General features: G+C 67.0%; 219 protein-coding genes, 7 tRNA genes, 1 pseudogene and 2 riboswitches (1 of these 229 running past the window's edge). Of the genes and pseudogenes, 119 read left to right on the top strand and 108 right to left on the bottom strand.

Annotated features, from left to right (window positions below):
• Nucleotides 1–91: 91 nt before the first annotated feature.
• Entirely contained in the window at nucleotides 92–1,072 is a 981-nt protein-coding gene (locus VAR608DRAFT_RS32475; protein ID WP_088957810.1) for an ABC transporter substrate-binding protein, read from the top strand.
• A 252-nt stretch (nucleotides 1,073–1,324) separates the two neighbouring features.
• Here the strand turns inward: VAR608DRAFT_RS32475 and VAR608DRAFT_RS32470 are convergent.
• From VAR608DRAFT_RS32470 to VAR608DRAFT_RS32445, 6 genes are all read right to left on the bottom strand, one after another.
• Nucleotides 1,325–1,400 (bottom strand) — tRNA-Thr (locus VAR608DRAFT_RS32470).
• An 11-nt stretch (nucleotides 1,401–1,411) separates the two neighbouring features.
• Nucleotides 1,412–2,428, bottom strand: a complete 1,017-nt coding sequence (locus VAR608DRAFT_RS32465) for a class 1 fructose-bisphosphatase (protein ID WP_088957809.1) — start codon at nucleotides 2,426–2,428, stop codon at nucleotides 1,412–1,414.
• A gap of 17 nt (nucleotides 2,429–2,445) precedes the next feature.
• Entirely contained in the window at nucleotides 2,446–5,136 is a 2,691-nt protein-coding gene (gene pepN, locus VAR608DRAFT_RS32460) for an aminopeptidase N (RefSeq protein ID WP_088957808.1), read from the bottom strand.
• Nucleotides 5,123–5,809 carry an HAD family hydrolase gene (locus VAR608DRAFT_RS32455; protein WP_231973040.1) on the bottom strand — a complete coding sequence of 229 codons (687 nt, stop codon included), beginning with the start codon at nucleotides 5,807–5,809 and terminating at the stop codon, nucleotides 5,123–5,125. The genes pepN and VAR608DRAFT_RS32455 overlap by 14 nt, the downstream gene beginning before the upstream one ends.
• Nucleotides 5,809–6,913 (bottom strand): peptide chain release factor 2 gene (gene prfB, locus VAR608DRAFT_RS32450; protein WP_157731175.1). Its coding sequence is split into 2 segments (ribosomal slippage): nucleotides 5,809–6,831 and nucleotides 6,833–6,913, totalling 1,104 coding nucleotides; the frame shifts between segments, so codons are not numbered across the junction. Before prfB ends, VAR608DRAFT_RS32455 begins: the two co-directional genes overlap by 1 nt.
• Before the next feature lie 91 nt (nucleotides 6,914–7,004).
• The gene (locus VAR608DRAFT_RS32445) at nucleotides 7,005–7,922 is read right to left on the bottom strand and encodes an alpha/beta fold hydrolase (protein WP_088957807.1); all 918 of its coding nucleotides are present in this window, start codon (nucleotides 7,920–7,922) and stop codon (nucleotides 7,005–7,007) included.
• An 83-nt stretch (nucleotides 7,923–8,005) separates the two neighbouring features.
• On the opposite strand from VAR608DRAFT_RS32445, the gene VAR608DRAFT_RS32440 reads away from it, so the two are divergent.
• From VAR608DRAFT_RS32440 to VAR608DRAFT_RS32425, 4 genes are all read left to right on the top strand, one after another.
• Nucleotides 8,006–9,067: an aldo/keto reductase gene (locus VAR608DRAFT_RS32440; protein WP_088957806.1), complete on the top strand. Its 1,062-nt coding sequence runs from the start codon at nucleotides 8,006–8,008 to the stop codon at nucleotides 9,065–9,067.
• Nucleotides 9,068–9,161: 94 nt separating this feature from the next.
• A complete protein-coding gene (locus VAR608DRAFT_RS32435; protein WP_088957805.1) occupies nucleotides 9,162–9,653 on the top strand; it encodes an aminoacyl-tRNA deacylase in 492 nt (163 codons plus the stop codon).
• 52 nt (nucleotides 9,654–9,705) lie between these two features.
• Nucleotides 9,706–10,338, top strand: coding sequence for a glycerol-3-phosphate 1-O-acyltransferase PlsY (plsY, locus tag VAR608DRAFT_RS32430; protein ID WP_088957804.1), 633 nt, complete (start codon nucleotides 9,706–9,708; stop codon nucleotides 10,336–10,338).
• 9 nt (nucleotides 10,339–10,347) lie between these two features.
• Complete coding sequence (locus tag VAR608DRAFT_RS32425; protein WP_088957803.1) at nucleotides 10,348–10,701, top strand: RidA family protein; 354 nt, start codon at nucleotides 10,348–10,350, stop codon at nucleotides 10,699–10,701.
• On the opposite strand, the gene VAR608DRAFT_RS32420 is transcribed toward VAR608DRAFT_RS32425, so the two are convergent.
• A complete protein-coding gene (locus VAR608DRAFT_RS32420; protein ID WP_172844008.1) occupies nucleotides 10,702–11,274 on the bottom strand; it encodes a TIGR02281 family clan AA aspartic protease in 573 nt (190 codons plus the stop codon).
• A gap of 73 nt (nucleotides 11,275–11,347) precedes the next feature.
• Entirely contained in the window at nucleotides 11,348–11,833 is a 486-nt protein-coding gene (locus tag VAR608DRAFT_RS32415) for a YajQ family cyclic di-GMP-binding protein (protein WP_088957801.1), read from the bottom strand.
• Nucleotides 11,834–11,909: 76 nt separating this feature from the next.
• Here VAR608DRAFT_RS32415 and murB point away from each other — a divergent pair, with 76 nt between their 5' ends.
• Nucleotides 11,910–12,962: a UDP-N-acetylmuramate dehydrogenase gene (gene murB, locus VAR608DRAFT_RS32410; protein ID WP_088957800.1), complete on the top strand. Its 1,053-nt coding sequence runs from the start codon at nucleotides 11,910–11,912 to the stop codon at nucleotides 12,960–12,962.
• Nucleotides 12,963–12,983: 21 nt separating this feature from the next.
• Here murB and argG read toward each other — a convergent pair whose 3' ends face one another.
• The 4 genes from argG to VAR608DRAFT_RS32390 form a co-directional block, all read right to left on the bottom strand.
• A complete protein-coding gene (gene argG / locus VAR608DRAFT_RS32405; protein ID WP_088957799.1) occupies nucleotides 12,984–14,318 on the bottom strand; it encodes an argininosuccinate synthase in 1,335 nt (444 codons plus the stop codon).
• Between the two features lie 14 nt (nucleotides 14,319–14,332).
• Nucleotides 14,333–14,656 carry a pyrimidine/purine nucleoside phosphorylase gene (ppnP, locus tag VAR608DRAFT_RS32400; RefSeq protein ID WP_088959097.1) on the bottom strand — a complete coding sequence of 108 codons (324 nt, stop codon included), beginning with the start codon at nucleotides 14,654–14,656 and terminating at the stop codon, nucleotides 14,333–14,335.
• A gap of 126 nt (nucleotides 14,657–14,782) precedes the next feature.
• Complete coding sequence (locus tag VAR608DRAFT_RS32395; protein ID WP_088957798.1) at nucleotides 14,783–15,355, bottom strand: hypothetical protein; 573 nt, start codon at nucleotides 15,353–15,355, stop codon at nucleotides 14,783–14,785.
• 78 nt (nucleotides 15,356–15,433) lie between these two features.
• Nucleotides 15,434–15,787, bottom strand: a complete 354-nt coding sequence (locus VAR608DRAFT_RS32390) for an ArsC family reductase (protein ID WP_088957797.1) — start codon at nucleotides 15,785–15,787, stop codon at nucleotides 15,434–15,436.
• 46 nt (nucleotides 15,788–15,833) lie between these two features.
• Here VAR608DRAFT_RS32390 and folC point away from each other — a divergent pair, with 46 nt between their 5' ends.
• From folC to VAR608DRAFT_RS32345, 9 genes are all read left to right on the top strand, one after another.
• Nucleotides 15,834–17,129 carry a bifunctional tetrahydrofolate synthase/dihydrofolate synthase gene (gene folC, locus VAR608DRAFT_RS32385; protein WP_172843930.1) on the top strand — a complete coding sequence of 432 codons (1,296 nt, stop codon included), beginning with the start codon at nucleotides 15,834–15,836 and terminating at the stop codon, nucleotides 17,127–17,129.
• Nucleotides 17,130–17,191: 62 nt separating this feature from the next.
• Nucleotides 17,192–18,046, top strand: coding sequence for an SPOR domain-containing protein (locus tag VAR608DRAFT_RS32380; RefSeq protein WP_088957795.1), 855 nt, complete (start codon nucleotides 17,192–17,194; stop codon nucleotides 18,044–18,046).
• Nucleotides 18,047–18,063: 17 nt separating this feature from the next.
• A complete protein-coding gene (locus VAR608DRAFT_RS32375) occupies nucleotides 18,064–18,549 on the top strand; it encodes a CvpA family protein (protein ID WP_088957794.1) in 486 nt (161 codons plus the stop codon).
• Between the two features lie 12 nt (nucleotides 18,550–18,561).
• Nucleotides 18,562–20,061 carry an amidophosphoribosyltransferase gene (purF, locus tag VAR608DRAFT_RS32370; RefSeq protein WP_088957793.1) on the top strand — a complete coding sequence of 500 codons (1,500 nt, stop codon included), beginning with the start codon at nucleotides 18,562–18,564 and terminating at the stop codon, nucleotides 20,059–20,061.
• Between the two features lie 8 nt (nucleotides 20,062–20,069).
• Nucleotides 20,070–21,293 (top strand): O-succinylhomoserine sulfhydrylase, encoded by a 1,224-nt coding sequence (locus VAR608DRAFT_RS32365; protein ID WP_088957792.1) that lies wholly within the window; start codon nucleotides 20,070–20,072, stop codon nucleotides 21,291–21,293.
• Nucleotides 21,290–22,678 carry a glutamate--tRNA ligase gene (gltX, locus tag VAR608DRAFT_RS32360; RefSeq protein WP_088957791.1) on the top strand — a complete coding sequence of 463 codons (1,389 nt, stop codon included), beginning with the start codon at nucleotides 21,290–21,292 and terminating at the stop codon, nucleotides 22,676–22,678. Before VAR608DRAFT_RS32365 ends, gltX begins: the two co-directional genes overlap by 4 nt.
• A 67-nt stretch (nucleotides 22,679–22,745) precedes the next feature.
• A tRNA-Ala gene (locus tag VAR608DRAFT_RS32355) sits at nucleotides 22,746–22,821 on the top strand.
• Between the two features lie 30 nt (nucleotides 22,822–22,851).
• A tRNA-Glu gene (locus VAR608DRAFT_RS32350) sits at nucleotides 22,852–22,927 on the top strand.
• Between the two features lie 59 nt (nucleotides 22,928–22,986).
• Nucleotides 22,987–23,063 (top strand) — tRNA-Asp (locus VAR608DRAFT_RS32345).
• A 109-nt stretch (nucleotides 23,064–23,172) separates the two neighbouring features.
• Here the strand turns inward: VAR608DRAFT_RS32345 and VAR608DRAFT_RS32340 are convergent.
• The gene (locus VAR608DRAFT_RS32340) at nucleotides 23,173–23,424 is read right to left on the bottom strand and encodes a hypothetical protein (protein ID WP_088957790.1); all 252 of its coding nucleotides are present in this window, start codon (nucleotides 23,422–23,424) and stop codon (nucleotides 23,173–23,175) included.
• A gap of 183 nt (nucleotides 23,425–23,607) precedes the next feature.
• Between VAR608DRAFT_RS32340 and VAR608DRAFT_RS32335 the strand changes: the two genes are divergently transcribed.
• Nucleotides 23,608–24,801 (top strand): hypothetical protein, encoded by a 1,194-nt coding sequence (locus VAR608DRAFT_RS32335; RefSeq protein WP_088957789.1) that lies wholly within the window; start codon nucleotides 23,608–23,610, stop codon nucleotides 24,799–24,801.
• Nucleotides 24,802–24,811: 10 nt separating this feature from the next.
• On the opposite strand, the gene pstS is transcribed toward VAR608DRAFT_RS32335, so the two are convergent.
• The gene (gene pstS, locus VAR608DRAFT_RS32330; RefSeq protein ID WP_088957788.1) at nucleotides 24,812–25,921 is read right to left on the bottom strand and encodes a phosphate ABC transporter substrate-binding protein PstS; all 1,110 of its coding nucleotides are present in this window, start codon (nucleotides 25,919–25,921) and stop codon (nucleotides 24,812–24,814) included.
• 141 nt (nucleotides 25,922–26,062) lie between these two features.
• Between pstS and VAR608DRAFT_RS37330 the strand changes: the two genes are divergently transcribed.
• Together VAR608DRAFT_RS37330 and VAR608DRAFT_RS32325 are read left to right on the top strand one after the other, a co-directional pair.
• The gene (locus VAR608DRAFT_RS37330) at nucleotides 26,063–26,224 is read left to right on the top strand and encodes a hypothetical protein (RefSeq protein WP_157731174.1); all 162 of its coding nucleotides are present in this window, start codon (nucleotides 26,063–26,065) and stop codon (nucleotides 26,222–26,224) included.
• 176 nt (nucleotides 26,225–26,400) lie between these two features.
• Nucleotides 26,401–28,053, top strand: coding sequence for a M30 family zinc metallopeptidase (locus tag VAR608DRAFT_RS32325; protein WP_231973039.1), 1,653 nt, complete (start codon nucleotides 26,401–26,403; stop codon nucleotides 28,051–28,053).
• Between the two features lie 17 nt (nucleotides 28,054–28,070).
• Here the strand turns inward: VAR608DRAFT_RS32325 and VAR608DRAFT_RS32320 are convergent, their stop codons facing one another.
• Together VAR608DRAFT_RS32320 and VAR608DRAFT_RS32315 are read right to left on the bottom strand one after the other, a co-directional pair.
• Nucleotides 28,071–29,684 carry a GMC family oxidoreductase gene (locus VAR608DRAFT_RS32320; protein WP_088957786.1) on the bottom strand — a complete coding sequence of 538 codons (1,614 nt, stop codon included), beginning with the start codon at nucleotides 29,682–29,684 and terminating at the stop codon, nucleotides 28,071–28,073.
• Entirely contained in the window at nucleotides 29,681–31,177 is a 1,497-nt protein-coding gene (locus VAR608DRAFT_RS32315) for a coniferyl aldehyde dehydrogenase (RefSeq protein WP_088957785.1), read from the bottom strand. Before VAR608DRAFT_RS32315 ends, VAR608DRAFT_RS32320 begins: the two co-directional genes overlap by 4 nt.
• 139 nt (nucleotides 31,178–31,316) lie before the next feature.
• On the opposite strand from VAR608DRAFT_RS32315, the gene VAR608DRAFT_RS32310 reads away from it, so the two are divergent.
• Complete coding sequence (locus tag VAR608DRAFT_RS32310; protein WP_157731173.1) at nucleotides 31,317–32,387, top strand: AraC family transcriptional regulator; 1,071 nt, start codon at nucleotides 31,317–31,319, stop codon at nucleotides 32,385–32,387.
• 4 nt (nucleotides 32,388–32,391) lie between these two features.
• Here the strand turns inward: VAR608DRAFT_RS32310 and VAR608DRAFT_RS32305 are convergent, their stop codons facing one another.
• The 3 genes from VAR608DRAFT_RS32305 to tnpA form a co-directional block, all read right to left on the bottom strand.
• A complete protein-coding gene (locus tag VAR608DRAFT_RS32305) occupies nucleotides 32,392–33,204 on the bottom strand; it encodes a class I SAM-dependent methyltransferase (RefSeq protein WP_088957783.1) in 813 nt (270 codons plus the stop codon).
• A gap of 143 nt (nucleotides 33,205–33,347) precedes the next feature.
• The gene (locus VAR608DRAFT_RS32300; RefSeq protein WP_088957782.1) at nucleotides 33,348–33,746 is read right to left on the bottom strand and encodes a hypothetical protein; all 399 of its coding nucleotides are present in this window, start codon (nucleotides 33,744–33,746) and stop codon (nucleotides 33,348–33,350) included.
• Between the two features lie 64 nt (nucleotides 33,747–33,810).
• The gene (gene tnpA, locus VAR608DRAFT_RS32295) at nucleotides 33,811–34,260 is read right to left on the bottom strand and encodes an IS200/IS605 family transposase (protein ID WP_088957781.1); all 450 of its coding nucleotides are present in this window, start codon (nucleotides 34,258–34,260) and stop codon (nucleotides 33,811–33,813) included.
• Between tnpA and VAR608DRAFT_RS32290 the strand changes: the two genes are divergently transcribed.
• From VAR608DRAFT_RS32290 to VAR608DRAFT_RS32280, 3 genes are all read left to right on the top strand, one after another.
• A complete protein-coding gene (locus VAR608DRAFT_RS32290) occupies nucleotides 34,259–35,308 on the top strand; it encodes an RNA-guided endonuclease InsQ/TnpB family protein (protein WP_088957780.1) in 1,050 nt (349 codons plus the stop codon). The genes tnpA and VAR608DRAFT_RS32290 overlap by 2 nt on opposite strands.
• A 124-nt stretch (nucleotides 35,309–35,432) precedes the next feature.
• Nucleotides 35,433–37,172 (top strand): IlvD/Edd family dehydratase, encoded by a 1,740-nt coding sequence (locus VAR608DRAFT_RS32285; protein WP_088957779.1) that lies wholly within the window; start codon nucleotides 35,433–35,435, stop codon nucleotides 37,170–37,172.
• Nucleotides 37,169–37,633 (top strand): EVE domain-containing protein, encoded by a 465-nt coding sequence (locus tag VAR608DRAFT_RS32280; protein ID WP_088957778.1) that lies wholly within the window; start codon nucleotides 37,169–37,171, stop codon nucleotides 37,631–37,633. The genes VAR608DRAFT_RS32285 and VAR608DRAFT_RS32280 overlap by 4 nt, the downstream gene beginning before the upstream one ends.
• 78 nt (nucleotides 37,634–37,711) lie before the next feature.
• Here the strand turns inward: VAR608DRAFT_RS32280 and VAR608DRAFT_RS32275 are convergent, their stop codons facing one another.
• On the bottom strand, nucleotides 37,712–38,086 hold the full coding sequence (locus VAR608DRAFT_RS32275) for a VOC family protein (RefSeq protein ID WP_088957777.1): 375 nt from the start codon (nucleotides 38,084–38,086) through the stop codon (nucleotides 37,712–37,714).
• Nucleotides 38,087–38,248: 162 nt separating this feature from the next.
• Between VAR608DRAFT_RS32275 and VAR608DRAFT_RS32270 the strand changes: the two genes are divergently transcribed.
• Both VAR608DRAFT_RS32270 and VAR608DRAFT_RS32265 read left to right on the top strand, forming a co-directional pair.
• Entirely contained in the window at nucleotides 38,249–38,818 is a 570-nt protein-coding gene (locus tag VAR608DRAFT_RS32270) for a DedA family protein (protein WP_088957776.1), read from the top strand.
• Between the two features lie 24 nt (nucleotides 38,819–38,842).
• Nucleotides 38,843–39,445, top strand: coding sequence for a HEAT repeat domain-containing protein (locus VAR608DRAFT_RS32265; protein ID WP_088957775.1), 603 nt, complete (start codon nucleotides 38,843–38,845; stop codon nucleotides 39,443–39,445).
• 181 nt (nucleotides 39,446–39,626) lie between these two features.
• On the opposite strand, the gene cueR is transcribed toward VAR608DRAFT_RS32265, so the two are convergent.
• Complete coding sequence (gene cueR / locus VAR608DRAFT_RS32260) at nucleotides 39,627–40,028, bottom strand: Cu(I)-responsive transcriptional regulator (RefSeq protein ID WP_088957774.1); 402 nt, start codon at nucleotides 40,026–40,028, stop codon at nucleotides 39,627–39,629.
• On the bottom strand, nucleotides 40,025–42,265 hold the full coding sequence (locus VAR608DRAFT_RS32255) for a heavy metal translocating P-type ATPase (protein ID WP_088957773.1): 2,241 nt from the start codon (nucleotides 42,263–42,265) through the stop codon (nucleotides 40,025–40,027). The genes cueR and VAR608DRAFT_RS32255 overlap by 4 nt, the downstream gene beginning before the upstream one ends.
• Nucleotides 42,266–42,412: 147 nt before the next feature.
• Here VAR608DRAFT_RS32255 and VAR608DRAFT_RS32250 point away from each other — a divergent pair, with 147 nt between their 5' ends.
• Nucleotides 42,413–43,387, top strand: coding sequence for a cupin (locus VAR608DRAFT_RS32250; RefSeq protein ID WP_088957772.1), 975 nt, complete (start codon nucleotides 42,413–42,415; stop codon nucleotides 43,385–43,387).
• Between the two features lie 31 nt (nucleotides 43,388–43,418).
• Here the strand turns inward: VAR608DRAFT_RS32250 and VAR608DRAFT_RS32245 are convergent, their stop codons facing one another.
• Both VAR608DRAFT_RS32245 and VAR608DRAFT_RS32240 read right to left on the bottom strand, forming a co-directional pair.
• The gene (locus tag VAR608DRAFT_RS32245; RefSeq protein WP_088957771.1) at nucleotides 43,419–44,687 is read right to left on the bottom strand and encodes a cytochrome c; all 1,269 of its coding nucleotides are present in this window, start codon (nucleotides 44,685–44,687) and stop codon (nucleotides 43,419–43,421) included.
• A gap of 15 nt (nucleotides 44,688–44,702) precedes the next feature.
• Nucleotides 44,703–45,434, bottom strand: a complete 732-nt coding sequence (locus VAR608DRAFT_RS32240) for a c-type cytochrome (protein ID WP_231973038.1) — start codon at nucleotides 45,432–45,434, stop codon at nucleotides 44,703–44,705.
• Nucleotides 45,435–45,516: 82 nt separating this feature from the next.
• Here VAR608DRAFT_RS32240 and VAR608DRAFT_RS32235 point away from each other — a divergent pair, with 82 nt between their 5' ends.
• The gene (locus tag VAR608DRAFT_RS32235) at nucleotides 45,517–46,275 is read left to right on the top strand and encodes a DUF1345 domain-containing protein (protein ID WP_088957769.1); all 759 of its coding nucleotides are present in this window, start codon (nucleotides 45,517–45,519) and stop codon (nucleotides 46,273–46,275) included.
• Here the strand turns inward: VAR608DRAFT_RS32235 and VAR608DRAFT_RS32230 are convergent.
• The 3 genes from VAR608DRAFT_RS32230 to VAR608DRAFT_RS32220 are packed head-to-tail and all read right to left on the bottom strand — an operon-like array spanning nucleotide 46,225 to nucleotide 49,258.
• Nucleotides 46,225–47,193: a DMT family transporter gene (locus tag VAR608DRAFT_RS32230; protein ID WP_088957768.1), complete on the bottom strand. Its 969-nt coding sequence runs from the start codon at nucleotides 47,191–47,193 to the stop codon at nucleotides 46,225–46,227. The two genes, VAR608DRAFT_RS32235 and VAR608DRAFT_RS32230, sit on opposite strands and share 51 nt — an antisense overlap.
• On the bottom strand, nucleotides 47,190–47,690 hold the full coding sequence (locus tag VAR608DRAFT_RS32225) for a methylated-DNA--[protein]-cysteine S-methyltransferase (protein WP_088959096.1): 501 nt from the start codon (nucleotides 47,688–47,690) through the stop codon (nucleotides 47,190–47,192). The genes VAR608DRAFT_RS32230 and VAR608DRAFT_RS32225 overlap by 4 nt, the downstream gene beginning before the upstream one ends.
• Before the next feature lie 14 nt (nucleotides 47,691–47,704).
• Complete coding sequence (locus VAR608DRAFT_RS32220; RefSeq protein ID WP_088957767.1) at nucleotides 47,705–49,258, bottom strand: DNA-3-methyladenine glycosylase 2 family protein; 1,554 nt, start codon at nucleotides 49,256–49,258, stop codon at nucleotides 47,705–47,707.
• 112 nt (nucleotides 49,259–49,370) lie between these two features.
• On the opposite strand from VAR608DRAFT_RS32220, the gene VAR608DRAFT_RS32215 reads away from it, so the two are divergent.
• The gene (locus tag VAR608DRAFT_RS32215; RefSeq protein WP_088957766.1) at nucleotides 49,371–50,753 is read left to right on the top strand and encodes a phosphomannomutase/phosphoglucomutase; all 1,383 of its coding nucleotides are present in this window, start codon (nucleotides 49,371–49,373) and stop codon (nucleotides 50,751–50,753) included.
• 11 nt (nucleotides 50,754–50,764) lie between these two features.
• Nucleotides 50,765–52,138 carry a 3-deoxy-D-manno-octulosonic acid transferase gene (locus VAR608DRAFT_RS32210; RefSeq protein WP_088957765.1) on the top strand — a complete coding sequence of 458 codons (1,374 nt, stop codon included), beginning with the start codon at nucleotides 50,765–50,767 and terminating at the stop codon, nucleotides 52,136–52,138.
• Nucleotides 52,139–52,164: 26 nt separating this feature from the next.
• On the opposite strand, the gene VAR608DRAFT_RS32205 is transcribed toward VAR608DRAFT_RS32210, so the two are convergent.
• Nucleotides 52,165–53,235, bottom strand: a complete 1,071-nt coding sequence (locus VAR608DRAFT_RS32205) for an autotransporter outer membrane beta-barrel domain-containing protein (RefSeq protein ID WP_157731172.1) — start codon at nucleotides 53,233–53,235, stop codon at nucleotides 52,165–52,167.
• Between the two features lie 305 nt (nucleotides 53,236–53,540).
• Between VAR608DRAFT_RS32205 and VAR608DRAFT_RS32200 the strand changes: the two genes are divergently transcribed.
• Nucleotides 53,541–54,785 (top strand): integrase catalytic domain-containing protein, encoded by a 1,245-nt coding sequence (locus VAR608DRAFT_RS32200; RefSeq protein ID WP_088958926.1) that lies wholly within the window; start codon nucleotides 53,541–53,543, stop codon nucleotides 54,783–54,785.
• A gap of 325 nt (nucleotides 54,786–55,110) precedes the next feature.
• Here VAR608DRAFT_RS32200 and VAR608DRAFT_RS32195 read toward each other — a convergent pair whose 3' ends face one another.
• From VAR608DRAFT_RS32195 to VAR608DRAFT_RS32170, 6 genes are all read right to left on the bottom strand, one after another.
• On the bottom strand, nucleotides 55,111–56,649 hold the full coding sequence (locus VAR608DRAFT_RS32195) for a TolC family outer membrane protein (RefSeq protein WP_088957763.1): 1,539 nt from the start codon (nucleotides 56,647–56,649) through the stop codon (nucleotides 55,111–55,113).
• A 150-nt stretch (nucleotides 56,650–56,799) separates the two neighbouring features.
• Nucleotides 56,800–57,135, bottom strand: a complete 336-nt coding sequence (locus VAR608DRAFT_RS32190; RefSeq protein WP_088957762.1) for a rhodanese-like domain-containing protein — start codon at nucleotides 57,133–57,135, stop codon at nucleotides 56,800–56,802.
• Nucleotides 57,136–57,151: 16 nt separating this feature from the next.
• The gene (locus tag VAR608DRAFT_RS32185) at nucleotides 57,152–57,841 is read right to left on the bottom strand and encodes a protein-L-isoaspartate O-methyltransferase family protein (protein ID WP_088957761.1); all 690 of its coding nucleotides are present in this window, start codon (nucleotides 57,839–57,841) and stop codon (nucleotides 57,152–57,154) included.
• A gap of 20 nt (nucleotides 57,842–57,861) precedes the next feature.
• The gene (locus tag VAR608DRAFT_RS32180) at nucleotides 57,862–61,101 is read right to left on the bottom strand and encodes an efflux RND transporter permease subunit (protein ID WP_088957760.1); all 3,240 of its coding nucleotides are present in this window, start codon (nucleotides 61,099–61,101) and stop codon (nucleotides 57,862–57,864) included.
• A 13-nt stretch (nucleotides 61,102–61,114) separates the two neighbouring features.
• Entirely contained in the window at nucleotides 61,115–62,302 is a 1,188-nt protein-coding gene (locus tag VAR608DRAFT_RS32175; RefSeq protein ID WP_088957759.1) for an efflux RND transporter periplasmic adaptor subunit, read from the bottom strand.
• Entirely contained in the window at nucleotides 62,299–62,973 is a 675-nt protein-coding gene (locus tag VAR608DRAFT_RS32170; protein WP_088957758.1) for a TetR/AcrR family transcriptional regulator, read from the bottom strand. The genes VAR608DRAFT_RS32175 and VAR608DRAFT_RS32170 overlap by 4 nt, the downstream gene beginning before the upstream one ends.
• Before the next feature lie 87 nt (nucleotides 62,974–63,060).
• Between VAR608DRAFT_RS32170 and msrA the strand changes: the two genes are divergently transcribed.
• From msrA to VAR608DRAFT_RS32155, 3 genes are all read left to right on the top strand, one after another.
• A complete protein-coding gene (gene msrA, locus VAR608DRAFT_RS32165; protein WP_088957757.1) occupies nucleotides 63,061–63,609 on the top strand; it encodes a peptide-methionine (S)-S-oxide reductase MsrA in 549 nt (182 codons plus the stop codon).
• A gap of 89 nt (nucleotides 63,610–63,698) precedes the next feature.
• Nucleotides 63,699–64,007, top strand: coding sequence for an acylphosphatase (locus tag VAR608DRAFT_RS32160; protein WP_088957756.1), 309 nt, complete (start codon nucleotides 63,699–63,701; stop codon nucleotides 64,005–64,007).
• A 31-nt stretch (nucleotides 64,008–64,038) separates the two neighbouring features.
• On the top strand, nucleotides 64,039–64,998 hold the full coding sequence (locus tag VAR608DRAFT_RS32155; protein ID WP_443082903.1) for an AEC family transporter: 960 nt from the start codon (nucleotides 64,039–64,041) through the stop codon (nucleotides 64,996–64,998).
• A gap of 6 nt (nucleotides 64,999–65,004) precedes the next feature.
• Here VAR608DRAFT_RS32155 and pdxH read toward each other — a convergent pair whose 3' ends face one another.
• Nucleotides 65,005–65,655 carry a pyridoxamine 5'-phosphate oxidase gene (pdxH, locus tag VAR608DRAFT_RS32150; protein WP_172843929.1) on the bottom strand — a complete coding sequence of 217 codons (651 nt, stop codon included), beginning with the start codon at nucleotides 65,653–65,655 and terminating at the stop codon, nucleotides 65,005–65,007.
• Between the two features lie 42 nt (nucleotides 65,656–65,697).
• Between pdxH and VAR608DRAFT_RS32145 the strand changes: the two genes are divergently transcribed.
• Nucleotides 65,698–66,276: a nucleotidyltransferase family protein gene (locus VAR608DRAFT_RS32145; RefSeq protein WP_088957755.1), complete on the top strand. Its 579-nt coding sequence runs from the start codon at nucleotides 65,698–65,700 to the stop codon at nucleotides 66,274–66,276.
• On the opposite strand, the gene VAR608DRAFT_RS32140 is transcribed toward VAR608DRAFT_RS32145, so the two are convergent.
• The gene (locus VAR608DRAFT_RS32140) at nucleotides 66,263–66,799 is read right to left on the bottom strand and encodes a superoxide dismutase family protein (RefSeq protein ID WP_088957754.1); all 537 of its coding nucleotides are present in this window, start codon (nucleotides 66,797–66,799) and stop codon (nucleotides 66,263–66,265) included. The two genes, VAR608DRAFT_RS32145 and VAR608DRAFT_RS32140, sit on opposite strands and share 14 nt — an antisense overlap.
• A gap of 20 nt (nucleotides 66,800–66,819) precedes the next feature.
• Entirely contained in the window at nucleotides 66,820–67,542 is a 723-nt protein-coding gene (locus VAR608DRAFT_RS32135) for a gamma-glutamylcyclotransferase (RefSeq protein ID WP_443082902.1), read from the bottom strand.
• Between the two features lie 42 nt (nucleotides 67,543–67,584).
• On the opposite strand from VAR608DRAFT_RS32135, the gene VAR608DRAFT_RS32130 reads away from it, so the two are divergent.
• The 4 genes from VAR608DRAFT_RS32130 to VAR608DRAFT_RS32115 all read left to right on the top strand — a co-directional run bounded on the left by VAR608DRAFT_RS32130 (nucleotide 67,585) and on the right by VAR608DRAFT_RS32115 (nucleotide 71,471).
• The gene (locus VAR608DRAFT_RS32130; RefSeq protein WP_088957753.1) at nucleotides 67,585–68,124 is read left to right on the top strand and encodes an OmpA family protein; all 540 of its coding nucleotides are present in this window, start codon (nucleotides 67,585–67,587) and stop codon (nucleotides 68,122–68,124) included.
• A gap of 98 nt (nucleotides 68,125–68,222) precedes the next feature.
• Nucleotides 68,223–70,061, top strand: a complete 1,839-nt coding sequence (gene edd, locus VAR608DRAFT_RS32125) for a phosphogluconate dehydratase (RefSeq protein ID WP_088957752.1) — start codon at nucleotides 68,223–68,225, stop codon at nucleotides 70,059–70,061.
• Nucleotides 70,052–70,687 (top strand): bifunctional 4-hydroxy-2-oxoglutarate aldolase/2-dehydro-3-deoxy-phosphogluconate aldolase, encoded by a 636-nt coding sequence (eda, locus tag VAR608DRAFT_RS32120; protein ID WP_088957751.1) that lies wholly within the window; start codon nucleotides 70,052–70,054, stop codon nucleotides 70,685–70,687. Before edd ends, eda begins: the two co-directional genes overlap by 10 nt.
• A 58-nt stretch (nucleotides 70,688–70,745) precedes the next feature.
• Nucleotides 70,746–71,471 (top strand): haloacid dehalogenase type II, encoded by a 726-nt coding sequence (locus tag VAR608DRAFT_RS32115; protein WP_231973037.1) that lies wholly within the window; start codon nucleotides 70,746–70,748, stop codon nucleotides 71,469–71,471.
• A gap of 8 nt (nucleotides 71,472–71,479) precedes the next feature.
• Here VAR608DRAFT_RS32115 and gloA read toward each other — a convergent pair whose 3' ends face one another.
• Nucleotides 71,480–71,890, bottom strand: a complete 411-nt coding sequence (gloA, locus tag VAR608DRAFT_RS32110; RefSeq protein WP_088959092.1) for a lactoylglutathione lyase — start codon at nucleotides 71,888–71,890, stop codon at nucleotides 71,480–71,482.
• A 54-nt stretch (nucleotides 71,891–71,944) separates the two neighbouring features.
• A complete protein-coding gene (locus VAR608DRAFT_RS32105) occupies nucleotides 71,945–72,481 on the bottom strand; it encodes a PaaI family thioesterase (protein WP_088957749.1) in 537 nt (178 codons plus the stop codon).
• 52 nt (nucleotides 72,482–72,533) lie between these two features.
• Here VAR608DRAFT_RS32105 and VAR608DRAFT_RS32100 point away from each other — a divergent pair, with 52 nt between their 5' ends.
• The 4 genes from VAR608DRAFT_RS32100 (at nucleotide 72,534) to VAR608DRAFT_RS32085 (ending at nucleotide 77,862) form a co-directional block, all read left to right on the top strand.
• Nucleotides 72,534–72,998, top strand: a complete 465-nt coding sequence (locus tag VAR608DRAFT_RS32100) for a MarR family winged helix-turn-helix transcriptional regulator (RefSeq protein WP_088957748.1) — start codon at nucleotides 72,534–72,536, stop codon at nucleotides 72,996–72,998.
• Nucleotides 72,991–74,241 (top strand): MFS transporter, encoded by a 1,251-nt coding sequence (locus tag VAR608DRAFT_RS32095; protein ID WP_088957747.1) that lies wholly within the window; start codon nucleotides 72,991–72,993, stop codon nucleotides 74,239–74,241. The genes VAR608DRAFT_RS32100 and VAR608DRAFT_RS32095 overlap by 8 nt, the downstream gene beginning before the upstream one ends.
• A gap of 58 nt (nucleotides 74,242–74,299) precedes the next feature.
• On the top strand, nucleotides 74,300–75,703 hold the full coding sequence (locus VAR608DRAFT_RS32090; protein WP_088957746.1) for an MATE family efflux transporter: 1,404 nt from the start codon (nucleotides 74,300–74,302) through the stop codon (nucleotides 75,701–75,703).
• 68 nt (nucleotides 75,704–75,771) lie between these two features.
• Nucleotides 75,772–77,862 carry a site-specific recombinase gene (locus tag VAR608DRAFT_RS32085; RefSeq protein WP_088957745.1) on the top strand — a complete coding sequence of 697 codons (2,091 nt, stop codon included), beginning with the start codon at nucleotides 75,772–75,774 and terminating at the stop codon, nucleotides 77,860–77,862.
• A 12-nt stretch (nucleotides 77,863–77,874) separates the two neighbouring features.
• Here the strand turns inward: VAR608DRAFT_RS32085 and VAR608DRAFT_RS32080 are convergent, their stop codons facing one another.
• From VAR608DRAFT_RS32080 to VAR608DRAFT_RS32070, 3 genes are all read right to left on the bottom strand, one after another.
• Nucleotides 77,875–78,516: a 2-dehydro-3-deoxy-6-phosphogalactonate aldolase gene (locus VAR608DRAFT_RS32080; protein WP_088957744.1), complete on the bottom strand. Its 642-nt coding sequence runs from the start codon at nucleotides 78,514–78,516 to the stop codon at nucleotides 77,875–77,877.
• Nucleotides 78,513–79,415, bottom strand: a complete 903-nt coding sequence (locus VAR608DRAFT_RS32075) for a 2-dehydro-3-deoxygalactonokinase (RefSeq protein WP_088957743.1) — start codon at nucleotides 79,413–79,415, stop codon at nucleotides 78,513–78,515. The genes VAR608DRAFT_RS32080 and VAR608DRAFT_RS32075 overlap by 4 nt, the downstream gene beginning before the upstream one ends.
• 138 nt (nucleotides 79,416–79,553) lie before the next feature.
• Complete coding sequence (locus tag VAR608DRAFT_RS32070) at nucleotides 79,554–79,946, bottom strand: RidA family protein (RefSeq protein ID WP_088957742.1); 393 nt, start codon at nucleotides 79,944–79,946, stop codon at nucleotides 79,554–79,556.
• Nucleotides 79,947–80,068: 122 nt separating this feature from the next.
• Between VAR608DRAFT_RS32070 and VAR608DRAFT_RS32065 the strand changes: the two genes are divergently transcribed.
• From VAR608DRAFT_RS32065 to VAR608DRAFT_RS32000, 14 genes are all read left to right on the top strand, one after another.
• The gene (locus tag VAR608DRAFT_RS32065; protein WP_231973036.1) at nucleotides 80,069–81,667 is read left to right on the top strand and encodes an ABC transporter substrate-binding protein; all 1,599 of its coding nucleotides are present in this window, start codon (nucleotides 80,069–80,071) and stop codon (nucleotides 81,665–81,667) included.
• 17 nt (nucleotides 81,668–81,684) lie between these two features.
• Nucleotides 81,685–82,635 (top strand): ABC transporter permease, encoded by a 951-nt coding sequence (locus VAR608DRAFT_RS32060; RefSeq protein WP_088957740.1) that lies wholly within the window; start codon nucleotides 81,685–81,687, stop codon nucleotides 82,633–82,635.
• A complete protein-coding gene (locus tag VAR608DRAFT_RS32055) occupies nucleotides 82,632–83,498 on the top strand; it encodes an ABC transporter permease (protein ID WP_088957739.1) in 867 nt (288 codons plus the stop codon). The genes VAR608DRAFT_RS32060 and VAR608DRAFT_RS32055 overlap by 4 nt, the downstream gene beginning before the upstream one ends.
• Before the next feature lie 58 nt (nucleotides 83,499–83,556).
• A complete protein-coding gene (locus VAR608DRAFT_RS32050) occupies nucleotides 83,557–84,618 on the top strand; it encodes an ABC transporter ATP-binding protein (protein WP_088957738.1) in 1,062 nt (353 codons plus the stop codon).
• The gene (locus VAR608DRAFT_RS32045) at nucleotides 84,615–85,604 is read left to right on the top strand and encodes an ABC transporter ATP-binding protein (RefSeq protein WP_088957737.1); all 990 of its coding nucleotides are present in this window, start codon (nucleotides 84,615–84,617) and stop codon (nucleotides 85,602–85,604) included. Before VAR608DRAFT_RS32050 ends, VAR608DRAFT_RS32045 begins: the two co-directional genes overlap by 4 nt.
• A gap of 13 nt (nucleotides 85,605–85,617) precedes the next feature.
• Entirely contained in the window at nucleotides 85,618–86,889 is a 1,272-nt protein-coding gene (locus tag VAR608DRAFT_RS32040; protein WP_088957736.1) for an amino acid deaminase, read from the top strand.
• Nucleotides 86,890–86,897: 8 nt separating this feature from the next.
• The gene (locus tag VAR608DRAFT_RS32035; RefSeq protein WP_231973035.1) at nucleotides 86,898–87,791 is read left to right on the top strand and encodes a MurR/RpiR family transcriptional regulator; all 894 of its coding nucleotides are present in this window, start codon (nucleotides 86,898–86,900) and stop codon (nucleotides 87,789–87,791) included.
• Between the two features lie 2 nt (nucleotides 87,792–87,793).
• Complete coding sequence (locus tag VAR608DRAFT_RS32030; RefSeq protein WP_088959091.1) at nucleotides 87,794–89,284, top strand: N-acyl-D-amino-acid deacylase family protein; 1,491 nt, start codon at nucleotides 87,794–87,796, stop codon at nucleotides 89,282–89,284.
• 110 nt (nucleotides 89,285–89,394) lie between these two features.
• Nucleotides 89,395–90,363, top strand: coding sequence for a 2-hydroxyacid dehydrogenase (locus tag VAR608DRAFT_RS32025; RefSeq protein ID WP_088957734.1), 969 nt, complete (start codon nucleotides 89,395–89,397; stop codon nucleotides 90,361–90,363).
• Nucleotides 90,364–90,373: 10 nt separating this feature from the next.
• Nucleotides 90,374–91,120, top strand: a complete 747-nt coding sequence (locus VAR608DRAFT_RS32020) for a FadR/GntR family transcriptional regulator (protein WP_088957733.1) — start codon at nucleotides 90,374–90,376, stop codon at nucleotides 91,118–91,120.
• Between the two features lie 75 nt (nucleotides 91,121–91,195).
• On the top strand, nucleotides 91,196–92,575 hold the full coding sequence (locus VAR608DRAFT_RS32015; protein ID WP_088957732.1) for an ABC transporter substrate-binding protein: 1,380 nt from the start codon (nucleotides 91,196–91,198) through the stop codon (nucleotides 92,573–92,575).
• A 26-nt stretch (nucleotides 92,576–92,601) separates the two neighbouring features.
• Nucleotides 92,602–93,477, top strand: coding sequence for a carbohydrate ABC transporter permease (locus VAR608DRAFT_RS32010; protein WP_088957731.1), 876 nt, complete (start codon nucleotides 92,602–92,604; stop codon nucleotides 93,475–93,477).
• Nucleotides 93,474–94,325, top strand: coding sequence for a carbohydrate ABC transporter permease (locus tag VAR608DRAFT_RS32005; RefSeq protein WP_088957730.1), 852 nt, complete (start codon nucleotides 93,474–93,476; stop codon nucleotides 94,323–94,325). Before VAR608DRAFT_RS32010 ends, VAR608DRAFT_RS32005 begins: the two co-directional genes overlap by 4 nt.
• A 22-nt stretch (nucleotides 94,326–94,347) precedes the next feature.
• Nucleotides 94,348–95,418: an ABC transporter ATP-binding protein gene (locus VAR608DRAFT_RS32000; protein ID WP_088957729.1), complete on the top strand. Its 1,071-nt coding sequence runs from the start codon at nucleotides 94,348–94,350 to the stop codon at nucleotides 95,416–95,418.
• 18 nt (nucleotides 95,419–95,436) lie between these two features.
• Here the strand turns inward: VAR608DRAFT_RS32000 and VAR608DRAFT_RS38170 are convergent, their stop codons facing one another.
• The 4 genes from VAR608DRAFT_RS38170 to VAR608DRAFT_RS31980 all read right to left on the bottom strand — a co-directional run bounded on the left by VAR608DRAFT_RS38170 (nucleotide 95,437) and on the right by VAR608DRAFT_RS31980 (nucleotide 99,043).
• Entirely contained in the window at nucleotides 95,437–95,706 is a 270-nt protein-coding gene (locus tag VAR608DRAFT_RS38170) for a DMT family transporter (protein WP_269458508.1), read from the bottom strand.
• Between the two features lie 124 nt (nucleotides 95,707–95,830).
• Complete coding sequence (locus VAR608DRAFT_RS31990) at nucleotides 95,831–97,588, bottom strand: DEAD/DEAH box helicase (protein WP_088957727.1); 1,758 nt, start codon at nucleotides 97,586–97,588, stop codon at nucleotides 95,831–95,833.
• A gap of 190 nt (nucleotides 97,589–97,778) precedes the next feature.
• Entirely contained in the window at nucleotides 97,779–98,558 is a 780-nt protein-coding gene (locus tag VAR608DRAFT_RS31985) for a class I SAM-dependent DNA methyltransferase (RefSeq protein ID WP_088957726.1), read from the bottom strand.
• Nucleotides 98,555–99,043, bottom strand: coding sequence for a tetratricopeptide repeat protein (locus VAR608DRAFT_RS31980; RefSeq protein WP_088957725.1), 489 nt, complete (start codon nucleotides 99,041–99,043; stop codon nucleotides 98,555–98,557). The genes VAR608DRAFT_RS31985 and VAR608DRAFT_RS31980 overlap by 4 nt, the downstream gene beginning before the upstream one ends.
• A gap of 227 nt (nucleotides 99,044–99,270) precedes the next feature.
• Between VAR608DRAFT_RS31980 and ettA the strand changes: the two genes are divergently transcribed.
• Nucleotides 99,271–100,932 (top strand): energy-dependent translational throttle protein EttA, encoded by a 1,662-nt coding sequence (ettA, locus tag VAR608DRAFT_RS31975; protein ID WP_088957724.1) that lies wholly within the window; start codon nucleotides 99,271–99,273, stop codon nucleotides 100,930–100,932.
• 196 nt (nucleotides 100,933–101,128) lie between these two features.
• Nucleotides 101,129–102,244: a PQQ-dependent sugar dehydrogenase gene (locus VAR608DRAFT_RS31970; RefSeq protein WP_231973033.1), complete on the top strand. Its 1,116-nt coding sequence runs from the start codon at nucleotides 101,129–101,131 to the stop codon at nucleotides 102,242–102,244.
• Nucleotides 102,245–102,315: 71 nt separating this feature from the next.
• Here the strand turns inward: VAR608DRAFT_RS31970 and VAR608DRAFT_RS31965 are convergent, their stop codons facing one another.
• The gene (locus tag VAR608DRAFT_RS31965) at nucleotides 102,316–104,055 is read right to left on the bottom strand and encodes an IS1634 family transposase (RefSeq protein ID WP_088957722.1); all 1,740 of its coding nucleotides are present in this window, start codon (nucleotides 104,053–104,055) and stop codon (nucleotides 102,316–102,318) included.
• 309 nt (nucleotides 104,056–104,364) lie between these two features.
• On the opposite strand from VAR608DRAFT_RS31965, the gene VAR608DRAFT_RS31960 reads away from it, so the two are divergent.
• Nucleotides 104,365–105,294, top strand: coding sequence for a response regulator (locus VAR608DRAFT_RS31960; protein ID WP_088957721.1), 930 nt, complete (start codon nucleotides 104,365–104,367; stop codon nucleotides 105,292–105,294).
• On the opposite strand, the gene VAR608DRAFT_RS31955 is transcribed toward VAR608DRAFT_RS31960, so the two are convergent.
• Entirely contained in the window at nucleotides 105,195–106,565 is a 1,371-nt protein-coding gene (locus VAR608DRAFT_RS31955) for a TAXI family TRAP transporter solute-binding subunit (RefSeq protein WP_088957720.1), read from the bottom strand. The genes VAR608DRAFT_RS31960 and VAR608DRAFT_RS31955 overlap by 100 nt on opposite strands.
• A gap of 157 nt (nucleotides 106,566–106,722) precedes the next feature.
• Here VAR608DRAFT_RS31955 and VAR608DRAFT_RS31950 point away from each other — a divergent pair, with 157 nt between their 5' ends.
• Nucleotides 106,723–106,950 carry a hypothetical protein gene (locus VAR608DRAFT_RS31950; protein WP_088957719.1) on the top strand — a complete coding sequence of 76 codons (228 nt, stop codon included), beginning with the start codon at nucleotides 106,723–106,725 and terminating at the stop codon, nucleotides 106,948–106,950.
• Here the strand turns inward: VAR608DRAFT_RS31950 and VAR608DRAFT_RS31945 are convergent.
• Complete coding sequence (locus tag VAR608DRAFT_RS31945) at nucleotides 106,920–107,936, bottom strand: P1 family peptidase (RefSeq protein WP_088957718.1); 1,017 nt, start codon at nucleotides 107,934–107,936, stop codon at nucleotides 106,920–106,922. The genes VAR608DRAFT_RS31950 and VAR608DRAFT_RS31945 overlap by 31 nt on opposite strands.
• Before the next feature lie 210 nt (nucleotides 107,937–108,146).
• Here VAR608DRAFT_RS31945 and VAR608DRAFT_RS31940 point away from each other — a divergent pair, with 210 nt between their 5' ends.
• Entirely contained in the window at nucleotides 108,147–108,620 is a 474-nt protein-coding gene (locus VAR608DRAFT_RS31940) for a Cd(II)/Pb(II)-responsive transcriptional regulator (RefSeq protein WP_088959090.1), read from the top strand.
• 4 nt (nucleotides 108,621–108,624) lie between these two features.
• On the opposite strand, the gene VAR608DRAFT_RS31935 is transcribed toward VAR608DRAFT_RS31940, so the two are convergent.
• From VAR608DRAFT_RS31935 to VAR608DRAFT_RS31905, 7 genes are all read right to left on the bottom strand, one after another.
• On the bottom strand, nucleotides 108,625–109,602 hold the full coding sequence (locus tag VAR608DRAFT_RS31935; RefSeq protein ID WP_088957717.1) for a glycerophosphodiester phosphodiesterase: 978 nt from the start codon (nucleotides 109,600–109,602) through the stop codon (nucleotides 108,625–108,627).
• The gene (locus VAR608DRAFT_RS31930; RefSeq protein WP_088957716.1) at nucleotides 109,599–110,177 is read right to left on the bottom strand and encodes a DUF1439 domain-containing protein; all 579 of its coding nucleotides are present in this window, start codon (nucleotides 110,175–110,177) and stop codon (nucleotides 109,599–109,601) included. Before VAR608DRAFT_RS31930 ends, VAR608DRAFT_RS31935 begins: the two co-directional genes overlap by 4 nt.
• Before the next feature lie 55 nt (nucleotides 110,178–110,232).
• The gene (locus VAR608DRAFT_RS31925; protein WP_088957715.1) at nucleotides 110,233–111,015 is read right to left on the bottom strand and encodes an amino acid ABC transporter ATP-binding protein; all 783 of its coding nucleotides are present in this window, start codon (nucleotides 111,013–111,015) and stop codon (nucleotides 110,233–110,235) included.
• Complete coding sequence (locus VAR608DRAFT_RS31920) at nucleotides 110,999–111,652, bottom strand: amino acid ABC transporter permease (RefSeq protein ID WP_088957714.1); 654 nt, start codon at nucleotides 111,650–111,652, stop codon at nucleotides 110,999–111,001. The genes VAR608DRAFT_RS31925 and VAR608DRAFT_RS31920 overlap by 17 nt, the downstream gene beginning before the upstream one ends.
• A 7-nt stretch (nucleotides 111,653–111,659) precedes the next feature.
• Entirely contained in the window at nucleotides 111,660–112,322 is a 663-nt protein-coding gene (locus VAR608DRAFT_RS31915; RefSeq protein ID WP_088957713.1) for an amino acid ABC transporter permease, read from the bottom strand.
• Between the two features lie 12 nt (nucleotides 112,323–112,334).
• Nucleotides 112,335–113,126, bottom strand: a complete 792-nt coding sequence (locus VAR608DRAFT_RS31910) for a transporter substrate-binding domain-containing protein (RefSeq protein WP_088957712.1) — start codon at nucleotides 113,124–113,126, stop codon at nucleotides 112,335–112,337.
• Between the two features lie 63 nt (nucleotides 113,127–113,189).
• Entirely contained in the window at nucleotides 113,190–114,155 is a 966-nt protein-coding gene (locus VAR608DRAFT_RS31905; RefSeq protein WP_088957711.1) for a Bug family tripartite tricarboxylate transporter substrate binding protein, read from the bottom strand.
• Between the two features lie 120 nt (nucleotides 114,156–114,275).
• On the opposite strand from VAR608DRAFT_RS31905, the gene VAR608DRAFT_RS31900 reads away from it, so the two are divergent.
• Together VAR608DRAFT_RS31900 and VAR608DRAFT_RS31895 are read left to right on the top strand one after the other, a co-directional pair.
• Nucleotides 114,276–114,755, top strand: coding sequence for an aminoacyl-tRNA deacylase (locus VAR608DRAFT_RS31900; RefSeq protein WP_088957710.1), 480 nt, complete (start codon nucleotides 114,276–114,278; stop codon nucleotides 114,753–114,755).
• A 34-nt stretch (nucleotides 114,756–114,789) separates the two neighbouring features.
• Complete coding sequence (locus VAR608DRAFT_RS31895; protein WP_088957709.1) at nucleotides 114,790–115,548, top strand: Mut7-C RNAse domain-containing protein; 759 nt, start codon at nucleotides 114,790–114,792, stop codon at nucleotides 115,546–115,548.
• Here VAR608DRAFT_RS31895 and VAR608DRAFT_RS31890 read toward each other — a convergent pair.
• Entirely contained in the window at nucleotides 115,538–115,978 is a 441-nt protein-coding gene (locus tag VAR608DRAFT_RS31890) for an OsmC family protein (RefSeq protein ID WP_088957708.1), read from the bottom strand. The genes VAR608DRAFT_RS31895 and VAR608DRAFT_RS31890 overlap by 11 nt on opposite strands.
• Nucleotides 115,979–116,170: 192 nt before the next feature.
• Here VAR608DRAFT_RS31890 and VAR608DRAFT_RS31885 point away from each other — a divergent pair, with 192 nt between their 5' ends.
• Both VAR608DRAFT_RS31885 and VAR608DRAFT_RS31880 read left to right on the top strand, forming a co-directional pair.
• A complete protein-coding gene (locus tag VAR608DRAFT_RS31885; RefSeq protein WP_088957707.1) occupies nucleotides 116,171–117,865 on the top strand; it encodes a long-chain fatty acid--CoA ligase in 1,695 nt (564 codons plus the stop codon).
• A gap of 83 nt (nucleotides 117,866–117,948) precedes the next feature.
• Nucleotides 117,949–119,631: a purple acid phosphatase family protein gene (locus VAR608DRAFT_RS31880; protein ID WP_088957706.1), complete on the top strand. Its 1,683-nt coding sequence runs from the start codon at nucleotides 117,949–117,951 to the stop codon at nucleotides 119,629–119,631.
• Between the two features lie 33 nt (nucleotides 119,632–119,664).
• Here the strand turns inward: VAR608DRAFT_RS31880 and VAR608DRAFT_RS31875 are convergent, their stop codons facing one another.
• The 4 genes from VAR608DRAFT_RS31875 to VAR608DRAFT_RS31860 form a co-directional block, all read right to left on the bottom strand.
• The gene (locus tag VAR608DRAFT_RS31875) at nucleotides 119,665–120,180 is read right to left on the bottom strand and encodes a hypothetical protein (RefSeq protein WP_088957705.1); all 516 of its coding nucleotides are present in this window, start codon (nucleotides 120,178–120,180) and stop codon (nucleotides 119,665–119,667) included.
• Complete coding sequence (locus tag VAR608DRAFT_RS31870; protein ID WP_197700437.1) at nucleotides 120,177–120,788, bottom strand: hypothetical protein; 612 nt, start codon at nucleotides 120,786–120,788, stop codon at nucleotides 120,177–120,179. Before VAR608DRAFT_RS31870 ends, VAR608DRAFT_RS31875 begins: the two co-directional genes overlap by 4 nt.
• 117 nt (nucleotides 120,789–120,905) lie before the next feature.
• On the bottom strand, nucleotides 120,906–121,286 hold the full coding sequence (locus VAR608DRAFT_RS31865; RefSeq protein WP_157731171.1) for a hypothetical protein: 381 nt from the start codon (nucleotides 121,284–121,286) through the stop codon (nucleotides 120,906–120,908).
• A 28-nt stretch (nucleotides 121,287–121,314) separates the two neighbouring features.
• Nucleotides 121,315–122,109, bottom strand: a complete 795-nt coding sequence (locus tag VAR608DRAFT_RS31860; protein ID WP_231973032.1) for a nucleotidyltransferase — start codon at nucleotides 122,107–122,109, stop codon at nucleotides 121,315–121,317.
• Between the two features lie 209 nt (nucleotides 122,110–122,318).
• Between VAR608DRAFT_RS31860 and VAR608DRAFT_RS31855 the strand changes: the two genes are divergently transcribed.
• Complete coding sequence (locus VAR608DRAFT_RS31855; protein ID WP_088957702.1) at nucleotides 122,319–123,092, top strand: metallophosphoesterase family protein; 774 nt, start codon at nucleotides 122,319–122,321, stop codon at nucleotides 123,090–123,092.
• A 28-nt stretch (nucleotides 123,093–123,120) separates the two neighbouring features.
• Here the strand turns inward: VAR608DRAFT_RS31855 and VAR608DRAFT_RS31850 are convergent, their stop codons facing one another.
• Entirely contained in the window at nucleotides 123,121–123,984 is an 864-nt protein-coding gene (locus VAR608DRAFT_RS31850) for a LysR family transcriptional regulator (RefSeq protein WP_088957701.1), read from the bottom strand.
• Nucleotides 123,985–124,050: 66 nt separating this feature from the next.
• On the opposite strand from VAR608DRAFT_RS31850, the gene VAR608DRAFT_RS31845 reads away from it, so the two are divergent.
• From VAR608DRAFT_RS31845 to VAR608DRAFT_RS31830, 4 genes are all read left to right on the top strand, one after another.
• On the top strand, nucleotides 124,051–125,235 hold the full coding sequence (locus tag VAR608DRAFT_RS31845) for a YbfB/YjiJ family MFS transporter (RefSeq protein ID WP_088957700.1): 1,185 nt from the start codon (nucleotides 124,051–124,053) through the stop codon (nucleotides 125,233–125,235).
• Entirely contained in the window at nucleotides 125,232–125,846 is a 615-nt protein-coding gene (locus VAR608DRAFT_RS31840; protein ID WP_088957699.1) for a carboxymuconolactone decarboxylase family protein, read from the top strand. The genes VAR608DRAFT_RS31845 and VAR608DRAFT_RS31840 overlap by 4 nt, the downstream gene beginning before the upstream one ends.
• 93 nt (nucleotides 125,847–125,939) lie before the next feature.
• On the top strand, nucleotides 125,940–127,661 hold the full coding sequence (locus VAR608DRAFT_RS31835) for an ABC transporter permease (RefSeq protein ID WP_088959089.1): 1,722 nt from the start codon (nucleotides 125,940–125,942) through the stop codon (nucleotides 127,659–127,661).
• A 16-nt stretch (nucleotides 127,662–127,677) separates the two neighbouring features.
• A complete protein-coding gene (locus VAR608DRAFT_RS31830) occupies nucleotides 127,678–129,003 on the top strand; it encodes an ABC transporter ATP-binding protein (protein ID WP_088957698.1) in 1,326 nt (441 codons plus the stop codon).
• Nucleotides 129,004–129,006: 3 nt separating this feature from the next.
• On the opposite strand, the gene mnmH is transcribed toward VAR608DRAFT_RS31830, so the two are convergent.
• Nucleotides 129,007–130,074 (bottom strand): tRNA 2-selenouridine(34) synthase MnmH, encoded by a 1,068-nt coding sequence (mnmH, locus tag VAR608DRAFT_RS31825; RefSeq protein WP_088957697.1) that lies wholly within the window; start codon nucleotides 130,072–130,074, stop codon nucleotides 129,007–129,009.
• Between the two features lie 244 nt (nucleotides 130,075–130,318).
• Between mnmH and VAR608DRAFT_RS31820 the strand changes: the two genes are divergently transcribed.
• Both VAR608DRAFT_RS31820 and VAR608DRAFT_RS31815 read left to right on the top strand, forming a co-directional pair.
• Entirely contained in the window at nucleotides 130,319–130,897 is a 579-nt protein-coding gene (locus VAR608DRAFT_RS31820) for an ABC transporter ATP-binding protein (RefSeq protein ID WP_088957696.1), read from the top strand.
• 93 nt (nucleotides 130,898–130,990) lie between these two features.
• Nucleotides 130,991–131,066: transfer RNA gene (locus tag VAR608DRAFT_RS31815), tRNA-Gly, on the top strand.
• Between the two features lie 47 nt (nucleotides 131,067–131,113).
• Here VAR608DRAFT_RS31815 and VAR608DRAFT_RS31810 read toward each other — a convergent pair.
• From VAR608DRAFT_RS31810 to VAR608DRAFT_RS31800, 3 genes are all read right to left on the bottom strand, one after another.
• Nucleotides 131,114–132,562, bottom strand: a complete 1,449-nt coding sequence (locus VAR608DRAFT_RS31810) for a flavin-containing monooxygenase (protein ID WP_088957695.1) — start codon at nucleotides 132,560–132,562, stop codon at nucleotides 131,114–131,116.
• Nucleotides 132,563–132,570: 8 nt separating this feature from the next.
• Nucleotides 132,571–132,852, bottom strand: coding sequence for a hypothetical protein (locus tag VAR608DRAFT_RS31805; protein ID WP_088957694.1), 282 nt, complete (start codon nucleotides 132,850–132,852; stop codon nucleotides 132,571–132,573).
• A gap of 145 nt (nucleotides 132,853–132,997) precedes the next feature.
• Nucleotides 132,998–133,627: a flavin reductase family protein gene (locus tag VAR608DRAFT_RS31800; RefSeq protein ID WP_088957693.1), complete on the bottom strand. Its 630-nt coding sequence runs from the start codon at nucleotides 133,625–133,627 to the stop codon at nucleotides 132,998–133,000.
• Between the two features lie 36 nt (nucleotides 133,628–133,663).
• Between VAR608DRAFT_RS31800 and VAR608DRAFT_RS31795 the strand changes: the two genes are divergently transcribed.
• A complete protein-coding gene (locus VAR608DRAFT_RS31795) occupies nucleotides 133,664–134,554 on the top strand; it encodes a DUF3014 domain-containing protein (RefSeq protein ID WP_088957692.1) in 891 nt (296 codons plus the stop codon).
• Nucleotides 134,555–134,681: 127 nt separating this feature from the next.
• On the opposite strand, the gene VAR608DRAFT_RS31790 is transcribed toward VAR608DRAFT_RS31795, so the two are convergent.
• The 3 genes from VAR608DRAFT_RS31790 to VAR608DRAFT_RS31780 all read right to left on the bottom strand — a co-directional run bounded on the left by VAR608DRAFT_RS31790 (nucleotide 134,682) and on the right by VAR608DRAFT_RS31780 (nucleotide 137,159).
• A complete protein-coding gene (locus VAR608DRAFT_RS31790; RefSeq protein WP_088957691.1) occupies nucleotides 134,682–135,971 on the bottom strand; it encodes an RNA polymerase sigma factor in 1,290 nt (429 codons plus the stop codon).
• A gap of 33 nt (nucleotides 135,972–136,004) precedes the next feature.
• Nucleotides 136,005–136,430 carry a YciI family protein gene (locus VAR608DRAFT_RS31785; RefSeq protein ID WP_088957690.1) on the bottom strand — a complete coding sequence of 142 codons (426 nt, stop codon included), beginning with the start codon at nucleotides 136,428–136,430 and terminating at the stop codon, nucleotides 136,005–136,007.
• Nucleotides 136,431–136,589: 159 nt separating this feature from the next.
• Nucleotides 136,590–137,159, bottom strand: a complete 570-nt coding sequence (locus VAR608DRAFT_RS31780) for a DUF4124 domain-containing protein (RefSeq protein ID WP_231973031.1) — start codon at nucleotides 137,157–137,159, stop codon at nucleotides 136,590–136,592.
• A gap of 143 nt (nucleotides 137,160–137,302) precedes the next feature.
• Between VAR608DRAFT_RS31780 and VAR608DRAFT_RS31775 the strand changes: the two genes are divergently transcribed.
• Together VAR608DRAFT_RS31775 and VAR608DRAFT_RS31770 are read left to right on the top strand one after the other, a co-directional pair.
• Complete coding sequence (locus VAR608DRAFT_RS31775) at nucleotides 137,303–137,665, top strand: hypothetical protein (protein ID WP_088959088.1); 363 nt, start codon at nucleotides 137,303–137,305, stop codon at nucleotides 137,663–137,665.
• Nucleotides 137,666–137,678: 13 nt separating this feature from the next.
• On the top strand, nucleotides 137,679–137,915 hold the full coding sequence (locus VAR608DRAFT_RS31770) for a glycine zipper domain-containing protein (protein ID WP_088957688.1): 237 nt from the start codon (nucleotides 137,679–137,681) through the stop codon (nucleotides 137,913–137,915).
• A gap of 15 nt (nucleotides 137,916–137,930) precedes the next feature.
• Here the strand turns inward: VAR608DRAFT_RS31770 and gcvP are convergent, their stop codons facing one another.
• The 5 genes from gcvP to VAR608DRAFT_RS31745 form a co-directional block, all read right to left on the bottom strand.
• Nucleotides 137,931–140,852, bottom strand: coding sequence for an aminomethyl-transferring glycine dehydrogenase (gene gcvP / locus VAR608DRAFT_RS31765; protein WP_088957687.1), 2,922 nt, complete (start codon nucleotides 140,850–140,852; stop codon nucleotides 137,931–137,933).
• 30 nt (nucleotides 140,853–140,882) lie between these two features.
• Nucleotides 140,883–141,260 carry a glycine cleavage system protein GcvH gene (gene gcvH / locus VAR608DRAFT_RS31760; protein ID WP_088957686.1) on the bottom strand — a complete coding sequence of 126 codons (378 nt, stop codon included), beginning with the start codon at nucleotides 141,258–141,260 and terminating at the stop codon, nucleotides 140,883–140,885.
• A 43-nt stretch (nucleotides 141,261–141,303) separates the two neighbouring features.
• The gene (gcvT, locus tag VAR608DRAFT_RS31755; RefSeq protein ID WP_088959087.1) at nucleotides 141,304–142,467 is read right to left on the bottom strand and encodes a glycine cleavage system aminomethyltransferase GcvT; all 1,164 of its coding nucleotides are present in this window, start codon (nucleotides 142,465–142,467) and stop codon (nucleotides 141,304–141,306) included.
• 51 nt (nucleotides 142,468–142,518) lie between these two features.
• Nucleotides 142,519–142,639: riboswitch (glycine riboswitch) on the bottom strand.
• Nucleotides 142,640–142,657: 18 nt separating this feature from the next.
• Nucleotides 142,658–142,745: riboswitch (glycine riboswitch) on the bottom strand.
• 41 nt (nucleotides 142,746–142,786) lie between these two features.
• A complete protein-coding gene (locus tag VAR608DRAFT_RS31750; protein ID WP_088957685.1) occupies nucleotides 142,787–143,338 on the bottom strand; it encodes a hypothetical protein in 552 nt (183 codons plus the stop codon).
• A 73-nt stretch (nucleotides 143,339–143,411) separates the two neighbouring features.
• A complete protein-coding gene (locus VAR608DRAFT_RS31745) occupies nucleotides 143,412–144,944 on the bottom strand; it encodes an ABC transporter permease/substrate-binding protein (RefSeq protein ID WP_088957684.1) in 1,533 nt (510 codons plus the stop codon).
• 129 nt (nucleotides 144,945–145,073) lie between these two features.
• On the opposite strand from VAR608DRAFT_RS31745, the gene VAR608DRAFT_RS31740 reads away from it, so the two are divergent.
• Both VAR608DRAFT_RS31740 and VAR608DRAFT_RS31735 read left to right on the top strand, forming a co-directional pair.
• Nucleotides 145,074–145,862 carry an alpha/beta fold hydrolase gene (locus VAR608DRAFT_RS31740; protein WP_088957683.1) on the top strand — a complete coding sequence of 263 codons (789 nt, stop codon included), beginning with the start codon at nucleotides 145,074–145,076 and terminating at the stop codon, nucleotides 145,860–145,862.
• Nucleotides 145,863–145,889: 27 nt separating this feature from the next.
• The gene (locus tag VAR608DRAFT_RS31735) at nucleotides 145,890–146,993 is read left to right on the top strand and encodes an ROK family protein (protein ID WP_088957682.1); all 1,104 of its coding nucleotides are present in this window, start codon (nucleotides 145,890–145,892) and stop codon (nucleotides 146,991–146,993) included.
• A gap of 1 nt (nucleotide 146,994) precedes the next feature.
• On the opposite strand, the gene VAR608DRAFT_RS31730 is transcribed toward VAR608DRAFT_RS31735, so the two are convergent.
• The 3 genes from VAR608DRAFT_RS31730 to VAR608DRAFT_RS31720 all read right to left on the bottom strand — a co-directional run bounded on the left by VAR608DRAFT_RS31730 (nucleotide 146,995) and on the right by VAR608DRAFT_RS31720 (nucleotide 150,460).
• Nucleotides 146,995–147,684 carry a dienelactone hydrolase family protein gene (locus VAR608DRAFT_RS31730; protein WP_088957681.1) on the bottom strand — a complete coding sequence of 230 codons (690 nt, stop codon included), beginning with the start codon at nucleotides 147,682–147,684 and terminating at the stop codon, nucleotides 146,995–146,997.
• A gap of 82 nt (nucleotides 147,685–147,766) precedes the next feature.
• Nucleotides 147,767–149,146, bottom strand: a complete 1,380-nt coding sequence (locus VAR608DRAFT_RS31725; RefSeq protein ID WP_231973030.1) for a phospholipase D-like domain-containing protein — start codon at nucleotides 149,144–149,146, stop codon at nucleotides 147,767–147,769.
• Nucleotides 149,147–149,341: 195 nt separating this feature from the next.
• Nucleotides 149,342–150,460, bottom strand: a complete 1,119-nt coding sequence (locus VAR608DRAFT_RS31720) for a 5-methyltetrahydropteroyltriglutamate--homocysteine S-methyltransferase (protein ID WP_088957680.1) — start codon at nucleotides 150,458–150,460, stop codon at nucleotides 149,342–149,344.
• A 147-nt stretch (nucleotides 150,461–150,607) separates the two neighbouring features.
• Between VAR608DRAFT_RS31720 and VAR608DRAFT_RS31715 the strand changes: the two genes are divergently transcribed.
• On the top strand, nucleotides 150,608–151,372 hold the full coding sequence (locus tag VAR608DRAFT_RS31715) for a GntR family transcriptional regulator (RefSeq protein ID WP_088957679.1): 765 nt from the start codon (nucleotides 150,608–150,610) through the stop codon (nucleotides 151,370–151,372).
• Here the strand turns inward: VAR608DRAFT_RS31715 and VAR608DRAFT_RS38165 are convergent.
• On the bottom strand, nucleotides 151,353–151,559 hold the full coding sequence (locus tag VAR608DRAFT_RS38165) for a hypothetical protein (RefSeq protein ID WP_157731170.1): 207 nt from the start codon (nucleotides 151,557–151,559) through the stop codon (nucleotides 151,353–151,355). The genes VAR608DRAFT_RS31715 and VAR608DRAFT_RS38165 overlap by 20 nt on opposite strands.
• Before the next feature lie 18 nt (nucleotides 151,560–151,577).
• Between VAR608DRAFT_RS38165 and VAR608DRAFT_RS31705 the strand changes: the two genes are divergently transcribed.
• From VAR608DRAFT_RS31705 to VAR608DRAFT_RS31680, 6 genes are all read left to right on the top strand, one after another.
• Complete coding sequence (locus VAR608DRAFT_RS31705; RefSeq protein WP_088957677.1) at nucleotides 151,578–152,747, top strand: ABC transporter substrate-binding protein; 1,170 nt, start codon at nucleotides 151,578–151,580, stop codon at nucleotides 152,745–152,747.
• 25 nt (nucleotides 152,748–152,772) lie between these two features.
• A complete protein-coding gene (locus VAR608DRAFT_RS31700; RefSeq protein WP_088957676.1) occupies nucleotides 152,773–153,645 on the top strand; it encodes a branched-chain amino acid ABC transporter permease in 873 nt (290 codons plus the stop codon).
• Nucleotides 153,645–154,625, top strand: a complete 981-nt coding sequence (locus tag VAR608DRAFT_RS31695; RefSeq protein WP_088957675.1) for a branched-chain amino acid ABC transporter permease — start codon at nucleotides 153,645–153,647, stop codon at nucleotides 154,623–154,625. Before VAR608DRAFT_RS31700 ends, VAR608DRAFT_RS31695 begins: the two co-directional genes overlap by 1 nt.
• Before the next feature lie 20 nt (nucleotides 154,626–154,645).
• Entirely contained in the window at nucleotides 154,646–155,404 is a 759-nt protein-coding gene (locus VAR608DRAFT_RS31690; RefSeq protein ID WP_088959085.1) for an ABC transporter ATP-binding protein, read from the top strand.
• Nucleotides 155,397–156,101, top strand: a complete 705-nt coding sequence (locus VAR608DRAFT_RS31685) for an ABC transporter ATP-binding protein (protein WP_088957674.1) — start codon at nucleotides 155,397–155,399, stop codon at nucleotides 156,099–156,101. Before VAR608DRAFT_RS31690 ends, VAR608DRAFT_RS31685 begins: the two co-directional genes overlap by 8 nt.
• A gap of 66 nt (nucleotides 156,102–156,167) precedes the next feature.
• Entirely contained in the window at nucleotides 156,168–156,566 is a 399-nt protein-coding gene (locus VAR608DRAFT_RS31680) for an SRPBCC family protein (protein ID WP_088957673.1), read from the top strand.
• 6 nt (nucleotides 156,567–156,572) lie between these two features.
• Here the strand turns inward: VAR608DRAFT_RS31680 and VAR608DRAFT_RS31675 are convergent, their stop codons facing one another.
• Nucleotides 156,573–157,187: an NAD(P)-dependent oxidoreductase gene (locus VAR608DRAFT_RS31675; protein ID WP_088957672.1), complete on the bottom strand. Its 615-nt coding sequence runs from the start codon at nucleotides 157,185–157,187 to the stop codon at nucleotides 156,573–156,575.
• A 52-nt stretch (nucleotides 157,188–157,239) separates the two neighbouring features.
• On the bottom strand, nucleotides 157,240–157,911 hold the full coding sequence (locus tag VAR608DRAFT_RS31670; RefSeq protein ID WP_088957671.1) for a DsbA family protein: 672 nt from the start codon (nucleotides 157,909–157,911) through the stop codon (nucleotides 157,240–157,242).
• A gap of 77 nt (nucleotides 157,912–157,988) precedes the next feature.
• On the opposite strand from VAR608DRAFT_RS31670, the gene VAR608DRAFT_RS31665 reads away from it, so the two are divergent.
• Complete coding sequence (locus tag VAR608DRAFT_RS31665; protein ID WP_088957670.1) at nucleotides 157,989–158,939, top strand: LysR family transcriptional regulator; 951 nt, start codon at nucleotides 157,989–157,991, stop codon at nucleotides 158,937–158,939.
• Here VAR608DRAFT_RS31665 and VAR608DRAFT_RS31660 read toward each other — a convergent pair.
• The 4 genes from VAR608DRAFT_RS31660 to dnaG all read right to left on the bottom strand — a co-directional run bounded on the left by VAR608DRAFT_RS31660 (nucleotide 158,884) and on the right by dnaG (nucleotide 165,895).
• Complete coding sequence (locus tag VAR608DRAFT_RS31660; RefSeq protein WP_088957669.1) at nucleotides 158,884–160,017, bottom strand: HPP family protein; 1,134 nt, start codon at nucleotides 160,015–160,017, stop codon at nucleotides 158,884–158,886. The two genes, VAR608DRAFT_RS31665 and VAR608DRAFT_RS31660, sit on opposite strands and share 56 nt — an antisense overlap.
• A gap of 9 nt (nucleotides 160,018–160,026) precedes the next feature.
• A complete protein-coding gene (locus VAR608DRAFT_RS31655; RefSeq protein WP_088957668.1) occupies nucleotides 160,027–161,265 on the bottom strand; it encodes a multidrug effflux MFS transporter in 1,239 nt (412 codons plus the stop codon).
• Between the two features lie 76 nt (nucleotides 161,266–161,341).
• Nucleotides 161,342–163,654 (bottom strand): RNA polymerase sigma factor RpoD, encoded by a 2,313-nt coding sequence (gene rpoD / locus VAR608DRAFT_RS31650; RefSeq protein WP_088957667.1) that lies wholly within the window; start codon nucleotides 163,652–163,654, stop codon nucleotides 161,342–161,344.
• A 288-nt stretch (nucleotides 163,655–163,942) separates the two neighbouring features.
• Nucleotides 163,943–165,895, bottom strand: a complete 1,953-nt coding sequence (dnaG, locus tag VAR608DRAFT_RS31645; protein ID WP_088959084.1) for a DNA primase — start codon at nucleotides 165,893–165,895, stop codon at nucleotides 163,943–163,945.
• A 129-nt stretch (nucleotides 165,896–166,024) separates the two neighbouring features.
• On the opposite strand from dnaG, the gene VAR608DRAFT_RS31640 reads away from it, so the two are divergent.
• Nucleotides 166,025–166,963: a YihY/virulence factor BrkB family protein gene (locus VAR608DRAFT_RS31640; protein ID WP_231973029.1), complete on the top strand. Its 939-nt coding sequence runs from the start codon at nucleotides 166,025–166,027 to the stop codon at nucleotides 166,961–166,963.
• Between the two features lie 23 nt (nucleotides 166,964–166,986).
• Here VAR608DRAFT_RS31640 and VAR608DRAFT_RS31635 read toward each other — a convergent pair whose 3' ends face one another.
• Both VAR608DRAFT_RS31635 and VAR608DRAFT_RS31630 read right to left on the bottom strand, forming a co-directional pair.
• Entirely contained in the window at nucleotides 166,987–167,745 is a 759-nt protein-coding gene (locus tag VAR608DRAFT_RS31635) for a 3-hydroxyacyl-CoA dehydrogenase (protein WP_088957665.1), read from the bottom strand.
• A gap of 162 nt (nucleotides 167,746–167,907) precedes the next feature.
• Nucleotides 167,908–168,465: a phasin family protein gene (locus VAR608DRAFT_RS31630; RefSeq protein ID WP_088957664.1), complete on the bottom strand. Its 558-nt coding sequence runs from the start codon at nucleotides 168,463–168,465 to the stop codon at nucleotides 167,908–167,910.
• A 169-nt stretch (nucleotides 168,466–168,634) separates the two neighbouring features.
• Between VAR608DRAFT_RS31630 and VAR608DRAFT_RS31625 the strand changes: the two genes are divergently transcribed.
• Together VAR608DRAFT_RS31625 and VAR608DRAFT_RS31620 are read left to right on the top strand one after the other, a co-directional pair.
• The gene (locus VAR608DRAFT_RS31625) at nucleotides 168,635–169,564 is read left to right on the top strand and encodes a histone deacetylase family protein (protein WP_088957663.1); all 930 of its coding nucleotides are present in this window, start codon (nucleotides 168,635–168,637) and stop codon (nucleotides 169,562–169,564) included.
• Nucleotides 169,561–169,998 carry an acyl-CoA thioesterase gene (locus tag VAR608DRAFT_RS31620; protein ID WP_088957662.1) on the top strand — a complete coding sequence of 146 codons (438 nt, stop codon included), beginning with the start codon at nucleotides 169,561–169,563 and terminating at the stop codon, nucleotides 169,996–169,998. The genes VAR608DRAFT_RS31625 and VAR608DRAFT_RS31620 overlap by 4 nt, the downstream gene beginning before the upstream one ends.
• A gap of 116 nt (nucleotides 169,999–170,114) precedes the next feature.
• On the opposite strand, the gene VAR608DRAFT_RS31615 is transcribed toward VAR608DRAFT_RS31620, so the two are convergent.
• Nucleotides 170,115–170,513: a hypothetical protein gene (locus tag VAR608DRAFT_RS31615; protein WP_088957661.1), complete on the bottom strand. Its 399-nt coding sequence runs from the start codon at nucleotides 170,511–170,513 to the stop codon at nucleotides 170,115–170,117.
• Between the two features lie 63 nt (nucleotides 170,514–170,576).
• On the bottom strand, nucleotides 170,577–170,810 hold the full coding sequence (locus VAR608DRAFT_RS31610) for a CsbD family protein (protein WP_088957660.1): 234 nt from the start codon (nucleotides 170,808–170,810) through the stop codon (nucleotides 170,577–170,579).
• Between the two features lie 182 nt (nucleotides 170,811–170,992).
• On the opposite strand from VAR608DRAFT_RS31610, the gene pncB reads away from it, so the two are divergent.
• From pncB to VAR608DRAFT_RS31585, 5 genes and pseudogenes are all read left to right on the top strand, one after another.
• Nucleotides 170,993–172,207, top strand: a complete 1,215-nt coding sequence (gene pncB / locus VAR608DRAFT_RS31605) for a nicotinate phosphoribosyltransferase (RefSeq protein ID WP_088957659.1) — start codon at nucleotides 170,993–170,995, stop codon at nucleotides 172,205–172,207.
• Nucleotides 172,204–173,628 (top strand): sodium:proton antiporter, encoded by a 1,425-nt coding sequence (locus VAR608DRAFT_RS31600; protein WP_088957658.1) that lies wholly within the window; start codon nucleotides 172,204–172,206, stop codon nucleotides 173,626–173,628. Before pncB ends, VAR608DRAFT_RS31600 begins: the two co-directional genes overlap by 4 nt.
• Before the next feature lie 2 nt (nucleotides 173,629–173,630).
• Nucleotides 173,631–174,617 carry a 2-hydroxyacid dehydrogenase gene (locus VAR608DRAFT_RS31595; protein WP_088957657.1) on the top strand — a complete coding sequence of 329 codons (987 nt, stop codon included), beginning with the start codon at nucleotides 173,631–173,633 and terminating at the stop codon, nucleotides 174,615–174,617.
• Between the two features lie 19 nt (nucleotides 174,618–174,636).
• On the top strand, nucleotides 174,637–175,980 hold the full coding sequence (locus VAR608DRAFT_RS31590; RefSeq protein WP_088959083.1) for a DNA recombination protein RmuC: 1,344 nt from the start codon (nucleotides 174,637–174,639) through the stop codon (nucleotides 175,978–175,980).
• Nucleotides 175,977–177,171, top strand: a pseudogene (locus VAR608DRAFT_RS31585) (MFS transporter). The gene VAR608DRAFT_RS31590 and the pseudogene VAR608DRAFT_RS31585 overlap by 4 nt, the downstream one beginning before the upstream one ends.
• Nucleotides 177,172–177,183: 12 nt before the next feature.
• Here the strand turns inward: VAR608DRAFT_RS31585 and VAR608DRAFT_RS31580 are convergent.
• The 3 genes from VAR608DRAFT_RS31580 to earP all read right to left on the bottom strand — a co-directional run bounded on the left by VAR608DRAFT_RS31580 (nucleotide 177,184) and on the right by earP (nucleotide 179,936).
• On the bottom strand, nucleotides 177,184–178,050 hold the full coding sequence (locus VAR608DRAFT_RS31580; protein WP_088959082.1) for a TIGR00730 family Rossman fold protein: 867 nt from the start codon (nucleotides 178,048–178,050) through the stop codon (nucleotides 177,184–177,186).
• A 124-nt stretch (nucleotides 178,051–178,174) separates the two neighbouring features.
• Nucleotides 178,175–178,729, bottom strand: a complete 555-nt coding sequence (gene efp / locus VAR608DRAFT_RS31575) for an elongation factor P (protein ID WP_088957656.1) — start codon at nucleotides 178,727–178,729, stop codon at nucleotides 178,175–178,177.
• A gap of 136 nt (nucleotides 178,730–178,865) precedes the next feature.
• On the bottom strand, nucleotides 178,866–179,936 hold the full coding sequence (earP, locus tag VAR608DRAFT_RS31570; protein WP_088957655.1) for an elongation factor P maturation arginine rhamnosyltransferase EarP: 1,071 nt from the start codon (nucleotides 179,934–179,936) through the stop codon (nucleotides 178,866–178,868).
• Between the two features lie 47 nt (nucleotides 179,937–179,983).
• Between earP and VAR608DRAFT_RS31565 the strand changes: the two genes are divergently transcribed.
• The 4 genes from VAR608DRAFT_RS31565 to VAR608DRAFT_RS31550 are packed head-to-tail and all read left to right on the top strand — an operon-like array spanning nucleotide 179,984 to nucleotide 183,945.
• Nucleotides 179,984–180,466, top strand: a complete 483-nt coding sequence (locus tag VAR608DRAFT_RS31565) for an OsmC family protein (protein WP_088957654.1) — start codon at nucleotides 179,984–179,986, stop codon at nucleotides 180,464–180,466.
• A 4-nt stretch (nucleotides 180,467–180,470) separates the two neighbouring features.
• Nucleotides 180,471–182,432, top strand: coding sequence for an excinuclease ABC subunit UvrC (gene uvrC, locus VAR608DRAFT_RS31560; RefSeq protein WP_088957653.1), 1,962 nt, complete (start codon nucleotides 180,471–180,473; stop codon nucleotides 182,430–182,432).
• A gap of 59 nt (nucleotides 182,433–182,491) precedes the next feature.
• The gene (pgsA, locus tag VAR608DRAFT_RS31555; RefSeq protein WP_088957652.1) at nucleotides 182,492–183,058 is read left to right on the top strand and encodes a CDP-diacylglycerol--glycerol-3-phosphate 3-phosphatidyltransferase; all 567 of its coding nucleotides are present in this window, start codon (nucleotides 182,492–182,494) and stop codon (nucleotides 183,056–183,058) included.
• Complete coding sequence (locus tag VAR608DRAFT_RS31550; protein WP_088957651.1) at nucleotides 183,055–183,945, top strand: DMT family transporter; 891 nt, start codon at nucleotides 183,055–183,057, stop codon at nucleotides 183,943–183,945. Before pgsA ends, VAR608DRAFT_RS31550 begins: the two co-directional genes overlap by 4 nt.
• 6 nt (nucleotides 183,946–183,951) lie before the next feature.
• Here VAR608DRAFT_RS31550 and VAR608DRAFT_RS31545 read toward each other — a convergent pair whose 3' ends face one another.
• Nucleotides 183,952–184,896: a LysR substrate-binding domain-containing protein gene (locus tag VAR608DRAFT_RS31545; RefSeq protein WP_088957650.1), complete on the bottom strand. Its 945-nt coding sequence runs from the start codon at nucleotides 184,894–184,896 to the stop codon at nucleotides 183,952–183,954.
• 75 nt (nucleotides 184,897–184,971) lie between these two features.
• On the opposite strand from VAR608DRAFT_RS31545, the gene VAR608DRAFT_RS31540 reads away from it, so the two are divergent.
• From VAR608DRAFT_RS31540 to VAR608DRAFT_RS31510, 7 genes are all read left to right on the top strand, one after another.
• Nucleotides 184,972–185,862, top strand: a complete 891-nt coding sequence (locus VAR608DRAFT_RS31540) for an alpha/beta fold hydrolase (protein ID WP_088957649.1) — start codon at nucleotides 184,972–184,974, stop codon at nucleotides 185,860–185,862.
• 3 nt (nucleotides 185,863–185,865) lie between these two features.
• A complete protein-coding gene (locus VAR608DRAFT_RS31535) occupies nucleotides 185,866–186,951 on the top strand; it encodes a tartrate dehydrogenase (protein ID WP_088957648.1) in 1,086 nt (361 codons plus the stop codon).
• A 220-nt stretch (nucleotides 186,952–187,171) separates the two neighbouring features.
• Complete coding sequence (locus VAR608DRAFT_RS31530; protein WP_007830705.1) at nucleotides 187,172–187,444, top strand: HU family DNA-binding protein; 273 nt, start codon at nucleotides 187,172–187,174, stop codon at nucleotides 187,442–187,444.
• Nucleotides 187,445–187,461: 17 nt separating this feature from the next.
• A tRNA-Val gene (locus VAR608DRAFT_RS31525) sits at nucleotides 187,462–187,537 on the top strand.
• A 74-nt stretch (nucleotides 187,538–187,611) separates the two neighbouring features.
• Nucleotides 187,612–189,525, top strand: a complete 1,914-nt coding sequence (locus tag VAR608DRAFT_RS31520; RefSeq protein WP_088957647.1) for a SurA N-terminal domain-containing protein — start codon at nucleotides 187,612–187,614, stop codon at nucleotides 189,523–189,525.
• A gap of 29 nt (nucleotides 189,526–189,554) precedes the next feature.
• A tRNA-His gene (locus tag VAR608DRAFT_RS31515) sits at nucleotides 189,555–189,630 on the top strand.
• A 117-nt stretch (nucleotides 189,631–189,747) separates the two neighbouring features.
• On the top strand, nucleotides 189,748–190,086 hold the full coding sequence (locus VAR608DRAFT_RS31510; RefSeq protein WP_088957646.1) for an H-NS histone family protein: 339 nt from the start codon (nucleotides 189,748–189,750) through the stop codon (nucleotides 190,084–190,086).
• A gap of 67 nt (nucleotides 190,087–190,153) precedes the next feature.
• Here the strand turns inward: VAR608DRAFT_RS31510 and VAR608DRAFT_RS31505 are convergent, their stop codons facing one another.
• A complete protein-coding gene (locus VAR608DRAFT_RS31505) occupies nucleotides 190,154–191,140 on the bottom strand; it encodes an NADPH:quinone oxidoreductase family protein (RefSeq protein WP_088957645.1) in 987 nt (328 codons plus the stop codon).
• 128 nt (nucleotides 191,141–191,268) lie between these two features.
• Between VAR608DRAFT_RS31505 and surE the strand changes: the two genes are divergently transcribed.
• Genes surE through rlmD form a run of 5 tightly spaced genes read left to right on the top strand, consistent with a single transcriptional unit; the run spans nucleotide 191,269 to nucleotide 196,300 of the window.
• Nucleotides 191,269–192,033 (top strand): 5'/3'-nucleotidase SurE, encoded by a 765-nt coding sequence (gene surE, locus VAR608DRAFT_RS31500; protein ID WP_088957644.1) that lies wholly within the window; start codon nucleotides 191,269–191,271, stop codon nucleotides 192,031–192,033.
• On the top strand, nucleotides 192,033–192,806 hold the full coding sequence (locus VAR608DRAFT_RS31495; RefSeq protein ID WP_088957643.1) for a protein-L-isoaspartate(D-aspartate) O-methyltransferase: 774 nt from the start codon (nucleotides 192,033–192,035) through the stop codon (nucleotides 192,804–192,806). Before surE ends, VAR608DRAFT_RS31495 begins: the two co-directional genes overlap by 1 nt.
• Before the next feature lie 11 nt (nucleotides 192,807–192,817).
• Nucleotides 192,818–193,768 (top strand): peptidoglycan DD-metalloendopeptidase family protein, encoded by a 951-nt coding sequence (locus VAR608DRAFT_RS31490; RefSeq protein ID WP_088957642.1) that lies wholly within the window; start codon nucleotides 192,818–192,820, stop codon nucleotides 193,766–193,768.
• Nucleotides 193,769–193,774: 6 nt separating this feature from the next.
• Nucleotides 193,775–194,821 (top strand): sigma-70 family RNA polymerase sigma factor, encoded by a 1,047-nt coding sequence (locus tag VAR608DRAFT_RS31485; RefSeq protein WP_231973028.1) that lies wholly within the window; start codon nucleotides 193,775–193,777, stop codon nucleotides 194,819–194,821.
• A 42-nt stretch (nucleotides 194,822–194,863) separates the two neighbouring features.
• The gene (rlmD, locus tag VAR608DRAFT_RS31480) at nucleotides 194,864–196,300 is read left to right on the top strand and encodes a 23S rRNA (uracil(1939)-C(5))-methyltransferase RlmD (protein WP_088957641.1); all 1,437 of its coding nucleotides are present in this window, start codon (nucleotides 194,864–194,866) and stop codon (nucleotides 196,298–196,300) included.
• Between the two features lie 47 nt (nucleotides 196,301–196,347).
• Here the strand turns inward: rlmD and VAR608DRAFT_RS31475 are convergent, their stop codons facing one another.
• The gene (locus tag VAR608DRAFT_RS31475) at nucleotides 196,348–197,049 is read right to left on the bottom strand and encodes a Bax inhibitor-1/YccA family protein (RefSeq protein ID WP_088957640.1); all 702 of its coding nucleotides are present in this window, start codon (nucleotides 197,047–197,049) and stop codon (nucleotides 196,348–196,350) included.
• A gap of 168 nt (nucleotides 197,050–197,217) precedes the next feature.
• On the opposite strand from VAR608DRAFT_RS31475, the gene VAR608DRAFT_RS31470 reads away from it, so the two are divergent.
• Nucleotides 197,218–197,625 (top strand): GlcG/HbpS family heme-binding protein, encoded by a 408-nt coding sequence (locus VAR608DRAFT_RS31470; protein WP_088957639.1) that lies wholly within the window; start codon nucleotides 197,218–197,220, stop codon nucleotides 197,623–197,625.
• A gap of 172 nt (nucleotides 197,626–197,797) precedes the next feature.
• Here VAR608DRAFT_RS31470 and hemP read toward each other — a convergent pair whose 3' ends face one another.
• From hemP to bfr, 6 genes are all read right to left on the bottom strand, one after another.
• Nucleotides 197,798–198,013, bottom strand: coding sequence for a hemin uptake protein HemP (gene hemP, locus VAR608DRAFT_RS31465; RefSeq protein WP_088959080.1), 216 nt, complete (start codon nucleotides 198,011–198,013; stop codon nucleotides 197,798–197,800).
• A 103-nt stretch (nucleotides 198,014–198,116) separates the two neighbouring features.
• Nucleotides 198,117–198,530 (bottom strand): ExbD/TolR family protein, encoded by a 414-nt coding sequence (locus VAR608DRAFT_RS31460; protein WP_088957638.1) that lies wholly within the window; start codon nucleotides 198,528–198,530, stop codon nucleotides 198,117–198,119.
• A gap of 5 nt (nucleotides 198,531–198,535) precedes the next feature.
• Entirely contained in the window at nucleotides 198,536–199,249 is a 714-nt protein-coding gene (locus VAR608DRAFT_RS31455; RefSeq protein ID WP_088957637.1) for a MotA/TolQ/ExbB proton channel family protein, read from the bottom strand.
• A 19-nt stretch (nucleotides 199,250–199,268) separates the two neighbouring features.
• Nucleotides 199,269–199,955 (bottom strand): energy transducer TonB, encoded by a 687-nt coding sequence (locus VAR608DRAFT_RS31450; protein ID WP_088959079.1) that lies wholly within the window; start codon nucleotides 199,953–199,955, stop codon nucleotides 199,269–199,271.
• A gap of 98 nt (nucleotides 199,956–200,053) precedes the next feature.
• Complete coding sequence (locus VAR608DRAFT_RS31445; RefSeq protein ID WP_088957636.1) at nucleotides 200,054–200,326, bottom strand: (2Fe-2S)-binding protein; 273 nt, start codon at nucleotides 200,324–200,326, stop codon at nucleotides 200,054–200,056.
• A 183-nt stretch (nucleotides 200,327–200,509) separates the two neighbouring features.
• On the bottom strand, nucleotides 200,510–200,986 hold the full coding sequence (bfr, locus tag VAR608DRAFT_RS31440; protein ID WP_088959078.1) for a bacterioferritin: 477 nt from the start codon (nucleotides 200,984–200,986) through the stop codon (nucleotides 200,510–200,512).
• A gap of 241 nt (nucleotides 200,987–201,227) precedes the next feature.
• Here bfr and ahpC point away from each other — a divergent pair, with 241 nt between their 5' ends.
• Both ahpC and ahpF read left to right on the top strand, forming a co-directional pair.
• Nucleotides 201,228–201,800, top strand: a complete 573-nt coding sequence (gene ahpC / locus VAR608DRAFT_RS31435) for an alkyl hydroperoxide reductase subunit C (protein ID WP_088957635.1) — start codon at nucleotides 201,228–201,230, stop codon at nucleotides 201,798–201,800.
• An 80-nt stretch (nucleotides 201,801–201,880) separates the two neighbouring features.
• Nucleotides 201,881–203,428, top strand: coding sequence for an alkyl hydroperoxide reductase subunit F (gene ahpF, locus VAR608DRAFT_RS31430; RefSeq protein WP_088957634.1), 1,548 nt, complete (start codon nucleotides 201,881–201,883; stop codon nucleotides 203,426–203,428).
• Nucleotides 203,429–203,551: 123 nt separating this feature from the next.
• Here the strand turns inward: ahpF and ppsR are convergent, their stop codons facing one another.
• A complete protein-coding gene (ppsR, locus tag VAR608DRAFT_RS31425) occupies nucleotides 203,552–204,373 on the bottom strand; it encodes a posphoenolpyruvate synthetase regulatory kinase/phosphorylase PpsR (protein WP_088957633.1) in 822 nt (273 codons plus the stop codon).
• 190 nt (nucleotides 204,374–204,563) lie between these two features.
• Between ppsR and ppsA the strand changes: the two genes are divergently transcribed.
• From ppsA to dnaB, 7 genes are all read left to right on the top strand, one after another.
• Entirely contained in the window at nucleotides 204,564–206,957 is a 2,394-nt protein-coding gene (ppsA, locus tag VAR608DRAFT_RS31420) for a phosphoenolpyruvate synthase (RefSeq protein WP_088959077.1), read from the top strand.
• 170 nt (nucleotides 206,958–207,127) lie between these two features.
• Nucleotides 207,128–207,613, top strand: coding sequence for a hypothetical protein (locus tag VAR608DRAFT_RS31415; protein ID WP_088957632.1), 486 nt, complete (start codon nucleotides 207,128–207,130; stop codon nucleotides 207,611–207,613).
• A gap of 105 nt (nucleotides 207,614–207,718) precedes the next feature.
• Nucleotides 207,719–208,093 carry a 30S ribosomal protein S6 gene (gene rpsF, locus VAR608DRAFT_RS31410; RefSeq protein ID WP_088957631.1) on the top strand — a complete coding sequence of 125 codons (375 nt, stop codon included), beginning with the start codon at nucleotides 207,719–207,721 and terminating at the stop codon, nucleotides 208,091–208,093.
• 4 nt (nucleotides 208,094–208,097) lie between these two features.
• Nucleotides 208,098–208,400, top strand: a complete 303-nt coding sequence (priB, locus tag VAR608DRAFT_RS31405; protein ID WP_231973027.1) for a primosomal replication protein N — start codon at nucleotides 208,098–208,100, stop codon at nucleotides 208,398–208,400.
• A gap of 21 nt (nucleotides 208,401–208,421) precedes the next feature.
• The gene (rpsR, locus tag VAR608DRAFT_RS31400; RefSeq protein WP_019655919.1) at nucleotides 208,422–208,703 is read left to right on the top strand and encodes a 30S ribosomal protein S18; all 282 of its coding nucleotides are present in this window, start codon (nucleotides 208,422–208,424) and stop codon (nucleotides 208,701–208,703) included.
• Between the two features lie 13 nt (nucleotides 208,704–208,716).
• Entirely contained in the window at nucleotides 208,717–209,169 is a 453-nt protein-coding gene (gene rplI, locus VAR608DRAFT_RS31395) for a 50S ribosomal protein L9 (protein ID WP_088957630.1), read from the top strand.
• 190 nt (nucleotides 209,170–209,359) lie between these two features.
• A complete protein-coding gene (gene dnaB / locus VAR608DRAFT_RS31390) occupies nucleotides 209,360–210,763 on the top strand; it encodes a replicative DNA helicase (RefSeq protein ID WP_088957629.1) in 1,404 nt (467 codons plus the stop codon).
• Here dnaB and VAR608DRAFT_RS31385 read toward each other — a convergent pair.
• From VAR608DRAFT_RS31385 to VAR608DRAFT_RS31355, 7 genes are all read right to left on the bottom strand, one after another.
• Entirely contained in the window at nucleotides 210,760–211,470 is a 711-nt protein-coding gene (locus VAR608DRAFT_RS31385; protein WP_088957628.1) for a helix-turn-helix transcriptional regulator, read from the bottom strand. The two genes, dnaB and VAR608DRAFT_RS31385, sit on opposite strands and share 4 nt — an antisense overlap.
• A 28-nt stretch (nucleotides 211,471–211,498) precedes the next feature.
• Nucleotides 211,499–211,948 (bottom strand): GyrI-like domain-containing protein, encoded by a 450-nt coding sequence (locus VAR608DRAFT_RS31380; protein ID WP_172843927.1) that lies wholly within the window; start codon nucleotides 211,946–211,948, stop codon nucleotides 211,499–211,501.
• Nucleotides 211,949–211,968: 20 nt separating this feature from the next.
• Nucleotides 211,969–212,430: an EVE domain-containing protein gene (locus VAR608DRAFT_RS31375; RefSeq protein WP_088957626.1), complete on the bottom strand. Its 462-nt coding sequence runs from the start codon at nucleotides 212,428–212,430 to the stop codon at nucleotides 211,969–211,971.
• Between the two features lie 4 nt (nucleotides 212,431–212,434).
• Entirely contained in the window at nucleotides 212,435–212,806 is a 372-nt protein-coding gene (locus VAR608DRAFT_RS31370; RefSeq protein ID WP_088957625.1) for a VOC family protein, read from the bottom strand.
• Between the two features lie 213 nt (nucleotides 212,807–213,019).
• Nucleotides 213,020–214,762, bottom strand: a complete 1,743-nt coding sequence (locus VAR608DRAFT_RS31365; protein WP_088957624.1) for a PhoH family protein — start codon at nucleotides 214,760–214,762, stop codon at nucleotides 213,020–213,022.
• Nucleotides 214,763–214,951: 189 nt separating this feature from the next.
• Nucleotides 214,952–215,428, bottom strand: a complete 477-nt coding sequence (locus VAR608DRAFT_RS31360; protein WP_088957623.1) for a peroxiredoxin — start codon at nucleotides 215,426–215,428, stop codon at nucleotides 214,952–214,954.
• A 120-nt stretch (nucleotides 215,429–215,548) separates the two neighbouring features.
• A complete protein-coding gene (locus VAR608DRAFT_RS31355) occupies nucleotides 215,549–215,935 on the bottom strand; it encodes an Mth938-like domain-containing protein (protein ID WP_088957622.1) in 387 nt (128 codons plus the stop codon).
• Between the two features lie 66 nt (nucleotides 215,936–216,001).
• Here VAR608DRAFT_RS31355 and VAR608DRAFT_RS31350 point away from each other — a divergent pair, with 66 nt between their 5' ends.
• Nucleotides 216,002–216,320, top strand: partial view of a pyridoxal phosphate-dependent aminotransferase gene (locus tag VAR608DRAFT_RS31350; protein WP_088957621.1) — the 5' end (the start) only. 905 nt of this gene lie beyond the right edge of the window; 319 of the gene's 1,224 nt are visible here — the first part of the coding sequence; the start codon lies at nucleotides 216,002–216,004; the stop codon falls past the right edge of the window.

Below are 216,320 nucleotides of genomic sequence, written 5' to 3'. Positions count from 1 at the left end.
GGCCGGCAGCCCGTGCAGCGTGTTGTGGTCGCCGGGGCAAGAGACCGCTGGCAGTCTTGCGCAGCCACCGCCAAAGGTGCACGCTCCCGCCATGAAACGACGCGCGGTTCTGGGCACCGCGTTCGCCCTTGCGTTGATGCAGAACAGTTCGCGGATACGCGCAGCCGACAAGGTACTGCGCCTCGGGTGGGTGACCGCGCAGGAGGCCGCCAGCCTCACGCCGATGGTCGCGGCGTTGCGCGCCTCGCTTGCCCGGCTGGGTTACGTCGAGGGCCGCAACCTCGCCATCGAGTTCAGGTATGGCGACGGTGCAGTCGAACGCGTCCCTGAACAGGTTGCGGAACTCCAGCGCCTGGCCGTCGACATCCTGCTTGCGCAGGGAGGGCCGGCGGTCAACGTCGTGAGCGGCCTTCCGGTGGCCGTTCCGGTGGCTTACGTCTTCAGCGGCGATCCTGTCTCGGCCGGCTTCGCGAAGAGCCTCGCACACCCCGAATCGAACATGACAGGCCTGACGCTGATGGCCGCCGAAATGAACGGCAAGCTGTTGGAGATCCTGCGCGAGATGGTTCCGTCCCTGCGCGACGTGGCCATCGTGGTCAACCCCGAACATCCCGGCTCGCACATCGAGCGCGACTACACCGACGGTGCGGCAAGGCAACTCGGCCTGCGTACGGAATACTTTCCCGCGCGAACGCGCGACGAGTTGGCGTCCTCGCTGGATGCCATGGCCGCTTCGCCTGCACGTGCGCTGTCGATCTTCAGCGACAGCTTCGCGGTGGCAAACCGGCGGCAGATCCTCGATTTCGCAATCGCGCGCAAGATGCCCGTCATGTCGGGCTGGCCGGTCTTCGCGGACAGTGGCGCGCTCTGCACCTACGGGCCGCGCCTCGTGGACTCCTATGCACGGCTCGCTTCGTATGTCGATCGCATCGCCAAAGGAGCCAAACCCGCAGACCTACCCATCGAGCGGCCCACAACCTTCGAGCTGGTGCTGAACCTGAAGACCGCCAACGCGATCGGGCTCAAGCTGCCGCAGTCGCTGCTGGTGCGCGCCGACCGGCTCATCAGCTAGTTTGCCCGAATCTTGCCGATCGTGGCCGGGAATTCCCGGCCGGCGTCCGGACGCGAGCACCGGCGCTATAGGGCGCTCGAGTCGCCCTTTGATGAGCTTGTACTTTTCGGCGGATGTCTCTGCAAGTGCCGCCTCGCGAGAGAGGCTGCGAATCGGATGCCGATCTTCCGACGTTGCCTACAGAGTGCCTACAAATGCGCAAAAGCAAAAAACCCTGCTACCGAATCGATAGCAGGGTTTCCTTGCTGTACTTGGTGCCGGAGAGATGATTCGAACACCCGACCTTCTCATTACGAATGAGCTGCTCTACCGACTGAGCTACACCGGCTAAGCCCTCGATTATAGCGGGTCGTGATAGCCAGTTACGCGCTCGACCTCATTTTTTGACCCCAAAACCACAGCCACCCGCTCGTGCAGCTTGGTCGGCGCGATGTCGAGGATGCGCTGGCGGCCGTTGGTGGCGCCGCCGCCGGCCTGTTCCACGAGCCAGCTCATGGGGTTGGCTTCGTACATCAGGCGCAGCTTGCCGGCCTTTTCGGGCTCGCGCTTGTCCCACGGGTACATGAAGACGCCGCCGCGCATCAGGATGCGGTGCACGTCGGCCACCATGCTGGCGATCCAGCGCATGTTGAAGTCCTTGCCGCGCGGGCCTTCCTTGCCGGCCAGGCACTCGTCGATGTAGCGCTTCACCGGGGCGTCCCAGTGGCGCATGTTGCTCATGTTGATCGCGAATTCCTTGGTGTCGGGCGGGATCTGGATGTCTTCCTGCGTCAGCATGAAGGAACCCTGCTCACGGTCGAGCGTGAACATCGCGACGCCGTTGCCGACGGTGAGCACCAGCGTGGTCTGCGGGCCGTAGATGCAATAGCCTGCGGCGACCTGCTTGCTGCCGGCCTGCAGGAAGTCGGATTCCTGCACGCTCTGGCCGTGGCCGTTCTCGGGTTTGCGCAGTACGCTGAAAATGGTGCCGATGCTGACGTTGACGTCGATGTTCGACGAGCCATCGAGCGGATCGAACAGCAGCAGGTATTCGCCCTGCGGGTAGCGGTTGGGCACCAGGTGGATGCTGTCCATTTCCTCGCTGGCCATTGCGGCGAGATGGCCGCCCCATTCGTTGGCCTCGATCAGCACCTCGTTGGCGATGATGTCGAGCTTCTTCTGGACTTCGCCCTGCACGTTCTCGCTCTCGGCGCTGCCGAGCACGCCGCCGAGCGCTCCCTTGTTGACCGCCTGGCTGATGCTCTTGCAGGCGCGCGCCACCACTTCGAGGAGCAGACGGAGCTGGCCGGGGATGAGTCCGTCGGCGCGTTGCTGCTCGACGAGGTAGCGGGTCAGTGAAATCTTTTGTTGAGCCATGAATTTCCTTGGGGAGGTCAGATCGCGAGGGCGCGGGTGACGACTTCGAGGGTGTCCTTGCTGAGGTCCGGCCGCGCCGCGACACGCGCGATTGCCTCGCGGGCGGCGCTGCGGTACGGCTCGGCGAGCTTGCTCCAGCGGTCGAGCGCGCGCGCGAGGCGGGCGGCGACCTGCGGGTTGATCGCGTCGAGCTCGATCACGCGGTCGCTCCAGAACACGTAGCCGGCGGCGTCCGTGCGGTGCAGGGCTCCCGGGTTGGCGTTGCAGTAGCTGAAGATCACGCTGCGCGCCCGGTTCGGGTTCTTGATCGAGAAATCCGGGTGCTTCATGAGCTGCTTGACCAGCGGCAGGATGTCGCCGCCGCGGTCGGGCGCGCCGGCCTGCAGCGAGAACCACTTGTCGATCACCAGCGCCTCGTGCTTGAAGATCTCGTGGAAACGCGCGAGCGCCTGCGCCGCCAGCGCATGGCCCGAGGAGACCAGCGCGCTGAGCGCATTGAAGCGGTCGGTCATGTTGCCCGCGTCCTTGAAGCGCTGCAGCGTCTTGCCGGGCCAGATCGCGTCGCCGGAGCTGCGCGCGGCCAGGCAAAGATTCGCGAGGGCCATGCCCGCGAGTGCGCGGCGGCCCGAGGAGACCGGATCGGGCGTGTAGGCGCCGGTGTCGCGGTTCTGCTCGTAGGCCTGCTCCCAGTCGGCGAAGAGGGCGGTCGCGAGCTGGGCGCGCATGGCTTCGCGCACCGCATGCACGCGCTGCGGATCGACCACGTCGAGCTGCTCGGCGATGTAGGTTTCCGACGGCAGCGTCAGCACCAGTTCCTTGAACGCGGCATCGAGCTGCCGATGGCGCAGCACGCTGCGCATCGCCTCGATGAAGGCATGGTTCAGCGGCGGCTCGTGTGTGTCGCCGGGCGTCGCGATGGCATGCAGCGCGGCACGCAGGGCCAGGCGCTGGCCGGCTTCCCAGCGGTTGAAGGGATCGGTGTCGTTGGCGAGCAGCGTGAGCAGCTGCGCGTCGCTGTACTCGTAGTCGAGGATCACCGGCGCGCTGAAGCCGCGCAGGATCGACGGCACCGGTTCGGCGTCGACGTTGACGAAGCACAGCTGTTCGCCGGCGCGCGTGAGCACCAGCGTGCGCGTGCCGTGGGTGGCCTCGGCGTCGCCCTCGAGCTGCACCGGCAATTCGCGGCCGTCCGTGCCGAGCAGGCCGATGTTGACCGGGATGACGAAGGGCTCCTTGACCGGCTGGCCCGGGGTGGGCGGGCAGTTCTGCACGAAGCTCAGCGTGTAGGTGCGGGCGACCGGGTCGTAGACGCCATGCGCGGTGAGGCGCGGCGTGCCGGCCTGGCTGTACCAGCGCTTGAATTGCGGCAGCAGGCGCGCGAGGTCGGAGTCGGGATTCGCATCGGCGATCGCCTGCGCAAAGTCGTCGCAGGTCACGGCCTGACCGTCGTGGCGCTCGAAGTACAGCGTGATGCCGCGCTCGAAGCCCTTGCGGCCGACCAGCGTCTGCATCATGCGCACCACTTCCGCACCCTTCTCGTAGATGGTGACGGTGTAGAAGTTGCTGATCTCGATGTAGCTGTCGGGCCGCACCGGATGCGCCATCGGGCCGGCGTCTTCGGGGAACTGCGCGGTGCGCAGCACGCGCACGTCCTCGATGCGCTTGACCGCGCGCGCGGAGGCTTCGGCGCACAGGTCCTGGCTGAACTCCTGGTCGCGGAAGACCGTGAGGCCTTCCTTCAGCGAGAGCTGGAACCAGTCGCGGCAGGTCACGCGATCGCCGCTCCAGTTGTGGAAGTACTCGTGGCCGACCACGCTTTCGATGTTGCTGTAGTCGGCGTCGGTCGCGGTGGCCTGGTTGGCGAGAACGTACTTCGTGTTGAAGATGTTCAGGCCCTTGTTCTCCATCGCGCCCATGTTGAAGTCGCTGGTCGCGACGATCATGAAGCGGTCGAGGTCGAGCGACAGGCCGAAGCGCGCCTCGTCCCACATCACCGAGTTGATGAGCGAATTCATCGCGTGCTCGGTCTTGTCGAGGTCGCCGGCGCGCACGTAGACCTGCAGCAGGTGCTCCTTGCCGCTGCGCGCCCTGATGCGCTGCTCGCGCGCCACCAGCTTGCCCGCGACCAGTGCGAACAGGTAGCTCGGCTTGCGGAAGGGGTCGACCCACTTCGCGAAGTGGCGGCCTTCGGGCAGCTCGCCCTGCTCGACGAGGTTGCCGTTGGACAGCAGCACCGGGTAGGCGGCCTTCAACGCACGGATCGTGACGGTGTAGCTCGCCATCACGTCCGGCCGGTCGAGGAAGTAGGTGATGCGGCGGAAGCCTTCGGCCTCGCACTGCGTGAAGAAGGTGTCCTCGCTCACGAACAGGCCCATGAGCTTGGTGTTCTTGTTCGGGCAGCAGGTGGTGAAGATCTCCAGCTCGAAGGCGTCGGGCAGGTTGTCGATCAGGAGCTGGTCGGCTTCCATGCGGAAGGACGCGCCCTGGCCGTCGACCAGCACGCGCGCGAGGTTCAGCTCGTCGCCGTCCAGGCGCAGCGGCTCGGGCGCCACGGCGGGATTGCGGCGCAGGCGCATGCGGTTGAGCACGCGCGTCTTGGCCGGGTCCAGGTCGAAGGTGAGGTCGACAGTGTCGATCCAGTAGGCAGGCGCGCTGTAGTCCTCGCGGCGGATCGCGACGGGCTGGTCTTGGGCATCACGCAACAGCATCGAATGTCTCCAGGAAGTTTGAGTTGGCGAGTTCGTCGTAGTCGCGCACGGCCGCGATGACATGCGGCCCTGCGAGTTCTGCGGCACTGTGGGTGGTGCAGACGGCGACGGCCATCATGCCGCCGCGGCGGGCGGCCTCGATGCCGAAGGGGGCGTCTTCGAAGACCACGCAACGCGAGGGCGCGACGCCGATGCGCTTCGCGGCTTCGAGGAAGATCGCCGGCTCGGGCTTGCCGGGCAAGCCCTCGTCGCCGCCGACGATCGCGTTCGGGTGGGGATCGAGGCGCAGGTTCGACAGCGTGAACGCGATGTTGTGCTTGTCGCCTGCGGTGCCGACGGCGATCTTCAGGCCGCGCGCCGCCGCCGACTTCGCGAAGGCGCTGAAGCCGGCCACCTCGCGGAACTGCGCGCCGAAGAGCTCGCGGTAGATCGATTCCTTCTCGTGCGTGATCGCGGCGCTTTCGGCCTCGGTCACTTCGCGGCCCATCAGCTCGCACGCGCATTCGAACGCGGTGCGGCCGGTGGTGCGGCGCATGAAGTCCGGCACGTCGAGCGCGAGACCGTTGCGCACGCCGTATTCGACCCAGGCCTTGGCATGCCATGGCATGGAGTCGACCATGGTGCCGTCCATGTCGAAGATCAGGGCTTCCGCCTTGTGCATCGCGCCTTTCATCAGACGCCCTGCTTCAGCGAGGCTTCGATGAACGGGTCGAGGTCGCCGTCGAGCACCTTCTGGGTCGCCGAGATTTCGACGTTGGTGCGCAAGTCCTTGATGCGGCTGTTGTCCAGCACGTAGCTGCGGATCTGGTGGCCCCAGCCGACGTCGGTCTTGCTGTCTTCGAGCTTCTGCTGCTCTTCCATGCGCTTGCGCATCTCGTGGTCGTACAGGCGCGAGCGCAGGCGCTTCCAGGCGACGTCGCGATTGCTGTGCTGGCTGCGGCCGTCCTGGCACTGCACCACGATGCCGGTCGGGATGTGCGTGAGCCGCACGGCCGAGTCGGTCTTGTTGATGTGCTGCCCGCCGGCGCCGCTGGCGCGGAAGGTGTCGGTGCGCACATCGGCCGGGTTGATCTCGATCTCGATCGTGTCGTCGATCTCAGGGTAGACGAAGATGCTCGCGAAGCTGGTGTGGCGGCCGCCCGAGGAATCGAAGGGCGACTTGCGGACCAGCCGGTGCACGCCGGTTTCGGTGCGCAAGAGGCCGAAGGCGTAGTCGCCTTCCACCTTGATCGTGGCGCTCTTGATGCCCGCGGTGTCGCCGGGGGTTTCGTCCTCGATCTGCGTCTTGAAGCCCTTGCGCTCGGCGTACTTGAGGTACTGGCGCAGCAGCATGCTGGCCCAGTCGCAGGCTTCGGTGCCGCCGGCGCCGGCCTGGATGTCGACGAAGGCGTTGAGCGGATCGGCCGGGTTGTTGAACATCCGGCGGAACTCGAGCTGCTTGATGTCGGCTTCGAGCTTGGAAGCGTCGTCGGCGATGGCCTGCAGGCCGTCGATGTCGCCTTCTTCCTTGGACATCTCGTAGAGCTCGGTGTTGTCCGAGAGCCCGCTGGTCAGCCGGTCGATGCTGACGACCACGTCATCCAGCGACTTCTTTTCGCGGCCCAGTTCCTGGGCCTTCTTGGGGTCATTCCAGACGTTCGGATCTTCGAGCGATGCGTTGACCGTCCTCAGACGTTCGGCCTTGGCATCGTAGTCAAAGATACCTCCGAAGATCGACGGTCCGGGCGCTCAGGTCCGCAAGGGTTGCGCCGATTTGGTTGATTTGCTCTGCATCCATGGGGTGTCCTGACGGTGTTCGGGGAAAACCGGGCATTTTCTCATGTCGTGCAAGGCCGGGTCCCCAGCATGGCGGCACCCGGGCAGGGGCATCAGCGGGCGAAGAAATCCTCGATCAGCGAGGCCACGCGGGCGGGCTGGTCGTGATGCAGCATGTGGCCGGCGTCGTCGACGCGGGCGATGCGCGCGTCGGCCACCTTTTTCAGGCGCTCGTGGTACTCGTCCAGCGAATAACGGCCCTTCCACCACTGGGAGAGGCTGTCGTCGGAGGCCTCCACGGCCAGCACCGGCGCCGTGATGCAGGCATAGAGCGCCAGCATCTCGTCGACCCGGAAGATGTGGGCGTTGATGATCTTGTGCGCCGGATCGCCGAGGATTTCCCAGCGGTTATCACCGTCGGCGTGCGGCCTGGCGACCGACCAGTGCGCTGCGAGCCAGTCGGCCTTGTCCTGCGACAGCCGGGGATTGGTCTTGATGAGCCGGCGCGCGACGCCGTCGACCGCTGAATAGCTCGCGAGCTTCATCTCGCCGCGATGCAGGCGCTTGATCTCGTCGATCCACTTGCCGTAGCGTTCGGGCGCCTGCTCGGGCTTGAGTGCCGGCATGCCGAAGCCTTCCAGGTTGACCAGCCGCCGGATGCGCTGCGGCCGCACGCCCGAATACTGCATCGCCACATTGCCGCCCATGCTGTGGCCGACCAGGTCGATGGGGCGGTCGCCCGCGTAGTGGTCGAGCAGCCAGTCGAGATCGGCGAGGTAGTCGGGCAACCAGTAGTTGTCGACCTTGCCGCCGTCGGTGAGTCCGAAGCCGCGGAAGTCGGGCGCGATGACCCAGCGCTCATCCTTCATGGCGTCGACCACGAATTGCCACGACGCGGCGACATCCATCCAGCCGTGCAGCAGCACCAATGGCGGCCGTTCGGTGGACGGCTCGCCCCACTGGCGCACGTGATAGCGGAGGTTGCGGACCGGGACGAATTCGCTGCGGGAGACGCGGAGGGCTTGGTACATCGGGCTCGAATGATACGGACGACCCGGCCGCGGTGCGGTCCGGTGGACGACACGGCGATTGGCCAACGGGTAGCATTTCGGCCATGAAGAAAATCCAACTCGGTCAGAGCGACCTCCATGTCACGCCGGTCTGCCTCGGCACCATGACCTTCGGTGAGCAGGTCAACGAACCCACCGCCCATGCGATCCTCGATCGCGCCCTCGAACGCGGCATCGATTTCATCGACACGGCCGAGATGTATGCCGTGCCGGCCCGCAAGGAAACCTTCGGCGCGACCGAGACCATCATCGGCAACTGGTTCGCCAGGAACCCGGGCCTGCGCCAGAAGATCGTGCTCGCGACCAAGGTGGCCGGCCCCTCGCGCGGCATGCCCTGGGTGCGCGAAGGCAGCGGCATGACGGCGGTCGACATCGCGGCGTCGTGCGAGGCCAGCCTCAAGAGGCTCAAGACCGATGTGATCGACCTCTACCAGATCCACTGGCCCGAGCGCCATGTGCCGGCCTTCGGCTCGATCTACTACGACCCGAGCAAGGAAAAGTCCGCCACCTCGATCCACGAGCAGCTCGAGGCGCTCGGCAGGCTGGTCAAGGCCGGCAAGGTGCGGGCGATCGGCCTGTCGAACGAAACGCCTTATGGCGTGCACGAGTTCGTTCGTCTCGCGGAACAGCATGGGCTGCCGCGCATCGCGACGGTGCAGAACGTCTATTGCCTGATCAGCCGCGCGCTCGAAAACGGTCTCGACGAGACCATGCACCGCCTTGGCGTGTCGCTCCTGGCCTACTCGCCGCTGGCCTTCGGCCTCTTGACCGGCAAGTACGACCAGAGCGGCACCGAAGGGCCGGATGCGCCAAAGGGTGCGCGCATCTCCAGCTACGAGTCGGTGCGCAAGCAGCGCTGGGGCCGCGCCGACGCGCTGGTGGCCGCGCGCCGCTACAACGCGCTCGCCCGCGAGCATGACATGACGCCCGCGAAGTTGGCGTTGGCCTTCTGCTACACCAAGTGGCAGGTGGCGAGCACGATCATCGGCGTGACTTCGGTGGCCCAGCTCGACGAAGACCTCGATGCCTGGGGTACCACGCTGTCGCCCGAACTCCTCGCGGAAATTGACAAGATCCGGTGGGAATTGCGCGACCCGGCGGCATGAAAAGAGCCCCCCGGCTTTTCACGCGCGTTGCGCGTGTAACTCCACCCCCCGAGGGGGAGGCGCAGCCGCCTCGGGGCGGCCCGGCGGCGGCCGCATGAGTAAGAAGACGCACGTCTCCGAAACGCCCGCGACGCAGTTGTTGCGGGCGAACGGCATCGTGTTCACCGAGCATCCCTACGAATACGTCGAGCATGGCGGCGCGCAGCACAGCGCCGAAGTGCTGGGATTCGACCCGTTCACCGTGGTCAAGACGCTCGTGATGCAGGACCAGGACGCCAAGCCGCTCATCGTGCTGATGCACGGCAACCGCACTGTGTCGACCAAGAACCTCGCGCGGCAGATCGGCGCCAAGTCGGTCGAGCCGTGCAAGCCGGAGGTCGCGAACCGCCACAGCGGCTATCTGGTCGGCGGCACCTCGCCGTTCGGCACGCGCCGTGCGATGCCGGTCTACATCGAGTCGACCATCCTCGATCTGCCGCGCATCGCCATCAATGGCGGCAGGCGCGGCTATCTGGTTGGCATCGACCCGCAGGTGTGCGTGAAGCTGCTGGACGCGAAATCGGTGCAGTGCGCGCTGGCAGAATAGCCGGCTGCCTCGATGGGAGGCGAGCCGCCGGGTTTGCCGGCCCGGAGACACTGTGAGTTCCTACTTTCCCACGATCGTCGCGATCGTTCTTTCGTACCTGTTGGGTTCGCTGTCCTTTGCGGTCATCGTCAGCAAGGCGCTCGGCATGGCCGACCCGCGAAGCTACGGCAGCAAGAACCCCGGCGCCACGAACGTGCTGCGCTCGGGCAACAAGGGCGCCGCATTGGCGACCTTGCTGCTCGATGCGCTCAAGGGATGGATTCCTGTCTTCCTGATCCATCACTACGGCGCGAGCTGGGGCATGGGGCAGGGCACCGCTGCGGTAGCCGGTCTTGCCGCCTTTCTCGGGCATCTGTATCCGGTGTTCTTCGGCTTCCAGGGCGGCAAGGGCGTCGCCACCGCGGCTGGTGCGCTGCTCGGCATCGACTGGCTGCTCGGGTTGGCAACCGGCTGCACCTGGCTGATCATCGCCATCTTCTTCCGCTATTCGTCGCTGGCGTCGATCGTCGCGGCCTTCTTCGCGCCGGCCTACTACCTGATCGGCGGCCGGATCGCCTGGCCGCTGGACCTCACGGTGCTGCTGTCGCTGGTTTCGATCAGCCTGCTGCTGATCTGGCGGCATCGCGAAAACATCCGCCGGCTCGCAGCCGGCACCGAGTCGAAGCTCGGATCCAAGAAGAAATAGGAGCAGCTTATGGGAACCATCCAGCGCTTTCACGTCGGCCCGCGCCTGAGCGAAACCGCCGTGCACAACGGAACCATCTACCTTGCCGGACAGGTGCCCGACGACACCACAGAGGACATCCGCGGCCAGACCGCACAGGTGCTCGCGATGGTCGACCGCCTGCTGGCCGAGGCCGGCAGCGACAAGTCGCGCATCCTGATGACGCAGATCTTCCTGGCCGACATCAGCGAGATCGGCGCGATGAACGAGGTCTGGGACGCGTGGATCCCCGCCGGCAACACGCCGCCGCGCGCGACGGTGCAGGCCGCGATGGCCAACCCGGGCTACAGGATCGAGATCGTGGTGACCGCCGCTGCGATCTGATCAATAGCGTTTTTCCAGCACCATCTGGTCCGCATCACGCCGCATCGAAAAGCGGCTGATGAAGCTGTTGCCCAGCAGGATGTACGGCATCGGCTGCTGCGAGACGACCGCATCGACGTCGTACACCTCGACGTCGCCGACCCGCACTGAGTTGAGGCGCACCCGATAGGCCCGCGCCATGCCGTTTGCCGTGTTCATCTGCACCGGCTGGCCCTTGATGTAGTCGAGGCCGATGCGCTGCGCGTCGGCCTCGGACATCGCAACCGCGGTGGCGCCGGTGTCGACCATGAAGCTCACGGCACGGCCGTTGATCGCGCCCTGCGTCATGAAGTGGCCGCCGCTCGATACCGGCAGCACGATGCGCGTGCCGCCGGCGCCGCCGCCTCCGCCGCCGATGCTGACCGGCGTATCCATGCGGATCGAAGCCCGCTTGCCGCCGGACTCGACGGTCGCCTGGTCGCCCTGCAGGGCAACGAGCTTGACGCCCTGGAAGGTCTCGCCGACGGCCACGGTCTTCGGCGCGCTGCCGTCCACAATCAGGATCGCGCGGCTGCCGATGGTGCCGGTTAGCATGACCGATTGGGCCTGCGCGAAGCCGCAGGCCGCGACGAGCAGCACAGGAATGAGCGACTTCACGGCGCGGCGCTCAATCTCGGAAGTTGTTGAAGGTCAATGGCAGGTCGGCCACGTCCTTCTTGATCAGCGCCATCGCCGCCTGAAGGTCGTCGCGCTTGGCGCCGGTCACGCGCACCGCGTCGCCCTGGATCGCGGCCTGCACCTTGAGCTTGCTGTCCTTGATGAGCCGCTGAATCTTCTTGGCGGTTTCGGATTCGATGCCGCTCTTGACCTTGATGACCTGCTTGACCTTGTCGCCGCCGATCTTCTGGACGTCGCCCTTGTCGAGAAAGCGCACGTCGACGCTGCGCTTGGTGAGCTTGTTGCGCAGGATGTCCTCGACCTGCACGAGTTGGAACTCGGCGTCGCCGATCAGGGTGATCTCCTTGTCCTTGAGCTCGACGGCGGCGGCGGTGCCCTTGAAGTCGAAGCGGGTGGCGATTTCCTTGGCGGTGTTCTCCACTGCGTTCTTGACCTCGGGCAGGTTGGGTTCACAAACAGTGTCGAAAGACGGCATGAAGGCTCCGGCAGCAACAGAATGAAAAGAGGGCCGCACGCAGTGCCGCGCGGCGCACGAATGCGACAATTCTCCCATGATCGTGGAGCACAACGTACCGCTGCAGCAGCACAACAGCTTCGGCATCGTCGCGCGCGCACGGCATCTGGCGCGCATCGGCGAAGAAGCCGACGTGGCGGCGCTGCTGGCGGACGAGAAATGGCGCAGGGCGCCCAAGTTCGTGCTCGGCGGCGGCAGCAACATCGTGCTGACCGGCGACGTCAAGCCGCTGGTGCTCAAGGTCGAGATCAAGGGCCGGCGGCTGGTGGAAGAAAGCTCGCGCGCCTGGATCGTCGAGGCCGGGGCCGGCGAGGTCTGGCACGACACGGTGAACTGGACCCTGGACCAGGGCTTGCCCGGGCTCGAGAACCTCGCGCTCATTCCAGGCACCGTGGGCGGCTCGCCCGTGCAGAACATCGGCGCCTACGGCGTCGAACTGCAGGACCGCTTCGATTCGCTCGACGCGATCGATCTCGAAACCGGCCGGCCGTTCACGCTCGATGCGGCGCAGTGCGCCTTCGGTTATCGCGACTCGGTGTTCAAGCACGTCGGTGCCGGCGAGAACGATTTCGGTCTTGCCGGACGGGCGCTGATCACGCGCGTGCGTTTCCGGCTGCCCAAGCCGTGGAAGCCCGAGCTCGGCTACCTCGACCTCGAACGCAAGATGGCGGAGACGGGCAACTTCACGCCGAGCGCCATGGATATCTTCGATTGGATCTGCGCCATACGCCGCGCGAAGCTGCCAGACTGGCGGGTGCTCGGCAACGCCGGCAGCTTCTTCAAGAACCCGACCGTGACGCCCGAGCAGTGCGCTGACATCATCGCGCGCGACCCCAAGATCGTTCACTACCCGATGGCGGACGGCAGCATCAAGCTGGCGGCCGGCTGGCTGATCGACGCCTGCGGCTGGAAGGGGAAGTCGGTAGGCAACGCCGGCGTCTACGAACGCCAGGCGCTGGTGCTGGTCAACCGCGGCGGCAAGGAGAACCCGGTGACCGGCGGCGAGGTGATGACGCTGGCCAAGGCGATCCAGACCAGCGTCTACGAGCGCTTCGGCATCCGCCTGGAGCCCGAGCCAGTGGTGGTCTAGCTCGACCCAGGCTTCGCGCGTTTACTTGTCGTCGTTCTTCAGTTGAGGCAGGGATGCGCCCTGCTTCGAAGACAACAGCCCCGTCTGCGTATAGATCTTGAGCTTGTCGCGCGTGTCGGTGATGTCGAGGTTGCGCATCGTCAACTGGCCGATCCGGTCTGCCGGCGAGAACGTCGATTCGCCCTTTTCCATCGTCAGCCGCTCGGGCTGGTAGGTCAGGTTGGGGGACTCGGTATTCAGGATCGAATAGTCGTTGCCGCGGCGCAGTTCGATGGTCACTTCGCCGGTGATGGCGCGCGCCACCCAGCGCTGGGCGGTTTCGCGCAGCATGATCGCCTGCGGGTCGAACCAGCGGCCCTGGTACAGCAGGCGGCCGAGGCGGCGGCCGCTGTCGCGGTACTGCTCGATCGTGTCTTCGTTGTGGATGCCGGTGACCAGGCGCTCGTAGGCGATGAACAGCAGCGCCAGCCCCGGGGCTTCGTAGATGCCGCGGCTCTTCGCTTCGATGATGCGGTTCTCGATCTGGTCGCTCATGCCCAGGCCGTGGCGGCCGCCGACGCGGTTGGCTTCGAGGATCAGGTCGACGAGGCTCGTGTACTCGACGCCATTGATCGCGACCGGACGGCCTTCGACGAAGCGCACGGTGACTTCTTCGCGCTTGACCTCGACCTCGTCCTTCCAGAAGGCGACGCCCATGATCGGCTGGACGATTTTCATGCCGCTGTTCAGGTGCTCGAGGTCCTTCGCCTCGTGCGTCGCGCCGAGCATGTTCGAGTCGGTGGAGTAGGCCTTCTCGGCCGACATCTTGTAGGCGAAGCCGGCCTTCTGCATGAACGCCGACATCTCGGCGCGGCCGCCGAGTTCGTCGATGAAGGTCTGGTCGAGCCAGGGCTTGTAGATCTTCAGCGCCGGATTGGTGAGCAGGCCGTAGCGGTAGAAGCGCTCGATGTCGTTGCCCTTGTAGGTACTGCCGTCACCCCAGATGTTGACGTCGTCTTCCTTCATGGCCGACACCAGCATCGTGCCGGTGACCGCGCGGCCGAGCGGCGTGGTGTTGAAGTAGGTCAGGCCGGCGGTCGTGACATGGAAAGCGCCGGCCTGCAGCGCGGCAATGCCTTCGGCCGCGAGCTGCGCGCGGCAGTCGATCAGGCGCGCCTTCTCGGCCCCGTAGAGCATCGCCTTGCGCGGGATCTCGTCGTAGTCCGGCTCGTCGGGCTGGCCGAGGTTGGCGGTGTAGGCGTAGGGAATGGCGCCCTTGTTGCGCATCCAGTGCAGCGCGGCGCTGGTGTCGAGCCCGCCGGAGAAAGCGATGCCGACCTTCTGGCCGGCGGGTACGTTCTGAAGAATGGTGGACATGCTCGAATCCCGTTTCAACCGAAGTGGCAGATGTAGCTGTAGGGCTCGCCGCTCACGCGGATCTCGAAGGAAGAGTTGCCCGGTATGCTGAACTTCTCGCCCACGCCCGAGGCCACCCAGCTATCGGTGCCGGCGAGCTTGTATTCGCAGCGGCCGCTCGTGCCTTCCATGATTTCCGGCGCGCCGGTGTTGAAAGTGAGCGTGGACGGCAGGATCACGCCGACCGATTTCTTGGTGCCGTCGGCGAGCGTGAGGCTGTGGCTCACGCACTTGCCGTCGAAATACACATTCGCCTTGGTCGTGACCGAGACGTTCGGGAGGGAGTCGGTAGTGCTCATGAGGTAGGAGGGCGTGGCGCCGGCTGCGCGGGGCATCCGGCGGCGCGCCCCTTGCAGGACGCGCCCGTGCGTTGATTGGAAAGCCCGTGATTTTAGGCTTCCGACCGGCCCCCTGGCCGGCGGGGATCAATGCCAGCCGCGCGAGTAGCCGAAGCCGAGCGAAATGCCGATCGGCGGCCAGGCGTAGGCAGGCGGCGGGTAGTAGGCCGGGGCGGGGTAGTAGACCGGCGCCGCCGGCTGCACGTAGACGGGGGCGGGACCATAGACCGGTGCCGGCGCGACAGCGCCGCCGCCCGATACCACCACGCCCTGTTCGGGAACCACATGGTCCCAGCTTTGGGGAGCGGGTGCCTGCGGTTGCGCGTACTGCGGTTGCCCGTACGCTGCCTGTCCGTACTGCTGCTGTTCGTACTGCTGCTGTTCGTACTGCTGCTGCGGAGGAACGGGCGACGTGATGCCGTAGCTGTTGGCATCGACCCAGATGCTCGCGCCCGGCGGGGTGCTGGTTTGCGTCGTGTACTGGCGGCCGGCGTATTCGTAGGTGACGTGATAGCTGACGCTGCCGTTGGGTTCGGTGATCGGCGACGACGCGATCACGCGGGCCTGCACCTGTTCCGCGTGGGCCATCGTGGCACCGGCGCCGAGCACGGCAGCGAGCACCGAGACGGCGGAAATCCTGCGAAGGGTGTTCGTATTCATTTAAAAGAAACTCCAGAAAAGGGCGCCGGGGCCCTCGTAACGGGATTTGACGCGCTTCGGTGGTCCGGGTTCAACCGTTTACACAACGTGGCTTTTCCACTGGGCCGCATCGAAGCCTGTGGTCACAACGGCGCCGGCGTCCCATTGGACGACCGGCCGCTTGATGAGACTCGGATTCGCCAGCAGCACCGCGCGCGCGGAAGGCGCATCGACCACCGCTTCGCGCGTGGCGTCGTCGAGGCGGCGCCATGTGGTCCCGCGGCGGTTGACCAGGGCTTCCCAGCCGGGCGATTTCAGCCACCGGTCGAGCTCGGACTCCGGTACGCCGTCCTTCTTGAAATCGTGAAAACGGTAGGCGACGCCGTGCTCGTCGAGCCAGGCTCGGGCGCGTTTCACGGTGTCGCAGTTCGGGATGCCATAGAGAGTCGTCATCCCCCGATGATGCCCGCGGGGCTCCTCGGCGACAATTGAAGGCTCCATGAAAACCCTGGCCGACTGGCTCGCGCACGCCGAGCACCTGCATCCCAAGAACATCGAACTCGGGCTCGACCGGGTCCGCGCCGTGGCCCAAAAGCTCGGCCTTTCCTTCGATTGCCCCGTGATCACGGTGGCCGGCACGAACGGCAAGGGCTCCACCTGCGCGATGCTGGAATCGATCCTCACGCATGCGGGTTACCGCACCGCCGTGTTCACCTCGCCGCACCTGGTGCGCTTCGAGGAGCGCCTGCGCCTGCGCGGAGAGGCTGTCGACGGCGATGAGCTCTCGAAGCATTTCGAAGCCGTCGAGCGCCTGCGCGGCGAGGTCGCGCTGACCTATTTCGAGTTCACGACACTGGCCATCCTGCTGTGCATCGGGGCGAACAAGCCGGACGTCGCGATCCTGGAAGTCGGCCTTGGCGGGCGGCTCGATGCGGTCAACATCGTCGACGCCGACTGCGCGGTGATCACCAGCATCGACCTCGACCACATGGAATTCCTCGGCCTCGACCGCGAGAGCATCGGGCGCGAAAAGGCCGGCATCCTGCGCACGGGCCGTCCCGCCATCGTGAGTGATCCGGTGCCGCCGCAGAGCGTGATCGACCATGCCAAGGCGATCGGCGCGGACCTCTGGCTCGTCGGGCGCGATTTCAACGTCGCGGGGGACAAGCAGCAGTGGGGCTGGAGCGGCCGGGGCCGGCGCTACAGCGGGCTCGCGTATCCGGCGCTGCGGGGCGCCAACCAGTTGATCAATGCCGCAGGCGTGCTGGCCGCGCTCGAGTCGCTGCGGCCGCGTCTTCCGATCACCGCGCAGGCCGTGCGCAACGGCCTCGCGATGGTCGAACTGCCCGGGCGCTTCCAGATCGTGCCGGGTGAGCCGGCCCTCGTGCTCGATGTCGCGCACAACGCGCACGCGGTGGCGGCGCTCGCCGAAAACCTCGACGCGATGGGCTTCTATCCGACCACGCACGGCGTGTTCGGCGTGATGGCCGACAAGGACCTGGACCCGATCCTCGCGCGCATCGGGCCGTTGATCGACCGCTGGTATTTCACCGATCTGCCGACGCCGCGCGCCGCCAAGGCGGACGACCTGCTCGCCAGGTGGCAGGCGCAGAACAAGCGCAGCGACGTCGCGGGCAGCGTGCACCGCTCCCCCATGGAGGCGCTGCAGGCGGCCATCGATCGGGCCGACCCCACTGATAGAATCGTGGTCTTTGGATCGTTCTTCACCGTGGGTGGTGTGCTCGAGCACGGAACCCCCCGTCTGCGGGCCAGGCACCTGTCGTCCGGTTCCTGAGTCAGCCTGATTTTCGGCGCTCTTTCCACTTCACGCTGCACTCCATCAGGAAAACGAATTTCATGGCGTTCTTCAAGTTCCGCGAACGCGGTCCTCAGGGCAACGAAGGGCGAAACTCCGCCGTCGCCGCACCGCCGGCGGAAAGCATCGAAGCCATGCGCCGGCGGGCGAGGCACCGGCTTCTCGGCGCCGCAGTGCTGGTGCTGCTCGGGGTGATCGGTTTTCCCCTCTTGTTCGACACGCAGCCGCGGCCGGTCGCGGTCGACATCCCGATCGAGATCCCGGACCGGAACAAGGCCAAGCCCCTGGTGGTCCCGTCCACCCCCGCGCCTGCCACCTCCACGAGCGGCAAGCCGAGCGCAGCGGCCGCACCGGCCGTTGATGACGGCATGATCACCGAGGCCGCGGATGGGACCGAGATTCCCTCGTCGAAGCTGGCGGCCGTGACGCCGCCCCGCGAGGTCAAGTCGGAGCCCGCGCCGAAGCCCGAGGCCAGGCCGGAGCCCAAGCCCGAACTCAAGGCGAGACCGGAGCCGAAGGCCGAGGCCAAATCGGAGCCGAAGCCCGAGCCCAAGCCCGCAACCCCCAAGCCCGCGACTTCCGATGACGGCAACCGCGCGCGCGCCTTGCTGGAAGGCAAGACCGCCAGCGCCACGGCGGCAAAGCCTGCGGCAGCCGCCGAAGACAACGGCCGCTTCGTGGTCCAGGTCGGCGCTTTTGCCGACGCGGACAAGGCCAAGGAGGTGCGTCAGAAGCTTGAAAAGGCCGGCCTCAAGACCTATACAAATGTCGCGAAGACGTCCGACGGCGAGCGCACGCGTGTGCGTGTCGGGCCCTTCGCCTCGCGTGCCGAGGCGGACAAGGCGGCGGGCAAGGTCAAGGGCTTGTCTTTGCCGGCGGCCGTCCTCAGCTTGTAAGCCTGCGGCGAAGCGACGTGTTTCTCCTCGACTGGATCGCGGTCGTGCTGGTCGTGGTATCGATGTTGCTCGGGCTGCTGCGCGGACTGGTGTTCGAAGTCGTGCTGCTGGCGGGATGGGTTGCCGCGTTCTTGTGCGCCCAATGGCTGGCGGACGACGTGGGACGCTGGCTGCCGTTCGGCGAGCCGGCGGCAACGTGGCGCTACGCAGCAGGATTCGTCCTGGTGTTCGTGGCCGTCGCCTTCAGCGTGGGGCTGGTGGCGGCGCTCACGCGCAAGCTGGTGACGGCGATCGGATTGCGGCCGGTGGACCGCGTCCTGGGCGGCGTCTTCGGCGTCGCGCGCGGCGCGCTGGCGCTGCTCGCCGTGGCGGTTGTTGTTCATTTGCTGGCGTTGAGCGACAGTGCCTGGTGGCACGGATCGCGCAGCGCCATTGTTCTCGACGCGGCATTGCAGGGCCTGAAGCCTGCCCTGCCTGGAAAGTTGGCAAGCTACTTGCCCTGAGAGGATCGCTTCATGTGTGGAATCGTCGGCGTTGTCAGCAACGCTCCCGTCAATCAACTGCTCTATGACGCGCTGCTGCTGCTGCAGCATCGCGGCCAGGATGCCGCCGGCATCGTCACCTTGCAGCAGCGCAAGTTCTTCATGCACAAGGCCAAGGGCATGGTCCGCGACGTGTTCCGCACGCGCAACATGCGGGGCCTGCCGGGTGACGTCGGGCTGGGGCAGGTGCGCTATCCCACCGCCGGCAACGCCTACAGCGAAGAAGAGGCGCAGCCCTTCTATGTGAACGCGCCCTTCGGCATCGTGCTCGTGCACAACGGCAACCTCACGAACGCCCACGCGCTGCGTGCCGAACTGTTCTCCGCCGATCACCGGCACACCAACACCGAGAGCGATTCCGAAGTGCTGCTCAACGTGCTGGCGCACGAGATCGATCGCGCCACGCGCGGCGGATCGCTCACCTCGGCTGCGCTGTTCGAATCCGTGCGCAATGTGCATCGGCGGCTGCGTGGCTCGTATGCCGTCGTCGCGTTGATCGCCGGGCATGGCCTGCTGGCGTTCCGCGATCCCTACGGCATCCGGCCGCTGGCTATTGGCCGCGGCCCCGACGGGACGGTGATCGTTGCCAGCGAATCGGTCGCGCTCGAAGGCACGGGCCACACGTTCGAGCGCAACATCGCGCCGGGCGAGGCGGTCTTCGTCGATCTGCAAGGTCAGGTTCATTCCGAACAGTGCGCCGACTCGCCGACGCTCAATCCGTGCATCTTCGAGTTCGTCTACCTGGCGCGGCCCGATTCGGTGCTCGACGGCATCTCGGTCTATCAGGCGCGTTTGAATCTCGGCGAAACGTTGGCCAAGCGCGTGGTCTCGACGGTGCCGCCGAACGAGATCGACGTGATCATCCCGATCCCCGAATCGAGCCGGCCGAGCGCGACGCAACTGGCGCATCTGCTGGGCATTCCGTACCGCGAGGGCTTCGTCAAGAACCGCTACGTGGGCCGCACCTTCATCATGCCGGGGCAGGGCGTGCGCAAGAAGTCCGTGCGCCAGAAGCTCAACGTGATCGGCAGCGAGTTCAAGGGCCGCAACGTGCTGCTGGTCGACGACTCGATCGTGCGCGGCACCACCAGCCGCGAGATCGTGCAGATGGCGCGCGACGCCGGTGCCCGCAAGGTCTATCTCGCCAGCGCTGCGCCGCCGGTGCGCTTCCCCAACGTCTATGGCATCGACATGCCGACCAAGGACGAGCTGGTGGCGCATGACCGCACCGTCGAGCAAATCCGGGAACTCATCGGCTGCGATGCATTGATCTATCAGGATGTCGACGCGATGAAGCGTGCGATCGGCTCGCTCAACCCCAAGCTCGACGGCTTCGACGCCTCGTGCTTCGACGGCGTCTACGTGACCGGCGACATCGACACCGAGGCGATCACGCGCATGAATGGCAACCGCCCGCGCATCGAAGAGACCGAGGAAGACTCGTCGCGCCTCGTGCTGCCCAATCTGAGCTGAGCGCCGACGTGACGGACCATTCCCTTCCGCCCGGGCTGCATCGCGACACGCTCGCGGTGCGCACCGCGCTCGAGCGCAGCCAGTACGGCGAGAACTCCGAGGCCTTGTTCCTCACCAGCAGCTTCGTCCAGCCGGATGCCGAGACTTCGGCCCGACGCTTCGCCGGCACCGAAGAAGGCTTCACCTACACCCGCACCTCGAACCCCACGGTCGCCAGCTTCGAGCGGCGGCTCGCGGCGCTCGAAGGCACCGAGGCGGCCATCGGCGCATCGAGCGGCATGGGCGCGATCCTCATGATGTGCATGGGGCTGCTCAAGGCGGGCGACCACGTGGTGTGCTCGCGCTCGGTGTTCGGTTCGACGCTCAACCTGATCGGGCGTGAGTTCGGCAAGTTCGGTGTCGAGACCACCTTCGTGTCGCAGACCGACGTGGCCGAATGGAAGGCCGCGATCCGGCCGGCCACCAGGCTGCTGTTCGCCGAAACGCCGACCAATCCGCTGACCGACGTGTGCGACATCCGCGCGCTCGCCGATCTTGCGCATGACGCGGGCGCGCTGCTCGCGGTCGACAACTGCTTCTGCTCGCCGGCGCTGCAGCGCCCCAGCGAGCTCGGCGCGGACCTCGTCATCCATTCGGGCACCAAGTACCTCGAAGGGCAGGGCCGTGTGCTGGCCGGCGCGATCTGCGGATCGGCCAAGCTGATCAACGAAGTGTTCGGCCCGGTGGTTCGCACCGCGGGCATGGCGCTTTCGCCGTTCAACGCCTGGATCGTGCTCAAGGGGCTCGAAACGCTCGGCATCCGCATGCAGGCCCATTGCGCCGGCGCGCTGGCGCTTGCGCAATGGCTGGAAACGCAGCCGGGTGTCTCGCGCGTCTACTACCCCGGGTTGAAATCGCATCCGCAGCACGAGCTCGCGATGCGCCAGCAGTCCGGCATGGGCGGCGCGGTCGTGTCCTTCGACGTGCTGGGCGACAGCCCCGAAGTGGCGCGCGCCAACGCCTTCCAGGTCATTGACAGCACGCGCGTGCTGAGCATCACCGCCAACCTCGGCGACACCAAGACCACCATCACGCATCCGGCCACGACCTCGCACGGCCGCCTCTCCGAGGCGCAGCGGCAGGCGGCCGGCATCGGCCAGGGTCTGATCCGCGTCGCGGTCGGCCTGGACCACATCGACGACATCAAGGCCGACCTCCTCCGAGGTCTCGGCGGCCTCAGTACCCTCGCATGACGCAAAAGACCCGCACCCGTTTCGCCCCTTCGCCGACCGGCTTCATCCACCTCGGCAACATCCGCTCGGCGCTCTATCCGTGGGCCTTCGCGCGCTCGACCGGCGGCGACTTCATCCTGCGCATCGAGGACACCGACCTCGAGCGTTCGACGCAGGCGGCGGTCGATGTCATTCTCGAAGGCATGCAATGGCTCGGCCTCGACCATGACGAGGGGCCTTACTACCAGATGCAGCGCATGGACCGCTACAAGGCGGTGCTTGCCGAGATGCAGACGGCGGGGCTCGTGTACCCCTGCTACATGAGCGTCGCGGAACTCGACGCGCTGCGCGAGAAGCAGATGGCCGCCAAGGAAAAGCCGCGCTACGACGGGACGTGGCGTCCCGAGCCGGGCAAGGTCCTGCCGCCCATTCCCGAAGGCGTGCAGCCCGTGCTGCGCTTTCGCAATCCGCAGGGCGGGGTGGTCGCGTGGGACGACAAGGTCAAGGGTCGCATCGAGATCAGCAACGACGAACTCGACGATCTCGTCATTGCGCGCCCGGACGGAACGCCGACCTACAACTTCTGCGTCGTGGTCGACGACATCGACATGGCGATCACGCACGTCATCCGTGGCGACGACCACGTGAACAACACGCCGCGCCAGATCAACATCTTCCGCGCGCTCGGCAAGGAGCCGCCTGTGTACGCGCACCTGCCGACCGTGCTCAACGAGCAGGGCGAGAAGATGAGCAAGCGCAACGGCGCCAAGCCCGTCACGCAGTTCCGCGACGAGGGCTTCCTGCCCGATGCGATGGTGAACTATCTCGCGCGTCTCGGCTGGAGCCACGGTGACGACGAGATCTTCTCGCGCGCGCAGTTCATCGAGTGGTTCGATCTCGACCACCTCGGCCGCAGCGCCGCGCAGTTCGACGAGGCCAAGCTGCGCTGGGTCAATGCGCAGCACCTGAAGGCCATGGCCGACGACGCGTTGGCACCGCTCGTGGCGGACCAGTTGAACAAGCGCGGCATCACGGCCGATGAACGCCTGCCGGCGATCTGCGGCCTGTTCAAGGACCGCTGCGAAACAACGGTCGCGCTGGCCGGCTGGGCCGCTGCCTTCTATTCGGATGTAATTGCGAGCGAAGCCGATCGCGCGCAGCACATCACCGATGCGGTGCGTCCTGCCATCGCCACGCTCGCGGATAAACTCGCCGATGTCGCGTGGGACAAGGTCTCGATTGCTGCCGCAATCAAGGAAGTGCTCGGCGCGCATGGCCTGAAGATGCCTGCTCTGGCGATGCCGGTGCGGGTCCTCGTGATGGGCACGCCGCAGACGCCGTCGCTCGATGCAGTGCTCGCACTCTTTTCTCGCGAAAAAATTTTGGAGCGTTTGAAGAAAGCCTAAAAACCTGTATATAATTCGAGGCTCGACACCCACAAGGGAATCCTTCAAAAGAGGAGCCCTTCAAAAAGGGGGTATAGCTCAGCTGGGAGAGCGCTTGCATGGCATGCAAGAGGTCAGCGGTTCGATCCCGCTTACCTCCACCAATAGGGCGTCGAGAAGTTAGTCCAGGTTTTGACCCTATCGTCTAGAGGCCTAGGACATCACCCTTTCACGGTGAGTACCGGGGTTCGAATCCCCGTAGGGTCGCCAAGTTTTGTGGCACTTGGCTCGAGCATCGCAAGATGCGAGGGCGAAAGTCACACCGACGCGGAGTGGTAGTTCAGTCGGTTAGAATACCGGCCTGTCACGCCGGGGGTCGCGGGTTCGAGTCCCGTCCACTCCGCCAAGTTTGAAACCCTTGCAGCTCAACGAGTTGCAAGGGTTTTTGCTTTTGGGGGTTGCCTGGACTGGGCGATCGCCTTGGCGCCTACGGCGGTCCGTTGCCCGCTCTCGCTCTAAGTCGTCTTTCGCCAACTGCGCCCGATCACCACCTGGTTGTTGAGGGCGAAGCTGTTGTACGCGTCCAGTTCCTCTTCTGGGCAATTCGCCTGTCGCAGCGCGTCCGTTGTCTCCTGCGAATTCGCCGCGTGCCGTTCGTACAGCGCGCGCAGCGTTTCTGCTGGCAGCGCTTGCAGCAGGCTTTCCAGCAGGACGCTGCTGGCGATGAACTGTCCCCGCAGCTGCGAAAGCGAAAGCTCGTTCTTCATGGTCGACCCCCTTCGGAAGTGAGCGCCTTTGGGTGCTCACATTTTGCTTCGGAGGTTCCACTTCGGATCTGCCGCGTCGACTCGGCTTGAGCCCCAAGCGCACCCAATTGATCCAGCGCAACCCGCGCCGGAATCCCCTGCCTAAAGTGGCGCAAGCAGTGTTCCACTCGCTTCGGAGCATCCGTGATCAGCACCCCCGCAGCTCAAGAGTCGCCGGATTTCTCGCTGGTGCTTGGCGGACCGCTCTACCAGCTGTTTCGACGCGCACATCTGGCTGGCGAGGCGCTCGAACTCGCCCGGCGACGCATAGTCACCATTTCGCTCGTCGCCTGGTTGCCGCTTCTGGTGCTCTCGGCACTCCATGGACAGGTGCTGGGCGGCAGCTCTGCAATGCCGTTTCTGCTGGACATCGAAGTCCATGTGCGCTTCCTGGTCGCGCTGCCGTTGCTGATCGCCGCGGAGCTGATCGTTCACCAGCGCATGCGTTTCGTGCTGAAGCACTTCGAGGGACGGGCAATCGTCCCGGAACGCGCCAGAGCTCGGTTCGATGCCGCCATCGCTTCGCTTTTCCGGCTGCGCAACTCCGTGCTCGCCGAAGTCCTGCTCGTCGTGGCCGTCTACGGCGTGGGCATTCTTCTCATCTGGCGCTTCTACACGGTGCTCGACACGAGCTCGTGGTACACGGAGCCGGCCGTTGCCGGTTCGAAGCTTTCGCTCGCCGGGCTCTGGTACGAGTACGTGAGCATGCCCCTGTTCCAGTTCCTCCTGTTGCGCTGGTATTTCCGGATCGTGCTCTGGACGCGCTTCCTCTGGCAGGTGTCGCGCATCGAGTTGAGCCTGATACCCACGCACCCGGATCGTGTCGGCGGTCTTGGCTTTCTTGCCAATACGGCCTATGCATTCATGCCGCTGGCGCTGGCGCACGGCGCCGTGCTGTCAGGGATGATCGCCAACCGCATTTTCCACTTCGCGGCGTCGCTGCCGGAATTCAAGGTCGAGATCCTGATCATTGTCGTTCTCGTGCAGCTCCTGGTTTTTGCCCCGCTCTTCGTGTTCGCGGGTCGGCTTGCACAGGCCAAGCGGGCGGGTCTCTCCGAATACGGTGCGCTGGCCGAGCGCTACGTGCGCGAGTTCGATGGCAAGTGGCTGCGCGGCGGCGCCTCGCGCGATGAGCCGTTGGTGGGCAGCGCGGACATCCAGTCCCTTGCTGACCTTGGCAACAGCTTTGAAATCGTTCAGGGCATGCGCCTGGCGCCAGTGACGCGCGATGCCATCGTGCGGTTGGGGGCGGTGACGCTGATACCCATCGCACCGTTGCTGCTCACCATCATGCCGCTGGAGGAGTTGTTGAAGAGGCTGTTTGGAATGTTGTTCTAGGGCGCTGGCGCTAGCTGCGCCCAATGTCACGAACAGCCGTTGCCGCCGCCTGCGGCGTTTCGTGCAGGATTCCGCCCAGCACCGGCACGGGCCGCCCGTCCTGGGCGCGGAAGTTGGTAAGCAGGCCGACGATCCGCGCCTGCGTGAGAAGCGGCAGGGGTGCGAAGCCGGTGCCGGCCACTGCCTTGTCGCCGAGCAGGAAGGATCGATAGAAGAAGTTCAGCGTGCGGCCCGCACGTTCCACCGAAGCGGGCGAGCGGGGGACCAGAATGTAGGTCGCCGTGACGATAGGCCAGACGCCAGGGCCGTCCAGGTCCAGGAGCGGCGCGGCCTCGAGGCTGTTCTTGAACAGGCCGCCGGCGCGGCTGGCGGCAGCGAAGGCGTCGATGCTGGGTTGCATCCATTCGCCGCGTTTGTTGCGCAGGCTGACGGCCGTGAGATGTTCTCGCAGCACGTAGTCGGAAGAGACGTAGCCCACCGCACCGGGAGTCGCCTTGACCGTCTGGGCGAGCTTGCCGGAGCCTTCGACGGCAGTGACGCTGCCGGGCCATTTGGCGCGGCTGCCCTGCGCCTCGATGGCCGTGGCGGCCGTCGCCGCAGTCTGCTTCAGGTAGCGCACGAAGATCTCGGTCGTGCCCGAGCCATCGGAGCGGACCACGCGCGTCACCCGGGTGTCGGGCAACTGCAGCGAAGGGTTCAGCGCCGCAATGGCCTTGTCATTCCAGCGCTGGATTTCGCCGCTGAAGATGCCAGCCAGCAACTCGGGAGTGAGCCGCAGCGCGCCAGTGGCGAGACCGGGCAGATTCACGACCGGTACCACGCCGCCCACCAGCGTCGGAAACTGGAAAAGCTGGTGCTTGTCGAGTTCGGCGGCACTGAGCGGCACGTCCGTGGCGCCGAAATCCACCGCACGATCCACGATCTGCTTGACGCCCACCGACGAGCCGGTGGGCTGATAGGCGAGGGTGACGCCGGTGTCGGCGCTGTACTGCTTGGCCCATTGGGCATAGACCTCGGCAGGAAAGGTCGCCCCGGTGCCGGTCACGGAGACCGCCTGGGCCCATGTCGCCAAGGGCAGGCAAGCGAGTAGAAGGATCGACAAGAGGGGGCGGCGCTTCATGGATCGGCTCAAACGGTGACTGAATGTTACCGAATTATTACAAATCGCGCCGCGGCGTGCCAGTCCGCCTCCTCAATTTGAGGGATGCGCAATGCTGAATGTCACCGGCAGACTCGCTCCCTCATAACGAGGAGGTTGCCGATGGGTTTGGTTCACGTCGTCTGGGGAGGCGCAAGCGTTGTCGCGATCACGGTGGGTTGGCTCGTGATCGCCTGGCGTGGCGGCACGCACCTGAACGAACGCCTCACCGAGCAGCTCTCGCGCTCTGCGGCCCTCGAAAGGGAATGCACCACCCTTCGCTGACCGGGCACCCGCGACCCGCGGTCCCTCAACTTTCTTCTTTCCCTGTCGATAAGCGGTAGCGGCGCGCGAACGCTTTCGGTTTCACGTGCCGTGCATCGTGGAGCCAGGAATAAGTGATACGCAGCAAATCGCGAACTGAATCGGTCCTTGGAGCAGCCGCCGCATGGATGCTTGCCATGTCGCTGTCCGCCTGTGGTGGCGGCGGCGGAGGTGGCGGAGGTGGCGCAGGCGCTTACATCCCCGCGCAGACGACGGCGGCCGCATCGACCCCCGGCGTGAAGACGGAGGGCAGCAACGCCGTCAAGGCCTCCTGCGTCGGTTGCGCGGCGGTCAACGACAGCACCTACGCGGGGTCCGGCACCGGCGTCTGGCAGGCGGCGAACGGTTCGTCCGTTCCGGTGGATATGCCGCTTTCCATCTCGGGCCTGAACGGCCAGACCGTGACGCTGGTCTTCACCAACGAAAGCACCGCGGCCGAAGCGCTTCCGGGACTGGTGGTGCGATCGAGTTCCGAGATCGCCGCGACCGCCAACAAGGCGGTGGTAGAACAGCCCATCGACGAAGACGACGCGGCCAAGGACGCGATCCGCGAATTCAACCGTTCCGGCTTCGCCAAGCTGCTCGATCCGCTCTCGAAGGCGTCGCCCAGCCTCTTGAAGTCGATGGCGCCGTCAGCGGCCTACGCGGTCGCCGACCAGCGCAACATCTTCCTCTACGACCGCACGCAGCGCACGGTGCAACTCGCAGCGCAGCGCGCGACCGCCGACGGCACCACCGTGAACCTGTGGGTCGAAACCGGCGAGCTCGACCCGACTCGCGTCTCGAGCGCACTCGCCGCGCGGATGCTCGACAAGTTCGCCGCGCCGGGCGGCATCTACGACATGCTGGTGCGTGTCGGCGGCCCGCTGTGGGGCGAGCACGGCATGAGCCAGTTGATCGCCGGCAGCGGCCAGCCGCTGGACATCTTCATCGTGAACTTCAAGCCCGACCACCAGCCCTATGGCCTCGTGGGCTACTTCTGGGGGCTGAACAACTTCAAGGCGGGCAGCGGCGATCTGGCCTTGAGCAATGAATCGCTGAGCCTGTACCTCGATTCCGAATCGCTCTACCTCGACGGCGAAAACGGCATCAAGCAGATCGCCACCGTCATGGCGCACGAAGGCATGCACATGCAGAACTTCTATCGCCGCGGCGTGAAGATGGGACCGGACTACAGCTTCGACACCTGGCTTGAGGAGATGTCCGCGCTGATGATGGAGGACTGGGCCAGCTTCAACATCGACCCGAGCCACAACGCGATCCGCGATTCGCGCTATCCGTACTACCTGAGCTACAACGGCGCCGGCAGCTACAACTGCGGCCTTACGGAATGGACGCCGATGGGCGCCAGCTGCGAGAGCTACGCCGTGACCGGCTCGTTCGGCGGCTTCCTCAACCGCCAGCTCGGCCTCGATTTCTACAAGGCGCTGCTCGCGAGCGCCGGCGTGAAGGACTCGACCGCGATCCTCGACCAGGCGATCAAGTCGCGGCGACCCGATTCGGGAATCGGCCAGGAACTGCGTCGCTTCGCTGCCGCATCCGCCGGGTTGATTCCGCTCGGGGCCGGCATCGCCGACTACAGCATGCCGGCCCGCAGCGAGGACGTGTTCAGCCTGCCGGCCATCGACCCCGCGAGCTTCGGCGCCGGCAAGCGCAAGCTGCCACAGTCCGCGCCGTCGCTGCTGGAGGCGCTCGCGAGCTTCCCGGTGATCCGGCCGAACGTCGCGGGCACCTACAACGAGACGGTGCGCGTTCCGCCGGGCAGCACGCTGTCGGTGATCATCAACTGATTGGTCTTTGCGTCGTCTCAGGCCCGAGCATCGGCGCGGATCATCTCCGCTGCCTTCTCGCCGATCATGATCGTGGGCGCGTTGGTGTTGCCGCCGCACAGCGTCGGCATGATCGAGGCATCGACCACGCGCAGCGCATCGAGGCCGTGCACGCGAAGCCGTTCGTCCACCACGGCCATGCCGTCGGCCTGCGGACCCATCTTGCAGGTGCCCACCGGGTGGTACTGCGTATCGGCGCGGTTGCGGATGTCCTGCGCGATCGCCGCCTTGTCGTTGCGGTCCACGGGGTACAGCATCGTTCCGCGCCAGGGGTCGAAGGGGCTCGACTGCAGGATGTCCATCTGCAGTTCTACGCCCTTCACCGGCAGTTCGAGGTCGCGCTCGTCGCCCAGGAACTTCGGGTCGATGAAAGGCGCGGCGCGCGGGTCGGGGCTTGCGAGGCGCACATGGCCGCGGCTCTTCGGGCGCAGCACCTCGATGTGGCACGAATAGCCATGGCCCAGATGCAGCTTGCGGTTGTGGTCGTCCACCATCGCGACGACGAAGACCATCTGCAGGTCCGGCACCGCGACATCGGGCGACGAGCGCACGAAGGCGCCGGACTCCGCGAAGTTGGAGGTGACGAGACCCGTGCGCTGCTTCTTCCACTCGAGCATCGCGCCGGCCATCTTCACGCCGCCGCGCATCGAGACGCCGAAGGTCGGCGAGCTGCTGGCGGCGTGCCAGGCCTGCACGTGGTCGATGTGGTCCTGCAGGTTTTCGCCCACGCCGGGCAGATCGTGCAGCACCTCGATGCCGAGCTCGTGCAAGTGCGCGCCGGGCCCGATGCCCGACAGCATCAGCAGTTGCGGCGAACCGAAGGCGCCCGAGCTCACGACGACCTCGCGCCGTGCGCGCACGGTCGCCTCCCGCCCGTCCACGCTGCAGACCACACCGATCGCGCGCCGGCGGTCGAACACGATGCGCGAGGACAGCGCACCAGTCTTCACCCGGAGGTTCGGCCGCGCGAGGTTCGGCGTGATGTAGCCCTTGGCCGCGTTGAAGCGCTCGCCGTTCTTCTGCGTGACCTGGTACATGAAGGCACCGAACTGCTCGGCGCCGTTGTAGTCCTTCACCGTCGGGATGCCGTTCATCGCGGCAGCGGCGAGGAAGGCCTGGTTCAGCGCGCTCGGGCTGCGCAGCTCCGCCACGTTGAGCGGCCCGCCGGTGCCGTGGAAGGGGCAGTCGCGGTGCGTCTCGTTGTTCTCCGCGCGCTTGAAATAGGGCAGCACCTCGTCGTAGGACCAGCCCGCGTTGCCGAGCGAGGCCCAGTGGTCGTAGTCCCAGCGGTGGCCGCGCACGTAGAGCATCGCGTTGGTCGAGCTCGATCCGCCGAGCACCTTGCCGCGCGGCTGGTAGCCCTGCCGGCCATTGAGGCCCTTCTGCGGCACCGTCTTGAAGGCCCAGTTCTTGAACGGCACCGGCAGCGTGGCCGCGACGCCCGCGGGCGCGTGGATGAAGACGCTGTTGTCCGGGCCCCCCGCTTCCAACAGGCAGACCGAGACGCCCGGGTCTTCGCTGAGCCGCGATGCGACGACGCAGCCCGCCGAGCCGCCACCGACGACGACATAGTCGAATTCTTCGATGCTCATGAGCTCTCTTTGTTGCCTTGTTCGGAATGGGTGAACGCCGGGTCGGCGCTGCGCAGGTAGAACTTCAGCACCAGCCGCTGCACGAAGCGGCCGTACGGCGGATAGAACAGGTCGATCGGGAAGAAGCGCTGGCGCTGGAACACCGTCCGCGCATGCGACAGCTCGCGAAAGCCCTCGACGCCGTGGTAGGTGCCCATGCCCGAATTGCCGATGCCGCCGAAGGGGGCGTCGTGGTTCACCACCTGCCAGCCCCAGTCGTTGACCGCGACGCCGCCCGAATGGGTGCGCCGCAGCAGTTCGTCGCACTCGGCATCGTCGTGGCTGAAGCAGTAGAGCGCGAGCGGCCGGGGCTTCGCGTTGATGAAGGCGACGGCGTCGTCGCTCGTGTCGTAGGGGACCACCGGGAGGATGGGGCCGAACAGCTCCTCGTTCATCACCCGCATGTCCGGCGTGAGCTGCGTCACGATGTGCAGCGGCATCTGGCGGCCTGCGCCGGCCGGTGCGGGCGCGCAAGGCTCGATGCGGGCGCCCTTGGCGCGCGCGTCGTCGAGCAGGGCCTGCATGCGTTGCCATTGCCGCTCGTTCACTACGCCGGTGTAGTCCGCATTGCCGTCCGTGCGGCCATCGTAGAAGCGCTGGAAGGTGTGGCGCACGCCCGCGATGAAATCCTCCACGCGCTCGCGCGGCACCAGCGCGTAGTCGGGCGACACGCAGATCTGCCCGCAGTTGGTCGACTTGCCGTGCGTGATGCGCGTGGCCGCATCGGCGACGGGATAGTTGCGCGTGACCAGCGCGGGCGATTTGCCGCCGAGTTCCAGCGTGACCGGCGTCAGGTTCTTCGCTGCGGTGCGCATGACGATGCGGCCCACCGCCGGCGAGCCGGTGAACACGATGTGGTTAAAGGGCTGGGAGGTGAAGACGTCCGGGTCGGCCAGCTCCTCGCCCACGACCGCGACGAGGTTCTCGTCGAAGACCTCGCCGAGCAGCCGTTTGAACACCGCGTTGGTTGCGGGCGTCGCTTCCGGCATCTTGATCATCACGCGGTTGCCCGCGGCCAGCGCCGCGGTTAGCGGCCCGCCAGCGAGGTAGATCGGGAAGTTCCAAGGCACGATCACGCCCACCACGCCCTTGGGCTGGTAGCGCACCTCGACCCGGTTGCCGAGGAAGAGGAGTTCGGTGGAGCGCCGGCTCGGCCTCATCCAGCGCCTCAGGTGCGAGACCGCGTGGTCGATGTCGAGCACCGAGCCCAGCAGGTCGAGCATCTTCGATTCGGCTTCGGCGCGGTAGCCGAAGTCCCGGCTCATCGCCTCGGCAAGCAGGTCCTGGTAGCGCTGGATCTGTCGCTTTAGCGCCTTGAGCCAGGTGAGCCGCTCGTCGGCGGCGGGGCAAGGCTGCTGCGCGAAGGCCGCTTGCTGCGCCGCAAAAATTCGCTGCACGCGCTCGTGCGCGGCCAGCTCGGCCGCGGCGTGCCGCGGGTCCGTGGTGTCGTTCAAGTCATGTCTCCTTCGCTCGCGGCACGATGGGCGTTGTCGTGCGCCGCCTGCGAATGTAGGCCGAGGCAGGGTCTGCGCCTAGGTTCAAGTTCGACACATTCGGGTGAAAATCTGCCAAACCTTCCGCCCCCCGAGCACCGTGTCCAGAACAGCCACCGACGCAAGGCCCCGTGCGACGCGTGTCGTCGGCCACTACGTCCACGACATGGACGCGCCGGCGCACAGCATGCTGGGGCTCACGGCCCTTGTCGAAGCACTGGCGGAACGCGGCGTCGACGTCGCCGAGCTGTTCGCGGGCACCGGCATCTCGCCGCAGGCGATATCCGATCCGCAGGCGCGGATCTCGCACCGGCAGAAGATCGCGCTCTTCGGCAATGTGCTGCGGCTCACGCCGGAGCCGGCCATCGGGCTGATCGCCGGGCACAGGCAGCGCCTGTCCGACTTCGGCGTGTTTGGCTACGCGGTGATAAGCAGCGCCACGCTGGTCGACGCGATCGCCTTCGGCATCCGTCATGTGCGGCTGGCCGGGCCGGTGCTCGAGAAGAGCTTCCGCGTCGAAGGCGACACCGCGATCTTCGAGGCCCGCGACGTCATGGCGCTCGGCGCGCTGCTGCCGCTCGCGACCGAGTTCTGGTTCAGCTCGATCCAGGTGCTGACCGAGCGCGTGCTCGAGGGCGAATTCCGGGGCCAGCGGCTGCTGCTTCCGTATCCGGCGCCTTCGTACGCCGAGCGTTACGAGGAATTCCTGCGCTGCCCCGTGGCGTTCGATGCCGATGTGATGCAGTGGCAGTTCGATGCGTCTATCCTGGGCATGCCGCTCCCCAATGCCAATCCGATCACCGCGGATGCGTGTGCAAGCTTTTGCAACCGCATGCTGGAAGATCTCGCGGACGAGCCCGCCCTGGTCAAGACGATCAAGGAGGCCTGCCTGAACAGCATGAGCGACCTGCCGCGCGCCGAGCAGATGGCCAAGCAGCTGCACCTCTCGCCGCGCACGCTGCACCGCCGGCTGGTCGAGGCCGGCACCAGCTACCAGGCCATCATCGACGGCCTGCGCGAGCGGCTCGCGATTGAGTTCCTCGAACGCACGGACCTGTCGGTCGGCGAGATCGCCGAGCGCAGCGGCTTCTCGGACGTCTCCAACTTCCGCAAGGCGTTCAAGAAGTGGACCGGCCAGACGCCGGCCTATTACCGCGAACGCGCGCGCTGAGTCCTCAGCGTTTCGTCACGACGATCTCGAGGTACTCGCTCGGCACCAGCAGCGAGCCAGGCCTGGCGCGGTTCATGTCCTCCAGCAGCGTCATCAGGTCGCTCTCGAGCGCCTGTGCGCCGTCGGCCGGCAGCGCGGCGAAAGCCTTGTGGACCGGGCCGTACCAGGTGCGGAACACCTCGATGAAGTGCGCCGCCGAGCGGTACCTGAAGTTGAAGATGCGCCGTGTCACCGAAATCGATTCGGCCTGATCGCCGAAGAGCGATTGCAGGTGCGATTCCATGCCCCATTTCGACGGCGGCTGCACGCCCGCCGGCGGCGGCACGTGGCGGCCCAAGGTCTTGAACATCTGGCCGATGAAGCCCTCGGGCGTCCAGTTGGCCATGCCGATGCGGCCGCCGGGCTTGCACACGCGCGCCATCTCGGCGGCGGACCTGGCGTGGTCGGGCGCGAACATCACGCCGAAGGTCGAGATCACCGCGTCGAAGCTTGCATCGTCGAAGGGCAGGGCTTCGACGTCGGCGGTCTTGAATTCCACCTTCAGCCGCTCGGCGCGGGCACGCTCGGCGCCACGGTCGAGCAGCGCCGCAACGTAGTCGGTCGAAGTCACGCTGCAGCCCCGCCGCGCGGCGGCCAGCGTCGCATTGCCGTTGCCGGCCGCGACGTCGAGCACGCGCTCGTCCCAGTCCAGGTCGCAGGCCTCGGCCAGCATCTCGCCGACGATCTGCAGCGTGGTGCCGATCACGGCGTAGTCACCGCTGGCCCAGGCGGCCTGCTGGCGTGTTTTCAAGGCATTGAAGTCGATCGGTGCATTCATGGCAAAGGCTCCTTGTGGACTGCGAATGGGGATGTGCGGGAACGGCCACGCCGTATACGCACTGTGGGGCTTCGCCCCCGTTTGCGTCCTACCTGCGCGTCGCCCGTGTCTGCCCGATCGTCCGGCTTTGATCGCGCCGCCGGTCAGCGTGCGGCGGACTTGTTCCTCGGAACCCTCAGCGACTCGCAGGTGCTGCCCGGCTGCACCGAGACGAAGCGCTCGACCGCCATGTGCTCGCGCGCCGGACCTTCCATTGGCTCGCGGATCTCGATGCGGCCGTCGAAGTTCGCGAGCAGCGGCGCCTTCGGCGCGCCCTGCCAGTGCAGGTAGGCCTTCTCCAGCGCGAGATAGTCGCCGGCCATCGCCACGGGCCACTGCTGGCCGGTCGCGCAATCGGTGAAGATCGCGGAGTCGGCGAAGTAGACGAAGTCGCCGCGCCAGCGGACAGGCTGTTGCTGCTGCAGCAGTTGCGGCTGCGCATGCAGGCCGGTCGCGAGCACGGCGAGAAGGAGGCTGGCGGCGCGCATCGGCTGTCGATTCATCAAAAACTCCGAGAAACCCCGGTCTTCAGGCCGGGGAGGTAGAGGACGGCGCCAAGGGCGCCGCTTAGGGAGTTGAACTGGCGCGCTGGCTGTCGACGTATTGCTTGAGGGTCTCCAGCGGCGCACCGCCGGCGCTGACCACAAGGTAGGACGGCGACCAGAGCACGCCCTTGCAGTAGCGCTTGCCCATGTCGGGGCGTTCCGTACGCAGCAAACGGCTGGAGGTGCCCTTGAGCGCATTGACCAGCACCGAGACGGAATGCTTGGGCGGGTACTCGATCAGAAGGTGGACATGGTCCGCTTCCCCGTCGCATGCGATGAGTTGCGCGCCCATCATCGCGCAAACCTTCGCGAAGTGCACTTGCAGCCAGGCAAGTGCCTTGTCGTCGAAGACCTCGCGGCGATACTTCGTCACGCAGACCAAATGAATGACGAGCCGCGAAACGGAGTGTCTTTCCCTGCGCAAATCCTGAGTTGACACCTGAGTAGACCAACCTCTTAAAATTGGCCGCATGTTGATCGTTTACCGCTATCGGGTCAAGTCGTTGACAGGCCTGCTTTCCAAGCAGGCCCGGGCGGTCAACTTCGTCTTCAACTACTGCAACGACCGGCAAAAAGATGCCCTGCGCTTTGGCCGGCGCTGGCTCACCGGGTTCGATCTGAACAAGCTCACCACCGGCAGCAGCAAGGAGCTCGGTGTGCACTGCGGCACGGTCAACGCGGTGTGCGAGCAGTACGCCAAGTCGCGCAGCCAGAAGAAGCGTGCGTTCCTGCGCTACCGCAGCCACAAGAAATCGCTGGGCTGGGTGCCCATGAAGGGTCGCGACGTCAAGGAAACGCCCTGTGGCTTGCACTTCCACGGCCGCGAGTTCAAGGTCTTCAAGAGCCGGCCGCTGCCTGCTGGCGCGAAGATCAAGGACGGCACGAATTTCGCGCAAGATGCCCGCGGCAACTGGTTCCTGAACGTGTGCATCGAGGTGCCCGAGGGGCAGGTGCGAGCGATCCGCAACGGTGTTGGCATCGACTTGGGCCTGAAGGACTTCGCCACCCTGTCCAACGGCGAGAAGATCGGCAACCCGAGGCACTTGCGCCGGCTCGAGGAGACGCTGGCTAGCGCCCAGCGCGCGGGTAAAAAGCGTCTGGCTACCAATGTGCACGCGAAGATCGTCAATAGCCGACGCGACTTCTTGCACAAGCTCTCGACGCGCATGGTGCGGGAGTTCGACTACATCGCGGTCGGCGACGTATCGTCCGCAAGACTTGCCAGGACCACGATGGCAAAGAGCGTCCTGGACGCATCGTGGTCGTCCTTGCGGCAGATGCTCGCGTACAAGGCGATTGCGCACGGCGCGAGCTACGAAGAAGTGAACGAGGCGTGGAGTACCCAGACCTGCAACGCATGCGGCGTGGTCGCCGGCCCGAAAGGGCGTGCGGGACTGAATGAGCGCAACTGGACTTGTGGCTGCGGCGCGGAGCAAGATCGCGACGTGAACGCCGCCAGGAATATCCTGTTGCGCGGTTCCGGACATGGAACCCCTGCAGAGGGAATCCCCATCCTTTAGGGCGGTGGAGTATGTCAATTCCGGCTTCCCCGTGTGATGCACATGGGCCGACAGCTTAAAGCGTGTGCAGGGCGGCGCAGATCGCGTACAAACCTTGTTTCACTCGATTCGCGAAGGCATTTCCATGTCCAGCTCCCCCTTCGATCCCGACGACGCAGCCGATACCGGCGGCATGCGCAAGGGATTGACCAGCTACGGCGATCAGGGCTTCTCGCTCTTCCTGCGCAAGGCGTTCATCAAGGGCGCGGGCTTCACCGATGCCGCGCTCGACCGCCCGGTCATCGGCATCGCCAACACCGGCAGCGCCTACAACCCGTGTCATGGCAACGCGCCGCAGCTCATCGATGCGGCCCGGCGCGGCGTGATGCTCGCGGGCGGGCTGCCGATGGAGTTCCCGACTATCTCGATCCATGAGAGCTTCGCGGCGCCGACCAGCATGTACCTGCGCAACCTGATGTCGATGGACACCGAGGAGATGATCCGCGCCCAGCCCATGGATGCGGTGGTGCTGATCGGCGGGTGCGACAAGACGGTGCCCGCGCAACTCATGGGCGCGGCATCGGCGGGCTTGCCGGCGATCCAGCTCATCACCGGCTCGATGCTCACCGGCAGCCATCGCGGCGAGCGTGTCGGCGCCTGCACCGATTGCCGCCGCTACTGGGCGCGCTTCCGCGCCGAGGAGATCGACGCCGCCGAGACCGCCGAAGTCAACAACGAACTGGTGGCAAGCGTCGGCACCTGCTCGGTCATGGGCACTGCGAGCACCATGGCCTGCCTCGTCGAGGCGATGGGCATGACGGTGCCGGGCGGGGCATCGCCGCCGGCGGTCACGGCCGACCGCATCCGCATCGCCGAAGAGACCGGCGCGCAGGCGGTGCAGATCGCTCGCGACCGGCTCACCATCGACAAAGTGCTCACGCAAGCCGCCTTCGAGAACGCGATGCGCGTGCTGCTGGCGATCGGCGGTTCGACCAATGGCATCGTGCACCTGGCGGCGATCGCGGGCCGCATGGGGCTCGACATCGACCTCGCCACGCTCGACCGCATGGGCCGCGAGACACCGGTGCTGCTGGACCTCAAGCCCTCGGGCCAGCACTACATGGAAGACTTCCACGCGGCGGGCGGCATGGCGACGCTGCTGCGCGAACTCAAGCCGCTGCTGCGGCTCGATGCGCTCACGGTCACCGGTCGCACATTGGGCGAGGAGATCGAGCGCGCCGGCCCGGGCTTTGCGCAGGACGTGGTGCGCAGCATCGCGAAGCCGATCTATCCGCAGGGCGGCATCGCGGTGCTGCGCGGCAATCTCGCGCCGGGCGGCGCCATCATCAAGCAGTCGGCCGCGGATGCGGCACTCATGGAGCACGAGGGCCGTGCGGTGGTGTTCGAGAACCTCGAAGACCTCGCGCGCCGCATCGATCGCGACGATCTCGATGTGACGGCGGACGACATCCTGGTGCTCAAGAACATCGGGCCCAAAGGCGCTCCGGGCATGCCCGAGGCGGGCTACATGCCGATCCCGCGCAAGCTCGCGCGCGCGGGCGTGAAGGACATCGTGCGCATTTCCGACGGCCGCATGAGCGGCACCGCCTTCGGCACCATCGTGCTGCACGTCACGCCCGAATCGGCGGTCGGCGGCCCGCTGGCCCATGTGCGCAGCGGCGACCGCATCCGCCTCAGCGTTGCGAACCGCGAGCTCTCGCTGCTCGTGACCGACGAAGAATTGGCACGCCGCGCGCGCGAATCGCCGATCACTCCGCCCACTGCCGAACGCGGCTACCACAAGCTCTTCCTCCAGTCGGTCACGCAGGCCGACCAGGGAGCCGATTTCGACTTCCTTCGTGCACCCAAAAAGGCAGGACCATGACCCAGTACTGGCTGATGAAATCCGAACCCGACGACGTCTCCATCGACGACGCGATCGCCGCGCCCGACTCCACGGTGGGGTGGACCGGCGTGCGCGGCTTCCAGGCGCGCAAGTACATGAAGGAGCTCATGAAGGTCGGCGACGGCGTGCTGTTCTATCACTCGAGCTGCCCGCAGCCGGGCATCGTCGGCATCGCGCGCGTGGCCTCGGAGTCGAAGCCCGATCCGACGCAGTTCGATCCGAAGTCGCCGTACTACGACCCGGACTCCAAGCCCGACAAGCCCCGCTGGGTGCTGGTCGACGTGCAGGCGCTGCGCAAGACGCGCCTGCTGCCCTTGCCCGAGATGCGCGCCAATCCGGCGCTGGCCGACATGATTGTGCTGCGCAAGGGCAACCGGCTGTCGATCACGCCGGTCGACGAGAAGCACTGGCGCTTGATCACCGAGGAACTGCTGGCCTGATCCGGCTGCACAGGGGGGTCATTGGGTAACCTCCGCGCAGCAGCGCTTCGGTATTCGCCTTCGGAGCGGCCGGGCGGCTCATGCGCTCTGGATCACCGCCATGATGTTGCCCTCGCTGTCCTTGAACCACGCGGCCATCGCGCCGCCGCCGGTCACGATGCCGTCGGCATCCTTGCCGGGGACGTCGTAGTCCTCGAACACCACGCCTCGGCCCTTCAGTTCGGCCACTTCCTTGCGGATGTCGGCCACCTGCCAGAAGGCCTGGCTGGCCTGGGAGGTGCCCGCGTTCGGCGTCGGATAGAGAAAGGCGCCGGTGCCGCCGCCGAAGTCGTAGTGCACGCCGCCCGCGATCTCGGCCCTCGGCTTGAAGCCGAGCTTGCCTTCGTAGAACTGCCGGGCCCGTGCAAGATCCTTGGCCGGGATGTAGGCGTAGAGCGGGGATTGCTGCAGCATGGCGGGTCCTTCGGAATGTTGGAACGAAGGCCATTCTTGCGCCGCGCGGCGGCTCGCGCGCGCACCTTTCCCGATGCACGCGACGTCAGTGGGGCGCTTGCCGAATCCGGCCTGTCGGCGGCGCCGGGCGCACAATGAGCGCATACGGAGGAGTGGGATCGCATGCCGTTCATTCTTCATCTGCTCATCAGTTACGGCTATCTGGCCGTCTTCATCGGCTGCCTGCTGGAGGGCGAGACCATCCTCATCCTCGCGGGATTCGCCGCCCACCACGGCCACCTCTCGGTGCCGCTGACCCTCCTGGTCGCCGTGACCGGCGCGACGCTGGGCGACCAGCTTTTCTACTGGCTCGGCCGCTACAAGGGGCCGGCACTGCTCGCGCGCCTGCCCGTGCTGGCGCGGCGCGCGGAGCGCGTCGCCGCCTCGCTGAAGCGCTATGACGGCCTGGTGGTCATGGGAGTGCGCTTCGTCTACGGGCTGCGCATCGCGGGCCCGATCGCCATCGGCGCCATGCACATGCCGCCGCGCCGCTTCGCCTTCTTCAACCTGCTCGGCGCGATGCTCTGGGCGCCGCTGGTGGGCGCCGTCGGCTACCTGTTCGGTTCGGCGCTCGATGCGCTGATCGGCGACGTGGAGCGGATCGAACTGATCGGCACCGTGCTGATCATCGGGATCGCCGTCCTGATTGCCCTGGTCCGCCGCTGGAAGCGGTGGCGGGCGGCAGTGCACTAGCACCTGGCCGGCGCCAAGAGGACCATGAACACCCCGGCGGATCTCGGTGGCCTCGACGCGGCGGACCCGGCCGACCGCACGAGCGCCTACACCACGCTGGTGGTCGCAGGGCGCGCGTCGACGCCGGTCTTCCTGCGCGGCCTCGCGAGCGCCGATGCCGACGTGCGCGAGAAATCCGCGCAGGGGCTCGCCGAGACCGGCGATCCCGCCGCGGCCGATGCGTTGGCCGATGCGCTCTCGGACCCCGAGCCGCTGGTGCGCGGCCGCGCCGCGCAGGCGCTGGCGGCGATCGGCGACTGGCGTTCGCTCGACGCGCTGGTGCGCACCATCGACGACTACCCCGACGTGCTGCACGCGCCGCACACCATCGCGACCTATGTGCTGATCGCGCGTGGCCGCGACGTACTGCCTTCGGTGGCGCCGCTGCTCGACGCGCCGCAACCGATCACCCGGCAGCGCGCGTACTTGGTGCTGCAGACGCTGGTTTCGGCGATGCCCGAAGCGGGTGGCGACTGGGGAACGCTGTGGCAATCGCTCGGCGCCTACGACCCGGACGGCCGCGACGATGCCGCGCGTGCGGTGGCCGCCGCGAAGTGGGGGCAATGGATTTCGGTGCACTGCCCGTAGGCGTCGTCCGCCTCGCCAGGAAAAATCTGATTCTTCATGTCCCGCGCCGCGTTCGCGTTCTACCGCGTACCGCCCACTAAGATCGCCCGGCCGCGAAGCCACGGATGACACGCGGCGCCTTGGCCAACGGTTCCATCCGCGTCTACAGCGGGCTCATGGAGCTGATGAACGACGCCGAGCTTCACTCCGCCAGTTCGTCGAGGATGGGACAGTCCGGCCGATGGTCCCCATGGCAGCAATGCGCCAGCCGCTCCAGCGTCCGCTTCATCGCCTCCATCTCCTCGATGCGCCGATGCAGGTCCTCTGCATGCGCGAGCGCGATGCGCTTCACGTCGGCGCTCGCACGCTGCTTGTTCTGCCAGAGCTTCAACAGCTCCGCGATCTCGGCCATGCTGAAGCCGAGATCGCGCGCACGGCGGATGAAGCGCAGCGTGTGCACATTGCTCTCGGTGTATTGCCGATAACCGGCCTCGGTGCGCGCCACGCCGGGCACGAGGCCCAGCGACTCATAGTGCCGCACCATCTTCGCCGACACGCCCGAGCGCGCGGCCGCTTCGCCGATGTTGAAGGGGCCGCCGCTCATCGCGCGATTCCTTTCCAGCGCCGCAGCAGCAGCGCGTTGCTCACCACGCTCACGCTGCTGAAGGCCATCGCCGCGCCGGCGATGACCGGGCTCAACAACCCGAGGGCGGCCAGGGGGATGCCGACGACGTTGTAGGCAAAGGCCCAGAACAGGTTCTGCCGGATCTTGGCGTAGGTGCGGCGCGAGATGTCGATCGCGTCGCTGACCAGCGCCGGGTCGCCGCGCATGAGCGTGATGCCGGCCGCATGCATCGCGACGTCGGTGCCGGTGGACATCGCGATGCCGACGTCGGCCGCCGCCAGTGCCGGCGCATCGTTGATGCCGTCGCCGACCATGGCGACGCGCTCGCCGTCGCGCTTGAGCTCCCCGACGATCGCGGCCTTGTCTTCGGGCAGCACTTCGGCGCGCACGGTGTCGATCTTCAATGCGCGGGCCACGGCCTCGGCGCTGCCGCGGTTGTCGCCGGACACGAGCGCGGTGCGGATGCCTTGCGCATGAAGCTGGTGGATGGCCGCCGCGGCGCTGGGCTTGGGCGTGTCCCCGAAGGCGAGCAGGCCGATCAGGAGGGGCCGATCTGTCACGTCCGCCAGCCACGAGACGGTGCGGCCTTCCGACTGCAGCTGCGAGGCGCGCGCATCGAGCTTGCCGAGCGGCACCGCGAGTTCGCGCATGAAGCGCGTGCTGCCGAGGCGCAGCTCGCGCCCGTCGACGAGCGCCGACATGCCACGCCCCGCCACGGCGCGCACGGCGCTCGCGGAAGGCGTTTCGATGCCGTCGTGCGTCGCGGCGGCGAGCACGGCGCGCGCGAGCGGATGCTCGCTGCCCGACTGGATCGCCGCACTGGCGCGCAGGAGGGCGGCCTGGTCCCCATCGTCCGCTTCGCAGGCCACGAGCACCGGCCGGCCCTCGGTCAGCGTGCCGGTCTTGTCGAAGGCGACGACCTGGATACCGTGCGCGACTTCGAGCGCCTCGGCGTCCTTGATGAGCACGCCGTGCCGCGCGGCGACGCCGGTGCCGGCCATGATCGCGGTCGGCGTGGCAAGGCCCAGCGCGCAAGGGCAGGCGATGACCAGCACCGCGACCGCGTTGAGGATCGCGGCCTCCCAGTTGCCGGTGCCGATGCCCCAGCCCAGGAAGGTGAGCGCCGCGAGGCCGATCACCACCGGCACGAAGACGCTGCTGACCTGGTCGACCAGCCGCTGGATCGGCGCCTTCTTCGCCTGCGCCGATTCGACCAGCCGCACGATGCGCGCCAGCGTGGATTCAGCGCCCACCGCCGTGGTCCGCACGACCAGCAGGCCCTGGCCGTTGACCGAGCCGCCGGTCACCGAATTGCCCACGCCCTTGGAGACCGGCAGGCTCTCACCGGTGATCAGCGACTCGTCGACTTCGCTCGCCCCATCGACGACCAGCGCATCGACCGGCACGCGCTCGCCGGGGCGGATGACGACGAGGTCGTCAATGCTGACCCTTTCGACGGGCACTTCCTGCTCGGTGCCGTTGCGCCGCACGCGCGCGCGCTCGGGGCGCAACGCGTTCAGCGCGCGGATGGCCTCGGTGGTCTGCCGCTTGGCCCGCGTTTCGAGCCACTTGCCGAGCAGCACCAGCGTGATGACCACGGCCGAGGCCTCGAAATACAGGTGCGGCATGCCATGGCCGCGATGCGCGAAGAGCAGGTAGACGCTGAGCCCGTACGCCGCCGAGGTGCCGAGCGCCACCAGCAGGTCCATGTTGCCGGCGCGCGCTTTCAGCGCCTTCCACCCCGAGCGGTAGAAGCGCGCGCCCAGCCAGAACTGGACCGGTGTCGCGAGCGCGAACTGCAGCCAGCCATCGAGCATCCATTCCTCGCCGAAGACGAGGGCGAACATCGGCAGCACCAGCGGGGCCGAGAGCAGGGCGGCGGCGATTACCGGCCAGGCGTCGTTGCGGCCGCGCCGGCGTGCCGCCGCAGCCGAGGACGGTGCGGTATCCGGTGCGGCCGGCGCTTCTTCCACGCCGACGCTGTAGCCGGCCTTCTCGACGGCGGCGCGCAGCGCATCGCGCGCCACCGAGCCGTCGGTGCGGACGGTGGCCGCCTCGGTGGCGAGATTGACGCTGGCCTCGGTGACGCCGGCAACGCTCGCCAGTGAACGTTCGACGCGGGCGACGCACGACGCGCAGCTCATGCCTTCGATGGGGAGCGACCACTCCTTGGTGCCGGGGGTCGATGGGGGAGAAAGCGCCAGGCTGGAATTCATGGGGTCGAAGTTTCAACCTTTCCATCATGGGAGGGTCAAGGACCGTCTCAATGACCTGGAAAGCCGACCTTTCGTACTACTTCGATCGGCCTTTTGTATTCTTGTGTTACATAAAGTATGCTTTTCCGATTCCTGAAGGAGCAATGCATGGGCGCCAGCCATATCGACAAGATGTCGTCCACGAGTTCGGACTGCCGGATGTGGGTGGACGATCCGGCCGGTTTCTCGACCGGCAAGGTGGGCCGGCTTCATCACGACTACCACCGCCATCCTCTGTTCCAGCTTCCCGAGCTCGAAGCGCTGGCGAAGGAGCTGGCGCCGCTGAAGCAGTGCCGCTTCGTTCGCCCGGGCATCACGCAGGCCTCGGACTTTGCCCATGACAGCGTTCCGCCGGACGGGCGCAGCATCGAGGACGTGTTCCGCCGCATCGAGGAGCCGGGCTCGTGGATCGCGCTGTACGACATCGAGGTGATCCCACGCTACAAGGAACTTCTCGACCACATCCTCGGGAACGTGCGCGAGGTCATCGAGCGCGAGCAGCGCGGCATGTTCCAGGTGACCGGCTTCATCTTCATTTCGGCGCCGCCCTCGGTGACGCCTTTCCACATCGATCGCGAGAACAACTTCTGGCTGATGCTGCACGGCCGCAAGGTGCTCAACGTGTGGGACCACAGCGACCGCACGGTGGTGCCGCTCGATGCGGTGGAGGACTTCATCGTCGCGCATTCGCTGCGCAGGGTGCGGCTCAAGGACGAGTACCGTGCGCGCAGCCACGAGTTCGACGTGCGCGCGGGGGACGGCGTCTATTTCCCGAGCACCTCGCCGCACATGACCCGGTCCGATCCCGAATGGGCCTCACCGGGCGACCGGGTCGCGATCTCGATCGGCGTCAATTTCTACACGCCGGTCACCCGCCATGCTGCACAGGTGCACCAGATCAACCGGGTGCTGCGCAAGTGCGGCCTGTCGCCCTCGGGGCCCGGTGAATCGGCGGCGCTGGATGCGATCAGGGCGCCGATCGGCAAGCTGACCGGCATCGCGCGCTCGTCGCTGGCGCGCGTCCTGCGGCCGATCCTGCACAAGGGGCGGGGCGGCTACAAGCCGCCGACCGGCTCCTTCTAAAGCGGAAACCGGCGGGCGCCTCACCGACGCCTCACTGGCGCAGCAGGTCGCGTGCCGTCACGGGCGGCGCGTCATTGCCCCATGAGCCGCGGATGTAGGTGAGCACGGCGGCCACGTCGCTGTCGTCGAGCACGATCCGAAACGGCGGCATGCCGTACGGACGCGGATTGCCGACGGTGGTCGGCAGGAAGCCGCCGTGGCGCACGATCTGGATCAGGTTGACCGGCGAATTCATCAGTACCGCGCGATTGCCGGCCAGCGGCGGATAGGCGCCGACCGCGCCCTGGCCCTGGTCGCCATGGCAATAGGCGCAGCGCTGGTCGAAGATGTGCTGGCCGCGCTCCATCACGCGCGCGTCGCGCTTGGGCGAGGTCGTCGGCGCCACCGCGGCCGAGGTACTCGGCAGCTCCTTGAGGTAGCTGGCCATCGCGAGCAGGTCGGCTTCTGTCAGATGCTGCGTGCTGCCGTAGACGACGTCGGCCATCGGGCCCATGACCGAGCCGCGCTCCGAGCGCCCGTTCTTGAGCAGCTCGACGACGTCATGCGGCGCCCATTCGGCCACGCCGGCCTCGCGCTTCGAGGTCAGCGATGGCGCATACCAGTTCTGCACCGCGATGAGCCCGCCCGAGAGGCCGAGCTTTTCCTGCGTGGCGCCGAGCACATTGCGCGTGCCGTGGCAGGCGATGCAATGGCCGAGGCCCTCGACCAGGTAGGCGCCCCGATTCCATTGCGCCGACTTGTTGGGGTTGGACTCGAAGGTGCCCGGCATGAACGAGAGCGCCCGCCACACGGCGAGGGCCGCCTGCATTTCGTACGGAAAGCGCAGCTCATGGGCCCGGTTCGGCGTCGGCGACGCGGGGACCGTGCCCAGGTACGCGAAGATCGCGTCCGAATCCTCGCGCGTCACGCGGGTGAAGTTGGGGTAAGGGAAAGCGGGGTAGAGCAGCCGCCCGTCCTTCGACCGCCCGTTGTGCAGTGCACGCCAGAAGTGGTCGGAGTTCCAGCTGCCGATGCCCGCCGCGGGGTCGGGCGTGAGGTTGCTCGAGAAGACGGTGCCGAAGGGCGTCTCGATGCCGACACCGCCGGCATACGGCGCGCTGCCGAGCGCCGAGTGGCAGCCGGCGCAATTCCCGGCCAGCGCAAGGTAGCGGCCGCGTTCGACGAGCTCGGGCGTGGGGTTGAACGAAGTCGGGGGATCGGGCAGCTTGGTCTCGCCGCGCAGGTTGAGCCCGACAATGGCGAACGCGGCGAGGATGCCCAGCGTCGCCAGGAAGAGCAGTCCATAGAGAAGGCGTCGCATGGCGGCTCGACAGACTCAGTTGTTCAGCGCGCTGCACGCCATCGGCACCGGGCTCGGCGGTGCCGCAATGGGTTTGGGATTCGCGGGCATGGGCTGCATCGCGAGCCAGCTCGCGACCGCGTTGATGTCGGCGGCGGTGAGCTTGCGTCCGACCTTCGTCATGCAATCGGGCTCGAGTGCGTGGCGGTCGTCGGTGAGCCACGCGCCGAGCTGCGACGAAAGATAGAGCCTCGGCAGGCCCACGAGTGCGGGAATCCCCGGCAGCACGCCGGTGAGCGCTTCCCCGTGGCAACGCACGCAGGCCGGGATGTCGCGCCCGGCATCGCCTTCGGACACCAGCGCCTTGCCGCGCGCGAGCATCTCCGGCGTCGCGTCGGTGGTGGCGGGCGGCGCGGGGTAGGGCAACTGGATCGACGCGAAGTAGTCGGCGATCTCGTGCAGATATGCGTCCGACATGTGCCGCACCATGTGCGTCATGTCGGAGTTGAGGCGCCTGCCGTCACGGAAGCTTTGCAGCTGGTTGAAGAGATACGCCGACGGCTTGCCCGACAGCCGCGGGAAGTAGCCCGCCTCCGTGCTCGATCCTTCGCGGCCATGGCAGGCGATGCAGGCGGCCACGCGCTGCTCGATGGTGTCGGGAACATGCCCGGGCGGTGGTGCCGCGAGGGCGGATGTCGCCGCGAGCGTGCAGGCGGCGAGCAGGGCCGCCATGCCGATACGACGCGGGAATCGTGGGTTCTTCTTCATTCGTGGCGAGCGTAACCCGGGGACGGCAATCGCGACAGCCCCCGGCGGGCCGGCGAGAGGGCGGGCTTGCTACAGTGCCCGCATGCGCACACGCTTCGTGATGATGGCCGGCTGGCAGCGCCTGCTGTGTGGCGGGGTGGCGGGTCTTGCCGTGGGCCTCGGACTCCGGTTCCTGCCATGGCGGCTCGATGGCATCGCCTGCGGGCTGATCGGCTGGTGCGTGGGCGCCGCGGTGTATCTCTTGCCCGCGTGGCGGCTGGCCGAGATCTCCAATGCGCAAGGCACGCGGCACAGGGCGCAGGCGCTCGACCAGCCGCGCGCGTCGATCCTCGCGGTGATGCTGACCGCGGTCGGTGTCAGCGCGATCGTGATCGCGATGCTGCTGCAGCGCGTGCCGCATCTGTGCGGGGCGCAGCGCGTGGGGCACATCGCGCTGGGGCTGCTCGCGCTCGCATGCTCGTGGCTGCTGATCCACACCATCTACGCCTTTCACTACGCGCACCGCTATTACCAGGCGGAGTGCGGCGAGCAGGGCCACCAGGGCCACCAGGGACATCTGGCAGGACTCGACTTCCCGGGCAAGGCCGAGCCAGACTACTTCGACTTCCTGTATTACAGCTTCGTGGTCGGCATGACCTCGCAGGTGTCGGACGTGCAGGTGCGGTCGCGTGAGATGCGGCGGCTCACGCTGGTCCATGGCGTACTCGCGTTCGCCTTCAACATGCTGGTGCTGGCCCTGTCGATCAACGTGGTGGCGGCGACCATGCAGGATTCGTCGCCGCCGGGCGGCTCATGCACCGCGTCTTCCGCCGCCGCCCAGCTTGACCAGGCCCGTCGATAGCGCGACGCCGCACACGATCACCACGGCGCAGATCAGCATCCACTGCGTGATCTCCTCGCCGAGGAACACCGCGCCGTAGAACACCGCGAACACCGGCACCAGGAAGGTCACCGTCAAGGCGCGCGCCGGTCCCGCGTGCTCGATCAGCCGGAAGAACAGGATGTAGGCCAGCCCGGTGCACGCTATGCCCACGGCGGCCAGCGCCAGCCAAGCGCGCAGGCTGGGCATCTGTGCGGGCCAGAGCAACAGTGCCGGCAGCACGAGCGCGAGCGTGGCGCCGATCTGGCTGCCGGTGGCGGTCGCGAGCGCGGGCACACCCACCAGATGCTTGCGTGTGAGGCTCGCCGCGAAGGCGTAGCAGATGCACGCGGCGAGGCACGCCGCAATCGCCCATCGCGCCGCGCTTTCGTTCGCGCCCGAGTGGAAACCCGCGCCGCGCCCGGCGAGCATCGCGACGCCGATAAAGCCGATCACCAGCCCGATGATGCGCGAGCGATCCGGCCGGTCGCCGAACCATGCCCAGGCGACGAGCGCGCCGAACATCGGCACCGTGGCGTTGAGCACCGCCGCGAGCCCGCTGTTGAGCGTCAGCAGCGCGAACGCGAAGAAGGCGAAGGGCAGGCCCGAGTTGAGCACACCGATGCCGAGCGCCGGCTTCCAGTGCTGCCGGAACGCCGACCATTGCCCGCGCATCACGAGCAGCGGCAGCAGGAAGACCGTCGCGATCGCCACCCGCACGGCCGCCGTCGGCAGGGCGCCGAACTCGGCCGCGCCGATGCGCATGAAGAGGAAGGATGCGCCCCACAGCGCGGCGAGCAGCAGCAGGTCGACCAGCCAGCGCCGGCTGGCAGCTTGCGCTTTCGATGGGGGAGGGGATGCCTTCGCGGGCGCTGCTTCGTTGGCCGCGTAATCGCTCATGGATGCGCACCTTCGAGTTCGAGCAGCGCGCCCTTGCGCTCGAGGCCGCCCGCATAGCCGGTCAGCGAACCATCCGAGCCCAGCACGCGGTGGCACGGGACGATCACGCTGATCGGATTGCGGCCCACTGCCGCGCCCACGGCGCGCACCGCCGCGGGCTTGCCGACGCCGGCGCTGAGCGCGCCGTAGCTGGTGGTCTGCCTGCTCGGAATCGCGAGCAGCGCGCGCCACACCGATTGCTGGAACGCGGTGCCGTGCGAAAGGTCGAGCGGCAGATCGAAATGCTGCCTGCGGCCGGCGAAATAGTCGGCCAGTTGCGTGGCCGCCTCGCGCAGCACCGGATGGTCGTCGCTGCGCTGCCAGCCCGCCATGTCGGGCGAATGGCGCTGTTGGTCGAACCAGACGCCGGCCAGTCCCTGGTCGGTCGCGGCCAACGTGATGCCGCCGAGCGCACTGTCGAAATGCATGGTGTGGAGGGTGGAACGCTTGAACTTCATGGTGATGAATCCGGTCACGCCGGCATGGGCGCGAGTGGCTCGGCCGACGCAACGGCCGTCGATGAAACTTCGGGCGCAGGCGCGGGGCCGTACCACGCGCGAAGCACCGCGTAGCCGCGCCACGGCCGCCATGCGAGCGAGGCTTCGGTCGCGGCGCGTGCGCTCGTCACGCCCAGCGCCTTCTGCAGCGCGACGTCACCGGCCGGAAAGGCATCGGGCCAGCGCAGCGCGCGCATCGCGATGTACTGCGCGGTCCAGTCGCCGATGCCGGGCAGCGATTGCAGCGCCCCGATCGTCGATGGCACATCGGCGCCCGGATGCAGCGCAAGCCGGCCGTCGATCGCTTCGCGCGCGAGGGCCAGCAAGGCGGCCTGCCGCTGGCGCACGATGCCGAGCTGGCCGAGCGCATCGCCGCTCGCGCCGGCGATGGCGGAAGGCGTCGGAAAGAGCCGGTCCAGTCCTTCGACCGGCGTCGCGATCGGCTCGCCGAAGGCCTGCACCAGCCGTGAGCCCAGCGTGCGCGCCGCCGCGATCGTGATCTGCTGCCCGAGCACCGCGCGCACCGCGAGCTCGAAGCCCTCGACCGTGCCGGGCACGCGCATCCCGTCGCCGTGCGGAAAGCTCGCATGCAATGCGGCATTGATCGCCATCGGATCGGCGTCGAGATCGAGCATCGCGCGCACCCGGCTGATGACGATCGGCAGCACCGTTGCGAGCGAATCGCCCACGCGCAGCATCACCTGCTCGCGTTGCGTGTCGAAGCGAAGCCGCAGCCAGCCTTGCAGGGTGTGTCCGCCGTGCGTGACGCGAAGGGTGCGCGCGAACTCCGGTGCGCCGCGATGGCCGGTGGCGGCCTCGACGCCGCGCAGGGCACGCCGCCCGAAGAAGTCCAGCATCGCGGCACTGTCATAGGGCGGACGGAAACCGAGGCGGACCTCGATGCTTTCGTCCTCGCGGTGGCCGCTCGATGCGCCCGCGCGCCGTAGCGCGCTGGGATTGAGCCCGTAGTGCGCGAGGAAGGCTGCGTTGAAGCGGCGCACGCTCGAAAAGCCGCTGGCGAGCGCGACCTGGGTCATCGGCAGCCGGGTGTCGGCGATGAGTTGCTTGGCCGCGAGCAGGCGCCGCGTCTGGAGGTATTGCAGCGGCGAGACGCCGAACTGCGATTCGAAGATCCGGCGCAGGTGCCGGTCGCTCACGCCGAGCCGCGCGGCGATGCTTGCTGCGCCGGGGCCGTCCTCGGCCCAGGCGTCGGGCTCGTCGATGAGCCGCGCGGCCTGCAGCGCGAGGATGCGCGATGCATCCTCGGTCGACCAGCTCGCCGCGCGCGGCGCGAGTTCGGGGCGGCAGCGCAGGCAGGGGCGGAATCCGGCGGCCTCGGCCTGTGCGGCATGGCGGAAGAAGCGGCAGTTCTCGCGCCGTGGCAGCTTCACGCGGCACACCGGCCGGCAATACACGCCGGTGGAGGTCACGCCGGTGAAGAACGAGCCGTCGAAGCGCGCATCGTGCGCCTTCATCGCCAGGTAGCAGGCGTCGCTCTCGAGTTCTTCAATGGAAGCCGCGCAAGACATGGTTGGATGATACGGTCGGCCCTTCGCAAGAGTAGCCGTTTTCGGACATGTGGCTGCCAAAGGCCATGCCTACAATCGTCCTCATTTTGTGAACTTCCAGGGGTAGCTTTTCATGCAGCTCAGTGCATCGATCTTCAAGGCCTACGACATTCGCGGGGTCGTCCCCTCGACCCTCAACCCGGAAGTCGCCGAGGCGCTCGGCAAGGCCTTCGGAAGCGCGGCGCGGGCCGCTGGCGAGAAAGCCGTGGCGGTGGGGCGTGACGGGCGCCTGTCGGGCCCATCGCTTTCCGAGGCGCTGATCAAGGGCCTCGTGGCCACGGGCATCGAGGTGATCGACGTCGGCGCGGTGACCACGCCGATGCTGTACTTCGCGGCGCACACGCTCTGCACCAGCGGCATCCAGGTGACCGGCAGCCACAATCCCAAGGATTACAACGGCTTCAAGATGGTGCTCGCCGGCCGTGCGATCTACGGCGACGAGATCCAGAACCTGCGCAAGGTGATGGAGACGGGCAGCGCCACGCTCGCCCCCGGCGGCAGCGTGCGCAAGGTCGACATCACCGAGGCCTATACGAAACGCATCACGAGCGATATCAAGCTCGCGCGGCCGCTCAGGATCGTGGTGGATTCGGGCAACGGCATCGCGGGCGCATCGGCCCCGGCGATCCTGCGCGCGATCGGCTGCGAAGTGACCGAGCTCTACAGCGAGGTCGACGGCGACTTTCCCAATCACCACCCCGATCCGAGCAAGCCCGAGAACCTGCGCGACCTGATCGCGGCCCTGAAGGCCGGCGACGCCGAACTGGGACTGGCCTTCGACGGCGACGGCGACCGCCTCGGCATCGTCACCAAGGACGGCAGCAACATCTTTCCCGATCGCCAGATGGTGCTGTTCGCGCAGGACGTGCTCTCGCGCGTGCCGGGCGCGACCATCGTCTACGACGTCAAGTGCTCGCAGCGCCTCGGCCCGGCCATCGAGGCCGCGGGCGGCAAGCCGATGATCTACAAGACCGGCCATTCCCTCATCAAGGCCAAGATGAAGGAGATCGATTCGCCGCTCGGCGGCGAGATGAGCGGCCACATCTTCTTCAAGGAGCGCTGGTTCGGCTTCGACGACGGCACCTATGCGGGCTGCCGCCTGCTCGAAATCCTCAGCAAGAGCCCGAACGCGAGCGACGTGCTCAACGCGCTGCCGACCAGCTTCTCGACGCCCGAGCTCAACGTGAAGTGCGCCGAAGGCGAGCCGCATGGGCTCGTCGACCAACTGGTCGGGACGGCGAAGTTCGAGGCGCCGGCCAAGGTGTCGACCATCGACGGCCTGCGCGTGGATTGGCCTGACGGCTTCGGGCTGATCCGCGCGTCCAACACCACGCCGGTGCTGGTGCTGCGCTTCGAGGGCCAGACCGATGCGGCGCTCAAGCGCATCGAAGGCGAGATGCTGGCCCTGCTCAAGCAGGTGAAGCCCGACGCTGCCCTGGCCGAGGCCGCACACTGAGTTCGCCCGGCGTGCGATCGCTGCTGCTGCGCCTCTACGGCGCCTTCACGACGATGGCCAGGCCGCTGGTGCGCCGCAAGCTGCGGCGGCGCGCGGTGGCCGAGCCCGGCTATGCGGTGGCCGTGGAAGAACGCTTCGGTCACTACGACGAATCGGCCCAGGGCACCGGCTGGTGCTGGATCCACGCGGTCTCGCTCGGCGAGGCGCGCGCCGCCGGCATCCTGATCGCCGAACTGCGCCGGCAGATGCCCGGCATCCCGATCCTCTTGACCAACGGCACCGCGACTGGGCGGGAAGAGGGCGCCAAGCTGCTCGAGCCCGGCGATCTGCAGGTGTGGCAGCCATGGGACTCGCCTGAGGCCGTCGCGCGTTTTCTCGACCGCTTCCGGCCCCGCATCGGCGTGCTGATGGAAACCGAGGTCTGGCCCGAGATGACGGCTGCCTGCGCGGAACGCCGCATCCCACTGGTGCTCGCCAACGCGCGCCTGAACGAGAAGTCGCTCGCCGGCGCCGAGCGCCTCGCCTGGCTCGCGCGGCCCGCCTATTCGTCGCTCGCGGCGGTCTGGGCGCAGACCGAGGCCGATTCGCACCGGCTGGTGTCGCTCGGAGCGAAAGTCTCGGGCATCTTCGGCAATCTCAAGTTCGACGCCACGCCCGATGCGCGGCAACTGGCGGCGGCGGCCAAGCTGCGCACGCAGCTCCCGCGGCCGGTGATCGTGTTCGCGAGTTCACGCGACGGCGAGGAGCAGCAGTTGCTCGACGTGCTCAAGCGCTTCGGCGCACTGGCGCCGGTGCCGCCGGAGCGCGAGGGCGTGCAGTCGATCGTCAAGCGGGTGCATGACGTGCAATGGATGATCGTGCCGCGGCATCCGCAGCGCTTCGACGAGGTCGCGGCGCTGATCGAGTCGAACGGCTTTGCGGTGGCGCGGCGCAGTGCCGCCGGTGCGCCGACGGAGTCCGAGATCTGGCTCGGCGATTCGCTCGGCGAGATGGCGCTGTACTACGGCCTCGCGGACGTGGCCCTGCTCGGCGGCAGCTTCGAGCCGCTCGGCGGGCAGAACCTGATCGAGGCCGCGGCATGCGGTTGTCCGGTGATCATGGGGCCATCCACCTTCAACTTCGCCGAGGCGGCCGAACTGTCGCTCGCCGCGGGTGCCTCGATGCGTGTGCCCGACATGGAACATGCGGTGACGGCGGCGCTCAAGCTGGTCGAGAAGACCGAGCGGCGCGAGGCGATGGCGCAGGCGGCGCTGGCGTTCGCATCGTCGAACCGCGGCGCGGCCGAGCGCACCGCGACGGCGCTGCTCGCGATCGCCGAAAACGCGGCGGTGACGGAAGTGGCGTCACCGCCACCGGAAGAGCGCGCCGAGCCGAGCCTCGACTGAACGCCAGCAAGACCGGCGTGCGGCGCCTACCAGGCGTAGCGCATGCCTGCGCGCACCGTCCACGCCTGATAGGACTGCTGGCCCCACTGCATGCCGAGGTCGCCCCAGGCGGCCATGCCTGGTGAAACATCGACGTTGACGCCGGTCTTAAGCTCGTAGCGATTGCTCGGGTAGAGCGTGCTGGACGAGTAGGTATTGGCGATGACCTCGCTGCTCGACTCGTCGTGCCACCAGTTCGCCGCAGCGTACGGACGCAGCTTCATGCCCCAGGCCTGGAAACCTTCCGGCTGGACGCGCACCCCGAGCCGCGACATCCAGCCGTTGCGGCGCAGGCCGTCGACGGTGGTGAACTGAGTATCCGCCAGGTTGTAGTTGTTGCTGCGCAGATAGATCACTTGCCCCTGCGGCTTGATCGTCCAGGGGCTCGTGTCGCCAAGCTGCGACGAATAGCCGGCTTCGGCGGACGCCATTCCGGCGTTCGAAGGGTAGTTCGTGCGATTCACCCAGGGCGCCTCGGCGCTGTTGTCCATCCAGGCGACCTGGCCGTAGACGTCGGCGTACCAGCCGAGGCGCGCGCGGTCGTCCTGGTACCAGGTGCTGTAGACGCCCGCGCTGCCGCGGCTCGTGCGGCTGGTCGCGTCGAAGGCGTCACCGGACGAACCGGCGCCGGTCCGGCCGGGGCCGTAGCCGGCCATGGCGCCCAGGTGCAGCTTGTCCGTGCTGTTGAAAAGCGACCACTGGCTCGCATCACCGCCGAAGCGCGCGGTGCCGGTGCGGCTGTCGGTCCTGAAACCCGACGCCCCGACGGTCGAACCCAGTCCCTGGCCGGCCACGCGCACCGTGAGCGGGCGGGCGCCGGAGCCATCGGCGGGCGACTGGCCGGTGAAACGCGACGCATCGCCCCAGCGCTCATCGAGCGAGTGGACGAACAGGATGCCCGAGGTCTGCTGATCGCCGAGGTAGGCCGCCGCCACGGACGGTCTGGACGGGCCGTTCGGCGCGCAAAGGCTCGTCGATCCCGCCGCCGGCGGGCCGCACTGCGCGAAAACCGCGTAGCTGCCGGCGCAAAACAGGGCCGCGGCGACTCGTGGCAGCACGGGTCGCCCCAACCTCTCCCCAGTTTTTCTCGCCTTGCGTGCAAGTACACAACGCATGGTGAACCCCCATCCGGGCAAGTCCGGCGATTTGTAAGAACCGTCAGGAAACGGATCAGCCCGCGGACATTCTGCTTCGGATCGGCGGCCGAAGCCAGCCCCAGTCTTGTCCAACGAGGTGTGAGCCTGGAGCCGGGCTCGTGATTCCAGTGGGAAATGAGCCTGGCGGGAGCCTGCAGCGGCGGTTGAGCGGCTGACGGGCAGCCTGCCGACGGGCGAGTCGATCATCGAGGCGAATGGTGATCGACATGGACGAGGCGCAAGTACGCACGGTGGAACAGGTGCGCCAGGTGCTGGCAGGGACGCAGGAACTGCGGTTTCGCGCGGCTCAGGACGATGAGGGGCGCTACGGCTGGGTTGCGACTGTGCTGCGGCGACTGGGGTACCGCCAGCTGGGTCGGGCCGACAAGGGCGCGGTATTGGCCTACCTGCAGCGTTTGAGCGGCTACAGCCGTGCCCAGGTGACGCGGCTGGTCTCGCGCTGGATGGCGGGCAAGCCGCTGGTGAAGAACTACCGCGCGCCCGAGCACGCGTTTGCACGGCGCTATACGGCCGCTGACGTGGCGTTGTTGGCCGAGGTAGATCGCGCCATGGGCACGCTGTCGGGGCCGGCCACGGCATGCGTGCTGCGCCGCCAGCGCGATGTCTTCGGCGACACGCGGTTCGAGCGACTGGGATCGATCTCGGTGGCGCACTTGTACAACCTGCGCAACGATGCGAGCTATCGCGCCCAGCGCGTCGTGCTGACCAAGACGCGCGGCGACAAAGCCGTGACGATCGGCGTGCGCAAGGCCCCCGCGCCAGATGGCCGCCCCGGATTCATCCGCATCGACAGCGTGCACCAGGGCGACTTCGACGGCGCCAAAGGCCTGTACCACATCAACGCGGTCGATTGCGTCACGCAGTGGCAGGTGGTAGCCAGCGTGCAGACCATTGCCGAGAACCACCTGCTGCCGGTCATCGAGCAGATGCTCGCGCAGTTCCCCTTCGAGATCCTGGGCTTTCACGCCGACAACGGCAGCGAGTACGTCAACCACCGCGTGGCCGCGATGCTGGAGAAGCTGCGCGTGGAGTTCACACGCAGCCGCCCGCGCCGCAGCAACGACAACGGCCTGGCCGAGACCAAGAACGGTGCGGTCGTGCGCAAGATCTTCGGCTACGAGCACATCGCGCAACGCCATGCGGGGCGCTTCAACACCTTCTGCGTCGAGTACCTCAACCCGTTCCTGAACTTTCACCGCCCGTGCCTGTTCGCCACCGAGGTGGCCGATGCGAAGAAGCCTGGTCGCATCAAGCGCGTGTACCGGCCCAAGGACGCGATGACGCCACTGGACAAGCTCTCAAGCCTGCCCGATGCGGCAAAGTTTCTGCGCGAAGGCGTCACGCTCGAAGAGCTGCAGCAGCTCGCCCGAGCGCTCAGCGACGTTCAGGCCGCCCAGGAGCTGAACGAAGCGCGCGCAGAACTGTTCCGACGCGTGCCCGCTCGCGCGTAGCTGCGCGCCCCGCCAGGCAAGACACAGCATGTGCTGCTGCGCAGCAAGACCCACAAGCAGGGGGAAAGCCTTCCCCCTTGGCGCCCCTTCAGGGTGGTCTGTGGACAAAGCTCAGCAAGCTGTAGCTTTGCCCACAGTCTCACGGCTGCGCCGCGCCTGTACCCCCTTCTGCGTTCAAAAGAAGTCCAGAACTGCCCCTCACTACACTGCAGGCTGTCAACAACGGATCGACTCGCTTCGCATCGCCGTTCTCAGGCTGCTCCAGGCTCATACCTCATTTGGAAAAGACTGCCCCCGCCGCTATGCCGAGGCGCAAATTGCCGCGTCAGCGTGTTGGCGGGGGGACGATGGTCGGCGGCGGCAGGGGCGCACCCATGCCCGGCGACTGCTGCGGATTGACCAGCGGCGTCTGCACCGCCGGTGGCGCGAAGGGCTGGGTGGGCGGCACCGGCACCGGGCTTTGCGTCGCTGCCGAGGGCTGGTTCGGCGATGCCGCGCTGGAGCCGCCCGCAGGGCCGTTGGTCGCGAGCGTGTTGTTGATGGCCTGCAGGTCGTCCTGCTTGAGCGAGCCGTTGGCCTGCCGCAGCTTCAGGTTGCCCACCAGCACGTTGTAGCGGGCCACCGCGAGGTCGCGCTTGGTCTGGAAGAGCTGGCTCTGCGAATTCAGCACGTCGATGTTGATGCGCACGCCGACCTGGTAGCCCAGCCGGTTGGCGTCTAGGGCGCTCTGGCTCGATGATTCGGCGGCTTCGAGCGCCTTGACCTGCCCGGCGCCGGAGACCAGCCCGAGATAGGCCGACCGCGTGGCCTGCGACACGCTGCGGCGCGTGGATTCGAGGGCCTGGCGCGACTGCTCCTCGAGGGCCAGCGTTTCCTTGACGCGGTTCTCGGTCGCGAAGCCGGCGAAAAGCGGCAGGTTGAACACCACGCCGATGCTCGCGGCACGCACGTTCACACGGCCGGTGCTGGTGCTGGTGGTGGTGCCCATTGGGTTGTTCGTGGCGTTGTAGCCGAGCTGCGCGTCGAGCGTCGGCTTGTGGCCGGCGCGCGCCTTGTCGACTTCGAGCGAAGCCACGTCGACGCTGAGCCGGGCCTGCTGGATCGCCGGATGCGTCGCATCGGCCTCGGAGACCCAGGCTTCCATGTCGGCCGGGAGCACCGCCGGCAGAACGACAGGGCCGGCGAGCGGGATCGGGTTGGTGCCCGGTCGGCCGACGAGCTGGTCGAGCGCGATCTTCTTGACCTGCAGGTCGTTCTCGGCCGCGATCTCCTGCGCGATGACGAGGTCGTAGCGGGCCTGCGCTTCGCGCTGGTCGGTGATGGTCGAGGTACCGACCTCGAAATTGCGCTTGGCCGAAGCGAGCTGCTCCGCCGTCGCGACCTTCTGCGCGCGCACGAGCGCGAGCGTGTCCTGGCTCGACAGCACGTCGAAATAGGCCTGGCTCACGCGCACGATCAGGTCCTGCTCGGCGAGCGTGAGCGTGTCCTGGGCCATGTCGACCTGCCGCTTGCTCTGCTCGTACGCGGCCCAGTTGGCGGGGCGGTACAGCGGCTGTGTCGCGTTGATGCCGGCGGTCTGCGACGGGAGCCCGCGGCGGATGCTCGCGTTGGTGGTCGAAAGCTCCTGCTCCGTCGAGGTCGCATTCGCCGACAGGCCGACCTGCGGAAGAATCCCCGCCTTGGCCTGCGCGGCCCGCGCAACGCTCGCGTCGTATTGCGCGAGCGCACCCTGGTACGTCGCGTCGTAGCTTCGCGCCGATTCATACACATCGATCAGGCTCTGGCCATGGGCCGGCAGCGCGAGCGCGCCGGCGAACATCGCCGCGAGCGCCGCCGAAAGGGGATGAGGCCTGGGAACGGGCATGAATCGTCCTTGAAGTCAGTGGCTTGGTTCTTGTTCAGTTGGTTCAGCAGCTTCCAGGCCAGAAACCCCACGGAACCGGCTTGCCGGTCCGCCGGTGCTGCCCCCGGCCGGGGGTTGGCGCGCGCGACATGAAGTGCGCGCAGCCGAGCATCAATACCGTTTTACGGAAGGGTCGTGGCCAGCCCACGCATCGATCCCGCCCGCGATGTTCGCGACCTCGGTGAAGCCGTTCTGCACCAGGAAGGCCGCGACCCGCAGGCTGCGCGCGCCGTGATGGCACAGGCACGCGATGCGCTGGTCGGCGTTGAGCTCCGAGATGCGCGCCGGGATCTCGTTCATCGGGATCGTCGCGAGCGTGAAGCCCTTGGGCTGGACGCTGGCGGTCTGCAGTTCCCAGGGCTCGCGCACATCCAGCACGACCGGCGTCGCGCTGGGGTTCCGGGCGAACCAGTCGGCAAGCTCGGCCGGGCGGATTTGATCGATCATGAAACAAAGAGGTGGGTCAGAAGTTGAAGCGCGAAGGCACCGGGAAGTTCAGGAGGCGCGGCGCGACCGTGTCCCAGGGCTGCACCGTGTCCCACTTGCCTTCGCCGACGCGGGTGACGAAGTGGGCGCGCATCATCGGCTCGTCGCCGACGATCGCCGCGAGGCGGCCGCCCATCTTCAGCGAGCCGAGCAGGCCCTGCTGAATGCGCGCGACCGAGCCGCTGAGGACGATCACGTCGAAGGTCGGGCCGCTGGGCAGCGGTTGCGCGCCGTCGGCGTTGCGCACCTCGACATTCATCACGCCGTTGCGGCGCAGGGTCTCGGCGGCGGTCGAGGCCAGCTTGGAATCGATCTCGAGCGTCAGCACCTGCGCGGCGCGCTGCGCGAGCAGGGCGGCCATGAAGCCGGAGCCGGTGCCGATCTCGAGCACGGTCTCGTGCTTCTGGATGCGCAGGTCCTGCAGCATGCGCGCTTCCACCTTCGGGGAAAGCATGCACTGGCCGGGCTCGCGGGCGGTGGCGACGTCTTCGAGCGGAATCTCCATGTCGAAGAAGGCCAGCGCGCGATGCGCCTGCGGCACGTAGTCCTCGCGGTGGATCTTGGCGAGGAGGTCGAGGATCTCGAAATCGAGCACATCCCAGGGACGGATCTGCTGTTCGATCATGTTGAAGCGAAGGTGCTCCAGATCAGGGGTGGCGGCGTTCATGTGCTTTTCCTAGGTGGGGCTCAGGACAAACCTTCCATTTTAGGGGGCGCCTCCGACGCCGCCGTGACGCTGGCCGGCTTCGGCTGGCGGTGCCACAGGCGGCGCGCCCAGTTCGCAAGGTCGTCCATGTAGCAGTAGACGACCGGCACCACGACCAGCGTCAGCAGCGACGAGGTGATGACGCCGCCGATCACTGCCTGGCCCATTGGCGCGCGCTGTTCGGAGCCCTCGCTGATCGCGAAGGCCAGCGGCACCATGCCGAAGATCATCGCCAACGTGGTCATGAGGATCGGGCGCAGCCGCACGCGGGCGGCGAGCAGCAGGGCTTCGGAGCGCGGCAGTCCCGGCACGGGCTTGCCCTGGTCGTCGACGCCGGGCTCGCGCGAACGGATCGCGAAATCGACCAGCAGGATGGCGTTCTTGGTCACAAGGCCCATCAGCATCACGATGCCGATGATCGAGAACATCGAGAGCGTGGAGCCGAAGACCAGCAGCGCCAGCACGACGCCGATCAGCGTCAGCGGCAGTGAGGTCATGAGCGCCATCGGCTGCAGGAAGCTCTTGAACTGGCTCGCCAGGATCATGTAGATGAAGATGATCGCGAGCGCCAGCGCCGAGACCGCGTAGCCGAACGACTCCTGCATGTTCTTGGTCGAGCCGCTGAACTGCCATCCGTAGCCGGGCGGGAAGGCGATGTCCGCGAGCGCCTTGCGGATGTCGGCCGACACCTCGCCCGCCGAGCGGCCGTCGACGTTGGCGGTGATCGCGACTTCGCGCGAAAGCGCGCGGCGGTTGATCTGGTTCGGGCCGGTGGATTCGCGAACATCAGCCACCTGCGCGAGGCGCACGATGCGGCTCGACCCGTCGGCGTTCGCGCCCATCGCGGTGCTGATGAAGGGCAGCCGCGCGAGGTCTTCGGGCGAGTTGCGCACTTCCGGCGCGAGGCGCACGTTGACGTCGTAGGTCTGGTCGTCCGGCGCGCGCCAGTTGCCGACGGTGGTGCCGGCCACCAGCGTGCGCAGCGAGGCGGCGATCGGCGCCACGCCGAGGCCGAGGTCGGACGCCGCATCGCGCCGCACCACGACGCTCACCGTCGGCTTGTTGGGCTTCTGGCTGGTGTCGAGATCGACCAGGCCGGGGATCGGGCGGATCGCGTCCAGCACCTTCTGCGTGAGGCGCTCGAGTTCGTTCAGGTCCGCGCCCTGGAGCGAGAACTCGATCTGCTTGTTGCCGCCGACCGAGTCGCGCAGGCCCACGTGCGTGACCGTGATGCCCGGGATCGTGCGCAGCCGCTCGCGCAGCACCGTCGACATCTGGTCGACGCTGCGCGTGCGCGCCCGGCGATCGACCAGCCGCACGTAGATGCTCGCGTACATCTTGCCCTGCGCGTCGCCGGTGTTGATGGTGGTGAGCGTGTAGCGGACCTCGGGCATCGCGCGCAGCAGCGCTTCGACCTGCCGGGCCTTGGCCTCGGTGACTTCGAGCGCAGAGCCGACCGGCGTGTAGAAGCTGATCGTGGTTTCGGAATAGTCCGCCTTCGGCACGAACTCGGTGCCCAGCAGCGGCACCATGAAGATGCTGCCGACGAAGATGCCGATCGATGCGAACACGGTGGCCAGCTTGTGCTTGAGCGCCCAGCGCAGGATCGACTGGTAAGCCTCGGCCAGCCGCTCGGTCGCTGCCTCGAACCAGCCGGTCACGCGGCCGATGGTCTTGTCGTACATGGTGACCTGCGCAGCCATTTCGCCGGGCTTGCCGTGCCTGTCGATCGAGGGGTCGTGCCAGATGCTCGACATCATCGGATCGAGCGTGAAGCTCACGAACATCGAGATCAGCACCGCAGCCACGATGGTGATGCCGAACTCGTGGAAGAACTTGCCAATGATGCCCTCCATGAAGCCGATGGGCAGGAACACCGCGACGATCGACAGCGTGGTCGCCAGCACCGCGAGGCCGATCTCCTGCGTGCCGTCGAGCGATGCCGCGTAGGGCAACTTGCCCATCTGCACATGGCGCACGATGTTCTCGCGCACCACGATCGCGTCGTCGATCAGGAGGCCCACGCACAGCGACAGCGCCATCAGCGTGACCATGTTGATCGTGAAGCCGAACATCGCCATGAACCAGAAGGTGCCGATCAAGGCGATCGGCAGCGTGAGGCCGGTGATGACGGTGGAACGCCACGAGTTCAGGAACAGGAACACGATCAGCACGGTGAGCGCCGCGCCTTCGATCAGCGTCTGCCGCACGTTCTGCACCGCGACGCGAATGGGGCGCGACGCATCGCCGATCGGCTGCAGCTTCACGCCCGCGGGCAGTTGCGGCTGGATCTCGGCGATGGCCTTGGTGAGGCCGTCGACCACCTGGATGGTGTTCTCGTCCTGCGCCTTCTGCACCGACAGCAAGAGCGTGCGTTCGCCGTTGTAGAGCGCGAGGCTGTCGAGTTCCTGCGCGCCGTCCTTGACGGTCGCGACCTGGTCGACGCGGATCGGCGCGCCGCCCTTGCGCATGATGATGATGCGGCCGAAGTCCTCGGGCCGCTCCATGCGCGCATCGACCTGCACCACGCGGTCCTGCTCCAGCGATCGCACCGAGCCCACCGGCAGCGCCTGGTTCTCGTTGCGCACCGCGTCGACCACCTGCGTGGCGCTGACGCCGAAGGCTTCCATCGCCTGCGGGTTGAGATAGATGTTGATCTCGCGCTTGGTGCCGCCGACCAGTGTGACCGAGCCGACGCCACGGACGTTTTCGAGGCGCTTCTTCAGCACCTGGTCGGCCCAGTTGGTCAACTCGACCGCGCTCGGTTGCTTGTCCTTCTGCCCTTCGGGCAGCACCGCCACCGACCACACGGCGCGCGATGCCGGATCGAAGCGCAGCACGCGCGGCTCCTTCACCTCGTCGCGGAAAAGCGGCCGCGCCGACGCGACCTTCTCGCGCACGTCATCGGCCGCCTTGCGCCCGTCGACGTAGAGCTGGAATTCGATGATGACGACCGACTGGCCTTCGTAGCTGCGCGAGGTGAGGGCGTTGATGCCGGCGATCGAGTTGACGCCTTCCTCGACCTTCTTGGTCACTTCGCTCTCGACGATCTCGGGCGAAGCGCCGGGGTATTCGGTGATGACCACCACGACCGGGAAGTCGATGTTCGGGAACTGGTCGACCTGCAGGCGCTGGTACGAGAACGCGCCCAGCACGACCAGCGCGAGCATGAGCATCGTCGCGAAGACGGGGTTCTTCAGGCTGACGCGGGTGAACCACATGGCGCTGCGTCGCTCAGGGCGCGGTGCGGGCCGCCGTCGGCGTGCCGCCGGTGGCTGCCACAGGTGCGAGGCGCACCGCGGTGCCGTCGCGCAGCGTGCCGACGCTGCCGGCCACCACCACGGCGCCTTCGTCGATGCCGCGCACCGCGATCATTGCCTGCCCATCGGCCTGTCCGCGCAGCCCGGTCTCGACCTGGCGGTGCGCGATGCGGCCTTCGGTCACGAGCTGCACGTAGGGCGTGGGCTTGTCGGTGCGAACGGCAGTGAGGGGCAGGGCGAGCGTGTCGGTGCGGCCGACGTCGATCGAGCCTTGCGCGAACAGGCCCTGGCGGAAGCCGGTGCTGCGATCGAGCTCGAGGTAGACGAGCACGCTGCGGCTGCCCGCCTGGGCCGAGGGGTTCACGCGCACGACAGTGGCACCGACGCTGCGTTCGCCGCTTCGGGGGTCGATCGCACCGCCGCCTTCGATCTGCAGCGTCGCGCGCTGGCCGACGCGCACCGCCACCGAGTCGGCCGCGGCCAGGGTGGCTTCGACTTCGATGCGGCTGAGGTCGACCACCTCGATCACCTTGGCGTCGATGCCCACGCGCTCGCCGGATTGCGCGAAACGCTGTGACACCTGTCCATTGATGGGGCTCTTCAGGACCGTGTCGTCGAGCGACTTGCGCATCACGTCGACCGCCGCCAGCGCGGCGCGGTGCGTTGCCAGCGCGGCATTGAGATTGGACTGCGAGGTGTCGAGCGCGGTGCGCGAGATGAAGCCCTGGTCCACCAGCGCCCGGTTGTTGTCGTAGTTGCGCTGCGCGACTTCGGCCTGGGCGCGAGCCGAGTCGGCCTGTTCCTGCGCCTGGCGCATGCGCGAGTGGAATTCGATCGGATCGATGCGCGCGATGACCTGCCCGGCCTTGACCGTGTCGCCTTCGCGCACCGTGAGGCCGATGAGCTCGCCGGCCACGCGGGCCTTGACCTGCGCGGAATCGACGGCCCGCAGCGTGCCCGAGACGGCGTGCGTTTCGGCGAGCTCGCGCCGCCTGGCGCGGACCACGTCGGCGGCCGAAAGCTCGATCACGGTTTCAGCCGGCTTCGCGCTGGCCGCGGCGGCCGCCTGGTGCGCCCTGCGCGCGCCGATCGCGCGCAGCACCCCGCCGACGACGAGCACGAGGATGAGGGCCACGACGACCCATTTGATGGAGCGCTTCATTCCGCCGCCTTGGGCTTGCACAGCCCGTTGAGCACGATGTCGGTCTGGATCGCGAGGTATTTCTCGGGGTCGAAGTTGGATTCTCCATCGACGCAGATGGGCGCGGAGTGTTTCCACAGCATCAGGAAGACCATGGGCGAGATGACGGCGTAGATGGCGTTGTCGACGTCGACCGGCGCGAATTCGCCGCTGTCGACGCCGCGCCGGATGATGCGCCGCAGCAGCGTGTGACCGGGTTTGACCACCTCGCGGCGATAAAACTCCGCCAGTTCGGGAAAGTTGCGGCCCTCGCTCAGCATGAGCTTGGTGAGGCCGGATGCCTTGGTCGATCCGACGCGCTCCCACCAGATGCGCAGGCAGTAGCGCAGCATGTCGATGGTGGAGCCTTCGAACTCATCGAACTCGCGGTTCCACTCGGTGAAGCGGCCGGCGAGGTTCTCGACCACCACTGCCTTGAAGAGCTCTTCCTTGCTCGGGAAGTAGAGGAAGAGGGTGCCCTTGGAGACGCCGGCGCGGGCTGCGACTTCCTCGGAACGGGTGGCCGCGAAGCCTTTTTCGACGAAGAGGTCGAGCGCCGCCTCGAGCAGCTCGCCAGGACGGGCTTCCTTGCGACGTTCGCGCTTGGCGCGAACGGTACAGATCTTGTCGCTGAGGAATCGGGGCGCGGGCATGGGGCGTTAATGACTGGCGGGTTAGTAATGTAGTGAGGGCCTTGGTTCGCGTCAAGCCGCCACAATGTGGGGTACTCGGAGTACCCCATGACCCACCCCACTCAAACCGAAACCATCGTCCTTGGCGGCGGCTGCTTCTGGTGCACCGAGGCAGTGTTCGACCGCGTGCGCGGCGTGCTCGACGTCGAATCGGGCTACAGCAACGGCCAGACAGTGAACCCGAGCTACGAACAGGTCTGCACCGGCCGCACCGGGCATGCCGAGGTGGTCAAGCTGGTGTTCGACCCCGAGGAGATCTCGCTGCACGAGATCCTGGAGATCTTCTTCGTGGTGCACGACCCGACCACCCTCAACCGGCAGGGCAACGACGTCGGCACGCAATACCGCAGCGGCATCTACTACACGAACGACGAGCAGAAGCGGGTGGCCGAGGAGGTGATCCGCGAGATCGCCGACAGCAAGACCTACCGCGCGCCCGTCGTGACCGAGGTGCAGCCGCTGGCCAACTACCAGGCCGCCGAGGCCTATCACCAGGACTATTTCCTGAACAACCCGAACCAGGGGTACTGCGCCTTCGTGGTCGGTCCCAAGGTCGAGAAGTTCCAGAAGACCTTCGCGAAGTACCTCAAGGACTGATCGCGGCGGGCTCGCTCACCAATTGAAACTTGGCGCAGCGACCCTGTTCGACGATGCTGCGGGCTTCATCCGGAGCAGGAGCCGTGGCGATGGAATCTGCGGAAAGAAATGGCCCAGTGGACTGCCGCCTGATCCGGGTGGTCGGCAGGGTGCAGGGCGTGGGCTATCGCCAGGCCTGCGTGCGCCATGCCCGCGGGCTCGGCATCACGGGCTGGGTCCGCAACCGGCTGGACGGCTCGGTCGAGGCCATGCTGCAGGGCTCGCCGAACCAGATCGCGCACATGTGCGACTGGCTGCGCACGGGGGTGCCGGGTGCGTGGGTGTCGTCGCTCGAAGTGAAAGAGGTGCAGCGGCCCTTCGACCGCTTGGCCGCGTTCGAGTGCTGGCCCACGGTGTGAGCCGCGCGGCTTGCGCCTTGCGGGCGCGGATATGCTCGCGGCGGTGAATGCGACCGCCCTTTCCTCCCTGCTTCCCGTTGTCCTGCTCATTGCCGTCGGTTTCGTGGCGGGGCGCCGAGGCTGGATCGGCGGCGGTGCGGTGCGCGATCTGTCGAACCTGATCTTCCTGCTGCTGGCGCCGGCGCTGCTGTTCCATTCGATGAGCATGGTGCACGTCGAGCAGCTCAGCCTGCGCCCGGTGGCCGCGTACTTCATCGCGGCGGGGCTCATCTTCGCAGGCACGCTGTTCTGGCGCGGCTTCAATCGCACGGCGGCGGTGCTCGCGCTCGCCAATACCTACAGCAACACCGTGATGATCGGCATCGCGCTGATCGGACTGGCCTACGGGCCAGAGGGCACGGTGGTGCTGCTCACGCTCATCTCGCTGCACTCGCTGGTGCTGTTGACCAGCGCCACGGTGGTCCTGGAGCTTGCCGTGGCGCACGAGCAGGCCTCGGCGAGCGGCGAGGCGAGGCGCCCGATCATGCGCATCGTCGGGCGGGCGCTCTACAACGCGATCATCCATCCGGTGCCCCTCCCGATCGTGGCGGGGCTGCTGTTCGCCCAATCGGGCCTGCGCATGCCCGATGCCATCGACATGACGATCGGGCTGCTCGGCGGCGCGTTCAGCCCGGTGGCGCTGGTCATGGTGGGCATCACGCTGGCGCTGACCCCGGTGGGCAGGCACTGGCGCGGCGCGCTGGGGCAGGCGCTGATCAAGAACCTGGTCCACTCGCTGCTGGTCGCCGCGCTCGGATGGATGCTCGGGCTGCGCGGATTGCCGCTGACCGTGATGGTGGTCGCGGCCGCGCTGCCGATCGGCGCGAACGTCTTCCTGTTCTCGCAGCGCTACCGCACGGCGGAAGAACTGGTGACGGCGAGCGTGGTGGTTTCGACGGCGCTGGCGCTGGTCACGCTGACGGTGGTGATGGCGCTGGCGGGCCGGCTCTGAGCCGCCTCAGGGCGCGAGCCGCTCCCGCACCCACTCGCCGCCTTCGAGCCGATAGCGCAGCCGGTCGTGCAGCCGGCTCTTGCGGCCCTGCCAGAACTCCCAGCGGTCCGGCACGAGCCGGAAGCCGCCCCAGTGCGGCGGGCGTGGCGGCGAGAGCAGGTGCTTGGCCGCGTAGACGGCGGCGTTCTTCACCAGCACGTCGCGGCCGCTGATGACTTCACTCTGCGGGCTCGCCCAGGCGCCGATGCGCGAATCGAGCGGACGGCTCGCGAAGTAGGCGTCGCTTTCGGCATCGCTGACCCGCTCGACCCGGCCCTCGATGCGCACCACGCGCTCGAGCTCGACCCAGTGGAACTGCAGCGCGGCAAAGGGATTGCCGGCGAGGTCCTGCCCCTTGCGGCTCTGGTAGTTGGTGTACCAGACGATGCCGCGCTCGTCGTAGCCCTTGATGAGCACGATGCGGGTGGAAGGGCGCAGGTCGCCGCTGACGGTGGCGAGCGTCATCGCATTCGGCTCGGGCAGCTTGGCGTCGATGGCCTCGGCGAGCCAGCGCTCGAATTGCTTCAGCGGGTCGGCGGCGCTGCTGCCTTCGTCGAGTTCGGCACGCTCATAGCTTTTGCGCAGCGCGGCCAGCGCTTCTTTTGGGGAGCTGATCATGGGGGCCATTGTTGCGCAAGCCAGGAGGAGATACTGCGCGGCATGAATGCCGCATCCCCGCCGTCCAGCCTGCCCACTGTCATCGTCCTCGCCTCGGGTCGCGGCGAGCGGTTCCGCGCCGCGGGCGGCGCCGGCCACAAGCTGCACGCGCCGCTGGCCGGGGCGACGGTGCTGGAGCACACGCTGGCTGCCGTGCGCGCGAGCGGCCTGCCGTGGCATCTGGAAGACGCCGGGCATCCGGGCATGGGCGATTCGATCGCCGCTGCCGTGCGCGCGACGGCGGAGGCGCAAGGATGGCTGATCCTGCCGGCCGATCTGCCGCTGGTCCAGCCCGCGACGCTGCGGGCGGTGGCGCAGGCATTGCAGGGCGCGGTGCAGGCGGCGCAGCCGAGCTATCGCGGCGTGCGCGGGCACCCGGTCGGATTTGCGGCGCCGTGCGGACCCCGGCTTGCTGCCTTGTCGGGCAACCCGGGCGCGGCGCCGGTGCTGCGCGCCCTGCGCGAAGCGGGGCAGGTCGCCGAACTCGAGCTCGACGACATCGGCATCGTCACCGACATCGACACGCCCGAAGAGTTGGCGCGCGCCGAAGCCCTGCTGCGGGAGCGGCTCAGCCGCGGCTGATCACGCCGCAGGCGACGCGCGGGCCGGAGTTGCCGGCCGGCTGCGTCGTGAAGTCGTCGCGGTCGCGATGCACCACGACCGCGCGGCCGACCACGTTGTTGGCGGCGCCTTCGGTCAGGGAGATGGCATGCACCTCGACGCTGAAGCGCGCCATGCCGCTCGCATCCGCCACGAGGCTCGGCAACTCCCCGGCATGGCTGCCGGGGGCGGCGAACTTTCCGTGCGTGCCGCCCAAAGGGTTGAAGTGGCCGCCCGAGGCATTGCCGTTGTCGCCGCAATCGCCCTTTTCATGGATGTGGAAGCCGTGTTCCGTCCCCGGCGGGAGTCCGCGCACTTCGCCGGACACGCGCACGCCATGGTCCAGCGGCGTGAAGCTCACCTTGCCCATGGTCGGATTCGGCGAGATCGCGCCGGTCGGTGCGAGCGCGGCCGTGGCCCCCGCGCCCTGGCCCATGGTGCCGCAGGCGGTGAGCGTGCCGGCGGCAACGAGGGTGGCAGCGAGGGCGATGATAGGGCGGGACATGGGAGCTCCTTGAATGTTGATCAGGTTCGGGACTTTGGACGGTATAGCGGAGACGGCGGCTTTCCGCCATCGGCCTCGGCCGACAATCGGTTTTCGGCCAGCCTGACCAGGCGCGCCAATGCAGCGTCGTGGATCGAGTGCCGCTTGAGTTCCAGCAAGGTCTGCTGCGCGTAGTCGAACGAACTGCCGTAGCGCCCGACCGCGCTCGCGAAGATGTGGCGGTAGCGTTCGTCGCTGAGTTCGCCGGTGAAGTTGGGGCTGAGCCTCGACAGCGTGAAGGCGAGCGCCTTGACCTTGCAATGCGGCGTGACGCATTCGAGCCAGCGCGGGTCGTAGACGCCCGTGGGCATCTCGCGCAGCCAGAGGCGGCCGAGCGTTTCGAGCCCGTTGGCCGCCGGCACGCGGAACACCATGCCGCGGCAACTGCCGCCCGACAGCAGCCCGAACACCAGGCCCGGGTTGTCGACCGTGCCGCGGTTCACCCGGCTCCACATCTTGAGCGCACGATGCCAGCCGTGCACGCGCGCCGGATGACGCTCGATGAAGCCGAACTCGGGCCGCCAGATCAGTGAGCCGTAGCCGAAGAGCCAAAGGTCCTGGTGACCACCCCATTCGTCGATCACGCGATCGAGCATCGGCTTGGGATCGCGCAGGGGCGTGGGCAGCGGATCGAGCCCTGGAGGACCCGGATCGCCCTTCGGCGGCTCGGGGGCGACACCTACAATTTCGCGGTCATGGTTCACCGCACCATTATTTACCGGCCCCTCAACTATGGAGATCCGCCCATGTCTGCGACCAGCAACGACGAGAGCCAACAGAACTTCATCCTTGCCTTCGTGCTTGGCCTGATTGCGCTGGTGATCCTGTTTGTCATGGGCATCGTGCTCTATTCGAGGAGCCACAACGCGGCCGTGCCGGCTCAGCCCGCGGCCGCGGCGGCGCCGGCGACGACCGTGGCCGTGGTGACCGAGACCGTGATGGTCGTGATTCCCGAGGGCGCGAGCATCCGCGTCGCGGGGGGCGTGGTGAACTTCTACTTCGCCACCGCGAGCGCCGACATCGCACCCGGCGCGGCCGAGGCGCTGGCCATCGTGCTCAAGGGCGTCGAGGGCGGCAAGAAGGCACTGGTGTCCGGCTTCCACGACACCACCGGCGACGCGGCGCTCAACGAGGAGCTCGCCAAGAGGCGCGCACAGACGGTCCGCGACGTGCTCGTCGGCCTCGGCTGCCCGCCCGACAAGGTGCAGATGGAACGGCCCGCAGTCACCACCGGCTCGGGCAACAACGCCGAGGCGCGGCGCGTCGAGGTCAAGCTCATCGATTGATGCAGGAATACCGCGGAGCCGGCTGTTTCATTCGGGCTTGATACCATGCACTTCCGGCCGCCAACACGTGCCAGCTCCTCGGCAATGCGACATATCCCATGACTACACACCCCACAGTCCGCGATGTCACCGATCGCATCCGCGAGCGCAGCCGACCGCTGCGCAGTGCCTACCTCCAGCGTCTCTCCGAGATCCGCCACCGCGATCGCGGCTCCGACCGCATGGGCTGCGCCAACGTGGCGCACGCGGTGGCAGGGATTCCGGCCAACGACAAACTCAAGGTGGTGGCCGAACGCGCGCCCAACATCGGTGTCGTCACCGCCTACAACGACATGCTCTCGGCGCACGCGCCGTTCCAGGGCTATCCGGACATCGTCAAGCACGAGTCGCGCCGCCACGGCGCCACCGCGCAGGTGGCCGGCGGCGTGCCCGCGATGTGCGATGGCGTTACGCAGGGCACGCCCGGCATGGAGCTCAGCCTTTTCAGCCGCGACGTGATCGCGATGGGGACCGCCGTGGCGCTCACGCACGACATGTTCGATGCCGCGCTGCTGCTCGGCGTGTGCGACAAGATCGTGCCTGGCCTGCTCATCGGCGCGCTGCACTTCGGCCACCTGCCGATGGTCTTCGTGCCCGCGGGCCCGATGCCGTCGGGCCTGTCGAACAGCGCCAAGGCCAAGGTGCGCGAGCAGGCCGCGCAAGGCCTGGTCGGCCGGCAGGGCCTGCTCGATGCCGAGATGCAGGCCTATCACGCGCAGGGCACCTGCACCTTCTACGGCACCGCCAACAGCAACCAGATGCTGCTCGAGGCCATGGGCCTGCATGTGCCCGGCACCGCGTTCATCCAGCCCGGCGATTCGATGCGCGAGGCGCTCACGCGCGAGGCGGTGCGGACCGTGCTCGGGCGGGCCTCCGACAAGGCCTATGCGGTGCCGCCGATCGGCGAGATGGTCGACGAGCGCGTGATCGTCAATGCGATGGCCGCGCTGCTCGCCACCGGCGGCTCGACCAATCATCTGATCCATTGGGTCGCGGTCGCGCGCGCGGCGGGGATCCTCATCGACTGGAACGATTTTTCCGAGCTCTCGGAAGTCGTGCCGCTGCTCACGCGGGTCTATCCCAACGGAACCGCCGACGTGAACGAGTTCCAGGCCGCGGGCGGCCCGGGCTTCGTGATCGGCGAGCTGCTGGACGCGGGCCTGATGCACGCCGATGTGCAGACGGTGCGCGCCGGCGGCATCCGCGAGTACGCGAACATCCCGTCGCTCGCCGCGACGCCATCGGACGAGCACGCGCTCGCATGGCATCCCGCCGCGCCGACCAAGAACGACGCGGTCGCGCGTCCTGCGGCGTCGCCCTTCAGCGCTACCGGCGGGCTCAAGGTGCTGGTCGGCAATCTCGGCCGCAGCGTGATCAAGGTGTCTTCGGTACCTGACGACCGGCACGTGATCGAGGCCCCGGCCCGCGTGTTCGATTCGCAGGGCGCGCTGCAGGAGGCGTTCAAGGCCGGCGAGCTCGAGCGCGACGTGGTCTGCGTCGTGCGCTGGCAGGGCCCGCAGGCCAACGGCATGCCCGAGCTGCACAAGCTCACGCCGCCGCTGTCCGTGCTGCAGGGCAAGGGCTTGCGCGTCGCGCTGGTCACCGACGGCCGCATGAGCGGCGCTTCCGGCAAGGTGCCGGCCGCGATCCACGTCTCGCCGGAGGCCGCTGCCGGCGGCCCGCTCGCCAAGGTCCGGGACGGCGACCTGATCCGCCTCGACGCGATTGCCGGCACGCTGGCCGTGCTGGTGCCCGATGACGAATGGGCGGAACGCGAAGTCGCCAGGCAACCCGAAGAACAGCGCACCGCGAACGGTCACGGCCTGGGCCGCGAACTATTCGCCGGCATGCGCCGCAACGCATTGACAGCAGAAGAAGGAGCCTGCACATGGCTGTGAATTTGACCGCGCTCGACGTGATGCGCGATGCACCGGTGATCCCCGTGATCGTGCTGCATGACGTGAAGGACGCGGTGCCGCTGGCGCGCGCACTCGTGGCCGGCGGCATCCGCATGCTCGAGGTGACGCTGCGCACGCGCGAGGCACTCGAATGCATCGAACTCATCGCCAAGGAAGTGCCAGAGGCGGTGGCCGGCGCCGGCACCATCCGCAGCGCGGCCGATGCCCAGGCCTCGGCGCTCGCAGGCGCGAAGTTCGGCGTCAGCCCGGGCTACACGCGCGCGGTCGGCAAGGCGTGCCACGACCTCGGCCTGCCGCTTTTGCCGGGCGTCGCGACCGGCAGCGAAATCATGCTGGCCCAGGAAGACGGCTTCACCGAACTCAAGTTCTTCCCGGCGGTGCAGGCGGGCGGCCTCGCGATGCTCAAGGCATGGCAGGGGCCGTTCGGCGACGTGAAGTTCTGCCCCACCGGCGGCATCCATGCGGGCAATGCGCCCGAGTTTCTTGCCCTGTCGAATGTCGCTTGCGTCGGCGGCTCGTGGATCGTGCCGACCGATGCGATCGCCGCCGGCGACTGGTCGCGCATCGAGGCGCTCGCCCGAGAAGCGAGCCAGCTCGCGCGATGAGCGCCGCCCGGCCGCCCGAAGGCGCTCGCACCGCAGTGCGAAGCGCGGAGGTTTCCTGGTGAACACAAGCGTCGACGCGAGCGACCTGAAGGTCATCGCCTTTGACGTCTTCGGGACGGTGGTCGACTGGTACTCGGGCATCGCGGCCGAGGCCGAGCGCATCCTCCCTAGCATCGATGGCGGTGCGTTCGCGCTGGCATGGCGCGCGGGCTACCAGCCGGCGATGAAGGGCGTGATGGAGCGCCTCGCGGCGGGCGAGGGCGGCTTCACGCTGCTCGACGAACTGCACATGGGCATCCTCGGCGGTGTGCTGCACGACTTCGGCATCGAGGATCTCGACGCGGCCCGCAAGCGCGATCTCAACAAGGCCTGGCACCGGCTGCCCGCGTGGCCGGATTGCGTCCCGGGCCTCGCGCGGCTCAGGCGCAAGTTCATCATCTGCTCGCTCTCGAACGGCAACATCGGCCTCTTGACCGAGATGGCGAAGAACGCCGGCCTGCCGTGGGATTGCGTGCTGTCGGCCGAGGTCTTCAAGGCCTACAAGCCCGATCCGCGCACCTACCTCGGCGTCGCGGCGGTGTTCGATGTGTCGCCGGGGCAGGTGATGCTCGCCGCCGCGCACCATGACGACCTCGCAGCCGCACGCACCTGCGGGCTGCGCACCGCCTACATCGAGCGGCCTCTGGAGTTCGGTCCTTCGCGGCCGAAGGATGTTTCGCCGGAGCCGGACAACAACCTGCACGCGCGCAGCATCGAGCATCTCGCGGATCTGCTGGGCTGCTGAACGCACACCTAGCGCAATCCGGCGCCCGCCGCGCCTTCCGCGCGCTGGATCAGTTCGATCTTGTAGCCATCCGGATCCGTCACGAACGCGATCACCGTGGTGCCGCCCTTCACCGGCCCCGCTTCGCGCGTGACGTTGCCGCCCGCGGCCTTGATCTTCTCGCAGGCCGCATGCGCATCGGGCACGCCGAGCGCGATGTGGCCGTAGGCGGTGCCGAGCTCGTAGCTTTCGGTGCCCCAGTTGTAGGTCAGCTCGATCTCGGCCTGCGCCGGGTTGCCCTCGTAGCCGACGAAGGCGAGGCTGTACTTGTACTCGGGGTTCTCCGACGTGCGCAGCAGTTGCATGCCGAGCACCTGGGTGTAGAAGTCGATCGAGCGCTGGAGGTTGCCGACGCGCAGCATGGTGTGGAGGATTCGCATTTCGTGGCTCGCCATCAGATGTTGCTGACCGGCGATTGTCGCGTCCGGCGAAGGTCAGCGCATCTCGAAGACCAGGCAGGTGGTGGTGGCGTGCGCGTAGAGCGTGCCGTCCGGGCCGACAAGGCGTGCTTCGGCGGTGGCGAGCTGGCGGCCGCAGTGGATCACCTTGCCCTCGGCGCGCACACGCTCGACCCTGGGCGTCAGGGCCTTGACGAGATTCACGCCCAACTCGGCGGTGGTGTAGGCGCGGCCCGCCGGCATCATGGTGTGGACCGCGCAGCCGAGGGCCGAGTCGAGCAGCGTGGCGAACCAGCCGCCATGGATGGTGCCGAGCGGATTCAGGTGCTGCGGCAGCGGCTTGCCCTGGAACACCGCGCGGCCGGGGCTGACTTCGATGATCTGGAAATTCATCGTCTTCGCGATCGCCGCGTAGGGGATCTCCGCGCGAATCATGGCCTGCATCATCTCGAGGCCGGTCTTGCCGACGACCTGGTCCGGGCGCGCGAGCCCGGGGCCCGGGCCGGCGTCGAGGCGCTCCGTGACGGCTTGTTCCTCCGCGATCCAGGCGGCGAGTTGTTCTGCTGGGGTCATCGACAGTTCCCTAAAAGGTGCATATACAATGATTGTAGCTACAATCATCGGCATGAATGCTATCGCAAAGCCCCGGGGCTGCACCAATTTCAAGCTGCGTCACCTGATGCGGCAGGTGGCGCGGCTGTATGACGCGGAAGTCGCCAAGAGCGGCCTCAAGACCACGCAGTACTCGCTGCTGTCGCACGTGCTGCATCTGGGCCCGATCCGTCCGGTGGATCTGGCGCAGGCCATGGGTGTCGATGCATCGACACTCACGCGCAACCTCAAGCCCTTGATGGCCGAAGGGTGGCTCGTGCAGGGGGAGGGCCCCGATGCGCGCAGCCGCCTCGTCGAGATCACCGACGAAGGCCGCAAGAAGCGCAGCGAGGCCCAGCGCCACTGGCGCTGCGCGCAGGAGCAGCTCAATCAACTGCTCGGTGTGGAGCGCGTGCTTGCGCTTCACGCGCTGATCGACGAAAGCATCGCGGTGCTGCAGGCCACCGACGAAACCCGCGAAGGGGAACTCGATGACTGACCGCGCCGCTGCCGACACGACTACCTCCGCCACGGGCCATGCCGTCTGGCTGGTGCTGCTCGCCGCCGCGGGCACCTTTGCGCTGACGATGGGCGTGCGGCAGACGATGGGCCTCTTCCTCTCGTCGCTCAACACCTCGACCGGGCTGGGTCTGGGCAGCATCAGCCTGGCCTTCGCATTCGGGCAGCTGTGGTGGGGCCTGACGCAACCCTTCGCGGGCGCGGTGGCGGACCGCATCGGCACCGGACGGGTGCTCTTCATCGGCGTTCTGCTGGTGGCGCTCGGCACCTTCATCACGCCGCTGATGACGACGACCGCAGGCCTCATTTTGGCGATCGGCGTGCTGGCGGCAGGCGGTGCGGGCATGGCCGGTCCCTCGGTGCTCATGGCGGCGACCATGCGGCTGGTGCCGCTGCACAGGCGCGGCCTCGCGACCGGCGTGGTGAATGCGGGCGGCTCCTTCGGCCAGTTCGCCATGGCGCCGATCGCGATCGGCCTGATGGCGGCGGTCGGCTGGGCCAGTGCGATGCAGTGGCTCGCGGTGCTGATCCTCGTGGCGCTGCCCGCGGTCTTCGTGCTCAAGGGCAATTCGAACGCGCTCGCCGCGCAGACGGCCAGCAAGGGCGCGAGTCCGCTCACCGCGCGCCAGGCGGTCGGCCAGGCCATCGGCACGCCGAGCTACCGCTACCTGAGCCTGGGCTTCCTCGTCTGCGGCTTCCACGTCGCATTCCTCGCGACCCACCTGCCCGGCGTGGTCGCTGCCTGCGGGCTCCCGCCCGAGATCGGCGGCTGGGCGCTGGCCATGATCGGCCTCTTCAACATCGTCGGCAGTCTCATGATGGGCTGGGCGGTCGGCCGCTGGCGCATGAAGTCGCTGCTCGCGCTGGTGTACGCCGCGCGCGGACTCGCGGTGCTGGTCTTCCTGCTCGCACCCAAGACGCCGGCGGTGATGCTGGTCTTCGCGGCGGTGATGGGGGTGACCTTCCTCTCTACCGTGCCGCCGACCGCGGGACTGGTCGCGAAGATGTTCGGCCCGGCCAATATGGCGATGCTGTTCGGCATCGTGATGCTGGCGCACCAGATCGGCGGCTTCCTCGGTGCGTTCCTGGGCGGCTACGTGTTCCAGGCCACGGGCAGCTACGACATCGTCTGGTACATCGACATCGCGCTGGCTGCGGGTGCCGCACTGGTCAACCTGCCGATCCGCGAATCGCGGCCGGCGCTGGTGGCGAAGCCGGCATGAGCGCCGCCCGGCCACCCGAAGGCGCTCGCACCGCAGTGCGGCAGCACGGAGGTTCTCGATGAGCGGCCTGGACGCGCGAACCCGGCTGCTGCTCGAAGCGCCGATCGTTCCCACATTGCTGCGCCTCGCGTTCCCGAACGTGCTGGTGATGGTCGCGCAGGCCGCGGTCGGCCTGATCGAGACCTACTTCGTCGGCAAGCTCGGCACCGAGGCGCTCGCGGGCATGGCGCTGGTGTTCCCGGTGGTGATGCTGATGCAGATGACCTCGGCCGGCGCAGTGGGCGGCGGCATCGCATCGTCCATCGCGCGCGCGCTGGGTGGGCGGCGGCGCGATGTGGCCGATGCGCTGGTGCTGCACGCGATCGCGATCGCGATCGGCTTCGGCGTCGTCTTCATGCTCGCGCTGCTCATCGGTGGGCGCTGGCTCTTCACGCTGATGGGCGGCTCGGGTGCTTCGCTCGAAGCGGCGCTGCGCTATGCCGACGTGGTCTTCGCGGGGGCGGTGCTGGTGTGGATCTTCAATTCGCTCGCCGCGGTGCTGCGCGGCACCGGCAACATGGCGGTGCCGGCGAACGTGACCGTGGCGGGCGTATTCATGCTGATTCCGCTCTCGCCGTTGCTGATCTTCGGCTGGGGTCCGATCCCCGGCCTGGGCATCGCGGGCGGGGCAGTCGCGCTGCTGGTCTACTACCTCGGCGGGTCGATCGCGCTGTGGCTCTACCTGCGTTCCGATCGCAGCCTGCTGAAGCCGTCATGGGCGCATGCGCGCTTGCAGTGGCCGCTCATGCGCGACATCCTGCGCGTCGGCCTCGTGGGCGCGGTGTCGACGGTGGCGACCAATCTGTCGATCGGCATCGCGACCGCGCTGTGCGGCCACTTCGGCCCGGGTGCGATCGCGGGCTACGGCACCGCCTCGCGGCTCGAGTATCTGCTGGTGCCGCTGGTCTTCGGCCTCGGGGCGCCGCTCCTGGCGATGATCGGCACCTGCATCGGCGCGGGCCGGCGCGAGCGTGCCTTGCGCGCGGCATGGACCGGCGCTGCGATCGCCTTCGTCCTGGCGGGATCGGTGGGCCTCGCGGCCGCGTTGTTCCCGCGCCAGTGGCTGATGCTGTTCGGCAGCGATCCCGCGATGCTCGACGCGGGCTCGCAGTACCTGCGCGCGGTCGGACCGTTCTATGGCTTCTTCGGCGTCGGGCTGGTGCTGTATTTCGCCTCGCAGGGCGCCGGCCGCCTGCTGTGGCCGGTGCTCGGCAACATCGCCCGGCTGATCGTCGCCGGGCTCGGCGGTTGGCTCGCGCTGCGCTGGGGCGGCGAGCTGGTCGACGTGTTCATCGCGCAGGGTGCGGCACTCGTGATCTATGGCGTCGTGATCGCCTCGGCCATCGCCGGCGGCGCGTGGTTCGGCCGCGTCGGCTGGCCGCGCACCACGGCCGGGCTGCTGCGCCGCATCCAGCCTTCCTGAATTCGATTGCCCAGGTTCTTCCGAGAGGGGATGCGTCGCCGGGCCGCAGTTATCATCTGCGCCCCTGCATGCTTCGTACGCTCACAGCCTTCGTCAAGAACTGGCGCGCCGCGCGCAGCGCCAGTCACCAGCTCGACGTCCTGCTGGCCATGGCCGATGCAGGCGCGTCCTACACGGCACGCAGCGAGTGGCTGATCGAACTGGCGCACTGGATCCGCCGCTCGGGCACACTGCAGGGCGACAGCGCCGACGGATCGGCGGCGCGCAGCTTCGCGGAACACACGCGCCTGCGCTACCTGCTGAACGTGCTCGATCGCAATCCAGCGTGGAGGGCGAACGTCGCCGGGATCCTGCGCGCGGTGCTGCGCGAGAGCGATGGCATGTCGCTGCTGTGCGATGCCGGCATGCCGGTCCATTCGGGCTTCGTCGGCGCGCTGGTCGAGCGGGTGCAGACCTTGATGATTCCGCCGGCGCCGAACCGGCGCGAACTCGGGGCGCTGTTCACGCTGATGTTCACCTCCAACCATGACGCCGAGTGGATCGACGCGCTGCCCATCGAACTGCTCGACCGCCTCCACGCGCTGTTCCGGCACGATGAAGCGGACGACGCGCGGCGCACCGGTGCGTTCTCGCTCGACCTGCTGGCCGCGCTTCATAACCTGAGCTGCCAGGTCAGCTCGACCGGCATGTCGCAACTGGTGCGCAGCCGGCTCGGCGACGCGGATGCGCGCGTGGCGACCGAATCGCAGCCGTTCTACCGTCTCACGCGTGCGATGCTCGCGGTCGAGGCCGCGCACCGGGCGGTGGAAGAGGGCGCGGAGCCCGCGCAGCTGCTGCGCGAGGTCAACTACCTGCGGCTGGTGCTCGACCAGTGCCGCATCGCCACCGACGACGTGTTCGCCAATCTCTACCGCAACGGCGTCAGCGTCGACATCGTGTTCCAGGTGGAGCGCATGCGGATGCGCATCACGCGCACCGAGCATCTCCTGGACGCCTGGATGGCATCGGATGACATGCGTGCCGTGTCCCGGCTTGCCGCGGAGCTCGTCAAGGCCAACCAGGAAAGCCGCAGCGTGTCGCACCTGCTGAACAGCAACGTTTCGCTGCTCGCGCGCAAGGTGGTCGAATACAACGCGGACACCGGCGAGCACTACATTGCCCGCGACCGCCAGGACTACCTGAAGATGCTGCGCATGGCAGCCGGCGGCGGGCTCGTGACGGTGATGACGGTGTGCATCAAGTTCGCGATCACCGGCGCGTACCTGCCTTCGATGCTCGAAGGACTGCTCGCGGGCATCAACTACGCGGCGAGCTTTCTCTTGATCCACTTCCTGCATTTCTCGCTCGCCACCAAGCAGCCTGCGATGACCGCACCGACGCTCGCGCGCGAGCTCGACGGGGCCGGCACACCGCAGGGCATGGACGAGTTCGTCGCCTCGGTGTTCGCGCTGATCCGCACGCAGGCGGCGGCGGTGCTCGGGAACGTGATGATGGTCGTTCCGGTGTGCCTCGGCTTCCAGCTGCTCATGCGCCAGGTGTTCGACGCCGACATCGTTTCGCCCGCGAAGGCACAGGCGACGCTCGAATCGTTCTCGCTCGTCGGGCCGACGCCGATCTATGCCGCGCTGACCGGCGTGCTGCTGTGGTCGTCGAGCCTGTTCGCGGGTTGGGTGGACAACTGGTTCATGCTGCACCGGGTCGGCGACGCGCTCGAGCACAACCGCCGACTGCGGCTGACGCTCGGCGTGGCGGGCGCGGCGCGGCTGGCGGCGTTCTGGCGCTCGAACATCGCGGGCGTGGCGGGCAACATCTCGCTCGGGCTGATGCTGGGTTTGGTGCCGGCGCTTCTTTCAGCCTTTGCCTTCAGCTTCGACGTTCGCCACGTGACGCTGAGCGCGGGCTCGATCGGCGTGGCGCTCGGCGTGCTCGGCACGGACAGCTTGCGCTCCGCCGCATTGTGGTGGGCGGTGGCCGGCGTGTGCAGCATGGCGGTGCTGAACGTGGCGGTGAGTTTCGCGCTCGCCTTCCACATGGCGATCCGCTCGCGCGACCTGCGGCGCGCGCATGTGCGCTCGTTGTACGAGGGCGTGTGGCGCCGCGTGCGAAGCCGGCCGATGGATCTGGTCTGGCCGGGGCTCGGTCAGCAGCGCGCCGGCTAGGCGTTCAGGCGTTCAGGCGCGCAGCGCGCCGCCGAAGGCCGCGACAAAACGCTGCGCATCCTCACGCACCGCCGCCGCGCTCTTGCCGGGTTTGTACAGCGCCGAGCCGATGCCGAAGCCCGCGGAGCCAGCGGCTCGCCAGGCTTCCATGTTGTCGGGCGTGATGCCGCCGACCGGCATCAGCGGCGTGCCCTTGGGCAGCACCGCGAGCAGTGCCTTGACCGCCGCCGGCGACGCCAGCTCGGCCGGAAACAACTTGAGCCCGGTCGCGCCCGCCGCGAGTGCGCCGAAGGCCTCGGTCGGCGTCATCACGCCGGGCAGGCTCACGAGTCCGAGGCGCTTCGCTTCGGCGACCACCTCGGCGTTGAAATTCGGCGCCACGATCAGCTCGCCGCCGACGGCGTGCACGGCCCGCACTTCCTGCGCGGTCAGCACCGTTCCCGCGCCGACCAGCGCCTGCGGAAATCGCCCGGCCAGGAGCGCAATGCTTTCGAGCGGACGCGGCGAATTGAGCGGCACCTCGAGCAGCCGGAAGCCCGATTCGACGATGGCGTCGCCGACGGCGGGCGCCTCTTCGGGCGTCAGGCCGCGAAGGATGGCGACGAGGGGAAGCTGCCGCATGGCGGCGGTGAATTTGTCGTGCGGAGCGGTCATTGCTTGCGTTGGGTTGGATTGGGTGCGTGGAGCGCGTGCAGGCCGGCCCAGGTGGCTTCGGAGCCCAGCGTCCGCGCCTTGATGCCCGATGCCTGCAGCGCGAGCATGTAGCGCTGCGTGAGCGCCGGCGTGCCGATCAGCACCACCTCGCCGGCCGCATGCAGGGACTGGGTGCGCAGTTCCTCGCCGATCAGGACGCCCGACAGGTAGCTCGTCAGTTCGCGCGCCGGCATGCGGTCGAAAAGCGAGAGCGTCCGGGCGCCGAAGGCGTTGTGCAGCAGGCCCTGTCCGTTGTCGGACTGGGTCACGCCCTGAAGGAACGCAGCCTCGTCGAGTGCGGCCGAGGTGTCGAGCGTGCGCGAGAGGATCGAGTGCTGGCTCAGCAGCGCGTAGAACTCGCCGGTCATGAAGGTGCGAAAGCCCGTGACCATGCCGTTCTTCACGCGGGCCCACTTGTTGTGCGTGCCGGGGAGCACGAAGAGCCCGTCGCGCAGGTTGGTGAGCACCATCGCACCGAGGATCTGCACCTCCTCGCCGCGCATCACGTCGGGCACGCCGTCGTGCGTGTCGCTAAGGCCCGGCACGATCGAGATGCGGCCGGGTTCGATCTCCATGATCTTGCTGCGCACTTCGGCAAGGCCCGCGGGGCAGGCGCAGTAGGGCGCCTCGACCCACCCCTGCTTGCTGCCCGCCATGCCCGAGATCAGGCAGCGCGTGCCCGGCGGCCGCATCCAGTCGGCGAAGAGGGTTTCGAACACCTCCGTGAAGCCGCCATTCTTGACGGTGAGGATGCCGCGCGCATGGCTCTGCTCCTCGACGACGCGCCCGTCGGGCTCGAGCAGTGCACCCCGAAGGGAGCTCGTACCCCAGTCGACGGCGACAAGGCGGGTATGGCTCATTGGATGACCTCCGCGCAACAGCGCTGCGGTATTCGCCTTGGGGCGGCGCGGCGGCTCATTGGACTACCCTCGCGCAGCGGCGCTTCGGGATTCGCCTTCGGAACGGCCGGGCGGCTCATGATGTCGCCTCCTTGGGGGTCAGCCGCGCGGTTTGTACGCGGTGACGTCGATCTCGACCTTGGCGTCGATCATCAGCCGCGACTCGACCGTCGAGCGTGCCGGGCGATGGTCGCCCAGGCACTCCATGTACACGCGGTTGAAGCTGCCGAAATCGCGCGCGTCGTTCAGCCACACGCTGACCTTGGCGATGTCCGAGAGCGTGCAGCCCGCGAGCGCGAGCGCATCCTCGATGCGCTTGAAGACCTGGCGCGTCTGCTCCTCGATGCCGCCGACGATCACCTGGCCCTGGTCATCCGTGGGGACCTGGCCCGAGACAAAGACGAAATCGCCTGCACGGGTGGCGGGCGACAGGGGGCGTGCCTGGCGATCGGAGGCGATCGGCGACTGGCCGAGCATTTCAACGTGGGACATGATCTGGTGATGTTTGTAAAGAAATTACATTGATTCCTAGGGTAAACCCTATTTTGACGTGGATAGTTTCGCAAAATAGGATCACCGATGTAATGTTATTACTCATGAGGGCCACGATGCAAATGACCGCCACCACTGTACCGACATCTGGTTTTTCTTCTCCCAGCACGGTGCGCGCGCCGCGTTGGCGGGCATTCGCGGGCGCAGCCGCCGCCGTGCTTGCGCTGGGCCTCCTGCCCGGGGCCGCGTTCGCCGAACCTCCGAAGGGCGGAGCGGCCAATCTGGCGATGGTCGGCGAGCCGCAGGGCCTCGACCCCATGATCAGCACCGCCGACCTCGTCGGCACGATCATGCAGCACGTCTACGAGCCACTCTATACCTTCGATGCGAACTGGAACATCGCGCCGATGCTGGCCGAAGGCATGCCGGTGGTCTCGAAGGACGGCCTGACCTACACCATCGCGCTGCGCAAGGGTGTGAAGTTCCACAACGGACGCGAGTTGAACGCCGATGACGTGGTCGCGTCGCTGCAGCGCTGGATGGAGCTGTCGCCGCGCGGCAAGGCAGTGGGCAAGGAAGTCGCCTCGCTGACCGCCAAGGGCCCGCTCACGGTGGAGATCAAGCTCAATGCACCGTACGCACCCCTGCTCGCGCAGCTGGCGCTGCCCAGCGGCATGGCGGCGATCATGGCCAAGGAAAGCATCGCGCCGCAGCTGAAGGACTTCATCGGCACCGGCCCCTACAAGTTCAAGGAGCGCCGCCCCGACCAGTTCACGGTGCTGGTGCGCTATGAAGGCTACTCGCCGCGCAAGGAGGCGCCGAGCGGCTACGCGGGCCGCCGCGAAGCCCTGCTGGACGAGCTGCGCTTCGTGCCCGTGCCAAACGCGAACACGCGCGTCGAAGGCGCGCTGTCGGGCCAGTTCCAGTACGCCGACCTGCTGCCCGTCGAGTCTGCAGGCCGCATCGACAAGGGCGCGCCAGCAGTCGTGCCGATCGTGACGAAGAACTTCGGCTTCCCCTACATCGTGTTCAACACCAAGGAAGGCGTGCTGGCATCGCAGCCGCTGCGCCGCGCGGTGCAGACCGCGGTGGGGCAGGGCGAGCTGATGGCTGCCGGCTTCGGCGACAACCGCTTCTTCGTCGTCGAGCCCAACTTCTTCCCGAAGGGCACGCCGTACTTCTCGACCGCGGGCAGCAACGCCTACAACACGCGCAACCCGCAGTCGGCCAAGGAGGCTGCCGCCAAGGCCGGCTACAACGGCCAGCCGATCCGCATCATGGCGAGCCGCCAGTACGAGTTCCACTACAACATGGCGCTCGTGATGTCCGAGCAGCTCAAGAAGGCCGGCTTCAAGACTGACCTGCAGGTGGTGGACTGGGCCACGCTGGTGCAGCGGCGCAACGATGCCAAGTTGTGGGACGTGTACTTCACGCATTCGGGCCTCTTCCCCGAGCCGATGCTCTCGCCGCCGCAGCTGGGCGACGGCGCGCCGGGCTGGTGGGAAACGCCGGCCAAGAAGTCGACCTTGGCCGCCTTCAACCACGAAAGCGACGTCGCCAAGCGCGGCGCGCTGTGGGGCCAGGTGCAGCAGACGGTGTATGACGAAGTGCCGTTCATCGAGGTCGGCAAGTTCAACAGCTTGTCCGCGCGCTCGGCCAAGCTGGAGGGGTATACGCCGGCGATCTGGCCGTTCTTCTGGAACACCGGCCTCGCCAAGTAAAGCCACGGACCCTCGTCATGCTGCGCTTCCTGCTCACCCGCCTGGCCGGGGCCCTGGCGGTGCTCGCGATCGTCGCGGTGCTGGTCTTCACCCTGACGCGCCTCGCGTCCGGTGATCCCGTTGCGCTGCTGCTCGGCGATCAGGCCACCGCCGCCGACATCGCCGCGGCCCGCGTGCAATACGGGCTCGACAAGCCGCTGCCGACGCAGTTCGTGCTGTGGGTCGGCGAGCTGCTGCACGGCAACCTGGGGCAGTCGCTGTTCCTGCAGCGCCCCGTGGCGCAGGCGCTGCTGGAGCGTGCCGAGCCGACGCTGTTCCTCGCGCTCTTCGCGGTGTTCATCGCGGCGCTGATCGGCATTCCGGCCGGCATGGCGGCGGCCGTCTGGCGCGGCAGCGCGGCCGACCAGGCCGTCAGCAGCGTCGCGATGCTCGGCGCGAGCGTGCCGAGCTTCTGGCTCGGCCTGATCCTGATCCAGTTCTTCGCGGTCAAGCTCGGGTGGTTCCCGGCATCGGGCTACGGCGATCCGAGCGCAACGCTGCACGAGCGGCTGCATCACCTGCTGTTGCCCGCGCTGGTGCTGGGGCTGCTCAACTCGGCGCTGATCATCCGCTTCACGCGCGCCTCGGTGCTCGACATCCTCGGCGAGGACTACGTGCGCACCGCACGCGCCAAGGGCCTGCCCGAGCGCGTGATCATGGTCCACCACGTGCTGCGCAACGCGCTGGTGCCGATCGTCACGGTGCTCGGCCTCACGCTCGCGCTGATGATCGGCGGCACCGTGGTGACCGAGACGGTGTTCAACCTGCCCGGCGTCGGCAACCTGGTGGTGCGCGCGGTGCTGCGGCGCGACTACCCGGTGATCCAGGGCACGCTGCTCGTCATCGCGGCCATCTACGTGTTCATCAACCTCGGCATCGACTTCATCTACACGCTGGTCGATCCGCGCATCCGGCTGGAGTCCAAATGAAAGCGGCCGTCTCATCCTTTGTCGCCAGTCTGCTGCCGATGGCGAGCCGCCTGTTCATGCGCCGGATCGTGCTCGCGTCGGCGCTGGTGCTGCTGCTGGTGGTGGGCGTGGCGGTGATCCTCCCGTGGGTCTCGGACGCGGACCCCGGCGCGATCGAGATCAGCCAGCGGCTGCACGCACCTTCCTGGGAGCATTGGGCGGGCACCGACGAGCTCGGCCGCGACGTGATGCTGCGCATCGTGCACGGCGCGCGCTATTCGCTCCTGATCGGCTTCATCACCGCCGCCGGCGCCGTGCTCTGCGGCACGCTGCTCGGGATGCTCGCCGGCTTCTTCCGCCGCCTCGACGCGCCGCTGATGCGCATCGTCGACGCGATGATGTCCTTCCCCGACATCCTGCTGGGCATCGCGCTGGTGTCGATCCTCGGCGTTTCGCTGTGGAACGTGATGCTGGCGCTGGTGATCGTCTATACGCCGCGCGTGGCGCGGGTGGTGCGCGCCACCACGCTGGTGCTGCGCGAACTGCTGTTCGTCGATGCAGCGCGGGCCCTCGGCGTGCGCACGCCGCGCATCCTGCGCAAGCACATCCTGCCGAACCTGATGTCGCCGATCCTCGTGCAGGTGACCTTCATCTTCGCCTACGCGATCCTGGCCGAGGCGGGGCTTTCGTTCCTCGGCGTCGGCGTGCCGCCGGACATCCCGACCTGGGGCACCATGATCGCCGGCAGCCTCGAATACGCCGACAAGGCCTTCTGGACCATCTTCTGCCCCGGCCTCGCGATCGTGCTGACCGCGCTGTCGCTGCAGATCCTGGGCGACGGCGTGCGCGACATGCTCGATCCCAAGCTGAGGAAAGCGGCATGAGCGCCGCCCGGCCGCCCGAAGGCGCTCGCACCGCAGTGCGAAGCACGGAGGTAATCGAATGAGCCAAGCCACCGTTTACAAGGCGGACGCCGCCACGCCGCGGCTCGAAGTGCGCGGGCTTTCCACCTCCTTCGCGACCGAGGCCGGGCGCGTGCAGAGCGTGGCCGACGTCTCCTTCACGATCCGCCCCGGCGAGACGCTGGCGCTGGTCGGCGAATCGGGCTCGGGCAAGTCCGTGACCAGCCTCACGCTGATGGGCCTGCATGCCCGCACCTCGCAGGCGCAGGTGCAGGGCGAGGCCTGGTTCGTCCAGCGCGACGGACGCCGCGTCGACCTGCTCGCGATCCCCGAAGCCGACAAGCGCAAGCTGCGCGGCAACGAGTTGGGCATGATCTTCCAGGAGCCGATGACCAGCCTCAATCCGGTGCTGACCATCGGCGAGCAGATCGCCGAGTCGGTGCGGCTGCACCTCGGGCTCGATCGCAAGGCCGCCCTGGCGCATGCGCGCCGCATGCTCGAACTGGTCGAGATCCCCGCGGCCGGCCAGCGCGTGAACGAGTATCCGCACCAGCTCTCCGGTGGCATGCGCCAGCGCGTGATGATCGCGCTCGCGATGGCCTGCAACCCCACCTTGCTGATCGCCGACGAGCCGACCACCGCGCTCGACGTGACCATCCAGGCGCAGATACTCGCGCTCATGGGCCGGCTGCAGAAGGAGACCGGCATGAGCATGCTCTTCGTCACGCACAACCTTGGCGTCGTCGCGCAGTACGCCGATGCGGTGGCGGTGATGTACGCGGGGCGGATCGTCGAATCGGCACCGGTACACGACCTCTTCGCGCGGCCGGCGCATCCCTACACGCGCGGGCTCTTGGCGTGCCTGCCGGGCGTTGCGCGGCGTCGCGGTGCGCACGCCGCGCAAGGCCAAAGGCCGCAGCTCGTGGCCATTCCGGGCCAGGTGTCGAGCCCCTTCGCGCCGCCGCCGGGCTGCGCTTTCGCGCCCCGATGCGCCTACCGTCGCGAGGCCTGCGAGGTCTGCGTGCCGAAACTCGAGCCCGCGGGAAGCGGGCGCATGGTGCGCTGCATCGGCTTCGTCGAAAACCAGGAGAAGGTCGCATGACGACGGCAAGCCTCGCCCATGACAACCTGCTCGAAGTCCGCAACCTGCGCAAGTACTTCGGCAAGGGCAGCCATCCCGTGCGCGCGGTGGACGACGTGAGCTTCAGCATCCGCAAGGGCGAGACGCTGGGGCTGGTCGGCGAATCGGGCTCGGGCAAGAGCACCATCGGCCGCCTGCTCACGCGCCTCGTGGACCCGACCGACGGCGAGATGCTCTACCAGCAGGGCGGGTCGGATGCGGCGCCGCGCAACCTGGCGGAGCTGTCGCAGTCGCAGTTCCGCCCGTTGCGCTCGAAGATCCAGATCATCTTCCAGGACCCCTATGCCAGCCTCAACCCGCGCATGCGCATCCGCGACGTGCTGGGCGAGGCGCTCGATACGCACGGGCTGGCCAAAGGCAGTGCGCGCAAGCCGCGCATCGAGCAACTGCTGCAGCAGGTGGGCCTGCGGCCGGAGCATGCGGACCGCTATCCGCACGAGTTCTCGGGCGGCCAGCGGCAGCGCATCGGCATCGCGCGGGCGCTGGCGGTCGAGCCTCAATTCATCGTCGCGGACGAGCCGCTGTCGGCGCTCGACGTGTCGATCCAGGCGCAGGTGGTCAACCTGCTGGGCGAGCTGAAGGAGCAGCTCGGCCTCACGCTGCTGTTCATCTCGCACGACCTCGATGTGGTCGAATACCTGTGCGACCGTGTCGTCGTGCTGTACCTGGGCCGCGTGATGGAGATCGCGCCGACCGAGTCGCTCTACGCGAACCCCCGGCACCCGTACACGCGCGCCTTGCTGGCGGCGGCGCCGATCCCCGATCCGGCGCAGCGTCGCGTGGTGCCGCTGCTGCAGGGCGACCTGCCGAGCCCGGCGAACCCGCCCTCGGGCTGCGTCTTCCGCACGCGCTGCCCGATGGCCGAGGAACGCTGCGCAAGCGCCGACATGCGGCTGCGCGAAGTGCAGCCCGGCCACTGGCACGCCTGCTGGCGCGACGATCTCTGAGAAGGAACCCGACATGAACGAAGAGCTGATCCTCGACCACCGCAGCAAGAGCTACCCGCTGGAGGCCGCTCCCTGCCGCGCCGCCGACCTCGGCAGCAAGGGCTGGCACGTGCTCGCCGACGACCTCGCCTATCCGCTGGCCGTCGTCCATCGCTCCGCGCTCGCGCACAACATCGCCTGGATGCAGGACTACGCACGGCGCAAGGGCGTGCTGCTGGCGCCGCACGGCAAGACCACGATGTCGCCCGAGCTGTTCGAGCAGCAGCTCGCCGGCGGCGCCTGGGGCCTGACCTTCGCCACCATCTATCAGCTCGCAGTGGGTGTCGAGGCAGGGGCGCGACGCTGCATCATCGCCAACCAGGTGCTGGGCGATGCCGACCTCGACGGCCTGGACATGCTGCTCGCGGGGCACAACGACCTGCGCGTGTGGTTCCTGGTCGACTCGCTCGCGCAACTGGCGCTCATCGAGGACTGGGCCGCGCGCCGGCAGTCGCATCGCACCTTCGACGTGCTGATCGAGATCGGCATTCCGGGCCAGCGCACCGGTTGCCGCACGCTGGGCGAGGCGCTCGAACTCGCAAGGGCGATCTCGCAATCGCCCGTCGTCCGGCTCGGCGGCATCGAATGCTATGAAGGCGGCCTCGCGCGCTGCGACAGCGAGCACGACGCGCGCGAAGTCACGGCGCTGGTGGAGCGCGTGCTCGAAGTCGCGCGGCGCTGCGATGCGGAGCAACTCTTCGGCGAGGACACGCCGCTGCTCACGGCCGGGGGCTCCGCGGTATTCGATCTCGTGATCCCGCTGCTGCGCGCGCAAGGGTTGTCGCGGCCCATGCAGGGCGTGCTGCGCTCGGGCTGCTACATCACGCATGACAACGGCACTTACGCACGCTTCCTCAAGCAGGTGGAGCAGCGCGAAGGGCTGGACAGCTCGCTGCGCGCGGCGCTCGAGGTCTGGTCGCTCGTGCAATCCGTACCCGAGCCGGGACTCGCGCTCCTGACCTGCGGCCGGCGCGACATCTCCTACGACATCGAGATGCCGATCCCGGTGCGGCATGCGCCGCGCGGCGCGCGCATCGCGGCCGCAGTGCCGGCCGACTGGAAGATCAGCGCGCTCAACGACCAGCATGCCTACCTGCGCTTCGATCCGGACGGCACGGTGCCGCAGGTCGGCGATCGCGTGGCGCTCGGCATCTCGCATCCGTGCACCACCTTCGACAAGTGGCGCTGGCTGGCGCTGGTGGATGACGACCTGGCCGTGACCGGCGCCATCAGTACCCGTTTCTGATGAGCGCGATGAACAGTTCCCTGCTGCAGCGCCTGCGCGAAAGCATGGCCGGACTCCCGGCGGCGCAGCGCAGCGTGGTGCAGGTCGTGCTCGAAGATCCCCGCGCAGCGGTGGCCGCAACGGTGGAGCAGCTCGCGCAGCAGGCCGGCGTGTCGATGCCGACCATCGTGCGCACCTGCCGTGCCTTCGGCTTCGATTCGGTGCGCGAGTTCATGCTCGCACTGGCGCAGGACCTCGCAGTGACCGGCTCCTACCTGCACCGCAGCGTGCTGGCGGAAGACAGCGCAAGCGACGTGGCCAGCAAGATCATCCATGCGGCCGTGTCGTCGCTGACCGAGCTCGGGCGCCGCATCGACGTCGATGTGCTCGACCAGGTCGCGACCCGGCTCGCTGCGGCCAAGCGCATCGACTGCTATTCGGTGGGCGCCGCTTCCACCTTCATGGCAAGCGAGCTGCAGAGCCGGCTGTTCCGCCTGGGGTGCACGTCCAACGCGATCTTCGACGCGCACCAGCAGCTCGTGTCGGCGAGCACGCTCGGCCCCGAAGGCGTGGCCTTCGTGATCTCGCACGTGGGGCGCATGCCCTACACGCTGGAGGCGGCCCGCTTCGCGCGTTCGCAGGGCGCGACGGTGATCGCGCTGACGCAGCCCGACACGCAGCTGGCCGAGATCGCCGATCTCGTGATCGGCGTCTCGGTGCCGCAGGACGCGGTGATGCGCGTCGGCACCGAGGCCTACCTCGCACATCTCGTGGTCATCGAGATCCTGATGGTGCGCCTGGCACAGAAACTCGGGCCGTCCGTCACGCGCGGCCTCCAGCAGTTCAAGCAGTTGCTGCACAAGCATGGCTTCGACAGCGCCGAATACTCCGGCGCCACTGAGGCCACTGACGAAGAAACATGACGATGAAAGACAACGGACCCGGCACGCTCCTCACGGGCGGCCAGATCGTCGACGGCGGCGGCACGCCCGGATGGACGGGCGACGTGCTGCTCGTGGGCGAGCGCATCGCATCGGTCGCGGCGCCCGGGCAGACGCCGCCGCAGATGCTCGGCGAGCTGCGCGCCGGCGGCGGCGTGGAGGAGATCGATTGCACCGGCATGGTCGTCGCGCCGGGCTTCATCGACGTGCACACGCACGATGACGCCGCCGCGATCGAGAAACCGGACATGCTGCCCAAGCTTTCGCAGGGCGTGACCACGGTGATCGTCGGCAACTGCGGCATCTCGCTGGCGCCGGTGGTGACGCAGGCGCCGCTGGCCCCGCTGTCGCTGCTGGGGCGCGAGCAGTTCCGTCATCCCACGATGCGCGCCTATGCCGATGCGGTGAATGCCGCGCGTCCCGGTGTCAATGTCGCCGCGCTGCTCGGGCATACCGCGCTGCGCATGCGCCACATGGCTTCGCTGGATCGTGCGGCCGACGCGCGCGAGCGCGTGGCCATGGCGGCGGACATGCAGGAGGCCATGGACGCGGGCGCATTGGGCCTGTCTTCCGGCGTGTTCTACGAGGAGGCGTATGCCGCGGACCTCGATGAGCTCGTGGCCGTGGCGAGCGTGGCGGCGCGCAACGGCGGGGTGTACGCCACGCACATCCGCGATGAACTCGCGGGCATTCTTCCGGCGCTCCAGGAGGCGGCGCTGACCGCGCGCCAGTCCGGCTTGCCGCTCGTCATCTCGCACCACAAGTGCGCGGGCCCCGACAACTGGGGACGCACGCGCGAGACCCTGCCGCTGATCGAGCAACTGGCGCGCGGCCAGGAGATCGGCATGGACGTCTATCCCTATACCGCGGGTTCGACCGTGCTGCGCGAGGATCTGGTCGACGGGATCATCGACGTCCTCATCACCGGCAGCGAGCCGCATCCCGAAATGGGCGGCCGCTACCTGGCGGACATCGCGAAGGAGTGGGGCGTGTCGCAGCAGGAAGCTGCCGTGCGCCTGAAGCCCGGCAATGCCTGTTACTTCCAGATGCGCGAGGACGACGTGCAGCGCGTGGTCACGCACCCGCTCTCGATGATCGGCTCCGACGGCCTGCCGCACGACGAGCGACCGCATCCGCGCCTGTGGGGTGCGTTCCCGCGCGTGCTGGCCAGCTACTGGCGCGAGAAGGGCCTGCTGCGTCTCGAGGAGGCGATCCACAAGATGACCGGCATGTCGGCCGCGCGTTTCCGCATCGGTGGACGCGGGCTGCTCAAGGCGGGCTACATGGCCGACGTGGTGGTGTTCGATCCGCTGCGTGTGAAGGACGGCGCGACCTTCGAGCAGCCGCGGCAGTTCAGCGAGGGCATCGAGCGGGTCTGGGTCAACGGCGCGCTGAGCTACACGGCATCGGGCCGCGCGACCGGCGCGCGCGCGGGCCGCTTCGTGGTGCGTGCCTCATTGTCCGGCGCCGCATAGGGCCCAGGCGCTGTCCCTGGCCATCAGGGTTTGTCCTGCCGGGCGTCGAATTCAATCATCATATGATTCGATCGACATCATTGCCCGATGGCGGCAGAGGGGACAAACGCATGACAGGGACCAGTGCTTCGAACGCTACCGCTCGCCCCGAGCTGCTGGCCGTCGCGCCCCTGATGCCTTTCCTCATGGAGGCCCTCTGCCGCGAGTACACGGTGCACGACCGCATCCATGTGAGCGACCCGGCGGCCTTCGCCGAAGTGGCGCCGCGCATCCGCGGCGTGGTCGCCAACGGTGAAGCCAAGGTCCCGCGCGAACTGATCGCGCAGTTGCCCGCGCTCGAAGTCATCTCGGTGTTCGGCGTGGGCTACGACGGCATCGACGTCGCCGCCGCGCACGAGCGCGGCGTGCCGGTCACCAACACCCCCGAGGTGCTGAACGACGACGTGGCCGATCTCGCGATCGGCCTGATGCTCGCGGTCGCACGCCGCATTCCGCAGGCGGATCGCTTCGTGCGCGGCAACGAATGGCCGAAGGGACCGATCGCGCTCGCTCGCAAGGTCACGGGCAGCCGCCTCGGCATCGTCGGCATGGGCCGCATCGGGCAGGCCATCGCGCATCGCGCCGGCGCGTTCGGGATGGACATCGCCTACACGGCGCGTTCACCGCGCGGCAACGTCAACTACACCTACTACCCCGACGCCGCCTCGCTCGCGTCGGCGGTGGATTTCCTCATCGTCATCACGCCGGGCGGTGCCGCCACGCGGGGCATGATCGATGCGCGCGTCCTCAAGGCGCTCGGGCCGGAGGGCTATCTGGTCAACGTCGCGCGCGGCAGCGTGGTCGACGAGCCCGCGCTGATCGAGGCCTTGCGGGGCGGCGTCATTGCCGGCGCGGCGCTCGACGTGTTCGCGAACGAGCCGCAGGTACCCGAGGCGCTGCGCGAGATGTCCAACGTGGTGCTCACGCCGCACATCGGCAGCGGCACGCGACAGACGCGCGAGGCGATGGGCCGGCTCACCTTCGACAACCTGCGCGCGCACTTCACCGGTGCGCCGCTCTTGACCCCGGTCGACGCCTGAAGAGCGCCGCATGACCAAGAGCACCCACGGCCGCCGCACGCTGGATCTGCTGGGTGAGACGATCGTCTCGCGCCGCTACGCGATCGGTGCGCCGATGCCTTCCGAGCCGCTGCTGTGCGAGGAGTTCGGCGTCAGCCGCACGGTGGTGCGCGAGGCCGTGAAATCGCTGGTCGCCAAGGGCCTCATCGTGACCGGGCCCAAGGTCGGCACGCGCGTGCTGCCCGACGACCAGTGGAACTGGTTCGACCCGGACGTCATCACCTGGCAGGCCCGTGCGGGGCTCACGCCGGAGTTCCTGCGCGACCTGCAGGACCTGCGCCGCGCGGTGGAGCCCTGGGCGGTGCGGCTCGCCGCCGAGCGCGCGACGGCCGAGGACATCGCGGAGATCGAAGCCGCTTTCGCCGGCATGAAGCATGCGGTCGAATTCGGCGGCGACTACGTCACCTTCGACCTGCGCTTCCATCACGGCCTGCTGCGCGGCGCGCACAACCGCATGCTCGCGCAGATGAGCAAGGCGCTGCATGCGCTGCTGCGCACCAGCTTCGAGATTTCCACCGTCAAGAAGGACGGCCCCGCGCTCTCGTTGCCGATGCACCGCGCGGTGCTCGACGCGGTGATCGCGCACAACCCCGCGCGGGCGGAGCGGGCCATCATCAAGCTGATCGACGGTGCGCGCGAGGACATCGAGGAAGTGCTCGCCTCGCACCGCCGCCTGCCGCGTCTCGGCCGGCCCCCGCCGAGACTAAAAGCCGCTTGAGGCGGCCGGGATTCCTTTCTTCCAACCTGTGCTCGTGCACCGAGCCAATCCCAATCACAAGAAGGAGACAGCTGTATGAAACTGAAGGCATTGATGGTCCCGGTCCTGATGGCGATGGGCCTCGGCGTCGCCGGCCAGGCGTCGGCGCAGGAGAAGCTCACCGTCTGGTGGGTCAAGGGCTTCTACAAGGCCGAGGACGATGCGCTTTACGCCGCCATCAAGAAGTTCGAGGAGAAGCACAAGGGCGTCAAGGTCGAGCTGTCGCAATATCCGGTGCAGGACATGATCCCGAAGACTGTTTCGGCGCTCGATTCCGGCAGCCCGCCGGATGTGGCCTATGCCGACGTGTATGACTTCCAGGTCACCGGCAAGTGGGCCTTCGACGGCAAGCTCGAGGACATCAGCAGCGTGATCTCGCCGATGGTGAACCGCTTCGCGCCGAACACGGTCGAGACCACCTTCCTCTACAACGACCAGACGAAGTCGAAGGCCTACTACGCCTTCCCGATCAAGCAGCAGACGATGCACATCAACTACTGGATCGACATGCTGGCCGATGCGGGCTTCAAGGAATCGGACATTCCGACGACCTGGAAGGAGTACTGGTCCTTCTGGTGCGAGAAGGCGCAGCCCGCCAGCCGGCAGAAGACCGGCAAGCGCACCTTCGGCATCGGCATGCCGATGGGCGTGGATTCGAGCGACGCGTTCTATTCGTTCCTGACCTTCGCCGATGCCTACAACGTGAAGATGGTGAACGACAGCGGCAAGCTGCTGGTCGACGATCCGGCGGTGCGCGCAGGGCTGATCAGCGCGATGACCGATTACGTCGCGCCCTACCAGAAGGGCTGCACGCCGCCGTCCTCCACGAGCTGGAAGGACCCGGACAACAACGTCGCCTTCCACAACAAGACCACGGTGATGACGCACAACGCGACCATCTCGATCGCCGCGAAGTGGCTCGATGATTCGAACAACCCGTCGCTCACACCCGAGCAGCGCGAAGAGGCGAAGAAGAACTACACCGAGCGCATCCGCACCGCCGGCTTCCCCGCGAAGCCCGACGGCAGCAATATGGTCTATCGCACGGCCGTGAAGACCGGCGTGGTGTTCAAGGACGCGAAGAACAAGCAGCGCGCGAAGGAGTTCGTGTCCTTCCTGTTGCAGGAGGAGAACCTCACGCCCTACGTCGAGGGGGCGCTGGGCCGCTGGTTCCCTGTCACCAAGGCGGGGCAGGCGAGCGCGTTCTGGCAGGCCGACCCGCATCGCAAGTCGGTCTACAACCAGTACGCGGCCGGCACGGTGACTTTCGAATTCACCAAGAACTACAAGTTCACCATCCTCAACAACGAGAACGTCTGGGCCAAGGCGATGAACCGCATCGTGAGCGACAAGGTGCCGGTGGACAAGGCGGTCGACGAGATGATCGAGCGCATCAAGACCGTCGCCGCGCGCTGAGACACTGAGTCAAGGGGTAGCCAGCCATGAGTTCCACCGCAAGCGCCGTCGTGGCGCCAGGCGCCGCCGAGGCGCCGGTTTCGAAGTCGGGGCGCTGGCAGTTCTGGGGGCGGCTGATGGTCGTTCCCTACCTGCTGGTGTTCCTTGTCTTCGTGCTCTATCCGGTGTGCTACGGGCTCTGGCTGGCGCGCCATCCCCAGAGCTACGAGCACCTGGTCGCCGACCCGATCTTCTTCCGGTCGGTGATCAACACAATCGTCTTTCTCATCGTCGCCATCAATCTCAAGATGGTGGTGGCGCTCGTGCTGTCGGGCTTCTTCGTGCAGTCGCGCTGGTGGATCAAGATCCTCTCGGGCATCTTCATCCTGCCGTGGGCGGTGCCCTCGATCCCGACGATCCTGTCGGTGCGCTTCATGCTCAATCCCGAGTGGGGCGTGATCAACAGCACCATCTTCCGCCTCACCGGGCTCGATGGGCCGAACTGGCTCAACGATCCGACGCTGGCGCTGGGCTTCGCGATGCTGATGCACATCTGGAAATCGCTGCCGTTCTGGACGCTGATCCTGGTCGCCGGCCGCCTTGCGATCCCGAGCGAGCAGTACGAGGCTGCGTCGGTCGACGGCGCGAGCACCTGGCAGAAGTTCCGCTTCATCAGCTGGCCGGCGCTGCGCACGCTCTACGTCACCTCGCTGATCCTTTCGATGATCTGGACGCTCGGTGACTTCAACAGCGTCTATCTGCTCACGGGCGGCGGGCCGGCCGACTTGACGCACGTGCTGGCGACGCTCGGCATCCGCTATCTGCGGCTCGACCAGGTGGACCTGTCGATGGCTTCCATCGTCGTGGCATTGCCCCTGGTGCTGCCGCTGGTCTATCTCATGATGAAGAGGCTCTCGAAATGAAACGCTGGACCCTCAAGTCCGTCGGCAACGAGGCCAGGCTGCTGCTGATCGGCATTCCCGTGCTGCTGTGGACGCTGATCCCGGTCTACCACATGGTGCTGTTCGCGATCTCGCCGCGCGGCGAGGCGACCAGCGGCAAGCTGTGGCCGAACTCGCCGACCCTCGACAACTTCGCGACCGTCTTCCACCAGAAGCATTTCTATCTCGATCACTTCTGGGTGCAACTCGGCAACTCGGTGCTGATCGCGGTGGCGGTCGGCGTGATCACCCTGTTCGTCGCGACCACCGCGGCCTTTGCGATCAGCCGGCTGAGGGTGCGGGGAGGGCGCACGGTGATGAACATGGCGCTCTTCACCTACTTCATTCCGGCCGCCTTCCTCGCGGTGCCGATGTACAAGACCATGGGCAACTACGGGCTGCTCAACAGTCAGTGGTCGCTGATCCTCGCGATGGTGACCATCGCGTCGCCGTACTGCATCTGGGTGCTCAAGCAGGCCTCCGACAAGCTGCCCTACGAGCTCGACGAAGCCGCGCGCATGGATGGTGCGTCGCCTCTGCAGCTGTTCCGTCTGGTGTACCTGCCGCTGATGGTGCCTTCGCTGGTGGCTGTCGGCACCTATGCGCTGCTCTTGGCGTGGAACGAGTACCTCTATGCCTTCCTGCTCTTGTCGAACGACCGCAGCGTCACGCTCGCCGTCGCGCTCGGCAATTTCCTCGCGGCCGACGATTCGCCGTGGGAACTGCTGATGGCGACGGGCCTCATCTACGCGCTGCCGCCGGCAGCGATCTATTACGCATTCAAGCGCTACATGGTCGGTGGTATCACCGCCGGCGCGGTCAAGAGCTGAACGGTTCAGGGAAAGAAGCAACATGGCATCCGTCACCTTTCGCGACATCCAGAAGTTCTACGGCAAGACGCGCGTCATCGAGCGCCTCGGTTTCGAGATCGAGGACGGCGAATTCGTCGTGCTGGTCGGCCCCTCGGGCTGCGGCAAGTCGACGCTGCTGCGCATGCTCGCGGGCCTGGAAGACATCACAGGCGGCCAGATCCTCATCGACGGGCGCGTGGTCAACGAGCTCGAATCGAAGGACCGCGACATCGCGATGGTGTTCCAGAGCTACGCGCTCTATCCGCACATGACCGTCGGCGAGAACATGGGCTTCAGCCTGCGCCTGCGCAATGCCGACAAGGCGGTCACGCAGCAGCGTGTGGCGTCGGCCGCGAAGATCCTCAACCTCGACCACCTGCTGGAACGCTATCCGCGCGAGCTGTCCGGCGGCCAGCGGCAGCGCGTCGCGATGGGGCGCGCGATCGTGCGCGATCCCAAGGTGTTTCTGTTCGACGAGCCCTTGTCGAACCTCGACGCCAAGCTGCGCGTCGCGATGCGCGCCGAGATCAAGGCGCTGCACCAGCGGCTCAAGACCACCACGGTATACGTCACGCACGACCAGATCGAGGCGATGACCATGGCCGACCGCATCGTGGTGATGCACGACGGCATGGTCGAGCAGATCGGCACGCCGCTCGAGCTCTACGACCGGCCCGACAACCTCTTCGTCGCGCAGTTCATCGGCTCACCGGCGATGAACGTCATCGAAGGGACCGTGCGACGCAACGATGGCGTCAGTTTCGTCGAGGCGCAAGGCGAGCGCTGGCCGGTGCCGGCGGGGACCTCGGCAACGGACGGGCAGCTGGTCCACTACGGTATCCGCCCCGGCGACATCACGCTGTCCTCGCCCGAGAACGGCGTGCCCGCCCGCGTGGTGGTGGTCGAGCCGACGGGTGCGGAAACCGAGCTGCTGGTGCAAGTCGGCGAGGCCAGCCTCACGCTGGCGGTGCACGGCCGGGTCGATGTGGAGCCGGACCAGATCGTCGGGCTGGCGATCTCCGGCGGCAGCGTGCATCTCTTCGACCGGCAGAGCGGGAAGCGGCTGGGTTAGCGAGGAGTCCAGTGCGCATCAGGATCCCTGCGGATCGAGGTTGAGCACGACGACGCCGAAGACGATCATGACGATCCCGATCATCCGTAGGGGCGTCATCGATTCGCCAAAGCACAGAATGCCAAGTGCTGCGGTCAAAGCGGTTCCGGTTCCCGCCCACACTGCATAGGCCAAGCCGACTTCAAGGGTCTTGACTGCGATGGACATGAGCCAGATTGCGGCCGCATAGGAGGCCCAGACCAGCACCGACGGGGCGAGGCTTCGGCGCCGACAACGACGAGCGGCCACATCCGTCGTCGAAAATGCAAAACGCCCAGTGCACTGCACCGGGCGTCATTGGCCGGATGGCTCCGGTCCATTTGCCGTCCAGACTGTCAACGCAAATCAGGACGGCTCACGCAGCGGGTCCGCTTCAGCGGCCGAACGAGCGGCCACCGCCGAAACCACCGCCTGAGCGGTTGCCGCCACCGCCACCACCACCGTTGCCGCTGCGACGACCGCGGTTGCGGTTGCCACGGCCGCCCAGGCTGTCGACGCTGGTGCGCAGCGGATCGGGCTGGCCCGAGCCAGCCGACATCGATTCGGCGCGCATGTGGGCCAGCGCATCGGCCTGCGTCGGGCTGTGGCTGTTGCCGTGGTGGCGCGGCTGGCGCTCCTCGTGGGGATCGTGGGCGTGATGGTGATGCACCGGCGCGTGGTGCGGGCTGCGCGCCGGGCCCTGCGGGCCGCGCGGAGCTTGTTGTCCGCGTCCGCCCTGGCCACGGCCGCCGCCCTGGCCGCCGTTGGCATTGCGGTTCGCCTGTGCACCCTGGCCTTGCGGCTGGCCATTGGCGCCATTGCCGCCGTTGCGGCGCTGCCCGTTGCCGCCGCGCTCGCCTTGCGCGGCCTTGTTGTCGCGGATGCGCTGCATCATTTCCTGCCGCGCGGCCTTGGCGGCGGCCTGCATCACCTCGCGGCTCGGCGGACGGCCGGCGCCGCCCCAGATGGTCTGGCGGCCCATCGCGATCGGTTCGGCGCGCTCGCCTTCCTCGGGGCCGAAGCCGTCGATGACCTTCACCGGGATCTGCTGCTTGGTGAAGCGCTCGATCTCCTGCATGAAGCCTTCTTCGTCGAGGCAGACCAGGCTCACCGCCTCGCCGCTGGCGCCGGCGCGGCCGGTGCGGCCGATGCGGTGCACATAGTCCTCGCTGACGTTCGGGATTTCGTAGTTGACGACGTGCGGCAGCTCGTCGATGTCGATGCCGCGCGCCGCGATGTCGGTCGCGACCAGCGCGCGGATCGTGCCGCTCTTGAAGCCGGCCAGCGCCTGCGTGCGCGCGCTCTGGCTCTTGTTGCCGTGCAGCGCCATCGCCTCGATGCCGTTCTTGGTGAGGAATTCGGCCACGTTGTTGGCGCCGAACTTGGTGCGGGTGAAGACCAGCACCTGGCTCCAGTCGTGCTCGTTGATGATGTGCGCGAGCAGCGCCTTCTTCTTGCCGCGGCCGACCGGGTGGATCACCTGCGTGATGCGCTGCACCGTGGTGTTGCGCGGCGTGACCTGGATGTGCTGCGGATCGCGCAGGAGGCCGGCGGCGAGTTCGCGGATCTCGTCACTGAAGGTGGCCGAGAACAGCAGGCTCTGCTTTTCCTTCGGCACCAGCGCGAGCACCTTGCGCACGTCGTGGATGAAGCCCATGTCGAGCATGCGGTCGGCTTCGTCGAGCACGAGGATCTGCACGGTCGAGAGGTCGAGCATGCCCTGCTGCTGCAGGTCGAGCAGGCGGCCGGGCGTGGCCACGAGGATGTCGACGCCGCGCTTCAGGCGGTCGATCTGCGGGTTCATGCCGACGCCGCCGAAGATCACGGTCGAGCTCAGCTGCAGGTACTTGCCGTAGGCGCGGACGGATTCTTCGACCTGTGCCGCGAGTTCGCGCGTGGGCGTGAGCACCAGAGCGCGCACGCCGGTGCCGCCGAACTTGTTGTTGGCGCTGCGGCTCATCGAGAGCTTGTGCAGCAGGGGGAGGGTGAAGGCGGCGGTCTTGCCGGTGCCGGTCTGGGCGCCGCCGAGGAGGTCCTGGCCTTCGAGGACGGCCGGGATGGCCTGGGCCTGGATCGGGGTGGGGTTTTCGTAGCCCTGCTCACGCACGGCTTTCAAGATGGCCGGAGCCAGCTTCAGATCGTCAAAGTTCATTGAATTCAACAAGCGCCCTACACGGCGCAGTGGTATCCAACCGCTCGGGCGCCTCGTTGACGCCGAGCCAGTAAGGGTGGATGAAGGTCAGGGGTGGGAGCCTGAAGGCCCGATTCAGCGGAAGCGAAACGGCCTTCTTTGTCCCCGGCGGAGAGCCGGCGCTGCGGGCAACTGGACCCGACAGCAGCCGCTATTGTCGCATGAGTCGCATCGGGGCGCCCGGGCGGAGGTTTTCGGGGCGCTGGAGATAGACGAACATGCCCGCGATCGCTTCGCGCTGGTCGTCGCGGATCGGTGCGTGCACCAGTCGCACGACATCCAAGCCGTGACGTGCCGCGAGGCCGCGCAGGTAGCGCTCCGAATGCGCATAGCGCAGGCTCGGCAGCAGTTCGAAATCCGCATCCTCCCTCGCGGCGGATTCGGCCGAGAAGCAGAAGATGCCGCCCGGCGCCAGCGCCCGGTCGAGCGCCGCAAAGACCGGCGCGAGGTCGCCGACGTAGATGAAGACGTCGGCCGCCGTCACGAGGTCGTAGCGTTCGTCCGTGCCCTTCAGGTAGTCCACGATGTCGGCGTGCACGAGGCGCTCGTAGAGGCCGAGCGCGCTGGCCTTGTCCATCATCTGCCGGGACAGGTCGACGCCGGTGAGTTTCTGCACCATCGGCTTGAGGTGCGGCGCGCACAGGCCCGTTCCGCAGCCGAGATCGAGCGCGAAGCGGAAGCTGCCGCGGCCCAGGCCGGCGAGATGCCTGGCCAGCGTGCCGTGCGCCTGGTAGCCGAGCAGGCCGACCAGGTGCGCGTCGAATTCGTTCGCATAGTCGTCGAACAGGGTTTCGACATAGTGGCCGGGCGCGGCCGATGGCGCGGCTTCTTCGCCCGACACCGAGGCCAGGTAGTACCGGTGCAATGCCGGATCGGCACCGAGCGCCAGCGCCTGCCGGAAGGCAGCGGCCGCCTCGCCGCCGCGATTCATCTCGCGCAGGATGCTGCCGCGGTTGGTCCATGCCTGCGCGATGCGGGGTCGGCCGCCAGCGCGCGATCGTACGAATCCAGCGCCTCTTCGGGCCGCCCGAGCGCCTGCAGCGTCTGCCCATGGCGAAGCCAGGGTTCTCCGGCCGGTAGCAGGCCCAGCTGCAGCACCTTTTCATAGCCCGCGAGCGCTTCCGGATGCCGGTTCAGTTGCCCGAGCGCGTCGGCCCGGTGGAACCAGGCTTCCGCGTTGTCGGGCTCGGCGGCGAGGACCTGCTCGATCACGCCAAGCGCGTCCTGCGGGCGTGCCAGCCTGAGTTGCGTCGCGGCGAGGTTGATCAGCGTCGAGACCCGTCCCGGAAGCAGCGCCAGTGAGGCCAGATAGCGCTGTTCGGCCTCGGCGAAACGGCCGGCCTGGAAGGCAGCGAGACCCTCGAAGAAGCGCTCGCGGGCCTCGTCGAAGGCGTCGGGTGCGGGTGTGGGGCTCATGGATGGGGCCGGAGAATAGCAGCGCCTGCGTGGTGTTTGGGTCGTGGATTCCACGCAGCCAGGGGGCCTGCGGTAGACTTCACCCCCAAACCCCGGTCGGAAATCGCGCTGCAGCAGCAAGCAAGCGCCTGCCAGTTTAGGCAGATCCGCAATCGAACCTCGCGCAAGGCTCGTTGCTGGTTTCCCGATCACCCCGTGCAGTCCCCCATCATCGAGCAGAGATAGACATGGCCCAGTACGTCTACACCATGAACAAGGTCAGCAAGACCGTGCCGCCCAAGCGGCAGATCTTGAAGGACATTTCGCTTTCGTTCTTCCCCGGCGCCAAGATCGGCGTGCTGGGCCTCAACGGTTCGGGCAAGTCCTCGCTGCTGAAGATCATGGCCGGCGTGGACAAGGAGATCGAGGGTGAAGCCATCCCGATGCCCGGTCTGTCGATCGGCTACCTGGAGCAGGAACCCAAGCTCGACCCCGAGCACACCGTGCGCGAATCCGTCGAGGAAGCGATGGGCGAGGTCAATGCGGCCAAGGCCCGCCTCGAGGAAATCTACGCCGCGTATGCCGAACCCGATGCGGATTTCGACGCCCTTGCCGCCGAGCAGGGCCAGCTCGAAGCCGTGATCGCCGCCGCCGGCACCGATTCGGAGCACCAGCTCGAAATCGCCGCCGACGCGCTGCGCCTGCCGCCGTGGGAGGCCAAGATCGGCCTGCTCTCCGGCGGTGAAAAACGCCGCGTCGCGCTGTGCAAGCTGCTGCTGTCCAAGCCCGACATGCTGCTGCTCGACGAACCGACCAACCACCTGGACGCCGAATCGGTCGAGTGGCTCGAAGTGTTCCTGAAGCGCTTCTCCGGCACCGTGGTGGCCATCACCCACGACCGCTACTTCCTCGACAACGCCGCCGAGTGGATTCTCGAACTCGACCGCGGCCGCGGCATTCCATGGAAGGGCAACTACAGCACCTGGCTGGAGCAGAAGGAAGCCCGTCTCGAGGCCGAGCAGAAGGGCGAGGAAGCCCATGCCAAGGCCATGAAGAAGGAGCTCGAGTGGGTGCGCCAGAACGCCAAGGGCCGCCAGGCCAAGAGCAAGGCCCGCATCCAGCGCTTCGAGGAACTGTCCGACTACGAATACCAGAAGCGCAACGAGACGCAGGAAATCTTCATCCCCGTCGCGGACCGTCTCGGCAGCCAGGTCATCGAATTCAAGAACGTCAGCAAGAGCTTCGGTGACCGCGTGCTCATCGACAACCTGAGCTTCAATATCCCGGCGGGCGCGATCGTCGGCATCATCGGCCCGAACGGCGCCGGCAAGTCGACCCTGTTCAAGCTGATCGCCGGCAAGGAGAAGCCGGACAACGGCGAAGTGGTGATCGGCCAGACCGTCAAGATGGCCTTCGTCGACCAGACGCGCGATGTCCTCTCGAACGAGAAGACGGTCTGGGAAGACATTTCCGGCGGCCTGGACATCCTCAACGTCGGCAAGTTCCAGATGGCGAGCCGCGCCTACGCGGGCCGCTTCAACTTCAACGGCGGCGACCAGCAGAAGAAGGTCGGCTCGCTCTCCGGCGGTGAACGCGGTCGCCTGCACCTGGCCAAGACGCTGATCGCCGGCGGCAACGTGCTGCTGCTGGACGAACCCTCGAACGACCTCGACGTCGAAACGCTGCGTGCGCTCGAAGACGCGCTGCTCGAATTCGCCGGCAGCGTGCTCGTCATCAGCCACGACCGCTGGTTCCTCGACCGGATCGCCACGCACATCCTGGCGGCCGAAGGCGACAGCCAGTGGACCTTCTTCGACGGCAACTACCAGGAATACGAAGCCGACAAGAAGAAGCGCCTCGGCGAGGAAGGCGCCAAGCCGCACCGCGTGCGCTTCAAGGCCCTGAAGTAATCAGGGCCGGCCCGGCCGAGGCGTCCGGCGCGCCGTTTCGGCGCACACTCCCGCCATTCCAGCTCGGCGCAACCGTCAAGGAGCGGACATGGTGGCCAGGGGTCGATGGTTCGCGGCAATGCTCGTGCTCCTCTCGGCGTGCGGGGGCGGAGGCGGGGCAGGTGGCGGTGCCAGCGTCTCTCCGTCGACGGCCGCTTTGCCCGCTGCCCCAGCTTTCAAGGTCGTCGAAGTGGCGACGGGGCTCGATACGCCGTGGGCCCTGGCTTTCCTGCCGGATGGCCGCATGCTCGTCACGCAGCGTGGCGGCCAGATGCGATTGCGAAATGCCGACGGCAGCCCGGCCAATGGCGGCGCCGACCGGCTCAGCGGTGTTCCGGCCGTCGCGGCCGTCGGGCAGGGCGGGTTGCTCGACGTGGCACTGGACCCCGATTTCGAGAACAACCGGCGCATCTATTTCAGCTTCGCCGAGAGCGATGCGACGAACCCCAGTCTGAACGGCACCGCCGTCGCGCGCGCGCAGCTCGATACGGCCGGCATGGCCCTTCGCAATGTCGTGGTCGTCTACCGGCAGTCGCCGAAGGTCGAAAGCACGGCCCATTTCGGTTCCCGTCTCGTGTTCGACCGCAACGGGTACCTCTTCGTCACCATGGGCGAGCGCCAGCTCGATACGCAGCGCGGCTTCGCGCAGGATCTCTCGCGGGGCAACGGAAAGGTGGTGCGGATCACCACCGACGGTGCGGCGGCGCCGGGCAATCCGTTCCTCGGCACGACGGGCGCCCAGCCGGAGATCTGGAGCTACGGCCATCGCAATCCGCAAGGCGCCGCGCTGCATCCCTCGACGGGCGAACTCTGGATCGACGAACACGGCCCGCAGGGCGGCGACGAGGTCAACCTCGTGCTGCCCGGCCGCAACTACGGCTGGCCGGTCATCAGCTACGGGCAGGAATACGGCACCTTGACGCAGGTCGGCGAGGGCACCGCCAAGGCGGGCATGGAACAGCCGTTGACCTACTGGGACAAGATCGACGGCTCGACCTGGACGCCCGGTACCGCGAAATCCTCGATCGCGCCGAGCGGCATGGCCTTCTACACCGGCGATGCACTGCCCGAATGGAAGGGCAATCTCTTCATCGGTGCGCTGGCGGGGACGGCGCTGTGGCGGCTCAGGCTCGACGGCAACACCGTGCGCTCGCGCGAGCGGCTGCTCGCAGAACGCAACGAGCGCATCCGCGACGTGCGGCAGGGTCCCGATGGCTGGATCTACCTGCTGACCGACAGCCCCAACGGCAAGCTGCTGCGCCTGCAGCGCTAGCCCGAACTTTGAGCCTCGAATGAGCGCAACCCCTTGATCCTGCTGAGTTTGTTCAGCGAGGCTGGGTGGGCTTACTGGGTACAGGCGGGATTGGCGCCGAGCAGCTTGAAGGCCTTGTCCTGCAGCGGCGTGGGCCGCGTGGTGATGACGATCTTGGCGTTCGGGTTCAGGCTCGTGTGGGTGATGTTGTAGGCGAGCGTGGCCAGGTCCTGCAGCAGCGTGCGCAGGCTGTGCAGCGGTAATCCGTCGCTGGCGTGCTTGGATGTGTCCTTGTCGCGGGCGTGCTCGGAGCGCATCGCCTTGGCGACCGGAGAAGCCCGCTGGCCTTGGGCCTGCTCGAGGAACTCGTCGTCGAACAGCACAGGCTTCAGGCGCTCGCGCAGGTGCCACTCGACGTAGTAGGCGAGCATGCACAGGAAGACATGCGCGCGAACACGCTCGGTGTTGTAGTGGAAGACCGGCCGCACATGCAGGTCCACGGTCTTCATCGAGCGGAACGCGCGCTCCACCTGGGCCAGGCTCTTGTAGGCGGCCACCGCCGCGGCCGCATCGAGTTGCTGGGCGCTCAAGCTGGTGCGGATCACGTACAGACCGTCCAGCGCGGTCTCGCTGGCAATCGAATCGGCCTTGCGCCGGAATGCGAAGGTCGTCTCGGTGATCGTGAGCTCGAAGTGCTTGGCCACGTTGAAGCGGTCGATGAGGCGCCCCACGCGCAACGCGATGGCCTGCTCGCCGCGCAGCGGCTGGCGCGCACGCTGCGTGGCCGCGGCGACCTTGCCCAGATCGGCCTCGGTGGCCGCCAGCAACTCGCCGCGCTTGCGTGAGCGCTCGGCCGCCAGAAGTGGGTTGCGGCACACCACGAGCCGCTCGCCGGGAAAGTGCTCGCTGCTGACTTCGATGAGATTGCGCTCATCGAACAGCGACGGCTGGAAGGGCCCGAGCTCGGCGGCCAGCTGCGCGATTTGCGGCGCGCGCAGACTGCTGATCCAGTCCATGCCCTGCGGCTTGAGCACCTGCTCGATGCGTGCCGAGGTCAGCATCCCGCGATCGCCCACCCACGTGATGCGTTCGATGCCAAAGCGCTGCTTGAGCTTGGCCACCTGCTCGGCCACCGTGGCCGGGTCGCCCGTGTTGCCGGCGAACACTTCGACGGCGATCGGGCACCCCTCGGGCGTACAGATCAGCCCGAACACGATCTGTGGATCGTCGCGCTTGCCGTCGCGCGAATGGCCGCGCGCGGCCAGCTCGCAGCAGCGTCCCGTCAGCCAGGTCGAGGTGAGGTCGTACAGCACCAAGGTGCTGCCGGCCAGATGCTTGCGCGCCAGTCGTCGCTCGATCGCCGGCTGCGCGCCGTGCAGCCAGTCCAGCGCACGGTACAGATCATCGGCGCTGCACTGACCCACACCCAGCACGCGGCCCAGCGAGTGGGTGGCGGTGTCGTCGTGCAGCATGCGATGGGTCGCGAGCTTGGAGCCGGGCGTGAGCACGCGCGCGACGAGCATGGCCAGCAACAGTGCGCGCAGGTCCTCGGGCGCACTGGCAAACCAGGCCGGCGCGTCGCATTGGCGCGCGGCCGCCAGCACGGCGGCCACATGGCCGTGGGGCAGGCTGCGCTCGATGCTGAAGACCTCCTGCGCGTCGGGCACGGCCACGCCCCCGCGCAGCAACACCTTCAAGCCCTCTATGACCTCCGCACTCAGGCTCGACAGATTGGCCAGCGTGCGCTTGCGCACCTTGCCGTCTTCGCGATAGGACTCGCGCAACAGGATCGCGGGGGGCGAGTCGCGGTTGGGGACGGCCTCGATGTACATGGCTTCATGTATGGATCATCAATAGACGAAATTCAAGAAGCATTTGCACAATTTACATGGCTACACAAACGAGGCAAAAAATAGCTGGAACCCGCGCCATGCTTGGGTTCCAGCTACTTCATGTGCCCAAAGTTCGGGCTAGCGTCGTGAAGCCCACTCGGGCGAAAGAGACTTTTCCGGCTGACGGTAGGACGAGTGCCGACGGCAATTCGGAGGCCGGACGCTATATTTCTCCGGTCGCGACCTCTCCCGTCACCGCGTGCCTCGTGGGCCCGGCGAGGGCCTTCGCGGCAAGGGAGAAGAGAAGAAATGAAAAGCAAGGCCAGTTTGCTGTTCGTCGATGACAACCCGAGGGTCATCAATCTCGTGAGCATGATGTTCCGCGGCGCGTACAGGGTGTACACCGCGAGCTCCGGAGCCGCGGCCCTGGAGATCATCGATGCCCACCCGGTGGACGTGATCGTGAGCGACGAGCGGATGCCGGTCATGCGCGGCACCGAGTTGCTGGCGGAGGTCCGAAGGCGCTCGCCCTCGACGATCCGGCTGCTGGTGGCGGGCTATGCGGAACTCGCCGCGCTCGTCGGTTCGCTGAAGGCGGGCGACGTCTTCCGCTTCGTGAAGAGGCCCTGGAATCCCGAGGAACTCAAGCGCGCCGTGCTCGAAGCCGTGGTCGCTGCGCGAGCCGTGTCGACGCACGCCGCGGCGAGCGTCGACATGGCGCAACCGCTCGCCGCGAATCGCCCGTCGGGCGTGCTCGTGATCGACGAGAACGCCGAAGACCGCCGCGCGATCGCGAGCCTCGTCGGCGATCACTTCGCGGTCCGGAGCGCGGCCAGCATTCCCAGGGCGCTCGAACTGCTGGCGGCACACGAGATCGGCGTGGTCGTGTGCACAGCGCAGGTCGGCGGCATGGACGTCGGCAAGCTGTTCCGCGTGCTGAAGGAGGACCATCCGGCCACGACCACCGTGATGATGGCCAATCCATCCGACTTCGATCGCATCCTGGGGCTGCTCGACGGGGTGCAGATCTTCCGCTTCGCCTCCAAGCCGATCCGCGAGAGCGTGTTCGGGCTCGCCGTCAGCGCCGCGATGAAGGAGCACCGCCGCCTGCGTTCGGTCCGAAGGCCTAGCAACGCGAGTCAGGCCGGTCGGGACGAGGGCATCGCGGCCCCGCCGGCCGGCGGCGCGCCTGCCAGCACCCGCTTGCGGACCGCATCGATGTTGTTGCGCAGGGCGTAGAGCTCATCGGCGTACGACAGCGGCACCGCCACCTTGTTGACCATGCGGTCGAGGTCGTCGAGCTCCTTCAGGAGCGCATCGCGCTCGCCCTTGTGCGCCACGAGCTTGTTTTCGACGTCGCGCAGCCGTGCATACCAGCGGAACACCCGGCGCCGCACCCGGAACTGGTAGAGCGGCGGCACGACGCGGCTGAGCGGCAGCATCAGGACCAGCAGACCGCCGAGCACCAGCCACATGCGCTCGATCAGGTTGCTGGCCCAGAACGGCAGGTAGCGCTGCCAGAACGGCGGTGTGCCGTTGATCGCACGGTCGCCTTCGGGACTGACCGGCAGCTCGCTGGTGCGCGTGTTCGGGAATTCGCGCGCGCGGTTGAACCAGCCCGCGCCGCCATGGATGGACTGCGCGCTCTGCGCGAAGAGCTGCCGGATCGCCGGATGGGTCTCTTCGCGTGCCAGCAGCGAGGTCGCAGCGGCCAGCAAGGTCACGTTGCGCGAGGGCAGGTCGGTGGAGAGGTCGACCACGCCGCGCGGCAGCGTCACAGGCTGCAGGAAGGGGAAGCGACGCGAGTACGCATCGCTCTGAACGAAATCCATGAGCCGGATATCGGGTGAGCGGAGCAACTGCTGGACCAGGGGCGACTCCGGCGCCGAAGCCAGCACGATCACGTCGACCATCCCGCCCAACAGCGCCTCGGTGGCGGCCTGCTGTTCGAGGTGCGAGATGTTCAGCTTCGCGGGATTCATGTCGTTGGCGCGGAACATCCTGTCCATGAGGTCCGGCACGCCGCTGCCGGCCTTGTCGACGTTGATGCGCAGGTCCCTGAACTGCGTGAGCGACGTGAGCCTCGCCGCCTTGCGGTCGATCTCGCGCGCCGCGTCGGTGCGGTAGAAGAACCAGAGCGGCTCGAAGAACAGGCCGCCCAGCGAGATCAGGCCGGCTTCCTCGTCCTTCGCCGGGTCGGCGCTGCCGCCGCGCACGAACGCCACGTCGGCCTTGCCGCTGCGCAGCAGTTGCAGGTTGTCGAGTGAGCCGTCGGTCGGGCTCTGGATCACCTCGATGCCGCTGGACCTGAACGCGTCCGAGTAACGCTTGCCGAACGCCGCGTAGGCGCTGCCCGCGGGGCCGGTCGCCAGCGTCACGTGCTTGGGCGGCTGCGGCTGGAGCCACCAGTACGCGGCGACGAGCAAACCGATGACGAGAAAGACCACCGGGCCGGCGGAGACGATCAGATCGCGGATCGAGAGAAGAAAGAGTCGGATGGCTTGAGGCATGGGCTCGGCATTTTCTGTGGGTTTGACGCAGCGTTCGTTACAAAGCGCTCGCAGGCGGCGCGCAAGACATAGCGCATTCAGCCAGAAAGACTAGGCCTTCGACACTGACGCACGTCGTATTGATGCAGTGCAGCGCACAGGGCCCAATAGAGGCACCATGACGAACCTCAAGACTCATCTCCTGCTCCTGGGCAAGATGCTTGTGGCCTCGCTTGCGCTGTCGATGCTGCTGCTCATCGCGGCGCAGGACCTGTTTCCGCTCATGTCGCCTTTCCAGCTGCTGCTGAGCGCCGGCTTCGGCGTCGTCCTGCTCATCGCCGTGGTGTACCTGCCCGCGCTGGCGTGCAAGCTGCTTCAGGCGAGGTCCGCCGCAGAGGGGAAGTGAGCCTCGGCGGTGCGCACGCTGCGCGCCGCACGCACCGCGCGCAAGGTCGCGCGCGCCACCACTTCGGCGGCCAGTGCACTCAGCACCGTCATGCCCGGCGCGTCGCCCTGCAGCGGCACGCGGCCCGTCGCGAGCGCGAACAGGGTGTCGCCGTCGCTCATCGTGTGCACCGGATTGATCGCGCGCGCGAGCCCGTCGTGGGCCGCTGTCGCGAGCCGGTTCGCCTGGACCTTGGTCAGCACCGCATCGGTCGCGACCACGCCCAGCGTGGTGTTGGTGCCCGCGAGCAGCGGCTGCGGCAGCTCGCCGCGCAGCAGCGCGCGGCGCGTGTCGAGGAGGGCATGGCCGTCCTCCGTGCGGGCGCCGGCGACGACTTGGCCGGTGTCGGGGTCGACCACGTCGCCGAGCGCATTGCATGCGACCAGTGCGCCCACCGTGACGCCGTTGACCGTGACCGAGGCGGTGCCGATGCCGCCCTTCATTGCGCGATGCACGCCGAACAGCTTGCCCACCAGCGCGCCGCTGCCGGCGCCGACATTGCCTTCCGCGGGTGCCACCGACGAGGCCGCTTGGCACGCCGCATAGCCGGCCGCCGCATCGGGCCGGATGCGCGCATCGCCGATCGGCAGGTCGAACAGCACGGCCGACGGAACGATCGGCAGCGTTCCGTAGCGCACGTCGAGGCCGACGCCGCGTTCCTCGAGCCAGCGCGTCACGCCGTCGGCTGCGGCCAGGCCCCAGGCGCTGCCGCCGGCGAGCAGCACCGCATGCACCTGCTGCACGAAGTTGCCCGGTGCGAGCAGATCGGTCTCGCGCGTGCCGGGTGCGGCGCCGCGCACGTCCACACCGGCCACCGCGCCCTCGCGGGCCAGGATCACGGTGCAGCCGGTGGGGCGGCGCGTGTCGGTGAAATGGCCGACCTCGATGCCGGCGACGTCGGTGATGGCGCCCCCGTTCGGGTCTGGGGAAAGGGAGGAATCGGGCATCCGAAGATTATGGTTGTTCATGTGCCTCATTTGCAGGCAACTCAGCCGCAACCCGCATGGAATGGACCTGCAGCACCTGCTGTCCTCGTGCAACTCACAACGTTATCCACAGAAGTCCGGTGTAACTCGGGACAAATTCCGTTCGCGAGTTGCCGTGATCCGCGCGTGCTGCGACCATCGGCGGCATCGATGTCAGACCGAAGTATGACCATGCCGGACGCAAGCCAGGCCGCCGGGGCCGTCTACCGCATCGGCGATGCCGCCGCGCGCAGCGGCGTGAGCGCCGCGAATATCCGCTACTACGAAAAAGAAGGGCTGATCACGCCGCAGGGGCGCGCCGACAACAGCTACCGTGTCTACAGCGATGCCGACGTGCACCGGCTGCGCTTCATCCGCCTGTGCCGGGCGATGGACATGTCGCTCGACGAAGTGCGCACGCTGCTCGCGCTCGACCTGCGCAGCAAGGCCGATTGCGACGCCGCCTGCGTGACGCTCGATGCGCACCTGGGCCATGTGCGCGAGCGCCTGCGCGAGTTGCGCTCGCTCGAAAAGGACCTGATCGCGCTGCGCGACTGCTGCGACGGCACCGATGCCGAGTGCCACATCATCGGAACGCTGCACGCGCGCGCCGATCGCGAATCGCCGCCCGACCCGCCGCGCGCGCGGGCCACGCGCCACGTGTGAGGCTTCAGCGGCCGCGCGGCGGCAGCGGCATGTTCTTCTCGCTCATCACGTCGCGAAGGATCGCCGGGTCGTCGGTGATGATGCCGTCCACGCCCCAGTCGATCAGCCGGATCAGGTCCGCGCGCTCGTTCACGGTCCACGGCAACACCTGCAGGCCGAGCGCGTGCGCTTCCTTGAGCAGATCGGGCGTGAGGTCCTTGAACGCTGGCGACCAGATGACTTGGCCCGGACCGCTCCCGGCCGCGGCTTTCACGAGGCGCGGCGCGGAACCGAAATCCTCGAAGCGCAGGCCCGCGGTCCAGCGGCTGTCGCTCAGCGTGCGGGCGGTCGTGAGATAGGCGCGCTGGATCTGCGGCGCCGCATCGCGCACCAGCGCGAGCGTGCGCCAGTCGAAGCTCTGGATGGTCACGCGCTGCGCCATGCCGGCCTTGTCGATCTCGGCGAGCAGCGCCCGCACCATCTGCTCGGGCGACGCGGTTTCGTCGGGCCGCGTGGGATCGACCTTGGTCTCGATGTTGAAGCGCACCTGGTCCGCGCCCGCCGCGCGCACGCGCTCGAACAGCGAGGCCAGCGTCGGAATGCGTTCGCCGTCGCGGACCCGCTGCTTCGGGAACGGCTTGCCGTAGTCGCTGCGCGGGTCGATGCGGCCCACGTCATAGGTCTGAAGCTGCGCGATCGTCAGCGTGCGGATCGCCGGTCCCTTCGCAGGCAGGAAATCGCCTTGCGCGTTGCGTGTGTGGTCCGGGTTCAGCACCGTGTCGTGCGAGATCACCACCACGTCGTCGGCCGTGAGGCCGATGTCGAGCTCGAGCGTGGTCACGCCCATGCCGATGGCATTCGAGAACGCGGCGAGCGTGTTCTCCGGCATCAGCGCGCGACCGCCGCGATGCGCCTGCAGGTCGATGGCGGGCCGGGGTGTGGGTGCCGGCGCCGCGCACCCGCCAATGAGCGCCGTCGCCGCGATGAGCGCGGTGAGCTTCATTTGAGCTCTACGGTGATGCCGTCGTTCTGCACGGTGATGGCTCCGATCTCGTAAGTCTTGCGTCCAACGGTGAGCTCCTCGGCCGTGAAGGTGCGCAGGGGCTGGTCGCGCAGCAGTTCCTGCGCGACGACGGCGCCGATCCGCTGCAGGCGTTCGGCATCGCGGCCCGTCACGCCCTGCAGTTCGAGCCGCTCCGCCTGGGGCTGGTCCAGCCGCAGGGCGCGCGCGGGCGCATCGTACTTGAGCGCGCTGCTGACCGAGACAACGCCCAGCACGGTCGAGGGGCGCAGCAGCGGGCTGGTGATCGTGAGCGCCGCGGTGATCGCAGCGCGGTTCTTGTCGCCGTCGAGTCCGAGCTGCGGATCGCTCAGGCTCACGGTGAAGATGTCCGCATAGCGCTTCTGCACCGGGAAGTGCCTGGCGATCTGTGCCTGCAGTTCCTCGCGGCTCGCGGTGTATTCGCTGGTGAAGAAGTTGAAGCCGGCCATGGCCGCGAACGACGCGGGCAGCGTCGCAGCGCCCAGCAGCGCGCGCAGCACCAGACGGCGGGATGGGAGGGGGGAGCGGTAGCGCATACCGCTCCGAGCTTGCCACAGACGGGCGGGTTCCCGCCCGGGTCCGTTCGGCCGCTCAGTCGTTCAGCGACGAAAGGAACTGTTTCAATTCGGGCGTCCGGGGGTTGCCGAACAGCGCCTCGGGCGTTCCCATCTCGTGCACCCGGCCCTGGTGCATGAAGATCACGCGGTCGCTCACCTTGCGCGCGAAGTTCATCTCGTGCGTCACCATGAGCAGCGTCATGCCTTCGTCGGCGAGCGATTCGACCACGCGCAGCACTTCGCCCACCAGTTCGGGATCGAGCGCCGAGGTGATCTCGTCGCACAGCAGCACGGCCGGTTCCATGGCCAGTGCACGGGCGATCGCGACGCGCTGCTGCTGGCCGCCCGAGAGCTGGTCGGGCATCGCATCGAACTTCTCGGCCAGCCCGACGCGCGCGAGCAGCTTGCGCGCCTGCGACGCGGCTTCCATGCGGCTGCGCTTTTTCACCAGCGTGGGCGCGAGCATCACGTTGCGGCCGACCGAGAGATGCGGGAACAGGTTGAAGCTCTGGAAGATCATGCCCACGTGCTGGCGCAGGTCGCGCATCGCCATCGCGCTCTCGTGCAGGAGCGGCTTGCCGTCGACGGTGAGCGAGCCTTCCTGGAACACCTCCAGGCCGTTGATGCAGCGCAGGAGCGTGCTCTTGCCCGAGCCGCTCTTGCCGATGATCGCGATCACTTCGCCGCGCTTCACGTCGAGGTCGATACCCTTGAGCACCTCGTTGCTGCCGTAGGACTTGCGCAGCGCGGTGATGCGCACGATGGGCGCGGCGGCCGGCACGGCTGCCGGCGCGGGAGCTTCAGCGACGAGCGCCATGGAATTTCCTCTCCAGATTCTTGGCGTACAGGCTCACGGGGAAGCACAGCACGAAATAGAGCAGGGCGACGCAGCTGAACACCACGAACGGCCGGAAGGTCGCGTTCGAGATCATGCTGCCCGCCTTGGTGAGTTCGACGAAGCCGATCACCGATGCGAGCGCGGTGCCCTTGATGACCTGCACCAGGAAGCCCACCGTCGGCGCGACCGCGATGCGCACCGCCTGCGGCAGGATCACGTGCCGCATCTGCTCGCCGAAACCGAGCGCGAGGCTGCCGGCGGCCTCCCACTGGCCCTTCGGGATCGACGCCACGCAGCCGCGCCAGATCTCGGTGAGAAAGGCGCTGGTGTAGAGCGTCAGCGCCACCGACGCGGCGGCCCATGCCGAGACATCGACACCGAACAGCGCCATGCCGAAGTAGGCGAGGAAGAGCTGCATCAGGAGCGGCGTGCCCTGGAAGATCTGCACATAGACGCCGATCAGCCGCTCTGCCGCGCGCCCGCCCGAAAGCCGCAGGAAGAGCAGCGCCGCGCCGACCGCGCCGCCGCCCACGAAGGCGATCAGCGACAGCACGACCGTCCAGCGCAGCGCCATCAGCAGGTTGCGCAGGATGTCCCAGATGGAGAAATCGTTCATCCGCGCCTCACCGTCCGAAGAACCAGCGCGGGCCGGCCCAGTTGAGCAGCCGCCGGGCTGCCACCGACAGCGCGAGGTAGATCGCCGTCGCGATGATGAAGGCCTCGAAGGCGCGGAAGTTGCGGCTCTGGATCAGGTTCGCCGCGTAGCTCAGCTCCTCGGTCGAGATCTGGCTGCACACCGCCGAGCCGAGCATCACGATGATGATCTGGCTCACCATCGCGGGCCACACCTTCTTCAGCGCCGGTGGCAGCACCACGCGCGTGAACACCTGCACCCGGTTGAGCGCGAGGCTCACGGCCGCCTCGATCTGCCCGCGCGGCGTGGCCTCGATGCCGGCGCGGATGATCTCGGTCGCGTAGGCGCCGAGGTTCATCACCATCGCGATCACCGAGGCGACTTCGGGCGAGAGCTTGAAGCCCGCCGCCGGCAGCCCGAAAAAGATGAAGAAGAGTTGCACGATGAACGGCGTGTTGCGGATCAGTTCCACGTAGCTGCCCACGATCCAGCGCAGCCATGCCGGTCCGCTGGCGCGCGCCCAGGCGCAGGCGATGCCGACCACCATGCCGATGACCGTTGCGATCGCGGTCAGGCCGAGCGTCCACAGCACGCCCCTGGCGAGCAGGGGCCACTGGCCGAGAACCGCGCCGAAGTCGAATTCGATGCCCATTCGAGGGACCGGTCAGACCGGCAGGTCGCCCGCCGGGCGGCCGAGCCACTTCTTCGCCATGGCGTCGAGCGTGCCGTCCTTCTTCGCGTTGGCGATGATCTCGTTGACCTTGGCCTTCAGCGCGTCCTCGCCCTTGGCGATGCCGATGAAGCAGGGGCTGTCCTTGAGCAGCAGCTTGTATTCGGCGCCGAGCTGCGGGTTCTTCTGCATCATGTCGCCCGCGACCGCGGCGCTGGTGGCGAGCGTCTGCGTCTGGCCGGCCACGAAGGCGGCGATGGTGGCGTTGTTGTCCTCGAAGCGCTTGTAGTCGACGTTCGCAGGCGCGACCTTGGCGAGCTCCTGGTCTTCCATCGCGCCGCGCGTCACCGCGATGCTCTTGCCGCCCAGGTCGGCGAAGCTCTTGATACCGAGGTTCTTCGAGGCATAAACCGCCTGGAAGAAGGGCGCGTAGGCGGCGGAGAAATCGATCACCTTCTCGCGCTCCGCGTTCTTGCCGAGCGTGGAGATCACGAGGTCCGCCTTGCGCGTCTGCAGATAGGGAATGCGGTTGGCGCTGGTGACCGGCACCAGCTCGACCTTGGTGCCGAGCTTGCTCGCGATGAGCTGCGCCATCTCGATGTCCAGGCCCTGCGGCGTCATGGTCTTGTCGACCGAGCCGTAGGGCGGGTAGTCGGTCGGCACGGCGATCTTGATGACCTTGGCCTTGAGGATGTGGTCGAGCGCGTTCTGCGCGTGCGCGGCGCCGGTGGCGAGCAGTGCGGCGGCGGCGAGGATCGCCGCGAACCGGCGCTTGGAAAATTGCATGGCATGGCTCCTGAATAGGTCGGTGGAATTGCTCCGCCGACCGTACGCAAGAGCTGTGCCGGCTCAGTCCATCCGGGCGCCGGAGGCCTTCACCGCCTTCTCCCAGCGGGGCGTTTCGGTGGCGAGGAACTTCGCGAACTCCTCGCTGCCCATGAAGGCCGGGTCGGCGCCCTGGCTCACCATGCGGTCGCGCACCTCGGGGCTGGTGAGCACCTGGCGCAAGGCGTCGCTGAGCTTGGCGACCACGTCCCTGGGCGTGCCGGCCGGCGCCAGGAAGCCGTAGAACCCGACCACCTCGAAGCCCTTCACGCCGGACTCGATCACCGTCGGCACGTCGGGCAGCGCGGGATTGCGCTTCGCGCTCGTCACGGCGATCGCGCGGACCTTGCCCTGCTTGTGGTAGCTGGCCGCCTGCGGGATCGATTCGGCCATGAACTGAACCTGCCCGCCCATCAGGTCGGTGAAGGCCGGCGCGCTGCCGCGGTAGGGGATATGGACCATGTAGATGCCGGTCGCGTTCTTGAACATCTCGGGCACCAGGTGGCTGATGCCGCCGTTGCCTGCCGAGCCGTAGTTGATCTGCCCCGGCCGCGCGCGGGCGTAATCGATGAACTGGTGCAGGTTCGCCACCGGCAGCGACGGCGTTACCAGCAGCGCGAGCGGCTGCATCGCGGTGCGCGCGATCGGCGTGAAGTCCCTCAGCGTGTCGTAGGGCAGCTTGCTGTAGAGCGCGCCGTTGATCACTGCCACACCGGTGTTGGCGAGCATCAGCGTGTAGCCGTCGGCCGGGCTCCTGGCCACTGCCTCGGCGCCGACGGAGCCGCCCGCACCGGGCTTGTAGTCGATGATGATCGGCTGGCCCAGCGCCGCCTGCAGCTTGTCGGCGAGCAGGCGGGCGTGCTGGTCGAGCGGCCCGCCGGCCGGGAAGCCGATGATGATCTTGATCGGCTTCTCGGGGTAGGCCGCAAAGGCCGCGGCCGATGCCGCGATGCACATTGCGGCCGCGATGGCCTTGCGGGCGATGTTCATGGTGCCTGTCTCCTCGTTGCGCGAGGGATCATAAACAGGGCCCGATTTGCGATCCCCAGCCGCTGGGAGCAAACTGACGGGACGGCGACCTCGCCGTGTTTTCGCACAAGGAGGATTGCCATGTCCATTCCTTCCCACCTTTCCAGCTATCTTGACCAGCGTGGCACACGCTACGAGGTCACCACGCACGCACACAGCCATAGCAGCCTGGAGACCGCACGCTGCGCCAATGTCAGCCCGGGTCGACTGGCCAAATCGGTCATCCTCGAGGACGAAGAAGGCTGCGTGATGGCCGTCGTTCCCGCCGACAAATTGGTCATGCTCGGGGAGTTCTCGCGCTTTGTCGGTCGCCGCAGGCTGAAGCTGGCCGGCGAGGCCCGGATCGCAGAGCTGTTCGATGACTGCGACCCCGGCGCGATACCGGCAGTCGGAATGGCATGGGGGCTGCCGACCATCGTCGATGACGAACTGGAAGCCAATGACGTTGTCTATATGGAAAGTGGCGACCACGAGCAGCTGCTGCGGATGTCGCACGAGCAGTTCCATGCGCTGATGCGCGCCCAGCCACACGGGTCCTTCTCCAAGACCGCGGAGCTCTGACGGCAGCTGACGGGACGCGCTGACCGGCAGTGTGATGGTCACGGCGACCTTCCGGTTCTACGAGGAGCTGAACGACTTTCTCGCGCGTGAGCGGCGAGGACGCGAGTTCCGCTGCCGGTGCGCGCGCATGGCGACCACCAAGCACATGATCGAGGCGCTCGGCGTACCGCATACCGAGGTCGAACTGGTCCTGGTCAACGGCGAGTCGGTCGGCTTCGAGACCTTGCTGCGCGACGGCGACCGCGTAGCCGTCTTTCCGCAGTTCGAAGCCCTCGACATCACGCCGGTGCTGCGCGTTCGCGCGCGTGCATTGCGCGTGACCCGTTTCGTCGCGGACGCGCATCTGGGCGGCCTCGCGCACTTGCTGCGCATGACCGGGTTCGACACGCTGTACGACAACCATTTTCGTGACGAAGAGATCGAGCGCATCTCTGGCGCGCAAGGACGCATCGTGCTGACGCGAGATCGAGAGCTGCTCAAGCGCCGGGGCATCACGCATGGCTGCTACGTGCATGCGTTGCAGTCTGCACAACAGTTGCGCGAGGTCTTTGGTCGACTCGACCTCGCGCGCGGAGTGCGGCCCTTCACGCGATGCCTGGACTGCAACACGCCCTTGCGCGAGATCGACAAGTCGCTGGTCGCCTCGACCTTGCCGGCGATGGTGCGCGAACGCTACCAGCGTTTCAGCACCTGCGATACGTGCCGGCGCGTCTTCTGGGAGGGTTCGCATTGGCGGCGGATGCGCGCCATGGTGGACGAGCTGGTGGCGCCAGGCGACGGGCTCAGCTCTTGAGTGTCGCCTTCAGCGTGATCTCCGGAACGCTCGCCAGCGCCTTCGACAGCGGGCAACCGGCTTTCGCGCCGGCGGCGAGCTGCTGGAACTTCGCTTCGTCGATGCCCGGGATCGCGGCTTCCAGTTCGAGCTGGATGCGGTCGATCTTGAAGCCCGGGCCATCCTGCGCGAGGCGCACCGCCGCCTTGGTGTCGATCGATTTCGCGGTGAAACCCGCGCCTTCGAGCGCGAACGCGAACGCCATCGTCAGGCAGCCGGCGTGGGCGGCGCCGAGGATTTCCTCGGGATTGGTGCCGCGCTTGTCGTCCTCGAAGCGGCTGGCGAATCCGTAGGGGTAGTCCTTGAGCGCACCGGTCTCGGTGCTGATCTGCCCCTTGCCGGTCTTGCCGGCGCCTTCCCAGTGAACGGTTGCGCGCTTGTCTGCTGGCATGTGAACTCCTTCGCGAATGGGTTGAACGGAGCCTGCCGTTGTACGGCAGATCGGCCGCGTCGTCTGTCAGCCGCCGGCGGCCGGTCAACAAAAAATTGCATCTTTCGGAGTCGCCCATGCGACGATTTCGGGGCTTCCCCGATGCTGCACTGCCGCGCGGCGTCGTAGGCTTCCGGCCTGTTTGGAGACCGTATGGAACGACCGCACTACAAGTTCTGGCCACAGCGCCTGCCTCGCTCGATCACCGTCCCCGCCACTTCGCTGTGGCACAACCTGAAGACCAACGCCGAGCGCTTCCCCGACAAGCCCGCGCTGGTCTTTTTCGGCCGCGAGATCAGCTACCGTGAATTCGCGGCGCAGACCGAGCGCCTGGCCGGCACGCTGCACGCCCTGGGCGTCAGGCGCGGCGACCGCGTGGTCCTCGACATGCAGAACTGCCCGCAGCTCGTGATCGCGCACTTCGCGATCCTGCGCGCCAATGCGGTGGTGGTGCCGGTCAATCCCATGAACCGGGCCGAGGAGCTCAAGCACTACATCACCGATCCCGACGCCAAGGTCGCCATCACCACCGGCGACCTCGCGCCCGAGCTGGCCAAGGCCAGCAACGCGCTCGAGGCGAAGGACCGGCTCGCGCACATGATCGTCACGCAGTTCACCGACACCTTCGATCCGCAGGTGACCGGCGACGAGGCCCCGCCGCCCGCCTGGCGCGACTGGCTGCTGACGCGGCATCCGCTGCCCGAGCTGCAGGGCGGCGCCACGATGCACTGGTCCGACGCGATGAACGCCGGCCACCCCGCGCCGGAGCACGTGGTCGGCGCCAACGACATGGCGCTCCTGCCCTACACCAGCGGAACCACCGGCCTGCCCAAGGGCTGCATCCACCACCATTCGAGCCTGAACCACAACGCCTTCGCCGGCCAGATCTGGGGGCTGGGGTCGTCCGAGGCGGTGGTGCTGGCGGTGGTGCCGATGTTCCACATCACCGGCGTGGTGAGCGTGATGCACACCACCATCGTCTTCGGCGGCACGCTGGTCATCATGCCGCGCTGGGACCGCGATACGGCCGGCCGGCTGATCTCGCGCCGCAAGGTCACGAGCTGGACCAACATACCGACCATGGTCATCGACCTGATGGCCAGCCCGAACTTCGCGAACTACGACCTGAGCAGCCTCACCTACATCGGCGGCGGCGGCGCGGCGATGCCGCAGGCGGTCGCGCAGCGCCTCCTGGAGCAGTTCGGCCTCAAGTACCAGGAAGGCTACGGCCTGACCGAGACCGCGGCCCCGTCGCACGCGAATCCGTTCGAGAACCCGAAGCAGCAGTGCCTGGGCATTCCCTACATGAGCACCGATTCGCGCGTGGTCGACCCCGACACGCTGCAGGAAATGCCCATCGGCGAATCGGGCGAGATCATCACCCACGGCCCCGAGGTCTTCCAGGGCTACTGGAAGCGGCCCGATGCGACGGCAGCCGCCTTCGTCGAGTTCGAGGGCAAGCGCTTCTTCCGCTCCGGCGACATGGGCCGGATGGACGAGGACGGCTACTTCTTCATGACCGACCGCCTGAAGCGCATGATCAACGCGAGCGGCTTCAAGGTCTGGCCGGCCGAGGTCGAACTGCTGATGTTCAAGCACCCCGCGATCCAGGAGGCCTGTGTCATCGCCACCAAGGACGCCTATCGCGGCGAATCCGTCAAGGCGGTGGTGGTGCTGCGCCCGACGCACAAGGACACCACCGAGCAGCAGATCATCGACTGGTGCCGCGAGAACATGGCGGTCTACAAGATCCCGCGCGCGGTGCAGTTCGTCGATGCGCTGCCCAAGAGCGGCAGCGGCAAGGTGATGTGGCGGCTGCTGCAGGAGGCGGAGAACGGCAAGAAGTAGAAAGAAGGGTCGCGGCACCGCCAGGAGCGGTGTCATCAAAACAGCATGCGCGCCTCCTAGGATGCACCGCACCAGGAGGTCACATGACTCAACACGCATCGAACGACGACGCCAGCGACGCAGGCGCGCCGATCTCCCGCCGCGGATTCTTCAAGGGCGCCGGCGCGGCGGGCCTGGCGGCTGCCGCATCGCCGCTGGCACTGCCGACGGACGCCGCGGCGGCAACGGCCGACGGCACGCCGGAGCAGATCCACCTGACCTGGGGCAATCACGCGTGCACCGCCGTCTATGTCTCATGGGCCTCGGCGGCGCAGGCCGTGAATCCGCGGGTCCGCTTCGGGCACTCCGCCGGCAGGGAGCGCACGGTCCTGGCGGTCCAGCGGACCTATACCGACGGGCTCAACGGCCAGACCGTGTTCACCTACCACGCCCTTCTCGACGAGCTTGTGCCGAATGCGGCCGTCCATTACACGGTGACGGCCGACAACGACGGCAACTACGCCAAGCCCTTCGTCGGCAGCTTCCGGAACGCGCCCAGGGGCAGGCAGCCTTTCCGCTGGACCAGCTACGGCGACCTCGCGACCCCGGTCACGAGCTGGGTTCTCTCGTCGCTGCAAAGCCGGTATGCGGTGCAGGCCGTGGAGCGTTTCGAGCCGCTCTTCCATCTGCTCAACGGCGACCTCTGCTATGCGAACCTCAATCCCGCCGCTCAGCCCTCGGTCTGGGCGGACTTCGGCAGGAACAACCAGGCCTCGGCGGCGCTGCGTCCGTGGATGCCGTGCCCGGGCAACCACGAGATCGAGTTCAACAACGGCGCAGAGGGCTTCGAGTCGTACCTGACGCGCTACGCACTGCCCGACAACGGAACGCCGTTCGCCGGCCGCTGGTACAGCTTCCGCGTCGGCAGCGTGCTCTTCATTTCCCTGTCGGCCGACGACGTGATCTACCAGGACGGCGGACCGTTCGTCGCCGGCCCTGCCGCGCTGCAACCGGCGCCCAGCACGGGCAATGCACCGATCGAGGCCGGCACCTCGAAGTACATCCGTGGCTACAGCAACGGCGCGCAGACGCGCTGGCTCGAAGAGACGCTGGCGCGCGGGGCGCGGGATGGCGACATCGACTGGATCGTCGTGCAGATGCACCAGGATGCGCTCAGCTCCTCGAAAACCGGCAACGGTTCCGACAAGGGCATCCGGGAGACCTGGCTGCCGCTTTTCGACCGCTATGGCGTCGATCTGGTGGTCTGCGGCCATGACCACGACTACGAGCGCAGCTGGCCCGTGCGCGGTTGCAACCACGGGGTCGGCCGGGATGCGGCGACGGGTGCCGCGGTCGACACCTGCCAGCCGAACCCGGTCGTCACGGCCGACCCCGCGGACGGCAGCTTCGACACCAGCCGCGGAACGGTTCACCTGATCCTCGGCGGCGGCGGCACCAGCGCGCCGCTGGACAGCTACGGCGTGAACGCAACCAACGGAAAGCCGCAGGCCAAGGTCTTCACGAAGTCGAATCGCCCGATGGCGGGCGCCTCGGCGGGTGTGTACATCCGCGCCGGCGCCGACGCGGTCGAAGACGCCATCTGGTCCGCGCGACGCGACACCGGCACCGGGTACGGCATCGCCGTCTTCGACCTCGACCCGGGCACGCACGGCGGAAAGACGTCGATCACCATCCGCTACTACCATGCGCCCGGCGCCGACAAGGCGCCAACGCCGAACTACGAGCTCTTTGAGACTGTCGTTCTGTCGAAGGAGCGGCGAGGCTAGGACGCAGGACCACTGAAGCCCCGCCGAGCCCCGCTACAGCGACAGCAGGCGGTGCAGGAACGAGCGATAGCGCCGCAAGGCGACCCGCAGATCCTCGGTCGAGACCGGGCCCGCCTGCGCGACCTGCGCCTCGACATGACTGCGTTCTCTCGTGAAGGTCTCGGTCAAGTTTTTCAAGACCCGGTTCACCAGGTCGTCCGCGTCGTGCACCGCCTTGCGGGGGTCGTCGACAAAGCCGATCTGCACCGCGTCCCAGTCGCGACGGAAGTCCCCGGCGACGTCTGTCGCGAAGAGCGGCTCCAGTTCATCGGAGTTGCCGTGCGGCGCACCGGGCCTGTCATCGAAGCCGGCATCCGGCGTCTCGACCGTGCGATCGGATGACGACTCATCCACCGGATAGACCTCCAGTTCGGCAGCCCCGCTTGCACCCGTGGGCGAGCTGCGCACGTCGTCCGGCGCGGTGGATCTCGCGGGGCGCGGTGCCTCGGCGAGCGTTGTGGCTTCCGCTTCGAGCTGGGCGGACTGTCTGCGCTTGGAATCGAAAATCATGATCGCACCTCCATCGGCCGGGCGGCCCGTATCGACTGCACCGGCGTTGCGCCCGTTCGCTGCTCACGCACTTCCAGCAATTCATCGAAGAGCGCACGGTAGTGAACGACGGCCTTGCGCAGTTCCTCGGTGTCGACTTCGCCATCGACATTGCGCCGGCGAATGTCCTGCGCTGCGCGGTAGTGGCTGACCACGGCAGGGTGATCGACCGAAATGTCCGCGGCGCGGTGCTCGAAATCCGCCAGCGGATAGCCGCGCTTGGCCATCAACTCGCGCACCAGCGCATCGGCCTTTTCCACTACCCAGCGCGGGTTGTCGACGAAGTCGGCCTGCAGCGCAGTCCATGCGGCATGGAAGCGCGCGGCATCCTCGGAGGTGAGCGGGACGATCGCCAGGCGCTCGACCCGAGCCTCCCGGCGCTGCAGCTCGGCTTCCGCCTTGGCCCGGCTGGCGTGTGTCTCGACGGCGTGGTCGTACTCGGGACCGAAGCGGGCCCGCAATCGCTGCGACTGTCTGCTGCGATAGAAACCGTAGGCGGCCAACGCAATCAGCGCAACGGCCGCGACGATCGCGACAAGGATCCAGGTTTGGGGGGTCATCGTGTCCATGGGTAGTCTCCTTGACTTCGAATCTTCGGGCGCCCGCCCGGCCACAAGCGCGGAAAGGAACTCGATCCGTTGACGGACTGCTCTGACTGGGTTGAACCGAGTCGCACACCAACGTGGCTAACCGCCGGCTGGGCTGAAGGCGGTGATCAGCACGAGCAAGCTCAGCACCACCCAGACCGCGGCGAAATCCCAGGCACCGGTTCGGCCTCCCTCGAATTCGCGGCGGCGCCAGATCATCAACGGCAACCACGCGTCTGCCGACTCGTAGTAGGCCGGCAGCTTGTGCAAGCAGGCTTTGCAGTAGTACGCGCCGCGACGGTTGAGCGTCTTGCAGTCTTCACAGACTTCGCCGATCTGTTCTCGTCCTGCCGATGAGCGCACGAGATCGAAGAGACTGGCGAACGCGACAGGTGATTCAGCCGATGGGGTGGACTCCGAAGATTCGCGATGGGGTCGGCATCGGGCCAATCCGCGGACGAGTTGATTGAATGAAGTCATGGTCCTTTGCTCGCTCTACAGGGTGGGGCTAGGTGTTCGGCGATCCGTGGCCTACGTGCTCGGCGGGAATGGCCTGGGTCCACTCGGCCACCTCCCGCTTCGTCATGCTGCCGGCGCGGGCGAGGCGTGCGTCCCGGTAGCCCAACTGCTCGATGTCGTAGAGATACTGCTCGCGCGACAGAAAGGTGCCCCGGCAGACATGCTCGATCGAGGTGGGCGGATCGCGTATTTCATCGCTCAGGTGCGCCGTGAGTCTGCGCATTGCCCATCCCGGGATGCGATGGCGTTCGCCGGGATAGATGTAGCCGTACAAGATCAGGTGCACCAACAGCACCCGCCAGTGCGGCCCGAATCGGGCCAGCAGTCGTTCCCAATCAATCCGCTCGGCATGGGTCTGCAGGAGGTGAACGACATCTCCTCCGTCGAAGCGTTCGCGCTCCATCAGAAACGCCTTGGAAAGCAGCACGTCCTCGACGTTCGCGATGCGCACCCTGACATCCAGAATGTCGGTGCGGGAGTTCGCGTGAAACCAGTGCTTGTCGACAGGGGCGAGGCCATTGCCCGAGTTGAAGATCAGATCGATGAACTGCGGGCCGCTCCGGATCTTGGCCAGCCAATGCGGATAGACCAGGTCTGCCTGCCAGCCGTGATGCAGCGCCACCCGTGCGATGCGCTCGTAGTCCGCCCGGCGAATGAAGAGATCCAGGTCCTTGGTTGCTCGTCGGATCCCGGTGTGGCAGGCATGAGCGAAAGCGCCGCCCACCAGGAAGGGAATGCGGGCGCTCGTCAAGGCAGACAGAACGCGCCGATAGAAGTCGGCCACGGAAGGGTCGAGTTCAGCTCCGAGCGACGGCGCTGGCGCGATGGAACACTTCATTCGCAGACGGTAAGCCTGCCCAGCCATGGGCCGTGCAGCGCGAGGCGCCACCCTGCGTCGGCTGGGGCCTACGGACCTTGCGGGATGAAGCCGACGGCGACCTCACCGATCAACGCCCAATCTCGTTGCAACTGCACTTGCATTGCTGGACGCCCATGCATGGTCCCAAATCTTCTTCTCATGTCCGGTTCGCGGCGGTCGGCGATCTCCACGTCCAAAAGGATTCGGCCGGCACGCTGCGCGCCTTCTTCGAGCAGGCGGCTGAGCAGGCGGATGCGCTGCTCCTGTGCGGCGACCTCACCGACTACGGAACCGCCGCGGAGGCCCAGGTGCTGGCACAGGAGCTGACTTCCGTCCCTGTCCCCATCGTCGCGGTCCTGGGCAATCATGATTTCGAGTCCGGCGTGCCGGAGCAGGTGGTCGAAGCGCTGACGAAGGTGGGCGTCCGGGTGCTCGACGGCACGGCCTGCGAGATCGAAGGCGTCGGCATTGCCGGCGTGAAGGGCTTCGCCGGCGGATTCGGACGCGGTTCGCTGGGCGCTTGGGGAGAACCCGCGATCAAGCTGTTCGTCCAGGAGGCGCTGAACGAGTCCATGAAGCTGGAGGCTGCGCTGGCCAAGCTGCGCACACGGCAGCGCATCGCGCTGCTGCACTACGCCCCCGTCTCCGGCACGGTGCAAGGCGAGCCGGTGGAGATCTTCCCGTTCCTGGGCAGCAGCCGGCTGGAGGAGCCGCTGCTGCGCTATCCAGTCGATGCGGTTTTCCACGGACATGCGCATCGCGGAGCGCTCGAAGCCCGCACTGTCAATGGAACGCCTGTCTACAACGTTGCCAAGCCCTTGCTCGAGCGCACCCGGCCCGATTCGCCTCCGTTCTTCCTCCTCCAGTTGCCGCGTGATTGCGGTGAGCCGGGGCGCGCGCCTGGCTAGCTCACGCGGCGCGGTGTCGCGCCGCCGGCTAAGGCTTCCTGAGCATCTCGATCAAGCGCGCGAGCGCCACCGAGGGCGTTCCCTTCCACACCAGGTGCGTCCGGTTGTGCCGCATCCGTTCCGGCAGGGGATGCTGGCGGACATCCGCCGTGGCACGCAGCGCCTTGAGCACCGACACCGGCACGATCGCGAAGCCGGTGCCGGCAGCCACGCAGGCGATCATCGCCTGATAGGACGAAAACTCCAGCGAGCGTGAGGGCGACACGCCGCCCTTGCCGAGCCACTGTTCGAGCAGGCGGCGGTACGAGCAGCCTTGCGCGAACGCGATCAGCGTCGAGTTCGCGAGATCGCCCGGGCGCGTCACCGAGGTCACGCTGAGCGCGGTGACCAGCACCAGCTCTTCCTCGAACACCGGCAGCGATTCCAGTCCGGCCGGCGAGAAGGGCTCGGACACGAACGCAGCCTCGATCTCGAAGCCGTTCACGCGCTTGAGCAGCGCGCCCGTGGTCCCGCTGACCAGTTCCACCACCACCCCCGGATAGAGCTTGTGGAAGCGCGAAAGCACCGGCGGGAGCCGGCTGCCCGCGGCGCTTTCGAGCGAACCCAGCCGGAAGGTGCCGAGCGGCAGGTCGCTGCGCAGCTCGGACTCGGCCTCGTCCGCGAGGCGCAGCAGCCGGTCGGCGTAGGGCAGCAGCTTGTGGCCCGCCGGCGCCAGCGCGAGCGTGCGGCCCTGCCGATGGAACAGCTTGTGCCCGAGCCGTTCCTCGAGCTGCTGGATGCGCGTCGTGACGTTCGACTGCACGCGGTTGAGTTTGTCCGCCGCGCGGATCACGCCGCCTTCCGCCACGACGGTGCGGAAGATCTCCAGGGAGTCCAGGTCGATGGTTCTCATAAAAGGAATGATCGTTCTGAATAATTCATTTGTGGCCGACCCGCATTCTGCGTCTAATGACATGCCATGTCGAATCCCTCCCTCACCATGTCGCGGCCTTCCTACCTGTCCGTCTGCGTCGCCGGCCTGTTGGCACTGGCGATCGCGATGGGCATCGGCCGCTTCGCCTTCACGCCGATGCTGCCGTTGATGATCCGCACCGGCAGCCTCGACGTCGCGGCGGGCGGCTGGCTTGCGGCGGCCAACTACGCGGGCTATCTGCTCGGTGCGTTGACCACGGCACGCCTGCCGCTCACGCCGCAGCGTGTGGGGCTCGTATCGCTCGCGATCATCGTGATTTCCACCGCGGCAATGGGCTGGTCGGGCTCGGTCGCTCTCTGGCTGGTGCTGCGCTTCGTCGCGGGTGCTGCGAGTGCGTGGGCGCTCGTGAGTACCAGTGTCTGGTGCCTCGCGTGGCTGGCGCGGCTTGCGCGGCCGTCGGGCGCCGGCCTTCTCTATGCGGGCGTCGGCGCGGGCATTGCGCTCGCCGGGCTCTACTGCTGGCGTGCCGGTGCGGCGGGCGCGGCGCCGGACAGTCTCTGGATCCAGCTCGGCATCCTCGCGCTGGTGGGGCTGTCGATCGTCGCGGCGCTGATGCCGCGCGATGCAGCAACCGCCGCCGCGGCGCCGCGTGCGGGCGACGGCGCGACCGCATCGGGCACCGTGCCCTGGGGGCTGGTGCTCAGCTACGGCATGCTCGGCTTCGGCTACATCCTGCCGGCGACCTTCCTGCCGGTGCTGGCGCGTGCGGTGGTCGACGATCCTTCGGTCTTCGGTGCCGCGTGGCCGGTGTTCGGCGCGGCGGCAGCGGTTTCGACGCTGCTGGCGGCGGCGGTGCTGGGGCACGTCCCGCGGCGCCGCGTGCTCGCCGGAAGCCATGCGCTGATGGCGCTGGGATGCCTGCTGCCGGTGATCCATCTTTCCGCGCTCACCGTGCTCGCGGCGGCGCTGCTGGTCGGCGGCACCTTCATGGTCGCGACCATGGCCGGCATGCAGGAGGCCAAGGCGCGCACCCCCGGCGACCCCACCCGTGCGCTCGGCCGCATGACCGCCGCCTTCGCGATCGGCCAGATGGCGGGCCCGATCCTGTCGTCGGCCTTGAGCGGCTCGGCACAGGGCTTCGGCGGGCTCTTCATCGCGCTGGCGGTCGGCGCGGTGGCGCTGCTGGGCAGCGCCGCGTGGCTGGTGCGCGAACCCCGATCGATGGCATGAAAGAAAGGAACCCCAACGTGCTTCAACAAGGCCACACCCACCCCTGGATCGAGCGCCTGCCGATGCCTGCGGCCGGATCGATGACCGAGGCGCAGCGCGCGGCCGCGCAGGCGCTGATCGACGGACCGCGCAAGGCGGTGTTCGGCCCCTTCATCCCGCTCCTGCAAAGCCCCGTGCTCATGGAGCGCATCGGCAGCCTGGGCGAATACCTGCGCTTCGACAGCCCGCTGGATGCCCGCGTGCGCGAACTGGTGACCTGTGCGGTCGCGAGGCATGTCGGCAATCAGTTCGAATGGGTCGTGCACGCCGCGGCCGCGGTCAAGGCCGGTGTCAGCGCCGAAGCGATCGAGGCCCTGCGGCTCGGCCGCCGCGCCGCACCGCTGGCGCAAGACGAGCAGCTCGCGCTCGACTTCGCGCAGGAGCTTCTGCAAAACAACGGCGTGAGCGAGCCCACCTACGCCGCGGTGCAATCGCGCTTCGGCAAGCCCGCAGTGGTCGATCTCAGTGCGCTCGTCGGCTACTTCGCGATGGTCTGCTGGGTGATGAACGTGGCCCACACGCCGGTGGAGCCGCCGCAGGGGCAGGCGGGGCTCGACGCCTTTCCGCTGTAGAAAAAATCAGTTGCGGGTCAGCTTCCCGCCGGCTTCGAGGAGACAATCCGCGCTGCGCGGACAGGGTCCGTGAAACGACCCTTCGATCCGCACATGCTCGACAAACGCTTTTTTCCGCGTCAGGCGGTCGCGTCCGGCGGCAACCGCTGGGACTGGGCGCTGCTGCCCCTGGTGCTCGCGACCTTGTTCGCGCTGGCCTACGGCGGCGCGCAGATGGCCCGGCCCTACGAGATCGGGCAGCCGCTGCCGATCAGCCTCGATCCGTGGATGCTGCCGTACTACCTGTTGCGCACCACGCTGCGGATGTTCCTCGCGCTCGGCGCGTCGCTGGTCTTCTCCTGCGTGTTCGCGGTGCTCGCGACGCGCTACCGCGTGGCCGAGAAGGTCCTGGTGCCGATGCTCGACATCCTGCAGTCGATCCCCATCCTCGGCTTCCTGTCGATCACGGTCACCGGCTTCATCGCGCTGTTCCCCGGCAACCTGCTCGGCGTGGAATGCGCGGCGATCTTCGCGATCTTCACCTCGCAAGCCTGGAACATGGCCTTCAGCCTGTACCAGTCGCTGCGCACGGTGCCGCCGGAACTGCGCGAGGCGTCGTCGGTGTTCCAGCTGTCGGCATGGCAGCGCTTCTGGCGGCTCGAACTGCCCTTCGCGGCGCCGGGGCTGCTGTGGAACATGATGATGTCGATGTCCGGCGGCTGGTTCTTCGTGGTCGCCTCGGAAGCGATCTCGGTATCGAACCAGAACATCAAGCTGCCGGGCGTGGGCTCGTACATCGCGCTGGCGATCGAGGCGCGCGACCTCGGCGCGATCGGCTGGGCCATCGGCGGCATGCTGATCGGCATCACGCTGTACGACCAGCTCTTCTTCCGTCCGCTGATCGCATGGGCCGACAAGTTCCGCTTCGAGGAGGGCAGCACCGAGGAGGCCCCGCGCTCGTGGCTGCTCACCTGGCTGCGCCGCACCGACCGCGTCAAGCGCATGATCATCGGGGCCATGCAGCCGCTCGAACGCGCGCTGGTGCTGTTCCGGCTCGACTTCGACGGAACCTCGATCAAGGCGCGCCCGCGGCCGCCCGACCCGGCCGTCGCGCGTGTGTGGGACGCCACCATCGCGGCTGCGGTGCTGCTGGCGCTGTTCTGGCTCATGCGCTTCATCCACACCGAGGTCGGCTGGGCCGAGGTGGGGCATGTGTTCGTGCTCGGCTTCTACACGCTCGTGCGCGTTCTGGTGCTGATCGCGCTGGCGGCGCTGGTGTGGGTGCCGATCGGCGTCTGGATCGGCATGAATCCGCGCTGGGCCGGACGGCTGCAGGGCGTGGCGCAGTTCCTGGCGGCCTTTCCGGCCAACCTGATGTTCCCGGTGGCGGTGCTGTTCATCGTCCGCTGGCAGCTCAACCCGAACATCTGGCTCGCGCCGCTGATGGTGCTGGGCACGCAATGGTATCTGCTCTTCAACGTGATCGCGGGCGCATCGACGGTGCCCGCCGAGCTGCGCTACGCGGCCGAGAACCTCGGGCTCGGCGGCTGGCTCAAGTGGCGCCGCTACCTGCTGCCGGCAGTGTTTCCGAGCTTCGTCACCGGCGCGATCACCGCCAGCGGCGGATCATGGAACGCGAGTATCGTCGCCGAGTACGTGACCTGGGGCGACACCACCCTGCAGGCGGCGGGCCTCGGGAGCTACATCGCGCACATGACCGCGATCGGCGACTTCCCGCGCATCGCGCTCGGCATCGGCGTGATGTGCGTGTTCGTCATGGGCATGAACCATTTCGTCTGGCGCCGGCTCTATGAGCGAGCCGAGACCAGGGTCTGATTCGAGGGGAAATCGCATGGCCGAAGCCATCATCGAACTCAAGGACGTGGGCAAGTCGTTCCGCTCGGCCGACGGCGTGGCGCGCGCGGTGCTCGAAGGCGTGGATTTCCGGCTCGCCGAGGGCGAGATCGTGGCGCTGCTGGGCCAGTCCGGCTCGGGCAAGTCCACGCTGCTGCGCATCCTGGCCGGCCTCATCGGCGCGGACGGGGGCAGCGTGAGCTATCGCGGCCAGCCGCTGTACGCGCCGGCGCGCGGCATCGCGATGGTGTTCCAGTCCTTCGCGCTCTTTCCGTGGCTCACGGTGCAGCAGAACGTCGAGCTCGGCCTGGAGGCGCGCGGCATCGCGCCGGCCGAGCGCGCACGCCGCGCGAGTGCGGCAATCGATCTGATCGGCCTGGCCGGTTTCGAGGGCGCCTTGCCGCGCGAGCTTTCGGGCGGCATGCGGCAGCGCGTGGGCATCGCGCGCGCGCTCGTGATCGAGCCCGAGGTGCTGCTCATGGACGAAGCCTTCTCCGCGCTCGACGTGCTGACCGGCGAGCGCCTGCGCGAAGACATCCTCCAGCTGTGGAGCAGCGGCGCGATGCCGACCAAGGCGATGCTCATCGTCTCGCACAACATCGAGGAAGCGGTGCTGATGGCCGACCGCATCCTGATCTTCGCGGCGGATCCCGGGCGGGTGCGCGCCGAGCTGCCGATCCATCTGCCGCGGCCGCGCGATGCCGACAGCCTCGAGGTGCGCGCATTGATCGACGAGGCCTACGCGCTCATGACCGAGCGCGCACCTGCCGCCGGCCGTGCCGCCGAGGAGCCGCCCCGCATGCATCTCGGCGACCGCCTGCCCGAAGCGGATATCGGCCGCATGGAGGCGCTCTTGGAAATGCTGGTCGACGACGACCGCAATGGACGCGCCGACCTGCCGCAGCTCGCCGAGGAAACCGAGCTCACCGACCAGGACCTGCTGCCGCTCGCGCAGGCGCTCGCGCTGCTCGGCTTCGCGAAGCTCGCGGATGCGGATCTGCATCTCACCGAACTGGGGCGCCACTACGTCGGCGGCGCGCACACGCTGCGGCAGCAACTGCTGGGCCAGCAGTTGCTCGCGCATGTGCCGCTGGCTGCGCACATCCGCCACAGCCTGGAACAGGCGCCGACGGGCGAGCTGCCGCAGGAGCCTTTCCTCGAATTGCTGAAGGAAAGCCTGGACGAACCCACCGCCGAGCGTGTGCTGCGTACCGCCATCGAGTGGGGCCGCTACGGCGAGGTGTTCGAGTACGACCTGCGCACCGGCCTCATCCACCTGCCGGCCGGCGAGGAGGAAAGCGCCGAACCGTCGGCTCCGGGCTGAGATTCAGCGCTTGCCGGCGCCGGGCGCTTCGAGCGCAAGGACCGCGTCGGCCAGCCGGTCGATGCCCGGCTCCGAGAGGTCCTCTGCTTCGACGCGCTGCCGGTCGGCCCACGACGCGAAGTGCTGCGCCTGCGAGCGCGCGTAGAGCGGGTCGTAGTGCAGGGCCATCAGCTCGGCGAAAAGCGGCGAGAGCTCACCGCTGCGCGCCCAGGCCTGCCAGCGCTGCACGGTCTCGTTGCCCTGCAACTCCTTGAGCAGCCCGAGCTGCGTGGCCAGCGCCTCGGCGTCGTCGCCCAGGTAGGCGTAGTCGCGCAACAGGTAGGCCAGGCGCGCTTCCGGCGTCGCCGCGATCTCGATGCAGGGGCTCGCACGCATGCGCGCCACCAGCGGAATCGGCACGGCGATGCGGCCGATGCGCGGGCTTTCGCCTTCCACGTAGAGCGGCCGGGCGAGGTCGATCTCGTCGAGCACCTGCGCGACGCAGGTCTCGAAGGCCTTTTGCGAAGGCTGGGGCGTGCCCGGCAGCGCGCCGAGCAGCGAGCCCTTGTGCCTGGCGAAGCCTTCGAGGTCGAGCACCTGCGCCCCGCGCGCGGCGAGCGCCTGCAGGATGCGGGTCTTCGCGCTGCCCGTGGCGCCGCACAGCACGCGCAGCGGCAGGCGAGGGGAGAGCGCCTCGATCTGCTCGATCACGTGATGGCGAAAGCTCTTGTAGCCGCCGGACAGTTGCTGCGCGTCCCAGCCGACCAGGCGCAGCCACGTCACCATCGAGCCGCTGCGCATGCCGCCGCGCCAGCAGTAGACGAGCGGCTTCCAGTTGGGCGGCCGGTCGGCGAAGCGCTCGCGCAGGTGCTTCGCGAGGTTGGCCGCCACCATCGCGCCGCCGACGCGCCGCGCCTCGAACGCGCCCTGCTGCTTGTAGAGCGTGCCGACGATGCGGCGCTCTTCGTCGTCCAGCACCGGGCAGTTGATGGCGCCGGGGATATGGTCGAGCGCGAACTCGGCCGGCGAGCGAGCGTCGATGAGGGTGTCGAACGCGGGCAGGTCGGCCACGCGGACGGGGGAGCGAGTCATGGTTCTTTTCAGGCGATGATGAAGGGCGCGCAAAACTCACGGACTTGGCACAATGCCGGGGAATTCCGGAGGCCTCGAAAAATCATCCAGAAGAAACGGATTGCCCTGATGGAGTTTTCGCACGACGGCGGTGGCGGCTGCAAAGCCTGCACCGAGTCTCCAATCGGAGATTCTGGCACGCACGCCAGACTTGCCGTCCGGCCGGGCACGAGGCCGGACCGGTCGTTCAAGAAGGGGAGCATTCATGAATCATCGTGCCGGTGCGGGCCTCGCCTGCCTGCTCGTCGCGCTGTCTTCTAGCGCCGCACAGGCGCAAGAGGCGCAAGAGGCGCAACAGCCGCCGCAGCCACAGGAGTCGCAACAGCCACAGGAAGCACCGGCTGCGCGCTTCGACGGCAAGCCCTACTGGGAACTGCTGATCGGTCCGTTCGCGGTGCACTGGAGCAACGAGAGCAAGCACACGCACGTCTACCTGCTGGGCATCGAGCGCAGCCTGCCCCAGGCGCCGCAGTGGTCGGCCGCCGATGCGACGATCTTGGGCTTCTCGGCGTTCCAGAACTCGTTCGGCCAGCCCTCGGCCTATGCGTACTACGGCTGGCGCTGGGACAACCTGTTCGGCCACCCGTGGCTCTACGCGAAGCTGAGCGGCGGCATCCTCTATGGCTACAAGGACCAGTACGAGGACAAGGTGCCCTTCAATCACAACGGCTTCGGGCTGGGGATCATTCCCGCCATCGGCATTCGGTTGACGCCGTTCGACGCGGTGCAGTTCAACGTGCTCGGCGCGGCCGGGATGATCTTCACGTACAGCCGCCGGTTCTGAAGCGGGGCACGAGGTTCGCGAAATTCTTTTCGCGTGCTCCGGAACCCGCAGGATTTCAAGCTATACTGCGAGGCTTCGCACAACGCGAAACACGCGGGAATAGCTCAGTTGGTAGAGCGCAACCTTGCCAAGGTTGAGGTCGCGAGTTCGAGCCTCGTTTCCCGCTCCACTCAATGAAAAAAATGAGGCTTCGGCCTCTTTTTTTTCGTCCCCGCTTCACGAAAAGCGCATCACCCCGTCGTCCACCGCGCCGAACCTCAGTGTCATGAGGTCGGCGAGGTAGTTCTGGTTCAGCTTCCAGGGCTTCCTCGTGCCTTGCTTGGGCAACTGGTCCATCGCGCGCTGGAAGTAGCCCGACGAGAAATCGACCCAGGGCTGCAGCGCCATGGTTTCGCCATCCGCGCGGGGTACGCATTGGCGCGCGCCGGTCCGCCGCATGTGGTTGAGGAGCCGGCAGACGAAGGTGCTGGCCAGGTCCGCCTTCAGCGTCCAGGACGCATTCGTGTAACCGGAAATCGAAGCGAAGTTCGGCACGCCGGCAAACAGGACGCCCTTGTAGTTGACCAGTTCCGCCGGCACGAGCTTGTGCCCGTCCACGCGCATCTCGAGGCCGCCGACCAGCTTGAGCTTCAGGCCCGTCGCGGTCACGACGAGATCCGCGGGCAGCTCCGCGCCGCCTGCAAGCTTCAGGCCGCCTTCGGTGAAGGATTCGATCGTGTCGGTGACGACGCTGGCGCGCCCGCTGCGAATGGCCTTGAAGAGGTCGCCGTCCGGGACGAAGCACAGGCGCTGCTCCCATGGGTTGTAGCGCGGGGTGAAGTGCCTGTCGATGTCGTATTCGGGGCCGAGCTGCCGTCTCACCTGCTTCAGCAGTGCCGACTTCGCGAAGGCGGGCCTGCGCCTGCACAGTTTGAAGATGCCGACGGAGACCAGCACGTTCTTCCAGCGGGTCAATGCATGCGATGTCGCGAATCCGAGATGGCGGCGCAGCCATTGGGCGAACGGGTCCACCGAAGGAAGGCTCAGCACGTACGAAGGCGAGCGCTGCAGCATGGTCACGTGCGCGGCGCTTCGGGCGAGCGCCGGCACCAGGGTGACGGCGGTCGCTCCGCTGCCGATCACGACGACGCGCTTGCCGGCAGGGTCGATGTCGTCCGTCCAGTGCTGGGGATGCACCACGCGGCCGCGGTAGCGTTCGAGGCCCGGGAACTGCGGCGCATAGCCCTCCGCGTAGTCGTAGTAGCCGCTGCACACGAACAGGAAGGTGCAGCGGAACACGCGGCGCTCGCCGGATTCAAGCTCCGCCTCGACGGACCACTTTGCGTCGTGCGATGACCAGCTCGCCGACCGCACGCGGTGGCGATAGCGGATCAGGCGATCGATGCCGTGTTCGCGCGCGGTGGCCCGCAGGTAGTCCAGGATCGACGCTCCGTCGGCGATGGTCTTGGTGCCGGTCCATGGGCGGAACGAGTAGCCCAGCGTGTGCATGTCCGAGTCCGACCGCACGCCCGGATAGCGGAACAGATCCCAGGTGCCGCCGAGTGCGTCGCGCGCTTCGAGGATGGCGACGCTGCGTTCGGGGCAGTGCCGCTGCAGGTGGGCGGCCGCACCGATGCCGGACAACCCGGCGCCGACGATCAATACGTCGACGAAGTCATCGGCCATGAGGCCCTTCAGGCCTTGGACTGCCCGCCCTGCCGGTTGGCACCCAGCGCGTAGACGACCGGCTTTTCATCCGGAAGCTTGGGCGCCGCGACGCCTTCGCCGAGCGGCACGTGGGCCGTCCCGTAGACCTCGCGCTCCAGCCGCTTGGCCCGTTCCGCGTACATGCGGGCGAGGGCGCCGTGGTGCTCCGCGGCGGCCTGGTGCTCGATGCGCGCCAGATTGGCCTCTTCGAGCAGCGTCATGATGCGACGAAGATGGCCGTTCCGATTGGGCTGGAAGATGTTGAACATCGGATCCTCCGAATTCTTGAGCCTGCGAAGGGGCAGTTTTAACGTGATTCGGCGATTTCGTGCATGTCAGCGAAGTTCCACGATTGACGTAGGCCGCCCGGCCAGTGACCGAGCGGTGGCCAAAGCGGTAAAGTGGAAGGATTGCCTAGATCTCGTCGATCTGCGTGCTGCGGGTTTCGCCCTGCGCCGCCAGCGAATAGCGCTCCCGGGTTTTCACGTAGAAGCTCGCGCCGAAGCGGCCCACCGGCAAATAGTGCTGCAGCCGCACGCGCCAGGTCTCGGTGTCGATCAGCTCGTCGCGCGCGTGCATCCAGCGCACCTGGCCGATGAAGATCTGCCGGCTCTCGGTTTCCAGCGTTTCCCACAGCGTGCACTCGAAGGCCACCGGCGCCTCGGCGATGCGCGGCGGCTTCACGGCGCGGCTCGGCAAGGCGGTGAAGCCGACCACGTCGAGCTCGCTCACGTGCGGCGGATGACGATCGCCGCAGCGGTGCATCTGCTCTGCAATGTCCTCGTCGGCGAGGTGGACGACGAACTCGCCGCTGCGCACGATGTTGGCCGCCGTATCCTTGAGCGCGTTGTCCTGAAGGCGATTCACGCTGATCATCACGATCGGCGGCTCCTCGCCGAGCATGTTGAACATGCTGAAAGGCGCCGCGTTCACCACGCCGTCTGCGCCGATCGTCGTGACAAGCGCGATCGGGCGCGGCACGATCAGGCTTGCCATCAACTTGTAGCGCTGGTACTCGGTGAGCTGCGAGAAGTCAACGTCCATGATGATTTTTGAAAAGTGAGAGAGGAGCATTCCACCATGCCCCAAAACGACCCAGCAGAATTCAGGCCAGCACGCGAATCCTCGATGTGGTTCCCGGCGGTCGTCATCGTGGCGGTCCTGGCGGCCGCGTTCGGCTGGTGGCGCTGGTCGCAGCAAAGGGAGGCGCCGCCCGAAACCCCGACCACCGCGACTGCGCCTCAACCCCAATCCGCGCCCGCCGAACTGCCGCCGCAGCCGCCCGTCGCGACGGGACCGCAGAACCCGATGGACAACCTCGCGGAGCCCGAGAAGTCGCTGCCCGCGCTGAGCGATGCCGACGCGCACGTGGCCAGCGCGCTCAACGATCTGCTCGGCCGCAAGAACGTCACCTCCTTCCTGCAGCTCGACGGCTTCGTGCGGCGCGCGGTCGCCACGGTCGACAACCTGCCGCGCGAGCACGCGACCGCGCGCATGTGGCCGGTGCTGCCGACGCCGCAACGTTTCACGCTGCAGGGCAACGGCGAGGTGAAGACGATCAGCCCCGACAACGGCGCGCGCTACACACCCTTCGTTCTCTTCGTCGAATCGATCGACCCGGCACGCGCGGTCGCGCTCTATGCGCGGCTCTATCCGCTGTTCCAGGAAGCCTACGAGGAGCTCGGCTATCCGAACCGCTACTTCAACGACCGGCTGGTGGCGGTGCTCGACCATCTGCTGAAGACGCCCGAGCCCAGCGGGCCGATCCAGGTCAAGATCACCGAGGTGAAAGGCGAGATGCCGCTCGAAAACCCCTGGACGCGCTACGAATTCGTCGACCCGCAGCTCGAGGCGCTCTCGGCCGGACAGAAGCTGCTGATCCGCATGGGGCCGGTGAACGAACGGCGCATGAAGGCGCGCCTGGCCGAACTGCGCCGCCTTGTCGCCACCGGGACGATCGCGAAGAAGTGACCTACCCGGCGGTAGGAAGGCGAGTCTCCTGGCCGTGGGCGGCACGGTGGTCGATCCGCTCGTCGCCACGGTCGAGGGCGGCAAGATCGAGCCGGTGAATCTCAGCGACCTGATGAAGTAGGCGAACTCAGACGGGGCTGGTCGAGCAGGCCAGCGCCCGTGCAAGCAGCAGCTTGCGTTCGCGCGCGTTGCGCGTGAGTTCGGCGGCCCGCTTGAATTCCTCGCAGGCCTCGCGCTTGCGGCCGAGTTTCGCGAGCAGGTCGCCGCGCACGCTCGGCAGCAGGTGGTAGCCCTGCAGCAGCGGTTCCGAGCGCAAAGCATCCACCAGCTCGAGGCCGACCGCCGGCCCGAAAGCCATCGACAGCGCGACCGCGCGGTTGAGTTCGACGACCGGCGAGGGCGCCAGTTGCGCCAGCGCTTCGTAGAGCGCGGCGATGCGCGGCCAGTCGGTCTCGGCGGCGCTGCGCGCGCGTGCATGGCAGGCGGCGATCGCGGCCTGCAGTGCATACGGCCCCGGCGCGCCGCCGACCTTCTCGGCGCGCGCCAGCGCGGCGAGGCCGCGCCGGATCAGCAACTGATCCCAGCGCGCGCGGTTCTGGTCGAGCAGCAGGATCGGATCGCCGTTCGCATCGACACGCGCGGCGGCGCGCGAGGCCTGGATCTCCATCAGCGCAACGAGGCCATGGACCTCCGCCTCTTCCGGCATCAGACCGGCCAGGATGCGGCCGAGCCGCAGTGCTTCGTCGCACAGCGCGGGGCGCATCCAGTCCTCGCCCGCGGTTGCCGAATAGCCCTCGTTGAACACCAGGTAGATGACCTCGAGCACCGACGAGAGCCGCGCCGCGAGTTCGTGCGCGCGCGGGGCCTCGAAGGGCACGTGCGCGCCGGTGAGCGTGCGCTTGGCCCGCACGATGCGTTGCGCGATCGTCGGTTCGGGCACGAGAAAGGAGCGCGCGATCTCCTCCGTGCTCAGCCCGCCCAGCAGCCGCAGCGTGAGCGCGACCCGGGCTTCTGGCGACAGCACCGGATGACAGGCGGTGAAGACCAGGCGCAGCAGGTCGTCGCCCACGTCATCGTCGAGGGCCGCATCCACCGCTTCGGCGAAATCGGCAGCCGCGATCGCGTGCCGCGCATCGAGTTCGCGGCCGATTTCCTCTTCCCTGCTCGCATGCAGGCTGCGCTGGCGCAGCAGGTCGATCGCTCGGCGCCTGGCCGCGGTGGTGAGCCATGCGGCGGGGTTGTCCGGAAGCCCGCCCTGCGGCCACTGTTCGAGCGCGGCGACGAGGGCATCCTGCGCCAGTTCCTCCGCCACGCCGACGTCGTGCACCAGGCGCGCCAGCGCACCGATGATCCTCGCGGACTCGATGCGCCAGACGGCGTTGATGGTGCGGTGGATCTCGTCGGCGGTACTCGTCATCGGGCAGGCCGGCCGCGCGGCGTCAGCCGTTCTTCAACTGTTCTTCCTCGCGGCCATTTCCGCGATCAGGCGCTTTTCCTGTTCCCTGAGTTCGGGCGTCATCTCGGCGCCGAAGTCCTCCAACTCGAAGACCTGCCGCAGCTCGACTTCCTCGCCGCCATCGAACGGTGCGCGCTTGAGCCATTCGATGGCTTCCTCGCGCGAGCGCACCTGCCAGAGCCAGTAGCCGGCGATGAGCTCCTTGGTCTCGCTGAACGGGCCGTCGATGACGGCGCGCTGCTTGCCGGAAAAGCGCACGCGCGCCCCCTTCGAGCTCGGTTGCAGGCCTTCGCCGGCGAGCATCACGCCCGCCTTGACCAGTTCCTCGTTGTACTTGCCCATCGCGGTCAGCATCTCTTCGGTTGGCATCACGCCGGCCTCGGAGTCCTTGTTGGCCTTCACTATCACCATGAATCGCATGTCGTTGCTCCTGTGACTTGGGTCGGTTGCGAGTTCGGCACCGGCCGGTGCGGCCGGCTCATTGTTCCGAGCCTCTGTTTGTACGTCGAAGGGGGACGCGCGAAATCGACAGCCTCGGCGGCCCGTTGTGTAACAAGTGTTTGCGCCGCGTTGCGGTGCTCAATTGCAGACCGTCGTGGTGCCGACCGGCCGGCAAGTTCTGCCGTCGATGCTGCGGTAGCGATCGAGCTGGCCGGTGTTGCGGTCCCAATGGTTGCCCTGCACGTCCTTGCAGGTGCGGTCGCCGCATTGGGTGATGCGCGGCCGCATGTCGCGCGGGCGGCCCGGCGGGCGGTTGACGCCGGGGCTGAAATAGTAGCCGTCGTCGATCCACATCGGGTCTTCGCCGCGATCGCTCCAGCGCGATTCGTCGGACCGGCCCGCGGCGCCGCTGCCGGTGCGGCGGCCGTCGATGATGATGGGGCCCGAAGGTGTCGGCGGCGGCGCTGCCGCGATGCTCGAATCATGATCCGGCGCGGCGCTGCGAACAACGGGCGCGGGCTCCCGTTCGCCGCCCACGATCGAGATGGGGTCGGTCGTCGTGACGCGCGCGACCTTGCGCGCGCCCTGCGGGCATGTGCCGTCGGTATAGCTCACGTTGCCCGCCGCGTCGGCGCAGCGGATCACCTCGGCGCCGGCGGGGAGGCCGAACGCCATGAGAGCAGCCGCAAGGATCAGCGATACGCGCATGAGGAACATTGTCCTCCTCGATCAAGAGAGCGCGCACTCGCAGTGGTTGATTGAAACTTCGACGCGCTTGACACGTCTTGACGGCACAGCGCAGGATCGATCGCGCATCAACAGCGGAGAACGTAATGTCATCCAAACTGCAAATGCGAACGATTTTGTCCGCGGCCTGCACGGCGCTGGCATTGACATGGGTCCCGGCCAAGGCGGCCGAGGTGCCGATCGTCACCGGCGAGCAGTGGACTACATCGAGCGAGGCAGTGAAGAAGGCCTATCTCGTCGGGCTCGCGAACATGGTCCAGGTGGAGATGGCCTATTACGGGAGGAACCAGCCGACCGATGCCCAGAGCTTCGTGCCGCGGCTCTCGAAGGGCATGCAGGGCCAGTCCCTCGACAGCGTGCGCCAGGGCGTGGACGGCTGGTATGCCGCGAACCCCGCGGGCCTGAAGCGCCCGGTGCTGGACATCATCTGGTTCGAAATGGCCGTGCCCGGCCTGCAGAAGAAGTGAAAGGAAGCCGATCATGAAACGGATGAACTGGCTCCTCGCCGCAGCGGCGCTCGCCTTGGCAGCCGGCTGCACGGACATGAGCCCGCAGCAGCAGGGCACGGTGAGCGGCGCGGCCATGGGCGCGGCGGCGGGCGCCGGCATCGCCGCCATTGCCGGAGGCGATGCCTGGACCGGCGCGGCGATCGGTGGCGTGGCCGGCGGTGTCGCCGGCAACATCCACGGCGGCAGACAGCAGCAGCGCTGGTGGTAGGCTCAGTAGCCGGACCTACTCGGTCGAAGCACTCGCCGCCAGTTCCGCGACCGGCACGCAACTGCAGAACAGGTTGCGGTCACCCCAGACGTTGTCGACGCGGCCGATCGGCGGCCAATACTTGGCGGTCTTGAGCGTTGCGAGGGGGAAGGCCGCCAGCTCGCGCGAGTAGGGCCGCGTCCATTCGGTCGAGAGCAGGCTCTCGGCGGTATGGGGCGCGTTCTTGAGCGGGTTGTCGTCCTTCGGCCAGACACCTTCCTCGATGCGCCGGATCTCGCCGCGGATCGCGATCATCGCGTCGATGAAGCGGTCGAGTTCGGCCAGAGGCTCGCTCTCGGTCGGCTCGACCATCAGCGTGCCCGGCACCGGGAAGCTCAGCGTCGGCGCGTGGAAGCCGTAGTCGATGAGCCGCTTGGCGACGTCCTCGGCGGTCACGCCGCTGGCGTCCTTCAGCGGGCGCAGATCGAGGATGCACTCGTGCGCCACGTGGCCGTTGGGGCTCGAATAGAGCGTCGGATAGTGGTCCTTGAGGCGCGCACTGATGTAGTTGGCGCTCAGGATCGCGGTTTCGGTCGCGGCCTGGAGGCCGGCCGCGCCCATCATGCGGCAGTACATCCAGCTGATCGGCAGCACCGCCGCGTTGCCCAGCGGTGCAGCCGACACCGCGCCCACGCCACTCGAGGCGATGCCGCCGGTCGCGTGGCCCGGCAGATAGGGCACGAGGTCTTCCACGACGCACACCGGACCCACGCCCGGCCCGCCGCCGCCGTGCGGGATGCAGAAGGTCTTGTGCAGGTTCAGGTGGCTCACGTCGCCGCCGAATTCGCCCGGTGCGGCGATGCCGACCAGCGCATTCATGTTGGCGCCATCGACATACACGCGGCCGCCGTGGGCATGGACGATCTCGCACAGCTCCTTGACGCGCGTCTCGAACACGCCGTGGGTGCTGGGGTAGGTGATCATCACCGCGGCCAGCTTGTCGCTGTGCGTCTCGCAGGCGCGCTTGAGGTCGTCGATGTCCACGTTGCCTTCGGCGTCGCAGGCGGTGACCACCACCTTCATGCCGACCATGTGCGCACTCGCGGGGTTGGTGCCGTGCGCCGAGAACGGGATCAGGCAGACGTTGCGATGGCCTTGTCCCTTCGCTTCGTGAAACGCCTTGATCGCGAGCAGGCCCGCGTATTCGCCCTGCGAGCCCGCGTTGGGCTGCAGGCTGATGCCGGCGTAGCCGGTGGCTTCGCACAGCCAGGCGCGCAACTGCTTGTCGAGCTGGTCGTAACCCAGGCGCTGCCCGGCCGGTGCGAAGGGATGGATGTTCGCGAATTCGGGCCAGGTGATGGGGATCATCTCGCTGGTCGCGTTGAGCTTCATCGTGCAGCTGCCGAGCGGGATCATGCTGCGGTCGAGCGCGAGGTCCTTGTCGCCGAGGCTGCGGATGTAGCGCAGCATCGCGGTCTCGCTCTTGTGCGTGTTGAAGACCGGATGCGTGAGGAACGCCGAGCTGCGCCGCAGGTCCTCGGGGATGCGCGAGCTCACGCGGGCGGCCAGTTCCTCGAAGCGCGGCATCGGCGTGCCGGCCGGCACGAAGAGCGCCCACAGCGTCTCGATGTCGGCGCGCGTGGTGGTCTCGTCGAGCGAGATGCCCAGGTGGTTCTGCACGCGCTGCCCGAGGTTGATGCTGGCCGCTTCGGCGCGCTCGACGATCTTCGCGGTGTCATCGCCGGTCTTGACGGTGAGCGTGTCGAAGGCGGTGGTGTTGACCAGCTCGCGGCCCATCTGTTCGAGCCCTTGCGCGAGCACGGCGGTCAGCGCGGCCACGCGCTGGGCGATGCGCTTGAGGCCTTCGGGGCCGTGATAGACGGCGTACATGCTCGCGATTACCGCCGGCAGCACCTGCGCGGTGCAGATGTTCGACGTGGCTTTCTCGCGGCGGATGTGCTGCTCGCGCGTCTGCAGCGCGAGCCGCAAGGCCGGCGCGCCATGCGTATCGATGCTGACGCCGACGATGCGGCCCGGCAGCGAGCGCTTGAAGTCGTCGCGACAGGCCAGGTAAGCCGCATGCGGGCCGCCGTTGCCCATCGGCATGCCCAAGCGCTGCGTGGTGCCGCAGACGATGTCGGCGTCCCATTCGCCCGGCGGCGTCAGCATCGTGAGCGCGAGCAGGTCGGCCGCGACGCAGAAGGCCGCGTCGAACTGATGCGCGTGGCCGGCAAGCGGCCGCAGGTCGTGCACATGGCCCGTGGTGGCCGGGTACTGCGCGAGCACGCCGAAGAATTCGCAGCTCGCCATCAGGTGCGGCAGCGTCTCGGACACCGTGCTCACGCGCACCTCGATGCCGAGCGGCGCGGCGCGCGTCTTGATGACTTCGATGGTCTGCGGATGGCAGTCGCCCGAGACCAGGAAGACGTTGCTCTTGCTCTTCACGCTGCGGCGCGCGAGCGTCATCGCCTCGGCCGCGGCGGTCGCTTCGTCGAGCATCGACGCGTTGGCGATCGCCATCCCGGTGAGGTCGCACACCATCGTCTGGAAGTTGACCAGCGCTTCCATCCGGCCCTGCGAGATCTCGGCCTGGTAGGGCGTGTAGGCGGTGTACCAGGCCGGGTTCTCCAGCACGTTGCGCAGGATCACGCCCGGCGTGTGCGTGCCGTAGTAGCCCTGGCCGATGTAGCTCTTCGCGACCTTGTTCTTCGCCGCGATGGCCTTGAGTTCGGCCAGTGCCTCCGCTTCGGTGATCGCGGCCGGCAGCCGCATCGGCCTGGCGCGCCGGATGGCCGGCGGCACGATGCCGTCGATCAGTTCGGCACGCGTGGCGGAACCGATGGCCGGCAGCATGCGCGCTTCGTCCTGGGCTTCGATCCCGATGTGGCGGGCGATGAATTCATCGGCGTTCTCGAGATCGCCGAGCGAGGGGGTGAGGGGAAGGACGGGCGTCGACATGTGGAGATCGGAAAAAAGGTGCGGAGCGGCTCAGGCTTCGGAGGAGAACTTCTCGTAGGCGGTTTCGTCGAGCAGCGCATCGAGCTCTGCCGGATCGCTCACACGTGCCTTGAAGAACCAGCCGCCTTCCATCGGCGCGCTGTTGGCCAGCGACGGATCGGCGCGCAGCGCTTCGTTGACTTCGGTGATTTCGCCGGCAACGGGCATGAACACGTCCGCCGCCGCCTTCACCGACTCGACCACACCGGCCACCTCGCCCTGGGCGAAGGACTGGCCCACCTCCGGCAGATCGACGAAGACCACGTCGCCGAGCGCATCCTGTGCGTGGACAGTGATGCCGACGGTGACGAGCGCCGCATCCGACTCGGTGCGGACCCACTCGTGATCCTTGGTGTACTTGGTGGTCATGAACAAAGCTCCTTGATGAAAAGACGGGTGAAGGCGTGGGGCTTCAGCCCCGGTAGTAGCGCGCGGGAACGAAAGGCATGGTGCTGACTTCCATCGGCACCGGCTTGCCCCGAACGATGGCCTGGATGCGGGTGCCCGGCTCGGCATAGGCGAGCGCGACGTAGCCCATGGCGATCGGCCGGTCGACCGTCGGACCGAGCAGGCCGCTCGTGACATGGCCGATGGCTGCGCCTTCGAAGGATTCGAGCAGCGTGCCGTCGCGCACCGGGATGCGCTCCAGTGCGACGAGGCCCACGCGCTTGCGCACGAGCGTGTGGTGGTCGAGATGGCCGGCCGTGCCGTTCGATGCGGTGAGCTGCGCGAGGATCTTCGCGGCGCCCGGGAAGCCGCCTTCGCGCGCGCCGCCCGTGCGGCGGACTTTCTGCATCGCCCAGCCGAGCGCGGCTTCGACCGGCGTGGTGGTCTCGTCGATGTCGTTGCCGTAGAGGCAGAGGCCGGCTTCGAGCCGCAGCGAATTGCGTGCGCCGAGACCGATGGGTTTGACTTCGGGCTGTGCGAGCAGCAGCCGCGCGAGCCGCTCGGCGTCGGCCGCGGCGACGGAGATCTCGAAGCCGTCCTCACCGGTGTAGCCGCTGCGCGTGGCGAAGGCCGCGATGCCGCCGATGCGCACCGCGCCGCCGGTCATGAAGACGAACTGCTCGATGCCGGGCGACAGCCGTGCGAGCGTGGATGCCGCCTGCGGCCCCTGCAGCGCGAGCAATGCGTGGTCGGGCATCGGAATGACCTGGCAGCGCTTGCCGATCTTCGCGCTGATGTGCGCGATGTCGGCCTGCTTGCAGGCGCCGTTGACCACCACGAACCACGAATCCTGGCCTTCGTTGAAGAACATCAGGTCGTCGAGGATGCCGCCGTCGTCGTTCAGCAGCAGGCCGTAGCGCTGCTTGCCCGGCGCGAGACCGGCCACGTCGACCGGCATCAGGGTCTCGAAGGCGGCCGCCGCGTCGGGGCCGACCAGCCGCAGCTGGCCCATGTGGGAAATGTCGAACAGGCCGGCGGCTTCGCGGGTGTGCTTGTGCTCGGCCATGAGGCCGCCCGGGTACTGCACGGGCATCGAATAGCCCGCGAAAGGCACCATGCGCGCGCCGAGCTCCACGTGCAGGGCGTGGAGCGGGGTCTTCAGAAGTTCGTCGGTCGATGCGGAAGCCAAGGCGTTCTCCAAAGGCAAAGGGGCAGTCCGGATCCATGACCGGAGCCATGGGCCACCCCTGCTGTCCGCTTTACCTGAGAGATTCACCCCACGATCGGGGTTTGCTCCTTCGGTGGACGATTCCGCCATTCCGTCGGTGCGGGGCGGGCCGTCTCTCTCCAGCAAGGAAACGCCCGGAAGAGGGCGCTTCGTCAGTCCTTTTGCCTGAGCGTTCGGGCCCCTTGCAACACGGGGACCTGCGCCTTCGGCGGCCCCGCCTGGCGGGGCTCTCTCCTGACCCGGCGAGTGTAAGGGATCGCCGGACCGGTCGCTCTCGAATTCAGTGAAGCTGCTGTGCCGGAAGCAGCTTGTCGATGCGCTCGCGAATCGACACCGCGCGCTCGGCGCCGGCGAGCTTTTCGACCTCCTCGAGCATGGCGGATGCGACGGTCAGCATGGTCTCGCGATCGCGCGATTCGCGCAGCATCTCGCGGAACTGCTCGGCCAGCACCGGGTCCCGCCGCACGAACATGCGTTCGCACAGGTCGAAGAGGAACATGCGCGTGGTGGCGAGCGAACGCTTGCCGTCGAAGGTGTCCGCAATGGCGGCGGACTCCGGCTCGGCCCCGGCCTTGATTTCGGCCATGGATTCGGACATGGATTCGGACATGGACGCCGGCGCGGGCTCGGCATCGCGGCGGCGCAGATAGCCTTCCTGCAGCAGATGCGAGACCACGCGCCCGGCTTCATCGCGGCCGCCGAAGAGTTCGCCGAAATCGGTGAGCGAGCGTTGTCCATCCGACATCAGCAGCAGCGCGCGCTCGCGCTGGCCCAGCGTTCGACGGCCGGGTTGGAGTTCCTGGCGAGCCTTGTCGGTCTTGATGAGAAACATGGGGACTGGCGGATTCGAAACAGAACGCAGCAGCATCGAGCCGCCGCGTGACAGCCTCGTGAAGCCCCGGGGCTCAGTCCCGCCGCCGCGTGATGTATTCGACGAATTCGAAGAACGCTTCGCTCAGCAGCGCCAGTGCCGCCGCCGGAATGGCGCCGGCGGCGAGCAGTTGCCGGTCGTTGAGCGCGAGGCCGGTCACGATCCGCTCGCCGAAGCCGCCCGCGCCGATGAAGGCGGCGATGGTCGCGGTGCCGATCGCGATGGTGGTCGCGGTCCGCACGCCGGCCAGGATGGTGGGCAGCGCCAGTGGCAGTTGCACCAGCCGCAGGCTTTGCCCGGCGCTCATGCCGAGCGCGGTGCCGGCCATGCGCAGCCCGGACGGGACTTCGGCCAGCCCGGTGACCGTGTTGCGCATGATCGGCAGCAGCGAATAGAGGGTGAGGGCGATCAGCGCGGGCAGGGTGCCGATCACGCCGACCAGCGAAATCAGGATCGCCAGCAGCGCGAGCGACGGAATGGTCTGCAAGAGGCCGGTGAGCCCGAGCACCACCGCGCGGGCGCGCAGATGCGGAAACACCAGGATGCCGAGCGGCACCGCGATCAGGATCGCGAGCCCGACCGAGAGCGCGACCAGCAGCAGGTGCTGGCGTGCGAGGCGGCCGAGGTCGGGGCCGAACAGCTTGGCGGTGAAGCCGCGCGCGGCCGCGTCCCCGGATGCCGCCGCGCCGGCGGGCGCCTGTGCCTTGCCTTGCGCGAGGAAATCGCGCCCGATGGCATCGAAGCCCACGCCGTTCAGTTCGGCGCGCGCATTCATCGCGATCATCGCGCGCTCGTCGATGCGGCCTTCGAGCTTCTGCAAGGCCGCCCACGCCGCGGGCCAGCGCCCGGGCAGGTCGAGCCGGTAGAGCACCACCGCGTCGTAGCGGGGGAAGTAGCGCCGGTCGTCCTCCAGCACGCGCAGGCCGAGACGGTCGATCTTGGCGTCGGTGGTGTAGATGTCCATCACGTCGATCTGCTTGGCGGCGATGGCGTCGTAGGCCAGGCCGTGGTCGAGGCCGGTCGGCGTCTGCTTGAAGCCATAGCGTTCGGCCAGCCCCTGCCAGCCGTCGGCGCGGCCGATGAACTCGTTCGACAGGCCCAGCTTCAGTTCGGGGTGGTTCGCCAGATCGCTGAGGCGGCGGATGGAAAGCCGGTCCGCGTCCGCCGCGCGCATCGCGAGCGCGTAGCCGTCGTTGAAGCCCAGCGGGATCGCCGCGCCCAGGCCGAGCGGGCGCAGCGCGGCGTTCATCTGCTCGAGCGTCATCGATCCGTTGCCCTTGAGGATCTCCAGCGCGATGGTCCCGGTGTATTCGGCATAGAGGTCGATGCCGCCGGAGTTCAGCGCCTCGTAGACGATGGCGGTATTGCCCAGCCCCTGCCGCACCACCGGCGGGGCCGGCAGCTGCGGCGCGGCGGTCTGCGCCAGGACCTCGGCGAGGATGTACGACTCGGTGAACCGCTTGGAGCCGACGCGCAGGGTGTCCTGCTGGGCGTGCGACGGTGCGGCGCCCCACAGGAAACCCAGGCAGGCGAGGGCGGTGAACCAGACGCGGCGCAGCGGCTTCATCGATCGAGTGTATCGGCCGGGGCGCCGGGCGCGCCAGTGGGCGTTCGTCGGAGTCCGAGGCCTTTTCCTACAGCGTGTCGTGCGCCGGGCCGATGCCGGCACTGGCCCGGCTGAACGCAAACTGAAGGAGTGCTCATCAATTACGTTCGCCACGGCGAAGGCAAGCCGTTGCTGCTCGTTCACGGGCTGGGCGGCAATTGGCGTTCGTGGCGAGCGATCCTGGGGCCGCTGGCCGCCGAGCGCAGCGTCACGGCGATCGATCTGCCGGGCTTCGGCAAGAGCCCGGCGTTGTCCGGCGAGGTGTCGATCCGCACGATGTCCGATGCCGTGGCGCAGTTCCTGCGGGAACACGAACTGGTCGGCACCGATGCGGTGGGCAACTCGGTGGGCGCGCGTCTCGTACTCGAACTGGCGCGGCGCGGCGGCCTGCTCGGGGCGGTCGTCGCGCTCGGCCCGGTGGGGTTCTGGGCCGGCTGGGAGCGCTATTCGTATGGCGCCTCGGTCTGTTTCTGGTGGCGCGTCGCGCAGCTCATGAATCAGCCGATGCCGGCGATCACCAGGCACGGCTGGTCGCGCAGCCTGGTCCTGAAGCAGCTCTCGGCGCAGCCGGCGCGTCTTTCGGCTTCGCAGGCGCTGGAGGAAATGCGCGGCCGCGCCGGCGCGGCGTCGTTCGGCGCCATGCTCGGGGGTCTCATGCGGGCCGCACCCGTCGAAGGCCTTGCTGCGGGGGGCCTGAAGAAGCGCCTCGTGATCGGCTGGGGGCGCTGCGACCGGATCTGTTTTCCGAGGCAGGCGCAGCGTGCCCTGCGGCTCTTCCCGGATGCGCACATCCACTGGTTCGAGCATTGCGGCCACTATCCGCACTGGGACGCGCCGGAGGAAACCACCCGGCTCATCCTGGCGACCACCGCCGAATGACGGGCGCAGCCGACGAGCGAGGACCGAATGGCAAGGCGCAGGCATCGCAGGCAGGACGAGGACCAGCCACCGCTCGCCGATGACGTGCACGGCGCACGCGAGCTGCCCTCGGTGGTGGTCGAGGGCTACAGCCTCCAGCTGCGCGACGGCGAGGGCTTCGTCGGCGACCAGGCCAGCCAGACCGCCTTCAGGGAACTGCTCGAACGCTGGCGCCGACGGCGCCGCAGGAAGGGCAATGACCCGCTCGGCGGGCAGCACTCCAGGGAGATGACGAAAGACGCCCTGGACCAGGTGCTCGGCAGGAAGGCCTCGGAGGCGGCCGACGTGGTCCACGGCGTCATCGAGGAATTCGCCGAAGAGCTGGCCTGGGTGATCGACCGCTTCATGCGCCATCCGTCGTGGAAGGGCGTGGAGCGCATCGTGATCGGTGGCGGCTTTCCTGAAAGCGACGTGGGCGAACGCGCGATCCTGCAGACGGCGGCCCTGCTCCCGGACATGCGGATCTCCGTGCAGCTGGGCCGCATCGGCCATGCGACCGACGACGGTGGCCTGCTCGGATGGGTGCACCTGGTGCCGCCGCCGCTGCTGAAAGGGCACGACGCGATCCTCGCGCTGGACATCGGCGGCACCAACGTGCGCAGCGGCATCGTCAAGACGCGCAGGCGGCGCGCGCGCGACCTGTCGAGGGCCAAGGTGATTCACCGCCAGAAATGGCGCCACGCCGACGAAGGGCCCAGCCGCAAGGTGCTGGTCGAGCGGCTGGTGGGAATGCTCGAAGAGCAGATGCGCTACTGCCGCCGGAAGGGCATCCGCCTCGCGCCCTTCATCGGCATCGGCTGCCCGGGGCTGATCCGCAAGGACGGATCGATCGCGCGCGGTGCCCAGAACCTGCCCGGCGACTGGGAGAGCGAGAACTTCCACCTGCCGAGCAGGCTGTGCAAGCGGATCCCGACGATCGGGGGCGAGCCGACCGTGGTGCTCATCCACAACGACGCGGTGGTGCAGGGCCTGAGCGAGCTTCCCTTCATGCGCGATGTGAAGCGCTGGGCCGTGCTGACCATCGGCACGGGGCTCGGCAACGCGAGCTACTGCAACAAGGCGCCGGAAAAGGCGCCGCAAGCGGCGCCCTGACTCAGCTCGCCAGTTCCTTGCCGAAGAAGCGCAGGGTGCGGTCCCAGGCGAGCTGGGCCCAGACGGCGTCGTATTGCGTGATCGGAATGCGTCCCGGCCCCTGTGCGGTTTCGTTGGCGAAGGCGTGGTGGGCCTGGTAGCGGTGGCCTTCGTAGCGCACACCCGCGCCGCGCAGTTTTTCTTCGAGCGCATCGACGCCGGCGATCGCGAAGGCCTGATCCTGCGTGGCCCAGTGCGCCATCAGCGGCGCCTTGATCTTCGAGGCATCGACGTATTCGAGCGGCGGGTAGCCGTACCAGACCACGCCGGCATCGGCTTCGGGCGCCATCGTGAGGCCGAGCAGCGTCAGCGCGCCGCCCATGCAGTAGCCGGTGACGCCCACCTTGCCGCCGCGCGCCTTCAGGTACTGGATCGCGCCGCGCACGTCCTGCGATGCGGCGTCGCCGAAGTTCAGGCCGCTCATCAGGTGATGCGCCTCCTCGGCTTCGACGGTGGACTTGCCGCGATAGAGATCGGGCACGAGCGCCGTGAAGCCCGCCTTGGCCAGGCGCTCCGCGACGCCGCGGATCTGGTCATTGAGGCCCCACCATTCCTGGATCACCACCACCGAGCCGAAGGCCTTGTCGGCCTCGGCCAGGTAGCCATTGACGCTGCCGCCGTCGGGGCGGTTGAACTGCACGAGTTTTCCCATGGAGCGCTCCTAGCTTGGTTGTCGGTTCGGGCGACGAGTATCGGCCAAGATGCCGCGCAAGTCACAGCGTGCCCGTCAAGGCTCAAAGCTGGAATGCGATGGTCAGCAGCAAGCCTTCGGCCACGTCGCGAATCAGCCCGGGCTGCCGCGCCCGGTAGGTCTCGCCGGCCGACGCGGCGGTCTCGATCCATTGCGCGAGCCAGTCGATCTGCTCGTGGCCGTAGAACACCACGGCCGCCTCGTGGTTGATGAGCAGGCTGCGCATGTCGAGGTTGATCGAGCCGCACAGCGCGAGGTCTTCGTCCACCACCACCGCCTTGGCATGCGCCATGAAGGGCAGCATGCGGAAGATCACGCCGGCGCGCGCGAGGTCGCGCATGGCACGGGCGCGCACGAAGTCGGCAAGCCGGTGGTTCGACCGCGCGGGGATGGCGATCGTGACTTGCACGCCGCGCCGCGCGGCAAGTCGCAGCGCGTCGCGCAGGCCGTCCCCGGGCACGAAGTAGGGCGTGATCGCGAGCACCCGGTGCTCGGCGCGGAAGCAGGCATCGATGAGCAGGGCCTGCGCGGTGTCCTCGGTCTGGTCCGGGCCGCTCGGCAGCAGTTGCGCGAGTTCGCCGTCCGCATGGATGTCGGCCGCGGCCATCTCGCGCGGCTGGTGGCTGCGAAGCGAGGACCAGTCGTGATCGAACTGCCGCGCCGCCGCCGCCGCGACGCTGCCGTGCAGGTCGAAGGAGAGATCCCGCCACGGCACCGGGTGGTCGTCGTTGCCGGTGAAGTATTCGCCCGCGAGATTGCGGCCGCCCGACCACAACCACCGGTCGTCCGCGATGGTGAACTTGCGGTGGTTGCGCAGGTTGCGCGGCCCCGCGTGGCGCAGGCTGAAGATGGGACGGAACACCGCGGTCTCGACACCCGCGTCGCGCAGCGTGTCGAAGTGCGATCGCGGCAGCGACAGCGCGCCGAAGCCGTCGAGCAGCACGCGCACCTTCACGCCCTCGCGGGCGCGCCGCGCCAGCCGGTTGATGACGTCGTGGCCGAGCGTGTCGTCGCCGATGATGAAGGTGCAGATATCGAGCCGCGCGCGGGCCCCTTCGATGACCTCGAAGAGTGCCTCGCGCGCCGCCGCGCCGTCGGAATGGAGGCGCACCGCGCAGGGCCCGGGCGGCGCGAGGCCGAAGCTCTCGATCAGGTCGGCCGCCCAATGGCCGGCGGGGTTCGTGCGCGCCGTCCGCGGCGAACCTGCCGGCCGCAGCTTGCGCTGGCCGAACAGCAGGTACATCGGCAGGATCACGTAGGGCAGCAGCGCGAGCCCCATCACCCAGGCGATGGCGGTCGAAGGCGCGCGCTGCTCGCGCTTGGCGCGGCTGGTCAGCACATAGACCAGCAATGCGAAAGTGACGACCAACAGGTGCTGCGAGGGCGAGGGCAGCCAGTCGAGCCAGTCGTCGATGCGGTTCACGTGCGCAGCAGTGTTTGCTTCATAGGCCGGAGCCTACTTCACCGCGCCGACGAATCAAATATCCACGCAAATCCACGCAAATCCACGAACTCGGGCCATTCGGGAAACACCGCGGAACCGGCTTCGCCGGGCCGCTGGTGTTGCCCCCGGTTGGGGGTTGGCGGCTGCACGAAGTGAGCAAGCCTGGGGGCGAGCCTATTCCTTCCAGACTTCGCGGGCGGTCTCGACGACCAGGCGCAGCTTGGCGCGCTGGGCCTCGACCGCGATGTTGTTGCCGTGCACCGTGCTGGAGAAGCCGCACTGCGGCGACAGCGCGAGCTGGTCGAGCGAGACGTACTTGGCGGCGGCCTCGATGCGGGCCTTGAGCTCGTCCTTGTCTTCCATCTCGCCGAACTTGGTGGTCACGAGGCCGAGCACGACGGTCTTGCCCTTCGGCAGGAAGCGCAGCGGGCGGAAGTCGCCGGAGCGCGCGTCGTCGTATTCGAGGAAGTAGGCGTCGAGGTCCATCTCCTTGAGCAGCGCCTCGGCCACCGGCTCGTAGTTGCCGGCCGCCGCGTGCGTGCTCTTGAAGTTGCCGCGGCACAGGTGCATCGCCAGGATCATGCCGGCGGGCTTCTGCGCCACCACCTTGTTGATGAACTTGGCGTAGCGGTGCGGCAGCTCGTTGGGGTCGTCGCCGCGCTGGCGGGCGGCTTCGCGCATCTTCTCGTCGCAGAGGTAGGCGAGGTTGGTGTCGTCCATCTGCACGTAGGTGCAGCCGGCAGCGGCGAGCGAGCGCAGCTCGTCGCCGTAGGCCTTGGCGACGTCGTCGTAGAAGTCGGGCTCGAGCTCGGGGTAGGCCTCCTTGCTGATGCCTGCACGGCCGCCGCGGAAGTGCAGCATGGTGGGCGAGGGGATCGTGACCTTCGGCGTGTTGCCGGCCGACACCTGGCTCTTGAGGTACTCGAAGTCGGCGAGCTGGATGTTCTTGGCGTGGCGCACCTTGTCGATCACGCGCATGACCGGCGGCGCCAGCTCCTCGGTGCCGTCGGGCTTGCGGATGGTGACCGGGATGTCGGTCTTCACGCCGCCGAGCTGCTCGAGGAAGTCGATGTGGAAGTAGGTGCGGCGGAACTCGCCGTCGGTGATGCTCTTGAGGCCGATGTCTTCCTGGAACTTGACGATCTCGGTGATCGCCTTGTCCTCGACCTTGCGAAGCTGTTCGGGCGTGATCTCGCCCTTGGCCTTCTGCTCGCGGGCTTCGAGCAGGTACTTGGGGCGCAGGAAGCTGCCGACGTGGTCGTAGCGTGCGGGCAGGTGGGCATGTTCTGACATGGTTGGCTCCGTCGATATCTGGAAAAGAACGGTCGATCGTATCCGCACAAAGGTGGGCGCTAGCGGATACACAGGCATGGGTGTTTACCCTTGACTGAGTGCGAAGAGAGACGATTTTCGGTGATTTATGGATACATTCCGTATCCCGTGCATCCCCCCAGTCCCTCCGTTACATCCCACGCCGAAGCCGGCGGCTCGCAGGTCGTCAAGGCCCAGCTGCGGCTGCGCGAGATGGTGCTCGCCGGCGAGCTGCCGGGCGGCGCGCGCATCGCCGAAGTGGCGATCTCGGAGCTGCTTGGGGTGTCGCGCACGCCGGTGCGCAGCGCGCTGATGCGCCTCGAACAGGAAGGCCTGCTCGAAGCGCTGCCGAGCGGCGGCTATGCGGTGCGGACTTTTTCCGAGCGCGACGTGAGCGATGCGATCGAGCTGCGCGGCACGCTCGAAGGCCTCGCGGCCCGGCTGGCCGCCGAGCGCGGTGCGCCGCAGATGGTGCTGCGCGAGGCGCGCGCCTGCCTCAAGCGCATCGACGAACTGATGCGGGAGCCGGCGCTCGACGATGCGGCCTTCTCGCGCTATGTCGCCTGCAACGCGGAATTCCATCGCCTGCTGGCCGAGATGTCGGGCAGCCCGGTGATCGCGATGCAGACCGAGCGCGTGACCAACCTGCCGTTCGCTTCGCCCTCGGGCTTCGTGGTCGCGGAGGCGAATTCGCCGAGTGCGCGCGACCGGCTGCTGGTGGCGCAGGACCAGCACTGGCAGGTGCTCGACGCCATCGAGAACCGCGAAGGCGCGCGCGCCGAGGCGCTGATGCGCGAGCACAGCCGCATCGCGCAACGCAATCTGCGCGAGGCCTTGCACGGCCCGCAGACCGCTGCGCTGCCGGCCGTGAAACTCATCCGTCGCCGCGATTGAAGAGGCGAGAGAGAAATGAACTTTTCCGCCCCGAACCGCTCAGCAAGCTCTGCGCGATGATCGCGCAGAGCAATCGTTGATCGCGCAGAAATCCAATGCCCGCGGCGAAAGCTAGGTGTTTGCCGGCGTCCGCGCGAGATTGCATTTCGTCACAATAGCCCCCGATTTTTTCCAGTTCCAGCATCACCGCAGAAGGAGAGCTTCCATGCTTCGTCGTCAATTCGTCCAGGCCGCCAGCCTGACCGCCATCGCGCTGGCCGTGCCGCTGGCGCATGCCGCGGACACTTTCAAGATCGGCCTGATCCTGCCCATGACCGGGCAGCAGGCGTCCACCGGGCGCCAGATCGAAGCGGCGGCGCGCCTGTACATGGCCCAGAACGGCGACACCGTCGCGGGCAAGAAGGTGGAACTGATCGTCAAGGACGACACCGGCCTGCCCGATGTCGCCAAGCGCATCGCCCAGGAGCTCGTGGTGAACGAGAAGGTCAACGTGCTCGCGGGCTTCGGCCTGACGCCGATCGCCCTGGCCGTGGCGCCGATCGCCACGCAGTCGAAGACACCGGCCATCACGATGGCGGCGGCCACGTCGAGCATTACCGAGGCCTCGCCCTACATGCTGCGTTCGAGCTTCACGCTGCCGCAGGCCTCGGTCGCGATGGGTGACTGGGCGCCGAAGAACGGCATCAAGTCGGTGGTCACGCTGGTGTCCGACTACGGCCCCGGCAACGACGCCGAGAAGTTCTTCACCGAGCGCTTCCAGCTCAACGGCGGCAAGGTGCTCGACAAGCTGCGCGTGCCGCTGCGCAACCCCGACTTCGCGCCGTTCCTGCAGAAGGTGCGCGACGCCAAGCCCGACGCGCTGTTCGTCTTCGTGCCTTCGGGCGCGGGTGCGGCGGTGATGAAGCAGTTCCTCGAGCGCGGCATGGACAAGGCCGGCATCAAGCTCATCGGCACCGGCGACCTGACGGACGACGACCAGCTCAACGACATGGGCGACGGCGCGCTGGGCGTGGTCACTTCGCATCACTACTCGACGGCGCATCCGTCGGCGATGAACAAGAAGTTCGTCGAGGCGTTCGAGAAGGCCAACAAGAACATGCGCCCGAACTTCATGGCCATCGGCGGCTATGACGGCATGCGCATGATCTACGAGGCGCTCAAGACCACCAAGGGCCAGGGCGGCGGCGATGCGCTGCTGGCTGCGATGAAGGGCCAGGTCTTCGAAAGCCCGCGCGGCCAGGTGCTGATCGATGCGCAGACGCGCGACATCACGCAGGACATCTACCTGCGCAAGGTCGAGAAGAAGGACGGCCAGCTCTACAACGTCGAGTTCGACGTGATCAAGGCCGTCAAGGACCCGGGCAAGTCGAAGTAATCACCACAGGGTTTCGGACAGCAGCATGTTGACCATCCTTTTTGACGGCATTGCCTACGGCATGCTGCTGTTCGTGCTCGCGGTCGGACTGGCCGTGACGCTCGGGTTGATGAACTTCATCAACCTCGCGCATGGCGCCTTCGCCATGGCGGGCGGCTATCTCACGGTCTTCGCCATGCAGAAGCTCGGCGTGCCGTTCCTGGTCTGCCTGCCGCTCGCGTTCATCGTGGTCGGCGGCGTGGGCGCGTTGCTCGAACGCACGCTCTACCGCCCGATGTACGGCAAGACGCACCTCGACCAGGTGATGTTCTCGATCGGGCTGGCTTTCATGGCGGTGGCGGGCATCGACTATTTCGTCGGCTCGTCGCAGCAGAACATCCACTTGCCCGAGTGGCTGAGCGGCCGCACCGAGATCGGCGACGGCGCGCTGATGCTGGGCATGGGCCACTACCGCATCTTCATCATCGCGGTGTGCGCGCTGCTGACGGTGGTGCTGCAGCTCATCCTCACGCGCACGCGCTTCGGCAGCCGGCTGCGCGCGGCGGTGGACGATCCGCGCGTGGCCGCCGGCATGGGCATCAACGTGAACGTGGTGTTCCTGCTGACCTTCGCGGTCGGCTCGGGACTGGCCGGCCTGGGTGGCGCGCTGGGCGCCGAGATCCTGGGGCTCGATCCGACCTTCCCGCTCAAGTACATGATCTATTTCCTCATCGTGGTGTCGGTCGGCGGCACCACGTCCATCACCGGGCCCCTGCTGGCGGCGCTGCTGCTCGGCGTCGCCGATGTGGCGGGCAAGTACTTCATCCCGAAGATGGGCGCCTTCACCGTCTACCTGCTGATGATCCTCATCCTGATGTGGCGGCCGCAAGGCCTGTTCACGCGCAAGGGAGGCCGCTGATGGACTTCCAATCCCCGCTGCTGGCGAAGGCGCGCTGGCGCCCGCTGGAGTTCGTGGTCTGGGCGCTGGCCTTCGTGCTGCCGCTGGCGCTGCCCTCGCACGCGCTCATGATCAACGAGATCGCGATCGTCGCGCTGTTCGCGATGTCGCTCGATCTGATCCTCGGCTACACCGGCGTCGTGTCGCTGGGCCATGCCGGCTTCTTCGGCCTGGGCGCCTACACGGCCGCGCTGTTCGCCAAGCATGTGATGCCCGACCCCACGGTCGGGCTGGTGGTGGCGATCGTGGTCGCCGCGCTGCTGGGTGCGGTTGCGAGCGTCACCATCCTGCGCGGCAGCGATCTCACGCGGCTGATGGTCACGCTCGGCACGGCGCTCCTTTTGCTCGAACTCGCGAACAAGCTCGACTGGCTCACCGGCGGCGCCGACGGGCTGCAGGGCGTGGTCATGGGGCCGGTGCTGGGCATGTTCGATTTCGACCTCTATGGCCGCACGGCCGCGTGGTATTCGCTCTCGGTGATGCTGCTGCTCTTCCTGCTGATGCGGCGCCTGGTGAATTCGCCCTTCGGCGCCACGCTCAAGGCGATCCGCGACAACCGTCTGCGCGCCATGGCGATCGGCATCCCGGTGATCCCGCGGCTGGCGGTGATCTACACCATCGCCGCGGCGGTGGCGGGCGGCGCCGGGGCGCTGCTCGCGCAGACCACGGGCTTCGCCTCGCTCGACGTGCTCGCCTTCGACCGCTCGGCCGACGTGCTGCTGATGCTGGTGATCGGCGGGGTGGGCTGGCTCTATGGCGGCATCGCCGGCGCGATCGTCTTCAAGGTGCTGCAGGACACGCTCTCGGCCGTCACGCCGCAGTACTGGATGTTCTGGATCGGCCTGATCCTGGTGCTGCTGGTGCTCGTCGGCCGCGACCGGCTGCTCAAGCCCTGGACCTGGTTCGGCGCCCGGGGGAATGCAGGGAGTGCCAAGCCGTGAGCACCGTGAACAAAGATAACGTGAACGACATCGTCCTCTCGGCCACCGGCCTCGTGATGCGCTTCGGCGGCATCACCGCGACCAACAACGTGTCGCTGAACCTGCGGCGCGGCGCGCGTCATGCGCTGATCGGCCCGAACGGCGCCGGCAAGACCACGCTGATCAACCTGCTGACCGGCGTGCTCACGCCGACCGAGGGCCGCATCGTGCTCGAAGGCGAGGACATCACGCGCCTTGCGCCGCACAAGCGGGTGGCGCGCGGGATGGTGCGCACCTTCCAGATCAACCAGCTGTTCGATTCGATGTCGCCGCTGGAGACCCTCGCGCTCGTGGTGTCGCAGCACACCGGCGTGGGCACCGACTGGTGGCGGCCGCTGGGCAGCTCGAAAAAGGTCGCCGAGCGCGCGGGGCAGCTGCTGGAGCAGTTCCGGCTCGCCGACGTCGCCGGCCAGCAGACCAGGCATCTGGCCTACGGCAAGCGCCGTCTGCTCGAGATCGCGATCGCGCTGGCCTGCGAGCCGCGCGTGCTGCTGCTGGACGAGCCCGTGGCCGGCGTGCCGGCGGGCGAGCGCGAGGAACTGCTGGAGACGGTGGCCGCGCTGCCGGCCGATGTCTCGGTGCTGCTCATCGAGCACGACATGGACCTGGTGTTCAGCTTCGCCGACCGCATGACCGTGCTGGTCAACGGCACGCTGCTCACGGAGGGCGACCCGGACACGATTGCGAACGACCCGAAGGTGAAAGAGGTCTACCTGGGCCACGGAGAGGCACATGTCTGAGTTGCTTCGCATCGAGAACCTGAGCGCAGGCTACGGCGAGGCCGTGGTGCTGCACGACATTTCCTTTTCGCTCGGCGAAGGCCAGACGCTGGCGCTGCTGGGCCGCAACGGCACCGGCAAGACCACGCTGATCAACACGCTCGCAGGCGCGACGCGCCAGCACGGCGGCACGATCACGCTCGGCGGCAATGCCTTGCACAAGCTGCCTTCGCACCAGCGTGCCGCCGTCGGCATCGGCTGGGTGCCGCAGGAGCGCAACATCTTCAAGTCGCTCACGGTGCATGAGAACCTCACCGCGGTCGAGCGGCCGGGCAAGTGGAATGCGCAGCGCGTCTACGAGATGTTCCCGCGCCTGGCCGAGCGCAAGAGCAACCTGGGCACGCAGCTCTCGGGCGGCGAGCAGCAGATGCTGGCCGTCGGCCGCGCGCTGGTGGTGAACCCGACGCTGCTGCTGCTCGACGAGCCGCTCGAAGGGCTGGCGCCGATCATCGTGGAAGAGCTGTTGCGCGCGATCCGTCGCATCACGCGGGACGAGGGGCTGGCGGCGATCGTCGTCGAGCAGCATCCGCAGGCGATCCTCGCGATCTCGGACGAGGCGGTGGTGCTCGACCATGGCACCGTGGTGCACGCGGACCATGCGGCGACGCTGAGTGCGCAGCCCGACGTGCTGGATCGGCTGCTCGGCGTTTCCCGCTGAGCGGCACGCGGGCGCGTCGTTGCGCGCCGGCCGGCCTAAACTCTCCGGGTTCGAAAGGAGAAACGCATGGCATCCATTCGACGCGAAATGCAGGTCGAGGCGAGCGCCGCCCACATCTGGGATGCGGTGCGCGACGTGGGCGAGATCCACCGCCGGCTCGTGCCCGGCTTCGTGACCGATTGCCGGCTCGAAGGCGATGCGCGGATCGTCACCTTCGGCAACGGCATCGTGGCCCGGGAGGTGATCGTCGACGTCGACGACGCGACACGCCGCATCGCGTGGTCGGCCTCGGGCGGCCGGCTCACGCATCACAACGCATCGCTGCAGGTGTATCCCGAGGACGCCACGCACAGCCGCCTCGTCTGGGTCGCCGACCTGCTCCCCAACACCATGGCCGAGCCGATCGCTGCCATGATCGACGAGGGCATGCGCGCCATGAAGCGCACCCTCGAAGCGGCAGGCTGAGGGCGCTCAATACCCCACGGTGAAGCGTTGGCGCGAGTGCTTCGGCAACTCGACTTCGTCGGCCATCGCGATCGCGTAGTCCTCCATCGAAATCCAGCTCTTGCCCTGTTCGTCGGTCAGGAGGCCGTCGCCGCCGAGGCGGAACTTGTAGGTGCGCTCGCCCGGCAGGAAGAGCGCAGACGGCGAGAGGAAGGTCCAGTCGAGCTCTTTCTCGGCGCCCAGCGCATCGAGGAACACGCGGCCCGCGAGCGCTTCGGCCTTGTAGGCCTCCGGGAAGTCGGGCGTGTCGACCAGCGCCTTGCCCGGTGCCACTTCGAGGCTGCCTGCGCCGCCCACGACGAGCACGCGCGGCACGCCGGCCTTCTTCGCGGCGGCGACGAGCGTCGCCGCATCGATGCCGCCGACGAAGCGGGTGGCGCTGATCACCGCATCGTGGCCGCCGAGCAGCGGCACCAGCGCATCGACCGAGGTGGCATCGGCCGCCTTCAGGGTGAGCTTGGGGCGCTCGGCCACGCCTTCGATCTTGCGCGCGATGCCGGTCACGGAGTGGCCCCGTTGAAGCAACTCGTTGGCGATCCGCGAACCGACGCGGCCCGAAATGCCGAGGATGGCGATCTTCATGGTGAACTCCCTTTCAGAGATTGAAGATTGAAGAAGAAATGTGGGGGATGGGTCAGGCGGCCTGCGCGATCAGCCGTTCGAGCTGCGCGGCCCAGGCGTCGGGCCGGCCGAGAAAGCGCCCGGCCTCCACGGGCGTGACCTGCGCGGCGGGCGTTTCCAGCGCGAAGGTGGGGAAGCCCTGGCCGCCCGCTCTCGCGAGCCACTGGCGGCTGTGGACGACGTGCCGATGGATGGTCTCGCCCGTCAGCTCGTCGAAGGCGGTGGCGAAGGCGGTCGGTGCCAGGCCGATGTCCGCCGCCAGATCGTGCAGGACGGGCCGCTCGGCGATGCGGCGCCCTTCGACGTAGTGGGCTTGCTGCACCCGGCTCAGCATGTCGAGCCCCCGGTCGGCCACGGCTTGCGCCGCCAGCACCGCGGTCAGGGGCGGGGTGGAATCGAGCATCGCGCCGCCATCGTTGAGCAGGCCATCGAAGTAGGCGGCGCCGAAGGGCTGCCCGCTGAGCTCGGCGATCCGGCGGTCGTGGGGCATCACGTAGCTGCGCCATTCCGGGGTGATGGGGCGGCGGTTGGGGCCGGTCATCATCCCGCCGCCGTGGAGCTCGATCTTCAGCCCGGGGATGGCGCGGGCCGCGTCGACCAGCGGCGTGGCCGCATAGCACCAGCCACAGAGCGGGTCGAAGACGTAGTGAAGCGTCGCGCGGCGGGAAGGGGACTTTTCGGTCATGGCCGTGATCGTATGTTTCCCGGTTCGATCGAAAAACGCCGTAGGATGGGCAGGTTTGTTGCTCGATTCGATCGAATATGGACCGCGTGACCGCCGCAGAAGTCTTTGTCTCTATTGCCGAAAAAGGCAGCATGACCGCCGCCGCCGAGGCGCTGGACATGTCGCGCGCGATGGTCACGCGCTATCTGGCGCAGATGGAGGAGTGGGCCGGCGCGCGCCTGTTGCACCGCACGACGCGCCGGCTGAGCCTGACCGAACCCGGGCGCGAGACCCTCGCGCGTTGCCGCCGCATGCTGGAACTGGCTGGCGAGATGGTCGTCGCTTGCAACGAGGCGGCCGAAGCGCCGCGCGGGCTGCTGCGCGTCGCCTGTTCGCAGTCGCTCGCGCAGGATGTGCTGGCCGCCACGGTGGCCGATTTCCTGCGCCGCCATCCGCTGGTGGCGATCGATCTGCAGATCGGGGCGCGATCGGTGAATCTCGTCGAGGAGCGGATCGACCTCGCCATCCGCATCACCAACGACCTCGACCCGAACCTGATCGCACGGCCGCTGGGCCGGTGCGATTCGGTGATCTGCGCCTCTCCGGACTATCTGGCCGTGCATGGCAGGCCGCATCGGGTGCAGGACCTGGCGACCCACAACTGCCTGACCTACTCGTACTTCGGCAAGAGCCTGTGGGAATTCGATCTCGCGGGCGAGCGATTGGCCGTGCCGGTCAGCGGCAACCTCAGCGCCAATGAATCGAACGTGCTGCTCGCGGCGGCGGCCGAAGGCGCGGGCATTGCCATGCAGCCCGTCTATGCGGCGAAAAGCTTGATTGCGCAAGGGCGGCTCGTGGCGCTGCTGCCCGAGGCCGTGCCGCAGCCGCTCGGCGTCTACGGCCTGTATGGATCGCGGCGGCAGATGCCGGCGGCGCTGCGCCTGCTGCTCGACCTGCTGGTGGAGCGCTTCGCCGACCCGGACTACTGGCCGGTCAGGCCTCAGGCCCCACGGCCCGATACAGCGCGCGCACGAAATCGGACTGCGTGATCATGCCGACCAGTCGCCGGTCGGCGTCGATGATCGGAATGTGATGGTGGCCGCCTTCCGAGAAGAGCGGCACCAGCTCGGCGAGCGGCCGCTCCTCGCTCGCCACGCGGACCTGCCGGGTCATGATCTGGCCGACCACCTCGGGTTTGCTCGACATCACGGTGCGCGTGGCGCGGATGAAATCGCGCAGCCGTCCGCCGATGCCTTCGTGATGCTGCAGGTCGATGTGCCGGAAGAAGTCCGCCTGCGTGATGATCCCGACCATGCGCCGGGTGCGGTCGACCACCGGCAGCGCCTTGATGCGCCGCTCGTGCATCAGCGTCCAGGCTTCCTGCAGCGGGGTGCCGAACTCCACGTAGGCCAGGTCGCGCGACATGATGTCGGTGCAATGCACGGTGCCGAGCCGGCGGTGCCATGACTCGACCTCGGTCTGGCGGATCAGCGATTCGAGATCGTCGCGGCTGATGTCGAGCACCTGGTTGTAGCGCGCCAGAACCGCATCGATGTCGGCCGAGCTGAACCGGCTGTCCGCCGGGGAGGGCTTCGGTGCGATCTGGACGTGCGGATAGCGCCGCCCGGTCAGCGTGTTGTAGACCACGCCCGCCAGCACCAGCAGCACCGAGTTGGCGAGGGTCGGGAACAGGGCGAACGAGAACTGCGTGGTGTGCGTCAGCACGATCAGCAGCGCGGCCGCGCCGCCCGGCGGATGCAGGCAGCGCAGCGAGAACATCACGCCGATCGCCAGCGCGGTCGCGAAGGCATCGAGCCACACGCCGCCCGGCAGCCAGTTCACGCACGCGATGCCGACCAGTGCGGCAATGGTGTTGCCGCCGATCACCGGCCAGGGTTGCGCGAGCGGGCTCGCGGGCAACGCGAAGACCAGCACCGCGCTCGCGCCCATCGGCGCGATGAGCCAGGCGGCGCTGGAGGAGATGCCGGTGATCCAGTGGCAGATCAGCGCGGTGAAGAGCAGGCCGACCGCGGCGCCCAAGGTCGCCCGCAGGCGCTCCTGGGCATTGGCGGACGTGGGGCCCGGGATCCAGGCGCGCGCAAAGTCGGAGAGTGTTTCGAAGCGCATGAATCAGGATCAGCTTGCCTCTTTGGCGACCAGCCGCCCGATTGCCGGCCAGCGCCGGTGCAGCCAGACCCAGGCCACGAGCCCGATGCCCAGCATGAGGATCGAGGTGCAGGCCAGCGCCAGCGTGGAATGCATCACCAGCGGCGCCACCATGCCCGCGACGACGCCGTTGGCCGTCGAGCCGATCACGGCCTGCAATGAAGACGCCATGCCGCGGCGCTCGGGGTGCAGGTCGAGCACCAGCAGCGTCACGACCGGGACCATGAGCGCCCAGCCGAAGGCGAACACCGCCAGCGGCCACAGGGCCCAGCCGGCGTGCGGCGTGAAGAGGGCGTTGGCGGCCACGTTGACGAGCGAGGTCGCCAGCATGATCACGAAGCCGTCGCGGATCTGCCGCTTCGGCGCCACCCTGCCGGCCATGCGCCCGCTGGCCCAGGCGCCGAGCATGATCCCGCCGATGGTGAGCATGAAGAACCAGAAGAACTGGGTCGGCGCGAGCCCGAGGTGTTCGCCGAGGAAGGCCGGCGCCGCCAGCACGTAGAGGAACATGCCGTTGAACGGCACCCCGCTCGCGAGCGCCAGCAGCAGGAAGCGCGGATCGGAGCAGAGGTCCCAGTATCCCCGCAGCAGGTGCCGCACCTCGAAGGGCTGGCGGTGGCTCGGGTGCAGCGTCTCCGGCAGCAGCTTGTAGTTGGCGGTCCACAGCACCACGCCCACCGCGACCAGGAACCAGAAGATGCTGTGCCAGCCCAGGTTCACGAACAGGAACCCGCCCACGACCGGCGCGATGGCGGGCGCGATGCCGAAGTAGATCGTGACCTGGCTCATCACCCGCTGCGCCTCCGCCGGCGGGAACATGTCGCGGATCACCGCGCGCGAGACCACGATGCCCGCGCCGGTCGACAGGCCCTGCAGCGCACGGAAGAACACCAGCCAGCCGATGGTCTGCGCGAGGGCGCAGCCCAGCGATGCGACCGTGAACACCGCCAGCCCCCAGAGCACCACCGGCCGCCGGCCGAAGCTGTCCGACAGCGCGCCATGGAACAGGTTCATGAACGCGAAGCCGAACAGGTAGGCCGAGAGCGTCTGCTGCATCTCCACCGGCGAGGCGCCGATCGAGCGCGCGATGCCGGAGAAGGCGGGGATGTAGGTGTCGATCGAGAACGGCCCGAGCATGCCCAGCACCGCCAGCAGCACCGCCAGCGCCCAGCGGGGCGCGCGCCAGATCTTGTGCGCGTCGGGATTCATCCGTCTTGGGTCTCCTTCTTGTTCTTGAGCAAAAAGAAGGCGCCCTCAGGCGCCTTCAGATTCCGATCGCTGGAGATCAGAGGGTATCAATAAAGCTCCGCAGCTTGTCCGAACGGCTCGGGTGCTTCAGCTTGCGCAGCGCCTTGGCCTCGATCTGGCGGATGCGCTCGCGCGTGACGTCGAACTGCTTGCCGACTTCTTCCAGCGTGTGGTCGGTCGACATCTCGATGCCGAAGCGCATGCGCAGCACCTTGGCTTCGCGCGGCGTGAGGCTGTCGAGGATGTCCTTGACCACGTCGCGCAGGCCCGCCTGCATCGCGGCCTCGATCGGCGCCGTGTTGCTGCTGTCCTCGATGAAGTCGCCCAGGTGCGAATCGTCGTCGTCGCCGATGGGGGTTTCCATCGAGATCGGCTCCTTCGCGATCTTCATGATCTTGCGGATCTTGTCCTCGGGGATCTCCATCTTCGCGGCCAGGATGCCGGCATCGGGCTCGAAGCCGAACTCCTGCAGGTGCTGGCGGCTGATGCGGTTCATCTTGTTGATGGTCTCGATCATGTGCACCGGGATGCGGATGGTGCGCGCCTGGTCGGCGATCGAGCGGGTGATCGCCTGGCGGATCCACCACGTCGCGTAGGTCGAGAATTTGTAGCCGCGGCGGTATTCGAACTTGTCGACCGCCTTCATCAGGCCGATGTTGCCTTCCTGGATCAAATCGAGGAACTGCAGGCCGCGGTTGGTGTACTTCTTGGCGATGGAGATGACGAGACGCAGGTTGGCCTCGATCATTTCCTTCTTGGCGTCACGCGAAGACGATTCGCCTTCGTTCATGCGCTTGTTGATGTCCTTCAGCTCGGCCAGCGGCACCACCACGCGGGCCTGGATGTCGGCCAGGCGCTGCTGCAGTTCCTGCACCGGCGGGATGTTGCGCTGGAGCACCGCGCTCCACGCCTTGCCGGCAGCGGCCTGCTTCTCGACCCAGCTCAGGTTGAGCAGGTTCGAAGCCACGCGGTTGCCGTTCTTGTCGTAGCCGCTGAAGTCGCGGATGAAGTCTTCCTGCGGGAAGCCGCACTTGTCCACGATGATGCGGCGCAGTTCGCGCTCCTTCTTGCGCACGTCGTCCACCTGCGTGCGCACCAGGTCGCACAGCTTCTCGATGGTGCGGGCCGTGAAGCGGATGGTCATCAGCTCCTCGGACAGCGCGTGCTGCGCCTTCTGGTAGGACGGCGTGCCGTAGCCTTCCTTGTCGTAGATCTTGTGGATCTTCTCGAACAGGCCGGCGATGCGGTCGAAGCGGGTGAGGGCCTCGTTCTTGAGTTCCTCGAGCTTCTTGGTGAGCGCCTTGGAGCCGCCCTTGCCGTCGTCGTCGTCTTCCTCGTCGAACTCGTCGAAGTCTTCCTCGGCCACGTAGTCGTCGGCCTCGTTGGGGTTCGAGAAGCCGTCGACGATGGTCGAGATGACGACCTTGCCTTCACGGATGTCCTCGGCCAGGCGCAGGATCTCGGCGATCGTGGCGGGCGAAGCCGAAATGGCTTCCATCATGGACATCAGGCCGCCCTCGATGCGCTTGGCGATCTCGATTTCGCCTTCGCGGGTGAGCAGCTCGACCGTGCCCATTTCGCGCATGTACATGCGCACCGGGTCGGTGGTGCGGCCGAATTCGCTGTCCACCGTCGACAGGGCGGCTTCGGCTTCTTCTTCCGCTTCCTCGACCGTGGTGGCCGTGGGCGCGGTGTTGTTCAGCAGCAGGGTTTCGGCGTCCGGCGTCTGCTCGTAGACCGCCACGCCCATGTCGTTGAGCATGGTGACCACGACTTCCATGGTCTCGGCATCGACCAGCTTGTCGGGCAGGTGGTCGGAGATTTCGCCGTGCGTGAGGTAACCGCGGGTCTTGCCCAGGGTGATCAGGGTCTTCAGGCGCGAGCGGCGCTTGGCCAGGTCTTCCTCGGACAGGACGGTTTCGTCGAGGCCGAATTCCTTCATCAAGGCGCGTTCCTTCGCCTTGCTGATCTTCATGCGCAGCGGCTTGGCCTTTTCCTCGGTCGTCGCGGCCGCCGGCTCGTCACCGGCCAGATCGTCCTCGATGTCGGACAGGTCGATGTCGCTGGCCTCGGTGCTTGCTGCTGCCGCCTTCGGCTTGCGGCCCCGCTTGGCGCCGGTCGTCGTGCCGGCTGCCTTGGGAGGACGGCCAACCTTCTTGGCGGCAGGCTTCGTCGTGGTTTCGTCGGTGGTGGTCGATTTGGTGGGCACGGTTTTCACTTTCGTAGCTGCAGACGCCTTGGACGCGGCGGCGCCGGTCTTGGTTGCCGGCAGCGCGGCTTTCTTCAACGGCTTCTCTTCTGCTGCGGGCTTCTTGGCGGCGGAGACGGCAGGCTTCTTCGAACTGGGCATAAAACCTCGTAGAACAAGATGGACCAAGCGGAATCACAGGCGCCACAAACCCGGCGCAGGCAGGAGCACAAACACTGAGGCCGCAAGGACCGAGTCCCCGCAGAGCCTTCAAAAGGCAAGATGTCGGGCGATCATTTGGTGTGCAGTCCTTGCGGTGTATTGACCCGTTTCCCGTCGGGAAGTGCATTGCGCTTGGGGCCGGCCCGGAGGTGCTGCTGTCGCTCTTGCCTTGTGCCAGACACGGCTGGCGTCTGGCGAAGCCTTAGATTATAGCGTGTTACAGCTTTTTCAAGTGCTGCCCGGCGTACCCGGTTTCAGGCGCTTGCGCAACTCGAGCCGCCGCACTTCCAGGGCCTTGTAGCGTTCCAGGGCCAGCGGATCGCTTCCGACGGCGTCGATCGCCTCGCTCTGCTGGGCCTTCAGGAGGTCGTCGAGCATGTAGTCGAGCACGTTGCGCAGCTCGTGCGCCGCGTCGGCGGCGCCTTCGCCCTCGGCGCTCACCAGCGGGCCGCCCTCGGGGCCGGTCATGACGCGCAGGGCGAGCGCCTCGAAGGGCTGGTCCCGCAATCCTTCGCGCAGCGCCGCCCAGGGCTGGACGCCATGCTCGTGCAGCTGGCTGTCGAGCCAGGCGAAGAGCGGCCCGTGATCGCCGGGCAGGGCGCAGAGCATGGCGTGGAGCTCGTGCGACAGGCCCTCCCATTCGGCCATGTTCGACATCACGAGCCGCGCCGCCACGTCGGGCCGGCTCGTCGGCAGCTTGCGCCCGCCCGGCGGGGGACGCGGCGGCGACGCCGTCCGGGAGGATCTGAAGCGCCGCCGGTCCGGAAAGCTCCGGGGCGCGTCTTCGACCCATTCGCCGCGGTCGGTCCAGGCGCTCCAGTCGCCGTCGCTGGCGGCGGACGGCATGGCCGGGGGCTGGGGCGCCTTGGCGGCCGAGGGCGCCCACAGCTCGCCGAGTTCCTGGCCGCTCAGCTGCACCAGGCCCGCGATTTCGCCGAGCAACTGGCGCTTGAGGGCGCCTTCCGGCAGCGCGGTCCACAGCGGCCGGGCGTTGCTGGCCATGTGCGCGCGGCCTTCGGCCGTTCCCAGGTCGCAGCCCTCGCGCGCGGCTTCGATCATGAACCGGCTGAGCGGGGTGGCCTCGTTCACGAAGCGCGCGAACGCATCGGCGCCGAATTCCCGGATGAAGCTGTCGGGGTCGTGCTCCGCCGGCAGGAAGAGGAACTTGATGCTGCGCACGTCCGTCGCGTAGGCCAGGGCGCCGTCGAGCGCCTTGCGCGCGGCGCGCCGGCCGGCGGCGTCGCCGTCGAAGCTGAAGACCACGGCGTCGGTGAAGCGGAACAGCTTCTGCACGTGCTCGGGCGTGCAGGCGGTGCCCAGCGTTGCGACCGCGTTCGGAAAGCCGAGCTGGGCGAGCGCCACCACGTCCATGTAGCCCTCGGTGACGAGGGCATAGCCGCGCTCGCGGAAGGCGGCGCGGGCTTCGAAGAGCCCGTAGAGCTCCCGCCCCTTGCTGAAGACCGGCGTTTCGGGCGAATTCAGGTACTTGGGCTTCTCGTCGCCGAGCACCCGGCCGCCGAATCCGATGCACTCGCCCTTGACGTTGCGGATCGGGAACATCACCCGGTCGCGGAACCGGTCGTAGCGCTTGCCTTCGCCGCTGTCGTCCGCTTCGGCGGCGATCACGAGTCCGCTTTCGGTCAAGAGCGGGTCGTCGTAGTCAGGGAACACGCTGGCCAGCGTGCGCCAGCCAGCCGGCGCATAGCCGATGCCGAAGTGGCGCGCGATCTCGCCCGAGACGCCGCGGCCCTTCAAGTAGTCGATGGCACCCTTCGACTGCCGCAGGTGCTTGCGATAGGCGTCGCCCGCCTTCACCAGCACCTCGGTCAGCGTCGCCTGCTTCTGGCGCTGGCCGGCGGCGCGTGCGCGTTCCTCGGGCGAGGCGTTGTCCTCGGGCACCTGCATGCCGTACTGCCCGGCGAGGTCATGCACCGCCTCGACGAAGCCCATGCCCGCGTGTTCCATCAGGAAGCCGATCGCGTTGCCATGCGCGCCGCAGCCGAAGCAGTGATAGAACTGCTTGGTCGGGCTGACCGAGAACGACGGCGACTTCTCCCCGTGGAACGGGCACAGGCCCATGAAGTTGGCACCCGCCTTCTTGAGCTGCACGTAGCGTCCGACGATCTCCACGACGTCGGCGCGCGCGATCAGTTCCTGGATGAAAGAAGCGGGGATGGTCATGTAGGCGGAGAGCGGCAAATGATACGCAAGCCATCAAACGCTCGCCGGGCGGCGGCATACTGGTCTTCCCGAAAGCGACCGATGATCCCCCGATCCATCCATCACGTCGCGCCGCTCCTGAAACACCCCATGAGGTTCATGTGGGAGGCGCTCAAGGCCTTCAAGGCCAACCAGGGGCTGCTGCTGGCGGGCGCGGTCGCCTATTACGCGCTGCTGTCGATCGTGCCGCTCCTGATCGTCAGCGTCATCGCGCTGTCGCACTTCATCGACCAGTCCGCGCTGCTCGGTGCGGTCGGGCGCTACCTCGAATGGCTCGTGCCGGGGCAGTCGCGTGCGCTCGTGGCCGAGCTGTCGAATTTCCTCACCCATGCCGACGTGCTCGGGCCGGTATTGCTGCTGACGATGATCTTCTTCAGCTCGCTCGCCTTCACGGTGCTGGAGAGCGCGATGGCGGTGATCTTCCACCATCGCAAGGCCGATCATTCGCGGCATTTCCTGATGTCGGCGGTGATGCCGTACATCTACATCTTCTGCCTGTGCATCGGACTGCTGCTGGTCACGCTGGTGTCCGGCGCGCTGCAGGTCATCGGGGAAGAGCGCGTCGAACTGCTCGGCCACAGCTGGTCGCTCTCGGGGGTGTCGGGGTTGCTGCTGTATCTGCTCGGCCTCGCCGGCGAGATCTTCATGCTGACCTCGCTCTACCTGGTGATGCCGGTCGGGCACCTGAGGCTTCACCATGCGCTGCTCGGCGGCGTGACTGCGACCTTGCTCTGGGAAGTCACGCGCCGGGTGCTGGTGCTCTATTTCGCGAAGCTGTCGCAGGTGAGCGTGGTCTACGGCTCGCTGACGACGGCGATCGTGGTGCTCCTGAGCCTGGAGATCGCCGCCACGCTGGTGCTGTTCGGCGCGCAGGTCATCGCGCAGTACGAGCGCCTGGAGCGCACGGGCAGCATGAAGCCGCCCGACGATACCGAAGGCGCCCTGGGGAGCGAAGCGGCACCAGGCCGGCGCCGGGCCGCCCCAAGGCGGCCTGCGGCCCCCTTGGGGGGCAGCGACTACACGGAGTGAGGGAGCGTGGGGGCTACATCCTTTCAGCGCGGCGCCAGCCGAATCGCGCCGTCGAGCCGGATCACCTCGCCGTTGAGCATGTCGTTCTCGATGATGTGGCGGGCGAGCTTCGCGTAGTCCTCGGGCGTGCCCAGGCGCGAAGGGAAGGGCACGCTCGCGGCCAGCGCGTCCTGCACTTCCTGGGGCATGCCGAACAGCATCGGCGTGCCGAAGATGCCCGGAGCGATCGTCATGTTGCGGATGCCGCTGCGCGCCAGATCTCGCGCGATCGGCAAGGTCATGCCGACGACGCCGCCCTTCGATGCGCTGTAGGCAGCCTGGCCGATCTGGCCGTCGTAGGCGGCGACGGAGGCGGTGGAGATCAGCACGCCGCGCTCGCCGGTCGACTCGGGCTCGTTCCTGCTCATCGCGTCGGCGGCCAGGCGGATCATGTTGAAGCTGCCCACGAGGTTGACCATCACGGTCTTGCTGAAGACCGCCAGGCCGTGCGGCCCGTTCTTGCCGACCGTCTTCTCGGCGGGCGCGATGCCGGCGCAGTTGACGAGGCCCATCAGCTTGCCCAGCTTGAGGGCGGCGGCCACGGCGGCCTGGCCGTCCGCTTCCTGGCTCACGTCGCATTTGACGAAGACCCCGCCGATCTCCTTGGCGACCGCTTCGCCCTTGTCGGCCTGCATGTCGGCGACGACGACCTTGCCGCCATTGGCCGCCAGCATCCGCGCCGTGCCTTCGCCGAGCCCCGAGGCTCCGCCGGTGACGATGAAAACCTTGCCTGCGATCTGCATGAGCTTTTCTCCTGTGTCTCAGTTGTGCAACCGGGCGATTATCGAAGCCGAGGCGGGCACAAAAAAAGGCCTCGTCCGGAGACGAGGCCTGAATTGGATCCCGAAGGACCCAAGGAGACAATCTGCGCCCGCTCGAGGCGGGCGGTTGTTGGTGATGATGGCTTAGCGCTTGCGCGAAGCCGTTTGAGCGGTGCTCTTGGCGGCGTTCACGGCGGTGGTGGACACGGCCTGGAAGTTGGCTTCCGCGACGTCGGTGGCTTGCTTGACAGCCTTTTGCACCGATTCGAAAGCGTTGTTGGCGGCGGCCACGGCGCTCTTCATCACGGCGACGGCGGTTTCCGAACCGGCGGGCGCGTTCTTGGCGGCGCTGTCGACCAGGCCGACGAAGGCTTGCTGCGCTTCAGCGGCCTTGACTTCGAAAGCCTTGGTGAACTCGGCGCCCGTGCCTTGGGCGATGTCGTACAGGTGACGGCTGTAGGCAGCGGTCTTCTCGGCCAGGGGCTGGAACAGGCTGGCTTGCAGGGCGAGCAGTTCCTGGGCGTCCTTGACGTTCAGCAGGGCCTGGCTGGCATCGGCGGCTTCGGTCAGGGCGGCCTTGGAAGCGGTCACATTGAGTTCGACCAGCTTTTCAACGCCTTCGAAGGCCTTGTTGGTCAGGCCGAAGAGGGTTTCGAGGTTGGCTTTTTGAGCGGCGATCAGTTGGTCAGCGGTGAGTGCCATTTGGGAGCTCCAGTTTGGGTTGAGGGATGGATTCACGTTGAAGCTGCCCCTCTCCAATGTTGCGGTGCAGCATGGCCTCAAGTATTAGCGAGGCAATGATTCTGGACAAGGGGTTTTTGTTGCTTTGCAGCAATTTAGGCGGCAATTTCTAAATCGCGAAAATGTTGCGATGCGTGCCTTTTATTCGGGCCAGTTCGTTCTGCCGCTGCCGCCGGGCCACCGTTTTCCGATGGGACGGTACGCCCTGTTGCGCCAGGGGCTCGAACGCCAGTTGCCGGCGGTTCGCATGTTCGAGGCGCCGCGGGCCAGCGACGGCGAGCTCGCCCTGGTTCATACGCCGCAATGGATCGCATCGATCAGCGACGGCAGCGTGAGCGCCGCGGCGATGCGCGAGATCGGCTTCCCGTGGAGCGAGGCGATGGTCGAGCGCTCGCGCCGCTCCACCGGCGCGACCATCGAGGCCTGCCGGGCGGCCTTCGCCGACGGCGTGTCGGGCAACATGGCCGGCGGCACGCACCACGCCAGCGCCGACAAGGGCGGGGGCTTCTGCGTCTTCAACGATGCGGCCGTCGCCGCGCGGCTCATGCAGGCGGAGCACGGCCGCCGCGCGCGTGCCCCGCTGCAGGTCGCGATCGTCGATCTGGACGTGCACCAGGGCAACGGGACCGCGCGCATCTTCCAGGGCGATCCCAGCGTGTTCACGCTGTCGATCCACGGGCAGAAGAACTTTCCTTTTCGCAAGGAGGCCAGCGACCTCGACGTCGAACTGCCCGATGGCTGCGGCGACGCGGACTACCTCGCGGCGGTGGAGCAGGCGCTGGGCGAACTGGAGCGCCGCTTCACGCCGGGGCTGGTGATCTACCTGGCCGGCGCGGACCCGTTCGAGCGCGACCGGCTCGGGCGTCTCAAGCTGAGCTTCGATGGCCTGGAGGCGCGCGACCGCCGGGTGTTCGACTTCGCGTGGCAGCGCCGCATCCCCCTGGCATTCGCCATGGCGGGCGGCTATGCGGCGGACATCGCGGAGACGGTGCAGGTCCAGCTCGGCACCTTCCGCGTGGCCTTCGAATACTGGCGCCGCTGGCAAAATGCCGCGCCATGAGCGACCGACCGACTCCCCAGCCACGCAGCAGCTACCGCGTCTTCCGCAAGATCCCGACGCGGTGGATGGACAACGACATGTACGGCCATGTCAACAACGTCGTCTACTACAGCTGGTTCGACACGGCGGTGAACACGCACCTGATCGAGCGCGGCGCGCTGGACATCCATCACGGCAAGACGATCGGCTTCGTGGTCGAGACGCGCTGCAACTACTTTTCGCCGCTGGCTTACCCGCAGACGGTGGAGGCTGGAATCCGCGTCGCGCGCGCGGGGAGTTCGAGCGTGCACTACGAGATCGGCCTCTTCGCCGAGGGCGCCGAAACCGCCGCTGCGCAGGGCCATTTCGTGCACGTGTACGTCGATCGCGACACGCAGCGACCAGTGAGATTGCCCGCAGCGCTGCAGGCGGTGGTGGACGACTTGCGCGCCTGACGCCTCGCCAGGGTCAGGCCAGGAACCCCGCGGAACCGGCTTTGCCGGGCCGCTGGGGTTGCCCCCGGAGAGGGGGTGTCAGAGCCACACGAAGTGGGCGAGGCTGGGGGTGAGCGTTATTTCATCGCGCGCAGTTCGGCCTTGCCGCGATCCTCGTCGGCCTTGGCCTGCTTCTCGCAAGCGCTCTTGGCGTCGCTCTTCATGTCGTCGCACTTTTCCTTGGCGACCTCGTAGGCGGCCTTGACCTTTTCTTCCTTCACCTCGCGCGCATGGCGGTCGCTGGGCTTGTATTGCTGTTCGAGTTCGGCCTTGGCAACGGCTTCCTTGCCCTTGGCTTCCTTGTGGCACACGTCCTTGGCGTTTTCCTTCAAGGTGTCGCATTGCGTCTTGTCGACCTTGTAGTCAGCCTCGATCTTTTCCTTGGCGACCTTGTACTCGTCCTGGGTCATTGCGCTGGCCTGGCCCGCCACGAGGCAGGTCGAAGCGATGGCAATCATGAGCAGATGCTTTTTCATGACAGTGTCCTCTGAAGTTGCAAATCGGTTGGGGGTTGGATGCAGCGTCTGGCGCCCGCGGGTTCAGACGCGCTCCATCCAGATGGCGGCAGGGGTGCGGCCGTCGCGGTTTTCCCATTCGGCGACCTGCCGTTCCGCCTCGTCCCGGCTGAGGCCGTGCCGTTCCTGGATGCGTCCCAGCAACTGGTCGCGCTTGCCGGCGATGACATCGAAATCGTCGTCGGTCAGCTTGCCCCATTGCTCCTTGATCTTCCCCTTGAGCTGCTTCCAGTTGCCTTGGACGGTGTCCTTGTTCATGAGGGATCTCCTTCGGTCAGATGAGGTTGAGTCGCCGGTGCGGTTCTGCCGGCGTGAAATCACTGTCGCGTCGCCGAATGGACGCCTTGGTAGGACTCACGGGGAAGGGGTCGTAGGCACTTGCCGACGCAGGCCGTGATAATCGAACGCACGCCGATTACCCGGAGACCAGCGCGCGCATCATGATCATCCAAAGCCTGCTCGACACCGATCTCTACAAGTTCACCATGATGCAGGTCGTGCTGCATCACTTCCCGGGCGCGCGCGTCGAATACCGCTTCAAGTGCCGCAACCCGGGCGTCGACCTCGCGCGCTTCGCCGGGCAGATCCGCGAGGAGATCCGCCATCTGTGCTCGCTGCAGTTCAAGGACGCGGAGCTCAGCTACCTGCGCTCGATGCGTTTCATCAAGAGCGATTTCGTGGACTTCCTCGGGCTGTTCCGCCTCAACGAGAAGTACATCAACATCATCCCGCTGCCATCCGGCGAGCTCGACATCCGGATCCGGGGCCCCTGGCTGCACACGATCCTGTTCGAGATCCCGGTGCTGTCGATCGTCAACGAGGTCTACTTCCGCAACACGCAGCCGCAGCCCGACTACGCCGAGGGGCGCCGCCGGCTCGATGCCAAGATCGCGCAGTTGCAGGAGGATCGGCTGGCCGACCTCAAGATCGCCGATTACGGCACGCGCCGCCGTTTCTCCAACGAATGGCACGAGGAAGTGCTGCGCACGCTCTCCGACAAGCTTGGGGCCGTGACCTCGCCGCAGCCGCGCGGCCTCCCCAAGCTGCCGCAGTTCGCCGGCACGAGCAACGTGCTGTATGCGATGAAGCTCGGGCTGATCCCGCTCGGCACGATGGCGCACGAGTACCTCCAGGCCTGCCAGGCGCTCGGGCCGCGTCTGCGCGACAGCCAGGTGTACGGCTTCGAGACCTGGGCGCGGGAATACCGGGGTGACCTCGGGATCGCGCTGTCGGACGTCTACGGCATGAGCGCCTTCCTGCGCGACTTCGACCTGTACTTCTGCAAGCTCTTCGACGGCGCTCGCCACGACAGCGGCGATCCGTTCCAATGGGGCGAACGGATGCTGGCGCACTATGCCGCGAATCGGGTCGATCCGCAGACCAAGACGCTGATCTTCAGCGACAGCCTCACGGTGCCGCGCACCATCGAGCTCTACCAGCAGTTCAGGGGCCGCTGCCAGCTCGCCTTCGGCATCGGCACCAATCTGACCAACGACCTCGGCTACGAGCCGCTGCAGATCGTCATCAAGATGATCGCCTGCAACGACCAGCCGGTCGCGAAGCTCTCCGACACGCCGTCCAAGAACATGTGCGAGGACGAGCGCTATCTCGCCTACCTGCGCCAGGTCTTCGACATCGAGCAGCCCGCCGCATGAAGGCGTCGGGGTCGACGAAGAGCGTTCTGCGTTCGCTGGCATATGTGCTGTTGACGTCACCGGCCGCCGCGTTCGCGGACGAGATCGACGGTGCGCGTCTCTCGGTCTGGTGGAGCGTGCCGTTCGCCGGGATGCTCCTGTCGATCGCGCTGATGCCGCTTCTGGCACCGGCGTTCTGGCATCACCACTACGGCAAGCTGGCCGCGGCCTGGGGCCTGGCCTTCCTGCTTCCGTTCGCCGTGATCCACGGTGCGCCGCTCGCGGGCGCCCAACTGGTGCATGCGCTGGTCGGCGAATACATCCCCTTCGTCATCCTGCTGGCCGCGCTGTTCGCGGTCTCGGGCGGGATCCACATCCGCGGCAACCTGCGCGGCTCGCCGCGGCTCAACACCGCGATCCTCGCGGTCGGCGCCGTTCTGGCGAGCCTGATGGGCACCACCGGTGCCTCCATGCTGCTGATCCGGCCGCTGATCCGCGCCAACGACAACCGGCGGCACAAGGCGCACGTGATCGTCTTCTTCATCTTCATCGTGTCGAACGTGGGCGGCGCACTCACGCCGCTGGGGGATCCGCCGCTCTTCCTGGGCTTTCTGAAGGGCGTCGACTTCACCTGGACGCTGCGGAACATCCTGCCCGAAACCCTGTTCCTGACCGGCATCCTGCTGGTGCTCTTCTACCTGCTCGACGCCTGGTACTTCCGCAACGAAGACCTGCTGCCTTTCGATCCGACGCCCGACACGCGCGGCATCGCGTTCGAAGGCGCCATCAACTTCTGGCTGCTGGGCGGCGTCGTGTTCTTCGTGCTCCTGAGCGGCGTGTGGAAGTCGAAGCTAGGCTTCGACGTCTTCGGCACGGAGGTCGGGTTGCCGGGCCTGGTGCGCGACGTGGCGCTGGTCGCGATCATCCTGCTGTCGCTGCGCATCACGCCGCCCCGGGTGCATGCGGCCAACCAGTTCGGCTGGGGACCGATGGTCGAGGTCGCCAAGCTCTTCGCGGGGATCTTCGTGACCATCGTGCCGGTGATCGCCATGCTGAAGGCCGGCGCGGGCGGTCCTTTCGGCGGCGTCATCTCCGCGGTGACCCGTTCCGACGGCCAGCCCGATCCGGCGATGTACTTCTGGGCCACCGGCATCCTCAGCTCCTTCCTCGACAATGCACCGACCTACCTGGTGTTCTTCAATACGGCCGGCGGCGATCCGCAGGCCCTGATGACCACCTATGCGACGACGCTGGCGGCGATCTCCGCCGGCGCCGTATTCATGGGCGCCAACACCTACATCGGCAACGCGCCCAACCTGATGGTCAAGGCCATCGCGGAAAGCCGCGGCGTGCGGATGCCGAGCTTCTTCGGCTACATGCTGTGGTCGGGCGGCATCCTGGTGCCGCTCTTTGTCATTGCCACCTTCATCTTCTTGCGTTGACCATGAACAAGCCCAAAGTCCTCGTCGCCCGTTCGATCTTTCCCGAGACCATCGCCCGGCTCGAGAAGCATTTCGAGGTCGAAGCCAACCAGGGCGACGAAAGCTGGACCAAGGCCCAGCTCATCGAGAAGCTCAAGGGCAAAGAGGGCGCCTTCACCACCGGCAGCGAGCGCATCGACGCCGAGGTGCTCGACGCCTGCCCTGGCCTGAAGATCTGCGCCAACATGGCGGTGGGCTACAACAACTTCGACATCGACGCGATGACCGCGCGCGGCGTGCTCGGCACCAACGCGCCGGACGTGCTCACCGAGACCACCGCCGATTTCGGCTTCGCGCTGCTGATGGCCACCGCGCGCCGCATCGCCGAGAGCGAGCATTTCCTGCGCGCCGGCAAGTGGGAAAAGTGGAGCTACGACATGTTCTCCGGCTCCGACATCCATGGCTCGACCCTGGGCATCATCGGCATGGGCCGGATCGGGCAGGGCATCGCCAAGCGCGGCGCGCACGGCTTTCGCATGAAGGTGATCTATCACAACCGCTCGCGGCTCGATGCGAATCTCGAAGCCGAGTGCAAGGCCGCCTTCGTCGGCAAGGAAGAGCTGCTGAAGACCGCCGACCATGTGGTGCTGGTGGTGCCTTACACGCCGGCATCGCACCACACGATCGGCGCCGCCGAGATCGCACTCATGAAGCCGACCGCGACCCTCGTCAACATCGCGCGCGGCGGCATCGTCGACGATGCGGCGCTGGCCGTGGCGCTGCGCGAGAAGCGCATCGCCGCCGCCGGCCTCGACGTCTTCGAGGGCGAGCCGAAGGTGCATCCGGAACTGCTCGAGGTGCCGAACGTGGTCCTGACGCCGCACATCGCCAGCGCGACCGTGCCGACGCGCCGCGCGATGGCCGATCTCGCGGTCGACAACCTCATCGGCTACCTGGTGCACAACAAGCCGGTCACGCCGCTCAACCCTGCCGTTCTCGCAACCCGATAAGAAAACCACCAGACCCGTGATCGAAACCTGGATCCTGCTGGCCCTCGCGGCCCTGAATTTCATCCTCATCGTGTGGCTGCTGGCGCGCGAGCCGTCGCCGCCGGACCACTCGGCGCTGGTCGCCACCCTGGCCGCCGGCAACGAGCGCGTCGAGCGCGAACTGCGCCACGAGATCGGCGAGTCCTCGCGCGGCGCCCGGCAGGAGACCGCCCAGGCCTTCGTCACCTTCCAGCAGGCGCTGGTCCATCAGGGCGCGGAATCCACGCGCACGCAGAACGCGCAGATCGATGCCTTTGCGCAGCAGCTCGCGCTGCTGCAGAAGACGCTCGCCGACACGCTCAATACCCAACTGCAGGGCCTGAGCGAATCGAACGCGCGGCGGCTTGCCGAGGTGCGCGCGACGATGGAGGCCCAGCTGGCCCAGCTCCAGCAGACCAATACCGCCAAGCTCGACGAGATGCGCAGGACCGTGGACGAAAAGCTCCAGAGCACGCTCGAAGCCCGTCTCGGCGAAAGTTTCAAGCAGGTCGCCGACCGGCTGGAGCAGGTGCACAAGGGCCTCGGCGAAATGCAGACGCTGGCGGTCGGCGTCGGCAGCCTGCAGCGCGTGCTGACCAACGTGAAGACGCGCGGCGTGTTCGGCGAAGTCCAGCTCGAGGCCCTGCTCGAACAGGTGCTGACGCCGGACCAGTACGCCAAGCAGGTCGAGACCAGGCCGCGCAGCGGCCAGCGGGTGGATTTCGCGATCCGCTTCCCGGGCCGGGGCGGCGACGGCGCGCCGGTGTGGCTGCCGATCGATGCCAAGTTTCCGCGCGACGACTACGAGCGCCTGCTCGATGCGCACGAGCGCGCCGATCCCGCTGCCGCCGAAGCGGCGGCCAAGGCGCTCGAAGCGCGCATCCGTTCCGAGGCGAAGTCGATTTCCGAGAACTACCTCGCGGCGCCGCACACCACCGATTTCGCGATTCTTTTCCTGCCGGTCGAAAGCCTGTATGCCGAAGTGCTGCGCCGCCCCGGGCTGATGGACGCGATCCAGCGGCAGCACCGGGTGACGCTCGCGGGGCCGACCACGCTGCTCGCGATGCTCAACAGCCTGCACATGGGCTTCCGTACGCTGGCGCTCGAGCATCAGGCTTCCGAGGTCTGGAAGGTGCTCGGCGCGGTCAAGACCGAGTTCGAGCGCTATGGCGACTGGGTCGCGCGCATCAAGGAACAGGTCTCCAAGGCCTCCGACACCATCGACAAGGCCGACACGCGCGCCAAGCAGATGCGGCTCGCGCTGCGCAAGGTCGAGGCCCTGCCGGAATCGCAGAGCCAGGGGCTGCTGCCGCTCATCGACGGCGAGGACGACAGCGCCCCGTGAACCCTGGCTTGCTTCGCCTGATCCTCGCGCAGGTCTGCCTGCATGCGGCGATGACGGGCACCCGGCTCGCGGCGCCGCTGCTGGCGCTGCGCGATGGCCACAGCGCCGCGTCGGTCGGCGTGCTGCTTTCGCTGTTCGCGTTGACGCAGGTTTTTCTCGCGCTGCCGGCGGGCCGCTTTGCGGATCGTCATGGCCTCTGCCGTCCGCTGTCCGTCGCAGTGGTCTCGGCGGCCAGCGGCGCGGCGCTGGCCGGGGTGTTTCCCGTGTTTCCGGTGCTGTGTCTTTCGGCCTTGCTCACCGGCGGCGCGACCGGCATCGCGGTGATCGCGCTGCAACGCCATGCCGGTCGTGCCGTGAGCGGACCGGCCCAGCTCAAACAGGTGTTCAGCTGGCTGGCCATCGCCCCGGCCGCGGCCAACTTCGTGGGGCCGTTCGTGACCGGACTCCTGATCGACCACGCGGGGCCGGCGCCGGGTGATCTGGTCGGCTACCGCGTCGCCTTCGCACTGCTGACGCTGCTGCCGGTTGCCTGCTGGCTGCTGGCTGCTGGCTCGCGGTGCGCAGGAGCTTCCCACCGCGCGCCCCCCCGAGGGCGCCGCCAAGCCGCGTGCCTGGGATCTTCTGGCCGAGCCGATGTTCAGGCGGCTGCTGTTCGTCAACTGGTTGCAGTCGGCCTCGTGGGACGTGCACACCTTCGTGTTGCCGATCCTTGGCCACGAACGCGGCCTCAGCGCCTCGATGATCGGCACCATCCTGGGCGCCTTCGCGGTGGCGGCCGCCGGGATTCGTGTCGTGCTGCCGCTGGTGGCGTCCCGCTTCAGCGAGCGCGCCGTCATCACTGCATCGAACGTGATCACCGCGCTGGTCTTCGCCGCCTATCCGCTGATGAGCTCGGCCCTCGGCATGGGCCTGTGCTCGGTGGTTCTGGGCATCGCGCTGGGCGCGGTGCAGCCGATGGTGATGAGCATGCTCCACCAGATCACGCCGCATGCGCGCCACGGCGAGGCGCTTGGCTTGCGCGTGATGACCCTGAACGCTTCCAGCGTCGCGATGCCGATGCTGTTCGGCGCGGCCGGTGCCATCATCGGCGTGGCGGGTGTGTTCTGGATCGTCGGCGGTGTGGTCGCCTTGGGCACTCGCTCCGTCTGGGGCTTGCAGGCCCCGCCGCCCGAAGAGGCCGCGGGGCATTGAAAGGACTTCGGGTTAGAGCTTGTAGAAGCGCCTGATGTAGTCCCAGGCGTCCTCGGGCGTATCGAGGTACTCGATCAGCTTCACGTCCCCGGGCGAGATCACGCCTTCCTCGGCGAGGAACTCGAAATTGATGAGCTGCTTCCAGTAGTCCGATCCGAACAGCACGATCGGCACCGGCTTGGCCTTGCGCGTCTGCACGAGCGTGATGACCTCGAACAGCTCGTCCAGCGTCCCGAATCCGCCCGGGAAGGCGACCAGCGCCTTCGCACGCATCATGAAATGCATCTTGCGGATCGCGAAGTAGTGGAACTTGAAGCTCAGCGCCGGCGTGACGTACGGGTTGGCTTCCTCCTCCATCGGCAGGGCGATCGCGAGCCCGACCGAGATCCCGCCGCCTTCATAGGCCCCGCGGTTGGCCGCCTGCATGATGCCGGGGCCGCCGCCGGTGCAGATGAAGAGCTTGTCTTCCGGATCGCAGTCGTTGCTGTACTGCGCGACGAGTTTGCCGAAGGCCCGCGCCTTCTCGTAGTAGTGCGAGCTGCGGGCGAGCTTGCGCCAGCGTTCCGCCGCCACCGTGTCGCCGGCCGCCTCGGCCTGCGCGATCAGGGCGCCGGATTCCTCTTCGCTGCGGAAGCGCGCGCTGCCGAACACCACGATGGTGTTCTCGATGCCATGCGCCCGCATCTCGATGTCGGGCTTCATGAGCTCGAGCTGCATCCGCAGGCCGCGGGTTTCGCGGCGCAGGAGGAATTCGGGATCGGCGAAGGCCAGCCGCGAGGGATCGGTGTGGAGCGGCAGTCCCTTGTCCGCATGCGCCTGCAGAGTGGCCCATGCGTCGGCGAGTCGTTTGTCGTGAAGGTCGTGTGTGCTGTTTGCCATGTTCTTGCGCCGGAAGCGGGTGAGCATTGTGCGCCTTGCAGGTTCCGGGCCCGTCGGTGGTGTCCGGACGCAAAAAAGGCTCCCGAAGGAGCCTTTTACCTTTTAGAGTGAGCTCTCGAATCGCTCAGACGCGCTTGCGGTACTCGCCGGTGCGGGTGTCGATTTCGATGCGGTCGCCTTGCGAGACGAACAGCGGCACGCCGACTTCGAAGCCGGTCGCGATCTTCGCGGGCTTCATGACCTTGCCCGAGGTGTCGCCCTTGACGGCCGGCTCGGTCCAGGTGATTTCGCGCTCGACGCTGGTCGGCAGTTCGACCGAGATCGCCTTGCCGTCGTAGAACACCACTTCGACCGGCATGCCGTCTTCGAGGTAGTTGAGGGCGTCGCCCATGTTCTCGGCTTCGACTTCGTACTGGTTGTACTCGGTGTCCATGCAGACGTACATCGGATCGGCGAAGTAGGAGTAGGTGCATTCCTTCTTCTCGAGGATGATCTGCTCCATCTTGTCGTCGGCCTTGAAGACCACTTCGGTGTTGAAGTTGGCGATCAGGCTCTTGAGCTTCATGCGCACGGTGGCGGAGTTGCGGCCGCCGCGGCTGTATTCGGTCTTGAGGACGACCATGGGGTCCTTGCCGTGCATGATCACGTTGCCGGCGCGAATTTCTTGAGCGATTTTCATAATCAGGATCTCTGGATGTAGGCCGCTCGTTGCAATTGCACCGCGGCGGGTTCGGCGGAAAAGCGAGCACCGGGCGATCTGGGCGATCTTGGGCGATCGAGGCCGCCCATGCCGGAATTCCGCAAAGCCCGTAATTTTAGCTTTTTTGAGTCACGAAACGGACGAGGCGGGTCAAAAGATCCTCCTGCATGCATAGAGATTCCCTCGCCGCCTGTGCCGCCACGCCCCACTCCGCGAGCGTTTTCTGGTCGAGCAGGGGCAGCGGGCTCGGCGAAATGCCGTTCCACCGGTGGTGGAAATCGCGCAGCGAGCGCGGTGCGTTCAGCCAGTCGAGAAAGGCATCGAGCTTGGTATGGTGCGCGTCGTCGTCCTGCGGATAGATCTGCCACACGAAGGGGGCGCCCGCCCAGAGCGCGCGGACCAGCGAATCCTCGCCCCGGACGAAGTTGAGGTCGCAAGTCCAGAGCAGGTGATCGAAGTCGGTCTGCGAGACATAGGGCAGCCAGGAAATCGACAGGGCGCCGCGCTGGGGCGGCCCCGGCGGCAGCGCGGCGGTGGCGCGGCCGGCCGTCACCAGGAGCCGGGTCGGCTCGCCGGCGCTTTCCAGTTGCGCGAGCAGGCTGTCGAGTGCACGCGGTTCATAGCAGAAGAGCGACACCAGCCGCTCGCCGCGCCAGGAAATGTCGTGCGCCGCGAGCCATGCGGCACGGTCGAAACCTTCGCGGCGCGTCGCCAGATCGGGCTCGCGCAGCAGGCCGCCGGTCGCGGCGGTGAACCCCGGATAGAAGAAATGCTTGGTCAGGCCCGCGCCGGGATGCCGGAAGACCGGAGACGGCAGGCGGTGCAGCCGCTCGACATAGGGCTCGGCGGAGAGGTATTCGAGGTTGATCCACCGGTGCCGCACCCCCTCGGCCTGCGGCTGGCGGGCGAAGAGCGAGACGACTTCGGGCGCCGGATCGCAGCCGAACGCCTCGACGAGCACGTCCGGCGCGGGCGCGGCGGCGGCGTGCCACGCGGCGTCGCGTTCGGTCCAGCGGACCACCGTGACGCCGGGGCATCCGGCCGGCGCCATCCAGGCCAGCGCGGAAGGCTCGTCGATCCACAGGCGAACCTTTTCACCCCGGCCCGCGAGTCCGGCCGCGAGCCGCCAGCAAACGCCGACGTCGCCGTGGTTGTCGATCACCTTGCAGAAAATGTCCCAGCGCATCGCGGGATACTCTACAGCCCCGCAATCGATTCACGGAGACAGCATCCATGCCCCAGTACTCGGCCGAAATCACCTGGCGGCGCGGCGGCCAGGACTTCGTCGGCAATCGCTACAGCCGCCGCCATGCGATCCGCTTCGACGGCGGCGCCGAATGGGCGGGCTCGTCGTCGCCGCACGTGGTGCCGGTGCCGCTGTCCGATCCGGCCGCCGTCGACCCCGAGGAGGCCTTCGTGGCCTCGCTGTCGAGCTGCCACATGCTCTGGTTCCTGTCGATCGCGGCCGCGCGCGGCTTCTGCGTGGAGAGCTACGTCGACCGTGCGGTCGGCCAAATGGGCGCCAACGCCGCGCGCAGGATCGCGATGACCCAGGTCACGCTGCGGCCGGAGGTGCAGTTCTCGGGCGAGTGCCTCCCTTCTGCCGCGCAGATCGAGGAAATGCACCATTGCGCGCATGACGAGCGCTTCATCGCCAACTCCGTGAAGACCGAAGTCCGCTGCGAGCCGGTGCTCGCGAAAGCGGCTCCCCGGTAAACCGATGTCAGAAACGCATTCCGAACAACTGCTGAGCGAGGTCGCGGCATTGCCGCAACTGCCGGGCGTCTACCGCTATTTCGATTCGGCGGGGGCGGTGCTTTACGTCGGCAAGGCGCGCAACCTGAAGAAGCGCGTGGCGAACTACTTCCAGAAGAACCACGCCGGCACCCGCATCGGCCACATGATCTCGAAGATAGCGCGCATGGAGACCACCGTGGTGCGCTCCGAGGCCGAGGCGCTGCTGCTCGAGAACAACCTGATCAAGACGCTCAAGCCGCGCTACAACATCCTGTTCCGCGACGACAAGAGCTATCCCTACCTGAAGATCGCCTCGCACGAGTTTCCGAGGCTGGCCTACTACCGTGGCTCGGTCGACCGCAAGCACCGCTACTTCGGGCCGTACCCGAGCGCCTGGGCCGTGAAGGAGTCGATCCAGCTGCTGCAGAAGGTGTTCAGGCTGCGGACCTGCGAGGACACGGTCTACAGCAACCGCACGCGCCCCTGCCTGCTCTACCAGATCAAGCGTTGCAGCGGGCCCTGCGTCGGCTACATCGCGCCGCAGGACTATGCGCAGGACGTGGCCAATGCCGAAGCCTTCCTCCTGGGCGACACGCAGGCCGTGCTCACCCAGCTCGAGGCGCGGATGATGGCGCACGCCGAGAAGCTCGAGTTCGAGCAGGCGGCCGAGCTGCGCAACCAGATGTCGGCGCTGTCGCGCGTGCTGCACCAGCAGTCGGTCGAGATCGCTTCCGACAAGGACGTCGACATCCTGGCGGTCAAGGTCCAGGGCGGAAAGGCCTGCGTCAATCTCGCGATGGTGCGCGGCGGGCGGCATCTCGGCGACCGGCCGTATTTCCCGGTGCATGTCGAGGACGCCGCCTCGATCCAGCACGGGGAGGTCGGCGCGGACGGCGACGACGACGCGCCACCACCCGCGCCCGTCGAGGTGCAGGTGCTGGAGGCCTTCATCGCGCAGCACTACATCGACGTGCCGGTGCCGGCCACGCTGGTGCTGAGCGAGCTGGTGAGCCGCGAACTGATCGAGGCCATCTCGCAGCAGGCCGGCACGCGCGTCACGGCGGTGTTTCAGCCGCGCGAGCAGCGGCGCCACTGGCTGGAGATGGCGTGCAAGAACGCAAGCCTGCAACTCGCGCGGCTGCTGGCGGAGGAGGGCTCGCAGCAGGCGCGCACCCGCGCGCTGGTCGATGCGCTCGAACTCGCGCCGGATGACCTGGACAACTTCCGCGTCGAGTGCTTCGACATCTCGCACACCGCCGGCGAGGCGACGCAGGCATCGTGCGTGGTGTTCGAGCATCATGCGATGCAGAACCGCGAATACCGCCGCTACAACATCGAAGGCATCACGCCCGGCGACGACTACGCCGCGATGCGGCAGGTGCTGCATCGCCGCTACGGCAAGCTCGCCGAGGCGATGGCGGCCGCAACCGATGCGCCGCCGGCCGGCGATGCGGGGGGTGCGGGTTCGGACGCGCCGCCGGGCACCCGGTCCGCGCGGATGCCCGAGCTCGTGCTGGTCGACGGCGGCAAGGGGCAGGTCTCGATGGCGCGCGAGGTGTTCAGCGAACTCGGCCTGCCGCTGTCGCTGATCGTCGGTGTGGAGAAAGGCGAGGGCCGCAAGGTCGGACTCGAGGAGCTCGTGTTTGCCGATGGCCGCGAGAAGGTCTACCTCGGCCGCGATTCGGCGGCGCTGATGCTGGTCGCGCAGATCCGGGACGAGGCGCACCGCTTTGCGATCACCGGCATGCGCGCCAAGCGGGCCAAGGTGCGCGTCGGCGGCAGCCAGCTCGAGGACATCCCGGGGATCGGCCCGAAGCGCCGTGCGCGCCTGCTGCAGCGCTTCGGCGGAATCCGGGGCGTCGCGGCGGCAAGTGTCGAAGACATCGCGTCGGTCGAAGGTATCGCCTTCGACCTCGCGGAGGAAATCTACAAAGCCCTGCACTGAGCGCACCGCCGCGGGCCGGCGCAGTAGGCGAGCCTGGGGGTGTGCATATACTCGCCGGAATGTTCTGGACCCTGCCAACGATCATGACCTGGGCGCGCATCGTCGCGATCCCGCTGATCGTGGGTGTGTTCTACCTGCCGCTTTCGGAGCCGATGCGCAACCTCATCGCCACGGTGATGTTCATCGTGTTCGCGGCGACCGACTGGCTCGACGGCTTCCTGGCGCGCAGGCTCAACCAGACTTCCGCCTTCGGCGCCTTCCTCGATCCGGTGGCCGACAAGTTCCTCGTCTGCGCGTCGCTGCTCGTGCTCGTGCACCTCAACCGCGCCGATGTGTTCGTGGCGCTGATCATCATCGGCCGGGAGATCGCCATCTCCGCCCTGCGCGAGTGGATGGCGCAGATCGGCGCCGGCAAGAGCGTCGCAGTCCACATGCTCGGCAAGGTCAAGACCACGGTGCAGATGGTCGCGATCCCGTTCCTGCTCTTCAACGGCATGCTCTTCGGTGCGATCGACACGGGCGCCTGGGGGCAGTGGCTGATCTGGATCTCGGCCGTGCTCACCGTCTGGTCGATGGTCTATTACCTGCAAAAGGCCATTCCCGAAATCCGGGCGCGCGCGAAATGACGGCCACGGCCACGGCGGCCCGACCAGCGGGCTGGCTGCGCGCCATGCCGGCGGTCTTCGTGCTGATCTGGAGCACCGGCTTCATCGTGGCGCGCTATGGCATGCCTTACGCGCCGCCGTTCAAGTTCCTGGTCGCGCGCTATGCGCTCTCGGTGATCTGCTTCCTCGTGTGGGTCGTGCTCGCGCGCGTCGCCTGGCCGCGCGATCGCGTGCAGTGGGGGCATCTCGTGGTCACCGGCGTGCTGATGCAGGCCGGCTATCTGGGCGGTGTCTGGGCGGCGGTCAGGGCGGGCATGGGGTCGGGGCTCGTCGCGCTGATGGTGGGTGTCCAGCCGGTCCTCACCGCGGTCTGGCTTTCGTTGCGCGGCGGCAGGGTGAGCGGCCGCCAATGGCTCGGACTGCTGCTCGGCTTCGCCGGCCTGGTGCTCGTGGTGTGGCGCAAGCTGGAGCAGGGCGGCGAAGTCAGCGTGCCGACGATGTCGCTGGCCGTCATCGCGCTGCTCTCGATCACGGCAGGCACGCTCTACCAGAAGCGATTCGTCGCGCCCTGCGACGTGCGTTGCGCTAACGCCATCCAGCTCGGTGCGGCGTTCATCGTCACGCTGCCCTTGGCGGCGATGGAATCCGAAAGCATCCAATGGAACCTGTCGTCGGGCGGCGCGATGGCGTGGTCGGTGCTCGCCCTGTCGCTCGGCGGCAGCTCGTTGCTCTACATGCTGATCCAGCGCGGCACCGCGACCGCGGTCACGAGCCTGCTGTACCTGGTGCCGCCGTGCACGGCGGTGATGGCCTGGCTGCTCTTCGCCGAACCGATCACGGCGGTAACGCTGGTCGGCATCGCGATGACGGCCGTCGGCGTGAGTCTCGCGGTCCGCAGCCAGCGCTGAGCGCCGTCAGGGCGAGCGGCTGCCTTTCGATTTCCACGGCTCGCCGCGAAAGCGTTCGGCGAGAAAGTCGATCAAGAGCCGGACGCGCTTCGGCGTCTTCGGCCGCCAGGGGGCGATCCACTGGATGTCGGCGTCCGGCATCGCGAATTGCGGCAGCACGCGCACCAGCGCTCCCGACGCGAGGCTGGGTGCGATATCCCACAGGCTTCGCAGCATCACGCCGCGACCGGCGAGGCACCAGTCGCGCACCAGTTCGCCCGAATTGCTCGAAAGCGGACCGCGCACGCGCACGCGGGTGCTCGTGCCGTCCTTGAGATGGCGCAGCGTCCAGAGGGCGAACTCGCGTTCGTCGCCGCTGCTGTTCTCACGCGCCACCAGGCAGTCGTGCGAAGCGAGCGCCGCCACGTCGGCCGGATGCCCCCTTCGCGCCAGATAGGCCGGCGCCGCCGCGAGCACGCGCTGGTTGCGCGCGATCCGCCTCGCCACCCAGCCGCCCGCATGGCGGGATTGCGGCGCCCACAGCCACACTGCGCCGTCGTAGCCCTCGGCGCCGAGGTCGGGGAGCCTCTCCGCCAGCGTGAGCTCGATGTGCAAGCCGGAATGGCGCTCGTTGAACGCAGCCAGCGCCGGTCCGAGCCAGAGCCGGCCGAAGCCGAAGGTCGCGACCAGCCGGACCGTGCCGCTGAGTTCGGTCTGGCGCTCACCGAGCTCGTTCTCCAGCGCCGCGAAACCGTCGAGCAGCCCCCGGGCATGCAGGCACACCGCTTCGCCTTCGGCCGTGGCGCTCAGCCTGCGCGTCGTCCGGTCGAACAGGCGTTGCCCCAGCCGGGCTTCGAGCGCGCCGAGCCGCTTGGTCACGACCGACGGAACCACGTCGAGCGCGAGTGCTGCGGCGGCGAGGCTGCCGCGGTCGCGGATGGCCACGACGAGTTCCAGATCGCTGCGTTCCATTGCTGCCATATCGGAAAGTATGAATTGGCTTATTGTTGCTTGATGAGGGAGCAATGCGCAACGCACAATGAACGCATGTTCGCTTCGTTCTCTTCCTTCGACCTCTCGCGCGACGACGTGCGGCTGCACGGGAAAGCGGGGGGCAGCGGTGCGCCGCTGCTGCTGCTCCACGGGCATCCGCAGACGCACGCCATCTGGCACCGCGTGGCGCCGATGCTGGCCGAGCGCTTCACCGTGGTCATGATGGATCTGCGCGGCTACGGCGACTCCGGCCGGCCCGAAGCGGACGAGGCGCATGCCCGCTATAGCAAGCGCGAGATGGCGCTCGATGCGCTATCGGTCATGCGGGCGCATGGCTTCGAGCGTTTCGGCGTGCTCGCGCATGATCGCGGCGCGCGGGTCGCGCATCGGCTGGCGGCGGACCATCCGCAGGCGGTGGAGCGCATGATGCTGCTCGACATCGCGCCGACGCTGGCGATGTACCAGAACACTTCCGACGCCTTCGCGCGTGCCTATTGGCACTGGTTCTTCCTCATCCAGCCGCCGCCGCTGCCGGAGGCGCTCATCGCGTCCGATCCGGCGCGTTATGTGCTGAGCGTCATGGGCAGCCGGCACGCGGGACTCGGGCCGTTCGCGGCCGAAGCGCTCGCCGAGTACGAGCGATGCGCCGCCATCGACGGCACGGCGCGCGCGATCTGCGAGGACTATCGCGCTTCGGCGACCATCGACCTCGATCACGATCGCGCGGACATCGCCGCCGGCCGCAAGCTCGACATGCCGCTGCGCGTGCTGTGGGGCGAGCATGGCGTCGTGGGCCGGTGCTTCGATGTGCTCGCGCTCTGGCGCGAACGGGCGCAGGACGTCACCGGCGGCACGCTCGCCTGCGGCCACTACATTCCCGAAGAAGCGCCCGCCGAACTGGTCGCCGAGGCGCTTTCGTTTTTCCACGCAACCCCCAAGGATTGAGACATGAGTACCCAACGAATCGCAGTCATCGCCGGCGACGGCATCGGCAAGGAGACCGTGCCCGAAGGTCTGCGCGTGCTCGACGCGGCAGCCCGCAAGTTCGGCATCGACCTGAAGTTCGATCACTTCGACTTCTCGAGCTGGGACTACTGCGAGAAGCACGGGAAGATGCTGCCCGACAACTGGAAGGACCAGATCGGCGGTCATGACGCCATCTTCTTCGGCGCGGTCGGCTGGCCCGAGAAGATCGCCGACCACGTGTCGCTGTGGGGCTCGCTGCTCTTGTTCCGGCGCGAGTTCGACCAGTACATCAACCTGCGCCCGGCGCGGCTGATGCCCGGCATCATGGCGCCGGTGGTGCGCCGCGACGGCACGCCGAGGCAGCCCGGCGAGATCGACATGTACATCGTGCGCGAAAACACCGAGGGCGAGTACTCGAGCATCGGCGGCCGCATGTACGAAGGCACGGCGCGCGAGATCGTGGTGCAGGAAACGGTGATGTCGCGCCTCGGCGTGGACCGGGTGCTGAAGTTCGCGTTCGAGCTGGCACAGGCGCGGCCGAAGAAGCACCTGACCAGCGCGACCAAGTCCAACGGCATCTCGATCACGATGCCCTACTGGGACGAGCGGGTCGCGGCGATGTCGAAGAACTACCCGGGCGTGAAGCTCGACAAGTTCCACATCGACATCCTCACCGCGCACTTCGTGCAGCGGCCGGACTTCTTCGACGTGGTGGTGGCGAGCAATCTCTTCGGCGACATCCTCTCGGACCTCGGTCCGGCATGCACCGGCACGATCGGCATCGCGCCGAGCGCGAACCTGAATCCGGAGCGCACGACGCCGTCGCTGTTCGAGCCCGTGCACGGTTCGGCGCCGGACATCGCGGGCAAGGGCATCGCCAATCCGATCGGCCAGATCTGGTGCGGCGCGATGATGCTGGAGTTCCTGGGCCACAAGGCCGCGCACGATGCGATCCTCGCCGCCATCGAGAAGGTGCTCGACCCACGAAGCGGCGCACCGCGCACGCCCGACATCGGCGGTACGGGGCGCACGGTCGACCTCGGAAAGGCCGTTGCAGAGGCCCTCTGACGGGGCATTGCAAAAACGCCACTAGAATCGCGCTCCTCGTTGTGGTCTAGGGGTGAGTGTCGTATTGACACCCCCTTGACCAGTGGTTGTAATCCCTGTCGGCAGTGCGCTGCCGGCGCGTCAGAACTGTCACCCAATTCCAATTCGCAGCTCGCGGCATTCGTCGCGAGTACGGGATCGCTTCTGACCCTGATCAACATTTTTTCTGCAAGGGGCCCTTGTGAACAAGACCGAACTGATTGAGCACATCGCAAAAAACGCCGACATCTCCAAAGCCGCCGCCACGCGCGCACTCGAGTCCACCATCGGCGCCATTCGGACCACGCTCAAGAAAGGCGGCTCGGTGTCGCTCGTCGGTTTCGGTACTTTCGCTGTGGGCAAGCGCGCTGCGCGCACCGGTCGCAATCCGCGCACCGGCGACGCGATTAAAATCAAGGCCGCCAAGATTCCCAAGTTCCGTCCCGGCAAAGCGCTCAAGGACGCCTTGAACTGAGATCACTGTTTCCGGTGGGGTGCTTAGCTCAGCTGGTAGAGCGGCGCCCTTACAAGGCGTAGGTCGGGGGTTCGAACCCCTCAGCACCCACCACCCGACACAAAGGCGAACAGCGTGTTCGCCTTTTTTGTTGCCGTTTCGCAATCCGTCAAAGAGAGTGCTTCAGCATGTTTGATTCCTTCCGCAAGTACAACAAGATCATCATGGGGTTCTTGTTCTTGCTGATCATTCCGTCGTTCGTGCTGTTCGGCGTCAATCGCTACGAGGGAAGCGGCAAGGCCGAGAAGGTGGCCCGCGTGGACGGCGCCGACATCACGCGCCCGGAATGGGAGCAGCAGCATCGCATCGAAGTCGACCGCATCCGCCAGCAGGCGCCGAACATCGAGCCGGCCCTGCTCGATTCCGATGCCGCGCGCTATGCGACGCTGGAGCGCATGGTCCGCGATCGCGTGCTCGCAGCGGCGGCTTCGAAATCGAACATGACGGTTTCCGAGGAACGTCTTGCACGTCTTTTCGCCGAGAACGCCGGCCTCGCCTCCTTCCGTACGCCCGATGGCAAGTTCGATCGCGAAGGCTTCATGCGGGCCACCGGCCGCACGCCGGAGCAATACGAAGCCGCGATCCGCGCAGAGCTCGCCACGCAGCAGGTGTCGCTCGGCATTTCGGGGACCGCGTTCGCGAGCGCCGCGCAAGCCGCGGCGACGCTCAATGCGTTCTATGACCGTCGCGAAATCCAGGTGGCGCTGTTCAAGCCGGCCGATTTCGCTTCGAAGGTCAACCTGACCGACGCCGAACTGCAGGCTTTCTACAAGGATCATTCCGCGCAGTTCCAGGCGCCGGAAGAGGCCAATGTCGAGTACCTCGTGCTCGACCTCGAAGCGGCCAAGAAGAACATCACGGTCAGCGAAGCGGATCTGCGCAGCTACTTCGACCAGAACAGCGCCCGCTTCGGCAGCAAGGAAGAGCGGCGCGCGAGCCACATCCTGATTGCCGCTCCCGCCGGCGCGCCCGCGGCCGAGCGCGAGAAGGCTCGCGCAAGGGCCGAGGAACTGCTGGCCGAAGTCCGCAAGGCGCCCGCCACCTTCGCGGAGGTGGCACGCAAGAATTCGCAGGATCCCGGATCGGCCGAAAAGGGCGGTGACCTCGACTTCGTGACGCGCGGTGCGATGGTCAAGCCTTTCGAAGATGCCATGTTCGCGCTCAAGAAGGGCGAGATCAGCGACGTGGTCGAAACCGAATTCGGCTTCCACGTCATCCATCTGAACGACATCAAGCCGGCAGTGGTGCCGCCGTTCGAGAAGGTCCGCGCCACGATCGAGAACGAAGTCCGCAGCCAGCAGGCAACCCAGGAGTTCGCCAAGGCGGCCGAAACCTTCACCGACATCGTCTACCAGCAGCCCGACAGCCTGAAGCCGGCGGCGGACAAGCTGAACCTCGCCATTCAGACGGCGAGCAACGTCCGGCGGGTGCCAATGCCGGGCGCCGCGGGTCCGCTTGGAAACCGGAATTTCCTGAACGCGCTTTTCGCGCCCGATTCGCTCGAACGCAAGCACAACACCGAAGCCGTCGAGATCGGCGCGAACCAACTCGCGGCCGGTCGCGTGACGCAGTACTCGCCGGCGCGCGCACTGCCGTTCGACGAAGTCAAGGACAAGGTCCGGGCGCAGCTGGTTGCGGAGCGCTCCGCGGCGCTCGCCAAGGCGGAGGGCACGGCCAAGCTGGCGGCCTGGCAGGCTGACCCGGCCGGCGCTGCCTTCGGTTCGCCCGTCACGGTCTCGAGGCTGGAAGTGCAATCCCAGCCGCCGCAGGTGATCGAGGCCGCCCTGCGCGCCGACAGCGCCAAGCTGCCGGTGCTGGTCGGGGCCGATCTGGGCGCGCAAGGCTTTGCCGTCGTGCGCGTCGTCAAGACCGTGCCGCGCACGCCGCCGACGCCGGAAGTGGCCAAGCAGGAAAGCGAGCAGTACGCACAGGCCGTCGGCGCCGCCGAGACGGCCGCCTACTACGACATGCTGAAGAACCGCTTCAAGGCGGAAATCTTGGTACCGAAGCCGTCGGATTCCGCCATCAGCGCCGAACGGTAGTTTTTCACGCTACAATCGCGGGCTCTGCGGTGGCTGTAGCTCAGTTGGTAGAGTCCCAGATTGTGATTCTGGTCGTCGTGGGTTCGAGTCCCATCAGCCACCCCAAACTGCATTGATCAAAAGCGCCGACCCCGAGGTCGGCGCTTTTTTTTGTGCGCCTCGTTTGCCGCAATTGGAATCTCAATTAGAATTTTTACTTTCCAATTCGGAGGATTAGCACCGATGGCCTCGACCCTTGCCGACATCAATTCCCAGATCAAGAAGCACGATGAACAGATCGCGCAATTGCGCAAGCAGGCCGAAGAGCTCAGGAATCAGGAGCGGGCCGGCGTGATCGAGGAAGTGCGCAAGAAGATCGCGGAATACGGTTTGACCGCCTCCGATCTGAAACTCACGGGGCGTGGCGGCAGAAGGAATGCGCTGGCGGCTCCTGCAAAGGCGGCTGCAAAGTACCGCAGCCCGACAGGAGAGACCTGGTCCGGCGGTCGCGGTCGCAAGCCGCGCTGGGTGACGGAGGCGCTGGCCGCGGGTAAATCGCTGTCCGACTTCGAAATCAAGTAAGCCCTTGGCCGTCAACTAAAAAGCCCGCGATCCGCGGGCTTTTTTATTGGGCCGTGCCGTGGTGCCCTCAGTTGACGAGAACCAGCTTGCCCTTCACGCCGCGCGAGCCCATGTGCGCGTAGGCGGCCTTGAGGTCCGCCATGGGCATGGTGCTGTCGATGACGGGCTTGATCCTGCCCTCGCCGTACCATTTGGCCAATTCGGCCATCATCTGTGCATTGGCCTTGGGTTCGCGCTTGGCGAAATCTCCCCAGAACACACCCACCAGCGATGCGCCTTTGAGAAGCGCCAAATTCAGCGGCAGCGAGGGAATGGGCCCCGCGGCGAACCCGACGACCAGATAGCGGCCACGCCATGCGATCGACCGGAATGCGGGCTCGGCGAATTCGCCACCGACCGGGTCGTAAATGACATCCGGTCCTTTGCCGTCGGTCGCGGCCTTGACCGCATCGCGGAATGCATTGGGAAGACCGTGGGTGGTGTAGTTGATCGTCGCATCGGCGCCAATGGACTTGCAAAGTTCGCATTTCTCGTCGGTGGAGGCCGCGGCAATCACCTTGGCGCCCGCGGCCTTTGCAATCTGAATTGCGGCCGTCCCGACGCCGCCCGCTGCGCCGAGAACCAGGACGGTTTCACCGGCCTTCAATTGAGCGCGATCCATCAGCGCATGCCAGGACGTCGCGTAAATCATGATGAATGCCGCCGCATCGACATAGCCGAATCCATCGGGCAGGGGCATGCACAGCGCCGCCGGTGCGAGCGTGTGCGTCCCGAAGCCACCGGTGCCCGAAAGACACGCGACGTTCTGGCCCACGCGCAGGTTCTTGACGCCTTCGCCGACCGCCGCGACCACGCCGGCGTATTCGGACCCCGGAACGAAGGGCAGCGGGGGCTTCATCTGATATTTGTTCTGAACGATCAGCAGATCGGGAAAGTTCAGGCTCGCGGCTTTGATTTCGACCAGGACCTGACCCGGACCGGGCTGCGGCGTCGGCAGTTCTTTCCATGTCAGCGCATCGACGCCGACGGGGTTTTCGCAGAGCCATGCATGCATGCTCGTGTCTCCTGTAGATGAGGCGGTGTGATGAAGAAAATGCGGGCCATGATAGGGCTCGCGCGATAACGATGTTGTCCCAGCGGTGACGCACCCGCCGCCTACAATCTTGCGCACTCCCAGACGCCATGAAGATACTCATTTCGAACGACGACGGCTATCAGGCTCCAGGCATCTTGGCGCTGCACGATGCCTTGAAGGATGTGGCCGACGTCGAAGTGGTCGCGCCCGAGCACAACAACAGCGCCAAGTCCAACGCGCTCACGCTGGCGGCGCCGCTCTATGTGCACAACGCGCACAACGGTTTTCGCTATGTCACCGGAACGCCCGCCGATTGCGTGCACATCGCGCTGAAGGGCTTGCTCGACTACCGGCCCGACCTCGTGGTCTCGGGCATCAACAACGGCGCCAACATGGGCGACGACACGATCTACTCGGGCACAGTCGGCGCGGCCATGGAGGCCTATCTGTTCGGCATCCCGGCCATTGCCTTTTCCCAGATCGAAAAGGGCTGGGCGCACATCGATGCGGCCGCGCGCGCGGCAAGAAGACTCGTGCAGCAGATCGAACGCGAGCAGATGATCGGCGGCCCGGCCTTCCTGCTCAACGTCAACATCCCGAATCTGCCGTTCGAAGAATTGAAGCCGGTCAAGGTCTGCAGGCTCGGCCGTCGTCATGCCGCCGAGAAAGTGATCACGCAGGACAGCCCGCGCGGCGAAACCATGTACTGGATCGCCGGCGCCGGTGGCGCGAAGGACAGCGGCGAGGGCACGGACTTCCATGCGACGGCAGCGGGCCACGTTGCGTTGACGCCATTGCAGATCGACCTGACCGACCATGCCCATCTGGGCCACTGGCGGGACACGGTGGCTCGGCTCGGCGAGTCTTCCTGATGGCCGGCCAACGTCCCGGATTTCCGGCGCGGCTGACGACGGGCGCGCCTGCGGCAACCCGCGGGCGGACACCCGCTGTTCCCGCAAGACCCGCGGTGCATGCGACCCCGTCCATGGCATCCGATGCCGTGCGCGCGCGCATGGTGCAGCGTCTGGCGGCGCAAGGGATCGTCGATGCGCGTGTGCTGCGTGCGATGGGCACGGTCGAGCGACACATGTTCGTCGACAGCGCGCTGGTCAATCAGGCCTATGAAGACACCAGCCTGCCGATCGGGTTGGGCCAGACCATCTCGAAGCCCAGCGTGGTCGCGCGCATGATCGAGCTGCTGCTCGGCGCGCCTTCGCTTTCGAACAAGCCGGGAGATCGGCTGGGCCGCGTTCTCGAGATCGGCACGGGCTGCGGCTACCAGGCCGCGGTACTGAGCCATGTCGCGACCGAGGTCTACAGCATCGAGCGTCTGCGGGGTCTTCACGAACGTGCGCGCGCGAACCTTCGGCCGTTTCGTCTTGCGACCGTCCACCTCTTGCTGGGCGACGGCATGGTGGGCTATGCGAAGGGCGCGCCGTACGCCGGCATCATTGCCGCGGCAGGCGGCGAAGCGGTGCCGGAAGCCTGGATCGCCCAGCTGGCAGTCGGCGGCAGAATCGTCGCGCCGACCCAGTCATCGAGCGGTGGACAAGCCCTCGTCGTCATCGACAAGACCGCGCGTGGAACGGAGCGCCGCGTTCTTGAGGCGGTTCACTTTGTCCCCCTAAAATCGGGAATTGCTTGAAGGAAGAACACATGCAGGGTATTGGCAATCGGGGCTGGCTTGCCGGCATGGCGCTGGTGGTTACGCTCGTGATTGTGGGATGTTCAACGCCGAGCGGTCCGGTGCCCGTCGAAGACCGCGGCACCATGACGCGGGGGCCGGCTGCAGGCACGACAAGCGTGCCCCCAGCGATCGGTGTCCCTCCGATCACGACCGATCCATCAGGCAAGCCTTTGCCTGGCATCGAGAACTACGGCAAGCCTGGCTACTACGCGGTACGACCCGGCGACACGATTCGCCGCATCGGTGCGGAGACGGGCCAGAGCTGGCAGAACATCGCGAAGTGGAACAACCTCGACAATCCTGACCTCATCGAAGTCGGACAGGTCCTGCGCGTGATCCCGCCTGTGGGTGCGGCGACGGCGTCGGCACCGCCGGCTGCGTCGACCATCGACGCATCGGGCGCGGCGACGCGACCGGTGACGCAGCCGATCGTCTCGCCGGCCACCGCAGCGGCCGCGTCGTCGGCCAATGGCACCACCAATGGCACCGCCAAGCCGCCCGTGCCGGTGACCGCATCGCCGACGCCGCCGGCGGCGTCTGCATCGGGCGACGAGGACGTGGGCTGGATCTGGCCTGCGCAAGGCACCTTGATCGCGGGCTTCGATGAAGCCAAGAACAAGGGCCTCGACATCAGCGGCAAGGCCGGCGATTCGGTGCTCGCAGCCGCCGATGGTCGTGTGGTTTATGCGGGCGCGGGCTTGAGGGGCTACGGCAACCTCATCATCCTGAAGCACAACAACACCTACCTGACCGCTTATGCGCACAACCGTTTGCTGCTGGTCAAGGAGGACCAGTCCGTGCAGAAGGGCCAGAAGATCGCCGAGATGGGCAACAGCGACGCGGATCGCGTCAAGCTGCACTTCGAAATCCGCCGTCAGGGCAAGCCGGTCGACCCGGCGCGCTACCTGCCGCCACGCTAGCGTGCCATGGCCAACGCCCGCCCTTATCGCACTCCGGTCGTGCGGCGAGCGGCGGGCAACGGCGGGACGTCGGCATTCGAATCGGCGCACGCTGCCGAATCCGAACTCACGAAGGCCCATGATTCGATCGATGGCGCCGCGGGCGACGGGCAAGACGCGACGAACCTGCGCAGCGCCATTGCGGTTGATCTGTCCGGTGAAAGCGGCGATTCGCTGACGCTCTACCTGCGCGAGATTCGCCGGACCGAGCTTTTCACCCCCGAAGAAGAATATCGAACCGCCTGTGCCGCGCGCAATGGCGACTTCGCCGCGCGGCAATCGATGATCGAGCACAACCTTCGTCTCGTCGTCAACATCGCCAAGGGCTATCTGGGCCGTGGTGTACCGATGGCGGATCTGATCGAGGAAGGCAATCTGGGCCTGATGCATGCGATCAACAAGTTCGAGCCGGAGCGGGGCTTTCGCTTCTCCACTTACGCGACCTGGTGGATCCGGCAATCGATCGAGCGCGCCGCGATGATGCAGGCGCGTGCGATTCGCCTGCCGGTCCATGTGGTGCGCGAGCTTCAGCAGGTGATGCGTGCGCGCCGCACGCTGGAGGGCGACCCCGAGTTCGTCGCCCGGCGGCCCGACGGCATCCGCGTCGAGGACGTCGCCGCGCTGCTCGGCCGCGAGGTCCAGGAAGTGGCCGATCTCATGGCGCTGGCCGAGGCGCCGCGTTCGCTGGATGCCGGAAGCGAACGTGGTGAAGACAGCTTCACGCTCGCCGACACGGTGGCCTCGGACGACGAGGGCGGCGACCCCACCGGCGTCGCGCAGACGCACGAGATCGAGCGGCTTCTCGATCAATGGATCCTCGTTCTCACGGAGCGCGAGCGCGAGGTGCTCGAAGGACGCTACGGCCTGCATGACCGCGACCCGGAAACGCTTGAAGTCCTGAGTGTCCGTCTCGGCCTGACGCGCGAGCGCGTGCGGCAGATCCAGAACGAGGCGCTCGCCAAGATGCGGCGGCAGTTGGCGCGTGCCGGCGTTCAGCGCGACGCGCTGTTGTGAGCCTCCCGCGGGGGCGGCGGCGGCGCCTGAGACAATCGGGGCATGAAGGATTCGAAAGCGAAGAACGAGGAGCAGCAGCGCTCCGGCGATGAATGGCTGCAGGTCGAATCGCTCGACCTCGACGCGCAAGGCGTGGGTCACAAGGCCGATGGAATGGTGGTGTTCGTGGAAGGCGCATTGCCTTTCGAAGAGGTGCAGTTCAATGTGCACCGCAAGAAGAACAACTGGGAGCAGGGGACGGTGACGAAGATCGGCCGCGAGTCGTCCCAGCGCGTGCGGCCCGGCTGCCCGCATTTCGGCTTGCACCCCGGTGCGTGCGGCGGCTGCAAGATGCAGCACCTCGAGGCGGGCGCCCAGGTGGCCGTGAAGCAGCGTGCGCTGGAAGACAACCTCTGGCACCTCGGCAAGGTCCGGCCGGACAACATCCTGCGTCCGCTCGAAGGGCCCTCGTGGCACTACCGCTATCGTGCGCGTCTTTCGGTGCGCCACGTGGTGAAGAAGGGCACGGTGCTCATCGGCTTCCACGAGCGCAAGAGCCGCTATCTGGCGGACATGAAGGTGTGCCCCGTGCTGCCGCGGCAGGTCAGCGACATGCTGATGCCGCTGCGTGAGCTCATCGGCTCATTGGATGCGCGCGATACCTGTCCGCAGATCGAACTCGCTTGCGGTGACGCGGCGGACGGGCTCGGGCTGGGCGTGATCGCGCTCGTGCTGCGGCATCTGGAGCCGCTTTCCGGCGCGGACATCGATCGCCTGAAGGCATTCGCGGCAGAGCACGAGGGCGTTCAATGGTGGCTCCAAGCCAAGGGACCGGACTCCGTCAAGCTGCTGGAGGAGGGCGGACCGGCACTGGCCTACGAGCTGCCCGAGTTCGGCGTCAGGATGCCGTTCAAGCCGACCGATTTCACGCAGGTCAATCCGCACATCAATCGAGTCCTGGTCAGCCGTGCGCTCCGGCTGCTCGATGTCCAGCGGGACGAGCGTGTCATCGACTGGTTCTGCGGACTGGGCAACTTCACCTTGCCGTTGGCGACCCGGGCGCGCGAAGTGCTCGGCATCGAAGGCAGCGATACGCTGGTGGCTCGCGCGACCGAGAATCTCGAGCGGAATCGTCCCGCGACGGCAGTTCGGCGTGCACTGGCTGCAACACGCTTCGTCGCGCGCAATCTCTTCGAGATGACGCCCGAGATGCTCGTGGCCGATGGCCCTGCGGAAAAATGGCTGGTCGATCCGCCGCGCGAGGGCGCGTTCGCGCTGGCGAAGGCGCTGGCGGACCTGCATCAGCAGCCCGAGTCGAGAGGGAAGAACTGGGTGCCGCCGAAGCGCATCGTCTACGTGAGCTGCAATCCATCGACCCTGGCCAGGGATGCGGGCTTGCTCGTCCACCAGGCGGGGTATCGGTGCACGCTCGCGGGGGTGGTCAACATGTTCCCGCACACCGCGCACGTGGAGTCGATCGCGGTCTTCGACCTGGCATGAGAAAAGGGTCCGCGAGGACCCTTTTTCGTGAGCCGGGGCGCTTGGCTTCAGTCGCGTTCGCCGCCGAACACACCCAAGAGCGCCAGGAGGCTCTGGAACACGTTGAAAAGATCCAGGTAGAGCGCCAGCGTGGCGCTGATGTAGTTGGTCTCGCCGCCGTCGATGATCTGCTTGAGGTCGTACAGCATGTACACCGAGAAGATGCCGATCGCCGCCACCGAAATAGCGAGCATGCCGGCGGTCGAGCCGACGAACACGTTGATGATGGCGCCGATCATCAGCACCATCGCGCCGACGAACAGCCACTTGGCCATGCCGGACAGGTCGCGCTTGATGACCGTTGCCAGCGAGGCCATCACGAAGAACACGCCGGCGGTGCCGCCGAATGCGGTCATGACGAGCTCGGCCCCGTTCCTGAAGCCGAGCACGGCCGCGATCAGGCGCGAGAGCATCAGGCCCATGAAGAAGGTGAAGCCCAAAAGGACCGGAACGCCGGCGCCCGAGTTCTTGGTCTTCTCGATCGCGAACATGAAGCCGAAGGCGCCCCCGAGGAACACCATCATCCCGAGGCCGCCCGTGAGCGAACGGGTGATGCCCGTGGCAACGCCGAGCCATGCGCCCAGGACGGTGGGAAGCAGGCTCAGGGCGAGCAGCCAGTAGGTGTTGCGCAGGACGCGCTGGCGATCCGCCTGGGTCAGTGTCTGGCCGTAGCCGACGGAGGGGGCGAGAGTGTTGACAGGGTCGTTCATTGCTGAAGCTCCACAAAATGTGCTGCACCGCTGCAGTTGGGGCGAATTCTAGGGCGCGACAAGAGGCGGAAAGAACAAATACCTGGATTCGAATGGTCTTAGCGCGCCGCCTGCCCGATCCGGTGCGGGCGCTATGCTCCAAGGTTACGCAACTTTCCCGGACGACCCATGAAAACCAAGTCTTTCCTCGAACTCGCCGATGTCAAGGCCATCGCCGCGGCAGCCGAAGCCGAAGCCGTCAAGAACAACTGGGCAGTGACCATCGCGATCGCTGACGACGGCGGCAACCTGCTGTGGCTGCAGCGGCTCGACGGCGCCGCGCCGCTTTCATCCCACATCGCGCCCGCCAAGGCCCATACCGCGGCCATGGGTCGCCGCGAAAGCAAGACCTACGAGGACATGATCAACGGGGGGCGGACGTCCTTCCTCACGGCGCCGGGCGTCCAGGGATTGCTCGAAGGCGGTGTGCCGATCGTGAAGGACGGGAATGTCATCGGTGCCGTCGGCGTGAGCGGCGTCAAGTCCAACGAGGACGCGCAGATCGCTCGAGCAGGCATCGCAGCGCTCGGGCTCTGATCGATCGACAAAAACCAAAAACGCCGACCTGGGTCGGCGTTTTTCATTGCGGCGTCATGGTGGAAAAAGTGCATGGCTAGTCGGCGAACCGTTGGCTAGCAAAAAACGACCCTTGGAGATGGCCTCCTCGAGTCGCCCCACGATGAAACTTGCGCGAGGGGCGGGCTGAGCCTTATTTGGTCAGGATCAGCTTGCCGAGCTTGGTGGCCTGCAGGCGGTAGAGCGAACCGTTGTGGATGATGCCGACGGCCTTGTTGCCCTTGAGGAGTTCGGCGCTCTCGACGAGAGGGGCCGGGCGCGCCGCTGCATCGCCCGGAGCACGACCGCCGCCGGAGTGGTCCAGCGAAGGATGGTTCAGGACGGAAAAGGCATTGGGCGTGGCTTGCATCTTGAGAATCCCGTTGATCGAAGCGATGTGCAAATGATAATGATTCGCAATTAAAAGTCAATCGCCGCGATAGTTTTTTTGCGCGCATCTTTCCGACGCCGACTTACTTCGGCTCGGGCTCGGTCACGAAACCGATCTTGCGCACGCCTGCTTCGCGCGCGGCCGACATGGCCTGGGCGATGCGCTCGTAGCGCACGGCCTTGTCGCCTCGGATATGCAGTTCGGGCTGGGGATCCTTGGCGCCCTCGGCGGCCATGCGCGACTTCATCTCCGAATCGTCGATCTTCTGGTCGTTCCAGTAGTAGCTGCCGTCGGCAGTCACCGTGAACAGGATGTTCTGCGGCTTGGTCTGCTCCGGCTCGCTGCTCGCGCGCGGCAGGTCGATGTTCACTGCGTGCTTCATCACCGGCACGGTGATGATGAAGATGATCAGGAGGACCAGCATGACGTCGACCAGCGGCGTCATGTTGATCTCGTTCATGACCTCATCGGGTTCGTCCTGGGTTCCGAAGGCCATGGTGATCAGCCTTTCTTGAGCGGAACAACCGTGGCTTCGCCACTGCTCTGGACGCGGGCGCCGGTGACGAAGTAGGCATGCAGGTCATGGGCGAAGCTGTTGAGCTTGGTCAGGATGAACTTGTTGCCGCGGACCAGGGCGTTGTAGCCGAGCACGGCAGGGATGGCGACGGCAAGACCCAGCGCGGTCATGATCAGCGCCTCGCCGATCGGACCGGCGACCTTGTCGATCGTGGCCTGGCCGGCGGAGCCGATGCTCATCAGCGCGTGATAGATGCCCCACACCGTGCCGAAGAGCCCGATGAACGGTGCCGTCGAGCCCACCGACGCCAGCACGGCGAGGCCGGTCTGCAGACGCGCGGTGAATTCGTCGATCCCGTTGCGCAGTGCGCGCGTGATCCAGTCGCTCACATCGAGCGCATCATGCAGATGCGCCTTGGTGTTGCGATGGTGCGCAGCGGCCTCGCGGCCTTCCAGCGCGAGTGCGCGGAACGGATTGGCGTCGTCCCTTCCCAATTTGTTGAGCGCGGTGGCGAAATCTTCGCTGTGCCAGAAGTCCTGCGAATGCTTGGCGAGGCGCTTGTACTTGATGACATCGAGCGCCTTGATCAGGATGACCATCCAGGAGGCGAGCGACATGCCGATCAGCAGCAGTGCCACGGCCCGGGTCACGAAGTCACCTTGATGCCAGATATTCACCAGGCCGAATTGGGAATCCATACGAAGCTACTCCAGAGAATTAGTTGAGAACCCAGTTGATCGGGACATTGAACTCCATCGGCTCGACGACGCCATTGCGCTTGCCTGGCACGTAGCGCCAGCCCATGACCGCCTGGCGCGCGGCCTCGTCCAGCCGTTCGTAGCCGCTCGATCGAAAGATGCTTGCCTCCTTGGGCAGACCGTCCACACCGATCAGGACGCGCACGATCGTCTTGCCTTGCTCACCGAGCCGCCTGCTCATCGCGGGGTAGGCGGGCTTCGGGTTCTGCAGGTAGTCTGCGCTGCTCGAAGGCAATTGAACAGAAGGCGGTGCGGGCGGTGCCGGCGCGGGAGCGGGCGGCTCCGGCGGCGCAGGTGCCGCGATGGGGGCCGGTGGCGGAGGCGCCTCGAGGCTGCCGGTCGGCGCGTTGGGCGCGGGTTTCGGCTCGCGAATCGCCTGCGGCCGAGGCGGCGGCGGTGTCTTGGTGATCTGCCGCTTGGGTTCCGGCGGGGGCGGCGGCGGTGGTGGCGGTTCCTTGGGCTTCGGGGGTTCGACCAACTCGCTCAGGATCTCGACCGGAATCACCACCTCCGCGGCACGGCGCAGGAGCCCGCTTTGCAGCGCCCACAGGGCGGCGACATGCAGCAGCACCACGCTGCCCGCAATGACGACATTGCGCGAGAGCCCGAAAGCCGATGGGGGAGCCGAAAAGCGGTCAGACACGATGAGCCATTGGAGTGCGAGCCCCTTTGGAGGTGCCCGTCGCGGCAAAACCGCTACGAGTCACTTGCGAAAGATCCACCAGACCGAACTGGCGACGAAGATCAGACTGCCGCCGAGGGCCGCGAAGAGTTCCATGCCTTGCTTTCCTTGATGGAATTGGCAAGCTGGATCGCCGCGGGCCCGGTGTCGCGATGGAGTGCCGCGATCGGATGGGAGGCGCTGCATTGAGCAACGACTTCGCGTGCGCAACTCTCGCATTGGCCGCATTGGGTGGCAACGCCGAGTTCAAACTGCACTTCGTCGAAGGTCATGCCGGCTCGCACATGGCGTGCGATTTCACGGTCGGAGACTCGGCGGCATACGCAAACGATCATGGCCTGAAAGCGACTGGCTGGCTGTGTTGAAGAGGACTCGATTATAAATACGAATTCTTCGCATTTGCAATAACTATCGCCCCAGCAGGGTGGCCTGGGTGGGCGTCTTGCGATGCCAGTCGTCGAGCACCTTGAGGAGGGCCCCCGGCTGCAGCCGGCCGGGACGCGAGGTGATCGGGATGTTTACCCGATCTCACCCATCTGCGATTGCAGATAGTTCTGCAAGCCGACCTTGCCGAGCAGGTCGATCTGGGTCTCGAGGAAGTCGATGTGCTCTTCGGTGTCGTCCAGGATTTCCTGCAGGATGTCGCGCGACACGTAGTCACGAACCGACTCGCAGTGCGCAATGCCGGCCTTGATCGTCGCTTGCGCCCCCATTTCCGACTTGAGGTCGCACTCGAGGATCTCTGGGACGTCTTCACCGATGTTGAGCTTGGCCAGGTCCTGGAGATTCGGGAGCCCGTCGAGCATGAAGATGCGATCCATCAGCTTGTCCGCATGCTTCATTTCGCCGATGGATTCCTCGTATTCCTTCTTCGCAAGCCTGTCGAGGCCCCAGTGCTTGAGCATCCGGTAGTGGAGGAAGTACTGGTTGATCGCGGTCAGTTCGTTCTTGAGTTGAGCCTGCAGATGGTCGATGACTTGTGGGTCGCCCTTCATGGTCTTTTCCTTGTTCTTGAAACGGTCGATTGTGAACGTGTTCCGGCAGGCTGCAAGCAATCCCATGCCCGGGCGATCTGCATGAGTTTGAGGGTGATAGGCGTTCGCATTCGGGCCCGCCGGCAGCGCTCCCGTGCATAGGGGCACCCAATACTTTTGATAGGATTGAACTATCGATGACAGCGTATTGGTAGTTATACTAGTGGCTCGCCTTTTTCATTAGCCAACTAGGAACTCATCAATGTCCCTGATCAATACCGAAGTCGTCCCGTTCAAGGCCACCGCCTATCACAACGGCAAGTTCGTGCCCGTCTCCCAGGAGAGCTTCAAGGGCAAGTGGTCTGTTGTCGTGTTCTACCCGGCTGACTTCACCTTCGTGTGCCCGACCGAACTCGGCGACCTCGCTGACAACTACGCCGAATTCCAGAAGCTGGGCGTCGAGATCTACGGTGTGTCGACCGACACGCACTTCACGCACAAGGCGTGGCACGACACCTCGGAAACCATCGCCAAGGTCAAGTACCCGCTCGTCGGCGACCCGAGCCAGCAACTCGCGCGTGCCTTCCAGGTCCTGATCGAAGAGGGCGAAGACGCCGGCCTCGCCTACCGCGGCACCTTCGTGATCGACCCGAGCGGCAAGATCAAGACGATCGAAGTGCACGACAACGGCATCGGTCGCGACGCTGCCGAACTCCTGCGCCGCGTGAAGGCTGCGCAGTACGTTGCGGCCCACCCGGGCGAAGTCTGCCCCGCCAAGTGGACGGAAGGCGCCGAGACGCTCAAGCCTTCGTTCGACCTGGTCGGCAAGATCTAAGCCGTCTTTCCGCGCCGTGGCCCGGGCGCGCGAGCTCCCGGGCCTTTTTGTTCCCGTTTGCATTCAAGAAGTGAGTCCACATGCTCGACGCAGGTACCAAATCGCAACTCAAAAGCTATCTCGATCGGATCACGCAGCCGGTCGAAATCGTCGCATCGCTCGACGACAGCAAGGCCTCGAGCGATCTCCAGGCGCTGCTGAAGGATGTGGCGGAATCGTCTTCCCTCGTCAAGGTGGTCGAGAGCCGCGGCGACAACCAACGCAAGCCGTCCTTTTCGATCAATCGCCCGAGCGAAAACCACGGCCCGCGCTTCGCCGGGCTGCCGATGGGGCATGAATTCACCTCGCTCGTGCTGGCGCTGCTGCAGGTCGGCGGCTATCCGCCCAAGGTCGAGGAAGCGGTGCTGGAGCAGATCCGCGCCCTCGATGGCGATTTCGAATTCGAGATCTATATCTCCCTGACCTGCCACAACTGCCCGGACGTGGTGCAGGCGCTGAACCTGATGGCGGTCCAGAACCCGCGCATCAAGACGACGATGATCGACGGCTCGTTGTTCCAGGACGAGGTCAAGGAGCGCCAGGTCATGGCGGTGCCGACGGTGTTCCTCAACGGCACCGAATTCGGCCAGGGCCGCATGACGCTGGAGGAAATCCTCGCCAAGCTCGACTCGAGCGGCGTGGAGCGCGAGGCGAAGAAGATCGCCGCGAAGGACCCATTCGACGTCCTCATCGTCGGGGGCGGGCCTGCGGGCGCGGCGGCTGCCGTGTACGCGGCGCGCAAGGGCATCCGCACCGGCGTGGCCTCCGAGCGTTTCGGCGGCCAGGTGCTCGACACCATGGGCATCGAGAACTTCATCTCGATCAGGGAAACCGAAGGTCCCAAGTTCGCGCTCGCGTTGGAAGAGCACGTGCGCGACTACGACGTGGACATCATGAATCTGCAGCGCGCCGCGGCGCTGGTGCCGTCCGGGGATCTGATCGAGGTCAAGCTGGAGAGCGGTGCCTCCCTCAAGAGCCGATCAGTGGTGATCTCGACCGGCGCGCGCTGGCGCAACATCAATGTGCCGGGCGAGCAGGAGTACAAGAACAAGGGCGTCGCCTACTGTCCGCACTGCGACGGTCCGCTGTTCAAGGGCAAGCGCGTTGCGGTGATTGGCGGCGGCAACTCGGGCGTCGAAGCGGCGATCGACCTCGCCGGCATCGTGGGTCACGTCACGCTGATCGAATTCGACAAGCAACTGCGCGCCGACGCGGTGCTGCAGCGCAAGCTGCACAGCCTCGCGAACGTCACGGTCATCACCCATGCGCAGACGACCGAAATCACCGGCGACACGCAGAAGGTCAACGGCCTGACCTACAAGGACCGCGCGAGCGGCGAAAGCCATCGGGTGGCGCTGGAAGGCGTGTTCATCCAGATCGGGCTCGTGCCGAACACCGATTGGCTCAAGGGCACGGTCGAGCTGTCGAAGCACGGCGAAATCATCGTCGACGCACGCGGCCAGACCTCGGTCCCCGGCGTGTTCGCGGCGGGGGATGCCACGACGGTCCCGTTCAAGCAGATCATCATCGCGGCCGGCGAGGGCGCGAAGGCGGCGCTGAGCGCCTTCGATCACCTGATTCGCACTTGACTTGTTGGGCCGGCGCGGCCAGGCCCGTTGGTGAAACACCGCGGAACCGGCTTTGCCGGGCCGCTGGTGTTGCCCCCGGTAGGGGGTGCCCGAGCCACACGAAGTGGGCGAGGCTGGGGCGAGCTAATATGTCAGGCGTTCCGGCCGCAATTCCTGCAGGATCGTTGTGGCGATTTCTTCGATCGACTTGGTGGTGGTCGAGAGCCAGCGGATGCCGGCGCGCCGCATCATGGCCTCGGCCTCGCTGACCTCGTGCCGGCAGTTCTCGATGCTGGCATAGCGGGAATTCGGCCGGCGCTCGTTGCGGATCTCGGCCAGGCGCTCCGGCTGGATCGTGAGGCCGAAGATCTTCTTGCGGTGCGGCAGCAGCGCGGGCGGCAACTGCCGGCGATCGAAGTCTTCCGGGATCAGCGGGTAGTTGGCGGCCTTCAGCCCGTGCTGCATTGCGAGGTAGAGCGAGGTGGGCGTCTTGCCGCTGCGGCTCACGCCGACCAGGATGACGTCGGCGTTTTCGAGGTCGCGGTTGCTCTGGCCATCGTCATGCGCGAGGCTGAAATCGATCGCCTGGATGCGCTCGTTGTATTCCTTGCTCTTGCTCACGTCGCTGAAGCGGCCGATCCGGTGGTTCGACTTCATCGCCAGCTCGATCTCCAGCGGCCGCACGAAGGTGCCGAACATGTCGAGCAGCATCCCCTTGCACTCGGTTTCGATCACCTCGAGCACTTCCATGTTGGCCAGCGTCGTGAAGACGATGGGGCGAACCCCTTCCAGTTCGGCGGTGTGGTTGATCCGCCGGACCGCCTGGTGCGCCTTGTCGACGGTGTCGGTGAACGGCAGCCTCACATGACGCGGCTTCATCTCGAATTGAGCCAGGACGGCGTTGCCGAAGGTCTCGGCGGTGATGCCGGTCCCGTCGGAGACGAAGAAAACGGTGCGCGTGTGCATGATCGGTGGGCCTTGTCCAGAACCGCGCGCCGGTCCCGGCACGCCTACAATTCGGCCCATTATCGGGAATGCCAGCAATCGTTCCCCGCCCGAATCCCTCCCATGCATCCGTCCCAGCGCCCAGAGCAACAAAAATGATCGCGTTGTGTCGCCTGCATGCAGCATCAGTTTCAACTTCTGGAGCTTTCCCATGTCTGCACTCTTCGAAGCGACCGCCCTGGTCGTACCGTTCGAAAACCTGAGGATGACCGACGTCGAGTCGGTCGGCGGCAAGAACGCCAGCCTCGGCGAAATGATTTCCCAGCTGCCGCAGGGCGTGCGGGTCCCGACGGGCTTCGCAACCACCGCCCATGCCTTCCGTCAGTTCCTGGCGCATGGCGGCCTGGCCGACAAGATCAGCGCGCGCCTGGCAAAGCTGGACACCGAGGACGTGCGCGCGCTCGCCGCAGCCGGCGCCGAGATCCGCGCCATGGTCGAGGCCCAGCCTTTCCCGGCCGATCTGCAGAAGGCGATCGAATCCGCATTCGCAACCCTTTCGGCCGGCAATCCGCAGGCCAGCTTCGCCGTCCGCTCGTCGGCCACGGCGGAAGATCTGCCGGATGCCTCTTTCGCCGGCCAGCAGGAAACCTTCCTGAACGTGGTCGGCATCGAGGACGTCCTTCACAAGATGAAGGAGGTCTTCGCGTCCCTCTACAACGACCGTGCGATCAGCTACCGGGTGCACAAGGGGTTCGCGCACGACGTGGTGGCGCTGTCGGCCGGCGTCCAGCGCATGGTCCGCAGCGATCTCGGTGCCGCCGGCGTCATGTTCACCATCGACACCGAATCGGGCTTCGAGGACGTGGTGTTCATCACCTCGAGCTACGGCCTGGGTGAAACGGTGGTGCAGGGCGCGGTCAATCCCGACGAGTTCTACGTCCACAAGCCGACCCTGCGCGCCGGCAAGCGCGCGGTGATCCGCCGCAATCTCGGCTCGAAGCTGATCCAGATGGAATTCGCCACGGCAGCCGAAAAGGCGGCCACCGGCAAGCTGGTCAAGACCACCGACGTTCCGGCCGAGCAGCGCAACCGCTACTCGCTGAGCGACGCCGACGTCGAGCAGCTCGCCAGGTACGCGCTGGTGATCGAGCAGCACTACGGGCGCCCGATGGACATCGAGTGGGGCAAGGACGGCACCGACGGCCAGCTCTACATCCTGCAGGCCCGTCCGGAGACCGTGAAGAGCCAGCAGTTCGGCAAGGCGGAGCAGCGCTACAAGCTGCTCGCCAAGGGCGCCGTGCTGGCCGAGGGCCGCGCCATCGGCCAGAAGATCGGGACCGGCCCGGTCCGCCTGGTCCACAACATCAGCGAAATGGACAAGGTGCAGCCCGGCGACGTGCTCGTCACCGACATGACCGACCCGAACTGGGAGCCGGTGATGAAGCGCGCTTCGGCCATCGTCACCAATCGTGGCGGGCGCACCTGCCACGCGGCGATCATCGCGCGCGAACTGGGGATTCCCGCGGTGGTGGGATGCGGCCACGCGACCGACCTGCTGAAGGACGGCACGCTCGTGACCGTGAGCTGCGCCGAGGGCGACACCGGCTTCATCTACGACGGGCTGCTCGAGACCGAGGTGACCGAGGTCCAGCGCGGCGAGATGCCGCCGGTCGACGTCAAGGTCATGATGAACGTCGGCAATCCCCAACTGGCGTTCGACTTTGCCCAACTGCCGAACCAGGGCGTCGGGCTGGCCCGCCTCGAATTCATCATCAACAACAACATCGGGGTGCACCCGAAGGCCATCCTCGACTACCCGAACGTCGATGCCGACCTCAAGAAGGCGGTCGAATCGGTGGCGCGCGGCCACGCCTCGCCGCGTGCGTTCTACGTCGACAAGGTGGCCGAAGGCATCGCGACCATCGCGGCGGCGTTCTGGCCCAAGCCGGTGATCGTGCGGCTTTCCGACTTCAAGTCCAACGAATACCGCAAGCTGATCGGCGGCAGCCGCTACGAGCCCGAGGAAGAAAACCCGATGCTCGGCTTCCGCGGCGCTGCGCGCTATCTCAGCGCCGAATTCGGCGAGGCCTTTGCCATGGAGTGTGAAGCGCTCAAGCGCGTGCGGGGCGAAATGGGCCTCACGAACGTCCAGATCATGGTGCCCTTCGTTCGCACGCTCGGGCAGGCCGAGCGCGTGACCGGTCTCCTGGCCGAGCACGGCCTGAAGCGCGGCGAGAACGAGCTCAAGCTGATCATGATGTGCGAGGTGCCGAGCAATGCGGTGCTGCCGGACGAGTTCCTGAAGCACTTCGACGGCTTCTCGATCGGCTCCAACGACCTGACCCAGCTCACACTCGGACTGGACCGCGATTCGGGCCTGGAACTGCTCGCTGCGGACTTCGACGAGCGCGATCCGGCCGTGAAGGCGCTGCTCGGCCGCGTCATCAAGGCCTGCAAGTCGCAGGGCAAGTACGTCGGCATCTGCGGGCAGGGGCCCAGCGACCATCCCGACTTCGCTCTCTGGCTGGCGGAGCAGGGCATCGAGTCGATCTCGCTCAATCCGGACAGCGTGATCGACACCTGGACGCAGCTCGCTACGCGCTGATCCGGGCTCCAGCGTTGCGCGGCGGGCGACTGTCATCGCCGCGCAACGACTTCTGTCACACGAAACGCCGTAATCCCCGTGTCAGCTTGATGTATTTGCAACCAGATGCATCTTTGGTGTCAAACTTCTGATTCCAAAGGGGTGCTCCCCCGTCTGGCGTCGAGGACAGCATGATTCTTATCAAGACAGAAACCGGGCACCGGGTGCTCAAGGACCGGTCGGTGCGGCTCACGCCGCGCCAGCGGTCTGCATTCATCCTTTTCGACGGTCGTCGCTCGGTGAACGAGGTGATCGAGTCGGGAATGGGCATCGTCCCCGAGGACATCGATCAGCTTGTGGAGCTTGGACTGCTGGAGCCGATCGTTTCGGAGCTGCCTGCATCGAGTCCGGCGCGCCCCGACGCTCCTGCTTCTCATCCGACGCCAGTGGCCGCAACCCAGCCGCCGTCCGGCCGTTCATCGCAGCAGCGTTACAAGGACGCCTATCCCATCGCGACGCAACTCACGGCAAGTCTCGGCCTGCGCGGATTCAGGCTCAACCTGGCCGTCGAGGGGACGTCGACCTTCGAGCAACTCCACGAGCTGCTTCCGAAAATCCAGTCCGCTGTCGGTCCCGACAAGGCAGCCGCACTGGAGCGCGCCCTCGTCGGTGACTGAGCGTATATCTCTCTCTCTGCTATAATTTCCGGCTTTGCCTTGCCACACTGCAACTGACGCTGCAGGTGGCTTTATCCCTTCTACGGAAGATCCACAAGGAGTGCCATGCGTCACTACGAAATCATTTTGCTGATCCACCCGGATCAAAGCGAGCAAGTTCCGGCCATGCTGGAGCGCTACAAGGGCATGATCACCGCCGGCGGCGGCAAGATCCACCGCGTCGAAGACTGGGGTCGCCGTCAACTGGCCTACCAGATCAACAAGCTCAACAAGGCGCACTACCTGTGCGTGAACATCGAAGCCGAGCAAGCCGTGATGGCCGAACTCGAGCATGCGTTCAAGTTCAACGACGCCGTTCTGCGCCACCTGACCGTGGTCAAGAAGAAGGCCGAGACCGGCCCTTCGTCGATGATGAAGACGGTCGAGCGCGAAGAGGCTCGCAAGGCCCAGCAGGCCGAGTACGCTGCCAGCAACAACTGATGGTGTGAGTGCCGTCGCAGTCAATCAGCTCGTGCTGACTGCCTGCGTCGCCGAACTCGGAGCCCTGCGTTTCACGCCCGCCGGCCTGCCTGCAGTCGACGCCCGACTCGAACATGAGTCCACGATCGTCGAAGCAGGCCAATCAAGGCAGGTGAAGGCGGCCATCAAGGCCGTGGCGTTCGGTGCGGTCGCAGAGCGGCTGGCAAGGCAGGCACTGGGGAGCCTCTGGCGATTTCAGGGCTTCCTCGCCACTCCGGGGAACGGCAAGCATCCGGTTCTGCACATCCAGGATTTTCAGCAAGATTAATTTTCGAAAGAGGTCCACCAAATGGCCACGTTCAAGAAATTCAACAAGGACAAGCGTCCGAAGCGCAACACCCAGTCGCTGCTGTTCAAGCGCAAGCGCTTCTGCCGCTTCACCGTCGCCGGCGTTGAGGAGATCGACTACAAGGACGTCGACACCCTGCGCGATTTCATCAGCGAAAACGGCAAGATCATCCCCGCGCGCCTGACCGGCACGCGCGCCATCTACCAGCGTCAGCTGAACACCGCGATCAAGCGTGCGCGCTTCCTCGCACTGGTGCCCTACAGCGACCAACACCGCGTCTAAGGAGCCGGACACCATGCAAGTCATTCTTCTGGACAAGGTCGTCAACCTCGGCGTTCTCGGCGAGATCGTCAAGGTCAAGGACGGTTACGCCCGCAACTACCTGATCCCTTCGGGCCGCGCTCGTCGCGCAACGGAAGCCGCCAAGGCCGAATTCGAAGCCAAGCGCGCCGAACTCGAGAAGGCCGCTGCTGGCAAGCTGGCGGAAGCTCAAGCCCAGGCCGAAAAGCTCGCCGGCACCGCCGTCAAGCTGACGCAAAAGGCCGGAGTCGATGGCCGTCTGTTCGGTTCGGTGACGAACCACGACGTTGCCGACGAACTGAACAAGCTCGGCTACAAGGTCGCCAAGTCGCAAGTTCGCATGCCCAACGGCCCAATCAAGGTTGTTGGCGACAGCACGGTGAGCGTTGCGCTGCACACCGACGTGGTCGTCGAAATCAACGTCACGGTCTACGGCGAAAGCGCCTAAGCCGTCGGCAAGGATCAAGCAAGGTCGCTGGCGCGACCTTGTCCCAGCGAGCCGCCTTCGGGCGGCTTTTGTTTTCTCGCGCGGCCGTGTTGTCCCGCTTCGTTCACCGGAAGATCACCGAATATTCACAGCCTTGTCCACGTGACGCCGCCCGTCGCGCGGCTTAGCATGCAGGGTTGCAAGGAGCTCCATGTCCGCCGTCTTTTCCTACGCCGATAACGACCCCTCGAACGATCGCCAGATCGCGCAGCTGCGCATTCCACCGCATTCGATCGAGGCTGAATCGAGCGTCCTTGGCGGACTTCTTCTGGACAACGGCGCGTGGGACCGGATGGGTGACGTCGTCGTCGACAGCGACTTCTACCGTCACGAGCACAAGCTGATCTACGCCGCCATCGGCACGCTGATCAATGCCAGCAAGCCGGCCGACGTGATCACGGTCTACGAGCAATTGCAGAACCTCGGGAAGGCCGAGGAAGTCGGCGGCCTCGGCTACCTCAATTCGCTTGCCCAATATGTGCCGAGCGCAAGCAACATCCGGCGCTACGCCGAGATCGTCCGCGAGCGATCGATCCTGCGCAAGCTCGTGGCCGCGAGCGATGAGATCGCGACCAATGCCTTCAACACGCAGGGCAAGGCGGTCGACAAGATCCTGGACGAGGCCGAACAGAAGATCTTCAACATCGGCGAAGAAGGCACGCGCATGAAGCAGGGCTTCCAGGCCATGGATGCCCTGGTGGTCGAACTGCTCGATCGCGTGACGGAGATGGCCGAGAACCCGAACGACATCACCGGCGTGCGAACGGGCTTCTACGAGTTCGACAAGATGACCTCGGGGCTGCAGCCGGGCGACATGATCGTGCTGGCAGCGCGTCCGTCGATGGGGAAGACCTCGCTCGCCATCAACATCGCCGAGCACGTGGCTCTCAACGAGGGCCTGCCCGTCGCTGTGTTCTCCATGGAAATGGGCGCGTCGCAGCTGGCGGTCCGTATCGTCGGTTCGATCGGCCGCATCGACCAGGGCCACCTGCGAACCGGCAAGCTCACCGACGACGAGTGGCCCCGGCTCACCGAAGCCATCGAAAAGCTGCGCAATGTTTCGCTGCACATCGACGAGACACCGGGCCTGACCACCAGCGAGCTGCGCGCCAATGCCAGGCGGCTTGCGCGGCAATACGGCAAGCTGGGCCTGATCGTGGTCGACTACCTGCAGCTCATGAGCGTGTCGAGCAGCATGACCGACGAGAACCGCGCCACGGCCGTGGGCGAAATCTCGCGCGGCCTGAAGATGCTGGCCAAGGAGCTCAAGTGCCCGGTGATCGCGCTGTCGCAGTTGAGCCGCGGCGTCGAAAGCCGTACCGACAAGCGCCCGATGATGAGCGATCTGCGCGAATCCGGCGCGATCGAGCAGGACGCCGACCTCATCATGTTCATCTACCGCGACGACTACTACAACAAGGACAGCAAGGAGCCTGGCGTTGCGGAAGTGATCATCAGCAAGCATCGGAACGGGCCGACCGGGACGGTCAAGCTGGCGTTCCTGAAGCCGCTCACCAAGTTCGAGAATCTCGCCATGGGCGGCGACGACTTCTAGCTCTCATTCGCCGGCCTGGCTTTTTGCGAATTCGCCTGCAGGCGCCTGAGCATGTCCGCCAGCGTCTTGCCGGCCTCGTCGCGAAAGCGCTCCGGCAGCACCTCGATCTGGTCGATGCGGTCGAGCCTGAAGGCGCGAAAGTCTTTCCGCAGTTCGCACCAGGCGGAAAAGGTCCAGACCTTTCCCCAGTAGAAGCATCCGAGTGGCCGCACGGTGCGCTGCGTCGGTGCGCTGACAACGTCGTGGTAGTCCATTCGCACCTTGTGTCGAGATTGCACCGCTTCCCGCAAGATCTTGAGGCGTGTGCGCGTGCCATCGTCGAGCACGTAGGCCGGCGCATAGAGCGCGAGGCTCTCGGCGGACATGCGCGCCGCCGGCGGCAGCACGGACAGGATCTTTCCGAGTGCGGATTCCATGTCCCGCGCCATGGCGGCGTCGACCCAGCTCTGCGCAAGCCGCGCCGCCGCCACCAGTGCCGCGGCCTCGTCCTGCGTGAACATGAGCGGTGGAAGGTCGAAGCCCGAACCCAGGCGATAGCCCACGCCGGCTTCGCCATCGACCGGGACGCCCTGGAGCTGAAGATCGGCGATGTCGCGGTAGACGGTCCGCTCGGAAACCTCCAGGCGTTGCGCGAGGAAGGCCGCAGTCGTGAGCCGTCGTCCGCGAATGATCTGGACGATCTGGAAGAGGCGGTCGGCGCGGCGCATCCGGGGAGCTTAACGCTGCCAGGATCGTCTACAGGACCCCGATGTGGATCGCCACCTCATTCGGCCCGCTGTAGGCCTCGAAGTCGCTGCGGTAGCAGCGCCGGATCTCGGGATGCGCTTCGAAGTAGGCCCAGATCGTGTCCCAGAGGTCGATCACCATCCGGGGCATCTCGCCCCTGGCGCTGAAGACCAGGTAGTTGCCACCCTCGATGCGCACGCTGGCCGGGCCGTCCGCGACCGCCACGCCGGTCGTGATGTCGAAGGCCCCGTGGGCGTCGGTCTCGTAGTCCGAGTAGACGCCGAAGAGCCGCATGTCGTCGACCCGGTGCGGCGTTTTCTCGTAGACCCGCTCGTCGAAGAAGCGATCCCACAGAGTGCCGATGCGGGCGGCCCGGGAATCGCTCTCGTCGCGATTGGTGGTGCGCGCGGTGAGCCCCGCGACGCGGAAGGCTTCGAGGCGCCGGAGTTGCGGTTGCATGGTGTTCTCCGTCATCGGATTCAAAGGTCGAGGCCTTGTCGATCGGCCTTCATGGCCGCGGCGATCAGGCCGAAATCGTGGTCGTTGACTTCGTGCAGGCCGAAGCGGAACTTCGCGCCCCAGTGCCGCGGATCGTCGACGAAATCGAACTGTTCGATCAGCGGCAGGATCGGCACCTCCCGGGCCGCGGCGTAGCGGACGTCGCGCCGCCACGGAACGAAGCCATTGCCCATGTCGGCCTCATAGGGCTGGTCTCCGTGCACCACGCCGATCGACACGAAGCTCTGCAGCCTGTCGGCGCGGCCCAGGGTGGTGGTCGGCGCGTAGTAGGCCACGCGGTCGCCGGCCTTGATGCGCTTGAGCGGCGCCAGCTTTCCGTGGCCGACCTGCATGAAGCCGCCCTCCGGATTGTCGCGGCCGCGGCGGGCATGCTCCGCATTGGCGACCGCGATCCAGTTCCTGGGTGGAGTGGTGGCACTCATGGCGTCAGGCCAGGGCGTGCAGCCCGACTTCGTTGCCTTCGGTATCGCGCAGCACGGCAAAAAAGCCCATGTCGGCCGGCAGCGCCGTCTTCGGGGTCACGGTCTGGCCACCGGCCGCGGTCACGCGCGACAACGCGGCGTCGATGCTCGGCATGCAGTCGAGGTAGATCCGCACGCCGCTGCCGGCCGCGGCAGCGCGCGGGCCGCCGGCCATCAGGCAGCCGCCGGTGGCCGGCTCGTCATAGGGAAAGATCGCCATCGCGGCGTCGCCCAGGTCCTCGCGCTTCAGCGCGCGGCCGAGCACCTTCTCGTAGAAGGCTTGGGCCCGTTCCAAGTTGGCGACGGGGATTTCGAACCAGTTGATGGTGGTGGCCATGGAGTGCTTCCTCGGTGCGTTGTGAGAAGCCTCCATGCTGCGCCCAGCCTGCTGACAACGTAGTGTCAGCAGGCTTCAGCAGGGCGAGGATGGACGGCTGCGCGTAGCGCAGGCCCGTTCGAGAAACACTGCGGAACTGGCTTTGCCAGGCCGCAGGAGTTGCCCCCGCTAGGGGGCGCCCGGACACGAAGTGCCGGGCAACCAGGGGGCGAGCTAAAGAACTTCGCTGGCGAAGTCGGCCAGGCGCGAGCGCTCGCCCCGCGCCAGCGTGATGTGGCCGCTGTGCGGCCAGCCCTTGAACTTGTCGACCGCGAAGGTCAGGCCCGAGGAGCCCTCGGTCAGGTAGGGGGTATCGATCTGCGCCAGGTTGCCCATGCAGATGATCTTGGTGCCCGGACCGGCCCGCGTCACCAGCGTCTTCATCTGCTTCGGCGTGAGGTTCTGCGCCTCGTCGATGATCACGTACTTGTTGAGGAAGGTCCGCCCGCGCATGAAGTTCATGCTCTTGATCTTGATCTTGCTGCGGATGAGTTCGTTGGTCGCCGCGCGGCCCCATTCGCCGGCGCCTCCGCCGTCGCCCTTGGCGAGGAACTCGAGGTTGTCGTCGAGCGCGCCCATCCACGGGCCCATCTTTTCCTCCTCGGTGCCGGGGAGGAAGCCGATGTCCTCGCCGACGCTGACGGTGGCGCGGGTCATGATGATCTCGGTGTAGCGGCGGTCGTCGAGGACCTGCGTCAGACCGGAAGCGAGCGCCATCAGCGTCTTGCCGGTGCCGGCGGTGCCGGTCAGGGTCACGAAGTCGACCTCCGGATCCATCAGCAGGTTCATCGCGAAATTCTGTTCGCGGTTTCGCGTGTTCACGCCCCAGACGGCGTTCTTGATGGAGCCGTAGTCCTTCAGCGTCTTGAGCACCGCCGTCTTGTCGCGGATCTCGGTCACCCGCGCGTACATGCTCGGCTCGCCGGGCGCTTCGAAATAGATGAACTGGTTGATGTAGAGGTTGGGCACGATCGGCCCGCTGACGCGGTAGAAGGTGCTGCTGCCGCTCTGCCAGCTTTCGATGGTCTTGCTCTGGCGGGTCCAGAAGTCGGCCGGCAGCGCGAGCGAGCCGGCGTAGAGCAGGTCGCCGTCATCCAGCGTCTTGTCGTTCTGGTAGTCGTCGGCGTGCAGGCCGAGCGCGCGCGCCTTGACGCGCATGTTGATGTCCTTCGACACCAGCACGACTTCCCGCTTGGGGCGTCCCGGCGCGTCCTTCGAATTGAGGTCGCGCAGCGCCTGGACGACGCCGAGGATCTGGTTGTCGGCCTTGCCTTGGGGCAGGCTGGTCGGCAGGGTGTATTCGAGCGGCTCCGTCTGGAAGAACAGCTTGCCGCCGGCTTCACGATGGCCGGTGGTATCCAGCTTCAGACCCTTGCCGATGTCCGCGCCCTGTGCTGCGGCCAGTGCATCGAGCGTCCGGCTGGCCTGGCGACCGTTGCGGGCGACTTCGGTCGTTCCCTTCTTGTGCCCGTCGAGCTCTTCCAGAACGATCATCGGCAGGAAGATGTCGTGCTCCTCGAAGCGGAACAGGCACACCGGGTCGTGCAGCAACACGTTGGTGTCGAGCACGAAAAGCTTGGCCGGCCCGTTCGACTTGCTGCGTTTGGCGCGCGCCTGGGCCTGGCGCGTGACTGCGGCTGCAGTCTCGCGCACCTCCGATGGCAGGGGCGAGGGCGCTTTTGCGACCGGGAGCGGGGCCTTCGCCCTGGGCGGGGGAAGGGTCTCGACGCTGCCACCCGCTTCGGCGGCGTGGCGATCGAACAGTTCGAGCGGCCGGGGCCCGGTGGTGCCGCCTTCTTCAGATTTCCGATCGGTCGAGCGGCGGCCGCTTCGGCCCTGCGAAGGCCGGGCGGGCGCGTCGTGCGCGCTGGGTGAGAGCATGGCGGCACGTTTCGTGGGGGCGGGAGGCAGGGGCATGGGGCAGTTCGCTCGCAAGAATGAAGGGGCCAGAAAACGAAAAAGCCGCCTGAAGAACCTGGCGGCTTTGTTCGGTGAATGCGGTCGCGGAGCTCAACGGCATGGGGCCATTATGCACATCGCGTGTGTCACTACCTCTGTTCGTTGCGCGCCGCCAACGCGGCCGCGCAAAACCTCACACTCGGTCGATCAAGCCGCCTTCTTGAGCGCCTTGACAGCTTTGAGTACCTCGTCGACATGGCCGGGCACCTTGAGCCCGCGCCACTCGGCCTTGAGCACGCCATCCGCACCGATCAGGAAGGTGCTGCGTTCGATGCCCTTGACCTTCTTGCCGTACATGATCTTGTTCTTGACCACGCCGAACATGTGGCACATCTTTTCTTCGGTGTCCGCGATGAGTTCGAAAGGGAGTTCGAGCTTGGCCTTGAATTCGTCATGCGACTTCATGTTGTCGCGCGACACGCCGAATACGGTGGCGCCAGCCTTTTCGAAGTCCTTGTAGCGATCGCGGAACTGCATGGCTTCGGTGGTGCAGCCAGGGGTGTTGTCCTTGGGATAGAAATACATCACGAGGACTTGGCCGAGATGCGAGGTGTTCGAGACCTTCAGGCCACCGGTGGCGTTGGCGTCGAATTCGGGAATGGGTTTGTTGACAACGATCGCCATGAAACTTGTTTTCTCCGATTGATTCCATGCTCGAGCGCGTCGAGTTCATGGAGGATTGGTCGTTGCTAGATGAGGGCGGGCCGCCGGTTTGCAACCCGCGATTTTACCTCGAAATGCCTCTTACTGCCCGCTGGGGGCCTCCTCAATAAGGAGGGCGGCGACCACGTGACGCCCCTCGCTGGCGAGGATGTTGTAGGTGCGGCAGGCCGCGGGCGTGTCCATCGTCTCGACGCCGGTTCGCTCGGCCATGAGCGGCTGGAGCCAGGCCGGCTTCGGAAACCGGATGCGCTTTCCGCTGCCGAAAATGATCAATTCGGCGCCCAGGGAGGCGAGCTGGGCGAAGTGCTCCGGCCCCAGGTCCTCGAAGCGGGTGCAATCCCAGGCGAAGCGCTCGCCGTGCGAGCCGACGACGACGCTGGAATCGACGCGTTCGTTGTTGATGGCGACCCAGCCCGGGCCGTGCGCAGTGAGTGTCTGAACGTCGGATTTGTCGGGCTGGAGCTTCATCGGAAAGGGCTGGGAACTGTGGTCAAATTATAGGTTTTCCCCTGCGCAGACCCCCTTGGAGGGACATTGAAACCGCTCAAGAAATCGACGAAGCTGGCCAACGTGCTCTACGACATCCGGGGGCCGATCATGGACGCCGCCAAGCAGATGGAGGAAGAGGGCCAGAAGATCATCAAGCTCAACATCGGCAATCTCGCCGTGTTCGGCTTCGATGCGCCCGAAGAGGTCCAGCAGGACATGATCCGCAACCTTCCCGCCTCGGCCGGCTATTCGGACAGCAAGGGCATCTTCGCGGCGCGCAAGGCGGTGATGCACGAGACGCAGAAACAGGGGATCGCAGGCGTCACGCTCGACGACATCTATCTTGGCAATGGTGCCAGCGAGC

The organism is Variovorax sp. HW608 (assembly GCF_900090195.1).
Classification (GTDB): Bacteria; Pseudomonadota; Gammaproteobacteria; order Burkholderiales; family Burkholderiaceae_C; genus Variovorax.
The sequence above is the reverse complement of the archived record's forward strand: the minus strand, read 5'-3'. Positions and strand labels throughout refer to the sequence as shown.

Bases quoted from the DNA above. Each gene is read 5' to 3' on its own strand.
- VAR608DRAFT_RS32065 (WP_231973036.1), top strand. From the start codon at position 80,069: ATGACCGCCACCACTGTACCGACATCTGGTTTTTCTTCTCCCAGCACG.
- purF (WP_088957793.1), top strand. From the start codon at position 18,562: ATGTGTGGAATCGTCGGCGTTGTCAGCAACGCTCCCGTCAATCAACTG.
- VAR608DRAFT_RS31980 (WP_088957725.1), bottom strand. From the start codon at position 99,043: ATGAGCCCCACACCCGCACCCGACGCCTTCGACGAGGCCCGCGAGCGC.
- VAR608DRAFT_RS31945 (WP_088957718.1), bottom strand. From the start codon at position 107,936: ATGCCCGATTCCTCCCTTTCCCCAGACCCGAACGGGGGCGCCATCACC.
- VAR608DRAFT_RS32395 (WP_088957798.1), bottom strand. From the start codon at position 15,355: ATGAATACGAACACCCTTCGCAGGATTTCCGCCGTCTCGGTGCTCGCT.
- VAR608DRAFT_RS31730 (WP_088957681.1), bottom strand. From the start codon at position 147,684: ATGGGAAAACTCGTGCAGTTCAACCGCCCCGACGGCGGCAGCGTCAAT.
- VAR608DRAFT_RS31965 (WP_088957722.1), bottom strand. From the start codon at position 104,055: ATGTACATCGAGGCCGTCCCCAACCGCGACTCGCCCCCCGCGATCCTG.
- VAR608DRAFT_RS32300 (WP_088957782.1), bottom strand. From the start codon at position 33,746: ATGAATCGACAGCCGATGCGCGCCGCCAGCCTCCTTCTCGCCGTGCTC.
- VAR608DRAFT_RS31610 (WP_088957660.1), bottom strand. From the start codon at position 170,810: ATGAACAAGGACACCGTCCAAGGCAACTGGAAGCAGCTCAAGGGGAAG.
- murB (WP_088957800.1), top strand. From the start codon at position 11,910: ATGATCGTGGAGCACAACGTACCGCTGCAGCAGCACAACAGCTTCGGC.
- VAR608DRAFT_RS32215 (WP_088957766.1), top strand. From the start codon at position 49,371: ATGCAGCTCAGTGCATCGATCTTCAAGGCCTACGACATTCGCGGGGTC.
- VAR608DRAFT_RS32255 (WP_088957773.1), bottom strand. From the start codon at position 42,265: ATGAATTCCAGCCTGGCGCTTTCTCCCCCATCGACCCCCGGCACCAAG.
- VAR608DRAFT_RS31675 (WP_088957672.1), bottom strand. From the start codon at position 157,187: ATGAAGATCGCCATCCTCGGCATTTCGGGCCGCGTCGGTTCGCGGATC.
- VAR608DRAFT_RS31990 (WP_088957727.1), bottom strand. From the start codon at position 97,588: ATGAACTTTGACGATCTGAAGCTGGCTCCGGCCATCTTGAAAGCCGTG.
- VAR608DRAFT_RS31800 (WP_088957693.1), bottom strand. From the start codon at position 133,627: ATGGACGTTGACTTCTCGCAGCTCACCGAGTACCAGCGCTACAAGTTG.
- VAR608DRAFT_RS31625 (WP_088957663.1), top strand. From the start codon at position 168,635: ATGCGTGCCTTTTATTCGGGCCAGTTCGTTCTGCCGCTGCCGCCGGGC.
- VAR608DRAFT_RS31735 (WP_088957682.1), top strand. From the start codon at position 145,890: ATGGCAAGGCGCAGGCATCGCAGGCAGGACGAGGACCAGCCACCGCTC.
- VAR608DRAFT_RS31695 (WP_088957675.1), top strand. From the start codon at position 153,645: ATGGACTTCCAATCCCCGCTGCTGGCGAAGGCGCGCTGGCGCCCGCTG.
- VAR608DRAFT_RS31720 (WP_088957680.1), bottom strand. From the start codon at position 150,460: ATGTCAGAACATGCCCACCTGCCCGCACGCTACGACCACGTCGGCAGC.
- efp (WP_088957656.1), bottom strand. From the start codon at position 178,729: ATGAAAATCGCTCAAGAAATTCGCGCCGGCAACGTGATCATGCACGGC.
- VAR608DRAFT_RS31380 (WP_172843927.1), bottom strand. From the start codon at position 211,948: ATGCAACCGCAACTCCGGCGCCTCGAAGCCTTCCGCGTCGCGGGGCTC.
- VAR608DRAFT_RS37330 (WP_157731174.1), top strand. From the start codon at position 26,063: ATGGGTTTGGTTCACGTCGTCTGGGGAGGCGCAAGCGTTGTCGCGATC.
- VAR608DRAFT_RS32075 (WP_088957743.1), bottom strand. From the start codon at position 79,415: ATGAGCCATACCCGCCTTGTCGCCGTCGACTGGGGTACGAGCTCCCTT.
- VAR608DRAFT_RS32190 (WP_088957762.1), bottom strand. From the start codon at position 57,135: ATGATCGATCAAATCCGCCCGGCCGAGCTTGCCGACTGGTTCGCCCGG.
- VAR608DRAFT_RS31930 (WP_088957716.1), bottom strand. From the start codon at position 110,177: ATGCGCTACCGCTCCCCCCTCCCATCCCGCCGTCTGGTGCTGCGCGCG.
- ppnP (WP_088959097.1), bottom strand. From the start codon at position 14,656: ATGAGCACTACCGACTCCCTCCCGAACGTCTCGGTCACGACCAAGGCG.
- VAR608DRAFT_RS32455 (WP_231973040.1), bottom strand. From the start codon at position 5,809: ATGAAAGGCGCGATGCACAAGGCGGAAGCCCTGATCTTCGACATGGAC.
- pncB (WP_088957659.1), top strand. From the start codon at position 170,993: ATGATCATCCAAAGCCTGCTCGACACCGATCTCTACAAGTTCACCATG.
- argG (WP_088957799.1), bottom strand. From the start codon at position 14,318: ATGTCCACCATTCTTCAGAACGTACCCGCCGGCCAGAAGGTCGGCATC.
- VAR608DRAFT_RS31920 (WP_088957714.1), bottom strand. From the start codon at position 111,652: ATGAACGATTTCTCCATCTGGGACATCCTGCGCAACCTGCTGATGGCG.
- VAR608DRAFT_RS32445 (WP_088957807.1), bottom strand. From the start codon at position 7,922: ATGTACCAAGCCCTCCGCGTCTCCCGCAGCGAATTCGTCCCGGTCCGC.
- VAR608DRAFT_RS31775 (WP_088959088.1), top strand. From the start codon at position 137,303: ATGCGAACGATTTTGTCCGCGGCCTGCACGGCGCTGGCATTGACATGG.
- VAR608DRAFT_RS31785 (WP_088957690.1), bottom strand. From the start codon at position 136,430: ATGCGATTCATGGTGATAGTGAAGGCCAACAAGGACTCCGAGGCCGGC.
- VAR608DRAFT_RS32130 (WP_088957753.1), top strand. From the start codon at position 67,585: ATGTCTGCGACCAGCAACGACGAGAGCCAACAGAACTTCATCCTTGCC.
- VAR608DRAFT_RS31580 (WP_088959082.1), bottom strand. From the start codon at position 178,050: ATGGCAAACAGCACACACGACCTTCACGACAAACGACTCGCCGACGCA.
- VAR608DRAFT_RS31510 (WP_088957646.1), top strand. From the start codon at position 189,748: ATGGCCTCGACCCTTGCCGACATCAATTCCCAGATCAAGAAGCACGAT.
- VAR608DRAFT_RS32265 (WP_088957775.1), top strand. From the start codon at position 38,843: ATGAACACCCCGGCGGATCTCGGTGGCCTCGACGCGGCGGACCCGGCC.
- VAR608DRAFT_RS31415 (WP_088957632.1), top strand. From the start codon at position 207,128: ATGATTCTTATCAAGACAGAAACCGGGCACCGGGTGCTCAAGGACCGG.
- rpsF (WP_088957631.1), top strand. From the start codon at position 207,719: ATGCGTCACTACGAAATCATTTTGCTGATCCACCCGGATCAAAGCGAG.
- cueR (WP_088957774.1), bottom strand. From the start codon at position 40,028: ATGAGCGGCGGCCCCTTCAACATCGGCGAAGCGGCCGCGCGCTCGGGC.
- VAR608DRAFT_RS32045 (WP_088957737.1), top strand. From the start codon at position 84,615: ATGACGACGGCAAGCCTCGCCCATGACAACCTGCTCGAAGTCCGCAAC.
- VAR608DRAFT_RS32175 (WP_088957759.1), bottom strand. From the start codon at position 62,302: ATGAAGCGCTCCATCAAATGGGTCGTCGTGGCCCTCATCCTCGTGCTC.
- VAR608DRAFT_RS32005 (WP_088957730.1), top strand. From the start codon at position 93,474: ATGAAACGCTGGACCCTCAAGTCCGTCGGCAACGAGGCCAGGCTGCTG.
- VAR608DRAFT_RS31880 (WP_088957706.1), top strand. From the start codon at position 117,949: ATGACTCAACACGCATCGAACGACGACGCCAGCGACGCAGGCGCGCCG.
- VAR608DRAFT_RS31385 (WP_088957628.1), bottom strand. From the start codon at position 211,470: ATGCGCCGCGCCGACCGCCTCTTCCAGATCGTCCAGATCATTCGCGGA.
- VAR608DRAFT_RS32270 (WP_088957776.1), top strand. From the start codon at position 38,249: ATGCCGTTCATTCTTCATCTGCTCATCAGTTACGGCTATCTGGCCGTC.
- dnaG (WP_088959084.1), bottom strand. From the start codon at position 165,895: ATGACCATCCCCGCTTCTTTCATCCAGGAACTGATCGCGCGCGCCGAC.
- rplI (WP_088957630.1), top strand. From the start codon at position 208,717: ATGCAAGTCATTCTTCTGGACAAGGTCGTCAACCTCGGCGTTCTCGGC.
- VAR608DRAFT_RS32145 (WP_088957755.1), top strand. From the start codon at position 65,698: ATGAATGCCGCATCCCCGCCGTCCAGCCTGCCCACTGTCATCGTCCTC.
- VAR608DRAFT_RS32325 (WP_231973039.1), top strand. From the start codon at position 26,401: ATGTCGCTGTCCGCCTGTGGTGGCGGCGGCGGAGGTGGCGGAGGTGGC.
- VAR608DRAFT_RS31460 (WP_088957638.1), bottom strand. From the start codon at position 198,530: ATGGCCTTCGGAACCCAGGACGAACCCGATGAGGTCATGAACGAGATC.
- VAR608DRAFT_RS31845 (WP_088957700.1), top strand. From the start codon at position 124,051: ATGTCGAATCCCTCCCTCACCATGTCGCGGCCTTCCTACCTGTCCGTC.
- VAR608DRAFT_RS31600 (WP_088957658.1), top strand. From the start codon at position 172,204: ATGAAGGCGTCGGGGTCGACGAAGAGCGTTCTGCGTTCGCTGGCATAT.
- VAR608DRAFT_RS31905 (WP_088957711.1), bottom strand. From the start codon at position 114,155: ATGAACATCGCCCGCAAGGCCATCGCGGCCGCAATGTGCATCGCGGCA.
- VAR608DRAFT_RS31820 (WP_088957696.1), top strand. From the start codon at position 130,319: ATGAATCATCGTGCCGGTGCGGGCCTCGCCTGCCTGCTCGTCGCGCTG.
- VAR608DRAFT_RS32340 (WP_088957790.1), bottom strand. From the start codon at position 23,424: ATGAAGAACGAGCTTTCGCTTTCGCAGCTGCGGGGACAGTTCATCGCC.
- pstS (WP_088957788.1), bottom strand. From the start codon at position 25,921: ATGAAGCGCCGCCCCCTCTTGTCGATCCTTCTACTCGCTTGCCTGCCC.
- VAR608DRAFT_RS31565 (WP_088957654.1), top strand. From the start codon at position 179,984: ATGCCCCAGTACTCGGCCGAAATCACCTGGCGGCGCGGCGGCCAGGAC.
- VAR608DRAFT_RS32090 (WP_088957746.1), top strand. From the start codon at position 74,300: ATGAGCGGCCTGGACGCGCGAACCCGGCTGCTGCTCGAAGCGCCGATC.
- VAR608DRAFT_RS32020 (WP_088957733.1), top strand. From the start codon at position 90,374: ATGACCAAGAGCACCCACGGCCGCCGCACGCTGGATCTGCTGGGTGAG.
- VAR608DRAFT_RS32055 (WP_088957739.1), top strand. From the start codon at position 82,632: ATGAAAGCGGCCGTCTCATCCTTTGTCGCCAGTCTGCTGCCGATGGCG.
- VAR608DRAFT_RS31745 (WP_088957684.1), bottom strand. From the start codon at position 144,944: ATGAAGCCGCTGCGCCGCGTCTGGTTCACCGCCCTCGCCTGCCTGGGT.
- pdxH (WP_172843929.1), bottom strand. From the start codon at position 65,655: ATGATCAGCTCCCCAAAAGAAGCGCTGGCCGCGCTGCGCAAAAGCTAT.
- VAR608DRAFT_RS31505 (WP_088957645.1), bottom strand. From the start codon at position 191,140: ATGCATGCATGGCTCTGCGAAAACCCCGTCGGCGTCGATGCGCTGACA.
- VAR608DRAFT_RS31680 (WP_088957673.1), top strand. From the start codon at position 156,168: ATGGCATCCATTCGACGCGAAATGCAGGTCGAGGCGAGCGCCGCCCAC.
- VAR608DRAFT_RS31640 (WP_231973029.1), top strand. From the start codon at position 166,025: ATGAGGTTCATGTGGGAGGCGCTCAAGGCCTTCAAGGCCAACCAGGGG.
- VAR608DRAFT_RS32285 (WP_088957779.1), top strand. From the start codon at position 35,433: ATGTCCAGCTCCCCCTTCGATCCCGACGACGCAGCCGATACCGGCGGC.
- VAR608DRAFT_RS31960 (WP_088957721.1), top strand. From the start codon at position 104,365: ATGAAAAGCAAGGCCAGTTTGCTGTTCGTCGATGACAACCCGAGGGTC.
- VAR608DRAFT_RS32250 (WP_088957772.1), top strand. From the start codon at position 42,413: ATGGGCGCCAGCCATATCGACAAGATGTCGTCCACGAGTTCGGACTGC.
- VAR608DRAFT_RS31895 (WP_088957709.1), top strand. From the start codon at position 114,790: ATGGTCACGGCGACCTTCCGGTTCTACGAGGAGCTGAACGACTTTCTC.
- surE (WP_088957644.1), top strand. From the start codon at position 191,269: ATGAAGATACTCATTTCGAACGACGACGGCTATCAGGCTCCAGGCATC.
- VAR608DRAFT_RS31540 (WP_088957649.1), top strand. From the start codon at position 184,972: ATGTTCGCTTCGTTCTCTTCCTTCGACCTCTCGCGCGACGACGTGCGG.
- VAR608DRAFT_RS31635 (WP_088957665.1), bottom strand. From the start codon at position 167,745: ATGCAGATCGCAGGCAAGGTTTTCATCGTCACCGGCGGAGCCTCGGGG.
- ppsA (WP_088959077.1), top strand. From the start codon at position 204,564: ATGTCTGCACTCTTCGAAGCGACCGCCCTGGTCGTACCGTTCGAAAAC.
- VAR608DRAFT_RS31485 (WP_231973028.1), top strand. From the start codon at position 193,775: ATGGCCAACGCCCGCCCTTATCGCACTCCGGTCGTGCGGCGAGCGGCG.
- VAR608DRAFT_RS32435 (WP_088957805.1), top strand. From the start codon at position 9,162: ATGAGTAAGAAGACGCACGTCTCCGAAACGCCCGCGACGCAGTTGTTG.
- VAR608DRAFT_RS31940 (WP_088959090.1), top strand. From the start codon at position 108,147: ATGCCGGACGCAAGCCAGGCCGCCGGGGCCGTCTACCGCATCGGCGAT.
- VAR608DRAFT_RS32440 (WP_088957806.1), top strand. From the start codon at position 8,006: ATGAAGAAAATCCAACTCGGTCAGAGCGACCTCCATGTCACGCCGGTC.
- VAR608DRAFT_RS31495 (WP_088957643.1), top strand. From the start codon at position 192,033: ATGGCCGGCCAACGTCCCGGATTTCCGGCGCGGCTGACGACGGGCGCG.
- VAR608DRAFT_RS31655 (WP_088957668.1), bottom strand. From the start codon at position 161,265: ATGAATCCCGACGCGCACAAGATCTGGCGCGCGCCCCGCTGGGCGCTG.
- VAR608DRAFT_RS31985 (WP_088957726.1), bottom strand. From the start codon at position 98,558: ATGAATCGCGGCGGCGAGGCGGCCGCTGCCTTCCGGCAGGCGCTGGCG.
- VAR608DRAFT_RS32140 (WP_088957754.1), bottom strand. From the start codon at position 66,799: ATGTCCCGCCCTATCATCGCCCTCGCTGCCACCCTCGTTGCCGCCGGC.
- gcvH (WP_088957686.1), bottom strand. From the start codon at position 141,260: ATGACCACCAAGTACACCAAGGATCACGAGTGGGTCCGCACCGAGTCG.
- VAR608DRAFT_RS32290 (WP_088957780.1), top strand. From the start codon at position 34,259: ATGTTGATCGTTTACCGCTATCGGGTCAAGTCGTTGACAGGCCTGCTT.
- VAR608DRAFT_RS32280 (WP_088957778.1), top strand. From the start codon at position 37,169: ATGACCCAGTACTGGCTGATGAAATCCGAACCCGACGACGTCTCCATC.
- ahpC (WP_088957635.1), top strand. From the start codon at position 201,228: ATGTCCCTGATCAATACCGAAGTCGTCCCGTTCAAGGCCACCGCCTAT.
- VAR608DRAFT_RS32475 (WP_088957810.1), top strand. From the start codon at position 92: ATGAAACGACGCGCGGTTCTGGGCACCGCGTTCGCCCTTGCGTTGATG.
- eda (WP_088957751.1), top strand. From the start codon at position 70,052: ATGGCTGTGAATTTGACCGCGCTCGACGTGATGCGCGATGCACCGGTG.
- VAR608DRAFT_RS31790 (WP_088957691.1), bottom strand. From the start codon at position 135,971: ATGACGAGTACCGCCGACGAGATCCACCGCACCATCAACGCCGTCTGG.
- VAR608DRAFT_RS31915 (WP_088957713.1), bottom strand. From the start codon at position 112,322: ATGGGCATCGAATTCGACTTCGGCGCGGTTCTCGGCCAGTGGCCCCTG.
- VAR608DRAFT_RS31850 (WP_088957701.1), bottom strand. From the start codon at position 123,984: ATGAGAACCATCGACCTGGACTCCCTGGAGATCTTCCGCACCGTCGTG.
- VAR608DRAFT_RS32050 (WP_088957738.1), top strand. From the start codon at position 83,557: ATGAGCCAAGCCACCGTTTACAAGGCGGACGCCGCCACGCCGCGGCTC.
- VAR608DRAFT_RS31865 (WP_157731171.1), bottom strand. From the start codon at position 121,286: ATGACTTCATTCAATCAACTCGTCCGCGGATTGGCCCGATGCCGACCC.
- VAR608DRAFT_RS31935 (WP_088957717.1), bottom strand. From the start codon at position 109,602: ATGAAGCTCACCGCGCTCATCGCGGCGACGGCGCTCATTGGCGGGTGC.
- VAR608DRAFT_RS32225 (WP_088959096.1), bottom strand. From the start codon at position 47,690: ATGAAGTTCAAGCGTTCCACCCTCCACACCATGCATTTCGACAGTGCG.
- gltX (WP_088957791.1), top strand. From the start codon at position 21,290: ATGACGCAAAAGACCCGCACCCGTTTCGCCCCTTCGCCGACCGGCTTC.
- ppsR (WP_088957633.1), bottom strand. From the start codon at position 204,373: ATGCACACGCGCACCGTTTTCTTCGTCTCCGACGGGACCGGCATCACC.
- VAR608DRAFT_RS31955 (WP_088957720.1), bottom strand. From the start codon at position 106,565: ATGCCTCAAGCCATCCGACTCTTTCTTCTCTCGATCCGCGATCTGATC.
- VAR608DRAFT_RS31925 (WP_088957715.1), bottom strand. From the start codon at position 111,015: ATGGCGCTCGTCGCTGAAGCTCCCGCGCCGGCAGCCGTGCCGGCCGCC.
- VAR608DRAFT_RS31805 (WP_088957694.1), bottom strand. From the start codon at position 132,852: ATGTTCAACATCTTCCAGCCCAATCGGAACGGCCATCTTCGTCGCATC.
- VAR608DRAFT_RS31950 (WP_088957719.1), top strand. From the start codon at position 106,723: ATGACGAACCTCAAGACTCATCTCCTGCTCCTGGGCAAGATGCTTGTG.
- VAR608DRAFT_RS31830 (WP_088957698.1), top strand. From the start codon at position 127,678: ATGGCCGAAGCCATCATCGAACTCAAGGACGTGGGCAAGTCGTTCCGC.
- VAR608DRAFT_RS31475 (WP_088957640.1), bottom strand. From the start codon at position 197,049: ATGAACGACCCTGTCAACACTCTCGCCCCCTCCGTCGGCTACGGCCAG.
- uvrC (WP_088957653.1), top strand. From the start codon at position 180,471: ATGTCAGAAACGCATTCCGAACAACTGCTGAGCGAGGTCGCGGCATTG.
- VAR608DRAFT_RS32030 (WP_088959091.1), top strand. From the start codon at position 87,794: ATGAAAGACAACGGACCCGGCACGCTCCTCACGGGCGGCCAGATCGTC.
- VAR608DRAFT_RS31365 (WP_088957624.1), bottom strand. From the start codon at position 214,762: ATGCCCCTGCCTCCCGCCCCCACGAAACGTGCCGCCATGCTCTCACCC.
- VAR608DRAFT_RS31595 (WP_088957657.1), top strand. From the start codon at position 173,631: ATGAACAAGCCCAAAGTCCTCGTCGCCCGTTCGATCTTTCCCGAGACC.
- VAR608DRAFT_RS32035 (WP_231973035.1), top strand. From the start codon at position 86,898: ATGAACAGTTCCCTGCTGCAGCGCCTGCGCGAAAGCATGGCCGGACTC.
- hemP (WP_088959080.1), bottom strand. From the start codon at position 198,013: ATGCAAGCCACGCCCAATGCCTTTTCCGTCCTGAACCATCCTTCGCTG.
- VAR608DRAFT_RS32235 (WP_088957769.1), top strand. From the start codon at position 45,517: ATGCGCACACGCTTCGTGATGATGGCCGGCTGGCAGCGCCTGCTGTGT.
- VAR608DRAFT_RS32060 (WP_088957740.1), top strand. From the start codon at position 81,685: ATGCTGCGCTTCCTGCTCACCCGCCTGGCCGGGGCCCTGGCGGTGCTC.
- VAR608DRAFT_RS32040 (WP_088957736.1), top strand. From the start codon at position 85,618: ATGAACGAAGAGCTGATCCTCGACCACCGCAGCAAGAGCTACCCGCTG.
- VAR608DRAFT_RS32105 (WP_088957749.1), bottom strand. From the start codon at position 72,481: ATGACCCCAGCAGAACAACTCGCCGCCTGGATCGCGGAGGAACAAGCC.
- VAR608DRAFT_RS31795 (WP_088957692.1), top strand. From the start codon at position 133,664: ATGCCCCAAAACGACCCAGCAGAATTCAGGCCAGCACGCGAATCCTCG.
- rlmD (WP_088957641.1), top strand. From the start codon at position 194,864: ATGAAGGATTCGAAAGCGAAGAACGAGGAGCAGCAGCGCTCCGGCGAT.
- VAR608DRAFT_RS32025 (WP_088957734.1), top strand. From the start codon at position 89,395: ATGACAGGGACCAGTGCTTCGAACGCTACCGCTCGCCCCGAGCTGCTG.
- VAR608DRAFT_RS32240 (WP_231973038.1), bottom strand. From the start codon at position 45,434: ATGAAGAAGAACCCACGATTCCCGCGTCGTATCGGCATGGCGGCCCTG.
- VAR608DRAFT_RS31705 (WP_088957677.1), top strand. From the start codon at position 151,578: ATGCTTCGTCGTCAATTCGTCCAGGCCGCCAGCCTGACCGCCATCGCG.
- VAR608DRAFT_RS32185 (WP_088957761.1), bottom strand. From the start codon at position 57,841: ATGAACGCCGCCACCCCTGATCTGGAGCACCTTCGCTTCAACATGATC.
- VAR608DRAFT_RS32425 (WP_088957803.1), top strand. From the start codon at position 10,348: ATGGGAACCATCCAGCGCTTTCACGTCGGCCCGCGCCTGAGCGAAACC.
- dnaB (WP_088957629.1), top strand. From the start codon at position 209,360: ATGTCCGCCGTCTTTTCCTACGCCGATAACGACCCCTCGAACGATCGC.
- gcvP (WP_088957687.1), bottom strand. From the start codon at position 140,852: ATGTCGACGCCCGTCCTTCCCCTCACCCCCTCGCTCGGCGATCTCGAG.
- VAR608DRAFT_RS31370 (WP_088957625.1), bottom strand. From the start codon at position 212,806: ATGGCCACCACCATCAACTGGTTCGAAATCCCCGTCGCCAACTTGGAA.
- VAR608DRAFT_RS31910 (WP_088957712.1), bottom strand. From the start codon at position 113,126: ATGCAATTTTCCAAGCGCCGGTTCGCGGCGATCCTCGCCGCCGCCGCA.
- VAR608DRAFT_RS32095 (WP_088957747.1), top strand. From the start codon at position 72,991: ATGACTGACCGCGCCGCTGCCGACACGACTACCTCCGCCACGGGCCAT.
- VAR608DRAFT_RS31770 (WP_088957688.1), top strand. From the start codon at position 137,679: ATGAAACGGATGAACTGGCTCCTCGCCGCAGCGGCGCTCGCCTTGGCA.
- VAR608DRAFT_RS32305 (WP_088957783.1), bottom strand. From the start codon at position 33,204: ATGAATGCACCGATCGACTTCAATGCCTTGAAAACACGCCAGCAGGCC.
- mnmH (WP_088957697.1), bottom strand. From the start codon at position 130,074: ATGACTCGCTCCCCCGTCCGCGTGGCCGACCTGCCCGCGTTCGACACC.
- VAR608DRAFT_RS31750 (WP_088957685.1), bottom strand. From the start codon at position 143,338: ATGTTTCTCATCAAGACCGACAAGGCTCGCCAGGAACTCCAACCCGGC.
- VAR608DRAFT_RS31660 (WP_088957669.1), bottom strand. From the start codon at position 160,017: ATGCGCTTCGAAACACTCTCCGACTTTGCGCGCGCCTGGATCCCGGGC.
- VAR608DRAFT_RS31810 (WP_088957695.1), bottom strand. From the start codon at position 132,562: ATGGCCGATGACTTCGTCGACGTATTGATCGTCGGCGCCGGGTTGTCC.
- VAR608DRAFT_RS32195 (WP_088957763.1), bottom strand. From the start codon at position 56,649: ATGCCCGTTCCCAGGCCTCATCCCCTTTCGGCGGCGCTCGCGGCGATG.
- VAR608DRAFT_RS31670 (WP_088957671.1), bottom strand. From the start codon at position 157,911: ATGACCGAAAAGTCCCCTTCCCGCCGCGCGACGCTTCACTACGTCTTC.
- edd (WP_088957752.1), top strand. From the start codon at position 68,223: ATGACTACACACCCCACAGTCCGCGATGTCACCGATCGCATCCGCGAG.
- VAR608DRAFT_RS32085 (WP_088957745.1), top strand. From the start codon at position 75,772: ATGCTTCGTACGCTCACAGCCTTCGTCAAGAACTGGCGCGCCGCGCGC.
- rpsR (WP_019655919.1), top strand. From the start codon at position 208,422: ATGGCCACGTTCAAGAAATTCAACAAGGACAAGCGTCCGAAGCGCAAC.
- VAR608DRAFT_RS31900 (WP_088957710.1), top strand. From the start codon at position 114,276: ATGTCCATTCCTTCCCACCTTTCCAGCTATCTTGACCAGCGTGGCACA.
- VAR608DRAFT_RS32010 (WP_088957731.1), top strand. From the start codon at position 92,602: ATGAGTTCCACCGCAAGCGCCGTCGTGGCGCCAGGCGCCGCCGAGGCG.
- VAR608DRAFT_RS32080 (WP_088957744.1), bottom strand. From the start codon at position 78,516: ATGACCGCTCCGCACGACAAATTCACCGCCGCCATGCGGCAGCTTCCC.
- VAR608DRAFT_RS31890 (WP_088957708.1), bottom strand. From the start codon at position 115,978: ATGCCAGCAGACAAGCGCGCAACCGTTCACTGGGAAGGCGCCGGCAAG.
- VAR608DRAFT_RS32180 (WP_088957760.1), bottom strand. From the start codon at position 61,101: ATGTGGTTCACCCGCGTCAGCCTGAAGAACCCCGTCTTCGCGACGATG.
- VAR608DRAFT_RS32390 (WP_088957797.1), bottom strand. From the start codon at position 15,787: ATGACGACTCTCTATGGCATCCCGAACTGCGACACCGTGAAACGCGCC.
- VAR608DRAFT_RS31885 (WP_088957707.1), top strand. From the start codon at position 116,171: ATGGAACGACCGCACTACAAGTTCTGGCCACAGCGCCTGCCTCGCTCG.
- VAR608DRAFT_RS31355 (WP_088957622.1), bottom strand. From the start codon at position 215,935: ATGAAGCTCCAGCCCGACAAATCCGACGTTCAGACACTCACTGCGCAC.
- VAR608DRAFT_RS32015 (WP_088957732.1), top strand. From the start codon at position 91,196: ATGAAACTGAAGGCATTGATGGTCCCGGTCCTGATGGCGATGGGCCTC.
- VAR608DRAFT_RS31375 (WP_088957626.1), bottom strand. From the start codon at position 212,430: ATGAGTGCCACCACTCCACCCAGGAACTGGATCGCGGTCGCCAATGCG.
- VAR608DRAFT_RS32070 (WP_088957742.1), bottom strand. From the start codon at position 79,946: ATGTCCCACGTTGAAATGCTCGGCCAGTCGCCGATCGCCTCCGATCGC.
- VAR608DRAFT_RS31520 (WP_088957647.1), top strand. From the start codon at position 187,612: ATGTTTGATTCCTTCCGCAAGTACAACAAGATCATCATGGGGTTCTTG.
- folC (WP_172843930.1), top strand. From the start codon at position 15,834: ATGAAAACCCTGGCCGACTGGCTCGCGCACGCCGAGCACCTGCATCCC.
- rpoD (WP_088957667.1), bottom strand. From the start codon at position 163,654: ATGCCCAGTTCGAAGAAGCCTGCCGTCTCCGCCGCCAAGAAGCCCGCA.
- VAR608DRAFT_RS31550 (WP_088957651.1), top strand. From the start codon at position 183,055: ATGACGGCCACGGCCACGGCGGCCCGACCAGCGGGCTGGCTGCGCGCC.
- VAR608DRAFT_RS32420 (WP_172844008.1), bottom strand. From the start codon at position 11,274: ATGCTAACCGGCACCATCGGCAGCCGCGCGATCCTGATTGTGGACGGC.
- VAR608DRAFT_RS31685 (WP_088957674.1), top strand. From the start codon at position 155,397: ATGTCTGAGTTGCTTCGCATCGAGAACCTGAGCGCAGGCTACGGCGAG.
- VAR608DRAFT_RS31855 (WP_088957702.1), top strand. From the start codon at position 122,319: ATGCATGGTCCCAAATCTTCTTCTCATGTCCGGTTCGCGGCGGTCGGC.
- VAR608DRAFT_RS32230 (WP_088957768.1), bottom strand. From the start codon at position 47,193: ATGAGCGATTACGCGGCCAACGAAGCAGCGCCCGCGAAGGCATCCCCT.
- VAR608DRAFT_RS32000 (WP_088957729.1), top strand. From the start codon at position 94,348: ATGGCATCCGTCACCTTTCGCGACATCCAGAAGTTCTACGGCAAGACG.
- VAR608DRAFT_RS31535 (WP_088957648.1), top strand. From the start codon at position 185,866: ATGAGTACCCAACGAATCGCAGTCATCGCCGGCGACGGCATCGGCAAG.
- bfr (WP_088959078.1), bottom strand. From the start codon at position 200,986: ATGAAGGGCGACCCACAAGTCATCGACCATCTGCAGGCTCAACTCAAG.
- VAR608DRAFT_RS31490 (WP_088957642.1), top strand. From the start codon at position 192,818: ATGCAGGGTATTGGCAATCGGGGCTGGCTTGCCGGCATGGCGCTGGTG.
- VAR608DRAFT_RS32320 (WP_088957786.1), bottom strand. From the start codon at position 29,684: ATGAGCATCGAAGAATTCGACTATGTCGTCGTCGGTGGCGGCTCGGCG.
- gloA (WP_088959092.1), bottom strand. From the start codon at position 71,890: ATGCGAATCCTCCACACCATGCTGCGCGTCGGCAACCTCCAGCGCTCG.
- VAR608DRAFT_RS32200 (WP_088958926.1), top strand. From the start codon at position 53,541: ATGGACGAGGCGCAAGTACGCACGGTGGAACAGGTGCGCCAGGTGCTG.
- VAR608DRAFT_RS31700 (WP_088957676.1), top strand. From the start codon at position 152,773: ATGTTGACCATCCTTTTTGACGGCATTGCCTACGGCATGCTGCTGTTC.
- tnpA (WP_088957781.1), bottom strand. From the start codon at position 34,260: ATGCGGCCAATTTTAAGAGGTTGGTCTACTCAGGTGTCAACTCAGGAT.
- VAR608DRAFT_RS31620 (WP_088957662.1), top strand. From the start codon at position 169,561: ATGAGCGACCGACCGACTCCCCAGCCACGCAGCAGCTACCGCGTCTTC.
- VAR608DRAFT_RS32100 (WP_088957748.1), top strand. From the start codon at position 72,534: ATGAATGCTATCGCAAAGCCCCGGGGCTGCACCAATTTCAAGCTGCGT.
- VAR608DRAFT_RS31835 (WP_088959089.1), top strand. From the start codon at position 125,940: ATGCTCGACAAACGCTTTTTTCCGCGTCAGGCGGTCGCGTCCGGCGGC.
- pgsA (WP_088957652.1), top strand. From the start codon at position 182,492: ATGTTCTGGACCCTGCCAACGATCATGACCTGGGCGCGCATCGTCGCG.
- VAR608DRAFT_RS31875 (WP_088957705.1), bottom strand. From the start codon at position 120,180: ATGATTTTCGATTCCAAGCGCAGACAGTCCGCCCAGCTCGAAGCGGAA.
- VAR608DRAFT_RS31455 (WP_088957637.1), bottom strand. From the start codon at position 199,249: ATGGATTCCCAATTCGGCCTGGTGAATATCTGGCATCAAGGTGACTTC.
- VAR608DRAFT_RS32245 (WP_088957771.1), bottom strand. From the start codon at position 44,687: ATGCGACGCCTTCTCTATGGACTGCTCTTCCTGGCGACGCTGGGCATC.
- VAR608DRAFT_RS31630 (WP_088957664.1), bottom strand. From the start codon at position 168,465: ATGGCACTCACCGCTGACCAACTGATCGCCGCTCAAAAAGCCAACCTC.
- VAR608DRAFT_RS31665 (WP_088957670.1), top strand. From the start codon at position 157,989: ATGGACCGCGTGACCGCCGCAGAAGTCTTTGTCTCTATTGCCGAAAAA.
- ettA (WP_088957724.1), top strand. From the start codon at position 99,271: ATGGCCCAGTACGTCTACACCATGAACAAGGTCAGCAAGACCGTGCCG.
- VAR608DRAFT_RS32170 (WP_088957758.1), bottom strand. From the start codon at position 62,973: ATGCCCGCGCCCCGATTCCTCAGCGACAAGATCTGTACCGTTCGCGCC.
- VAR608DRAFT_RS32465 (WP_088957809.1), bottom strand. From the start codon at position 2,428: ATGGCTCAACAAAAGATTTCACTGACCCGCTACCTCGTCGAGCAGCAA.
- VAR608DRAFT_RS31445 (WP_088957636.1), bottom strand. From the start codon at position 200,326: ATGATCGTTTGCGTATGCCGCCGAGTCTCCGACCGTGAAATCGCACGC.
- VAR608DRAFT_RS32380 (WP_088957795.1), top strand. From the start codon at position 17,192: ATGGCGTTCTTCAAGTTCCGCGAACGCGGTCCTCAGGGCAACGAAGGG.
- VAR608DRAFT_RS31470 (WP_088957639.1), top strand. From the start codon at position 197,218: ATGAAAACCAAGTCTTTCCTCGAACTCGCCGATGTCAAGGCCATCGCC.
- pepN (WP_088957808.1), bottom strand. From the start codon at position 5,136: ATGCTGTTGCGTGATGCCCAAGACCAGCCCGTCGCGATCCGCCGCGAG.
- VAR608DRAFT_RS32415 (WP_088957801.1), bottom strand. From the start codon at position 11,833: ATGCCGTCTTTCGACACTGTTTGTGAACCCAACCTGCCCGAGGTCAAG.
- VAR608DRAFT_RS31840 (WP_088957699.1), top strand. From the start codon at position 125,232: ATGAAAGAAAGGAACCCCAACGTGCTTCAACAAGGCCACACCCACCCC.
- ahpF (WP_088957634.1), top strand. From the start codon at position 201,881: ATGCTCGACGCAGGTACCAAATCGCAACTCAAAAGCTATCTCGATCGG.
- VAR608DRAFT_RS31870 (WP_197700437.1), bottom strand. From the start codon at position 120,788: ATGGACACGATGACCCCCCAAACCTGGATCCTTGTCGCGATCGTCGCG.
- VAR608DRAFT_RS32275 (WP_088957777.1), bottom strand. From the start codon at position 38,086: ATGCTGCAGCAATCCCCGCTCTACGCCTACATCCCGGCCAAGGATCTT.
- VAR608DRAFT_RS31545 (WP_088957650.1), bottom strand. From the start codon at position 184,896: ATGGAACGCAGCGATCTGGAACTCGTCGTGGCCATCCGCGACCGCGGC.
- VAR608DRAFT_RS31780 (WP_231973031.1), bottom strand. From the start codon at position 137,159: ATGCGCGTATCGCTGATCCTTGCGGCTGCTCTCATGGCGTTCGGCCTC.
- VAR608DRAFT_RS31615 (WP_088957661.1), bottom strand. From the start codon at position 170,513: ATGAAAAAGCATCTGCTCATGATTGCCATCGCTTCGACCTGCCTCGTG.
- VAR608DRAFT_RS32160 (WP_088957756.1), top strand. From the start codon at position 63,699: ATGGAATCTGCGGAAAGAAATGGCCCAGTGGACTGCCGCCTGATCCGG.
- msrA (WP_088957757.1), top strand. From the start codon at position 63,061: ATGACCCACCCCACTCAAACCGAAACCATCGTCCTTGGCGGCGGCTGC.
- VAR608DRAFT_RS31360 (WP_088957623.1), bottom strand. From the start codon at position 215,428: ATGGCGATCGTTGTCAACAAACCCATTCCCGAATTCGACGCCAACGCC.
- VAR608DRAFT_RS32220 (WP_088957767.1), bottom strand. From the start codon at position 49,258: ATGTCTTGCGCGGCTTCCATTGAAGAACTCGAGAGCGACGCCTGCTAC.
- VAR608DRAFT_RS32155 (WP_443082903.1), top strand. From the start codon at position 64,039: ATGCTCGCGGCGGTGAATGCGACCGCCCTTTCCTCCCTGCTTCCCGTT.
- earP (WP_088957655.1), bottom strand. From the start codon at position 179,936: ATGCGCTGGGACATTTTCTGCAAGGTGATCGACAACCACGGCGACGTC.